The organism is Duganella sp. AC917 (genome assembly GCF_979258245.1).
The window spans coordinates 6,403,625-6,634,310 of the sequence record NZ_OZ409848.1 but is presented as its reverse complement, the minus strand read 5'-3'; the positions used below and the strand labels follow the sequence as shown (position 1 = coordinate 6,634,310).

The 230,686-nt window shown below is 63.1% G+C and carries 201 protein-coding genes, 2 tRNA genes, 1 other RNA gene and 2 pseudogenes (2 of these 206 cut by a window edge); 97 read left to right on the top strand and 109 right to left on the bottom strand.

The annotated features are described in order from the left end of the window. From pbpG to ACZ0BA_RS28975, 3 genes are all read right to left on the bottom strand, one after another. Positions 1-927, bottom strand: partial view of a D-alanyl-D-alanine endopeptidase gene (pbpG, locus tag ACZ0BA_RS28985; protein WP_463454587.1) — the 5' portion only. The gene continues 150 nt to the left of window position 1, outside the view; the window shows 927 of its 1,077 coding nt (coding positions 1-927); the start codon lies at positions 925-927; the stop codon falls past the left edge of the window. Positions 928-1,081: 154 nt separating this feature from the next. Next, on the bottom strand, positions 1,082-1,783 hold the full coding sequence (locus ACZ0BA_RS28980) for a nitroreductase (protein WP_463454586.1): 702 nt from the start codon (positions 1,781-1,783) through the stop codon (positions 1,082-1,084). A gap of 9 nt (positions 1,784-1,792) precedes the next feature. Further along, complete coding sequence (locus tag ACZ0BA_RS28975; protein WP_463454585.1) at positions 1,793-2,728, bottom strand: DMT family transporter; 936 nt, start codon at positions 2,726-2,728, stop codon at positions 1,793-1,795. 350 nt (positions 2,729-3,078) lie between these two features. Between ACZ0BA_RS28975 and ACZ0BA_RS28970 the strand changes: the two genes are divergently transcribed. Continuing rightward, complete coding sequence (locus tag ACZ0BA_RS28970) at positions 3,079-3,639, top strand: phasin family protein (RefSeq protein WP_463454584.1); 561 nt, start codon at positions 3,079-3,081, stop codon at positions 3,637-3,639. Positions 3,640-3,794: 155 nt separating this feature from the next. Here ACZ0BA_RS28970 and ACZ0BA_RS28965 read toward each other — a convergent pair whose 3' ends face one another. The 6 genes from ACZ0BA_RS28965 to ACZ0BA_RS28940 all read right to left on the bottom strand — a co-directional run bounded on the left by ACZ0BA_RS28965 (position 3,795) and on the right by ACZ0BA_RS28940 (position 9,174). Next, on the bottom strand, positions 3,795-4,517 hold the full coding sequence (locus tag ACZ0BA_RS28965; protein WP_463454851.1) for an ABC transporter ATP-binding protein: 723 nt from the start codon (positions 4,515-4,517) through the stop codon (positions 3,795-3,797). Between the two features lie 11 nt (positions 4,518-4,528). Beyond that, positions 4,529-5,299, bottom strand: coding sequence for an ABC transporter ATP-binding protein (locus ACZ0BA_RS28960; protein WP_463454582.1), 771 nt, complete (start codon positions 5,297-5,299; stop codon positions 4,529-4,531). A gap of 11 nt (positions 5,300-5,310) precedes the next feature. Beyond that, the gene (locus tag ACZ0BA_RS28955) at positions 5,311-6,528 is read right to left on the bottom strand and encodes an ABC transporter permease subunit (RefSeq protein WP_463454581.1); all 1,218 of its coding nucleotides are present in this window, start codon (positions 6,526-6,528) and stop codon (positions 5,311-5,313) included. Positions 6,529-6,540: 12 nt separating this feature from the next. Beyond that, entirely contained in the window at positions 6,541-7,470 is a 930-nt protein-coding gene (locus ACZ0BA_RS28950) for a branched-chain amino acid ABC transporter permease (RefSeq protein WP_463454580.1), read from the bottom strand. Positions 7,471-7,751: 281 nt separating this feature from the next. Next, a complete protein-coding gene (ispH, locus tag ACZ0BA_RS28945) occupies positions 7,752-8,714 on the bottom strand; it encodes a 4-hydroxy-3-methylbut-2-enyl diphosphate reductase (protein WP_463454578.1) in 963 nt (320 codons plus the stop codon). A 7-nt stretch (positions 8,715-8,721) separates the two neighbouring features. Then, positions 8,722-9,174: an FKBP-type peptidyl-prolyl cis-trans isomerase gene (locus tag ACZ0BA_RS28940; protein ID WP_463454576.1), complete on the bottom strand. Its 453-nt coding sequence runs from the start codon at positions 9,172-9,174 to the stop codon at positions 8,722-8,724. 147 nt (positions 9,175-9,321) lie between these two features. Here ACZ0BA_RS28940 and ACZ0BA_RS28935 point away from each other — a divergent pair, with 147 nt between their 5' ends. The 4 genes from ACZ0BA_RS28935 to rpmG all read left to right on the top strand — a co-directional run bounded on the left by ACZ0BA_RS28935 (position 9,322) and on the right by rpmG (position 11,250). Beyond that, positions 9,322-9,627 (top strand): type II toxin-antitoxin system prevent-host-death family antitoxin, encoded by a 306-nt coding sequence (locus ACZ0BA_RS28935; RefSeq protein ID WP_463454575.1) that lies wholly within the window; start codon positions 9,322-9,324, stop codon positions 9,625-9,627. 337 nt (positions 9,628-9,964) lie between these two features. Further along, positions 9,965-10,639, top strand: coding sequence for a RadC family protein (radC, locus tag ACZ0BA_RS28930; protein WP_463454574.1), 675 nt, complete (start codon positions 9,965-9,967; stop codon positions 10,637-10,639). 194 nt (positions 10,640-10,833) lie between these two features. Further along, entirely contained in the window at positions 10,834-11,070 is a 237-nt protein-coding gene (rpmB, locus tag ACZ0BA_RS28925) for a 50S ribosomal protein L28 (protein ID WP_026637479.1), read from the top strand. A gap of 12 nt (positions 11,071-11,082) precedes the next feature. Then, a complete protein-coding gene (gene rpmG / locus ACZ0BA_RS28920; RefSeq protein ID WP_008451489.1) occupies positions 11,083-11,250 on the top strand; it encodes a 50S ribosomal protein L33 in 168 nt (55 codons plus the stop codon). A 150-nt stretch (positions 11,251-11,400) separates the two neighbouring features. Here the strand turns inward: rpmG and ACZ0BA_RS28915 are convergent, their stop codons facing one another. The 5 genes from ACZ0BA_RS28915 to ACZ0BA_RS28895 form a co-directional block, all read right to left on the bottom strand. Then, positions 11,401-12,603: a DesA family fatty acid desaturase gene (locus ACZ0BA_RS28915; protein ID WP_463454573.1), complete on the bottom strand. Its 1,203-nt coding sequence runs from the start codon at positions 12,601-12,603 to the stop codon at positions 11,401-11,403. A gap of 112 nt (positions 12,604-12,715) precedes the next feature. Then, positions 12,716-14,095, bottom strand: coding sequence for a mechanosensitive ion channel family protein (locus ACZ0BA_RS28910; RefSeq protein ID WP_463454572.1), 1,380 nt, complete (start codon positions 14,093-14,095; stop codon positions 12,716-12,718). A 124-nt stretch (positions 14,096-14,219) separates the two neighbouring features. Next, positions 14,220-15,530 carry an RsmB/NOP family class I SAM-dependent RNA methyltransferase gene (locus ACZ0BA_RS28905; RefSeq protein ID WP_463454571.1) on the bottom strand — a complete coding sequence of 437 codons (1,311 nt, stop codon included), beginning with the start codon at positions 15,528-15,530 and terminating at the stop codon, positions 14,220-14,222. Positions 15,531-15,547: 17 nt separating this feature from the next. Then, positions 15,548-16,171, bottom strand: coding sequence for a phosphoribosylglycinamide formyltransferase (purN, locus tag ACZ0BA_RS28900; RefSeq protein WP_463454570.1), 624 nt, complete (start codon positions 16,169-16,171; stop codon positions 15,548-15,550). A gap of 113 nt (positions 16,172-16,284) precedes the next feature. Continuing rightward, entirely contained in the window at positions 16,285-16,671 is a 387-nt protein-coding gene (locus tag ACZ0BA_RS28895) for a barstar family protein (RefSeq protein ID WP_463454850.1), read from the bottom strand. 460 nt (positions 16,672-17,131) lie between these two features. Here ACZ0BA_RS28895 and ACZ0BA_RS28890 point away from each other — a divergent pair, with 460 nt between their 5' ends. From ACZ0BA_RS28890 to ACZ0BA_RS28870, 5 genes are all read left to right on the top strand, one after another. After that, entirely contained in the window at positions 17,132-17,647 is a 516-nt protein-coding gene (locus ACZ0BA_RS28890; protein WP_463454569.1) for a glycine zipper 2TM domain-containing protein, read from the top strand. Between the two features lie 129 nt (positions 17,648-17,776). Then, positions 17,777-18,565, top strand: coding sequence for a spermine/spermidine synthase domain-containing protein (locus tag ACZ0BA_RS28885; RefSeq protein ID WP_463454568.1), 789 nt, complete (start codon positions 17,777-17,779; stop codon positions 18,563-18,565). A gap of 97 nt (positions 18,566-18,662) precedes the next feature. Next, positions 18,663-20,474, top strand: a complete 1,812-nt coding sequence (gene tfpB / locus ACZ0BA_RS28880; RefSeq protein ID WP_463454567.1) for a type IV pilus assembly ATPase TfpB — start codon at positions 18,663-18,665, stop codon at positions 20,472-20,474. A 56-nt stretch (positions 20,475-20,530) separates the two neighbouring features. Beyond that, positions 20,531-20,606 (top strand) — tRNA-Lys (locus tag ACZ0BA_RS28875). Positions 20,607-20,826: 220 nt separating this feature from the next. Further along, positions 20,827-21,837: an AraC family transcriptional regulator gene (locus tag ACZ0BA_RS28870; RefSeq protein ID WP_463454566.1), complete on the top strand. Its 1,011-nt coding sequence runs from the start codon at positions 20,827-20,829 to the stop codon at positions 21,835-21,837. 18 nt (positions 21,838-21,855) lie between these two features. Here ACZ0BA_RS28870 and ACZ0BA_RS28865 read toward each other — a convergent pair whose 3' ends face one another. From ACZ0BA_RS28865 to ACZ0BA_RS28850, 4 genes are all read right to left on the bottom strand, one after another. Next, positions 21,856-22,572, bottom strand: a complete 717-nt coding sequence (locus tag ACZ0BA_RS28865) for a lipase secretion chaperone (RefSeq protein WP_463454565.1) — start codon at positions 22,570-22,572, stop codon at positions 21,856-21,858. Positions 22,573-22,629: 57 nt separating this feature from the next. After that, on the bottom strand, positions 22,630-23,463 hold the full coding sequence (locus ACZ0BA_RS28860) for a poly(ethylene terephthalate) hydrolase family protein (protein WP_463454564.1): 834 nt from the start codon (positions 23,461-23,463) through the stop codon (positions 22,630-22,632). 180 nt (positions 23,464-23,643) lie between these two features. Further along, on the bottom strand, positions 23,644-24,921 hold the full coding sequence (locus ACZ0BA_RS28855) for a hypothetical protein (protein WP_463454563.1): 1,278 nt from the start codon (positions 24,919-24,921) through the stop codon (positions 23,644-23,646). 9 nt (positions 24,922-24,930) lie between these two features. After that, positions 24,931-26,478 (bottom strand): MBOAT family O-acyltransferase, encoded by a 1,548-nt coding sequence (locus ACZ0BA_RS28850; RefSeq protein WP_463454562.1) that lies wholly within the window; start codon positions 26,476-26,478, stop codon positions 24,931-24,933. 213 nt (positions 26,479-26,691) lie between these two features. Between ACZ0BA_RS28850 and ACZ0BA_RS28845 the strand changes: the two genes are divergently transcribed. The 3 genes from ACZ0BA_RS28845 (at position 26,692) to ACZ0BA_RS28835 (ending at position 30,509) form a co-directional block, all read left to right on the top strand. Beyond that, the gene (locus tag ACZ0BA_RS28845; protein WP_463454561.1) at positions 26,692-27,375 is read left to right on the top strand and encodes an MGMT family protein; all 684 of its coding nucleotides are present in this window, start codon (positions 26,692-26,694) and stop codon (positions 27,373-27,375) included. A gap of 156 nt (positions 27,376-27,531) precedes the next feature. Then, on the top strand, positions 27,532-28,314 hold the full coding sequence (locus tag ACZ0BA_RS28840; protein WP_463454560.1) for a substrate-binding periplasmic protein: 783 nt from the start codon (positions 27,532-27,534) through the stop codon (positions 28,312-28,314). A gap of 86 nt (positions 28,315-28,400) precedes the next feature. Continuing rightward, positions 28,401-30,509, top strand: a complete 2,109-nt coding sequence (locus tag ACZ0BA_RS28835) for a dipeptidyl-peptidase 5 (protein ID WP_463454559.1) — start codon at positions 28,401-28,403, stop codon at positions 30,507-30,509. A 75-nt stretch (positions 30,510-30,584) separates the two neighbouring features. On the opposite strand, the gene ACZ0BA_RS28830 is transcribed toward ACZ0BA_RS28835, so the two are convergent. The 7 genes from ACZ0BA_RS28830 to ACZ0BA_RS28800 form a co-directional block, all read right to left on the bottom strand. Continuing rightward, the gene (locus ACZ0BA_RS28830; RefSeq protein ID WP_463454558.1) at positions 30,585-32,744 is read right to left on the bottom strand and encodes a metallophosphoesterase; all 2,160 of its coding nucleotides are present in this window, start codon (positions 32,742-32,744) and stop codon (positions 30,585-30,587) included. Between the two features lie 66 nt (positions 32,745-32,810). Then, entirely contained in the window at positions 32,811-34,115 is a 1,305-nt protein-coding gene (locus ACZ0BA_RS28825; protein ID WP_463454557.1) for an MFS transporter, read from the bottom strand. 151 nt (positions 34,116-34,266) lie between these two features. After that, positions 34,267-34,977 carry a BON domain-containing protein gene (locus ACZ0BA_RS28820; RefSeq protein ID WP_463454556.1) on the bottom strand — a complete coding sequence of 237 codons (711 nt, stop codon included), beginning with the start codon at positions 34,975-34,977 and terminating at the stop codon, positions 34,267-34,269. Between the two features lie 134 nt (positions 34,978-35,111). Further along, entirely contained in the window at positions 35,112-35,858 is a 747-nt protein-coding gene (locus ACZ0BA_RS28815) for a hypothetical protein (RefSeq protein ID WP_463454555.1), read from the bottom strand. A 164-nt stretch (positions 35,859-36,022) separates the two neighbouring features. Then, complete coding sequence (locus ACZ0BA_RS28810; RefSeq protein ID WP_463454554.1) at positions 36,023-37,723, bottom strand: dipeptidyl-peptidase 3 family protein; 1,701 nt, start codon at positions 37,721-37,723, stop codon at positions 36,023-36,025. Between the two features lie 99 nt (positions 37,724-37,822). Further along, positions 37,823-38,782 (bottom strand): SDR family NAD(P)-dependent oxidoreductase, encoded by a 960-nt coding sequence (locus tag ACZ0BA_RS28805; protein ID WP_463454553.1) that lies wholly within the window; start codon positions 38,780-38,782, stop codon positions 37,823-37,825. Between the two features lie 72 nt (positions 38,783-38,854). After that, positions 38,855-39,301, bottom strand: coding sequence for an ester cyclase (locus ACZ0BA_RS28800; RefSeq protein ID WP_463454552.1), 447 nt, complete (start codon positions 39,299-39,301; stop codon positions 38,855-38,857). 93 nt (positions 39,302-39,394) lie between these two features. Here ACZ0BA_RS28800 and ACZ0BA_RS28795 point away from each other — a divergent pair, with 93 nt between their 5' ends. Beyond that, positions 39,395-40,309, top strand: a complete 915-nt coding sequence (locus ACZ0BA_RS28795) for a LysR family transcriptional regulator (RefSeq protein ID WP_463454551.1) — start codon at positions 39,395-39,397, stop codon at positions 40,307-40,309. Positions 40,310-40,328: 19 nt separating this feature from the next. On the opposite strand, the gene ACZ0BA_RS28790 is transcribed toward ACZ0BA_RS28795, so the two are convergent. From ACZ0BA_RS28790 to ACZ0BA_RS28780, 3 genes are read right to left on the bottom strand one after another with little or no spacing between them, the layout of a single operon-like run. Continuing rightward, on the bottom strand, positions 40,329-41,537 hold the full coding sequence (locus tag ACZ0BA_RS28790) for an MBL fold metallo-hydrolase (protein WP_463454550.1): 1,209 nt from the start codon (positions 41,535-41,537) through the stop codon (positions 40,329-40,331). Continuing rightward, complete coding sequence (locus ACZ0BA_RS28785) at positions 41,534-42,136, bottom strand: DUF2306 domain-containing protein (protein WP_463454549.1); 603 nt, start codon at positions 42,134-42,136, stop codon at positions 41,534-41,536. The genes ACZ0BA_RS28790 and ACZ0BA_RS28785 overlap by 4 nt, the downstream gene beginning before the upstream one ends. Positions 42,137-42,174: 38 nt before the next feature. Beyond that, positions 42,175-43,299 carry a zinc-binding alcohol dehydrogenase family protein gene (locus tag ACZ0BA_RS28780; protein ID WP_463454548.1) on the bottom strand — a complete coding sequence of 375 codons (1,125 nt, stop codon included), beginning with the start codon at positions 43,297-43,299 and terminating at the stop codon, positions 42,175-42,177. A 94-nt stretch (positions 43,300-43,393) separates the two neighbouring features. On the opposite strand from ACZ0BA_RS28780, the gene ACZ0BA_RS28775 reads away from it, so the two are divergent. After that, a complete protein-coding gene (locus ACZ0BA_RS28775) occupies positions 43,394-44,305 on the top strand; it encodes an AraC family transcriptional regulator (RefSeq protein ID WP_463454547.1) in 912 nt (303 codons plus the stop codon). Between the two features lie 81 nt (positions 44,306-44,386). Here the strand turns inward: ACZ0BA_RS28775 and ACZ0BA_RS28770 are convergent, their stop codons facing one another. Together ACZ0BA_RS28770 and ACZ0BA_RS28765 are read right to left on the bottom strand one after the other, a co-directional pair. Continuing rightward, a complete protein-coding gene (locus tag ACZ0BA_RS28770) occupies positions 44,387-44,986 on the bottom strand; it encodes a short chain dehydrogenase (protein WP_463454546.1) in 600 nt (199 codons plus the stop codon). A 10-nt stretch (positions 44,987-44,996) separates the two neighbouring features. Next, positions 44,997-45,596 (bottom strand): short chain dehydrogenase, encoded by a 600-nt coding sequence (locus tag ACZ0BA_RS28765; RefSeq protein ID WP_463454545.1) that lies wholly within the window; start codon positions 45,594-45,596, stop codon positions 44,997-44,999. 102 nt (positions 45,597-45,698) lie between these two features. Between ACZ0BA_RS28765 and ACZ0BA_RS28760 the strand changes: the two genes are divergently transcribed. Beyond that, positions 45,699-46,676, top strand: a complete 978-nt coding sequence (locus ACZ0BA_RS28760; RefSeq protein WP_463454544.1) for a LysR family transcriptional regulator — start codon at positions 45,699-45,701, stop codon at positions 46,674-46,676. Positions 46,677-46,686: 10 nt separating this feature from the next. On the opposite strand, the gene ACZ0BA_RS28755 is transcribed toward ACZ0BA_RS28760, so the two are convergent. The 3 genes from ACZ0BA_RS28755 to ACZ0BA_RS28745 are packed head-to-tail and all read right to left on the bottom strand — an operon-like array spanning position 46,687 to position 51,002. Next, positions 46,687-48,141 (bottom strand): efflux transporter outer membrane subunit, encoded by a 1,455-nt coding sequence (locus tag ACZ0BA_RS28755; protein ID WP_463454543.1) that lies wholly within the window; start codon positions 48,139-48,141, stop codon positions 46,687-46,689. 39 nt (positions 48,142-48,180) lie between these two features. After that, positions 48,181-49,806: a DHA2 family efflux MFS transporter permease subunit gene (locus ACZ0BA_RS28750; RefSeq protein ID WP_463454542.1), complete on the bottom strand. Its 1,626-nt coding sequence runs from the start codon at positions 49,804-49,806 to the stop codon at positions 48,181-48,183. Between the two features lie 11 nt (positions 49,807-49,817). Next, entirely contained in the window at positions 49,818-51,002 is a 1,185-nt protein-coding gene (locus ACZ0BA_RS28745) for an HlyD family secretion protein (RefSeq protein ID WP_463454540.1), read from the bottom strand. 130 nt (positions 51,003-51,132) lie between these two features. Between ACZ0BA_RS28745 and ACZ0BA_RS28740 the strand changes: the two genes are divergently transcribed. Together ACZ0BA_RS28740 and ACZ0BA_RS28735 are read left to right on the top strand one after the other, a co-directional pair. Further along, positions 51,133-51,846, top strand: coding sequence for a TetR/AcrR family transcriptional regulator (locus tag ACZ0BA_RS28740; protein ID WP_463454538.1), 714 nt, complete (start codon positions 51,133-51,135; stop codon positions 51,844-51,846). A gap of 54 nt (positions 51,847-51,900) precedes the next feature. Further along, positions 51,901-52,083 carry a hypothetical protein gene (locus ACZ0BA_RS28735; RefSeq protein WP_463454537.1) on the top strand — a complete coding sequence of 61 codons (183 nt, stop codon included), beginning with the start codon at positions 51,901-51,903 and terminating at the stop codon, positions 52,081-52,083. Positions 52,084-52,144: 61 nt separating this feature from the next. Here ACZ0BA_RS28735 and ACZ0BA_RS28730 read toward each other — a convergent pair whose 3' ends face one another. Beyond that, on the bottom strand, positions 52,145-52,804 hold the full coding sequence (locus tag ACZ0BA_RS28730) for a thiol:disulfide interchange protein DsbA/DsbL (RefSeq protein ID WP_463454536.1): 660 nt from the start codon (positions 52,802-52,804) through the stop codon (positions 52,145-52,147). 131 nt (positions 52,805-52,935) lie between these two features. Here ACZ0BA_RS28730 and ACZ0BA_RS28725 point away from each other — a divergent pair, with 131 nt between their 5' ends. Next, a complete protein-coding gene (locus ACZ0BA_RS28725) occupies positions 52,936-54,243 on the top strand; it encodes a M20/M25/M40 family metallo-hydrolase (protein ID WP_463454535.1) in 1,308 nt (435 codons plus the stop codon). 26 nt (positions 54,244-54,269) lie between these two features. Here the strand turns inward: ACZ0BA_RS28725 and ACZ0BA_RS28720 are convergent, their stop codons facing one another. Further along, a complete protein-coding gene (locus tag ACZ0BA_RS28720; protein ID WP_463454534.1) occupies positions 54,270-55,181 on the bottom strand; it encodes a LysR family transcriptional regulator in 912 nt (303 codons plus the stop codon). A gap of 93 nt (positions 55,182-55,274) precedes the next feature. On the opposite strand from ACZ0BA_RS28720, the gene ACZ0BA_RS28715 reads away from it, so the two are divergent. Further along, entirely contained in the window at positions 55,275-55,703 is a 429-nt protein-coding gene (locus ACZ0BA_RS28715) for a PACE efflux transporter (protein WP_463454533.1), read from the top strand. A 113-nt stretch (positions 55,704-55,816) separates the two neighbouring features. Continuing rightward, the gene (locus tag ACZ0BA_RS28710; RefSeq protein WP_463454532.1) at positions 55,817-56,173 is read left to right on the top strand and encodes a hypothetical protein; all 357 of its coding nucleotides are present in this window, start codon (positions 55,817-55,819) and stop codon (positions 56,171-56,173) included. On the opposite strand, the gene ACZ0BA_RS28705 is transcribed toward ACZ0BA_RS28710, so the two are convergent. Genes ACZ0BA_RS28705 through aceE form a run of 4 tightly spaced genes read right to left on the bottom strand, consistent with a single transcriptional unit; the run spans position 56,124 to position 62,788 of the window. Beyond that, on the bottom strand, positions 56,124-56,510 hold the full coding sequence (locus ACZ0BA_RS28705; protein ID WP_463454531.1) for a hypothetical protein: 387 nt from the start codon (positions 56,508-56,510) through the stop codon (positions 56,124-56,126). The genes ACZ0BA_RS28710 and ACZ0BA_RS28705 overlap by 50 nt on opposite strands. A gap of 59 nt (positions 56,511-56,569) precedes the next feature. Next, the gene (lpdA, locus tag ACZ0BA_RS28700) at positions 56,570-58,369 is read right to left on the bottom strand and encodes a dihydrolipoyl dehydrogenase (RefSeq protein ID WP_463454530.1); all 1,800 of its coding nucleotides are present in this window, start codon (positions 58,367-58,369) and stop codon (positions 56,570-56,572) included. 9 nt (positions 58,370-58,378) lie between these two features. Next, positions 58,379-60,076 (bottom strand): dihydrolipoyllysine-residue acetyltransferase, encoded by a 1,698-nt coding sequence (aceF, locus tag ACZ0BA_RS28695; RefSeq protein WP_463454529.1) that lies wholly within the window; start codon positions 60,074-60,076, stop codon positions 58,379-58,381. 21 nt (positions 60,077-60,097) lie between these two features. After that, the gene (aceE, locus tag ACZ0BA_RS28690; protein WP_463454528.1) at positions 60,098-62,788 is read right to left on the bottom strand and encodes a pyruvate dehydrogenase (acetyl-transferring), homodimeric type; all 2,691 of its coding nucleotides are present in this window, start codon (positions 62,786-62,788) and stop codon (positions 60,098-60,100) included. A 268-nt stretch (positions 62,789-63,056) separates the two neighbouring features. Between aceE and folD the strand changes: the two genes are divergently transcribed. The 5 genes from folD (at position 63,057) to ACZ0BA_RS28665 (ending at position 68,440) form a co-directional block, all read left to right on the top strand. Next, positions 63,057-63,902: a bifunctional methylenetetrahydrofolate dehydrogenase/methenyltetrahydrofolate cyclohydrolase FolD gene (gene folD / locus ACZ0BA_RS28685; protein ID WP_463454527.1), complete on the top strand. Its 846-nt coding sequence runs from the start codon at positions 63,057-63,059 to the stop codon at positions 63,900-63,902. 33 nt (positions 63,903-63,935) lie between these two features. Further along, on the top strand, positions 63,936-66,014 hold the full coding sequence (locus tag ACZ0BA_RS28680) for a M3 family metallopeptidase (protein ID WP_463454526.1): 2,079 nt from the start codon (positions 63,936-63,938) through the stop codon (positions 66,012-66,014). 194 nt (positions 66,015-66,208) lie between these two features. Beyond that, positions 66,209-66,634 (top strand): DNA polymerase III subunit chi, encoded by a 426-nt coding sequence (locus ACZ0BA_RS28675; protein ID WP_463454525.1) that lies wholly within the window; start codon positions 66,209-66,211, stop codon positions 66,632-66,634. Then, entirely contained in the window at positions 66,631-67,041 is a 411-nt protein-coding gene (locus ACZ0BA_RS28670) for a hypothetical protein (protein ID WP_463454524.1), read from the top strand. The genes ACZ0BA_RS28675 and ACZ0BA_RS28670 overlap by 4 nt, the downstream gene beginning before the upstream one ends. A 256-nt stretch (positions 67,042-67,297) precedes the next feature. Next, a complete protein-coding gene (locus tag ACZ0BA_RS28665) occupies positions 67,298-68,440 on the top strand; it encodes a branched-chain amino acid ABC transporter substrate-binding protein (RefSeq protein ID WP_463454523.1) in 1,143 nt (380 codons plus the stop codon). Between the two features lie 64 nt (positions 68,441-68,504). Here ACZ0BA_RS28665 and ACZ0BA_RS28660 read toward each other — a convergent pair whose 3' ends face one another. Continuing rightward, positions 68,505-68,825, bottom strand: a complete 321-nt coding sequence (locus ACZ0BA_RS28660) for a c-type cytochrome (RefSeq protein WP_463454522.1) — start codon at positions 68,823-68,825, stop codon at positions 68,505-68,507. A 201-nt stretch (positions 68,826-69,026) separates the two neighbouring features. Here ACZ0BA_RS28660 and ACZ0BA_RS28655 point away from each other — a divergent pair, with 201 nt between their 5' ends. Further along, positions 69,027-69,251, top strand: a complete 225-nt coding sequence (locus tag ACZ0BA_RS28655; protein WP_463454521.1) for a TIGR04438 family Trp-rich protein — start codon at positions 69,027-69,029, stop codon at positions 69,249-69,251. A gap of 78 nt (positions 69,252-69,329) precedes the next feature. Here ACZ0BA_RS28655 and ilvD read toward each other — a convergent pair whose 3' ends face one another. After that, positions 69,330-71,192 (bottom strand): dihydroxy-acid dehydratase, encoded by a 1,863-nt coding sequence (gene ilvD, locus ACZ0BA_RS28650; RefSeq protein ID WP_463454520.1) that lies wholly within the window; start codon positions 71,190-71,192, stop codon positions 69,330-69,332. A gap of 145 nt (positions 71,193-71,337) precedes the next feature. Here ilvD and ACZ0BA_RS28645 point away from each other — a divergent pair, with 145 nt between their 5' ends. Together ACZ0BA_RS28645 and lgt are read left to right on the top strand one after the other, a co-directional pair. Next, positions 71,338-72,246: a LysR family transcriptional regulator gene (locus ACZ0BA_RS28645; protein ID WP_463454519.1), complete on the top strand. Its 909-nt coding sequence runs from the start codon at positions 71,338-71,340 to the stop codon at positions 72,244-72,246. After that, on the top strand, positions 72,240-73,100 hold the full coding sequence (lgt, locus tag ACZ0BA_RS28640; protein WP_463454518.1) for a prolipoprotein diacylglyceryl transferase: 861 nt from the start codon (positions 72,240-72,242) through the stop codon (positions 73,098-73,100). Before ACZ0BA_RS28645 ends, lgt begins: the two co-directional genes overlap by 7 nt. On the opposite strand, the gene ACZ0BA_RS28635 is transcribed toward lgt, so the two are convergent. The 8 genes from ACZ0BA_RS28635 to ACZ0BA_RS28600 all read right to left on the bottom strand — a co-directional run bounded on the left by ACZ0BA_RS28635 (position 73,081) and on the right by ACZ0BA_RS28600 (position 82,414). Then, on the bottom strand, positions 73,081-73,542 hold the full coding sequence (locus tag ACZ0BA_RS28635; RefSeq protein WP_463454517.1) for an EVE domain-containing protein: 462 nt from the start codon (positions 73,540-73,542) through the stop codon (positions 73,081-73,083). The genes lgt and ACZ0BA_RS28635 overlap by 20 nt on opposite strands. Before the next feature lie 167 nt (positions 73,543-73,709). Continuing rightward, a non-coding RNA gene (gene ssrS, locus ACZ0BA_RS28630) (6S RNA) lies at positions 73,710-73,890 on the bottom strand. 46 nt (positions 73,891-73,936) lie between these two features. Next, complete coding sequence (locus ACZ0BA_RS28625) at positions 73,937-74,248, bottom strand: cell division protein ZapA (RefSeq protein ID WP_463454516.1); 312 nt, start codon at positions 74,246-74,248, stop codon at positions 73,937-73,939. Next, positions 74,245-74,523 carry a hypothetical protein gene (locus tag ACZ0BA_RS28620; RefSeq protein WP_463454515.1) on the bottom strand — a complete coding sequence of 93 codons (279 nt, stop codon included), beginning with the start codon at positions 74,521-74,523 and terminating at the stop codon, positions 74,245-74,247. The genes ACZ0BA_RS28625 and ACZ0BA_RS28620 overlap by 4 nt, the downstream gene beginning before the upstream one ends. Positions 74,524-74,640: 117 nt before the next feature. Next, positions 74,641-77,529, bottom strand: a complete 2,889-nt coding sequence (gene galA / locus ACZ0BA_RS28615) for a beta-galactosidase GalA (RefSeq protein WP_463454514.1) — start codon at positions 77,527-77,529, stop codon at positions 74,641-74,643. 104 nt (positions 77,530-77,633) lie between these two features. Next, on the bottom strand, positions 77,634-80,279 hold the full coding sequence (locus ACZ0BA_RS28610) for a TonB-dependent receptor (RefSeq protein WP_463454513.1): 2,646 nt from the start codon (positions 80,277-80,279) through the stop codon (positions 77,634-77,636). 166 nt (positions 80,280-80,445) lie between these two features. After that, positions 80,446-81,408 carry a LysR substrate-binding domain-containing protein gene (locus tag ACZ0BA_RS28605; RefSeq protein ID WP_463454512.1) on the bottom strand — a complete coding sequence of 321 codons (963 nt, stop codon included), beginning with the start codon at positions 81,406-81,408 and terminating at the stop codon, positions 80,446-80,448. Positions 81,409-81,457: 49 nt separating this feature from the next. Next, positions 81,458-82,414, bottom strand: coding sequence for an SMP-30/gluconolactonase/LRE family protein (locus ACZ0BA_RS28600; RefSeq protein ID WP_463454511.1), 957 nt, complete (start codon positions 82,412-82,414; stop codon positions 81,458-81,460). Positions 82,415-82,631: 217 nt separating this feature from the next. Here ACZ0BA_RS28600 and dgoD point away from each other — a divergent pair, with 217 nt between their 5' ends. The 5 genes from dgoD to ACZ0BA_RS28575 all read left to right on the top strand — a co-directional run bounded on the left by dgoD (position 82,632) and on the right by ACZ0BA_RS28575 (position 88,215). Beyond that, complete coding sequence (dgoD, locus tag ACZ0BA_RS28595) at positions 82,632-83,780, top strand: galactonate dehydratase (protein WP_463454510.1); 1,149 nt, start codon at positions 82,632-82,634, stop codon at positions 83,778-83,780. 161 nt (positions 83,781-83,941) lie between these two features. Beyond that, positions 83,942-84,892: an arabinose ABC transporter substrate-binding protein gene (locus tag ACZ0BA_RS28590; protein WP_463454849.1), complete on the top strand. Its 951-nt coding sequence runs from the start codon at positions 83,942-83,944 to the stop codon at positions 84,890-84,892. A 3-nt stretch (positions 84,893-84,895) separates the two neighbouring features. Next, positions 84,896-86,452, top strand: a complete 1,557-nt coding sequence (araG, locus tag ACZ0BA_RS28585; protein ID WP_463454509.1) for an L-arabinose ABC transporter ATP-binding protein AraG — start codon at positions 84,896-84,898, stop codon at positions 86,450-86,452. Then, the gene (araH, locus tag ACZ0BA_RS28580) at positions 86,449-87,432 is read left to right on the top strand and encodes an L-arabinose ABC transporter permease AraH (protein ID WP_463454508.1); all 984 of its coding nucleotides are present in this window, start codon (positions 86,449-86,451) and stop codon (positions 87,430-87,432) included. The genes araG and araH overlap by 4 nt, the downstream gene beginning before the upstream one ends. 9 nt (positions 87,433-87,441) lie before the next feature. After that, entirely contained in the window at positions 87,442-88,215 is a 774-nt protein-coding gene (locus ACZ0BA_RS28575) for an SDR family oxidoreductase (RefSeq protein ID WP_463454506.1), read from the top strand. 99 nt (positions 88,216-88,314) lie between these two features. On the opposite strand, the gene ACZ0BA_RS28570 is transcribed toward ACZ0BA_RS28575, so the two are convergent. Both ACZ0BA_RS28570 and ACZ0BA_RS28565 read right to left on the bottom strand, forming a co-directional pair. Then, the gene (locus ACZ0BA_RS28570) at positions 88,315-89,670 is read right to left on the bottom strand and encodes an MFS transporter (protein WP_463454505.1); all 1,356 of its coding nucleotides are present in this window, start codon (positions 89,668-89,670) and stop codon (positions 88,315-88,317) included. Between the two features lie 11 nt (positions 89,671-89,681). Then, positions 89,682-90,806 carry an ROK family transcriptional regulator gene (locus ACZ0BA_RS28565; RefSeq protein ID WP_463454504.1) on the bottom strand — a complete coding sequence of 375 codons (1,125 nt, stop codon included), beginning with the start codon at positions 90,804-90,806 and terminating at the stop codon, positions 89,682-89,684. 136 nt (positions 90,807-90,942) lie between these two features. On the opposite strand from ACZ0BA_RS28565, the gene ACZ0BA_RS28560 reads away from it, so the two are divergent. From ACZ0BA_RS28560 to ACZ0BA_RS28540, 5 genes are all read left to right on the top strand, one after another. Then, positions 90,943-93,459 (top strand): TonB-dependent receptor, encoded by a 2,517-nt coding sequence (locus ACZ0BA_RS28560; protein WP_463454503.1) that lies wholly within the window; start codon positions 90,943-90,945, stop codon positions 93,457-93,459. Between the two features lie 5 nt (positions 93,460-93,464). Further along, positions 93,465-94,607, top strand: a complete 1,143-nt coding sequence (locus ACZ0BA_RS28555) for a YdcF family protein (RefSeq protein ID WP_463454502.1) — start codon at positions 93,465-93,467, stop codon at positions 94,605-94,607. 253 nt (positions 94,608-94,860) lie between these two features. Then, entirely contained in the window at positions 94,861-95,151 is a 291-nt protein-coding gene (gene groES / locus ACZ0BA_RS28550) for a co-chaperone GroES (RefSeq protein ID WP_008451606.1), read from the top strand. Between the two features lie 49 nt (positions 95,152-95,200). Further along, positions 95,201-96,850 (top strand): chaperonin GroEL, encoded by a 1,650-nt coding sequence (gene groL, locus ACZ0BA_RS28545; protein ID WP_363502872.1) that lies wholly within the window; start codon positions 95,201-95,203, stop codon positions 96,848-96,850. A gap of 134 nt (positions 96,851-96,984) precedes the next feature. Next, the gene (locus ACZ0BA_RS28540; RefSeq protein ID WP_463454501.1) at positions 96,985-97,476 is read left to right on the top strand and encodes a hypothetical protein; all 492 of its coding nucleotides are present in this window, start codon (positions 96,985-96,987) and stop codon (positions 97,474-97,476) included. Between the two features lie 12 nt (positions 97,477-97,488). Here the strand turns inward: ACZ0BA_RS28540 and ACZ0BA_RS28535 are convergent, their stop codons facing one another. The 3 genes from ACZ0BA_RS28535 to ACZ0BA_RS28525 form a co-directional block, all read right to left on the bottom strand. Continuing rightward, complete coding sequence (locus ACZ0BA_RS28535; protein WP_463454500.1) at positions 97,489-97,842, bottom strand: hypothetical protein; 354 nt, start codon at positions 97,840-97,842, stop codon at positions 97,489-97,491. A gap of 12 nt (positions 97,843-97,854) precedes the next feature. Next, positions 97,855-98,340, bottom strand: coding sequence for a hypothetical protein (locus ACZ0BA_RS28530; RefSeq protein WP_463454499.1), 486 nt, complete (start codon positions 98,338-98,340; stop codon positions 97,855-97,857). 113 nt (positions 98,341-98,453) lie between these two features. After that, a complete protein-coding gene (locus ACZ0BA_RS28525) occupies positions 98,454-98,879 on the bottom strand; it encodes a DUF7684 family protein (RefSeq protein ID WP_463454498.1) in 426 nt (141 codons plus the stop codon). 166 nt (positions 98,880-99,045) lie between these two features. On the opposite strand from ACZ0BA_RS28525, the gene ACZ0BA_RS28520 reads away from it, so the two are divergent. Next, positions 99,046-99,480: a VOC family protein gene (locus tag ACZ0BA_RS28520; RefSeq protein ID WP_463454497.1), complete on the top strand. Its 435-nt coding sequence runs from the start codon at positions 99,046-99,048 to the stop codon at positions 99,478-99,480. Between the two features lie 18 nt (positions 99,481-99,498). Here the strand turns inward: ACZ0BA_RS28520 and ACZ0BA_RS28515 are convergent, their stop codons facing one another. The 4 genes from ACZ0BA_RS28515 to ACZ0BA_RS28500 all read right to left on the bottom strand — a co-directional run bounded on the left by ACZ0BA_RS28515 (position 99,499) and on the right by ACZ0BA_RS28500 (position 103,069). Further along, positions 99,499-100,488 (bottom strand): glycoside hydrolase family 53 protein, encoded by a 990-nt coding sequence (locus ACZ0BA_RS28515; protein ID WP_463454496.1) that lies wholly within the window; start codon positions 100,486-100,488, stop codon positions 99,499-99,501. 138 nt (positions 100,489-100,626) lie between these two features. Beyond that, on the bottom strand, positions 100,627-101,511 hold the full coding sequence (locus ACZ0BA_RS28510) for an SMP-30/gluconolactonase/LRE family protein (protein WP_463454495.1): 885 nt from the start codon (positions 101,509-101,511) through the stop codon (positions 100,627-100,629). 26 nt (positions 101,512-101,537) lie between these two features. Then, the gene (locus ACZ0BA_RS28505; protein WP_463454494.1) at positions 101,538-102,158 is read right to left on the bottom strand and encodes a 2-dehydro-3-deoxy-6-phosphogalactonate aldolase; all 621 of its coding nucleotides are present in this window, start codon (positions 102,156-102,158) and stop codon (positions 101,538-101,540) included. Positions 102,159-102,160: 2 nt separating this feature from the next. Then, entirely contained in the window at positions 102,161-103,069 is a 909-nt protein-coding gene (locus ACZ0BA_RS28500; RefSeq protein ID WP_463454493.1) for a 2-dehydro-3-deoxygalactonokinase, read from the bottom strand. Between the two features lie 197 nt (positions 103,070-103,266). Here ACZ0BA_RS28500 and ACZ0BA_RS28495 point away from each other — a divergent pair, with 197 nt between their 5' ends. The 3 genes from ACZ0BA_RS28495 to ACZ0BA_RS28485 all read left to right on the top strand — a co-directional run bounded on the left by ACZ0BA_RS28495 (position 103,267) and on the right by ACZ0BA_RS28485 (position 104,729). Continuing rightward, complete coding sequence (locus ACZ0BA_RS28495; RefSeq protein WP_463454492.1) at positions 103,267-103,875, top strand: class I SAM-dependent methyltransferase; 609 nt, start codon at positions 103,267-103,269, stop codon at positions 103,873-103,875. A 3-nt stretch (positions 103,876-103,878) separates the two neighbouring features. Next, complete coding sequence (locus tag ACZ0BA_RS28490; protein WP_463454491.1) at positions 103,879-104,079, top strand: hypothetical protein; 201 nt, start codon at positions 103,879-103,881, stop codon at positions 104,077-104,079. A gap of 80 nt (positions 104,080-104,159) precedes the next feature. After that, on the top strand, positions 104,160-104,729 hold the full coding sequence (locus ACZ0BA_RS28485) for a hypothetical protein (RefSeq protein WP_463454490.1): 570 nt from the start codon (positions 104,160-104,162) through the stop codon (positions 104,727-104,729). 6 nt (positions 104,730-104,735) lie between these two features. Here the strand turns inward: ACZ0BA_RS28485 and ACZ0BA_RS28480 are convergent, their stop codons facing one another. The 4 genes from ACZ0BA_RS28480 to ACZ0BA_RS28465 form a co-directional block, all read right to left on the bottom strand. Continuing rightward, positions 104,736-106,007, bottom strand: a complete 1,272-nt coding sequence (locus tag ACZ0BA_RS28480; protein WP_463454489.1) for an MFS transporter — start codon at positions 106,005-106,007, stop codon at positions 104,736-104,738. After that, positions 106,004-106,534, bottom strand: coding sequence for a PadR family transcriptional regulator (locus tag ACZ0BA_RS28475; protein ID WP_463454488.1), 531 nt, complete (start codon positions 106,532-106,534; stop codon positions 106,004-106,006). Before ACZ0BA_RS28475 ends, ACZ0BA_RS28480 begins: the two co-directional genes overlap by 4 nt. 149 nt (positions 106,535-106,683) lie before the next feature. Next, complete coding sequence (locus ACZ0BA_RS28470) at positions 106,684-108,558, bottom strand: glucokinase (protein WP_463454487.1); 1,875 nt, start codon at positions 108,556-108,558, stop codon at positions 106,684-106,686. Positions 108,559-108,669: 111 nt separating this feature from the next. Continuing rightward, on the bottom strand, positions 108,670-110,307 hold the full coding sequence (locus ACZ0BA_RS28465) for an alpha-glucosidase (RefSeq protein WP_463454486.1): 1,638 nt from the start codon (positions 110,305-110,307) through the stop codon (positions 108,670-108,672). Between the two features lie 241 nt (positions 110,308-110,548). Between ACZ0BA_RS28465 and ACZ0BA_RS28460 the strand changes: the two genes are divergently transcribed. Further along, the gene (locus tag ACZ0BA_RS28460) at positions 110,549-112,099 is read left to right on the top strand and encodes a POT-type proton-dependent oligopeptide transporter (RefSeq protein WP_463454848.1); all 1,551 of its coding nucleotides are present in this window, start codon (positions 110,549-110,551) and stop codon (positions 112,097-112,099) included. Positions 112,100-112,208: 109 nt separating this feature from the next. Further along, positions 112,209-112,601, top strand: a complete 393-nt coding sequence (locus ACZ0BA_RS28455; RefSeq protein WP_463454485.1) for a hypothetical protein — start codon at positions 112,209-112,211, stop codon at positions 112,599-112,601. Here ACZ0BA_RS28455 and ACZ0BA_RS28450 read toward each other — a convergent pair. Further along, a complete protein-coding gene (locus ACZ0BA_RS28450) occupies positions 112,567-113,451 on the bottom strand; it encodes a hypothetical protein (protein WP_463454484.1) in 885 nt (294 codons plus the stop codon). The genes ACZ0BA_RS28455 and ACZ0BA_RS28450 overlap by 35 nt on opposite strands. After that, the gene (gene cysC, locus ACZ0BA_RS28445) at positions 113,441-113,998 is read right to left on the bottom strand and encodes an adenylyl-sulfate kinase (protein WP_463454483.1); all 558 of its coding nucleotides are present in this window, start codon (positions 113,996-113,998) and stop codon (positions 113,441-113,443) included. Before cysC ends, ACZ0BA_RS28450 begins: the two co-directional genes overlap by 11 nt. 307 nt (positions 113,999-114,305) lie before the next feature. Here cysC and pulA point away from each other — a divergent pair, with 307 nt between their 5' ends. The 6 genes from pulA (at position 114,306) to ACZ0BA_RS28415 (ending at position 124,002) form a co-directional block, all read left to right on the top strand. Then, positions 114,306-117,011 carry a pullulanase-type alpha-1,6-glucosidase gene (gene pulA / locus ACZ0BA_RS28440; protein ID WP_463454482.1) on the top strand — a complete coding sequence of 902 codons (2,706 nt, stop codon included), beginning with the start codon at positions 114,306-114,308 and terminating at the stop codon, positions 117,009-117,011. Positions 117,012-117,190: 179 nt separating this feature from the next. Then, complete coding sequence (locus ACZ0BA_RS28435) at positions 117,191-117,502, top strand: iron transporter (RefSeq protein WP_463454481.1); 312 nt, start codon at positions 117,191-117,193, stop codon at positions 117,500-117,502. Then, positions 117,499-119,088, top strand: a complete 1,590-nt coding sequence (locus ACZ0BA_RS28430; protein ID WP_463454480.1) for a PepSY-associated TM helix domain-containing protein — start codon at positions 117,499-117,501, stop codon at positions 119,086-119,088. The genes ACZ0BA_RS28435 and ACZ0BA_RS28430 overlap by 4 nt, the downstream gene beginning before the upstream one ends. Then, positions 119,085-119,453 carry a DUF3325 domain-containing protein gene (locus ACZ0BA_RS28425; protein ID WP_463454479.1) on the top strand — a complete coding sequence of 123 codons (369 nt, stop codon included), beginning with the start codon at positions 119,085-119,087 and terminating at the stop codon, positions 119,451-119,453. The genes ACZ0BA_RS28430 and ACZ0BA_RS28425 overlap by 4 nt, the downstream gene beginning before the upstream one ends. A gap of 88 nt (positions 119,454-119,541) precedes the next feature. Further along, positions 119,542-121,842, top strand: a complete 2,301-nt coding sequence (locus ACZ0BA_RS28420) for a GH92 family glycosyl hydrolase (RefSeq protein WP_463454478.1) — start codon at positions 119,542-119,544, stop codon at positions 121,840-121,842. Positions 121,843-122,127: 285 nt separating this feature from the next. Next, positions 122,128-124,002, top strand: a complete 1,875-nt coding sequence (locus tag ACZ0BA_RS28415) for a sensor domain-containing phosphodiesterase (RefSeq protein WP_463454477.1) — start codon at positions 122,128-122,130, stop codon at positions 124,000-124,002. A gap of 12 nt (positions 124,003-124,014) precedes the next feature. Here ACZ0BA_RS28415 and ACZ0BA_RS28410 read toward each other — a convergent pair whose 3' ends face one another. From ACZ0BA_RS28410 to ACZ0BA_RS28400, 3 genes are all read right to left on the bottom strand, one after another. Then, the gene (locus ACZ0BA_RS28410; protein WP_463454476.1) at positions 124,015-125,733 is read right to left on the bottom strand and encodes an alpha-amylase family glycosyl hydrolase; all 1,719 of its coding nucleotides are present in this window, start codon (positions 125,731-125,733) and stop codon (positions 124,015-124,017) included. Positions 125,734-125,751: 18 nt separating this feature from the next. After that, positions 125,752-127,383, bottom strand: coding sequence for an alpha-D-glucose phosphate-specific phosphoglucomutase (locus ACZ0BA_RS28405; protein ID WP_463454475.1), 1,632 nt, complete (start codon positions 127,381-127,383; stop codon positions 125,752-125,754). A 154-nt stretch (positions 127,384-127,537) separates the two neighbouring features. Then, positions 127,538-128,863, bottom strand: a complete 1,326-nt coding sequence (locus tag ACZ0BA_RS28400; protein WP_463454474.1) for an MFS transporter — start codon at positions 128,861-128,863, stop codon at positions 127,538-127,540. Positions 128,864-129,070: 207 nt separating this feature from the next. Between ACZ0BA_RS28400 and ACZ0BA_RS28395 the strand changes: the two genes are divergently transcribed. Together ACZ0BA_RS28395 and ACZ0BA_RS28390 are read left to right on the top strand one after the other, a co-directional pair. After that, positions 129,071-131,494, top strand: coding sequence for a TIM-barrel domain-containing protein (locus ACZ0BA_RS28395; protein ID WP_463454473.1), 2,424 nt, complete (start codon positions 129,071-129,073; stop codon positions 131,492-131,494). 61 nt (positions 131,495-131,555) lie between these two features. Then, the gene (locus ACZ0BA_RS28390; RefSeq protein ID WP_463454472.1) at positions 131,556-133,385 is read left to right on the top strand and encodes a M2 family metallopeptidase; all 1,830 of its coding nucleotides are present in this window, start codon (positions 131,556-131,558) and stop codon (positions 133,383-133,385) included. Between the two features lie 60 nt (positions 133,386-133,445). On the opposite strand, the gene ACZ0BA_RS28385 is transcribed toward ACZ0BA_RS28390, so the two are convergent. Beyond that, positions 133,446-136,193, bottom strand: coding sequence for a TonB-dependent receptor (locus ACZ0BA_RS28385; RefSeq protein ID WP_463454471.1), 2,748 nt, complete (start codon positions 136,191-136,193; stop codon positions 133,446-133,448). 548 nt (positions 136,194-136,741) lie between these two features. On the opposite strand from ACZ0BA_RS28385, the gene ACZ0BA_RS28380 reads away from it, so the two are divergent. Further along, entirely contained in the window at positions 136,742-138,598 is a 1,857-nt protein-coding gene (locus tag ACZ0BA_RS28380) for a glycoside hydrolase family 13 protein (protein WP_463454470.1), read from the top strand. Continuing rightward, on the top strand, positions 138,595-141,945 hold the full coding sequence (locus tag ACZ0BA_RS28375) for an alpha/beta hydrolase-fold protein (RefSeq protein ID WP_463454469.1): 3,351 nt from the start codon (positions 138,595-138,597) through the stop codon (positions 141,943-141,945). The genes ACZ0BA_RS28380 and ACZ0BA_RS28375 overlap by 4 nt, the downstream gene beginning before the upstream one ends. On the opposite strand, the gene ACZ0BA_RS28370 is transcribed toward ACZ0BA_RS28375, so the two are convergent. From ACZ0BA_RS28370 to ACZ0BA_RS28350, 5 genes are all read right to left on the bottom strand, one after another. Then, entirely contained in the window at positions 141,935-143,431 is a 1,497-nt protein-coding gene (locus ACZ0BA_RS28370) for a putative bifunctional diguanylate cyclase/phosphodiesterase (RefSeq protein WP_463454468.1), read from the bottom strand. The two genes, ACZ0BA_RS28375 and ACZ0BA_RS28370, sit on opposite strands and share 11 nt — an antisense overlap. 115 nt (positions 143,432-143,546) lie before the next feature. Further along, positions 143,547-143,849 (bottom strand): hypothetical protein, encoded by a 303-nt coding sequence (locus ACZ0BA_RS28365; RefSeq protein ID WP_463454467.1) that lies wholly within the window; start codon positions 143,847-143,849, stop codon positions 143,547-143,549. A gap of 371 nt (positions 143,850-144,220) precedes the next feature. Continuing rightward, a complete protein-coding gene (locus ACZ0BA_RS28360; protein ID WP_463454466.1) occupies positions 144,221-144,742 on the bottom strand; it encodes a GNAT family N-acetyltransferase in 522 nt (173 codons plus the stop codon). Positions 144,743-144,746: 4 nt separating this feature from the next. Beyond that, on the bottom strand, positions 144,747-145,268 hold the full coding sequence (locus tag ACZ0BA_RS28355) for a GNAT family N-acetyltransferase (protein WP_463454465.1): 522 nt from the start codon (positions 145,266-145,268) through the stop codon (positions 144,747-144,749). A 67-nt stretch (positions 145,269-145,335) separates the two neighbouring features. Continuing rightward, on the bottom strand, positions 145,336-146,610 hold the full coding sequence (locus ACZ0BA_RS28350) for an amidohydrolase family protein (protein WP_463454464.1): 1,275 nt from the start codon (positions 146,608-146,610) through the stop codon (positions 145,336-145,338). Between the two features lie 267 nt (positions 146,611-146,877). Here ACZ0BA_RS28350 and ACZ0BA_RS28345 point away from each other — a divergent pair, with 267 nt between their 5' ends. The 4 genes from ACZ0BA_RS28345 (at position 146,878) to ACZ0BA_RS28330 (ending at position 153,740) form a co-directional block, all read left to right on the top strand. Continuing rightward, a complete protein-coding gene (locus ACZ0BA_RS28345; protein WP_463454463.1) occupies positions 146,878-147,774 on the top strand; it encodes a phasin family protein in 897 nt (298 codons plus the stop codon). 148 nt (positions 147,775-147,922) lie between these two features. Continuing rightward, a complete protein-coding gene (locus ACZ0BA_RS28340) occupies positions 147,923-149,677 on the top strand; it encodes an ABC transporter transmembrane domain-containing protein (protein ID WP_463454462.1) in 1,755 nt (584 codons plus the stop codon). Further along, the gene (locus ACZ0BA_RS28335) at positions 149,667-151,466 is read left to right on the top strand and encodes an ABC transporter ATP-binding protein (RefSeq protein ID WP_463454461.1); all 1,800 of its coding nucleotides are present in this window, start codon (positions 149,667-149,669) and stop codon (positions 151,464-151,466) included. The genes ACZ0BA_RS28340 and ACZ0BA_RS28335 overlap by 11 nt, the downstream gene beginning before the upstream one ends. Positions 151,467-151,733: 267 nt before the next feature. Further along, positions 151,734-153,740, top strand: a complete 2,007-nt coding sequence (locus tag ACZ0BA_RS28330; protein WP_463454460.1) for a tetratricopeptide repeat-containing diguanylate cyclase — start codon at positions 151,734-151,736, stop codon at positions 153,738-153,740. Between the two features lie 22 nt (positions 153,741-153,762). On the opposite strand, the gene ACZ0BA_RS28325 is transcribed toward ACZ0BA_RS28330, so the two are convergent. Continuing rightward, positions 153,763-154,194, bottom strand: coding sequence for an apolipophorin (locus ACZ0BA_RS28325; RefSeq protein ID WP_463454459.1), 432 nt, complete (start codon positions 154,192-154,194; stop codon positions 153,763-153,765). Positions 154,195-154,287: 93 nt separating this feature from the next. Continuing rightward, entirely contained in the window at positions 154,288-154,734 is a 447-nt protein-coding gene (locus ACZ0BA_RS28320) for a hypothetical protein (RefSeq protein WP_463454847.1), read from the bottom strand. Positions 154,735-154,902: 168 nt separating this feature from the next. On the opposite strand from ACZ0BA_RS28320, the gene ACZ0BA_RS28315 reads away from it, so the two are divergent. Beyond that, positions 154,903-155,946: a M29 family metallopeptidase gene (locus ACZ0BA_RS28315; RefSeq protein ID WP_463454458.1), complete on the top strand. Its 1,044-nt coding sequence runs from the start codon at positions 154,903-154,905 to the stop codon at positions 155,944-155,946. Between the two features lie 2 nt (positions 155,947-155,948). Here ACZ0BA_RS28315 and ACZ0BA_RS28310 read toward each other — a convergent pair whose 3' ends face one another. After that, positions 155,949-156,884 carry a LysR family transcriptional regulator gene (locus ACZ0BA_RS28310; RefSeq protein WP_463454457.1) on the bottom strand — a complete coding sequence of 312 codons (936 nt, stop codon included), beginning with the start codon at positions 156,882-156,884 and terminating at the stop codon, positions 155,949-155,951. Between the two features lie 107 nt (positions 156,885-156,991). Between ACZ0BA_RS28310 and ACZ0BA_RS28305 the strand changes: the two genes are divergently transcribed. After that, on the top strand, positions 156,992-157,828 hold the full coding sequence (locus tag ACZ0BA_RS28305) for a phytanoyl-CoA dioxygenase family protein (RefSeq protein ID WP_463454456.1): 837 nt from the start codon (positions 156,992-156,994) through the stop codon (positions 157,826-157,828). Further along, the gene (locus tag ACZ0BA_RS28300) at positions 157,825-158,637 is read left to right on the top strand and encodes a sugar phosphate isomerase/epimerase family protein (RefSeq protein ID WP_463454455.1); all 813 of its coding nucleotides are present in this window, start codon (positions 157,825-157,827) and stop codon (positions 158,635-158,637) included. The genes ACZ0BA_RS28305 and ACZ0BA_RS28300 overlap by 4 nt, the downstream gene beginning before the upstream one ends. A 22-nt stretch (positions 158,638-158,659) precedes the next feature. On the opposite strand, the gene ACZ0BA_RS28295 is transcribed toward ACZ0BA_RS28300, so the two are convergent. After that, a complete protein-coding gene (locus ACZ0BA_RS28295; RefSeq protein ID WP_463454454.1) occupies positions 158,660-160,522 on the bottom strand; it encodes a CHASE domain-containing protein in 1,863 nt (620 codons plus the stop codon). A gap of 54 nt (positions 160,523-160,576) precedes the next feature. After that, positions 160,577-161,704: an HD-GYP domain-containing protein gene (locus ACZ0BA_RS28290; protein WP_463454453.1), complete on the bottom strand. Its 1,128-nt coding sequence runs from the start codon at positions 161,702-161,704 to the stop codon at positions 160,577-160,579. A 172-nt stretch (positions 161,705-161,876) separates the two neighbouring features. On the opposite strand from ACZ0BA_RS28290, the gene ACZ0BA_RS28285 reads away from it, so the two are divergent. The 8 genes from ACZ0BA_RS28285 (at position 161,877) to ACZ0BA_RS28250 (ending at position 171,819) form a co-directional block, all read left to right on the top strand. Beyond that, a complete protein-coding gene (locus ACZ0BA_RS28285) occupies positions 161,877-162,347 on the top strand; it encodes a MarR family winged helix-turn-helix transcriptional regulator (protein ID WP_463454452.1) in 471 nt (156 codons plus the stop codon). Positions 162,348-162,352: 5 nt separating this feature from the next. Beyond that, entirely contained in the window at positions 162,353-163,132 is a 780-nt protein-coding gene (locus tag ACZ0BA_RS28280; RefSeq protein ID WP_463454451.1) for a 2OG-Fe dioxygenase family protein, read from the top strand. A gap of 47 nt (positions 163,133-163,179) precedes the next feature. Then, positions 163,180-164,532, top strand: a complete 1,353-nt coding sequence (locus ACZ0BA_RS28275; protein WP_463454450.1) for a hybrid sensor histidine kinase/response regulator — start codon at positions 163,180-163,182, stop codon at positions 164,530-164,532. Between the two features lie 286 nt (positions 164,533-164,818). Continuing rightward, the gene (locus tag ACZ0BA_RS28270) at positions 164,819-165,529 is read left to right on the top strand and encodes a CerR family C-terminal domain-containing protein (RefSeq protein WP_463454449.1); all 711 of its coding nucleotides are present in this window, start codon (positions 164,819-164,821) and stop codon (positions 165,527-165,529) included. Next, positions 165,526-167,007: an efflux transporter outer membrane subunit gene (locus tag ACZ0BA_RS28265; protein WP_463454448.1), complete on the top strand. Its 1,482-nt coding sequence runs from the start codon at positions 165,526-165,528 to the stop codon at positions 167,005-167,007. Before ACZ0BA_RS28270 ends, ACZ0BA_RS28265 begins: the two co-directional genes overlap by 4 nt. Before the next feature lie 20 nt (positions 167,008-167,027). Further along, on the top strand, positions 167,028-168,209 hold the full coding sequence (locus ACZ0BA_RS28260; protein ID WP_463454447.1) for an efflux RND transporter periplasmic adaptor subunit: 1,182 nt from the start codon (positions 167,028-167,030) through the stop codon (positions 168,207-168,209). A gap of 9 nt (positions 168,210-168,218) precedes the next feature. After that, the gene (locus ACZ0BA_RS28255) at positions 168,219-171,347 is read left to right on the top strand and encodes an efflux RND transporter permease subunit (RefSeq protein WP_463454446.1); all 3,129 of its coding nucleotides are present in this window, start codon (positions 168,219-168,221) and stop codon (positions 171,345-171,347) included. A gap of 13 nt (positions 171,348-171,360) precedes the next feature. Then, positions 171,361-171,819, top strand: a complete 459-nt coding sequence (locus ACZ0BA_RS28250; RefSeq protein ID WP_463454445.1) for an AraC family transcriptional regulator — start codon at positions 171,361-171,363, stop codon at positions 171,817-171,819. A gap of 171 nt (positions 171,820-171,990) precedes the next feature. On the opposite strand, the gene ACZ0BA_RS28245 is transcribed toward ACZ0BA_RS28250, so the two are convergent. The 7 genes from ACZ0BA_RS28245 to ACZ0BA_RS28215 form a co-directional block, all read right to left on the bottom strand. Further along, the gene (locus ACZ0BA_RS28245) at positions 171,991-172,392 is read right to left on the bottom strand and encodes a lysozyme inhibitor LprI family protein (protein WP_463454444.1); all 402 of its coding nucleotides are present in this window, start codon (positions 172,390-172,392) and stop codon (positions 171,991-171,993) included. Positions 172,393-172,405: 13 nt separating this feature from the next. Further along, positions 172,406-172,741, bottom strand: coding sequence for a YnfA family protein (locus ACZ0BA_RS28240; RefSeq protein WP_463454443.1), 336 nt, complete (start codon positions 172,739-172,741; stop codon positions 172,406-172,408). Between the two features lie 19 nt (positions 172,742-172,760). Next, positions 172,761-174,179: an efflux transporter outer membrane subunit gene (locus ACZ0BA_RS28235; protein WP_463454442.1), complete on the bottom strand. Its 1,419-nt coding sequence runs from the start codon at positions 174,177-174,179 to the stop codon at positions 172,761-172,763. Further along, complete coding sequence (locus ACZ0BA_RS28230; RefSeq protein ID WP_463454441.1) at positions 174,176-175,348, bottom strand: HlyD family secretion protein; 1,173 nt, start codon at positions 175,346-175,348, stop codon at positions 174,176-174,178. The genes ACZ0BA_RS28235 and ACZ0BA_RS28230 overlap by 4 nt, the downstream gene beginning before the upstream one ends. Before the next feature lie 5 nt (positions 175,349-175,353). After that, entirely contained in the window at positions 175,354-177,027 is a 1,674-nt protein-coding gene (locus ACZ0BA_RS28225; protein WP_463454440.1) for an MFS transporter, read from the bottom strand. 147 nt (positions 177,028-177,174) lie between these two features. After that, the gene (locus tag ACZ0BA_RS28220; protein ID WP_463454439.1) at positions 177,175-179,595 is read right to left on the bottom strand and encodes a catalase; all 2,421 of its coding nucleotides are present in this window, start codon (positions 179,593-179,595) and stop codon (positions 177,175-177,177) included. A 75-nt stretch (positions 179,596-179,670) separates the two neighbouring features. Beyond that, positions 179,671-180,099 carry a hypothetical protein gene (locus ACZ0BA_RS28215; protein ID WP_463454438.1) on the bottom strand — a complete coding sequence of 143 codons (429 nt, stop codon included), beginning with the start codon at positions 180,097-180,099 and terminating at the stop codon, positions 179,671-179,673. A gap of 234 nt (positions 180,100-180,333) precedes the next feature. On the opposite strand from ACZ0BA_RS28215, the gene ACZ0BA_RS28210 reads away from it, so the two are divergent. Together ACZ0BA_RS28210 and ACZ0BA_RS28205 are read left to right on the top strand one after the other, a co-directional pair. Beyond that, positions 180,334-182,133 carry a hypothetical protein gene (locus ACZ0BA_RS28210; protein ID WP_463454437.1) on the top strand — a complete coding sequence of 600 codons (1,800 nt, stop codon included), beginning with the start codon at positions 180,334-180,336 and terminating at the stop codon, positions 182,131-182,133. Between the two features lie 232 nt (positions 182,134-182,365). Then, positions 182,366-183,511: a branched-chain amino acid ABC transporter substrate-binding protein gene (locus ACZ0BA_RS28205; RefSeq protein ID WP_463454436.1), complete on the top strand. Its 1,146-nt coding sequence runs from the start codon at positions 182,366-182,368 to the stop codon at positions 183,509-183,511. Here the strand turns inward: ACZ0BA_RS28205 and ACZ0BA_RS28200 are convergent. Continuing rightward, a complete protein-coding gene (locus ACZ0BA_RS28200; RefSeq protein WP_463454435.1) occupies positions 183,505-184,110 on the bottom strand; it encodes a biliverdin-producing heme oxygenase in 606 nt (201 codons plus the stop codon). The genes ACZ0BA_RS28205 and ACZ0BA_RS28200 overlap by 7 nt on opposite strands. Positions 184,111-184,239: 129 nt before the next feature. Here ACZ0BA_RS28200 and ACZ0BA_RS28195 point away from each other — a divergent pair, with 129 nt between their 5' ends. Then, the gene (locus ACZ0BA_RS28195) at positions 184,240-185,859 is read left to right on the top strand and encodes a response regulator (protein WP_463454434.1); all 1,620 of its coding nucleotides are present in this window, start codon (positions 184,240-184,242) and stop codon (positions 185,857-185,859) included. Here ACZ0BA_RS28195 and ACZ0BA_RS28190 read toward each other — a convergent pair. From ACZ0BA_RS28190 to msrA, 7 genes are all read right to left on the bottom strand, one after another. Then, on the bottom strand, positions 185,846-186,301 hold the full coding sequence (locus ACZ0BA_RS28190; protein WP_363503093.1) for a response regulator: 456 nt from the start codon (positions 186,299-186,301) through the stop codon (positions 185,846-185,848). The genes ACZ0BA_RS28195 and ACZ0BA_RS28190 overlap by 14 nt on opposite strands. 9 nt (positions 186,302-186,310) lie before the next feature. Further along, positions 186,311-188,551, bottom strand: coding sequence for an ATP-binding protein (locus ACZ0BA_RS28185; RefSeq protein ID WP_463454433.1), 2,241 nt, complete (start codon positions 188,549-188,551; stop codon positions 186,311-186,313). A 142-nt stretch (positions 188,552-188,693) separates the two neighbouring features. Next, the gene (locus tag ACZ0BA_RS28180) at positions 188,694-189,179 is read right to left on the bottom strand and encodes an arsinothricin resistance N-acetyltransferase ArsN1 family B (protein WP_463454432.1); all 486 of its coding nucleotides are present in this window, start codon (positions 189,177-189,179) and stop codon (positions 188,694-188,696) included. Positions 189,180-189,230: 51 nt separating this feature from the next. Then, positions 189,231-190,247 carry a cupin-like domain-containing protein gene (locus tag ACZ0BA_RS28175; RefSeq protein WP_463454431.1) on the bottom strand — a complete coding sequence of 339 codons (1,017 nt, stop codon included), beginning with the start codon at positions 190,245-190,247 and terminating at the stop codon, positions 189,231-189,233. 3 nt (positions 190,248-190,250) lie between these two features. Next, positions 190,251-191,933 carry a glycosyl hydrolase family 18 protein gene (locus ACZ0BA_RS28170; RefSeq protein WP_463454430.1) on the bottom strand — a complete coding sequence of 561 codons (1,683 nt, stop codon included), beginning with the start codon at positions 191,931-191,933 and terminating at the stop codon, positions 190,251-190,253. A 313-nt stretch (positions 191,934-192,246) separates the two neighbouring features. Then, entirely contained in the window at positions 192,247-192,642 is a 396-nt protein-coding gene (locus ACZ0BA_RS28165) for a DUF1842 domain-containing protein (protein ID WP_463454429.1), read from the bottom strand. A gap of 139 nt (positions 192,643-192,781) precedes the next feature. Beyond that, on the bottom strand, positions 192,782-193,285 hold the full coding sequence (gene msrA, locus ACZ0BA_RS28160) for a peptide-methionine (S)-S-oxide reductase MsrA (protein WP_463454428.1): 504 nt from the start codon (positions 193,283-193,285) through the stop codon (positions 192,782-192,784). A 250-nt stretch (positions 193,286-193,535) separates the two neighbouring features. On the opposite strand from msrA, the gene ACZ0BA_RS28155 reads away from it, so the two are divergent. Together ACZ0BA_RS28155 and ACZ0BA_RS28150 are read left to right on the top strand one after the other, a co-directional pair. Next, a complete protein-coding gene (locus tag ACZ0BA_RS28155; RefSeq protein ID WP_463454427.1) occupies positions 193,536-193,946 on the top strand; it encodes a response regulator in 411 nt (136 codons plus the stop codon). 104 nt (positions 193,947-194,050) lie between these two features. After that, positions 194,051-194,239: a hypothetical protein gene (locus ACZ0BA_RS28150; protein WP_463454426.1), complete on the top strand. Its 189-nt coding sequence runs from the start codon at positions 194,051-194,053 to the stop codon at positions 194,237-194,239. 107 nt (positions 194,240-194,346) lie between these two features. On the opposite strand, the gene ACZ0BA_RS28145 is transcribed toward ACZ0BA_RS28150, so the two are convergent. Then, entirely contained in the window at positions 194,347-195,036 is a 690-nt protein-coding gene (locus ACZ0BA_RS28145; protein WP_463454425.1) for a hypothetical protein, read from the bottom strand. 129 nt (positions 195,037-195,165) lie between these two features. Then, positions 195,166-195,558 (bottom strand): VOC family protein, encoded by a 393-nt coding sequence (locus tag ACZ0BA_RS28140; protein ID WP_463454424.1) that lies wholly within the window; start codon positions 195,556-195,558, stop codon positions 195,166-195,168. A 102-nt stretch (positions 195,559-195,660) separates the two neighbouring features. Here ACZ0BA_RS28140 and ACZ0BA_RS28135 point away from each other — a divergent pair. The 7 genes and pseudogenes from ACZ0BA_RS28135 (at position 195,661) to ACZ0BA_RS28105 (ending at position 201,691) form a co-directional block, all read left to right on the top strand. Then, positions 195,661-196,881 (top strand): annotated as a pseudogene (locus tag ACZ0BA_RS28135) (helix-turn-helix domain-containing protein). 46 nt (positions 196,882-196,927) lie between these two features. Beyond that, positions 196,928-197,596 (top strand): annotated as a pseudogene (locus tag ACZ0BA_RS28130) (NHL repeat-containing protein). A gap of 22 nt (positions 197,597-197,618) precedes the next feature. Beyond that, entirely contained in the window at positions 197,619-198,377 is a 759-nt protein-coding gene (locus ACZ0BA_RS28125; RefSeq protein WP_463454423.1) for a DUF899 domain-containing protein, read from the top strand. A 345-nt stretch (positions 198,378-198,722) separates the two neighbouring features. Continuing rightward, entirely contained in the window at positions 198,723-199,193 is a 471-nt protein-coding gene (locus ACZ0BA_RS28120) for a hypothetical protein (protein WP_463454422.1), read from the top strand. A gap of 148 nt (positions 199,194-199,341) precedes the next feature. Beyond that, complete coding sequence (locus ACZ0BA_RS28115; RefSeq protein WP_463454421.1) at positions 199,342-200,631, top strand: hypothetical protein; 1,290 nt, start codon at positions 199,342-199,344, stop codon at positions 200,629-200,631. 611 nt (positions 200,632-201,242) lie between these two features. Further along, a complete protein-coding gene (gene relB / locus ACZ0BA_RS28110; protein WP_463454420.1) occupies positions 201,243-201,443 on the top strand; it encodes a type II toxin-antitoxin system RelB family antitoxin in 201 nt (66 codons plus the stop codon). Positions 201,444-201,490: 47 nt separating this feature from the next. Further along, positions 201,491-201,691, top strand: a complete 201-nt coding sequence (locus ACZ0BA_RS28105; RefSeq protein WP_463454419.1) for a type II toxin-antitoxin system RelE/ParE family toxin — start codon at positions 201,491-201,493, stop codon at positions 201,689-201,691. 159 nt (positions 201,692-201,850) lie between these two features. Here ACZ0BA_RS28105 and ACZ0BA_RS28100 read toward each other — a convergent pair. The 3 genes from ACZ0BA_RS28100 to pepN all read right to left on the bottom strand — a co-directional run bounded on the left by ACZ0BA_RS28100 (position 201,851) and on the right by pepN (position 205,756). Continuing rightward, positions 201,851-201,926, bottom strand: a tRNA-Thr gene (locus ACZ0BA_RS28100). 118 nt (positions 201,927-202,044) lie between these two features. Next, a complete protein-coding gene (locus tag ACZ0BA_RS28095) occupies positions 202,045-203,046 on the bottom strand; it encodes a class 1 fructose-bisphosphatase (protein ID WP_463454418.1) in 1,002 nt (333 codons plus the stop codon). A 40-nt stretch (positions 203,047-203,086) separates the two neighbouring features. Then, positions 203,087-205,756, bottom strand: a complete 2,670-nt coding sequence (gene pepN, locus ACZ0BA_RS28090; RefSeq protein ID WP_463454417.1) for an aminopeptidase N — start codon at positions 205,754-205,756, stop codon at positions 203,087-203,089. Positions 205,757-205,988: 232 nt separating this feature from the next. Here pepN and ACZ0BA_RS28085 point away from each other — a divergent pair, with 232 nt between their 5' ends. Further along, positions 205,989-206,675 (top strand): DUF4136 domain-containing protein, encoded by a 687-nt coding sequence (locus ACZ0BA_RS28085; RefSeq protein WP_463454416.1) that lies wholly within the window; start codon positions 205,989-205,991, stop codon positions 206,673-206,675. Positions 206,676-206,784: 109 nt separating this feature from the next. Here the strand turns inward: ACZ0BA_RS28085 and ACZ0BA_RS28080 are convergent, their stop codons facing one another. After that, on the bottom strand, positions 206,785-206,964 hold the full coding sequence (locus tag ACZ0BA_RS28080) for a CsbD family protein (protein ID WP_463454415.1): 180 nt from the start codon (positions 206,962-206,964) through the stop codon (positions 206,785-206,787). A gap of 234 nt (positions 206,965-207,198) precedes the next feature. On the opposite strand from ACZ0BA_RS28080, the gene ACZ0BA_RS28075 reads away from it, so the two are divergent. Further along, positions 207,199-209,976: a hybrid sensor histidine kinase/response regulator gene (locus tag ACZ0BA_RS28075; RefSeq protein ID WP_463454414.1), complete on the top strand. Its 2,778-nt coding sequence runs from the start codon at positions 207,199-207,201 to the stop codon at positions 209,974-209,976. 25 nt (positions 209,977-210,001) lie between these two features. Here ACZ0BA_RS28075 and ACZ0BA_RS28070 read toward each other — a convergent pair whose 3' ends face one another. The 4 genes from ACZ0BA_RS28070 to ACZ0BA_RS28055 form a co-directional block, all read right to left on the bottom strand. Next, positions 210,002-210,499 carry a DUF6328 family protein gene (locus ACZ0BA_RS28070; RefSeq protein WP_463454413.1) on the bottom strand — a complete coding sequence of 166 codons (498 nt, stop codon included), beginning with the start codon at positions 210,497-210,499 and terminating at the stop codon, positions 210,002-210,004. Next, entirely contained in the window at positions 210,496-211,470 is a 975-nt protein-coding gene (locus ACZ0BA_RS28065; RefSeq protein WP_463454412.1) for a quinone oxidoreductase family protein, read from the bottom strand. Before ACZ0BA_RS28065 ends, ACZ0BA_RS28070 begins: the two co-directional genes overlap by 4 nt. A 91-nt stretch (positions 211,471-211,561) precedes the next feature. Next, on the bottom strand, positions 211,562-211,951 hold the full coding sequence (locus ACZ0BA_RS28060) for a methylglyoxal synthase (RefSeq protein WP_463454411.1): 390 nt from the start codon (positions 211,949-211,951) through the stop codon (positions 211,562-211,564). 30 nt (positions 211,952-211,981) lie between these two features. Continuing rightward, positions 211,982-212,908, bottom strand: a complete 927-nt coding sequence (locus ACZ0BA_RS28055; protein WP_463454410.1) for a DMT family transporter — start codon at positions 212,906-212,908, stop codon at positions 211,982-211,984. Between the two features lie 140 nt (positions 212,909-213,048). On the opposite strand from ACZ0BA_RS28055, the gene ACZ0BA_RS28050 reads away from it, so the two are divergent. The 8 genes from ACZ0BA_RS28050 to rng all read left to right on the top strand — a co-directional run bounded on the left by ACZ0BA_RS28050 (position 213,049) and on the right by rng (position 219,991). After that, entirely contained in the window at positions 213,049-213,774 is a 726-nt protein-coding gene (locus ACZ0BA_RS28050; protein WP_090323197.1) for a YebC/PmpR family DNA-binding transcriptional regulator, read from the top strand. Between the two features lie 6 nt (positions 213,775-213,780). Continuing rightward, positions 213,781-215,049, top strand: a complete 1,269-nt coding sequence (gene purD / locus ACZ0BA_RS28045) for a phosphoribosylamine--glycine ligase (RefSeq protein ID WP_463454409.1) — start codon at positions 213,781-213,783, stop codon at positions 215,047-215,049. 19 nt (positions 215,050-215,068) lie between these two features. Beyond that, positions 215,069-215,983, top strand: a complete 915-nt coding sequence (gene hemF / locus ACZ0BA_RS28040) for an oxygen-dependent coproporphyrinogen oxidase (protein ID WP_463454408.1) — start codon at positions 215,069-215,071, stop codon at positions 215,981-215,983. A gap of 8 nt (positions 215,984-215,991) precedes the next feature. Beyond that, positions 215,992-216,651: a nicotinate-nucleotide adenylyltransferase gene (locus ACZ0BA_RS28035; RefSeq protein ID WP_463454407.1), complete on the top strand. Its 660-nt coding sequence runs from the start codon at positions 215,992-215,994 to the stop codon at positions 216,649-216,651. Then, entirely contained in the window at positions 216,652-217,344 is a 693-nt protein-coding gene (rsfS, locus tag ACZ0BA_RS28030; protein ID WP_090323208.1) for a ribosome silencing factor, read from the top strand. 6 nt (positions 217,345-217,350) lie between these two features. Then, a complete protein-coding gene (gene rlmH / locus ACZ0BA_RS28025) occupies positions 217,351-217,821 on the top strand; it encodes a 23S rRNA (pseudouridine(1915)-N(3))-methyltransferase RlmH (protein ID WP_090323211.1) in 471 nt (156 codons plus the stop codon). Positions 217,822-217,841: 20 nt separating this feature from the next. Continuing rightward, positions 217,842-218,462 carry a Maf family protein gene (locus ACZ0BA_RS28020; protein WP_463454406.1) on the top strand — a complete coding sequence of 207 codons (621 nt, stop codon included), beginning with the start codon at positions 217,842-217,844 and terminating at the stop codon, positions 218,460-218,462. Between the two features lie 62 nt (positions 218,463-218,524). Continuing rightward, the gene (rng, locus tag ACZ0BA_RS28015; protein ID WP_463454405.1) at positions 218,525-219,991 is read left to right on the top strand and encodes a ribonuclease G; all 1,467 of its coding nucleotides are present in this window, start codon (positions 218,525-218,527) and stop codon (positions 219,989-219,991) included. 7 nt (positions 219,992-219,998) lie between these two features. On the opposite strand, the gene ACZ0BA_RS28010 is transcribed toward rng, so the two are convergent. Both ACZ0BA_RS28010 and ACZ0BA_RS28005 read right to left on the bottom strand, forming a co-directional pair. Continuing rightward, positions 219,999-220,721, bottom strand: a complete 723-nt coding sequence (locus ACZ0BA_RS28010) for a PEP-CTERM sorting domain-containing protein (RefSeq protein WP_463454404.1) — start codon at positions 220,719-220,721, stop codon at positions 219,999-220,001. Next, a complete protein-coding gene (locus ACZ0BA_RS28005) occupies positions 220,699-222,888 on the bottom strand; it encodes a phosphocholine-specific phospholipase C (RefSeq protein WP_463454403.1) in 2,190 nt (729 codons plus the stop codon). Before ACZ0BA_RS28005 ends, ACZ0BA_RS28010 begins: the two co-directional genes overlap by 23 nt. 293 nt (positions 222,889-223,181) lie before the next feature. Between ACZ0BA_RS28005 and ACZ0BA_RS28000 the strand changes: the two genes are divergently transcribed. Together ACZ0BA_RS28000 and torT are read left to right on the top strand one after the other, a co-directional pair. Further along, positions 223,182-224,030, top strand: a complete 849-nt coding sequence (locus ACZ0BA_RS28000) for a substrate-binding periplasmic protein (RefSeq protein ID WP_463454402.1) — start codon at positions 223,182-223,184, stop codon at positions 224,028-224,030. A 28-nt stretch (positions 224,031-224,058) separates the two neighbouring features. Beyond that, positions 224,059-225,222, top strand: coding sequence for a TMAO reductase system periplasmic protein TorT (gene torT, locus ACZ0BA_RS27995; protein ID WP_463454401.1), 1,164 nt, complete (start codon positions 224,059-224,061; stop codon positions 225,220-225,222). A 16-nt stretch (positions 225,223-225,238) separates the two neighbouring features. Here the strand turns inward: torT and ACZ0BA_RS27990 are convergent, their stop codons facing one another. Next, entirely contained in the window at positions 225,239-225,634 is a 396-nt protein-coding gene (locus ACZ0BA_RS27990; protein ID WP_463454400.1) for a RidA family protein, read from the bottom strand. A 121-nt stretch (positions 225,635-225,755) separates the two neighbouring features. On the opposite strand from ACZ0BA_RS27990, the gene ACZ0BA_RS27985 reads away from it, so the two are divergent. The 3 genes from ACZ0BA_RS27985 to ACZ0BA_RS27975 all read left to right on the top strand — a co-directional run bounded on the left by ACZ0BA_RS27985 (position 225,756) and on the right by ACZ0BA_RS27975 (position 228,168). Continuing rightward, positions 225,756-226,673: a LysR family transcriptional regulator gene (locus ACZ0BA_RS27985; protein ID WP_463454399.1), complete on the top strand. Its 918-nt coding sequence runs from the start codon at positions 225,756-225,758 to the stop codon at positions 226,671-226,673. Between the two features lie 65 nt (positions 226,674-226,738). After that, positions 226,739-227,404, top strand: a complete 666-nt coding sequence (locus tag ACZ0BA_RS27980) for a DUF3108 domain-containing protein (protein ID WP_463454398.1) — start codon at positions 226,739-226,741, stop codon at positions 227,402-227,404. A gap of 17 nt (positions 227,405-227,421) precedes the next feature. Beyond that, positions 227,422-228,168, top strand: coding sequence for an alpha/beta hydrolase (locus ACZ0BA_RS27975; protein ID WP_463454397.1), 747 nt, complete (start codon positions 227,422-227,424; stop codon positions 228,166-228,168). A gap of 4 nt (positions 228,169-228,172) precedes the next feature. On the opposite strand, the gene ACZ0BA_RS27970 is transcribed toward ACZ0BA_RS27975, so the two are convergent. The 3 genes in view from ACZ0BA_RS27970 to ACZ0BA_RS27960 are tightly spaced (at most 8 nt apart) and all read right to left on the bottom strand, a layout consistent with a single transcriptional unit that may run on beyond the window. After that, positions 228,173-229,570, bottom strand: coding sequence for a vWA domain-containing protein (locus ACZ0BA_RS27970; RefSeq protein ID WP_463454396.1), 1,398 nt, complete (start codon positions 229,568-229,570; stop codon positions 228,173-228,175). Beyond that, entirely contained in the window at positions 229,570-230,202 is a 633-nt protein-coding gene (locus ACZ0BA_RS27965; protein ID WP_463454395.1) for a TadE/TadG family type IV pilus assembly protein, read from the bottom strand. The genes ACZ0BA_RS27970 and ACZ0BA_RS27965 overlap by 1 nt, the downstream gene beginning before the upstream one ends. Before the next feature lie 8 nt (positions 230,203-230,210). After that, positions 230,211-230,686 carry the 3' portion of a TadE/TadG family type IV pilus assembly protein gene (locus ACZ0BA_RS27960; RefSeq protein ID WP_463454394.1) on the bottom strand. The gene runs 19 nt beyond the window's last position, so only the last 476 of its 495 coding nucleotides appear in the window; the start codon falls outside the window, past its right edge; its stop codon occupies positions 230,211-230,213.

Genomic DNA, 230,686 nt, shown 5'->3' with positions numbered 1-230,686 from the left:
TTCGATGACGGCCTGCATCAGCAGGCAGCGGCCGGCTTCATTGATGAAACCGGTCTTCTGCAAGCCGATCGCCCAGTCGGGGCTGGCCACCAGGTGATTGGTGGTACCGAACTGCATCGGACGGCCGTTGTCTTCGACGATGGCTTTGGAATCGGTGGAGAACTGGCGCAGCATCGGATGCTGGTACGCAGCCATCGCCAGCTTGGCGAGGTCGCGAGCGCTGGCCACATTCATTTTCGACAGGCCGCTGGAATCGACATAATGCGTGTCGGTCATGCCCAGCTCGCGCGCCTTGGCGTTCATCGCTTCGACAAACGCCGGCTTGCCACCAGGGTAGTTGCGGCCGAGTGCCGACGCGGCGCGGTTTTCCGAACTCATCAGCGCGATGTGCAGCATGTTGGCACGGGTCAACTGGGCGCCGACGCGCAGGCGCGAGCTGCTGAATTTTTCGCGGTCGACATCGGCGTCGGTCACGGTCAGCACTTCGTCCATGTTCTGGTTGGCTTCCACCACGACCAGGCCGGTCATCATCTTGGTGATCGAGGCGATCGGCAAGGCGACGTTGGAGTTCTTTTCAAACAATACTTCGGAGTTTTCCTGGTCCAGCACCAGCGCCACGTTGGACTTGAGGTCCAGTGGATCGTGCGTCGCGCTCAGGCCGGCCAGGTCGCCCATGGTCGGCATGGCAGGCGCGGCGGTGATAAGGCGCTGGTAGACCACCTTGCGGCGGCCGTTGACTTTGGTCACGCGCTTGACCAGGCGATCGCTGGCGTCGGCGGCGGCCACGCGCACCGGTTGGCGGACCTTGGCCTTTTTGACCACGGCTTTTTTCGGCGCGGCGCTGTTGGCGGTTGCAGCCTGGGCGGCAGTCATGCCAGCCGATGCAAACATCAGCGAAATGAGCGCACTTAACGCTAGTTTATACATTCGTATCCCCAAAAGAAGAAAAGCCGGATTTCACAATCGACTGTTGCAGTGTAGCAAAATGGTGAGCCAGCGCAAGCTAAATTATCCACGGCAGCATCTTTGGTTGCGGATCTGCAATACGCGGCCTCGAACCCTCACTAGCCTTTTATGCAAGCTAGTCCTTATCGACAAATTTAACAAATTCTTCGATACGCATGCGTTCAGTGATCAAAGAATTTTCAATTTTCGTTGTATCGGCGTAACCAAGCGCCATGCCGCAGACCACGGTCTCGTTTTCGGGGATGTTCAGGACTGAACCGATGACCCGATGATACTGCGTAAAGGCGGCTTGCGGACAAGTATCTAGTCCGCGTCCGCGCGCCGCCACCATCACGCTCTGCAAAAACATCCCGTAGTCGAGCCAGGAGCCCTGCTCCATGATGCGGTCTATGGTAAAGATCAACCCGACCGGCGCGCCGAAGAACTCATAATTGCGGCCATGCTGGGCCGCCATGCCGGCTTTGTTGTCACGGGTCAGCCCCAGCAGCGCATACAGATCCCAGCCGACCTTGCGGCGGCGGTCGATATACGGCGATACCCATTCCCTCGGGTAATACGCGTACTCCTCGGTATGCAGCTTGGCTTGCTCCGGATCGTTATGTATGGCCAGAATCGCCGAAGACAACTCCCGCTTGCGCTCGCCTTCCAGCACGTACACTTTCCACGGCTGGGTATTGGTGCCGGAGGGCGCCCTGCCCGCCACCTGCAGGATCTGCAGAATGTCCTCGCGCGCCACCGCTTGCGGCAGGTAGGCGCGGATCGAGCGGCGCGACGTGATCGCGGCATCCACCGCCTGCTGTTGGGGAGTAGAAATCATGTGTCCTCGCTAGGTAGGTTTGCGTTTGCTGACCACAAAAAACACCCCGGTGACCGCCAGCGCCATGCCCGCCACGCCGAGGAGATTGAAAACTTCGCCGAACATCAGCCAGGCCATCACGGCCGTGGTGGGCGGCGTCAGATACATCAGGCTGGTGACCTGGGTGGCGTCGCTGCGCCGTATCAGCGCGAACAGCAGGAAGATCGCGCCGATCGACAAGCCTAAAACCGACCACAACAATGCTCCGATAAACCGGGGCGTCCACTGCACCGCAGCAAACGCCGGCGTCCAGCCTTCGAATATGATAGCCAGCGGCAACACCACAACAATGGACGCGGCGAACTGGATCACGGTGCCAGTGCGCAAGTCGAACTGCGGACAATGGCGCTTCTGATACATGGTGCCCGCCGTAATCGACAGCAGCGCCAGCACGCACAGCGCGATCGCCTCGACCGACAGGCCGGTCAGCTTGATTTTGGCGGCCACCACCAGCGCCACGCCGCCGATGCCAAACAACAAACCCAGCCATTGGCGCGGCAATACCTTTTCGCCGATCAACGGCGCGGCGAAGGCGGTCAGGATCGGCTGCATGCCAACGATCAATGCCGATAAACCGGCCGGCATGCCCAGCTTGATGGCGCACCAGACCCCGATCAGATAACCGGCCTGAACCAATATGCCGGCCAGCCCGACCTGCCAGATCCGACCGCGCGGCCACGGCGCGCGCAGCAGCAGGACGATGGGCAGCAGGAACACCAGCACGCCGAGAAAACGCATCAACAGTAAGGTCAGCGGCGGCGCATACGGCAATCCGAACTTCGCCACGATGAAGCCGCTGCTCCATAAGAGTACAAAAAACAACGGCATGGGCGACAGAAAGGTCGCGTGTGCGGCTGGCGCGGCGGGCTGATTGGCGGCGGAAACGGCGGTCGGGGTATCGGGCATGAAAACTGACTAGCTGACTGAAAGGATACCGGATGCGGGAAATCGGCACCGGTTCACGGTCCACCGAGTCTATCACGGCGGGATTATGCGCATCCGGATGGGCCCAGGACCAAGCAACCACGCCATGTCCCGGTGTGCACCGCAATAAGTTTTAGCTGGGAAATACTTCCTCAAAACGATGTTTCATGCTTTGATGCAACGCACAAAAAATCGCTTGACTTAATTTTTCAACGCCGTAAAATCGTCTTTGTTGCGTTGCACAATTTGATCGGTTTGAAACATGGGATGTTCTGTTTCTCGCCGAGTAGAACGGCAGTATCCAATTAATGACTATTTTCCTGGAGAGTTAAATGTTTTCAATCCCTGAGCAATTTTCCAATGCGACCAAAGCCAACTTTGAAGCGCAGTTCGCTATCTTCTCGGCCCTGACCAACAAGGCGTTTGAAGGCGTGGAGAAGTTTGTCGACCTGAACCTGACCGCCGCCAAGGCATCGCTGGAAGAGTCGTCGATCGCCACCAAGCAGCTGTTGTCGGCAAAAGATCCGCAAGAATTCTTCTCGCTGGCATCCGCTCAGGCCCAGCCGACCGCTGAAAAAACCCTCGCTTACGGTCGTCACCTGGCGAACATCGCCCAGAGCACCAGCGCCGAGTTCAGCAAAGCCGCTGAAACCCAAATCGCCGAAACCAACCGCAAAGTCATCTCGCTGGTGGAAGAAGTGACCAAGAACGCACCGGCCGGCAGCGAAAACGCCGTCGCCCTGTTCAAATCGGCCATTGGCAACGCCAACGCCGGCTACGAACAGTTCAGCAAAACCGCCAAGCAAGCTGCCGAGTCGATCGAAAGCAACGTTGCCCAGGCAGTGAACCAGTTCTCCGCAGCAGCCGCCAAGGTTGCTCCGGCACGCAAGTAATCAGCAATATAGGCCGGCGCCAATGGCGCCGGCGCCCGTTCTGCGGTCTCCTCGGCATCCGTGGTTTCCTCCTGACGGATGTCCTTAAAAGCCTCGGCCTGTCGCCGGGGCTTTTTTTTGGCCTTTTTTAGCCTTTTGGGCTTTTGCTCAGGAACTTACTCGCCCAGATAGGCCGCCTTGACCCGTGGATCGTCCAGCATGTCGCTGGCGTTGCCGGTCATCGTGATGTTGCCCGAATCCATGACGTAGCCGCGGTGCGCAGCCTGCAGCGCGAGCTTGGCGTTCTGTTCGACCAGCAAAATGGTGATGCCCTCTTTCGACACGTTGCGGATCACCTCGAAGATCTTGTCGACCATGATCGGCGACAGCCCCATCGACGGCTCGTCGAGCAGCAGCAGGTTCGGATGCGACATCAACGCGCGCGCCATCGCCAGCATCTGCTGCTCGCCACCGGACAGGGTGCCGGCCATCTGCGCCGCCCGTTCCTTCAGGCGCGGAAACACGTCGAACCACTTGGCGATATCGGCCTCGATGCCGGCCTTGTCGTCGCGGGTAAACGCGCCCATCATCAGGTTTTCCTGGATCGACATGCGGGTGAACACGCCGCGTCCTTCCGGCACCATCGCCAGTTTCTTCTGCACCAGATGGAACGACTTGCTGCCTTTCAGCGATTCGCCCTGATAGGTGACCGTTCCTTCGACTTTACACGCCGGCAAGGTGCCGGTGATGGCTTTCAGCGTGGTGGTCTTGCCGGCGCCGTTGGCGCCGATCAGCGCCACCAGCTCGCCCTTGTTTACTTCCAGGTCGATACCCTTGACGGCCTTGATGCCGCCGTACGCGACTTTCAGTCCCGATACTTTCAGCACGTTTTCGCTCACATTACCGCTCATTAGTGCGATCCTCCCAGATAGGCTTCGATGACCGCCTGATTGCTCTGTATTTCCGCCGGCAGACCCTCGGCGATCGGCTTGCCGTATTCCAGCACCATCAGCCTGTCGCACAGGCCCATCATCATTTTGACGTCGTGCTCGATCAGCAACACGGTCTTGCCCTCGTTCTTGATCTTGACCAGCAGTTCGCGCAGCGCCAGCTTTTCGGTCGCGTTCATGCCGGCGGCCGGTTCGTCCAGCGCCAGCAATTGCGGATCGGTGGCCAGCGCGCGGGCGATTTCCAGACGGCGCTGATCGCCGTACGACAGGAAGCGCGAGGTGCGGTTGGCGAACTGGCCGATGCCGACGAAGTCCAGCAGCTCCTGCGCACGCTTGCGGATGCTCGCCTCTTCCTCGCGCGCCGCCTTGTGGCGGAACACGGCGCCGAACACGCCCTGGTGCGAGCGCACGTGGCGTCCGACCATGACGTTTTCCAGCGCGGTCATCTCGCCGAACAGGCGGATGTTCTGGAAGGTGCGGGCGATGCCGGCCTTGGCCACCTCATGCGGGGCGGACGGCGAATACGGCTTGCCGGCCAGCTCGAAGGTGCCGGTGTCCGGCTGGTACAAGCCGGTGATGACGTTGAAGAACGTGGTCTTGCCGGCGCCGTTGGGGCCGATCAGGCCGTAGATCTGGCCCTTCAGGATCTTGATGCCGACATCGGTCAGCGCCTGCAAGCCGCCGAAGCGCTTGTTGACGCCGGAGATGTTGAGAATAACTGGTTCGCTCATGTCTGCTTTCCTCAGGCCGCCACTGTGCCGGACGATTGATCTTTGGTATCCGAATCGCTGTCGGGACGGTCTTCATGCTTGGGCGCGGGCCACAGGCCGGCCGGACGGTTGAGCATGATCAGCACCATGGCCAGGCCGTACAGCAGCTGGCGCAGCACTTCGGCTTCGATCAGCACATGGCCGAACACCTTTTGCTGCAGCGGTTCGACGACGTGGCGCAGCACTTCCGGCAACGCCGCCAGCAGCGCGCCGCCCATGATGACGCCGGGAATGTGGCCGATACCGCCCAGCACCACCATCGCCAGCACGGCGATCGACTCGGTCAGCGAGAACGATTCCGGCGACACGAAGCCCTGGAACGACGCGAACAGCGCGCCGGCGACGCCGCCGAACGAGGCGCCCATCGTAAATGCCAGCAGCTTGACGTTGCGGGTGTTGATGCCCATCGCTTTCGCGGCGATCTCGTCCTCGCGGATCGCGACCCAGGCACGGCCCAGGCGCGAGTGCTGCAAGCGCGACGTGACGAACACGATGGCGATGCACAGGAACAGGAACAGGAAATAGTAGGCGTTGACCGACGGCATCGAGAAGCCGCCGATGACGACGGTGGCGCGCGAACCGGCCTCCCCCGCCAGGTTGACGCCGAACACGCGGATCGGATCGATCAGGTTGATACCCTGTGGACCGTTGGTGAAATTGATCGGCTCGTTCAGGTTGTTCATGAAGATACGGATGATCTCGCCGAAGCCCAGGGTTACGATGGCCAGGTAGTCGCCGCGCAGCTTCAGGGTCGGCGCGCCCAGCAGGGCGCCGAACAGGCCGGCGACGGCGGCGGCCAACGGGACGATCACCCACACCGACAGGTGGATGCCGTTTTGCTGGATCTCCGGTCCGAAGATCGAAACCAGCGATTCGCCCAGCACCGGATACTGGTTGATGACCGATTCGAGCAGCGCGGCGAATTGCGGCGAGGCCAGCAGGCCGGTCATGTAGGCGCCCACCGCATAGAACGCGATGTAGCCCAGATCGAGCAGGCCGGCGAAGCCGACCACGATGTTCAGGCCCAGCGCCAGCATGATGTACAGCAGCGCCATATCGATGATGCGCACCCACGAGTTGCCGAACTGCGCGGCAAAGAACGGGAAGATCATCAAGCCGATGAACAGCACCGCCATGCTGGCGTAGGCTTTGCGCGGATTGCGGGAAACGTCGAAATTAAGAATAGCCATGATGTCCCCCTGTTACGCGCGGTCGGCGACGCGCTCGCCCATGATGCCGGACGGACGCACCGTCAGCACCAGGATCAGCACGACGAAAGCGAAGATGTCCTGGTAGTGGCTGCCGAGGAAGCCGCCGGTCAGGTCGCCGATGTAGCCGGCGCCCAGGCTCTCGATAATGCCCAGCACGATACCGCCGATCATCGCGCCGTAGATGTTGCCGATGCCGCCCAGCACTGCCGCCGAGAAGGCCTTCAGGCCCGGCACGAAGCCCATCGCGAACTGGATCGACGCGTAGTTGGCGCCCCACATCACACCGGCCACGGCGGCCAGCGCCGCGCCGAGCGCGAAGGTGGCAACGATGACCTTGTTCGAATCGACACCCATCAGGCCGGCGACCCGTGGATTTTCCGCCGTGGCGCGCATGGCGCGGCCCATTTTGGTTTTCTCCACCAACAGCACCAGTCCGGCCATCGACACGGCCGCCAGCACCAGCAGCAGGATCTGCGTCTGCGAAATGAGCGCGCCGCCGATCACCACCGGCTCGGACGACAGCAACTGCGGGAACGGCAGCGGGTTGCGGGTCCAGATCATCATGGCGAAGGTTTGCAGCAGGATCGACACGCCGATCGCCGTGATCAGCGGCGCCAGGCGCGGCGCATTGCGCAGCCGGCGATACGCGACACGTTCGATGACGATGTTAACAATGATACAAACCGGAATGGCGCCGCCGATGGCGATGGCCAGCTTGACGTAGCCGGGCAGGTCCGGGGCGTACTCGTTGAGGTATTTCAGGATGGTCAGGCCGGTCATGGCGCCGACCATCAGCACGTCGCCGTGGGCGAAGTTAATCAGGTTAAGCACACCGTACACCATGGTGTACCCCAGCGCGACCAGGGCGTACATACTGCCCAGCACCAGTCCATTTATGATTTGTTGGATAAAAGTATCCATTAAGAGCCTTTAAATTGGTATTGCACAGACGGTCCAAGTAACAAAAACGGCACCCGGGGGTTAGGTGTCCCCGTAGTGCCGCGGTTGACTACACGATAATCATGCAAGTTTCATGCCTGAGCGACATCAAACCCTGCGAACTGGCTGGGCGTCGTCGCCCCCGTTAAGGGCCGAATCGACAAGTTTTTGCGAGCGAGGCAATGATAGCGAGATTCACTAAAAACTAACTGCGGAATAACGCCGAAAGTACTGAATTAAGTTCAGCAAGCCTGATTGGCGGCTCAGGCCGCGTCGCCGATCGCCGTCACTTTCAAACCGTCGAGGCCCTTCGGCAACGGGAACGTCACCGCCTCCTGCACGCCGTCGAGCGGGCGAACGCTGCGCACGCCGCACTCTTTCAGACGGTCGATGACGGCCTGCACCAGCACCTCGGGCGCGGACGCGCCGGCGGTCACGCCCACCCGCAGCTTGCCTTCCAGCCACGCCGGATTGATCTGCGTGGCATTGTCGACCATGTAGGCGGGCGTGCCCATCTTCTCGGCCACTTCGCGCAGGCGATTCGAGTTGGAGCTGTTTGGGCTGCCAACCACGATCACCAGCTCGACCTGCGGCGCCATGAATTTCACGGCTTCCTGGCGATTGGTGGTGGCGTAGCAGATGTCGCCTTTTTTCGGCTCGATAATGGCCGGAAACTTGCGTTTAAGCGCCTCGATGATCTCGGCGGTGTCGTCAACCGACAACGTTGTCTGGGAGACATAGGCCAGATGCTCCGGCTTGGTCACCTGCAGGCGCTCGACGTCGGCCACGGTTTCGACCAGATACATGCCCGCTTCGGTCTGGCCCATCGTACCTTCGACCTCCGGGTGGCCGTCGTGGCCGATCATGATGATCTCGCAGCCCTGCTTGCGCATCTTGGCCACTTCCACGTGTACCTTGGTCACCAACGGGCAGGTCGCGTCGAAGATGCTCAGGCCGCGCGATTCGGCCTCCGCGCGCACCGCCTTGGACACGCCGTGGGCCGAAAACACCAGGGTGTTGCCGGCCGGGACATCGTCCAGGTCCTCGATGAAGATCGCGCCCTTGTTGCGCAGGTCCTCGACCACATAGGCGTTGTGGACGATTTCATGGCGCACATAGATCGGTGCGCCGAACTGCAGCAGTGCGCGCTCGACGATCTCGATCGCGCGGTCGACGCCGGCGCAAAAGCCGCGCGGCTGGGCCAACAGGAGTTCTTTATCGCTCATCACTGCCTCACAGTACGGAAATAAGGTTGACTTCGAACTTCAGCGGCTGGCCGGCCAGCGGATGGTTGAAGTCGAACAGACAGGTGTCGTCGCCCAGCTCGCGCAGGATACCGGCAAAGCGGCCGCCGCCCGGCGCGGCGAAGTCGACCAGGTCGCCCACCTTGTAGTCGGCGCCCGGCACCGAGTTCTCGTCCAAGGTGGCGCGCGAGACTTCGCGCACCAGTTCCGGATTGCGAGGGCCGAAGCCGACGCCAGGCTCCAGGTCGAAGGTCTTGTGCGTGCCTTCGGGCAGGCCGATCAGCAACTCTTCAAGCACCGGCGCCAGCTGGCCCTGGCCCAGCATCAGGGTCGCGGGATTTCCACTGAAGGTTGAGACGATATCAGTACCGTCCAAAGAGGCCAGCCGATAATGCAGGGTGAGATAAGCCGATTTGGTGACGACAGGTTGCGCGTTAGACATGACTGGGGTTCTTGAGCTGGCAAAGGCTATATTGTAAGCCACCTTGCCGCTCGCGCCCGCCGCCTGTGACGATTTGGGGTCAATTGACTGTGCAGCGCAAGGGTGTATATTGATTTGGCCTGTAGCGCATGATTTTTAGGAATGGACATGACCACCGCAGCGAACCTCAAGATATATAACGCCAAGGACGCCGAGACCCAGTTCGGGGAGGTGCTAAATGAGGCGTCGCGCAAGCCCGTCGGCATAACCAAGCAAGGTCGCGTTGCCGCGTATATCCTGTCGCGGCGCGATTTCGACGCCATGGTGTCCCGCATTCAAGAGCTGGAAGATCAACTTTGGCTGGCAAAGGCTGACCTGGCTCGCGAAGAAGGCTTCGTCGGGTCTGACCGAGTCAAAACCATACTTGGCGCTCCAGGAGACAGCAAAAATGAGGAAGCTGGCTCTAACTCATAACGCCGAGAAGTTTTGGTCTGGACTTGACCCCAAACTCTACAAGCAGATTGGCCGTGCGGTGTGAGGCCTTTTGGGCAATCCCGAGCCTCATGATAGTTCGCTCCTCAAAGGCGGAAAGCATCTCTAGCGAAGGCTCGATACCGGTGAATACCGCATTGTGTACGCCGTCACCGACGACACGATCGAGGTGCTGATAATTGGCAAGCGCAACGATTCCGAAGTCTACAAGCAGTGGGACAGAATCAAGTGAAGGCACTTAAATAGCCATTGATCAGACTCTCATCAGTATTTCAGTTCCCGTTTTGACCACAATGGATACTTCTTTTCGGAGGAATCCATGACGATCAATGACTGGCCCGCAGAAAGGCGTCCGCGCGAACGGCTGATCCGGGAAGGTGCGAGCGCGCTGTCCGATGCGGAATTGCTGGCGGTGTTCCTCCGTATCGGCGTGCCGGGACAGGACGCGGTACAACTGGGCCAGCACATGATGCACCATTTTGGGTCACTACAGCGGCTGTTCGGCGCCAGCCTGACGGAGTTTTCCGCGATCCGCGGCTTGGGGCCTGCCAAATTCGCCCAGTTGCAAGCGGTGATGGAACTGGCGCGCCGGGCCATGCTGGAGGAATTGCGCGCCGGCGCCCTGCTGGGTTCGCCGCGCGCGGTGAAGGAATATCTGCTGCTGCTGTTCAACGGCAAGACCTTCGAATCGTTTCACGTGCTGTTCCTGGACGTCAAAAACCGCCTGATCGGCAGCAAGGAGCTGTTTCGCGGCACATTGACACACACCAGCGTCTACCCGCGCGAGGTGGTCAAGGAAGCGCTGGCCCGCAACGCCGCCAGCGTCATGCTCGCCCACAACCATCCGTCCGGCACGCCGGACCCGAGCGAATCGGATTTGCTGCTGACGCGGGGGTTGATACAGGCGCTGGCCTTGGTCGACATCCGTATCCTCGACCATTTTGTGGTTGCCGGACATCGGGTCCACTCGTTCGCCGAGCACGGTCAAATGTGATAAGGACACGAATTTGCACCATCGCCGCCCAGCCCGGATCAGCTTTCCCATAGGAGAAGTATGCCGAAGTCACAATTGTTAAATTCTTTGAGATTATCAAGACACAATTGTTTTTCACAAGTCATTGAAAAAGCTAAGTTTTTTGGATATACTCTCGTTTTTCCAATTGTGGAATGTCTTTTAAGGAGTGCGTTATGGCACGTGTTTGCCAAGTTACTGGGAAGAAGCCGATGGTCGGCAACAATGTTTCCCACGCAAACAACAAAACCAAACGTCGTTTCCTGCCTAACCTGCAGAACCGTCGTATTTTTGTTGAATCTGAAAACCGCTGGGTCTCCCTGCGTCTGTCCAACGCTGGTCTGCGCGTCATCGACAAGGTCGGCATTGATGCCGTTCTGACCGACATGCGCGCCCGTGGCGAAAAAGTCTAATTAGGAGCTACCATGGCAAAAACTGGCCGCGACAAAATCAAACTGGAATCGACCGCAGGCACGGGTTTCTTCTACACCACCACCAAGAACAAGCGCACCACGCCTGCTAAAATGGAGATCATGAAGTTCGATCCTAAAGCACGCAAGCACGTCATGTTCAAAGAAACCAAGATCAAGTAATCAACGATCTTCGCTTCCGAAAAACCGCCCGGCGCAAGCCCGGCGGTTTTTTTACGTCCATCGTGCGCCAGCCAGTGCCAACCCGGCGGCCTGAATGTAAAAAGGCCCCGGGGTTGAGCCCGGGGCCTTCTAATTTAGTGCAGAGCTTGATTATGCGTAGCTGCGCAGGCGGAACGAGAATTCTTGCAGCGATTTGATGCCGGACGCTTCGGCACGGTTGCACCAGTCTTGCAGCTTGTGCAGTAGCTGGTCGCGGGTGAAGTGCGAACGCTCCCAGATCACGCCCAGTTCCACACGCATGTTGTGCATGGTTTCCAGCGCTTTGCTGTGCTGGAACAATTCAACCAGTTGCTGCTGCTGCGGCGCTTCCAGCTTGCCCGGCTCGCGCTGCAACAACTTGCGTGAAGACTTCAGGAAACGCGATTCCAGCTCGGCCTTGGTTTTCAGGTGCTCGACTTCTTCGTACCAGGCGGCCTTGATCGATTTGGCGTACTTGGCCATCACGTCGTAGCGGTTGGCGATGACCGACTGCAAGGTGTCGAAGTCCGCTTCCACTTTGCCTTTGGCGAACTTCGGCTCCGGCGCGAGCTTCTTGACCTTGGCCAGGCCCATCATTTCCAGCCCACGGATGTAAGCCCAGCCGATGTCGAACTCGTACCATTTCGACGACAGCTTGGCCGACGTCGCAAAGGTGTGGTGATTGTTATGCAACTCCTCGCCGCCGATCAGGATGCCGAACGGGATGATGTTGGTGGCCGCGTCCGAGCAGTCGTAGTTGCGGTAGCCCCAGTAGTGGCCGATACCGTTGATGATGCCGGCGGCCGTCACGGGGATCCACATCATTTGCACGGCCCACACGGAAATACCGATGACGCCGAACAGTGCGAAGTTAATGAACAGCAGCGCGACCACGCCCGCCCAGCTGTAGCGGGTGTACAGATTGCGCTCGATCCAGTCGGTCGGCGTGCCATGGCCATACTTGTCCATGGTTTCCAGGTTCTTCGATTCGGCGCGGTACAGTTCGGCGCCTTCCCAGAACACTTTTTTAATGCCACGGGTGACCGGGCTGTGCGGATCTTCCTCGGTGTCGCACTTGGCGTGGTGCTTGCGGTGGATCGCCGCCCATTCCTTGGTGACCTGGCCGGTGGTCAGCCACAGCCAGAAGCGGAAGAAGTGGCTCGGGATCGCGTGCAGCTCGAGCGCGCGGTGGGCCTGGTGGCGGTGCAGATAGATGGTAACGCTGGCAATGGTGATGTGCGTAACGGCCAGGGTGTAGAAAAACACCTCCCAGGCACTAAACCGGGTGACCCCGTTAGACAGAAAATCCAGTACCGCATTTAAACTAAAGCTCATTAATACTCCAAAGTGGGCGTGTCACGCATCGCGGTGGCTCCGCAAATATTGCGTTTAAGACAGGCGCAGGAAGTCCATTAGTCGTGCTAACAACCTGTAATTGTACGCTGAATTAAAGGTGATTTGAGGAAGGATTTCCAGCGGTAACAAGGTTTTCCTTTGGCACGGTCGTACTTTCTTCTGCGCCCAGCACCGGTGGAACCGCGCCCAAAATGCGCATTTCCCTCTGCGGGAACGGTACCGAAATGCCGTGTCCCTTTAACGCGCGCCAGATCGCACGGTTGACGTCGGATGTGACGCCGCCGCGACCATTTTCCGGGTCATCGATCCAGAAACCGACTTGCAATTCGAGACCATCGGCGCCGAAATTGAGCAAGGTGGCCGACGGACGCCGCTCCTTGTTGACCCGCTCGACGCTCAGCGCCGCCTCCTCCAGCAGCGCCAGTACCGTGTCGACATCGGTGTCGTAAGCGACCGATACCTTGGTGGAAATATTGACCATGCTGCTCGAGAGCGACGAGTTCTGCACCGCTCCCGACACCAGCATTTCGTTCGGGATGATCGATTCCATGCCGTCGAGCGCCTGCAGCACCGTGTAGCGGGTGTTGATCTGCGTCACCTTGCCGCTGTAGCGGTCGACCGTGATCATGTCGCCGATAGTCAGGCTGCGGTCGAGCAGGATGATGAAGCCGGACACATAATTGCTGGCGATCTTCTGCAAGCCCAGACCGAGACCCACGCCCAGCGCGCCGCCGAACACCGACAGCACCGTCAAATCGATCCCCACCAGCGACAAGCTCACCAGCACGGCCGCCAGGATCAGCACGGCCCGCACCGTACGCGACAACACCACCCGCAAACTGGTGTGCATGCCCTGCAAGCGCATCAGCCATTCCTCGAGCGCGGTGCCGGCCCACAGCGCCAGCATCAGCATCACCACCACCGACACGATCGCCTGCATCACGTCGGCGATCGTGACCTTGTATTTACCCATCGGCAGGATGGTGGTGTCCATGTAATGGAATACATCGTCCCACAGCCCGGTGATGTAAATCACGAACGTCAGCCACACCAGCAACTGGAAAATCTTCTCGAAAGCCAGCATGGTGGGGTTGATTTCTCCCCGGCGCGCAAACACGCGGCGCAACAGATAGACGGTGAAGCGTATCACCGCCAGCGAGCCGAAGATCGGTATCGCCACCTTCAGCAGGTTGTTTGGATGCTTGTAATACTCGAGCAAGGCGACGCGCGACAATGTCAGCAGTCCGACCACCAGCATCGGCGGCACCACCCGGCCAAGACTCTCGACGCCGAAGCGCATGATGTCGTTGCGGTTCTCGTCGCGCCCGGTGTACTTGCGCACCAGCCGCGCCAAGGTCCAACCCAACGCCACCGACAGGATAAGCGCGGCGATCTGCCATAGCATGCTGGGATCGCGCAGGTCGCCGGAAAGGTCTTCGATCAGATTGAAAAGCGGCTGTTGTTTGGACATATCTATTGCTGAGTGTGACTGGAGGCCGTAGCGTAGCGTAAACGCGCCGCCATGCCCTATGAATGTTAAAAAGACCGGGCAAGGTCGTTCTCCCGGTCTTTCAATTGCTGCGCCGCGTCGAGGATTACTCTTCGTCCGCCGCCGCCTCTTCTTCCTTCACCGGCGCCACTTTCTTCGGCATCGGCTTGCGTTCGAACACGGCGGCAAAGAAGCCGTCGGTCTGGTGCTTGTGCGGCAGCAGCTTGAGGTAGTCGCCCATGTCCAGGTCGATCTTTTGCTCGGCCAGCACTTTGCTCATCGGCACCAGCTCGAAGTCCGGATGGCTGTCGAGGAACTGCTTGGCGATAAAGTCGTTCTCGTCTTCCAGGAAGCTGCAGGTGGCGTACACCAGGCGGCCGCCGCCCTTCAGCAGGCGCGCGGCGCCGTCCAGGATCGCGGCCTGCTTGACCTGCAGTTCGCCGATCGCGCTCGGCTGCTGGCGCCACTTGACGTCGGGATTGCGGCGCAAGGTGCCCAGGCCCGAGCACGGCGCGTCGACCAGCACGCGGTCGATCTTGCCGGCCAGACGTTTGATCTTGGCGTCGCGCTCATGCGCGATCTGCACCGGATGCACGTTCGACAGGCCACTGCGCGCCAGCCGCGGCTTGAGCTTGGCCAGGCGTTTTTCCGACACGTCGAACGCGTACAGGCGGCCGGTGTTGCGCATCGTCGCGCCCAGCGCCAAGGTCTTGCCGCCGGCGCCGGCGCAGAAGTCGACCACCATTTCGCCGCGCTTGGCGCCGACGATGGCCGACAGGATCTGGCTGCCCTCGTCCTGCACTTCGATATGGCCGCTTTTGAACAGCGGCAGGTTTTGCAGCGCCGGCTTTTGCAGCACGCGCAGGCCCAGCGGCGAATAAGGCGTCGGCGTGCTGCGGATCGGCGCTTCGGCCAGACCGGCGGCGACTTCTTCGCGCGTGCCCTTCATGGCGTTGACGCGCAGGTCCAGCGGCGCCGGCTGGTTCATGCCGTCGGCCAGCGCCAGGGTTTCCTCTTCGCCCATCTGTTCGACCAGCTTGTCGAACAGCCATTTCGGCATGTTCGAGCGGCTCGACTTGTGCATCACCTTGCGGTCGATCTGCAGGATGCGTTCGACCCACGCGACCTCGTCTTCCGTCAGCCCGCCCAGCGACTCGACGCCGACGGCGTCGGCCATGCCGAGCAGGGTCAGGCGGCGCATCGTGGCGCCACCGCCCGCTTCGGAGAAATCGGTGTAAAACGATTTATTGCGCAGCACGTTGTAGATGCACTCGGCGATAGCGCCGCGTTCGCGTCCGCCCAGGCGCGGGTGGTCTTTAAAATAGCGCGACAACGTCGTGTCGGCGGGCGCGGCAAAGCGCAAAATCTCGCGCAACACTTCTTCGGCGTTGGCGAGTATCGCTGGTGGCAATCTCATGGAATTCCTTGGTTAAATTATTTTGTAATGGTCACATGCTCGTCCACATGGACCTGGCCCTGCGATGCGGCCAACCTGTCCTCGACAAACCAGCGCACCGCGCGCGGATAAATCACGTGCTCCTGTTCCAGCACGCGCGCCGACAAGGTTTCCACCGTGTCGCCGGGCAGCACCGGCACGCTGGCCTGGGCCACCATCGGCCCGTGGTCGAGTTCGGCCGTCACGAAATGCACTGTCGCGCCATGCTCGGCCACGCCGGCGGCCAGCGCCTGCGCATGCGTCGCCAGGCCGGGAAACAACGGCAGCAGCGATGGATGGATGTTGAGCATGCGGCCGGCGTAATGCGCGACAAACGGCTCCGTCAAAATCCGCATGAAACCGGCCAGCACCACCAGATCGGGCGAAAAGCCGTCGATCACGGTCTGCAAAGCGGCGTCGAACTCGGCGCGGCTGGCGTAGTCTTTGTTGGCAACAACAGCCGTTTCGATTCCGTATTCGGCAGCAAACGCCAGCCCGGAGGCGTCGGCGCGGTTGCTGATGACGGCGGCAACACGGGCGGGCCAGCGCTCGGCTTGCGCCGCCCGGACTATCGCTTCCATGTTGCTGCCGCGACCCGAAATAAGGATGACGATGTTTTTCATAGGCCGACATTGTACCTCGTCCACACCGACAGGACCAGAAAATGCCGAGATATGCTGCGGCGCAGCAAGCATCCACCCCTGGCGCGAAGCGGGATGCGGAGGGGGATTCCGGCCTACTCGAAGGAGTAAAACACCCGGAACGGAACTTTCTTTTCGGCCCAATAATCGGCAGCGTCGCGGAACACGTCCAACAGGGTTTCCCGTGCTTCCTTGTCAAATTTCTGCGTATTGGGCAATTGCTCGAGCACGACCAGGAAACCTTCCTGCGTGCCGGCCTTGAACATGGTGTCGGTCAGCGTCTCGCGCAAGCCGTCAAAATTCTTGCCTATACCTTTAGGAAACTGAAACGACTCCGCGATGATGCCCAGCACCTGCTGCTTGGTCGCGCCGGCGTTGCAGTGCGCATACAGGAAGTGGTGGCCGAGCCGAGCCGCTTCCTCCTGCAACTCGACAACGCGGAAAGCGCGGATCGACTGCACGAGGTTGGGCGGCACGAACATCAGCAGCGTTTCGTTTTCCGCCAGTTGACCTGGTATGTACGGTGTGTCCACTTTGCTGTCGTGAGTGCCTAACTTGTTGATTAATGAGTAAATAATTTGAGCACCTGTCCACTTTACACGGTCCGCTGGTCTAAGCGTGTCGTGGTTGATTCAACATCTTTCTCGAATCCCATACGCATATTAGGGTAACGTGTTGTTCCTTCCAGATCAACACGAATGTGATTGCCCACGCAATATTTGTTAAAAACAGAACACTTTCGGGCGGTTTTGACCCCAAATCCATACAATTTCGGCGCGGAATAGCGCCACGGCCACCGGAACCAAGCGTTGGACGCTGTTACAATTTGTTGCCACAGATACCGATTAGCCACTGGTTCCGGCGCGCCAACGGGAATACCATAGTACGCATGCAATATCAGAATCCCTGATAAGACACCCCTGACAGACAACGAGGTACCAAATGAACTTGCAAGCCAAATTGATCGCATCCGTACTTTGCGTAAGCGCCCTGCCTTTCGCCCAGGCTGCCGAGCTCGAGGATTTCGGCCGAGTGGTGCGCGTCACCCCGCAAGTGGAACAAATCAACCGTCCGCGCCAGGAATGCCGCACCGAATACGTCCAGGTCCAGCAGCCGGCGCCGCAGCGCGGCGTGGGCGGCGCCATCATCGGCGGCCTGATCGGCGGTCTGGCGGGTAACCAGGTCGGCGGCGGCAGCGGCCGCTCGGTGGCCACCGCCGCCGGCGCCATTGCCGGGGCCGTGGTCGGCGACCGCGTCGACAACCAGAACCTGCCCAACAGCGGCGGCGTGCAGGAACAGCAAGTCAAGCAGTGCCGCACCGTCGACCATTGGGAATCGCGCACCTCGGGCTACGAGGTCACCTACGACTATCGCGGCCGCAACTACACCAGCGTGATGTCGTACGACCCGGGCGAGCGCGTGCGCCTGCGCGTGGTGGTCGAGCCGATGCAGCGTTGATCGGTTAAATGCTCAGCAACACCCTTCAATGCCGGTCCTTCGACCGGCATTGCCGTTTTTGGCTTGCCTTGAAGTAAAGCATCGCGGGATAATGCACACTGATACCGCCTCCCCTCCTCACCGCCTCCCATGCTGATCAAACGTAAATCCATCGAAAAAGAAGAATCCTCCCGTCCGGCGCGCAAAGCCAAATATGCGCCGGTGACCTTGTCGGAGCAGGATGGCGTGCGCTACCTGCACTTCGGCACGGAGTGGGTGCAGGGCGCGATGCGCATCCGCAAGCCCAACTGGCCGGAGCTCGAGTACGCGCAGCAGATGATGGCGTGGATGCTGTGGCAGAAGGAGCCGGCGGCCATCGCCCAGCTCGGCCTGGGCACGGCCACCTTGACCAAGTTTTGTTACGCCACCTTTCCGTCGGCCTCGGTCACGGCGGTGGAGCTGAACCCGTCGGTGATCGCCATCTGCGACTCGATGTTCAAGCTGCCGCCGAACGACGCCCGGCTGCGCGTGGTGGAAATGGACGCGCTCGACTACGTCAACGACGAAGCCAACCTGGGCGCGCTGGACGTGCTGCAGGTCGACTTGTACGACGCCACCGCGCGCGGTCCGGTGCTCGACAGCGCCGAGTTCTACCAGTCCTGCAACGCCTGTTTGAAGGACGACGGCATCATGACGGTCAACCTGTTCGGCGACCATCCCAGCTACGCGCGCAACATCAAGGCGATCAAGTTCGCGTTCGAACAAGTGGTGTGCCTGCCGGAAGTCCATGACGGCAACGTGGTCGCGATCGCGTTCAAGCGCAAGCACGCGATCGACGTGGAAGCGCTGGCAGAGCGCGCCGCACAAATCGTCGCGGAAACCAAACTCCCGGCGAAGTCATGGGTCAAAGGATTAGCGCAAAGCCTGGCCACTGCGTGAGGAACTAGCGTAATCCGCCAGGCGCCACCCGGGCACAAGAATTGAAGTCGCAGTCGCATCACCGTTTCGCCGCCAACTTTTGAAAGTGACCGCAACGATGCCTTCCGCCCAGCCCGCCACCAAGACGTCGCCGCTCGACCTGCAGCAGATCTACACCTGGCTGCTGGCCGACGGCATGATCCGCAAGACCGAGGTCAAGGAGCTGTACGCGCAAAGCCAGGCCATCCTCAAAAACACGGTCGGTCCGATGCACCCGCTGTGCGCGGTGGCCCACGCCAAGCTACTGTCGGCGCAACCGCCGCACAAGATGTTGACGCTCGACGCGCTGTGTGAATGGCTGGCCCAGCGCACCGGCCTGCTGTTCATCCGCATCGACCCGCTCAAGATCGATTTCACTAAAGTGGCCGACGTCATGTCCGCCAACTACGCGGCGCGCTTCAACATCCTGCCGGTCGAACTCACGCACGACACGCTAGTCGTGGCCACCGCCGACCCCTGCTCGATCGAATGGGAAGCGGAGATCTCCAAGGTGTCGCGCCGCGCGATCCGCCGCGTGATCGCCAACCCGCTCGACATCGCGCAATACACCACCCAATTTTTCAGCCTGGCCAAGTCGATCAAGAAGGCCAACAAATCCAACGGCAACGACCTGTCGCTGCGCAACAACTTCGAGCAGCTGGTCGAGCTGGGCAAGATCAACAAGCAGGTCGACGCCAACGACCAGCACGTCATCAACATCGTCGACTGGCTGTGGCAGTACGCGTTCGAACAGCGCGCCTCGGACATCCATTTGGAACCCAAGCGCGAGATGGCGGCGATCCGCTTCCGCATCGACGGCGTGCTGCACCAGGTGTACCAGGTGCCGGCGGTGGTGATGATCGCCATGACCGCGCGCATCAAGCTGCTCGGGCGCATGGACGTCATCGAAAAGCGCCGCCCGCAGGACGGCCGCATCAAGACCCGCACCGCCGGCGGCCAGGAGGTCGAGCTGCGGCTGTCGACCCTGCCGACGGCCTTCGGTGAAAAGCTGGTCATGCGCATCTTCGATCCGGACGTGGTGGTCAAAACCCTGCCGGAGCTGGGCTTTCCGCTTGACGACGCCGAACGCTGGGACGCGCTGACCAAGCGTCCGCACGGCATCATCCTGGTGACGGGGCCGACCGGCTCCGGCAAGACCACCACCCTGTACACGACCCTGAAAGCGCTGGCGACGTCGGAGGTCAACGTCTGCACGGTGGAAGACCCGATCGAGATGGTCGAGGCAGCCTTCAACCAGATGCAGGTGCAGCCGGGCATCGACCTGTCGTTCGCCGACGGCGTGCGCGCGCTGATGCGGCAAGACCCGGACATCATCATGGTCGGCGAAATCCGCGACCTGGCCACGGCCGAGATGGCGATCCAGGCCGCGCTGACCGGCCACCTGGTGCTGTCGACTTTGCACACCAACGACGCGCCGTCGGCCGTGATGCGGCTGCTGGAACTGGGCGTGCCCTACTATCTGCTCGAGGCGACGCTGATCGGCATCATGGCGCAGCGCCTGGTGCGCACCTTGTGCGCCGACTGCAAGGTCGCCGACGGCGAGCTGGGCGACGAAATCTGGCACAGCATCGTCGGCGACTGGGACTTGCCCAAGCCGGCGACGATCTACCGCCCGGTCGGCTGCCCGGAATGCCGCCAGACCGGTTACCGGGGCCGCACCGGCCTGTACGAGCTGCTGACGGTCACCCAGGCGTTCAGCGAGCAGGTGCGCGAGGAGACCGACATCCACGCGCTGCGGCGCCAAAGCGTGGCCGACGGCATGAAGCCGTTGCGCATCGCCGGCGCGATGAAAATCCAGGAGGGCGCCACCACCGCCGACGAGGTGCTCAAGGTCACGGCCGCGCTGGGGATGAAGGAAACAATAAAATGATTTCAGAAAACCCTTTGCACTTCGCGGAGGGCTGTATATAATACGGCCTCTTTCGGGGGTCGTTAGCTCAGCTGGTAGAGCAGCGGACTTTTAATCCGTTGGTCGCAGGTTCGAATCCCGCACGGCCTACCACCGAATTCGCAGTATCAGATGAAGCAGCCACGAGCAATCGTTGCTGCTTTTTTTGTTTGGGCGCTCGCTTCCCCCTGCCCCCTTGGTGCGCATAATCACCGTCGTGATTGCCTGAATGCACAGCAAATTTGATAACATTTATCCCAGTCAGCTTTTCCATGCGGACGGCACGCTTGCGGCCACCCCGCGCCGACAATCCCCATCGACTGGATACCGAGACATGAGCAATCGCACCACATCGGCCGCCTGGGTCAAAGGTATCGGGCAACTGCTGCAGGATGAAGGACTGGACGTGCGATCGCTGTTCAGCCATGCCGGATTGGATATGTCCCAGCTGGCCAATCCCGAGATGCGTTATCCTACCGAAAAGGTCAGCCGATTGTGGGATGTAGCGGTACAGCGCTCCCGCAACGCGCTACTCGGCATCGCACAACCGCGTTGTGCCTGCGTCGCCAACTACGACGTGGTCGGCTACGCCATGATGTCTTGCTCCAATTTGCTCGCCAGCCTGGAGTGCCTGGCGCGCTACATGCGTGTGGTAAGCGAAGCGGCCTCGCTGAGGCTGCGCGAAGAAGCGGGCCGGTATTCGATCGAGCTGACCTTGTTCGGTGGCGAGCTTGCCGTGCCGCGCCAGCGCAGCGAGTTCAGTCTGCTCACATTGCTGTCGTTCCTGCGCTGGATCTCTGGACGGCACATCGCGCCCGTGCTGGTCGAGTTCAGCTATCCGCAACCGGCGCAGCCGCAGCCTTATCAGGAAGCCTTTCAAAGTCCGGTACGTTTCAACGCCGCCGCCAACCGCCTGGTGTTGTCGGAGCCGGACCTGATCGCGCCACTACCCACCCATAACCCCGCATTGGAACAGTTTCATGCGCAGTTTGCGAGCCAATGCCTGGCACGCCTGGACGATCGCCGCATCAGCCGCAAGGTGGGCGACCTGATCGCGCAGAAGTTGCAAGGGCGGGAGCCCCGGCGCGAAGAAATCGCAAGGCTGCTCTGTGTCGGAGATCGGACCTTGCGCCGTCGCCTGGAGGAAGAAGGGACAACCTTCCAGAAGATCCTGGACGACACCCGGCGCGATTTGGCGCAACACTACTTCGCGCTGCAGCGTTATTCCGCCGGGGAAGTCGCTTACATGCTGGGGTTCACCGACCAGGGCACGCTGTTCCGTGCCAGCCGCCGCTGGTTTGGCGTGTCGCCGAAGCAGTATCAAGCACGTTGCGGCGCGCAATGACGCCCGCGCCGGCTCCGATCAACTTGCCGGCTGCGGCTTGATCATGCTGCTCATCATTTGCTGCGCGCGTTCCGCTTTTTGCTCCGACGTCAAATTGGGATCGTCCTGCGCGGCCATCAAGCCGATGAGCTTGCGCGTCATCGCCTCCTCTTCGCCGAACATGGCCTGCGCCGCCTCCGCCCCCAGATAAGACACCCGCAAGGCGTGCAGATTGTCGAGCAATTTCAATCGCTCCGGTTCCGTCTCGGGCGCGGTTTCAGGCGGGATCGTATGGGTCAGCGCCTTGGCGTATTGCTGGAATTGCCCGGACAGCACCTTCAGCTGCGCCGCTGCCTCGGGTGGCAGGGATTGCGCCGCCTTGTCCAGATTGGCCGCCAGCGCTGCGGGATTTTCTTCGAGTAATAGCTTCTCGAGATTGGCATGGGTGTCGGCGTTGAGCACCAGTTTGCCACGACTATCGGCGGCAAACGCCGCCGGCGTCATCGTGCTCAAGGGTGAGGCCGTGGCAGCCGCATTGGTGGACGCAGCAAGATCGGCCCAGGCGTTCGATGCAGCGGGCCGTGACGGGCCAGTCCCGCCACTGTGGGCCTGCGCCGCGACCGGCGCCGGGCCGCTATGGCCTGCGTCCGGCCGGTCGGCGTGGTCGCCGTGGTCGGCAACCGCCACGAATATCCCGACCGCGCAAACCGCCGAGACGAGTGCGACAACGGTCCACTTTTTCATTTTGTTGCTCATATTCGCTCCGTCGCAGGCGCAGAGAGGGGCCGCTCCGCAGCCCCGGATTTTACTTAATCAAAACGGCCCGGTGGATCGGAAGCTGGCGAAGCGCGAATCGCCATTCAGGAACTGGCTGTAGCGCGTGTCACCATCGACAAAACGCTTCATCCACGCCACCTGGGTGTAGCTCGCCGGTTGACTGGCGGTGCCCGGGAAGAAGTGGTCGGCGCCCTGTATCACGCCGATCAGTTTTGGCGTGGTGGCCGGCGTTGCGTTGTAGAACACCGTCGAATGCTGCGATGCCGGCGCGACCGTATCGGCGGTGCCCGCCAGATAGGCCACCGGCACCGCCGAGCGGCTCACGTTGTTGGTCAGCGACCATGGGGCGAAGGCCACGCCGGCCTTCAGTCCCGGCGTCATGCCCGCCGCCAGCATCGCGCCGCCGCCGCCCATCGACCATCCGGACACCGCTTGCCGGCTGGTATCCATCTTGCCCGCCACCGGCCCCGTCGTCAGCGCCGTCACCGTGCGCAACGCGGCCAGCAGCTGGTTGGCGCGGCTGGAAGGATAATCATAGATGCTGTTGGTGTTGATCGCCACCACCACGAAGCCGTGGCTCGCCAGCCGCCGGCTGATGAGGGCAATCGACGACTGCGTGGCCGTGAAGCCGGGGCACACAGCGACCACCGCATACTTGCCCGCCGTATTCGGCGAGTACACGGTGCCGCCACCGAAACCGCTGCCGCGCACTGTCTGCGTGGACACCGCGTAAGGCCCTTCGGCCTGGACGCTGCTGAAGGTCGGCGCCGGACCGTTTTCGACGGCGAAAGCGTGGCTGGATGCGGCAATGCCGGTGCACGCCAGCAGCAAGGCGGCGACGCCGGATCGCGTCATGTTGAATCGTTGCATTGAATGCTCCTGATGGTGGTTGGATGGCTGTCTCGATACTGCCCATTTTCTCTTTTCCGTAAAAACGTCGAACGCCAGGTCTGGGCCTGTTTGAAGGACGGTCGCGTCTTTCGAGCCAACGTATTTACGTAGCGAATTGTCAATGATCGGCGCAAACGTCCACTGGCGCACCGGGCCAATTTAATGGCTTTGCGCGTCCAATCGTTTTTGGCCATCCGGCGCTTTGCGCGGTTGCCGGGACTGGAAATCGGTCACCATTGCGGCGGCGTCGCGGAACATTGCCGGTTCAGCGGCCAGGCAAGCCCGGCGTTCGCGGGCGATGCGTTCGCGATTCTCATTGCCGTTGGCCGCGTCGAGCCGGAAGCCGAATTCGGCAGGCGCCGTCACGGTCACGTTGAATATCCGCTCCAGCATCCGCTCGCCGAGCGCCGGCTTGAAGTGGCCCGACTCCCAGTACCAGCGCGTGCCGTGCACGAGGTCGCCCTTGGCCGGGATGGCCTCGCATTGCAACGTGCCATAGCCGCTGAAGTCCCACAGCGCGATGCGCGGCTGCGGCTGCGCGGCGTTGACGCGCGCGATTTCGCGCAGCAGCCGCAGCTTCCACTGTTCGAAAGCGGCCCACAATCCGGCCTGCTCCAACATCGCCATCAACTGCGCGTGATACGGATAAATGACCAGATGAATTTCGGTCCCGTCGCGCGCGGCGGCGTCCAGCAACGCGCCCAGGTCGCGCCATTCCGGCGAACTGTCGCCACCCGTGCGGACAATGCCGTGCGGCGCCAGTGAAAAATTCCTGGCGTTCTCCTGCGCCCGCTGTAGAAAAATGCTGTGGTAACCGTCCTCGCGTGCGAAACGCAAATAGTCGAACAGCGGATTGAAGCCGCGCGCGGTCATCGTGCCGGCGTCGGGATCATGCTGTATCCGCAAAGTCTTGACGGCGTCGAGCACCGCATCGAGCGAAAACACCGTGTCGATCTTCCAGCGCTGCCCGGCCAGCCATCCGGGCGGCGGCCTGGCCGGCGCGTCGGCGCCGTCCGGATCGAGCAGGAAGTCAAAAAAATCCACGCCCAGCAGCAACGTCGACGGCGCCGCGCCGCCCGCCCGCAAGCGGTCGAATTGCTCGCGCGACGTGCCGACGCCGGTTCCGGGGATCGCCAGGTTGTAGGCCGAACGCGTTGCCGCGCCGAGCAACGGGCTGGCCGGATCGATGCCGACATCGACCCGCGAATTGCCCATCAGGACAAGCGCCGGCCGCAGCGCCTGCGCGCCGGCCAGCTTGATCTCCGACTGGTAATGATCCGGGCGCGGCTTGACGGCGTTGAAGCCGGCGATGTCGACCAGGCGGAACAGCCGATAAGGATCGACCACCACCGCAAACACCACGGTCAGCAGCACGCCGGCCAGCAGCGAGGCGGCCAGCCATGTGATAAATCCCGCGTAGCTACGGTCATCGGCCATGCGCGCTTCCTAAAATTGAAAATACAAGAACTCGGCCGGCCGTCCCAGCGACAGCAGACAGGCCAGCATCAGCACGCTGACCACCACCGCCCATCGCCGGTTCGGCAGCCATGCCACCGGCACGGCCGGCAAGGACCATGCGCTACCAGCTGTCGCGTGGAAGTCCAGCGCGGGCTCGTAGCGCCGCATGATTTGCTGCGTGTTCGGCAGCGTGAAGCAGATGGCCGCCGCCACCAGCACCCACAGCCACGTCTGCACGAAGCGCTTGCCACCGCCGACGTAAAAGGTGACGCCTAGCTTGTCCAGCAAAGGCTGCAGCGCACGCAGATGGGCGGCCAGCGACTCCGGCAGCGCGATGCCGTCATTGCCGCACATGGCGCCGACGATCGTCATCGCACGCGAAAAATCGGTGGCCCGGAAAAACACCCATGCAAAGCAGACGGCGGCAAAGGTCAGCGCGACGCTGGCCAGCCGCCACGGCAGCGCGCCGGTGGGCAACCTCAACCGCGCGGCCAACGCCGCCCACGCGTGGTTGATCATCAGGTAGGCGCCATGCAGCATGCCCCACACTGCGAAGTTCCAGCCCGCACCATGCCACAAGCCGCCGAGCAGCATGGTCAGCATCAGGTTCAGGTAGCGGCGTACGTTGCCCCGGCGCCCGCCGCCGAGCGGGATGTAGAGGTAGTCGCGCAGGAAACGCGACAGCGTCATGTGCCAGCGGCGCCAGAACTCGATGATGTTGACCGACTTGTACGGGGAATCGAAATTGAGCGGCAGCCGGATGCCGAAGATGCGCGAAATGCCGATGGCCATGTCCGAGTAGCCGGAAAAATCGAAGTACAACTGAAACGCGTAGGCCAGCACCCCGCCCCACGCCACAAGCAGCCCCTGCGGGTCGGACTGGTTGAAAAAGAAATTCGCGTGCGGCGACAGGTTGTCGGCGATCAGCACCTTCTTGGCCAGGCCGATGGCAAAGATGCTCAAACCTATCGCGACGTTGGCGGCCGACAGGCGATAGCTTTCCTTGCGCTCGAACTGCGGCATCATTTCGGCGTGGTGCAGCACCGGCCCGGCGATCAGGTGCGGGAAATAGGTGATGAACAGCAGGTAATGAACGAAACGGTATTCCTTGACCTTGCCCTGATAGGTGTCGACCAGGAAAGCGATTTGGGTGAACGTGTAGAACGAGATGCCGATCGGCAGCACCACATGCCACAGCGGCCAGTCGCTGCCGCCGACGACGTTGACGCCGGCGATGAAAAAGTCCGCGTATTTGAAGTAGCACAGCAGCAGCAGATTGGCGCTGACGGCCAGCGCCAGCCAGCGCAATTTGACCGGGCCTGCGCTGTGACCGATGCGCCGGCCCGCCAGGTAGTTGAAGCCGATCGAAGCCAGCAGCAGCGGAATATACTCGATGCTCCACCAGCCGTAGAAAAACAGCGAGGCCGCCGCCAGCCACGCGGCGGCCAGCACCTGGCTGCGCCGCGCCAACAAAAAATATCCCAACGCTGTGATGGGCAGGAACAGCAGAATAAAGCTGAACGAATTGAAAAGCATATCGGCCCGGCATGGCTGGAGGGAAAGACGCGCCCGGCGCGGCACGGCAGTGAGGCCATGCTAAAGTTAAATTGTTTAATTGTCTATTAAAAAATATCACTTTTCTGTCGTGGAGCGAATGCCGTCAATCGTGATCGCAACCCGCCACGCTATACTGGTCCCATGACCGCCAAGGCAGAACATCTCTTCATTAAAGTCCGCCAAGGCAAGCCCATGGCGGCCACCGACAGCTTGATCCTGGTCGCCGGACTCGGCATCCAGGACGACATCAACGCCCACGTACTGAGTCCGCGCCAGATACTCGTCACCGCCACATCGGAACTCGATGCGCTGACACTGCCGCCGGGCGCGCTGCGCGAAAACCTTGTTCTCGCGACCGACACACCCGGCGACTTCCAGCCCGGCAGCGCGCTCACCAGTGCCGGCGGTGTCGAAATCCGCCTGACCATGTACTGCGAACCCTGCAAGCAGCTGCTGCCGCTGGCTGCCGACCTGGCCGGCCTGATCGGCCGGCGCGGCATCCTTGGCGTGGTCGTCGGCGGCGGACAACTCCGGCGCGGCGAAGCCCTCGAACTGATCCCCGGCCGCTATCCCGCCCTGCCCGACTCGGTCTATCAAAAATTTCTCGATTTCGTCCCGACGATACCGCGCGGACGCGTCGTGCGTTACAGCGACGTCGCGCTGGCGATCGGCGCCGACAACAGTTTTATCCGCGCCATTCCCGGCTACATCAAGCGCAGCCTTGCCACCGGCGTGCCGTTGCACCGCATCGTCAGCGCGCGCGGCCAGCTGCTCGCCACCGTGCCGGACCAGGCGGTGAGGCTGATGGCGGAAGGCGTGCCGTCAACCGGCGCCGTCGACCTCGACATCTATCTTTGGCAAGGTGAGCGTGTCTAACCACGAGCATGCATAAGCCCCCGGTGGCGGATGCAATGGCCGGGTCGCTGTATGGCCCGCCTCGGGCGCGCTGTTATACTTTCTAGAAGTAAAAAAATTAACGCTGGAAGCGATGCTGGAATGACAATAAATGCACCTGATTGATCGAAACAAGTCATGCTTCTGAAATGGATACGCTTGCCGCTGATGGCCTGCTGGTTGCTGCTCGCGGCCCAACCGGCAATGGCGGCAGCGGCCGGTCCGGTTGTCACCTTGCGCGTGGCGGCGCAGGCCGGCACCGACCCCAAGTTCATCGACGCCGGCGACGGCCGCGTGATTGGCGTGTGCGTCGATATTTTCCGCACCATCGAACGCATCGATCCGGGTCTGGTTTTCGTCGGCGACCAGCAGTGGCTGCCGCTGGTGCGGGCCCATGCGGAAGTGGTCAACCACCAGCACGATGCGCTGTGCGCTGTCCAGCGCACGCCCGAGCGAGAGGTGCAATACAACTATATCGACGTGCCGCTGATGCCGCTGCGCTTCCAACTGCTCGCGCGCGCCGACGATCCGGTCGTCATCCACAGCTGGGACGACGTGCGCAAACTGGGAGCCAGCGGTGTAATCCTGACCAATCGCGGTTTCGGCACCACCGAAACGCTGGAACGCATCGGCGACCTGCGCTTCAGCGCCAGCGCAGCCGACCCGAAGAACAATCTGCAGAAGCTGGTGGCGCGCCGGGGCCGGTTCTTCCTGCATCGCGGACCCGGACTCAAGAGCTTCCTTCAACGCTCCGGCTACGGCGCCAACGTCAGGATCTTGCCGCAGGTGATGTACCAGACCGAGACCTACATGGCGATGGGCACACACGTCGATCCGGCGGTGACGATGCGCGTGCGTCGCGCGGTCGAACAGATGGAACGAACCGGCGAGCTGGCGCGGCTGCTGAAGAAATGGGATTGACGGCGGGGACGTACCCACCGAAACTTAATTGACAGCAACCTCAGTTTTGGCGACTATCGACGTTTTGTCTTTTTAACGACCACGCCATGACCCTGCCACGTCTTTCCCTCATCGCCCTGCTCCTTTCCGCCGCGCTTGGCGGCCATGCCCTGGCGGCCGACGCGCCCGCCAAACGCGCCATCACCCACGAGGACGTCTGGCTGATGAAACGGGTCGGCGCGCCGACCGCCAGCCCGGACGGCAAGTGGGCCGTGTTCTCCGTCACCGATCCGGCCTACGACAGCAAGGAGCAATGGTCCGATTTGTGGATCAAATCGCTGACCGACGACACGCCGGCGCGCCGCCTGACATTCAGCAAGGGCGGCGAAGGCGCGCTGAACTGGTCGCCGGACAGCCGCCAACTGGTCTTCGTGGCCAAGCGCGACGGCGACGACATCGGCCAGATCTACCGCATCGACGTGGCGGCCGGCGGCGAGGCCCAGCGCCTGACCACCTTGACCCTGGGCGCGCGCCAGCCGAAATTCAGCCCGGACGGCAAGCAGTTGCTGTTCGTCAGCGATACCTTCCCCGGCGCCACCGGCGAGGAGGACGTCAAGAAAATCGCCAAGGAGCGCAAGGACCGCAAGGTCAACGTGCGCGCGTACGAAAGTTTCCCGCCGCGCTTCTTCGACAAGTGGCTCGACGACAAGCAGGTACGCCTGTTCGTGATGGACGCGGCGATCGGCGCCAAACCGCGCGACCTGCTGGCGGGGAGCAAGCTGGCGGCGCTGCCGGGCTTTGGCGGCGGCCAGGGCGACGAAGGCCAGTCGCTCGACGCGATCTGGTCGCAGGACGGCCAGTCCGTGGTGTTCTCGGCGTCGACCAACCGCGACGAGGCGGCGCGCGCGGCCGGCTACACGCAAATTTTCTCGGTGCCGGTGGCCGGCGGCGAAGCGCAGCAACTGACGCGCGACAAGCACAGCTACCGCGCGCTCAAGTTCAGCAAGGACGGCAAGACCCTGTTCAGCCTGACCGACGCGGAGGAGCCGGGCAAGGTCTACGACGTCAGCCGCATCGCCAGCTTCGCCTGGCCGATCGCCGATCCGGCGCCGAAGATCCTGACCGCCTCGCTGGACCGTTCGATCTCGCGCTTCGTGCTGCCGGAGGGAAGCAACCGCGTCGTGTTCAGCTTTGAGCACGCCGGGCTCGAGCAGCTGCACTCGGTCAACTACACCGGCGGCGACTTGCGCGCCGAACCGTCGCTGGCGACCGGTTCGATCGGTTCACTCAGCGCGGGCGGCAAGGCCATGGTCGGCGTGTGGGAGTCCTCGATCAACCCGCCCGAGGTGTACGCCTTCGGCAACGGCGCGCCTAAGCGCCTGACCTCGTTCAACACCGAGCGCGCGGCCGCCATCGACTGGCAGGCGCCGGAGCACTTCTGGTTCAAGGCCAGCGACGGGCGCATGATCCACAACATGATCGTCAAGCCGGCCGGCTTCGACCCTGCGAAAAAATATCCGCTGTTCGCGGTGATCCACGGCGGCGCGGCCAATATGTGGCGCGACCAGTTCGTGCTGCGCTGGAACTACCACCTGCTGGCGCAGCCCGGTTACGTGGTGCTGCTGACCGACTACAAGGGCTCGACCGGTTACGGCGAGGAGTTCGCGCGGGCGATCCAGGGCGATCCGCTGAAGGGCCCCGCCGACGAACTCAACGAGGCGGTCGACGAAGCCGTGCGCAAGTACAGTTTCGTCGATGGCGCCAAGCTGGCGGCGGGCGGCGCCAGCTACGGCGGCCATCTGGCCAACTGGTTGCAGGCGACGACCACGCGCTACAAGGCGATCGTCTCGCACGCGGGGCAAATGGATCTGGTGATGCAGTGGGGCACCAGCGACAGCATCTTCGGACGCGAGACCAACAGCGGCGGACCGGTGTGGGGTAACTTGCCGGTGTGGCGCGAGCAAAGCCCGGTGATGCAGGCGGGGAATCATGAAAAGGGCACGGGGTTCAAGACGCCGATTTTGATTTCGGTGGGCGAGCTGGATTATCGCGTGCCGGCCAACAATGCGCTGATGAATTTCGCCACGCAGCAGCGTTTGAACGTGCCGAGCAAGCTGCTGGTGTTCCCGGATGAGAACCACTGGATTTTAAAGGGTGACAACAGCAGGTACTTCTATAGCGAAGTACACGGCTGGCTGGCGAAGTATTTGAAGTGATGGTCGCCGGCTGAGCCGGAATTGGCGGATCAGGCGGCACGCCGTAATCCGCCATGAGCCGCCACGATCATCTCCCTAGTTAAAGCTCAATCCCGAAGCACTGGTATTGGTCAAGGTCTTAGCCTTCAGGTCGATACGGAAACTATCGCTCGGCTTGCCCGAACCGAGCCCCTTCAGTATCCCGAACACCTGCTTGAACTGATACTGGAACAGCACATTGACCGGGTTCTGGTCCGACGGCAAATCGCCGATCTTCACGATGGCCGCCGGCGCCGCCGGGAACGCCGCCATCAGCACCTTGTACTGCGCCACCCGCTGCGCGCCCATGTCGCGCAACGCCAGCTCACCCGCGTACACCGTCCGGTGGAAGTCGCCATAGAACTCGTACGCGCTGATCTTGGCAAAATCATCCAGCTTCAGATTGGCCGCCGACGCCAGCTGCTCCGCCTTCGCTGTGGCCGTCGCCCAATCCGCCGTCAGCTGACTCGCCGCCACACCGCCCTCGGCAGTAGTCCCCTGCGCGGCGCACGCGGCCGTCAGCGGCACCACACCCGGATTGTCCTTCAACTGCGCCAAGGTCACCTTGGTCTGCAACTGCGACAGGATCAACATCTGGCGCGCATCGAGCGACGTCGCCGCCTGTTTCATTTCGCACGGCCAGTACTCGTCCATGAAACGCAGGCGCGACAACTCGCCAAAATAGGTGCGGGTAAATTCACCGTACGAGCGCGAGTCCAGAATATTGCGGTTCCAGCGCTTGGCGACGTCGCCGGTCAGCACGCTGCCTTGCAGATAGTCGTACTCCGTCTGATACAACGGGAACAACTCGTTGTAGCGCCCCACGTTGTTGAGCCCAACCGTCTGCACATCGATCAGCTCCTTGCTCTGGTAGCTGACGATCTTGTACGCCGCGCCGAACACGGCCAGCGACGGCGACTGCACATTGACCAGATAGTTGCCGGCGGCATCCTGGTAATCGTTGGTGCCGTTGAAGTGCATGTGGCCGCCCATATGCAAGGGCAAGCCCGTCGCCGCCAGCGCTTTGGTCGTCGCCAGGTCCGGCACGCGCGCAGTCTGGAACGCGCCCGGTTTGAACACCGCCTTCATCGCGTCGGTCTGGTTGGCGTAGAAATCCATGGTCGGATAATGCGAGAAGGCCATCAGCTGCTTGCCTTGCGCTTTGGCGCGCGCGGCCACCGACTTGATCCATTCCATTTGATGGATTTTGTGCGTCAGCACCTTGTTCCAACCGGCGTTGCCGGCGCCGTCGAAGCCGGCAAAGGCGGTCGGATTGGCCGGGTCGAACTTGCCATTCGGGATGTGGACGTTGGCGTCGACCGCCAGCAGCCACAGGCCCTTGACCGGTTCGACCAGATAGCTGGCGTCGATGATGTTGGTGCAGCGCGTGTAGGATTTGCCCAGCTTGGTTTCGCCGGCGGCCTTGTAGCTGCCGCCCTCGCCTTCCGCACAGATCTCGAACTGGCGCTTGCTCAGCGCGGACGAGGCCGAGGCCGCGTCGAAGCTGTATTTGCCGTCGGCATATTTGGTGAACGGCGTCTCCCAATAGACGTCGGACTTGTTCGGCATGTAGCCGAAGTCGCCGAGCTTGGTGAGCAGGCGCTCGTAGCCTTGCTCGGTCAGCTGGGCGGTGCAGACCACGGTCGGGTCCTTGGCCTTGCAGGCCGCGTTGTTGGGAGCGTAGATCTTTTGTTCCTTGCCGTCGCGGGTGAGGAAGTCATTCTTTCCGGCCTCATCGTCGTCGTACGGCTCGTTCGGATCGTGGTTACCCGGCGCGATGAAGAAGCGCATGCCCTTGGCCTGATATTCGCGCAGGATGTCGGCCAGGCCGTCGATATTGATCGGCTGGGCGTCGTCGGAGATGTCGCCGGGCAGCGCGACCAGGCGGATATTCTTGCCGTAGGCGTCGTCCAGCGCCGCGCGGAAGGCGAAGTAGTTTTCGTTGAACAGACGGGTGGACGTCAGCTGCGCGTACATCGTGCGGATGGTGGCGTTCTTGCCGTCCTTGGTCGGGATGCCGGAGAACTGGCTGCTTTTCAAATCGCCATAGATGTTCTCGAAGTGCACGTCGCTCATGAAGGCGACCGGTGTCGACGTGTAGCCATCGGCCGGGATCGGGTCGGTGGCGGGGACGTGGTCGCTGCCGCACGCGGATAGCAGCGACAGCATGGCGGCGGCCGCGATCAGTGGCCGACGGGCGTTCAAGGCATTGCGCATGCAATCTCCATCTGTCTGTTTTGGGTGGTGCGCATTGTTGCACCCCCGTGTGACAGGTTGATTACATCACGCAGCCGCCTTGCTCCCGACAGCCACCACCGCCGCCACCGGGCGACGTATCAGCAAAATCACGCCGGCCGCGATCAGGCAAGCGGCCCCCGCCGCGAACAGCGCCGGGTTATACGTCAGCATCATGGTGCGCACGCGTCCGGCGCCCCACGCCGCCACCGCCGCTCCCAACTGGTGGCCGGCAAACACCCAACCGAACACCATCCCCGCCCGCTCCTTGCCGAAGGTGGACGCCACCAGCCGCACCGTCGGCGGCACGGTCGCGATCCAGTCCAGGCCATAGAACATGGCGAACAGCGACAATCCATAAAAGGTGAACTCCGAATACGGCAACCAGAACAACGACAAGCCGCGCAAGCCGTAATAAATGAACAGCAGCTTGCGGTTGTCGTAACGATCCGACAGCCAGCCCGAGCCGATCGTGCCGACCAGATCGAATGCGCCCATCATCGCCAGCACCGACGCGGCCGGCACAGCGGCCATTCCCGCGTCACCGCACAGCGAAATAAAGTGCGTCTGAATCAGGCCATTGGTGCTCAGCCCGCAGATGAAGAAGGTGCCGAACAATATCCAGAACACGCGGTTGCCGGCGACGCTGGCAAGCACCTTGAACGGCGTGGCGAACGTGACGTGCATTGGCGGCGTCGGCGGCGCCACTTCCGTTCCCGGCGCGGCGCCGTAAGGAACCAGGCCAAGCTCGTTGGGCCGGTTGCGCATCAACAGCAACACCAGCACCGCAACCAGCGCGCAGGCGGCGAACACGGGAATGACGGCCATGCGCCAGCCGAAGCGCTCGATCAGCCAGGCGCCGACCGGCAGAAAGACCAACTGGCCGGTGGCCGAACTGGCGGTGAGCATGCCGACCACCAGACCACGGTGGCTGTCAAACCAGCGGTTGGAGACGACCGCGCTGAGCACCAGCGCCGTCATGCCCGAACCGATGCCGAGCATGATTCCCCAGAACAGCACAAGATGCCAGAACTGCGTCATTTGCGTGGCCAGCGCCATGCCGGCGGCGACCAACGTCAGCGCGGTGACGACCACGGTGCGCAGGCCGAAGCGCTCCATCAGGATGGCGGCAAACGGCCCCATCAACCCGAACAGCACGAAACGCACGGCCAGCGCGGACGAGATTTGCTCGACGTCCCAGCCGAACTCCGCAGCCAACGGCTGTAGCAGCGCGCCCGGCAGGCCGAGCGCGGCGGACGAGGTCAGCCCCGTCAGGAAGGTGACCGCGACGATCACCCATGAATAGTGCAGGCCGCGCCGCCGCAGCCAGTTGGAGATAGGGAGTGCGAACATGATGCTCCTTGCAATGACGGAAGAGTAGGCAATGGGCGGAGGCAGACAAACCCGCACTGTCCAGTCATTTTAAATTATGGTCATAATGAATGCAAGGAAAAGAAAGGGGCCTCGGCGGAGGCCCCTTTTCAGGGGGTAGATGAGCTAGCGCTTATTTGATGCGCAGCGAGCTCTTCACGTCGGAGACGCCTTTGACATTGCGGGCCACGTCGACAGCTTTGTCAGCTTCGGCTTGCGACGGCACGAAGCCGCTCAGCACCACGGCGCCGTTGTTGGTTTCAACCTTGACGTCCAGCGATTTGAGCGCTGGTTCGGCCATCAGTTCGGTTTTCACCTTGGTGGTGATGACAGTATCGGCAACCGCATCCTTGGCCAGTTCGGTTTTCGAACGGGCTTCGCACGATGCCTTGTCGGTACCGGTCAACGCGGTGCAGTCGATCCCGGTCTGGGCGACGTCGGCGGCATCCTTGCCGGCCTTGGCGGAATTGATCGCGGCGGTCTGCTGCGACTTGGCGGTGCTCAGGCAGCTATCCTTGGCATTGCCTTCCAGCGCGTCGCACTTTTCCTTGGCCAGGCCGTACTGGGCGTCGGCCAGTTCGGTACGGGCTTTTTCGATGGATTTCTTATCGTTCTTGTACTGCATCGTCGCGTTGGCCTCGGCGGTCGCGCGCGCTACTTTAGCCTGCTCTTCGCAAATATCCTTGGCGTTGCCGGACTGCGCGTCGCAGGCGTTCTTGGCGGTCTTGTAATCGTTTGCAGCTTTGTTGGTGGCTGCCTTGTAGGCGACAGTATCGTTGGCTGGGGTGGCGGCGAAACTAGCGCTGGCGGCACCGGCCAGTACCAGGAAGAGGAGCTTGTTCATGATGTGTCCCTTTGTTGTGGTGGTTGGTGGACACATTAAACGCCTACAGCTGAGAAACCTCTGTGCGCGAACGAACAGAGTTCGGGAATCGCTACTGCTGGCCTATGGACGGCTCCGGTGCGACTACGATGTCGCTAGCGCTGCAGCGAGGCCTGGCGCTGGCCCTGGCGCGCATCCTGACGTGCGTCCTGGTTCAGCAAGCCCTGTTGCCACAGGCTGCTCGCCTGCTCGAACAGGGGCAGCTCGGCGGCAAACGCAGCGCCGGTTGGCGCCAGCTGCAGCCATGCCATCGTGGTGTGCGAACCGGCTACGGCGCCGGCGGAGGACGGCGACGGTGCGCGCACCTGGCGCATCCACTCGGCAACCGCGCCGTATTGTTCCGGGTGGCGCTGCTGTACCCAGGCCAGCGCGGCCAGATCGGCAAAGCCTTCCTCGCGGCGGGTCTGCTCCAGTTCCTGCGCCGTGTTGTGGGCGGCATGTTCAGCGTGTTCGGCGTTGTCCTCGAAACCGGCCGGCAGCGCGTGCCAGTCGCCCTGCACGTAGCGCCAGCAGTGGCCCACTTCGTGCGCGAACATCGCCTCGATCATCAGCGGGCGTTGTTCGGCCGGCACACTCGCCAGCACGTCTTCGACATTGGTCCTGCCGCGCATTGTCAGCACCAGCTTGCAACGTCCATCCTGAAAACCCAAAGCCAGCGGGACGTCGGTCGGCTTGCCCGTAGGCTGGACGATGACGTCGATCGGCAGCTTGAGTTCTTTCTTGGCGTACTTCAGCATGGCCGATCCGGCGGTAAGCCAGCGGGTTTCCATGTCGGTCAGCTCCGCTGCGGAAGCGACGCTGGAGCACAACAAAAGTAGGGAGATAAGTAGGCGCGTGATCATGATTTGGTTTCCTCAAACCAACTTTATCACGATCACGGAAATTATTATTGCCGTACGGCAGTTTTTTTCTACGTAGGCAGAATGTAACTATTTGTTTGAAACGTTACTTTCTAAGCGATATGACAACGGGGACCGAGTGGTCCCCTTCTGAACGATGTAAGGACTTACTTCGCCAGCAAGCCTTGAGCCGTCTTGTATTCCGGACGGATATCGTTTGGCACGGATTTCATTTTATCCAGCGCTTTTTGCACGTCGGGACGGATGACCACGTATTTGGTCATCATTTCCTTCGCGCGCGCATAGTCGCCGGTGGCCTCGATGGTCAGGAACTCGCGGTCGAGGTCGGTGACAGCGGACTTGATCTTTTTGAAATCCACCGCGAAAGTGCCATCGCCATTCGACACGAAGCCACCCTTATCCAAAAGATAATTCACCTGGATCGCCATGCCGCGCGCGTGCGAATCGGTCAGGCCGAAATGCAAGGTGCGGAAGGCCGACGCCAGGAAAGTGATGTACAGCTTGCGCTCGGCCGCCTCGCCCTGCCCCAGCGTGCCGGCCAGTTGGCCCTTGTCCATCATATAGGCCAGCGCGTAGAGCCCGGTGATGTCGGCCTTGGCTTCCTCGATGGTCGAATAGGCCTCCTTCAGGTCCTGGCGCGGGGTCGATTCCTTGCCGTCGACCTTCGTGACGTGCGGTCCCAGCCCGTGGGTGATTTCATGTGCGAGGATGTGCGTGAAGAACGAGTCGAAATCGACATCCTTCTGGTCGGCCGGCTTGAGCACCAGCTTGGAAATCGGCGTCAACGTCGATTTGAACTTGGCTTGCTGCACGTTCTTGAGCATCACGCGCTTGGAACCGCGCTGGCTGATGATGCGCTCGTCGTTGGGCAGGTTGTAGGCGGCCGTCTGCACGCCCATGTTGCCGTCGCCTGCGCCGTACACCTGGTTGACCACCACCATCGGCGCGAGCGCGCCGACCTTGGCATTGCGGTACTGCGCGTCGAGCGGCAGGTTGTCTTCCAGCTCCTGCATGTGCTTGGCGAAGAAGTCGAGCTTTTGCGTCTCCTTCTGGTCGCGGATGTTGACGTAGGCTTCGAACGCGGCCTTGTAGCCGAACAGCTCGTCGTTATAGGTCTCGTACGGGCCGATGGTGACATCGACCGGCGCGTCCAGATCCATCCAGGCGAAGTCGGAGGCCAGGTAATCGTTGCTCAGGAAGGCGTCTGCACGCAACTCGAGGAACTTCTTCAGCGAGGCGTTGTCGGTCGCAGCGGCAGCTTGCTTGAGCAGTGCGGCGGCCTGCCGCAGTTCGGCCTTGTATTCGTCCGAGTATTTGACGGTGGTGAACTGGCCGTCGGCGTTGCGGCGTATCGTCGTGAAGAACCACTGCGCCTGTTCCTTGTCGATGGCCGGCAAGGCGTTCATCCAGGTTTCCAGCTGGGCCTTGCTGGCGTCGGCCGGATAGAAGTTGCCGCCCTCGGGCTTTTTGGCGGGGATCTTGATACCGTCGATTTCCGCTGGCAGGAACGATTCGTGGCTGTCGAGGATCGACCACGGGCCCTTGTTGAGCCAGAAGTAACCCAGGCGCGCCTGGCCCAGCGGCGTCTTGTCCTTTTTGAGCGCGGCCCACCGCGCCTCGTTGCCGGACCAGCGCTGGCGCAGTTGCAGCACATCGATAATCTTGGCCGCTTCGATCAGTTTGACGATGGCCTTCTTGTCGCCAGCGGAGAGTTTGCTGGTGTCGGCGGTCAGCGCGATCGGCGCGTACCGCTTGCTCATTTTGTTCAGGTCGGCCACGTCGGCAGGCGCGGCGTAGGCAGCGGCGCAGGCGAGCGTCAGCGCCAGTGGGAGCAGGATTTTTTTCATTCGAACCTCGGGTGGAGTGAGGGTCACATTGTAATCCACCGGTCGCGCCGATCGCTGGCGCGCGCAGCCGGAGCCAGCGATCTAACAACGACAGCGCGCTTATGCAAATCCGCCATGTTTTTCTTCCGAGGCCCCGAGCGCGGCCGCGGCAACAGCTTGCGGCGCGGCCGGCGCCAGGTCGGCCAACCCCAGCTGTGCCAGGAACGCGGTCTGCTTCGCGTGGTAAACAGCGTCGATGGCCTCGGTGCCTTTTTGCTGACCATCGATGATGACCCGCGATGGACGCGCGCCACGGGGCATGGCCAATACCTGGCACGCGGCATGGCCCACGTCGTCGACCGTCAGCGCGCCACCGTTGGCCGCGTCGATGGCGTCGAGTTTGTCCCCCAGGTTGGCCATGCGCGCGGCAAGATCGCCATACTGCGCGACAATCGCCGCATAGGCGGGCGCCTGTGCGTGCGCAAAGTGCTCGGTGCCTGTGGTAAAGGCGCCGGGGACCAATGTCACGCTTTCGATGCCGAACGGCCGCACCTCCATGCCCATGATTTCCGCCAGCGCATCGCCAGCGACCTTACTGGCAACGTAAGGCCCCAGAAATGGTTCGTGCAGGCGCGCGGTCGTGCTGCCGACGTACATCAACAGCCCGTGACCTTGCCGGCGCATCGCCGGCAGAACGGCGCGATTGACACGCAGCCAGGAAAGCGCATTGGTATCGATGATCCGTGCGACCTGATCGATCGAGAACGATTCGGTGATCCCCTGCATCAGCATGCCGGCATTGTTGACGACGACATCCAGACGCCCTTCCTTGCCGAGGATGGCGTCGACCGCCGCCCGGCAACCGGTGTCGGACAGGACATCAAGCTCCAGCGCGTCAAGCGCGATGCGTTCACGCTTGGCGAGTTGCCGCAGTTCCGCGACGCGCTGGGCATTTTTTCCTTCGGTTTCGCGCATGCTGGCGTAGACGATGTGGCCGCTGCGCGCCAGCGCCAATGCGATGGCATGGCCCAGGCCGGACGAAGCGCCCGTCACGAGGACGACCTGTGGATCTTTCTTCATAGTGCCTCCGTTATCAGTGGCTGGCAGGATCGGAACCTCGCCGCCTTGGATTCTCGTGTCTGCGACAAGGGCTCAACCTTGTGGCGGGAACTGGCCCAGTTGCTCGAAGAGGCCGAACCAGTCCTCCATGTGCCAGGTGGTGGTGACCAGGCCGTCGGCGAGCGTATGAAACTCGTGCAGGCGGAAACTTACTTTTTTGCCGGTGGGAGCGATGCCGAACAGCTCACCCAAATGCGTCCCGCTGATCTCGGCCCTCACGGCGACCTTGCCGGGCTGCTGGACCGTGTCGTGGATCGTGATTTGCACGTCTGGCAATGCGGCGGCAAGCATGCGGATGATGGGCTTGATGCCTGCCGGGCCGGGTTCTTGCCCGGGCGCCAGCGGAATATCGTCCCATTCAGGGGCGAGCACGGCGTCCACCAGATCCGGGTTCTGTTCGCTGAAAGCCCGATAAAGCGTTTGCACGGCAACGAGTTCGGCGCGTAATTGCTGGGAAAGGTCGGTAGTTGAGTTAGTCATGACAGGATGCGGTGAGAGTTGAAGGAAGCGCTAGTGTGTTCTTTGCAGTAAAATCCATCCAACAAATAAACTATATAAGTGATTATTTGAATTATGGATTTTCACGGCGTCGATTTGAATTTACTGGTCGCTTTCAACGCATTGATGAGCGAACGCAATGTCACGCGCGCCGCGACGCAGGTGGGCGTGAGCCAGCCCGCCATGAGCGCCGCCTTGTCGCGGCTACGCGTCTTGCTGGGCGATCCGCTTTTTCAGCGCAGTAGCACGGGCTTGATTCCCACGCCGCGCGCGCGGGATCTGGCGGTACCTGTCGAGGAGGCGCTGCGCCAGATTGAATTGGCGATGATCAGCCAGCCGATTTTCGAACCCGGGACGGCGTCGGTGACGTTCAAGCTGGGCCTACAGGATTACCCGACGGTGGTCCTGCTTCCACCGCTGATAGCGGCACTGGAACACTCCATGCCCGGAGTAACCTTGAATGTGATTGCGTTCAATGACCGCAACGCCGCGGTCGATTTGCTCGATGCAGGGGAAATAGATGCCGCGATTGGCGTGTCGCCGACGGACACAGATGCCCGCATCCGGACGCGGCCGCTCCTGCGCGACGAATTCGTCACCATCGTGTCGCGCGATAATCTGGCGGCACGGCGCCCGATGGACTTGAACAGCTACCTCGAATTGCAACATGTGCTCGTGTCACCCGAAGGGCAGATGCATGGGCTCGTCGATCAAACCCTCGCCCAACAGGGACGGAAGCGCAAGCTCGCATTGACCTTGCCCCAACTATTTGCGGTGCCTGCGGTGATTGCACGCACCAACTACGCCGCCACCATCCTCAAAGGTGCGGCGCTGCGGTCGCAGGCCAGCCATCGACTGGTGTTGTTTCCGCCGCCCATTGCGCTGCCTGAAATCGTTTTTCACCTGATCTGGCATCGACGTAGCGATAACAACCCGGCGCAACTTTGGTTCCGGGAATTTATTGAAAAACATTCGGTCGATGTGAATTGAACCTTCTCCCGACCTGGGTTCAGTCGGGGACGGCCGTCGGAACAGCGGGACAGGTTGTTGGCGCAAATCGTTGGGTCGGAACGCCATTGATTGTCGCGACGATCGGCGTCTCTTCCGCCGACCTCCACCTCAATGTCGGCCACCAGCGCTGCATGTCTTCAGGTCTCGGCGCGGTCGGTTCGACGGATTGCCCGGGCCGTGGCGTGATCACCGTCAAGCCGGCGCAGCGCGCCGCCGCCAGTACGCGCTCCACCGGTTCGGTCCAGGCGTGCGGCGCCAGTTTGAACAAGCCCCAATGCACAGGCAGCAGCACGCGCGCGTTGACCTGTTTCGCCGTCAACACCGCCTGCTCCGGGCCGAGGTGGGCGTCAGGCCAGGCTTCGCTGTATTGACCCGCTTCAATCAGCGCAAGATCGAAAGGTCCGTAGCGCTTTCCGATTTCCGTCATCGCGTGTTGCAATCCGGTGTCACCGGAAAAATATACCCGGTGGTGCGCGCCCAGCAATGCAAAGCCGCCCCACAAGGTGTGGTCGCTGCGCGGATCGAGGCGCCCCGACGAATGACGCGCCGGCAAGATGGCGACCGCCAGCGCGCCGACTTGGGTCGATTGCCACCAGTCCAGCTCCACGATGCGCGTCCGCGCAATGCCCCACCGTTCCAATCGCCCGCCCATGCCGAGTGGCACGATGAAGAGATTGGTCCAATGCCTCATCGCCACGATGGTAGCCTGGTCCAGGTGGTCGTAATGGTCGTGCGAGATGATGACCGCGTCGACGCGCGGAAGCTGCGCCAGCGCGATCGCCGGGGCGTACCAGCGCCGCGGGCCCAGCCATCCGATCGGCGACGCGCGCTCGCTCCAGATCGGGTCCGTCAGTACCCGAACGCCATCGATTTCCACCAACGACGACGAGTGGCCAAACCACGTGACACGCAAGCCGCTGTCAGGCGCGGTTGCCAGCATCGCCGGGTCTGTCATCACGACCAGGACGGGTGAAACTGGCACGTCGTCGGGTGCACCGGAGAGCGCCCGGAGCAACGCTTTGGGAAGATCGGTGTGGATTCCCTCGGCATTCCGAAAGCGGCCGTCGCGCCACTCGGGAGACGCCTCGATCGCTGCTTGGCGGTCGCCTGTGGTGTTCGCCTGCCATGCCTGGCAACCGCACAGCATCGATGAAATCGACAGTGCGACGGCTGTGAAGAATTGGACACCGAGATATCTTTTGCTCATTTTTGTGCGAACGCGCGGCGGCCAAGAAACCATTCCGCCAGCAAGATGTTCGGCACCCAGCACAGCCAGGAAACCGCTTGATAGGCCACCAGGAAGTCGAGCGCCAGCAGGCTGGACAACGGCAGATAGACACGCAATGTGACGGCCGCCAACGTAAGCGCAAAAGAACGTATCATCCATCGCCGGTGCGCGGTCACGTTGCCTTTGAGGATGTTGTATACCGCGACACCGGTGGCCGTCAGCCACGCGCCACCCAGGGCGCCGAATCCGGCGCCGGCAATGGCTCCCGCCGACGTGCCCGCCGCCAGTATCAGCGCCGACACGCCGCCAATCAGGCAGCCGAGCACATACAGGCGACCGCCGATCCGATGCGACACAGGCCACCGCGCACGTATCGCCGGCACAAACTGCGCCGCGCCCAGCAGCAACGCCGATGCCGCACCGGCCACATGGACCTTGATCCAAGGATTGAAGTAGCGGTTCAAAGCGGTCACTTCGGGCACTGGCCCCTTGCCGGCTAGATAGCGCAGGGAGACCAGCGCGATGATGGTGCTGATCAGCGCCATGCCGCCCCAGACGAACCAGCCCGATGCGGACATCCGCTCTCCGCTGCCGACAGCGGCGGAAGTCCGTGCCGTCACAACGTCACCACCAGCTTGCGCGCCGACACGCCGCGACGTTGCCGCACCATGGCTTCCGGGATAGATTGCAGGCCGTGCCCGACAACCTCGGGCGGCGGCATCGCCGCATATGTTTTGCGGGACAGCGCCTCCGGCAAGAATGCGCCGTAGATCATTTCCCCCACTTCGTTGTCGACGAGCGAGCCGCCCCAGATCATCTTTGTCTCGAGCCCGGTCCGCTTTGCCAGGAGTTTCAACGCGACGCCACCGGCCACCATGTTGGCGAGGGCTGGCAGCAACTTGCGCCAACGGCCCTGCCCGGCCGTCACGTCATCAAACGACGCTGGCGCACTCGCTTGCGCGACAAAGCGCCTGCCTTCACACTGTGCGAGGATACGCATGCACGCGGCGGCAGCCCCCTTGCCGACCGTGATGGCCCCGACCACCTGGCGCCCCCGCATTGCGTCGACAAGCTCCGCCTGAACGGACGGATGGCGATAGTCGAACACGTGTGCCGCGCCCAGCCGGCGGACGTAATCGAAGTTGGCTGGCGAGCAGGTCGTCGCGACCTCATAGCCCGCCGCGCGCGCCAGTTGGATCGCGTTGCTGCCGACGCTGGAGGAGCCGCCCCATACCAGCACGATCTCGCCCGTCGGTACGGGGTGCACGCGCGGCGGGGCGAGCGCCAGAAAGTCCTTTTGGAAAAGTCCGCACGCCGCGGTGGACAGACCCAACGGCAAAACCGCCGCATTGTCGAACGACAGGTCAGCCGGAATGGGCGAAGCCATGTGCGCGAGCAGCAGCACGACCTCCTGGAATCCGCCTTCCGCCGCCTTGTTGCGACTTTTTTCGATCCCGACCGCATGCCCAAGCACGCGGTCGCCAATGCGGAAACGGCTCACCCCCGGCCCCACCGCCACCACCTCGCCGGCCACATCCGTTCCCATGACGGCGGGATAGGCAAGGTAGCCCGTGATGACATCGCCAACCGCCTGTACGTAACGATCGAACGGATTCACGGCGAGCGCGCGGACTTTCACCGCGATCTCGCCCGCGCCCGGACTGACGTCGGGGACCGAGGCGATGGTCAATGGTGCCCGCTTGCCGGGCAGCAGGAGTGCTAGGTGGGTCTGTGGCGTCATAATCGTCTCATCGTGGAAAGTTGTTACTATATGCGTCAACAATCGGACCATCCATGCGCGATGGTCGCAATCTTTATCGCTATCGTCCAAATTTATGGATCCACTATCCGACTTTCTCATGCTGATGCGACCTTGCGACTACGGCTTTCGCGGTCTGGACGCCGGCGGCGACTGGGCGCTCGCGTTTGCAGCGGCCGACGGCGTGCTGTGCTTCGCGATCGAGACAGGCGGCTGCTGGCTCCGGCTCGCCGGCGCGGCGGCGCCGACCCGGCTGGAAGCGGGCGACGTCGTATTGCTGACCGGTGGTGGCGCCGTCCAGCTGTATTCCGCTGAGACGGCGGAATTGCTCGATGCCCAGGCGTTCCTGTCCCGGGTGCCGCCGGGCGAAGTGGCCACGCTCAATGGCGGTGGGGAGTGCCGAGGCATCGGCGGCTACTTCGGCCTGCAGGGAACGGACGGCCGGGGCCTGCTTGCCGCTGTCCCTCCGGTCGTGCACGTCCATTCCGCGACCAGCAAGTCAGCCCTCTACATCGGCGTGCAGCGGCTGATGGGCGAGCTGCGGGATCCGCGCCCGGGCAGTGAATTGATCGCCAGTCATCTCGCGCAGGCGCTGCTGGTCGAGGCATTGCGCGCGCACCTGGAGAATGCGACCGCCAGCCAGGGGTGGCTCGCCGCGCTTTCGGTGCCTACCTTGCGCCGCGCGCTGACGGCGATGCATGCCGACGTCGCCCGTCGCTGGACCTTGCAGGATTTGGCCGCCGTGGCCGGCATGTCGAGATCGAGCTTTGCCGCGCGCTTCGAGCAGGTCACGGGGCAGACGCCAATCGCTTATCTCACCCGTTGGCGCATGTTCCTCGCTGCCGACCGGCTGGCCATGTCCGGCCGCTCCCTGGCCGACGTGGCGGCGTCGGTCGGCTATGAGTCCGAAAGCGCGTTCGGTTCCGCATTCAAGCGCGTGATGAATTTCTCGCCACGCCAATACCGCACAAGATCGTCGACCCGATAAGGCGGCACGGTCGCGGGGTGCCGCCACCGGCGCGCCGCCTCGGGCACTTCCGCCTTCGCGGCCCGAACTACCTGATCGCCGCTACCAGGCCCGGTACACCTGCCCCGTTTGCGCGCCGTCGACGCTGCGCGCATACGCCAGCGCGGCGCGCTTGCCGGCGATCGGCTCGAAGCCGATGAACAAAGGCCCGAACACCGGCATCGACTCCTCCAGCACCGTCGGGCTGACGACGTTGATGCGCAGCCCGCGCGGCAGCTCGATCGCCGCGCCGCGCACGAAACCGACCACCGCCGCATTGGCCGTGCTGGCCGCCGTCGCGCCGCGTATCGGATGATCGGTATCGACGCCGCTGGTCAGCGTGATCGAACCGCCGTCGTTCAGATAATCCCGCGCCACCAGCGCCACGTTCACCTGCCCCATCAACTTGCTGTTCAGGCCCAGGTGGAAATGCTCCGGCGTGAGTTCGTCGAACGGCCCGACGTGCAGCGCGCCGGCGGCCACCACCACCGCGTCGACCTTGCCGGCTTGCGCGAACATCGCCCGCACCTGGGCGATGTCCGCGATATCGGCCCGATACTGGCCGCTGCGCGTGCCGACGCCGACGATCTCATGGCGCCGTCCCAGCTGCTCGACAACGGCGCAACCGATGGTGCCTGTCGCACCGATCACGATCACTTTCATGGCGTCCCTTTCACCAAGCGCGATAGACTTGGCCGGTCTGAGCGCCGTCGACGCTGCGCGCGTAAGACAGCGCTACGCGCTTGCCCGCCGCCGGCTCGAAGCCGATGAAGAACGGACCGTAGCTGTCCATCGATTCCTCCAGCACCGTGGGACTGACGGCGTTGATGCGCAGGCCGCGCGGCAGTTCGACGGCGGCGGCGCGCACAAAGCCTTCCACCGCCGCGTTGACCATCGTCGCGCTGGCGCCGTTGCGGATCGGCTGCTCGGCCACGATGCCGCTGGTGAGCGTGATAGAACCGCCGTCGTTCAGATACTCGCGCGCCACCAGCGCCACGTTTACCTGCCCCATCAACTTGCTGTTCAGGCCCACGTGGAACTGCTCCGGCGTGAAGTCGGCAAGCGGGCCGAAATGCAGCGAGCCGGCGGCCACCACCACCGCATCGACCTTGCCGATTTGTTCGAACGCAGCGCGCACCTGGGCGATGTCGGTGAAGTCTGCCCGATACTGGCCGCTCCCCGCGCCCACCGTCACGATCTCATGGCGCTTGCCCAATTCCTCCACGACCGATTTACCCACCGTGCCCGAGGCACCGATAACGACGACTTTCATGATCCCACTCCTTGTCTGGTTAAGTACAACCAGTATCGCGGCAATCCTGTTGTGAATAAATGGGCTAAGATTAAGTTCATTACAAACTTTGGGTTAGCAATCATGGACAAGCTGCGCAGCATGGAAATTTTTGTCGCCGTGGTCGACGCGGGCAATTTCACGGCCGCCGCCGACAACTTCAAGATCTCGCCTGTCATGGTTGGCAAGCACATCGCCCAGCTGGAAGGGACGCTTGGCGCGCGCCTGCTCACCCGCACCACGCGCCGCCAGAGCCTGACCGAAATCGGCGCGCAGTATGTGGAGCGATGCCGGGCGATCCTGGCGCAGATCGCCGCCGCCGAAACCGGCGCCGAGGCGATGCGCAGCGTGCCGCGTGGGCGGCTCAAGATCACGGCCCCGGTTTCCTTCGGCACCGAATGGATCGCGCCGGCGATGACGGACTACCTGCGCCAGCATCCCGAGGTGAGTCTGGATCTGAGTCTGAGCGACCGCACGGTCGATCTGGTGGAGGAAGGATTCGACGCCGCCATCCGCATCGGCCGGCTGGAGGATTCGACGATGGTGGCGCGGCCGCTGTTCGACTATGCGATGGCGATTTGCGCCAGCCCGGCGTATCTGGAAAAGCACGGAACGCCGCAAACGCCGGACGATCTGGCGCGGCACGAATGCCTGGATTTTATGGCGTGGTCGCTGAGCATGCGCTGGCGCCTGCAGGGGCAAACCGGCAACCGCAACATCGAGGCCAGCCGATTTCGCGCCAACAACGGCCAGGCGTTGCGCATGGCCGCGTTACAGGATTTTGGATTGGTCATGCAGGCGGAAGTGCTGCTGGCACAGGACATCGCGGCCGGGCGGCTGGTGCCGGTGCTTTGTGACTACATGCCGACAGCGCGCCCGATGAATCTGGTCTATCCGCGCGACCGGCAAGCCACGCCCAAGCTGACGACGTTCATCGACTTCATCGTGGAGCGATTCGGACCCGCCTGGGTGCCGGGCCTTGAAGACAAAACGCTCAGGACCAGCGGCGCACCGCCGCTGGCCTCATCGCGTAATCGTAGAACTACTGCGCGTAAAACTTAGTTGAGTAGCTTTAGTTAGCCACCGCCGCCAGTTGCGCGGACGGCTGCCAGCCGGCGCCCAACGCGCGCGCCACCGAAACGGCCGCCAGCAAACGCTGGGTATTGATCTGCACCGCCGCGCGGTCCGCAGTCAACGCGCTGCGCTGCGCATCCGTCACATCCAGATAGGTCGATACGCCACGCTCGTAACGCGCACGCGCCACCAGATAACCGCGCGCCGCCGCCACCTGCGAGGCCGATTGCGCCTCGCCCTGCAACTGCCGCTGCTGCACGTCGGACAGCGCATCTTCCACCTCGCGCAAGGCCGTCAGCAGCTTGGTCTCGTGATTGGCGATAGCCTCTTCATAGCGCGACTTGGCGATCGCCAGGTTGGCCTTGTTGCGGCCACCGTCGAAGATCGGCAGCGACAGCGCCAGCGGACCGGCGCTGAACTGGCGCGCACTCCCCTCGCCCAGCTTGCGCAGGCTCTCCGACGCCCAACCGAAGTTGCCGGTCAACGTCACCGAAGGATAAAACGCGCCTTCGGCCACGCCGATCTGCGCGTTGGCTGCACGCAGGTTCGCCACGCTACCCGCCAGGTCCGGACGCTGCGACAACAGACTGGCCGGCAGGCCGACCGGGATCGCCGGCGGCTGCGGCAGTGCCGCCGAATCCGTGTTGGCCGCCGTCAGCATCGCCGACGGCGAAGCGCCGACCAGGGTCGCCAGGCTATGTTCCAGCAGATTGCGCTGGCGCTGCACTTCCTGCAGATCGGCCTTGGCGTTGGCATACTCGATGCGCGCGCGCGATACATCCAGTTCGTTCGAGAGACCGGCGTCGAAGCGCGCCGTCACCAGCTCCTCGCTTTCGCGGCGGGTATCGAGCGCGCCTTTCAGAATCGCGATCTCGGCATCCAGCCCGCGCAGCTGCCAGTAAGTGGTCGCCAGCTGCGACGACAGCACCAGCAGCACACCGTCGCGGTCCGCCTCGGCCACCAGCGCCTGCGCGTCGGAAGCTTCCACCAGGCGGCGCACGCGGCCCAGCAGATCGAGCTCGTACGACATCGACGCGCCAACCGTGTAGTTATTGCCCTTGATCGAACGTCCACCCAGCGCCAGACCCTGCGAGGTCTCGGCCGAGGTGCGCGAGTTGGCCACCGAGGTGTTCACGCTCAGCGACGGCTGCTGGTTGGCGCGGCTCACGCCCGCCTGCTCCAGCGCCTGCACCAGACGCTCCGCGGCGGCCTTCACGCTTGGATTGTCGCGCAGCGCGGTTTGTTCCAGGCTGTTCAAGGTCTGGTCGTTAAACACCGTCCACCACTGCGCCGGGAGATGCGCCTCGCTGGCGCCGGCCTGCGGCAGATGACGGAACGACGCGTCGGCGACGTTTTTCGGCGCGCTGAAATCGCTGCCGACGGTGGCGCAGCCGCTGATGGCCAGCGTAACGGAGACAGCGAGCGTCAGGCGCTTCAAAGCTGAATTGAACATGGTGTTACCTCACAAATTAGTTAGTGTTAGCGCGCGCGGTTAGTGCGCACCGCCGCCGCCAGCGCCCGAGGGGGCTTTGACTTTATCCGAGAACCACAGCACGCCGATGCAGGCAAACAGCACCATCGCCACCAGGAAGAAGCCGTCGTTGTAGGCCATCACGAAGGACTCGCGCCGCACGATGCCGTCGACCGCCTTGAGCGCCATGTCCGACGCGGTGCTGGCGTCCATGCCCTGGCCGATGAACGATTGCGTCAGCGCCGCCAGACGGTCCTGCGTGGCCAACGCGAAGTTGGTCACCGATTCGCCGATGCGCTGCGAATGGAAATGTTCGCGCGTGGTCAGCGCCGTCGCCAGCAGGGCGATACCGATCGAGCCACCCAGGTTGCGAGTCATGTTGATCAGGCTCGATGCCGACGGCATATCCTTCGGCTGGATGCCGTTCATGGCAAAATTCGACAGCGTCAGCATCACGAAAGGCTGGCCCAGCGCGCGCACTACCTGCGACCACAGTAACTGGTCATAGCCGGTGCTGGCGTCCATATAGGCGTTCATCAGGCACGATCCGCCGAACAGCAGCAGCCCGAAACTGCACAGGATGCGGTTGTCGATCTTGGACGACAGCTTGGCCACGAACGGCATGATGAACAGCTGCGGCAGGCCTGACCACATGATCACTTCACCGATCTGCATCGGCGAGTAGCCGGCGATCTGGCCCAGGTACAGCGGCAGCAGGAACGACGAACCGTACAAACCCATGCCCATCGCCATCGACAGTGCGGTGGCGGCGGCGAAATTGCGCCGGCCGTACAGCCCGAGGTTGACGAATGGCTGCGGGCGCAGCGTGCTGTTGACCACCCAGCCAAGCAGGCCGACGATCGACATCGCCGCGAAGGTGATGATGAACGGCGAATCGAACCAGTCCTTGCTGTTGCCCTCTTCCAGGAAGATCGTCAGGCTGCCCAGGCCCACGGCCATGAAGGCGATGCCCAGCCAGTCGGCGGTGAGCAGCAGCGACGGCTGCGACTTTTGCTTTTCCAGCCCAAGTCCGATACCGCCGATCAGCAGCAGGCCTGGCACCCAGTTGATGAAGAAGATCGACGGCCAACCGTAGATCTCGCTCAGGTAACCGCCCAGGGTCGGGCCCATCGACGGCGCCAGCGTGGCGGTCAGGCCGAAGATGGCCATGCCGGTGGCGCGCTTCGACGGCGGCAGCAACGTCATCACGATGGTCATCGCCATCGGTATCAGCGCGCCGCCGGTGAAGCCCTGCAGCATGCGGAACGCGATCATGCTCTCGAGGTTCCACGCGAAGCCGCACAGCGTGGAGAACACCAGGAACAACGAGGTGGTGCCGATCATGTAATTGCGCAGCCCGAAAACGCGCGTCAGCAGGCCGGTCATCGGGATGATGATGATCTCGGCCACCAGGTAGGCGGTGGCGATCCACGAGCCCTCTTCCTGCGTGGCCGACAGCGCGCCCAGAATATCCTTGAGCGACGAGTTGGTGATCTGGATGTCGAGCACCGCCATGAAGGCGCCCATCATGCCGGCGGCGACCGCCATCCAGGTGCGGGCGGAGACCTTCTCGCTCGGCATGATCGGTGCTTGTGGAGGGGCGGCCTTACTCCCGCCGCCCGGCGTATCGATCGTGATGCTGGCCATGAAGTGGCTCCTTAGTGCGCCGCGACTTTGGACGATGCCGCGGCGTGTGCCTTGGCTTCGTTATCCTGCTTCAGCGATACTTCGGCGATCGCCGACATGCCCGGCACCAGGCGGCCGTTCATGGCCTTGACGTCTTCCGGCTTGAAGACGATCTTCACCGGCACGCGCTGGACGATCTTGGTGAAGTTACCGGTCGCGTTATCGGCCGGCAGCAGCGCGAACTGCGCGCCCGACGCCGGCGCGAAACTCTCGACGGTGCCGATCAATTCCTTGCCCGGGATCGCGTCGATGCTCACTTTGACTTCCTGGCCCTTTTGCAGCTCGGCCAACTGGGTTTCCTTGAAGTTCGCGGTCAGCCACACGTTGTCCTGCACGATGGCGGTGATCTGCTGGCCCGGTTGCAGGCGCTGGCCCACCTCGATGGTGCGCTTGCCGATACGGCCGCCGACGGGTGCCAGGATCTGGTTATACGCCAGCTGCTGCTGCGCGTCCTTGAGCTGCACGCGCAGCACGTTCACCTGCGCCTTGAGCACATCGCGCGCCGAACGGGCGGCTTCGATCTGCGCCTTGGCGGCCGAGGCGCTGTCCTTGCGCGCGGCCAGGTCGGCCACCGCGCTGGCGCGGCCGGCGACGGCGGTATCCAGTTCCGCTTTCGAGACGGCCTTCATCTGGCTGTTATACAGCTGGCCGTAACGCTCGGCGTCCTGGTTGGCGCGCACCAACTGCGCCTGCGACTGCGCCACCTGCGCGGCCGAGGCGCTGGCCTGGGCCTGGGTCTGGGCGATCTGCGCCTCGGACTGCACCACCTGCTGCTCGGCGCTGGCGATCTGCGCCTGGATCTGCTCCACTTTCACGCGCTGGTCGAACGGATCGAGTTCGGCGATCACGTCGCCTTCGCGCACGATCTGGTTATCGTCGATCAGCACTTTGGTGACGACGCCGGAAATGCGCGACGACACCGGCGTGACGTGACCGGCCACGTAGGCGTTTTCCGTCTCGACGAAATAATGACTGCGGTACCACATGCGTCCACCCGCTGCCAGCGCGGCGATGGCGATCAGCCCGGCGATGACCAGCACCTTGCGGTTCGGCTTGGCCGGGCCGGCTGGCGCCGCGGCAGTGGCACCTGGAGCGCCGGGGGCCTGTGCGGGTGGCACGGCGCTCAGCACTTTTTGTTGTTCTTGTGGATTGGACATTTGTTGCTCCGCGAAAATGAAATGGAATAGGGTCATTATTCGCCTGTTCAAATCCAAAGTCAAGAAATGAAACGATTGCATTTCATTTTTGTTTGGACTAGCATGACGGCATTCGTTATCATTGGTCGCCATGAAAATTTCCGATTTACATCTGACCGAGCCAGAGGAGCTGAACTGCCCCGAAGAGGCCGTCACCGACCCCGCCTCGCCCTGCTTTGGCAAGGCGGCCGGACGCCCGCGCGAGGCCGACAAGAAGGCGCGCCACCTGGCGCTGCTGCACACGGCCAAGCATCTATTCCTGGAAAAAGGTTATAGCAAGGTCAGTCTTGAAATGATCGCCCGCGAAGCCCATGTGGCGGTCAGGACGATCTACGTCAAGTTCGGCGGCAAAGCCGGGCTGCTCAGCGCCATCATCAGCGAAGGCCGGGCGCACTTTTTTGCCGATATGGCCAGCATGGAAACGGATACGCGTCCGCTGGAGGAGATCCTCGGCGATTTCGCGATGCGGTTCCTGGAGTTGGTGTCGCTGCCCTCGTTCGTCAGCCTGCACCGCATGGTGGTGGCCGAAGCGCTGAGCACGCCGGAGTTGGCGGATACCTTTTTTCAGGCCGGCCCACGGCAATCGCGCGAACAACTGGCGCGCCTGTTCGTGCGGCCGGAGATACGCGCGCGGCTGCGGCCGGAATTGGGATTGGAAACGCTGGCCGTGCACCTGACCAACTGCCTGCTCGGCGACCACATGACGCGCCTGTTGTACCCCAACCAGGCGCCGCCGACCACCGAAGAGCTGCGCCAGCGCGCGAAGGAAGGGCTAGATCTGTTCCTGCGCAGCGTGCTACGTTAGACGCTGTGCAACTTTGCCGTTTGTTCTATACTTGATTTTTAAATTGGAGCGCACATGAGCAAATTGAATAGACTGGACTGGAGCAAACAAGTAACGCTCATGAATGAGCGCATCAAGAATTTCCAGGCCAATCCTGGGCAAGAGCAGCTGGAAGCGGTGATCCACGAACTGAAGGCCTACGCCGAAGCCGCGCGCACGGGCGGCATCGAAATCCCCACCCGCTTCACGGTCAACTAAGCCACGGGCAGCGCGAAATGTCCGCGCACATACGCGACAATTCGGCGCTCGCCGCCACTTCCTATTTACGCGACATCGCCACCAGCGCGTCCAGCACCTGCAAGGTGGCCTGGTTCAGCTGCTGGCGCGGGATCTGACCCGGATTGCTGCTATCGACCATGGTCGGATTGGTCAGGTAGCGGCCATTGACGATCAACGTTGGCGTACTGTTGACCTCATACGTGGCGGCCACGCGGCCGGCGTTCTTCAAGCGCGTGATGATCGCGAACGAGTTATACACGGCCAAAAACTTCTGCTTGTCGATGCCGTTCTTGACGGCCCAATTGATATTGTCGTCGTCGCTCTTCAGACGCTGGCGCTCCACGTGCCAGGTGCTCAGCACTTTGGCGTGCATCGACTCTTCCAGCTTCATCGCTTCCAGGGTCAGGAACAGATGCGCCTCCGGATCGTTGGCGCCCGTCAGCGGCAGGTGGATGCGGCGGAACACGATATTGTCGCCCTGCTTCTTGACCCAATCCAGCATGGCCGGCTCCAGCGCGTAGCACGCCGGGCAGTGGTACATGAAGAACTCGATGACCTCGACTTTTTTACCTTCGGCCTGCACCGGCTGCGGCGCCTTCAGGGTCGTGTACTCGGCGCCGTTTTTCGGCGCGGTTGGCGAGGCAAAGGCGGCGCCGGCCATCAGGGCGGCGGCGGCAACAACGAATTTCAAGCGAAACATGGTTATCCTTTAAAAAAATCTGCAATGGGAATATACCAGCTTCCCGCGCCGCGCGGCGACCGTGGCCGCCCAAAACCGCCGTCGGCTACAATTGCTAACAACTGATACCGATCGCGCCACCAGGAACCCCGATGAAAATGACACCGCTCGCCTTTGCCGCATTGACCTTGTCGTTGAGCTTTTGGGGCGCCGCACACGCCGCAGCGCTCTCCCCCGCCGAACAGAAAATCGTCGCCGAAGTCAAAGCCAACGCGCCGCAAGGGCTGCAACTGCTGGAGCGCTCGGTCAACATCAACAGCGGCACAATGAACCACGAAGGCGTGCGCGAAGTGGGCAAGCTGTTTCGCGAACAGTTCGACCAATTGGGCTTTGCCACGCGCTGGATCGACATGCCGGCGTCCGTGCGGCGCGCGGGCCATCTCGTCGCCACCCGCGAGGGCAAGCGCGGCAAGCGCCTGCTGCTGATCGGCCATCTCGACACGGTGTTCGAAAAAAACAGCCCGGTGCAGCTGTGGAAGCGCGACGGTGACCGCGTGCGCGGCCAGGGCGTCAACGACATGAAGGGCGGTGACGTCGTCATCATCGAAGCGCTGCGGGCGTTGCACAAGGTCGGCGCGCTGGACGACACCACCATCACCGTCATGTTCACCGGCGACGAGGAGGACGCGGGCGAGCCGATCGACGTCTCGCGCGCGGACATGGTCGCCGCCGCCAAACGCAGCGACATCGCGCTCGCCTTCGAAGGCACGGTGCGCGACAAAAACGGCAAGGACACCGGCACCATCGGCCGCCGCGCGTCGTCGTCGTGGGACCTGGAGGTCAAGGGCAAGCAAGGCCACACCAGCGGCATCTTCAGCGAGAGCGCCGGCTACGGCGCGGTGTACGAGGCGGCGCGCATCCTCGACGGCTTCCGCCAGCAGGTGATCGAACCGGATCTGACCTTCAGCCCGGGCCTGATATTGGGTGGCACCGACATCGACGTCGATGCCGTCGGCGACAAGGGGCAGGCCGCCGGCAAGACCAACGTGATTTCCCGCGTCGCCACCGTCAAGGGCGACCTGCGCTACCTAAGCTACGAACAGCGCGACCGCGCGCGCGCCAAGATGCGCGCGATCGTGGACCAGAACCTGCCGGGCACCAGCGCCAGCATCGAGTTCCACGACGCCTACCCGCCGATGGCGCCGACCGCCGGCAACATCGCCATCCTCAAAACGTACTCGCAGGCCAGCAGCGACGCGGGCCTCGGCGAGATCCCCGCCCTGCCACCGGGCCAGCGCGGTGCCGGCGACATCCAGTTCATCGCGCCGATCATCGACAGCCTCGATGGCCTGGGCGTGACCGGCAACGGCGCCCACTCGCCGAATGAAGATCTGGAGATCGCGTCGGTGGAACGCGCGACGATCCGCACCGCGATCCTTCTGTATCGGCTAACGCGGTAACTGGTCTTCTCACTCACGTGGGCGGATTACGGATGCCCCGGCCGCGCCTCGAGCCCGGCGATGTCCTTCATCAGCGCGATCAGGCGCTTGGCGCCAAGTCCCAACGGCCGGTCGTTGAGCCACACCACGTCCACCCACAACCGCAACTGGTTGCTCATGCTCGCGAAGTCAATCCCGATTAACGCCCCATCGTCCAACAACGGCGCGACCAATCGCTTCGGCAAAAACGCCCACCCCAGGCCGGCCTGCACCATGCCCAAGGTGGCGAGATGACTATCGGTGCGCCACAGCTTGCGCGACACCAGCACCCGCATATCCTCCTCATGCGCCTCGCGACTGACGATGGCGATCTGTCGAATGTCGACCAGGTCCTCCAGCCGAAAATGCCCATTACGCTCGCGCGCCAGCGGGTGGCGCGGCGAGATCACCGACACCAGTACCTCGCTGCCCAGCTCCTGAAAGCTCTCGTGTTCATCGACCTGCGGACGCTCGTACAGCAGCGCCAATTGCGCCGAACCGGCATGCAGCATGCGGCGCGCATCGGCCTGCGGCGCCGATAACACCTCCACCTCAAGCGAGGGGAATTCGTTGGCCAGCCGCGCCAGCGGATCGCTCCACGCCGCCGACAGCAGCTCGGGCGCGATGACCAGCGTCAGTCGCTGCTCCAGGCCTTGATGCAGCGACAGCGCGTGCGCTTGGAGACGGCGCAGCTGTCCGGCCACCTGTCGTGCCTCCGCTTCCAGCGCACGCGCCGTGGCCGTGGGCAGCGCGTGACGGGAACCGCGTTCGAACAGATCGAGCCCCAGCTCCGCCTCAAGCTGCGCAACGGCCATGCTGACGGCCGACGGCACCCGGCCGAGCGCGCGCGCAGCGGCGGAAAAAGAGCCGTGATCGATCACGGCGAGGAACAGATGAACGTTATCGCTGGAAAATGTCATCTTCCCATGCTGTCAGAAAAACTGATAGCTGTCGACTTTTTCAATCAGAAACGCTCAAGTAACATGCGGGCCAACAGTTCTAGAGGAAATATCATGCAAGGTTTAAAACGAAAAGTTGTCTATGTCTCGTTGTTCGAGTTATTCGCCGTGGCGCTGACCAGCAGTTTTTTGATGCTGCTGGCGGGGCACGACGCGACCCATTCCGGCGTGGCCGCCATCGCCTCGTCCACCGTCGCGGTGATATGGAACTTCATCTATAACGGCTTGTTCGAAGCGTGGGAAGCACGTCAGGCGACGCGCGGGCGCAGCGTCGCGCGCCGGGTCGCGCATGCCGTCGGTTTCGAGGGCGGACTGGTGGTGATACTGGTGCCGTTGTTCGCGTGGTGGCTCGAGATCACGCTGTGGGAAGCCCTGGTGCTCGACGTGGGCCTGGTGGTGTTCTTCATGATCTACACCTTCCTGTTCAGCCTGGCGTTCGACCGCGTGTTCGGTCTGCCCGCGTCGGCACAGCCGGCCGGCTGAGCAAAGATTTTCCAGATTCACTATTCATTGCGAAATTGCAATCTGTTTTTCTCCGTCTGGCACATCATGAACAGACAGGCAGGACTGGCTGCCACCTCAATTAGGAGAGAAACATGCAAGACGCAAACGACCTGCTTTTGTTAAGCCTCGCCAATCTGATCATCGTGGTCATCCTCTTGTTCAGAACCGATGCACAGCTGAAGAAAATCATCAGTATCGAGGCGTTTCTTGCCAAGATTTTAGGCAAGGCCCCAAAAAACTCTAACGCGGCGGACGATATTCCGCCCCCGGTGCTGAAGCAAGTAAAAGCCGGCAAAATAAACAAAGCCGCAGTCGAGTATCGAAAGTTCTACGACGTTTCCTTCAATGAAGCGCTAGCAGCGGTTCGGCGGTTGCACTACACAATTCAGCGCCGTACCACTACGGGTGAAGCATCGTCAAAAGCGTCCCCGCCGCCACGCCCAAGCTGACCGTCAAAGCGTAAGCGATCAGCGCCACAACCGCCCCGCCCTTGCTACCCAAAGGCGTGCCGGTGGCGCTGCGCGCGCGCGAGGCTAAAAACCACGCGCCAAGCGCAACCTGGACGACCAGGCCGAAAGCCACCAGCAGCACCAGCGGCACCGCATTACCCAACAAGCGGTTCAGCAGCGTGCCAAGCCCCAGCAACATCAACAAGATCAAACTGAAAATGCAGGCGTCGCGCCAGCTCAGAAGCGCGCGTTTGTATAAAAAGGCCGCCAGCTTGACGAGGCTCGTGTAGAGCGCGACCGACAGCAGCAGCGGAACGATGGAAGGGAACGAAGACATGTGGAACCTGACAATAAAAAAACCGGGAACGAATCCCGGTTTTGTGATGATGCGATAACTTAGCGCTTGCGCGGCGGTGGCAGGTCGGTGCAGACGCCTTCGTACACTTCGGCGGCCATGCCGATCGACTCGCCCAGGGTCGGGTGAGGATGGATCGTCTTGCCGATGTCGGTGCCGTCGCAACCCATCTCGATCGCCAGGGCGATCTCGCCGATCATGTCGCCGGCGTGCGTGCCGACCATGGTGCCGCCGATGATGCGGTGCGTTTCAGCGTCGAACAGCAGCTTGGTGAAGCCTTCTGCGCGGCCGTTGGCCACGGCGCGGCCACTGGCGGCCCAAGGGAAGTGGCCCTTCTCGACCTTGATGCCCTTGGCTTTCGCTTCGTCCTCGGTGATGCCGGCCCATGCCACTTCCGGATCGGTGTAGGCCACCGATGGAATGACCTTCACATCGAAGTGCGACTTCTGGCCGGCTGCGGCTTCCGCCGCGACGTGGCCTTCGTGCACCGCCTTGTGCGCCAGCATAGGCTGGCCCACCAGGTCGCCGATGGCGAAGATGTTCGGCACGTTGGTGCGCATTTGGCTGTCGACCGGAATGAAGCCACGGTCGCTGACAACCACGCCCGCTTTGTCGGCGGCGATCTTCTTGCCGTTCGGGCTGCGGCCGACGGCGACCAGCACCAGATCGTAGATCTGCGGCGCTGGCGCGGTGGCGCCGGCTTCGGCGGCTTCGAAGGTGACTTTGATCCCTTCCGGCAGCGCTTCAACACCGACCGTTTTGGTCTTGGTCATGATGTTGTCGAAGCGCTTCTCGTTGAACTTCTGCCAGACCTTGACCGCGTCGCGGTCGGCGCCCTGCATCAAGCCGTCCATCATTTCGACGACGTCGATGCGCGCGCCGAAAGTCGAGTACACGGTGGCCATTTCCAGGCCGATGATGCCGCCGCCGATAACCAGCATGCGTTTCGGGATCTGACGCAGTTCCAGCGCGCCGGTCGAATCGACGATGCGCGGATCTTCCGGCACGAAAGGCAGCTTCACGACCGCCGAACCGGCGGCGATGATGGCCTGCTTGAACTGCACGACCTTTTTGCTGCCGTCGGCGGCGGTCACTTCGATGTGGTTGGCGCTCAGGAACTGGCCGACACCGGTGACGATTTGCGTCTTGCGGGCCTTGGCCATGCCGGCCAGACCGCCGGTCATGTTCTTGATGACGCCTTCCTTGTACGCGCGTACCTGGTCGATGTCGATAGTCGGCTTGGCGAAGGTAACGCCGGTGTTGGACATGTGTGCGGTTTCGTCGATCACGGATGCCACGTGCAGCAACGCCTTCGACGGAATGCAACCGACGTTCAGGCACACGCCGCCCAGCGTTTCGTAACGCTCGACGATAACCGTGTTCAGGCCCAAGTCGGCGGCGCGGAACGCGGCGGAGTAACCGCCAGGACCACCACCCAGAACCATCATGTCGCAGTCGATGTCCACCTGGCCGGAATAGCTGCTACCGGCTGGCGCGGAGATCGGGGCGGCGGCTGCCGGCGCCGGCGCAGCGGCGGCAGGTGCCGGGGCCGCTGCGGCAGCAGGTACGTCAGCGGCAGGCGCCGGAGCCGCAGCGGCCGCACCAGCGGCCTCCTCGACCACCAGCAGCAGCACGCCTTCCTTGACCTTGTCGCCAACCTTGACTTTGACTTCCTTCACCACACCTGCGTGCGACGAAGGGACTTCCATGCTCGCCTTGTCCGATTCGACGGTCACCAGCGACTGATCGACCTTGATCGTGTCGCCAACCTTGACCATCACCTCGATCACTTCAACTTCTGCGAAGTCGCCGATGTTCGGCACTTTCACTTCTGTGGTCATAGTCGCTCCTTACAGCAGAATTTTGCGCATGTCGCCGAGCACTTCGCTCAGGTACACGGAGAAGCGAGCACCCATCGCGCCGTCGACCACGCGGTGGTCGTAGGACAGCGAGGTACCCATCATCAGGCGGGGCTGGAAGGCCTTGCCGTCCCACACCGGCTTGATCGACGCCTTGGACAGGCCAAGGATCGCCACTTCCGGCGCGTTGACGATAGGCGTGAAGTGCGTGCCGCCGATGCCGCCCAGCGACGAGATGGTGAAGCTGGCGCCTTGCATATCGGTCGGTTTCAGCTTGCCTTCGCGCGCTTGCAGCGACAGGTCGGTCATTTCCTTGGCGATCTGCGAAACCGACTTCTGGTCTGCGTTCTTGATCACCGGGACCACCAGGCCGTTCGGCGTATCGGCAGCGAAGCCGATGTTGTAGTACTGCTTGAGGATCAGGTTTTCACCCTTCTCGTCGAGCGAAGCGTTAAACGACGGGAACTTCTTCAACGCGGCGACCGAAGCCTTGATGACGAAGGCCAGCATGGTCAGCTTGGCCGCGTCCTTGTTCTTGGCGTTGGCGTTGTTGGTCTCGACGCGGAATGCTTCCAGATCGGTGATGTCGGCATCGTCGAACTGCGTGACGTGCGGGATCTGCACCCAGTTGCGGTGCAGGTTCGGACCACTGATCTTCTTGATGCGCGACAGCGGCAGCAGTTCGGTCGGACCGAATTTGCTGAAGTCCAGCGACGGCCATGGCAGCACGCTGAAGTTACCGCCACCACCGACGCCGGAACCACCGCTGGCGGCGCCCGAAGGAGCAGCCACGGTACCGGCGATCACGCCCTTGACGTAGTTCTGGACGTCGATCTGGGTGATGCGGCCTTTAGGACCGGAGCCCGGCACCTTGATCAGGTCGACACCGAGTTCGCGGGCGAACTTGCGGATCGACGGCGACGCGTGCGCCAGCTTGCCGGTTTGGACCGAGCCTTGCGACGCGGCCGGCGCAGCGGCTGCGGCAGCCGGAGCGGCCGTAGGCGCAGCCGAAGCTGCGGCAGGTGCAGGTGCAGCCGCGGCAGGAGCCGGCGCAGCCGCTGGAGCGGCAGCGCCACCGGTGGCTTCAACCACCAGCACGATCGAACCCATGGCGACCTTGTCGCCGACCTTGATCTTCACTTCCTTCACCACACCTGCGTGCGACGAAGGGATTTCCATGCTGGCCTTGTCCGATTCGACCGTCAGCAGCGACTGATCGACCTTGATCGTATCGCCGACTTTGACCATCACTTCGATGACTTCCACTTCCTTGAAGTCGCCGATGTCCGGCACTTTGACTTCAACCGGGCCGGCCGAAGCGGCTGGCGCGGCTGGCGCGGCAACGGCAGCGGTAGCGGCAGCCGCCGCCGGATCGGCGACAGCGGCAGACGCCGGTGCGCCGGGCGCGGGAGCGGTTTGACTATCGCCAGCGCTGGCACCAGCACCAGCACCATCGGCCTCCAGCAACAGCAGCAGCGAACCCATTGCCACCTTGTCGCCGACCTTGACTTTGATTTCCTTGACCACGCCAGCGGCGGAGGAAGGAATCTCCATGCTGGCCTTATCCGATTCAACGGTGATCAGCGACTGATCGACCTTGATCGTGTCGCCGACCTTGATCATCAGTTCAATGATTTCAACTTCCTTGAAATCGCCGATATCCGGGACTTTAACTTCCACAATGCTCATAGCGTTTGCTCCGTATTCTATTTATTGGGTCACCGGATTTGGCTTGTTCGGATTCAGGCCGTACTTGACGACTGCTTCCTCAACCACTTTGACGTCGATCTTGCCTTCTTCGGCCAGCGATTTCAGCGCGGCGACCGTGATGTAGTAACGGTTTACCTCGAAGAATTCACGCAGCGCGGCGCGGGTGTCCGAACGGCCGAAACCATCGGTGCCCAGCACGCGGTAGGTGCGGTCCTTCGGAATGAAGGCGCGGATCTGTTCAGCAAAGGCGCGCATGTAGTCGGTCGTCGCAACGATAGGACCGGAGGTATCCTTCAGCAGCTGGGTCACGTAAGGAACACGGGCTTCCTTGGTCGGGTTGACCAGGTTCCAGCGCTCGGCGTCCTGGCCGTCGCGGGCCACCAGGGTCAGCGAAGGAGCGGACCACACGTCGGCGGCGATGTTCCAGTCGTTCTTCAGCAGTTCTGCCGCGAAGATCGACTCACGCAGGATGGTGCCGGAGCCGATCAGTTGTACGCGCTGCTTGGCGTCTTTGTCGCCTTCCTGCAGCAGGTACATACCTTTCAGGATGCCCTGTTCCTGGCCTGGCTTGATGCCCGGGTGCGGGTAGTTCTCGTTCATGATGGTGATGTAGTAGAACACGTCTTCCTGCTCTTCCACCATGCGGCGCATACCGTCCTGGATGATCACGGCGACTTCGTGGCCGAAGGTCGGATCGTACGGCATGCAGTTCGGGACGGCCGCCGCGAACAGGTGGCTATGGCCGTCTTCGTGCTGCAAGCCTTCGCCGTTCAGCGTCGTACGGCCGGCGGTGCCGCCCATCAGGAAGCCGCGCGAACGCATGTCGGCCGCTGCCCATACCAGATCGCCGATACGCTGCATACCGAACATCGAGTAGTAGGTGTAGAACGGGATCATCACGCGGTTGTTGGTCGAGTACGACGTCGCCGCGGCGATCCACGAGCTCATACCACCGGCTTCGTTGATACCCTCTTGCAGGATCTGGCCGGCCTTGTCTTCGCGGTAGTACATGACCTGGTCTTTGTCGACCGGCTCGTACAACTGGCCTTGCTGGTTGAAGATACCGACTTGACGGAACAGGCCTTCCATACCGAAGGTGCGCGACTCGTCGACCAGGATCGGCACGATGCGCGAACCAACGCTCGGGTCCTTCAGCAGCGTGGTCAGGATACGCACGAAGGTCTGGGTGCTCGACACTTCACGGCCTTCGGCGGTCGCATCCAGCACGTTCTGGAACGCGCTCAGTGGCGGCACGGTCAGTTTTTCGTCGGCTTGCTGGCGGCGGGCCGGCAGGTAGCCGCCCAGCGCGGCGCGGCGCTCGTGCAGGTACTTGATTTCCGGTGCGTCGTCGGCAGGCTTGTAGAACGGGATGTCGGCCAGCTTGTCGTCCGGGATAGGGATCGAGTAGCGGTCGCGCATTTCGCGCACGGCTTCGTCGGTCAGCTTCTTGGTGTTGTGCGCGGTGTTGCGCGCTTCGCCGTGCTTGCCCATGCCGAAGCCCTTGATGGTTTTCACCAGCAGGACGGTCGGCTGACCTTTGTGCTCTTGCGCGACCTTGAAGGCGGCGTAGATCTTGTGCGGATCGTGGCCGCCACGGGTCAGGCGCCAGATGTCGTCGTCAGTCATGTTGGCGACCATCTCCAGCAGCTTTGGATGCTTGCCGAAGAAGTGCTTGCGCACGTAGGCGCCGTCTTTGGCTTTGTAGTTCTGGTATTCGCCGTCCAGCGTTTCCATCATCACTTTGCGCAGGATGCCTTCTTTATCCTGCTGCAGCAGCGCGTCCCAACCCGGGCCCCAGATGACTTTGACGACGTTCCAGCCGGCGCCGCGGAAGTCCGCTTCCAGCTCTTGAATGATCTTGCCGTTGCCGCGCACCGGGCCGTCCAGACGCTGCAGGTTGCAGTTGACGACGATGACCAGGTTGTCCAGCTTCTCGCGTGCGGCCATGCCGATCGCGCCCAGCGATTCCGGCTCGTCCATCTCGCCGTCGCCGCAGAAGGCCCAGACCTTGCGGTCGGTGGTGTCGGCGATCGAGCGCGCGTGCAGGTACTTCAGGAAGCGCGCCTGGTAGATCGCCATCAACGGGCCCAGGCCCATCGACACGGTCGGGAACTGCCAGAAGTCCGGCATCAGTTTCGGGTGCGGATACGACGACAGACCCTTGCCGTCGACTTCGCGACGGTAATGGGTCAGTTGTTCTTCGGTCAGGCGGCCTTCCAGGAACGCGCGGGCGTAGACGCCTGGCGACGAGTGGCCCTGGATGTACAACAGGTCGCCGCCGTGGCTTTCGCTCGGCGCTTTCCAGAAGTGGTTGAAGCCGATGCCCAGCATGTTGGCCAGCGAGGCGAACGAGGACAGGTGGCCACCGAGGTCGCCGTCGACGCGGTTGGCCTTGACGACCATCGCCATGGCGTTCCAGCGCATCCACGAGCGCAGCTTTTCTTCGTATTCCAGATTGCCCGGGCAATGGACTTCCATGCTGGTCGGGATGGTGTTGACGTAGGCGGTGTTGGCCGAGAACGGGATGTCCGAGCCGCTTTGGCGGGCCAGGTCGATCAGGCGTTCCATCAGGTAATGAGCACGTTCAGGCCCCTCTTGTTCCAGCACCGCGGCCAGAGCATCCAACCATTCTTTGGTTTCTTGCGAATCAGGGTCGGTGTTTGCCGTTACCTGGTCAAGTTGAGCTGACATGTATTAAGTCTCCTGAGTTGAGTGCCCGTTTTATACCGTTCTGGGCCGTTGGAACGCTGTCTTTAATGAATTATTTACTATTACTTCAATGACGTGTGGGGATTCTAACAGTGATTTTTTGCTTTTTCAAACTATGATACGACATTTCGTATTGTGAAATTGCCCTATGAAAATCTTGTGCGGCGCAGCATGGCAAACCGGCTGGAAAGACGGCGCGGCGCGGCCTGGCGCTTTATAATCCTGCTTTCTCCTCCAACCTGGTTAAATCATGCCTGCTCAACTGATCGACGGAATCGCCCTCTCCCAAAAACTGCGCGCGGAAATTGCTGCACGTGCTGCCGCCCTCACCGCCAAAGGCAAGCAACCCGGCCTGGCCGTGATCCTGGTCGGCGACGACCCGGCCAGCCACGTCTACGTGCGCAACAAGGTCAAGGGTTGCGAGGACGCCGGTTTCTACTCGTTGAAGGAGCAGTACCCCGCCGACCTGAGCGAAGCCGCCCTGCTCGAGCGCATCGCCGCCCTGAACGCCGATCCGGCCATCCACGGCATCCTGGTGCAAATGCCGCTGCCTAAACACATCAACCCGCACAAGGTCATCGAGGCGATCTCGACCGCCAAGGACGTCGACGGCTACTCGGTGCTCAGCGCCGGCGAGCTGTTGACGGGCCTGGAAGGCTTCCGCCCGTGCACCCCGTACGGCTGCATGAAGCTGATCGAAAGCACCGGCGTCGACCTGCGCGGCAAGCACGCGGTCGTCATCGGCCGCAGCAACACCGTCGGCAAGCCGATGGGCCTGCTGCTCTTGCAAGCCAACGCCACCGTCACCATCTGCCATAGTGCAACCCCGGATCTGGGCCTGTACACGCGCCAGGCCGACGTGGTGGTGGCCGCCGTCGGCCGCCGCAACACGCTGACCGCCGACATGGTCAAGCCGGGCGCGATCGTCATCGACGTCGGCATGAACCGCGACGACGCCGGCAAACTATGCGGCGACGTGGATTTTGCCGGTGTTAAGGAAGTGGCGTCGCACATCACGCCGGTGCCGGGTGGCGTCGGTCCGATGACGATCACGATGCTGTTGATGAACACGGTAGAGGCGGCGGAACGCAGCTAACCATCGAACGTAAACACCTTATTGGAAGCTGACATGACCACAGACGCACAGAACCCCCTTCTCGATTTTTCCGGCCTGGCGCAATTCGACGCGATCAAGCCCGAGCATGTCACCCCGGCCATCGACGACCTGCTGGCCAAAAGCCGCGCCGTCGTCGAGCAGTTGCAAACGCCATCGGAGCAAGTGACGTGGGAAAACTTCGTCACGCCGCTGGAGAACGCCACCGAACTGCTGGGGCGCGCCTGGGGCATCGTCAGCCATCTGAACAACGTCGTCGACACGCCCGAGCTGCGCGCGGCCTTCAACGAGAACCAGCCCAAGGTCACCGAGTTCTGGACCGCGCTGGCGCAAAACGAAGCGCTGTTCGACAAATACAAGGCGCTGCGCGCGTCGCCCGAGTTCGCCACCTTGTCGCCGGCGCGCAAGCGCATCGTCGACAACGCCATCCGCGATTTCCGCATGGGCGGCGCCGAACTGCCGGCCGACAAGAAGGAACGCTTTGCCGCGATCCAGGAAGAGCACGCGTCGGTGTCGACCCGCTTCTCGGAAAACGTGCTTGACGCCACCAACGATTACAAGCTGCTGGTGACCGACGAGGCCGATCTCGCCGGCCTGCCGGACGACGTCAAGTCGGCCGCGCGCGCCGCCGCCGAAAAGGACGGCAAGCAAGGCTACCAGTTCTCGCTGCACTTCCCGTCCTACTACCCGATCCTGCAATTCGCCCACAAGCGGGAACTGCGCGAGACCGTCTACCGCGCCAACGCCACCAAGGCGTCCGAGCAGGGCGACGTGTTCAGCAAAAAGGACGAGTGGGACAATACGCAAAACATCGTCACCCTGCTCAAGCTGCGCGACGAGGAAGCCAAGCTGCTCGGCTACAACAACTTCGCCGAAGTGTCGCTGGTGCCGAAGATGGCCAAGTCGCCCGACGAGGTCGTCAACTTCCTGGAAGACCTGGCCAAGCGCGCGCGTCCGTTCGCCGAGAAGGATCTGGAAGAGCTGCGCCAGTTCGCGAAGGCCGAATTGGGCATCGACGAATTGAAGGCCTGGGATATTCCTTACGCCTCCGAGAAATTGCAGGAGCAGCGTTACGCGTTCTCCGCCCAGGAAGTGAAACAGTATTTCCCTGAGCACAAAGTGGTCGACGGCCTGTTCCGTCTGATCCAGAACCTGTTCACGGTCGAGATCAAGCCGGACAGCGCGCCGGTGTGGCACAAGGACGTGCGTTTCTTCCGCATCGAACGCGACGGCAAGCTGATCGGCCAGTTCTATCTGGACCTGTACGCGCGCGCCGGCAAGAGCGGCGGCGCCTGGATGGACGACGCCCGTGGCCGCCGCGCCGACAAGCACACCGTGCAAACGCCGATCGCCTACCTGACCTGCAACTTCACCGAACCCGCCGTAGTCGACGGCAAGGTACAGCCATCGCTGTTCACGCACGACGAAGTGATCACGCTGTTCCACGAATTCGGCCACGGCCTGCACCACATGCTGACCGCCGTCGACGAGCTGGGCGTGTCGGGCATCTCGGGCGTCGAGTGGGACGCGGTCGAATTGCCGTCGCAGTTCATGGAAAACTTCTGCTGGGAATGGGAAGTGCTGGAGCACATGACGGCCCACGCCGTCACCGGCGAACCGTTGCCGCGCGCGTTGTACGACAAGATGCTGGCAGCGAAGAATTTCCAGTCCGGTTTGCAGACCTTGCGCCAGGTCGAGTTCTCGCTGCTGGACATGCACCTGCACTACGACTATGACGCCAGCACCGGCAAGACCGTGCAGCAACTGATCGACGAAGTGCGCGCCAAGTTCGCACTGATCATCCCGCCGGCGTTCAACCGCTTCCAGAATTCCTTCGGGCACATCTTCGCCGGTGGTTACGCGGCCGGCTACTACAGCTACAAGTGGGCCGAGGTGCTGTCCGCCGACGCCTACGCCGCGTTCGAGGAAGCCAAGGCGCTGGGACCGACGGCCACGACGGAAACGGGCAAGCGCTATCTACAGGAAATCCTGTCGGTCGGCGGCTCGCGTCCGGCGCTTGAATCGTTCACCGCCTTCCGCGGCCGGGAGCCGAGCATCGATGCGCTGCTGCGTCACAGCGGTATGGCTGCCTGAACAAACGTCGCGGGTTGATATACGTCGTTGATATACCGCCGCGCGCATCGCAAGCCGATGTCGCGCGGCTTTTTACGCCGCCTGAAGGCCGTCGATAGCAACATCGATGCCAGCGGCAAAAACGGTTTTCGCATAAACTGGTATCACGCGGTCGAGGCCGCACGCCATTCCCTCTACAGAACAGAACAACAGCTATGACACGCATCGATTTCCACACCAACGTGCCGGACAAGATCGCCTACGCCTGCCGCCTGGTGCGCAAGGCTTGGTCGGCCAACCACCGCGTGGTGCTGATGGCGGAAGATGAGGCACAACTGGCGGAACTTAACGCGGCGATGTGGACATTTTCCCAGACCGACTTCCTGCCGCACGTGCTGGCCGGCGACGCGCTGGCGCCGCATACGCCGATCGTACTCACCGACAACGATGAGGCGGAATTACCACACACCGAATTATTAGTGAATTTGTCGCGCCGAGCGTCAAGCCGGGTTCCCGAGTTCGAGCGCATGATCGAAGTGATTTCCTCCGACGAGGATGATGCGGCCGCCGGCCGCAAGCGCTATGTCGCCTACAAGCAGCAAGACTATCCACTTACCCACTTTGTCACAGGAAAATCATGAGCCAAGCCCAATCGTTTGACGCCAGTATCCCTGTATTGACGGAAGTCCTCAAAGCCGAGCCGCTGGGCGGGGACTTGCTGCCGGGCGAAACGGCCAACCCGCCGCACGCCACCTCCACCCGCGCCGAAATGGCCGCCCAGCTCGAAGCCGACGCCGTCGACGGCTGGAGCGACGCCGAATGGGCGATGCTGGAACACCGCTTGTCCGAACGCATCATGGGCAAACTGCAATCGCGCGTCGACTTCGTGCTTGAGCAACGCATCAAGGACAGCATGGCCGAGGTGCTGACGCACGCGCTGCACGGGCTCACAAACGAGATCCGCATCGGCCTGCACGACACCATCGAGAAAATCGTCGCCCGCGCCGTGTCGCAGGAGCTGACGCATCTGCAAGCGCAAAAGAAATAGTCCTTCCCCCTCCTCCGGATCCGCGCCCCGACGGTGCGCGGATCGCCCCGTTTGCGCGCATCGCCGCACCAATTCTGGTAATGCATCATGGATAGCCGTTCCAATTCTGGAGCTGCATCATAAAAGCGCGAACTTTCGCACTTCTTTCGTGTTTCCTCCTTTGCGCGGGCAACAATTTGTTGTACCTTTTGGCCTTGCGGAAAAACTTCGGCGTTCACAAGACAGCCGTCGACTATTCAACCATTGGAGAATATATATGCTGTTCAAATCTAAATTCATTCCACTCGCCATCGCACTGGCTTTCGCCGGCAGCGCCGGTGCGCAAGAAGTGATCAAGATCGGGCACGTCGGCCCGGTCTCGGGTCCATCGGCTCACCTCGGCAAGGACAATGAAAACGGCGCCAAAATGGCAGTCGAGGAGTTGAACGCCAAAGGCTTCAAGATCGACGGCAAACCGGTCAAGTTCGTGCTGCAACTGGAAGATGACGCCAGCGATCCGAAACAGGGCACGGCGGTGGCGCAGAAGCTGGTCGACGCCAAGGTCAACGGCGTGATCGGCCACCTGAACTCGGGCACCAGCATCCCGGCCTCGAAGATTTACTACGACGCCGGCATTCCACAGATCTCCCCTGCCACCACGCAGACCAAGTACACGCAGCAAGGTTTCAACTCGGTGTTCCGCGTGGTCGCCAACGACGCCAAGCTGGGCGGCACCCTGGGCTCCTATGCGGTCACCAAGATGGGCGCCAAGAAGATTGCCGTCATCGACGACCGCACCGCCTATGGCCAGGGCGTCGCGGACGAATTCATCAAGGGCGCCAAGAAGGCGCTGCCGGGCGTGCAAATCGTCGGCAAGGAATTCACCAACGACAAGGCCACCGACTTCAACGCCATTCTGACCACCATCAAGGGCAAGAATCCTGACCTGGTGTTCTTCGGCGGCATGGACTCGGTCGGCGGCCCGCTACTGCGCCAGATGAAGGCGCTGGGCATCAAGTCCAAGTTCATGGGCGGCGACGGCATCTGCACCGAGCCGTTCGCCAAGCTGGCAGGCAACGCCGCCGCCAACGGCGTCGTCACGTGCGCGGAAGCGGGCGGTGTGTCGGCCGATCAGCAAAAGAACATGGACGAATTCGTCGCCCGCTACAAGAAAAAATACAACGCCGACGTGCAAATCTACGCACCGTATGTCTACGACGCCATCATGACGATGGCCAGCGCGATGGCCGAAGCCAAATCGTCGCAGCCGGCCAAGTACTTGCCGTTCCTGCACAAGATCAAGTACCAGGGCGTCACCGGTCTGATCTCGTTCGACCCGAAAGGCGACATCAAGGACGGCGCGCTGACCTTGTTCACCTACACCGACGGCAAGAAAACCAAAATCGAAGTGGTCAAATAAACCATCCGGCGCAACGAAAAACGCACCTCGTGAGGTGCGTTTTTTTATGCCGGCCAGAAGTAAATTACTTCTGCGCCAGTACCCATTTCACCAGCGTTTTGGCTTCCGCCTCGCTGACCTGCGGATTGGCTGGCATCGGGATCGCGCCCCAAACGCCCGAACCGCCCTTGATCACTTTGGTGACCAGCTTGCCTTCCGCGTCCTTTTGACCGGCGTATTTAGCGGCCACATCCTTATAGGCTGGGCCGACCAGCTTGGTCGCGACCGCGTGGCAAGCCATGCAGTTCTTCGCCTTCGCCAGATCAAGGCCGGCATCCGCCATCGCCGACGACGATGCAAAAGCCGTGGCCACTACCATTCCAACCATCAAAAAATTGCGTTTCATTGTGCTCTCCAGTATTTGTGCCATAAATGCGTGCTATCAAGGCCGTGCTATTGATTTCCTGCTATCGATCTACCAGCCATTCTACCGCGTTTTAGTATTGTGTATTTAACGCACAAAACGCCGCAAGGTTGACCCCGACATTAGAATATTGCCCCCAATAAAGCTGGAACTTTGTAAGATGAAGGCAGGAGGAAATCCAACATGCCTATCATTTTGTTGATCGTCGCGCTGTGCGGGCTGCGTTATTTCGAAGTGTGGAGGTTCGCCCAACTCTCGTGGTGGTGGATCGTCGCCCTGAGTGTGGTGGCGTTTTTATGGTTCGAATTCCTGGAACCACTGCTGGGCCTGGACAAACGGAAGGCGCACAATGAAGACGAGCGCCGCCGCAAGGCCCGCGTCAAACAAAATTTCGACGGCAAGCCTTAGTTCGAGTCCAGGCGGGCCCGCGCGCTGCCGGGAGCTTCGCGCTCCGGCCATCGCTGCGCACGGCCGGCCGCTTATCGCTTATCGCTTCAACTGCGACAGATCACGCACCGCGCCACGGTCGGCGGAGGTGGTCAACGCCGCATACGCCTGCAGCGCCTGCGACACATAGCGCTCGCGGTTGACCGGCTGCCAGGCGTCGCCGCCCTTCGCCTCCATCACCTGGCGGCGCGCGGCCAGATCGGCGTCGCTGATGCGCAAGTTGATGCTGCGGTTCGGAATGTCGATGTCGATCATGTCGCCCTCTTCCACCAGACCGATGGCGCCACCCTCGGCCGCCTCCGGCGACGCGTGGCCGATCACGAGGCCCGACGAACCGCCCGAGAAGCGGCCATCGGTGAACAGCGCGCACGCCTTGCCCAGACCTTTGGACTTGATGTACGAGGTTGGATACAGCATCTCTTGCATGCCAGGGCCGCCTTTGGGGCCTTCGTAGCGGATGACGACGACGTCGCCTTCGTGCACGGTGTCGCCCAGGATCGCCTCGACCGCCGCGTCCTGGCTCTCGAACACGCGCGCCTTGCCGCTGAATTTCAGAATGCTTTCGTCGACGCCGGCCGTCTTGACGATGCAGCCCTTCTCCGCCAGGTTACCGTACAACACAGCCAGGCCGCCGTCCTGCGAATACGCGTGCGCCTTGTCGCGGATGCAGCCGGTGCTGCGGTCCAGGTCCAGCGTCGCGAAGCGCTCGGACTGCGAGAACGCCGTCTGCGTCGGCACGCCGCCCGGCGCGGCGCGGAACAGCTGGTGCACCGCCGGATCGTCGCTGCGTTTGACGTCGTTGCGTTCGATCGCCTCGGCCATCGTCGCCGCGTGGATGGTCGGCAGCGAGGTGTCGAGCAGGCCGCCGCGCGCCAGTTCGCCCAGGATGCCGATGATGCCGCCGGCGCGGTGCACGTCTTCGATGTGGTACTTGTCGGTCATCGGCGCCACCTTGCACAGGCATGGCACCTTGCGCGAGATGCGGTCGATGTCGGCCATGTTGAAATCGACGCCCGCCTCGTGCGCGGCCGCCAGCAAGTGCAGCACGGTGTTGGTGGAGCCGCCCATCGAGACGTCGAGCGCCATGGCGTTTTCAAACGCGGCCTTGGTGGCGATGGAGCGCGGCAGCACCGAGTAGTCGTCCTGCTCGTAGTGGCGCTTGGCCAGTTCCACCACCAGGCGGCCGGCGCGCAGGAACAGCTGTTCGCGGTCCGCGTGCGTGGCCAGGATGGTGCCGTTGCCCGGCAAGGCCAGGCCCAGCGCCTCGGTCAGGCAGTTCATCGAGTTAGCGGTGAACATGCCAGAGCACGAACCGCAGGTCGGACAGGCGGAGCGCTCGATCTCGGCGACGTCGGCGTCGCTGACGGTTTGATCGCCGGCCTTGATCATGGCGTCGACCAGATCGAGCTTGATGATCTTCTGCGTGCCGTTGACGACCTTGACCACCTTGCCGGCCTCCATTGGGCCGCCGGAGATGAACACCACCGGAATATTGATACGCATCGCCGCCATCAGCATGCCCGGCGTGATCTTGTCGCAGTTGGAGATGCAGACCATGGCGTCGGCGCAGTGGGCGTTGACCATGTACTCGACCGAGTCGGCGATCAGGTCGCGCGACGGCAGCGAATACAGCATGCCGCCGTGGCCCATGGCGATGCCGTCGTCGACGGCGATGGTGTTGAATTCTTTGGCCACGCCGCCGGCCTTTTCGATTTCGCGCGCCACCAGCTGTCCCAGGTCCTTCAAGTGCACGTGGCCGGGCACGAACTGCGTGAAGGAGTTGACCACGGCGACGATCGGCTTGTCGAAATCGCCATCCTTCATGCCGGTGGCGCGCCACAGGGCGCGCGCGCCGGCCATGTTGCGGCCGTGGGTGGTGGTGCGGGAACGGTATACGGGCATGATGTTTCTCCAGTGATAAGGCGGCTCTAAGGCTTTGAGCGCAGCCTGACAGAGTGCCTTGCCCCTGCCCAAGTGTCAAATATATGATTTTCGATCCTGTGAGTCGTATAAAATATCACCAGAGTAAATTTCAATACAAATACATATGAATTTGGAACTGCGGCAACTGCGCTATTTCGTCACCGTCGCCGAGGAGCTCCACTTCGGCAAGGCCGCCTTGCGGCTGCACATGACGCAGCCGCCGCTGTCGCAAACGATCCAGGCGCTCGAGCAGCTACTGGGCGCGGCGCTGTTCGAGCGCAGCCGCCGTGGCGTCGCCCTCACGCCGGCCGGCGTCGCGCTGCTGCCGGAGGCCAGGAGGATGCTGGCGCAGGCGCAGGAGCTGCCGCAGCTGGTCCAGCGCGCAGCCGCCGGCGAGGTCGGACGCCTGACCCTGGCCTTCGTCTCCTCGGCCGACTACAGCGTGCTGCCGCCCTTCCTGCGCGCCTACCGTGCCGCCTATCCGCAGGTGCAGATCACGCTGCAGGAAGCCACCTCCGACCTGCAGCTCGACGACCTGCTGCACAACCGCATCGACGCCGGCCTGCTGATTCCACCGCTGCCCGACAAGGCCAGACTGGAACTGGATTATCTGCCGGTGCTGAACGAGCCGCTGGTGCTGGCCGTGCCGGCCGGGCTGCTGGCGAAAAAAGGCAAGGTGGCGCTGGCCGCTCTGCCACGGTTGCCGCTGATCGTGTTCCCGCGCGCGATCTCGCCGGCGCTGTACGACGCCATCCTCTCGGTGTTCCACGACGCCGGCGTCACGCCGGAGATCGGCCAGCAGGCGATCCAGATGCAGACCATCGTCAGCCTGGTCTCGGCCGGCATGGGCATGGCGCTGGTGCCGCAGTCGGTCTCCAACCTGATGCGGCCCGGGGTAGAATACCGGGCCCTGGCCGACACCGGCCCGCTGGTCGAAACCGGCCTGGCCTGGCGCCGCGACAATCGGTCGCCGGTGCTGCGCGGCTTTTTGGAACTACTGAATAAAAATCTGGGAAAGAACGCTCTATGCTGATACATCCGATGCCCGATCCGGTCGCCATTCATCTGGGACCGGTCGCGATCCACTGGTATGGCCTGATGTACGTGCTGGCCTTCGCGCTGTTCATCACGCTGGGCCGGGTGCGCATCAAGCAGCCGCATATCGCCGCGCAGGGCTGGCGCAAGGAGGACCTGGACGACATGCTGTTCTACGGGATGCTCGGTGTCGTCATCGGCGGCCGCCTGGGCGAGGTGCTGTTTTACGAGCCGGTCAAATACTTCTCCAACCCGATCGAAATCTTCAAGATCTGGCATGGCGGCATGTCGTTCCACGGCGGCTTTATCGGCGTGTTGATCGCGATGGCGGTGTGGGCGCGCCGCGCCGGCCGCAATCTGCTCGACGTCTACGACTTCATCGCGCCGCTGGTGCCGCTGGGTTACGCGGCCGGACGCCTCGGTAACTTCATCAACTCCGAGCTGCCGGGCCGCGTGGTGTCCGATCCGTCGCTGCCGTGGGCGATGATGTGGCCGGACATTTCATATCCGCTGTTTCCGAATCCGGTGTTCCTGCAAGGGCTGCGCCATCCATCGCCGATCTATCAGATGCTGGTCGACGGCCTGCTGGTATTCGTCATCCTGTGGCTGTACGCGCGCAAGGAGCGTCCGCGCCTGGCGGTAGGCGCCTTCTACACGCTGCTGTACGGGTGCGCGCGCTTCTTCACCGAGTACTTCCGCACGCCGGACTGGGAAACCACGGTGCTGGGCATGCCGATCACCTCCGGCCAGGTGCTGTCGCTGCCGATGATCGTCGGCGCCATCGTCATGCTGGTGTGGGCCTACAAGGTCAAACAAAAAGGCCGCGCGCCGGTCATTTCTTCAAAAGCTTGACAATCGCCTTCCATTGCGCCGCCGTGACGGGCGTGATGGACAGCCGGCTGCCCTTCTGCAGCACCACCATATCCTCCAGCGCCGGGATGGTCCGCATCTCGGCCAGCGACAGCAAACGGGTTTTCTCCGTGCCCTTCACGTCCACCGAAATCCAGCGCGGCTGCTCCGGCGTCGCCTTGGCGTCGTAGTACTTGCTCTTCTTGTCGAACTGCGTGGCGTCCGGATACGGCCCGCCCACCACCACCGCCAGCCCGGCGATGCCAGGCTCCGGGCAGCTGGAATGGTAGAACAGCACACCGTCGCCGTCCTGCATCTGGTCGCGCATGAAGTTGCGCGCCTGGTAGTTACGCACGCCGAACCACGGCGTCGTGTGGTCCTTGGCGGCCATCACGTCGTCGATACTGACCTCATCGGGCTCGGACTTCATCAACCAGTATTGCATCGCTTTTCTCCAGACGAAAAAAAGCGGCTGCGCATTCACATGCTAACAACCGCTTTCAGGAAAAGTCGTTCAAAATGTTCACAGCTAGGCGTGGCAACGAAGACAGTACGCTAGTACGGCGAGTTGTCACAACGACGCTGTGGACATTTTGAACGACTTTTTTAAGATTAGGCCCCGCCTGTGCCGTTCTTGCCGGCATCCCGAACCAAACGGTTCAAGGTGGTCACAGTTAGTTCAATTTCGGGTTCATCGGTCTAGCGACGCTCACGCCCATCGAACAAAATTCCGCAACCGGTGCACATAAATGGTTCAAGGAATATATGGCAATCGCGAACACCGCAGGGTACGAAGAAGTTTACTCTTTTGTCCGCCGCAAAGGAAGGAGTTTAGCGAATTAAAACAGGGTTTCTTGTGGAGTCAGTGCGCTATCGAGCACTTTGTGCATGGCGCTGATCTTGGTCTGCACTTCCAGGATCGACATGTCGGACAACGGCCCCTGCGGCGATTTCACCGACAGGAATTCCGCCGCCATGCCCAGCGCGGCCATCACGGCGATGCGGTCGTTACCCTTGATCTTGCCACCGTCGCGGATGCTGGTCATCTTCTTGTCCAGCAAAGCGGCCGCCTCGCGCAGCGCGCGCTCTTCCTCGGGCTTGCACACCAGACGGTATGGCTGCCCCATGATGGACACATCCAGCTGAATCATCGTACATCCTCTTTTTCAGGCAGATGGTCGGCTGCAGCTTGTTCGTCATCGTCCTCGCCGGGCGCTGGTTCCGGTGCGGACTCCAGCGACGGCACTTTTTCCAGCAACGCCACGATCCTGCCGGACGCTTCGCTCAGGCGGCGCTGATAGCCCATGTTCTCGACCACGAGCGCGGCATTGGCTTGGCGCAACTGAGCATTCTCGCGGCGCAAGGCGTTAGTCATCTCGGCCAACTGGTCGATCTTGTCGGATAGTTCTTCGAATTCGGAAATCATCCCGCCACTATAGGCAGCGCGCGGGGCGCCGTCAACCGAATCACGTGACTGCGGCCTCAATTTGGGGCCGCAGTCACAGTATTTAATTAATGGCTAAGAATACAAGACACATTCTTATTACTTTACCACCGGCGCCGGCTCAATCGTGACGTTGCCCTCGATGCCGCTGCCCTGTCCTGGCTCGGCTTCGACAATCACGTTGATCTCACGTTTGCCAGTGCCTGCCGGCAATGGCAGGTCCAGCGGCGCGGGCGCGTAGCTGTCCTTCTTGCCGACCAACGCGCCGTTGACCCACACCTCGGCCTTGCCACGAATGCCGCCGAAGCGGATCAGGCCATTGCCGTTGGCGAGGTTCTTGCGCGGCGTGAAGCTGGAGCGGTACAGGTGATATTTCGCACCGGCGTCGGCCCACAGCGGCGGCGAACCCCAGCCCCAGGTGTTCATATCGAAGCCGGCCAGTTTCTGGTTCGGGTCCGGTCGCTGGTCGCTGACCGGCGCCACGCGCCAGCTGCGCACGAAGGTGGTCGGCGCGTCGGCGCTGGCGACAAACGGTTCCGCCGCCACCGCCTTGACCGGAATCGAGATCTTCGCCGCGCTCAGGCCCGGCGCCGTGGCGACCACGTCGACCGCTTGCTTGCTGTCCCAGTTGGTCTGCACGATCAGCTGCGCCAGGCCGTTGAACAGACGTCGCGTGGCGCCCTTCTCGTCCTCGTGCGAGGTCGGATCGCCGTTGCCGTGACCGATGGAGCGGCCGCCGCCCGTCACCGCGAAGGTGACATTGGCGTCCGCCAGCGGCACCGCGCGGCCCTGCGCATCGAGCGCGCGCACGGTGATCGGCATGGCGTCGCGGCCGTCGCCGGCCAGTTGCGCGCGGTCCGGCACCAGCTCCAGCGCCACTGCGGCGCCGGTGGTCTCCACCGACGTGCGCGCGACTTCCTTGCCGCCGCGATAACCGACCGCCTCCAGCTTGCCCGGCGCGTAGGCGACGTTGAAGAAGTTCATGCGGAACGGATCGACCTGCTGCTCGCCCAGCGCCTTGCCGTTCAACAGCAGCTGCACCCTCTCGACGTTGGCCATCACCATCACGCGGATCTCCTTGCCCTCGCTGCCGCTCCAGTTCCAGTGCGGCGCGATGTGGATCAGCGGACGGTCCTTGATCCACTGGACCTGGTGGATGTAATAGGCGTTCTTCGGGAAGCCGTTCAAGTCCATGATGCCGAACACCGAGCTGACGGCCGGCCAATCGTTCGGCGTCGGTTCGCCGCGATAATCGAAGCCGGTCCAGACGAAGCCGCCCGCCACGTAAGGACGGGTGGCGATCGCCTCCCATGCGTCGCGGTGGGTATTGCCCCACTGGGCCGCGTCGCTCAAGTCGTCGTAGCTGGCGATGATGCCTTTTTCCTTGATGGTCTTGAACTCGCCGCGCGTCATGAAGGCCGACGTATCCTCCGAACTGGTGAACGGCTTGTCCGGGAAGGCCTTGTGATAGCGGTCGTAGTCCGGCACCTGGTAATTGGCGCCGACCACGTCGACCGCGTGCGAGACATTCAGGTCGCTGAAGAAGCCACCGTTCATCGCCGCCGTCACCGGACGCGTATCGTCCAGCGATTTGACGACGGCCGCCATGCGGCGCACCATTTCGTAGCCGACTTCGGAACCCTGCACCGGTTCCTCGTTAAACACCGACCACAGGATGATGCCCGGATGGTGGCGGTCGCGCTTGACCATCCACTCGAGCTGCTTCATATAGTCCGGCGACGGGTTGAAGTTGCGGTTCTCGTCCATGACGACAAAGCCCATGCGGTCGACCATGTCCAGCACTTCGGCCGCCGGCGCATTGTGCGAGAAGCGGATCGCGTTCACGCCCAGCTCCTTCAGCCGGCGCAGACGGTATTCCCACACCGAATCCGGAATCGCCACGCCGACGCCGGCGTGGTCCTGGTGAATGCACACGCCCTGCAGCTTCACGTGCTCACCGTTCAGGAAAAAGCCCTGCTGGGCGTCGAAGCGGATCGTGCGGAAGCCGGTGTGCAGCGAGACTTCATCCTGCGCCTTGCCGTCCTGGATCACACGCGTCGTGACGCGATACAGATTGGTTTTACCGATCGACCACAGGGCCGGATCGTTGACCGAGAACGGCAGCTTGACGACGGCGTCTTTCAACACGCCGACAGTGGCTTTGGCGCTCTGGCGGCCGACCTGTTTGCCGGCCGGGTCGAACAGCGTGACTTCGACGGTGACGTCGGAGACCTTCTTGCCGCTGTTGTTGACGGTCACTTCGACCGGCAAGGTCCAGATTTTTCCTTTGCCGGCGCGCGGCACGGCGTACACGCCATCGGTTGCCACATGCAGCGGCGCGCGCTTGACCAGCCACGCGTGGCGGTACATGCCGGCACCCTCGTACCACCAGCCCTCCATCGCCTCGGCGTCGGCGCGGATCGAGATGGTGTTGAGCGAGTCGCCGTAGTTCAGGTATGGCGTGATGTCGATATTGCTGGCGTTGTAGCCGGACCAGTTACGGTTGACCACATTGCCGTTGACCCAGACGGTGGCGTGGGTGGCGATGGCGTCGAACTGCAGCTCGAAATGGCGGCCCCGATCGGCCGGATCGACCTTCAGGTAACGGCGATACCAGCCAATGCCGCGCGGACGATAGCCCTGCGAGATATTAGCCTTCGGATCGAACGGACCTTCGACGGCCCAATCGTGCGGCAGGTCGAGACGGCGCCAGTCGGAGTCGTCGAACTCCGTGCCGGCCGCGCCGGGCGCGTTGCCAGCCTTGGCGTTGCTATACGATTCCTCGTGGCCCACGATGGGCGGGTGGACCACGTCGCCCAGATGGAACAGCCAGCCGCGATCGAGCGACAGGCGCTCGCGCCCCGCCTTGACGTCCGGCTTGGTGGAATTGGTGGTGTTGGAAGTGCTGGCCGCATGGACCGAAACGCAGGCCGCGAGCAGCAAAAAGGCGGAGCAAATGCGCCGCCAGTTGGTCGTCTTTGGATTCAAACTTGGCTCCCGATAGACAAAAAAAACGGAGCAGCGCTCTCACGCACCGCTCCGTAAAACCACGATAAAAAAGTTACAGCAAACTGCGATGACGCAGATTCACATTACAGCTTGAACGACAGGCCCAGGTTGAAGCGGCGACCGAATTCGGTCACTTCCTGTTGCACCGGGATGTTCGCGCTGGTGTAGACGGCCTTCTGGTTGGTCAGGTTGTCGATACCGAAGCGCAGCTGGATGTTAGGCGTCAGTTGCTTGGCCAGGTTCAGCGTCAGATAGGTTTCGGCTTCGTTCTCGATCAACTGACCGGCGTTCCAGGTCGGGTTGCGCACAAAGGCGCTCTTGTAATTGGCCGACAGACGCGCTTCGTAACCGGCTTTTTCGTACCACAGGGTCACGCCGCCGTTGTGCTTCATCAGGCCTTCGATCGGGAACGGATTGACCGCTGGCGTGGCTTCGCGAATGTTACTGGTCGTGTAAGCGTAGTTGCTGGCGACGCCCAAACCGTCGAACGGCGCCGGCAGGCCGGTGAACGCTTGCTGGTACACCAGCTCGATACCGCGAATATCGCCACCGTCGCCGTTGATCGAACGGGTCACGGTCGCTGGACGGCCGTTGATGATGGTGGTGTCGCTGGTCAAAGCGATGTAGCGCTGGACCTTCTTGTAGAACGCGCCGGCCGACAGCAGCGAACCTTTCGAGAAGTACCACTGGTACGCCAGATCGACCTGGTTGGCCATCATCGGCTTGAGCTCGGGGTTACCCGCGCTGCCGGTGGTCGGCTGCGTCGAATCGGCAACCACGTTCAGGTTGCGCGAAGCGCGCATTTCATCCATCGGCGCGCGCGACATGGCGCGGGCCAGGCTGAAACGGATCTGGTGTTCCTGTTTCTCGTCCAGGTTGAAGATGGTGTTCAGGCTAGGCAGGATCTCGGTGTACGAGGTGCCGCCTTCGACATCGGTGGGCGCCGCGCCGTTGACCGACTGCATGCCGTAGCCGGTCTGCTTGGTGTGCACCACGCGCACGCCGACGTTGCCGCGATAGGTCTTGCCGAAGGCTTCGCCATCGAGGTCGCCCTGGATGAAGGCCGAGGTGCTGCGCTCCTTGACCTTCCAGCCCGACAGCAGATCGTTCTGGGTCTGCGGACGGCCATCCGGATTGAAGGCGTTAGGACCGAAAGCGGCAGCGGTGCTGGCGCCGAAGTCCTTCAGCACGACATACGAAGGGAAGCCGGCAACGGTGACGGTCTCGTAATCCGAGGCCGGAATCGCCGAGGTCTGCGACAGCTGCCAGGTGGTCTGGCGATAGCTCTTCTCGCGATCGGTGGCGCGCACGCCGACCTTGATGCGGTTGATGATGCTGTTCTCGATCGAACGCGCGGCCGTAACCGACGCCGCGTTCAGCAGATCCTTGATATGGCCGTCGGTGTCGACGTACAGCGTAGGCGCTTCGAAGTTGGCGGGGTTGCCGGTGTCGATGCCGCCGAAGTTGTAGCTCTGGCGCTCGTCGCCGGTGAACGACCAGTTGATCGACACGGGAATGCTCGACAGCGAGTTCTGACGCAGGTCGCGCCACTGGCTGCTGCGCAGTGCGTGGGAGGTCGACAGATCGGTTTCGACTTTCCAGTCGCCGATGTTGACCTTGGCGTTCAAGCCGCTGGCCGACACGCTGCTGTCCTGGATCCAGTGCGCGTCGTTGTTGATCACGCGCGACCAGTTCAAGGTGCCGCCGGCGACGTAGCCGTTGCGGATATCGAGGTTGCTGAAGTTACCCGAATTGCCGCCGTCCCAGTTGCCCATGTCGCCGGTCCAGTGCTGCATCTGGGCTTCGTCGATGGCGGTCTTGGCGTAGTAGGTGTCGGCGGTGATCAGAACGTCGTTGTTCGGTTTCCATTCGACTTTACCCAGCACGCTGCTACGCTTGTTGCTGCCGCGGCGCACGTCGTCCTGGAAGCCCCAAGGGGTTTTGTCGATCTTGCCGTCGCCGTTGATGTCGGCCGAGTGGTCTTCGTTGAAGCCCCAGTGGCGCACGTTCTTTTGCACCGACGGCTGGTCCTGATAGCTGAACGCGATGGCCGCGCCCAGGGTCTTGTTCAGGAACTGGTCGACGTAGATGCCGCCCACGCGTGGCGCGACCTTGTCGGCGCCGGCGATGTCCTTGGCAAGCGCGTAGTACAGCGCGTCGGTCTTGAACGACAGCTGGCGGCCGTTGTACTTCAGCGGCGAGACGGTTTGCAGGTCGATGGTGGTGGCGATGCCGCCTTCGGCGATTTCGGCGTTCTGCGTTTTGTAGACGGTGGCGCCGGTGACGGACTCCGACGGGAACTGTTCGAAACGTACGGCGCGGTTAGGCTCCGACGACGCCAGTTCGCGGCCGTTCAGGGTGGCGCCGATAAAGCGTGGACCCATGCCGCGCGCGACGATCTGCGAGGCGTTGCCGCGATCGAGACCGGACGACAGGCCTGGAAGACGTGACAACGATTCGGCGATGGTGGTGTCAGGCAGCTTGCCGATGTCTTCCGACGATACGACTTCCACGATGCTGTTGCTGGCTTCCTTGGCCGCCAGTGCGTTGCGCACCGAGGCGCGGATACCGGTAACGTTGACTTGCTGGATGTCGCCGGCCACTGGCGCCGACGGTGCAGCTGGTGCTGGTGCTGCGGTGGCAGGCGCTTCTTGCGCGAAGGCCTGTTGTGCCATCAAAGGGGTCGTGAAAAGCGTGGCGATGAGCCAGCTCATTTTTTTGTGTTTCATGTGCATCTCCAGTGTTTGTATAAGTTCCGTCTCTGATACAGAGCGGACGGATAGACTGGATGCTAGCGAAACACTAGTTGTCAGGCAAATAGCTTATTGTGGTTTGTCCATATCAAGATCGTATATCAGACATACAACAGCTATAGAAACAGTATCAATAGGCGTGTTACAACGGGGCGTGATAATCCGGATACATGCTGGCGGCGGCGTCGCGTAAAGCCGACAACATTGCATCCGCGCCAGGCGAGAGCTGGTGCCGTTTGCGCGTGACGATGCCGAACGAGTCCATGCTCACGCCCAGATCAAACGGCAGCACCGTCATCAGGCCAGCCTGCAGATACGCCTGCACGGCATCCGCCGGAAGCGCTACCACCATGTCGCTGCTCATCAACAGACTCGCCACCACCGGCAGATCTTGCGTCTCCACGGTCTCGCCGGGCTGCTCCAGGCCGTGCGATAAAAACAAGGCCGTCAGGCGGTCGCGCAGGATGCTGCCGGCCGGCGGCAGTACCCAGCACTGGTGCATCAGCTCTTCCAGTTGCAGGTCGGTGCGGGTGGCCAGCGGATGGCCGCTGCGCGCGATCAGCAGGTGCGGTTCGTCCGTCAGCGGTTCGAAATTGAGTTCGTCGGCGGCGGCCGTGTCGAGGATGCGGCCGACCACCAGATCGAGCTCGCCGCTGCGCAAGCGCTCCACCAGCACTTTACTGGTCGACATCTTGACCGCGACGTGCACCCGCGCGTGGCGCGACTTGAGCAGGTTGATCGCCTTCGGCACCAGGCTGGTGGCCGGCGCCAGCACGGTGCCGATGCCCACGCGCCCGCGCAGGCCGGACAACAGTTCCATCACCTCCTGGTGGGCGGCGTCCATCTCGGCCAGCGCCGCGCCGGCGCGCCGGATAAGTACTTTCCCGTACCAGGTCGGCGAGACGCCGCGCGAGAGGCGTTCGAACAACTGAACGCCAAGCGCGTGTTCAAGCTCGCCCAGTAATTTGGACGCACCTGGTTGGGTCAGGTTGGCGGCTTGCGCCGCGTGTGCGATGGAGCCGTGACGGCCCAGTTCTACCAGCAAGACCAGATGGCGGGTTTTCAGGTGGGAACGAACAAAGCGGTCTGAGCGGGAATCGGTCATAGGGGTGATTATTTTGATCGCCCATCATATATGGCGGGCTGGTGCAGCGTCAATCACCGATGGCGGGTCCTGGCAGAACGGCGAAGCGGGCGGCGCCGCCATCGTCGAACGGCACGTCCGGCAAACCCCGGGGCGGATGGCGCGCCAAATCCGCCGGCAAATCGGGCGACAGGTCCGGCGGCAGCCCGTACAGGCCGCCGTTCGCGCCCAGCACCAGCAACTGGCGCAGCCCCTCGCCGCCGAAGGCCACGCCGGCTGCGGCCTCGCGCGCCATGCCGATGCGGCGCAGCGCCCCGCCGTGCGGCGCGTATTGCACCAGCGCGCCGCCCTGCACGCTCCACAAGCGGTCGCCGCTGTCGACCACGGCCGCGCCGGGCCCGGGCGCCAGCACGGGTGCAAACGTTTTCACGTCGGACACCTTGGCGCGCTCGGAATCGTAATTGCATTGCATGATGTCGCCTTGGGCGGCGTCGGCGAAGTACATGCGGCGGCCGTCCTTGCTGAAGGCGATGCCGCCGGCGCGCACCACCACCGGCAACGCCAGCCGACGCAGGCCGTGCTGGTGCGAATATTGGTAAAAACTGCCGATGGCGCGCTGGTCGCTGGCGGTGTTGGCGGTGCCGAAGACGAAATTGCCGCCGCGGTCGGTGCAGCCGTCGCTGATGCTCGTGCGCGGCTCGGCCGCGTCCACCGTCAACAACACCTGGCTTTGCAGCGGACGGCTGGCCTGGCCCGGCGATGGCAAATCGACCATGCCGAGGCGCTTGCCCTGCCCCAGCAGCACGCGGCCGGAGCTGCAGCAGGCCATCACGCAGGCGTTTTCCAGCAGGCGCAGGCCGCTGGGCATGCCGGCCGGGGCCGGCCAGGCGTACAACTGGCCGCCTTGCGGATCCGGCCAGCGCCAGCAGCGGCCGGCGGGGTCCCAACGCAGGGCGCTGCCGGCCTGGCCGACGCGCAGCAGCATGATGCCGGGTGTCGATGCGACATGCGTACTGGAATCGAACATGCTGGCCGCGCTCCGGGAAGATAAAGTGGTGCCAGTCTAAAGGGACAGGTATTAAAATTGATATGAATTTACCACTATCAGGTATGCTGATATCAGATAGCTTCCTGGCTTATTTCTGCTATTCGATAATGATATGGCTCATGTTGAATTAATCATATTTCCCGTCTAGGGAGGAAGCTTAGACTGAGCGCTGTTCCCTGAACTTATTCTCTCTCCTATGAAAATCACCAAACTGACGACGTACCGTGTTCCACCGCGCTGGATGCTGCTGAAAATCGAGACCGATGAAGGCGTGGTCGGCTGGGGCGAACCGGTCATCGAAGGCCGCGCGCGCACCGTGGAGACGGCCGTCCAGGAAATGGAACCGTATCTGATCGGCGCCGACCCGGCCCGCATCAACGACCTGTGGCAGACCATGTACCGCGCCGGTTTCTACCGCGGCGGTGCGATCCTGATGAGCGCCATCGCCGGTATCGACCAGGCGCTGTGGGACATCAAGGGCAAAGTGATGGGCAAGCCGGTGTACGAACTGCTGGGCGGCCTGGTGCGCGACCGCATGAAGATGTACAGCTGGGTCGGCGGCGACCGTCCGTCGGACATCATCGAACAGATCACCAAACTCAAGGCCGGCGGCTTCGATACTTTCAAGATGAATGGTACCGAGGAACTGGGCATGCTGGACACCTCGGCGGCCGTCGACAAGGCGGTGCAGCGCGTGGCGGAAATCCGCGAAGCGTTCGGCAACACCATTGAATTCGGCCTGGACTTCCACGGCCGCGTGGCCGCGCCGATGGCCAAGACCCTGTTGCGCGAGCTGGAACAGTTCCGTCCGTTGTTTGTCGAAGAACCGGTGCTGGCCGAGCAGGCCGAGTACTACCCGCGCCTGGCCGAGATGACCTCGATTCCGCTGGCGGCCGGCGAGCGCATGTACTCGCGCTTCGAGTTCAAAAACGTCTTCGCGGCCGGCGGCCTGGCTATCGTGCAGCCGGACCTGTCGCACGCCGGCGGCATCACCGAGTGCTTGAAGATCGCCTCGATGGCCGAAGCCTACGACATCACCCTGGCGCCGCACTGCCCGCTGGGTCCGGTCGCGCTGGCCTCGTGCCTGGCGGTCGACTTCGTGTCGTACAACGCCGTGCTGCAGGAGCAGAGCATGGGCATCCACTACAACAAGGGCGGCGAGCTGCTGGACTACGTGATCAACAAGGAAGACTTCACGATCACCGACGGTTTCTGCAAGCCGCTGCCTAAACCAGGTTTGGGCGTGGAAGTGGACGAGGAACGCGTGATCGCCGCAAGCAAAAACGCACCCGACTGGCGCAACCCTGTATGGCGCCACGCGGATGGCAGCGTCGCCGAATGGTGATGCGGTAGTGAACAAGCCGGCGCTTCGACGCCGGCTTTTTTCTGCCCGAAGCATTAACTCGAATGCGCAAACATATGCGCATCGAAAAAAGCACTGAAAACAATACCTAACGGAGACTTAGCATGAAACGTACCTTGCTCGCCGCAGCATCGTTGTGCCTGATGGCCGCGACCACATTCACCGGCATCGCCCACGCCGCCGATCCCATCAAGATCGGCTTCCTCGTCAAACAGGCGGAGGAGCCGTGGTTCCAGGACGAATGGCGCTACGCCGAGCAGGCGGCCAAGGACAAGGGCTTCACGCTGGTCAAGATCGGCATCCCCAACGGCGAAAAAATGATCGCCGCGATCGACAACCTGGCCGCGCAAAAAGCCCAGGGCTTCGTCATCTGCGCGCCGGACGTCAAACTGGGCAAGGCCATCGAGCGCTCCGCCAAGCGCAACAACCTCAAAGTGATCGCGGTCGACGACCGCCTGGTCGATGGCAGCGGCAAGCCGATTGCATCGATTCCGTACATGGGCATCTCCGGCTACGCCATCGGCAAGCAGGTCGGCGAAGGCATCGCCGCCGAAGTCAAGAACCGCAAATGGAACGTCGCCGAAGTGGGCGTGATCCGCGTCGCCTACGACCAGCTGCCGACCGCCAAGGAACGCACCACCGGCGCCATCGACGCGTTGAAGGCCGCCGGCTTCCCGGTCGCGAACATCGTCGACGCGCCGCAAGCGAAGACCGACACCGAAAGCGCCTTCAACGCCGCCAACATCGCGCTGACCAAGAACGCGCGCTTCAAGCACTGGGTGGCCGTGGGCCTGAACGACGAAGCGGTGCTGGGCGCCGTGCGCGCCGCCGAAGGCCGCGGCATCAAGGCCGACGCGATGGTCGGCGTTGGCATCGGCGGCGCCAAGTCCGCCGAGAATGAGCTGAACAAACCGGCGCCGACCGGCTTCTTCGGCTCGGTCATGATCAGCGCAAAACAGCACGGCTATGAAACCTCGGTCAACATGTACAACTGGATCACTGGAAAAGGAACCCCGCCGGCCGAAGTGCTGACCAAGGGGATGCTGATGACGCGCGCCAACCAGGCCGACGTCCGCAAGCAAATGGGCCTGTAAGCCATGGCGGCTTACCTCCAATTCGACGAGGTCTGCAAATTCTTCCCCGGCGTGAAAGCCCTGAACGGCGTGAGCTTCGACGCGCACGCCGGCCAGGTGCATGGCCTGCTGGGCGAGAATGGCGCGGGCAAGTCGACACTGCTGAAGATCCTTGGCGGCCAGTACAAACCTGACGGCGGGCGGCTGATGGTCGACGGCGCCGAGTGCCGCTTCACCAGCGCCAGGGACGCCATCGGCGCCGGCATCGCCGTGATCCACCAGGAGCTGCAGTACGTGCCCGAACTGACGGTGGCGGAGAACGTGCTGCTGGGCCGCATGCCTACCCGCTTTGGTTTGCTGGACAAGCCAAAGGCCTACCGCATGGTGTCCGAGAAGCTGGCCGCCATCGGCGTCGACCTGGCGCCGGACGCCAGGCTGGCCGACCTGTCGATCGCGCAACGCCAGATGGTCGAGATCTGCAAGGCCATCATGCAGGACGCCCAGGTCATCGCCTTCGACGAGCCGACCAGCAGCCTGTCACACCGCGAAACCGAGATCCTGTTCCGCCTCGTGCGCGAACTGCGCGCCGACGGCCGCACGCTGATCTATATCTCGCACCGGCTGGAGGAACTGTACGCGCTGTGCGACGCCTGCACTATCTTCCGCGACGGCCGCAAGATCGTCACGCACCACGTCATGGCCGACGTGCCGCGCGACCGCCTGATCAGCGACATGGTCGGCCGCGAACTGAGCGACATCTACGACTACCGTCCGCGCGCGCTGGGCGAGGAGCGCCTGAAGATACAAGGCCTCGACGGCCACCACATGAAAGGCGCGCAAAGCTTTGCGGTGCGCGGCGGCGAAGTACTGGGCTTTTTCGGCCTGGTCGGCGCCGGCCGCAGCGAGTTGATGCGGTTGCTGTACAACGCCGATCCGCGCAGCGCCGGCCAGGTGCTGCTCGATGGCGCAACCGTGCCGACCGGCGCACCGACCGACGCCATCGCCGCCGGCATCGTGCTGTGTCCCGAGGACCGCAAGGAGCAAGGCATCCTGGCCACGGCCTCGGTGGCGGAGAACATCAACATCAGCGTGCGCCGAATCGACCTGCGCGCGGGGCTGTTCCTGAGGCATAAGAAGGAAGCCGCGCTGGCCGACGAATTCATCGCCCGGCTGCGCATCAAGACGCCCAACCGCCAGCAGGAGATCCGCCTGCTCTCCGGCGGTAACCAGCAGAAGGTGATCCTGGCGCGCTGGCTGGCCGAACCCGGATTGAAGGTGCTGATCCTCGACGAACCGACGCGCGGCATCGACGTCGGCGCCAAGAACGACATCTACCGCATCATCCACGAGGTGGCCGAACGCGGTTGCTGCGTGATCGTGGTCTCGAGCGAACTGCCCGAGGTGCTGGGCATCTCGGACCGCGTGATCGTCATGCGCGAAGGCGCCATCTGCGGCGAACTGTCGCGCGCCGACGCCAGCGAAACCGAGGTGCTGCGCCTGGCGCTGCCCGATGCCACTGTGCCGTCCCCCGCCACTGCCGATCTTGAAACGCCTGCCCTTCACACCCGGAGCATCGCATGAATGTCTCATCCATCACTCCCGCCGCCAAGCCGGCGGCTCCCCTGGTCTCGCGTCAGTGGCTGATCGAATACAGCATGCCGCTGGCGTATGTCTTGCTGTTCGCGGTGCTGGCCGTCACCGTCGAAAACTTCTTCTCGGTGACCAACGTCGTCGGCCTGATGCTGTCGGTGGCGCAGATCGGCATGGTCGCCTGCACCATGATGCTGTGCCTCGCCTCGCGCGACTTCGACCTGTCGGTCGGCTCGACCATCGCCTTTGCCGGCGTGCTGGGCGCGATCGTGCTGGAACACAGCGGCAGCGTCGCGCTGGCCGTCGGCGCCGGTCTCGCGGCCGGCGCCCTGATCGGCGCGCTCAATGGCGTGTTGATCGCGTATTTGCGCGTGAATGCCTTGATCGCCACCTTGGCGACCATGCTGATGGTGCGCGGGCTGGCCTTCATCGTCTCGCAGGGGCAGGCGGTCGGCATCAACAACGACGCCTTTATCGACTTCGGCGACACCCGCATCTTCGGCATGCCGCTGCCGGTGCTGGTTTGCGCCTGCTGCTTCGTGGTGTTCGGCGTTTTGCTGAACCAGACGGTCTTCGGCCGCAACACGCTGGCCATCGGCGGCAACCCGGAGGCGGCGCGCCTGGCCGGCGTGCGCGTCGAGCGGCTGCGCGTGTGGATCTTCCTGTTGCAAGGCCTCGTGACCGCGATGGCGGGCCTGATCCTGGCTTCCCGCATCACCAGCGGCCAGCCCAATGCGGCGCAGGGTTTCGAGCTCGATGTGATCTCGGCCTGCGTGCTCGGTGGCGTCTCGCTCCAGGGCGGCAAGGCGCGCATCTTCGGCGTGCTGATCGGCGTACTGATCATGGGCACGGTCGAAAACGTCATGAACCTGATGGACGTCGACGCGTTTTACCAGTATCTGATGCGCGGCGTAATCCTGCTGCTGGCGGTGCTGCTGGACCAGTTGAAAACGCGCGGCGAGCGACGTTAAGAGTCCGACATGGCCAACCGTTTATCCAACAAAGTCGCCATCGTCACAGGATCGACACAAGGTATCGGCGCGGCCATCGCCCGCCGCTTTGTGGCGGAAGGCGCGCTGGTCACCCTCAACAGCCACCGCGACGACGATCACGCCCGCGCGATCAGAACGGAACTCGGCCCGCAACGCACCGTCTTCATCGAAGCCGACGTCGCCGACCGCGCCGCGATGGAAACGCTGGTCGCGCGCACCGTGGAGCGCTTCGGCAAAATCGACATCCTGATCAACAACGCCGGCATGAATGTCTTCCGCGACCCGCTCACCGTGAGCGAGGAGGACTGGAAACGCTGCTTTGCCGTCGACCTGGAGGGCGCCTGGAACGCCTCACGCGCCGCGCTGCCCGCCATGCTGGCGCAAGGCGGCGGCAGCATCGTCAACATCGCCTCGGTGCACGGCCACAAAATCATCCCCGGCTGCTTCCCCTACCCGGTCGCCAAGCACGCGCTGATCGGTTTGACGCGGGCGCTCGGCCTCGAATACGCAGCGCGCGGCATCCGCGTCAACTCGATCTCGCCGGGGCTGATCGTCACCGACATGATCGAACGCCACTTCGCCAGCTTCCCCGACCCGGAGGCCGAACGCACCCGCGAGGCCGCGCTGCTGCCGTGCAAACGCCTCGGCACACCGGAGGAAGTGGCCGCCACCGCGCTGTTCCTGGCCAGCGACGAGGCGCCGTTCATCAACGCCACCGATATCCTGATCGACGGCGGCCGTTCGCAGCTGTATCACGAATAAAGCGGCCGATCCTGCGGCTGGCGGCTCGACGTCACCCCGTTGGCGGCGCAAAGGATGCTGTTCGCGTGCGCCATCCGCCACGCCTTCGACTGGTATTTTTCACGCAGCCGTTGAGGCTTGCCGCCGGTTCGCCCGCAGCACCCGGGAGTGCGTCCGGTGTCCGATCGCAAGATGTTGCAGCGTGAGGATGGCCACCAGTGAGCCCAGGATCGGGACACCGTAAGCGAGCCACTTCATGCCCCGGATCACGGATTCCGGCTGGGCCACGCCGGGCACGTAGCCCAGATGCTCCAGGGTCCAGCCCACCGTGGCCAGGGAAGCGGCGCCGCCCGCTTTCAAAATGACCAGGATGGCGGCGAAGGTGGCCGTTTCGCGCCGCTCCCGATGGCGGAATTGCGCGAAATCGGTGATGTCCGCGAGTATCCCCCAAGGCAGCATGAACACGCCGGCGAAACCGACGCCAATCAACGACGCCGCCACCGTCAAGCACCACGACGGCTTCGCACCGGCCATTGCAAAACACAGGATGCCGCCAATGGCGACCGCATGGCTCATCGCCAGCAACGTGGTCTTGTCGCGGTACCGGACCAGATAAATCCACAGCGCGGCGCCGGCCAGTTGCCCCAGCGTGATGGTCAGCAGGATCGTGCCGGCAAGACCGGGCTGCTTCAACACATAGGTCGCCAGGTGCAGCATCATTTTGGTGAACACCGGAATGGCGAATCCGGTCATCAGCGCGACGACGGCGATGGCGCCGAACAACCGGTCCAGCTTGGGCAGGAAGGCGATGCTGGACGCCGGCCCATGGCGCGGTTCGCCGGCCGCGCCCTCCTCCCGCGCGGACCACGCCGAAAAACACATGACGGCGCAAAACACCACCCCGCCCGCCATGCCCAGCAGGGATAGCTGTCCGGCGGTGGCGTGCTGGCCGGCGCCGCCCATGTACGGCACCAGCACGCTCGCGATGACCACGCTGGCGGCAGAGCTGAACACGGTGCGATAGCCGGACGCCCGGCCGCGAGCGCGGCCGTCGGTCGCCACCCGCGCCAGCAGGCTGTTGTGCGGGACATCGATGATCGCGTACGCCGCGCGAAAGCAAATGATGACCAGCGCAATCTCCGGGATATTGCCCGGCGCCAGGGCAGGCAGCCTGTAGATGAGGGCGAACGCGGCGCCGCAAGGTAGCGCGCCCCAAGCGATCAAGCTCCGGTAGCCGATGCCCCGGTTGTGCGCCCAGGCCGCCAGCAGGCCGGCGCCCAGATCCAGCACCAGGTCGGCGGCGAAGACAATCAGCATCAAGGTGCCGACGCGGTGCGCGGCGATGCCCAGCCGGTCCGTGAGCAAAAACAGCAGGGTCACGTCCACGCCGCTTAGCAACAGATTCTTGCCGAAGTTACCGCTCGAATAGCCGATCAGATGCCGGTCCGCCGTCAGCACCTGGCGAAAGCGTTTCATGGGTGGCCCGCCTACCAGAACGTTACTGCGGTCGACGCATGGATCGGCAGCAGCGCGGCGCCCAGCGCGATCGAGCTGCCGCCAAGGCGCGATACCCGGATTTCGATGGGCTGCCGGTGGCCGGGCCAGAGCAACTGACCGTTGTTCAACCTGGCCGCAAGACGTGCCATGACCGATGCCGGCAGCGGACTGGAAAAAACAATCTCGCCCGGATCGAACCAGGCAATCGCGCTGTTGACCACCGATTCCAGTTGCTCCGCCGCGCGGTCCAGCCAGCGTTCGATCACCGCCTCGTGACCCACGCACGCCTCGTCGAAATGGGCGATCGACTGGACCTCGCAGCCCGCCTCGCGCAATACCGACAGCAGATCCATGGTGGTCGGACGGGGCCGGTCCATCGGATACAAGCCGCCGATCTCGGCCGCGCCGCCAAACTCGCCTTTGAGCAGGCGGCCGTCCTCGATGACGCCCGCGCCGATGCCATACCCCAGCAGGAACACCACTACCGTGGAGGAGCGGCGTATCGCATCGTTCAAATAGTATTCGGCCAGCGCCGAGGCGTTGGCGTCGTTTTCCAGCATGGTCGGCAAGCCCAGCGCGTCATCCAGGATACGGCGCAGCGGCACGCCGCGCCAACCCGGCAGGTCGTTGACGATGTTCCATTCCTCGCCATCGCGCCCACGTGGCGGGCCGGGCAAGCCGATGCCGACGCCGAGAAAGCGCCCGCCCAACAGCCGGTGCCTGACCGACAGCTCGGTGATGCGTTGCTCCAGCAGTTGCGCAAAGGCCAGCGGGTCCGGCGCGCCGACCTCCTCGCTGGTCAAGGCGATGACACCGCCGGCGTAGTCGACCAGGGCGATTTCCAACACCCCCTTGTGCACCGTCGCGCCCGCCGCGAAGCCGCCGCTGGCCGCTATCGCCAACGGAACGGTCGGGCGGCCACGACCGCTGGCGTCGGAAGAGGCCTGTTCTTCCACCAGCCCCATGCTGATCAGATTGCGCGACAACTTGGTCAAGGCGGAGTTGCTGACCTGCAGCGCCATCGAGAGCTCGGTGCGCGGCAACGGCCCCTTGGTCCGCAGCTCCCACAGCAAGCGTTTTTCTTCCGAAGACAGTTTTACCCGCGAAATTTTCATGTAATTATTTATATAAAGATAATATCTGTAACACTGTTGTCATATTCTATTTATTTCACAAGTAATAAATATTTATACCACAATAGCGTGGCTATACTCCGCTCGATCCCGCCCACTCATCCATCCGGAGAAATCTATGTTGAAGAGAAAGAAAACGCTGGTCCGCAACTGGGCAATCGGCGCCATGTGCGTTGCCGCCGGCCCTGCCCTGGCCCAAACAGCACCGGCGGAGGCAAGCGCGACGCCCGCGCCCGCAGCGTCGGCCAGCCAGGAAGCGGATATCACCAGCGTGGTGGTGACGGGATCGGCGCGGCCGCAGCGCCGCTTCGACGTCTCGTACGCGGTCAATGCCTTGTCGCAGAACGACGTGCAAAAACTGGCGCCGCAAAACATGGCCGACCTGCTGGGCAAGCTGCCGGGCATCCAGGTGGAAGCAACCGGCGGCGAGGTGCAGAACATCACCCGCGTGCGCGGCATTCCGACCGACGACGGCCTCGCGCTGTTCCAGCAGGACGGTCTGCCGCTGTTCACGGAAATGAACGGCTTCTTCTTCCGTGGCGACAGCCTGAACCGCTACGACCTGATGACCAAGTCGCTTGAGGTGGTGCGCGGCGGACCGGCGTCGATCTACGCCAGCCAGGCGGCGGCAATCGTCAACAGCGCAACGGTGACCGGCACCGAAACCACCAAGGGCAAGGCGCAGGTCACGCTGGGCACCACCGGCCTCGGACGGCTCGACCTGTACCAGGCCGGCAAGATCGACGATAAAACCTTTTACGCGGTCGGCGGCTTCGTGCGCCAGGACGACGGCCACCGCGACAACGGTTTCCCCAACGATCGCGGCGGACAAATTCGCGGCAACATCAAACGCGTGCTGGAGTCGGGCACGCTGACCGTCAGCGCCAATTACCTGAACGACCACAACACCTTCTATCTGCCGATCCCGATCGCCGATCCGCGCAATCCGGCCGTCTCGCTCGACAAGTACATCGACTACTTCGACGGCACGATGAATTCGCCGTCGCTGCGCGCCGTGCCGCAAAAGTACCTGGACGGCAGCGGCAAGCTGCAAACCGACACGCGCGACCTGGCCAGCGGCCGCCACATGGAGTACGGCAACCTCGGCGTGCGCTATGAAGGCGACATCGGCAAGTGGCAGCTGTCGGCCAAGGGCGGCATGACCAAGGGCACGCTGGACTTCGACGCCTTCTATTCCACCTCCAACCCGGCAGACGCCACCGCGTTCGCCAACGGCTTCCTGGGCGCGGCCAGGAGCGCGTTCGGCGCGGTCGATCATCTGGGATACGCCATCGCCGGCGGCAACGGCGCGCAGGTCTACAATCCGGCGGCGGCGTCCGGCCTGGTGATGCAGGCGCAATACCGCGCCGGCGGATCGGATTTCTATTCGAACCAGGCCGACATCAACCTTACCCGCAACTTCCAGACCGGCCTGGGCAACCACGACGTCAAGCTCGGCTTCTACGGCAGCGGCTACGGCCTGACCAGCAAGACCGTCTACAACGACATGCTGATCGAAGTGCAGGGCAAGCCGCGCACCCTCGATCTGATCGCCTACTCCGCCTCCGGCGCGGCGCTCGGCTCGGTGACCGACAACGGTGTGCTGCGCTACAGCACCACATTGAACCAGGGCGATGTCGACGCCAGGATGGGCGCGCTCTACCTGAACGACACCTGGGAAGTCATCGACGGGCTGCGGCTCGACGGCGGCGTGCGCAAGGAGCGCTACCACTACGACGGTTACGCCTTGCTGACCAAACAGGTGAACCTGGGCGATCCGGCCACCCTGGCCGACGACACCACGCGCGCCTTCACCGGCGCCCGCCAGGCGCACAAGTACAACACCAACACGGTCAACTGGACGCTCGGCGCCAACTACGACTTCTCGGCGCGCTTCGGCGGCTACGTCCGGATGTCGCACCTGGAGGTGCCGCCGTCCATGCAGGTGGCCTCCTCGGTCGACCCGCTGGTGCTGACGACCAAGGCCGACCAGTACGAGGTCGGCTTCAAGATGAACGCCGGCAAGTCCTATCTGTACGTGACCGGCTTCTACACGCAATTCGATCCGCTCAACGCCTCGTTCGCCGCCTTCAACCCGCTCACCGGCCGCAATGACCAGACCCTGCCGTTCTTCGGCAAGGCGGTGGTGCGCGGCGCCGAGTTCGACGGCGCGGTGCACCTGACGGAGCGCTTCTACATCAACGGCTCGCTGACCTTGCAGGACCCGCAGTACCGGCAGTTCGTCAGCGCCACCGGCGCCGATCCATCCAAAGTGGTGGGCAACCAGATCATCCGCGAGCCCAGGGTGTTCGGCAACATCCGCCCGAATTACAACTTCAACGTCGGCGCCAACCTTGTCGAGCTGTACGGCAGTTACGCCTATACCGGCAAGCGCTACGTCGACTTCTTCGAGGCCACGGCGATGCCGGCCTACCACTCGATCGGCGCCGGCGTCTCGGTCAGCCGGGGCGACTGGCGGGTCCAGGTCGTCGGCGACAACCTGACCAACGCCAAGGGCCTGACCGAAGGCAACACCCGCACCGACGCGCTGGGCGGACAGGGCAGCAAGGAAGCGATCTACGGACGGCCGGTGTTCGGCCGCAGCTTCCGTCTCGTGATGAGCAAGGCATGGTGAACCAGATGATAAAGCAAACACTTATCGCCATCTCCCTGCTGCTGGTGCAACAGGCGCAGGCCGCGCCGGTGCGCGACAAGCACTGGTCGCTGCTGGCCAATCAGCTGTTCCCCGCGCTGGTGGACCTGGGCGCGGCGCGGCCCCGCCCAGCAGCGCCGGCCGAGCGCCGCGCGCGCATCGACGCCTGCAAGCAGGACACCGCGTGCGTGCTGGGCGCCAGCCTGTGGACCGACGCCGAAATTAACGACCTGGCGGCCAAAGCGGCCAAGGCGCCGGCGGCGGCGTGGCGCAAATCGACACTGGCCGACGACGGCGCGCAAGCCCAGGTCACCCGCGAACTGCGCGGACTCAACAGCATCATCCAGGTGTACGGCCAGGGCGCGGCGCCGCGCTACCCGCTGGTCGACGGGCCGATCGATACGCCCGGCAGTACGCTGTTCAACGCGGCCGTCAGCGACGCGCTGTCCCTGGCCCGGGCCAGCGAGGACGATCCGGCGCTGCCGCTCGATCCCAGCCTGCCGCTCGCGCTCGCGCTGCTCGATGCCAACGATCGCAACGACGCGGTCGCCTTCGAGCCGCTGGACCTGGCCCACAACGGCGGCGCCATCGGGCGCGCGAATATCATCGACTGGAAGCTGTACCGTTACTCGGCGATCATCATTCCGGGCATCGGACCGGAAAATCCGGGCATGGCGTTGAGCGCGCGCGGCAAGTGGAACGTGCGGCTGGCCGCCAAGCGCTTCGCCGACGGCGAGGCGCCGTTCATCATCCTGAGCGGCGCCTCGGTGCACCCGAAAGGCACCCGCTTCGTCGAGGCGGTGGAAATGCGCAAGGCGCTGATCGAGCGCTTCGGCGTGCCGGCCGAGTCCATCATCATCGAGCCGTACGCGCGCCACACCACGACCAATCTGCGCAACGTGACCCGGCGGCTGATCGCCATGGGCGCGCCGCTGGACAAGGACAGCCTGATCGTCACTTACACCAACCAGAGCCGCTATATAGAAAGTGCCGAGTTCGCCTCGCGCAACCAAAAAGAGCTCGGCTACATGCCCGGAACGGTCGGCACGCGGTTGTCGCCCACCGAGCTGACCTTCCGGCCGTCGGCCAAATCGCTGCGCATCGATCCGCTGGACCCGCTCGATCCGTGACCAAACCATGCAAGCGTTCGCCGCTAAAGGCCGCGAACGCTTGCAAATGATAGTCAACTTTGCAACATTCTCCTTCTTTTTTGCGCCTTCTCAAGGTATGCGCCTTGAAATACCGTTGGGTCGTCCCTATAATTGGCACTCGTTCCGAGAGAGTGCTAACAGCATCCTCGACAACTTTTCGTTGTGGCAATCTAGGCATTTAAGCAAGTTCGGCACAACAACAAACTGTACATTGTTAATTAAGGAGTTTTGTATGAACCTTCGCCCTTTGAACGATCGCGTAATCGTCAAACGCCTCGACCAGGAAACCAAAACTGCGTCCGGCCTGATCATCCCTGATGCGGCCGCTGAAAAACCGGATCAAGGCGAAGTGCTCGCCGTCGGCAATGGCAAGATTCTCGAAGATGGCAAAGTCCGTCCGCTGGATGTCAAAGTAGGCGACCGCGTTCTGTTCGGCAAATACGCCGGCCAGACCGTCAAAGTTGACGGTCAAGAACTGATGGTCATGCGCGAAGAAGACATCATGGCAATCGTCGTCAAGTAAATCCACTTGGCACGCGGTTCCACTCATCACCTAATTCTGGAGAAACAACATGGCAGCTAAAGAAGTAATCTTCGGCGACGCAGCGCGCGCCAAAATGGTCGAAGGCGTCAACATCCTGGCCAACGCCGTTAAAGTCACCCTGGGCCCTAAAGGCCGCAACGTCGTGCTGGAACGTTCGTTCGGCGCCCCGACCGTCACCAAAGACGGCGTGTCGGTCGCTAAAGAAATCGAACTGAAAGACAAGCTGCAGAACATGGGCGCGCAAATGGTCAAGGAAGTTGCTTCCCGCACCAGCGACAACGCCGGCGACGGCACCACCACCGCGACCGTGCTGGCCCAGGCCATCGTGCGCGAAGGCATGAAGTTCGTTGCCGCCGGCATGAACCCAATGGACCTGAAGCGCGGCATCGACAAGGCGGTCGCCGCCACCGTCGAGCAGATCGCCGCGATCGCCCGTCCATGCACCACCACCAAGGAAATCGCCCAAGTCGGTTCGATCTCGGCCAACTCGGACGCATCGATCGGCGAGCGCATCGCTGAAGCGATGGAAAAAGTCGGCAAGGAAGGCGTCATCACCGTGGAAGACGGCAAGTCGCTGAACGACGAGCTCGACATCGTTGAAGGTATGCAGTTCGACCGCGGCTACCTGTCGCCATACTTCATCAACAACCCGGAAAAGCAAGTCGCAATCCTGGACAATCCATTCGTCCTGCTGTGCGACAAGAAAATCTCGAACATCCGCGATCTGCTGCCGGTACTGGAACAAGTCGCTAAAGCCGGCCGTCCACTGCTGATCATCGCCGAAGACATCGAAGGCGAAGCACTGGCGACCCTGGTTGTGAACAACATCCGTGGCATCCTGAAAACCTGCGCCGTCAAGGCCCCAGGCTTCGGCGACCGTCGCAAGGCCATGCTGGAAGACATCGCGATCCTGACCGGCGGTCAAGTGGTTGCTGAAGAAGTCGGCCTGACCCTGGAAAAAATCACGCTGGAAGAGCTGGGCCAAGCCAAGCGTATCGAAGTCGGCAAAGAAAACACCATCGTCATCGACGGTGCTGGCCAGGCTGAAGGTATCGAAGGCCGCGTCAAGCAAATCCGCGTGCAGATCGAAGAAGCGACTTCGGACTACGACCGTGAAAAACTGCAAGAGCGCGTGGCCAAGCTGGCCGGCGGCGTTGCCGTGATCAAAGTCGGTGCCGCCACCGAAGTTGAAATGAAAGAAAAGAAAGCCCGCGTTGAAGATGCACTGCACGCTACCCGCGCCGCAGTGGAAGAAGGCATCGTGCCAGGCGGCGGCGTAGCCCTGCTGCGCGCCCGCGCTTCGATCACCATCAAAGGCGACAACCCGGACCAGGACGCAGGTATCAAGATCGTTCTGCGCGCCATGGAAGAGCCACTCCGTATGATCGTCCAAAACGCCGGCGAAGAAGCTTCGGTCGTTGTTGCTGCGGTTCTGGCCGGCACGGGTAACTATGGTTACAACGCCGCCAACGGCACCTACGGCGACATGGTTGAAATGGGCGTGCTGGATCCAGCCAAGGTCACCCGTTCGGCACTGCAAAACGCAGCGTCGATCGCCGGCCTGATGCTGACCACCGACTGCATGGTTGCCGAAGTCACCGAAGACAAGCCAGCCGGCGGCGGCATGGGCGGTATGGGTGGCATGGGCGGCATGGGTGGTATGGACGGCATGATGTAATTGCCGGCCGGCTCGGCTAAGGCCGAGTCACCTCGCTGCACGGAAAAGCCAGCTTCTTCGGAAGCTGGCTTTTTTTTATGCTCTGATCGTGTTGCTGTGATAGAGTTGACAATTCCGCAACAAGAGGCCAACACATGCAGTCGATACGCGCCCGGATGACCTATTTGCGCAACGGCGAAGGCTTCGCCGCCATCGGCTTGCCCACTGTCTTTTGTATGGTGTGGGAGGCATCGGACGATACGGTGGCATGGGGAATGCGGTGCGCCGCCATGGCGACGGTCGTCTACATCCTGTTGCAGGGCATGCTGTATTGGCAGCTGAAGTTGCAGTCGACGGTGCTGCGTCAGCCCTTCCCTTCGTATTTCCAGCCGCTGTACCGCTTTTTTAAATATTCGAACATCGTGGCGATCGCCGGGGTGGCGACGCTCATCGCGTTGAGCGGTGGTGGCTCCGCCGACCTGTGGTGGTCGTGCGGCCTGCTGGCCTTCGCCGTGCTGGAGCACATCAACTATTACCACTACCAGCTGATGTACGACACCCGCGGCGCGTTCGATTACGTGCGCCGCAACGGCCGCCTGCGCAAGGCCGCGCTGGGGCTGGATCTGCGGCGGCACACAGCGGTGTAAGCGCTGGCCGCTCTATTGCTCGCTGTGGAATAGCTGCCGCACCAACTCGGCCCCGCGCTCGCGGTTAAAGCCTTCCATGCGCAGGATCAGTTCATCCCCGGCGGCGCCCAGCTCGCACGTATACATATCGGCCTTCTGCTGATCGAGATGATCGAGATCGGTCCCTTCGACTTCTTCGATTTTTCCTAGTATTTTCTTGGCGAGCTCAACGGCTTCAGGGGTTGGCTTGCTCATGAGCGTATTGCGAAAATGATCATGCTTTAACATCACCGGTACACTGACCTGTTCGAGCGCACGCATGCAATAATAAATTGCTTCGGTCGCCACCATGCGCGGAACCGATTCGACAAGGGGAAGCCAATTCATCATCATCTCCCGTTAGAGTTCAATGGCATCAAAAAGCTTTCTGGGCAGGCTTTCGATAATAAATTCTTCGGACAGCACGTTCGCACGGTCCCGGACAATGACCGGCTTTAGCAACCGAGAGACCGGCAAGCCAGGAATCACCAGCAACAGCGGCTTGAACTCATGTAGCTGAGCTAGCATGACGATCTCTAGTATCTCCTGATACGCTTGCGCACCGATCACACTTGCGGCAAGCTTTGCGTCGGCACCGTGCTGTATTTTCATTCTGTTCCGAGCTATTTTCAACGAATGTAAATCGCCGCCGTCCACTTCTTTTTTAAGGCTCCAGTAGATATCCCTTGGGTTAGACGTCGTTGGCACACAATTGTTCTGACTCATGCGCGAAGAAGCATCGAAATAAGGCGTGCACCAGACGTAATGATGCTTGCCGTAATAGCGCTCACAAATGAAGTAGGCGAGCGTCGTGCAGCAGGAATAGTAAATACGCTTGTGATTCATGATGCCGGACTCCGTCGCAGCGGGAACGTGGGCTTTGATGATAAGCCTGCGTTCCGCCGTCCTTTTGCCGGGTGCGCTCAGCGTTTGATCGCCATCATGAAGGCGCCGAAGACTCAGGCGTCGCGGAACTGCGCTTCGATCTCTTCGCGCCGGGGCTCGTCGGCGATGTGCAGGATCAATATCTCGGACAGTTCCAGCGCGGGATGCGAGGCACGGTGTTTGGCGAACCAGAAGACCTCGCTCAAGTCCTCGTCCTCATGCGCGGTGGCCAGCAATTGCTGGTCTTCCGGCACGTCCTCGTAGTCTGTCGCCTCAAGGCTGGCGTCGTCGATCGATTCGCGCCAGGCCTCGCATTGATCGCCCCACGCGAGCGCATACCTGCAGCCGGACTCGACGAGCCAGCGGCTGACATCCCAGCGCGTCATCTCGGGCACTTCCGCCTCGACCATGACGATGGCTTTGAAGGCGGTCAAGCCTTCCAGTACCGGCAGGTCGTTTTCCGGAGCGAGGTGTAAATATCTGATCGATGGTTTCTGCATGATGGCGCCGCTGTAATGGTCAAGCGACGCATTCTCACCCGATTTCGCCGATACCGCAAATCCATCGGCGCCTCCGCCGACATCGGCGGCGGCAGGCGTCCACTCCTGACAGAAACTGACGGTGCCGCTGGCTAGAATGACTTTCTTTTTTCAACCGGAGTTCAACATGAAACCAGCAACCGTCAGCGCCGTTATCCACTTAAACTTTCGCGGCCATGCGCGCCAAGCGCTCGACTTCTATCAATCCGTATTCGGCGGACAGGTCAATGCCATGACGTATAAGGACTTCAACCAGGTGACCAACGAAGCGGAAGCGGATCAGGTGGTGTGGGGCCAAGTGGCGGCCGATACCGGCTTCCGCGTGATGGCCTACGACGTGCCGTCGCACACGCCCTGGAACCAGGGCGAGAACGCCTTTCTGGTCGCGGTGGAGGCAAAAACGCCAGACGAGGTCCGTGCCTATTGGGACAAGTTGTCCGCCGGCGCCGCCGTCACGGCGGAGCTGCAATCGGCGCAATGGACACCGTTGTTCGGCATGCTGAAAGACCGCTTCGGCGTCAACTGGACATTGAGCGTCGCGGCCCAACAAGCCGCGACGTGATGCTCCGGACGGTATGGCTTAGAACGGATCCAGCGCGATGGTGAACTTGCCGCTGGCGTCGATCGCGCCCATGGTGTAGCCCTGCCAGCCCGGATAACCCTGCGGCTCCCAGTAGAACACGCCCAAGCCGTTCGAGCCCAGCGCCTTGGTCTTGCTCAGCAAATCGGCGATCATGGCCTTGGAGGTGGCAGCCTGGGTCCAGTCCATGCCGACCTCGGTCACCATGACCGGCTTGGCATAACGCGACACCATGTCCCACATATTGGTGGAAATACGGTTGTTGTAGTTGGCCCAGTCCGACGCCGGCGGATAGTGCGACATGCCGATCACGTCCCACTTGGCGCCGGCATTTTTCACGCCGTCAAAGAACCAGCGGAACACCGCGTTGTCGTGGCCATTGGCCAAGTGCAGTATCACCTTGGCGTTCGGATACACGGCCTTGGTGGCGTTGTAGCCGCTGTTGATCAGGCCGGCCAGGTTGCCGAAGCTGGTCGTCTTACCTTCCGGCCACAGCATGCCGCTGTTGATCTCGTTGCCGACCTGTACCCATTCGACGTTGATGCCGTTGGTCTTCAGGTAGCTCAGGATGCCCTGCGTGTGGCTGTAGACGTCGTTGTTCAGCTGCGCCAGCGTATGGTTGGCCCAGGCGGCCGGTTTGGTCTGCTGTCCCGGATCGGCCCAGCTGTCGCTGTAGTGGAAGTCGATCATGATGCGTTGCCCTTGGGCGGCGGCGCGCTTGGCTTTGTACAGAACGTCGGCGCCATTGTTCCAGCCGCCGCTCGGGTTGACCCACACGCGCAGGCGGATCGAATTGATTTGCAGGTTTTTCAGCAGCACGAAGGGGTCGGTTTTGACGCCGCTGCTGTTATAGAAGGAATAGCCGCTCGACTCCTGCTGGCTGACCCAGCCGACATCGGCGCCGTTGGCGAACGTTTGTGCGGAGCCGACGGACGCGACAACGCCCATCGCCACGCCGCAGATTGCGGCAAGCAGATTCTTGAATTTCATTGTGTCTCCAGTGTTTGTTTTTTTATGTTGCTACCATGCTGCGTGACCGGCCACCTGTGCGCACCCTCCCCCGCCGCGTCGCGCGGCATCCGAACACATCTGGATTGCGCGCCGGCGTGCTGCCGGCGCGGCTACTGATTAACCGAAGCGCGCGGCGGGAACGCCGGCCACTTCCACCCGCACCGCGAACAGCGCGCCCGTCAACGGAAACTCGGTCAGTTGCTCGGGCGTGTTGTCTTCGCTGGCGGTGGTGATGAACAAGGTCTTCAGATCGGGACCGCCGAAGGTGCACGAGGCCGGATTGCGCACCGGAACGGTAACGGTTTCCAGCAGTTCGCCTTGCGGCGAGTAGCGGCAAACTCGGGAACCGCCCCACTGCGCGATCCAGACGCAGCCTTCGCTGTCGACCGTCATGCCGTCGGGCGCGCCTTCGACGTCGTATTCAAACTGGCGCCACACGCGCGGCTCGCCCAAGGTGCCGTCGGCCGCCAGCGGGTAGGCGTAGGTGCGGCCCTCGAAACTGTCGGTGTGGTACATCGTGGCGCCGTCGTTGCTGAACGCCGGGCCATTGCAGATGTGATAGGCCTCGTCGGCCACGGTCAACGTCAAATCCTTGTCGAGGCGGAACAGCTTGCCGATCGCCTGGTCGTAATCGGTGTTGTGCATCGAGCCGGCCCAGATGCGGCCGGCGCCGTCGACCTTGGCGTCGTTCATGCGCAGGCTGCTGCCTTCGGGGAACGGACGCGCCAGGTATTCGATGCGCAGCTCAGGCTCGAGCCAGACGCGGGCGATGCCGTCGCGCAGGCCCGCCATGAAACCGTCGCCGTCCTTGCGGGCGATCAGCCAGCAAATGAAGTCCGGCATGCTCCAGCTGTGACGCTCGCCGCTGACGGTGTCCAGCGCGTGCAGTTTTTGATTCTTCAGGTCGACGAAATACAGGCGGTTTTGCTCCGCCACCCACAACGGGCCTTCGCCCAGTTGCGCGCCCACTTCCCACAGACATTGCACGTCATGCTTGCTCATTCGTATTTATCCCAGGATGGAGAGAATCAGGCGGACAGGCCGCGCCAGGTGTTGACGTACGCCGTCGCGCGCTCGCCGAGCTGCTCGAGGGTCACGCCGGGCGTGTAGAGCGCGCCGCCGATGCCGAAGCCGCTCGCGCCGACTTTGACCCAACCCGCCATCGTTTCTGGCGTGATGCCGCCGACGGGCCACATCGGGGTGCCGGCCGGCACCACGCTGAGCAGGGCCTTCAGGCCGCCATGACCGATCATCTCGGCCGGGAACAGTTTGAGCGCGTGGGCGCCGGCGTCCAGCGCGGCGAACGCCTCGGTCGGCGTGGCCACGCCCGGGGCGCAATACATGCCCAGGTCGGCGGCGCGGCGGATCGCGGCAGGGTTGCAATTCGGGGAAACCAGCAAACGGCCGCCGGCGGCATATACCGCTTCGACATGGTCGACGCTGAGCATGGTGCCGCCGCCGACCAGCGTATCCGGCAGGTTCAGCTTGACCATCGACGCGATGCACTCGAGCGCGCCAGGACGGTTCAGCGGCACTTCCAGCGCGCGGAAACCGGCGTCGAAGAGCGTCTGGGCCACTGCGACGGCTTCGGTTGGTTGCAGGCCGCGCAGAATGGCGACCAGCGGAGTGGTGGGATGGGAAATAGTCATGATCAGTCCTGCTTGATGAATTGGGAAATCGCCGTGCAGTACACGTGATGGGGATCGAGCACGTCGCACCGCAGGCCGAAGTGCGCGGCGGCGGCGGCGTAACGGGCGGCCAGCGCCGGCGAGCCGATGACGGTAATGCCGGCGCCGCTGCCGTCGGCCGGGACTTGCCGGGCGGCGGCGGCGAACTCGGCGCCGATCAGCAAGCCGCTGACGACGGCGGCGGCCTGCTGCTGCGGCCAGGTGCGCGAGACGACGCCGGCGCGCACGCGGAACAAGGTGTTCGACAGCGGCTCGTTGTGCGCCGCCTGGTTCAGGCCGGCGGCGAAGCCTTCGGCGTCGGTGGTGTCGCCGGACATCATCGACGACAGCGTGCCGCCGGCCGACAACATGGCAAACAGTTCGCCGGTCATGTAGGTGGCGATCGACTGGATCACGCCGTCGCGCAGCAGCACCCATTTGCTATGGGTGCCAGGCAACACCAGCCAGCCGTCGCGCTTGCCCAGCGCCACGGCGCCGAGCAGCTGGGTTTCTTCGCCGCGCATCACGTCGACGGCGGCGCCGTTGCGGTAGCAATAACCGGGAACGATATGGGAGCGGCCGGCCCACGCCGGATCGGTGACGGGCGCCAGATGTTGCGGCAACTCGGTCAGCGGCACGGCGGCGTCCAGGTAGTTCACTTCCTGCCAGCCGGAGGCGCTGCCGACCATGCCGGACATGATCACCGGAATGTCGTTATCGAGGTGCATCGCGTCGAGCAAGCCGTCCAGCGACGCGCTGAAACGCTCGCGTCCGCCGACCGCCAGCATGCCCTGGCCGTCCTCGTGTTCCGCCAGGCACACACCTTGTTGGTCGATCAGATAAGCGCGCCGGTTGCTGGTACCCCAGTCGACGCCCAGAATTGTCTTTTCCACTAGTTAAAGTCCTTTTCTTATACTGCGAAGATGGTACAAAAATGGCCATAGTGCCGCCAATGAAATATGTCGCGCGACTGATACCAAAATAATATAGACATCTGCGATCCGGTGACGCCCGACCCGTTTGCGCTACAACAAGCGTTGCCGGCGGCTAGCCTCCTATAGTTGAGACGCGTTCACCTTCAGGAGGTTCCATGGACAGCGCCCCGGCCACAGAGCAGCCCCCGCAACATACCAAGCAGCAAGATTTCGACACGCTGGCGCACCAGCTCGGGCTGCAGCCGCGCGACCCGTGGGTCGGCGGCAGGGTCGATTATGAATGGGATCAGCTGCGCATGGTATTGGAAGTGATGCCCTCGCGCCTGCCGGACATGCATATCCTCGAGTTCGGCTGCAACATCGGCGCCTCGGCCATCCTGTTTTCCTACCTGGGCGCCAAGGTCTGGGCCACCGACGATTCGGCCGACTGGGTCGCGCTGGCGCGCCTGAACGCCGAGCGCTACGGCATCGACAACATCGACTTCGCGCACGTGGCCGACTCGCGCCGCCTGCCCTTCGTCGACGGCCAGTTCAGCCTGATCGCCTGCAACAGCGTGCTGGAACACGTCGCGCCGGCCGAGCTGCCGGCCGTACAGCGCGAGCTCGACCGCGTGCTGGCGCCGGGCGGGTTGATCCTGCTGACCGGCTCGAGCAACCGCATCTGGCCGCGCGAGGCGCATAGCGGCCGCTGGCTGGTCAACTACCTGCCGCGCTGGTGCGACCGCCTGGTCGGCAAACCGCTGCCGCGCGGCGTCTGGCCGTAGGCGATGCGGCGCGGCTTCGGCCCCCACTACGACAATCTGGACACCGCGCAGCCGGATAATTTCCTGCTGCGCTCGCGTTTGCGCGGCGGCGCCGACGTCCGCAGCCTGCAGCCGCTGCTATGGCTGGCGCGCCAGCTCGGCATCGGTCCGGGCATGCTGACGCCTAATATCTGCTGTTTCCTGCAAAAACACGCGCTTTCATAGGCGAACTGGAGGGTTGAAGTTGCCCGATGGATGCCTTTGGTTTAGTATGGCCGTCAACAAAATAGTCCAGGCTATCCCTTATGGCATCTCGCTCTCCGTCCCCCCGTACCTTGGCCATCGCCGGCGCCGCCGCCGTCGCGCTGGCCATCGGCGTGGGTCTTTATGTTACCAACAACAAGCCGGCCGCCGTACCGCCGGCGCCGGTCAAGCCGGCCGCGCCGGTCGTCGCCAACCAGGCGCCGCCGGCCAGCAAGGCGCCGCGCGCGCCCACGCCGCGTCCGGCAGCCAGCGAGCCGTCCGCGCCGGCCGAACCCAAGGCCACTCGCACCAAGGAACAAGCCTCGGCCGCGCTGATGGCGCTGCCGGAACTGCAACAGTGGTCGTCGATGCTGGAAAAAAGCTCGGGCGGCAAGGTGCGCGGCGCGCTGATCGAATACGATCCGACCCCGCGCAAGCTCAACGGCAAAAGCTATTGGCAGTTCAGCTTTGTCGAAAACAGCGCCGAATCGGCCCAGCGCTGGGAAAGCTTCCTGGTCTCGTCAAGCGACGACGAGATCCTGGTCGAAGACGCCACCAACGACGAAGTCATCAGCCTGGCGCGCTGGCGCCGGGAAAAGCATCCGGAAAAGCGCATCAACATCGACGGCTAAGCGGACCTACGCCGCCTTGCGCTCCTGCGGCGCCGGCGTCGCGCCCGCCGCGCTGGCCACCTTCCCCACCCACAACACCGAAAACACCGTCAGGCCGGCCGCGATCCAGCCGTTCCAGCCGTAGCCGAGGATGTGGCCGGCCGCGTCGGTGTGCAGGGTCATGCCGCCCAACAAGGCGCCAACGCCGCTGCCCAGCTGCTGGATCGCCGCGTTGGCGCTGAGGAAAGCGCCGCGTTTGGATGGCTCCGGCACGGTCGTCATCAGCGCCTGCAGCGGAATGGTGCGTCCCGACACGGCCGTCATGAAGAACGGGAAGAACAGGATCACCGCGATCAGCGGCATGGCCGGCATGTGCGTCATGAACATCATCGGCAGCACCGACAACAGCGCCAGATAGCGATACACCTTGTGCGCGCCGGCGCGGTCGGACCATTTGCCCACGAGGCGCGCGCTGACCAAGGTGGCCAGGCCGCCAGCCAGATACACATAGGTGATCTCCGCCGGCTTCACGCCCAGGTTGCTCACCAACACAGGCGAGATAAACGGGATCACCAGCATACCGGTCGTCATGTTGACGAAGGACAGCGCGAACGCCCGCAAATGGTTGGGCACGCGATACAGGCCGATCAGGTTCGGCAGCACCGCCGACAGCGGCACGCGCTGCGTCAGGTGGCCCGCAATGGGCGGCAGCGCGCGAGCGGCCAGCGCCCAGATCACCAGCGAGAACAGCACCAGCAGATAAAACGGCGACGCCCAGCCGAAATGCGCGGCCAGCATCACGCCGGCCGGCACGCCGACCACCGCCGCAAGGCTGAACGACGTCATCACGATGCCGGTGGCGGCGCCGCGCCGATGGCCCGGAATCAGGTCGCCGATGATGGCCATGACGATCGCGCCGAGCACGCCGCCGGTCACGCCGGCGAACGCCCGCGACAACACCAGCACGTGGAAATTGGGGGCGATGGCGCACGCCAGGTTCGACAAGGTGAACAGCGCGAACATCCACAACAGCAATTGCTTGCGGTCGAAGCGGTCGATATACATCGCCGCCAGCAGGCCGGACAGCCCGGCGCACCAGGCATAGGCCGACACCGCGCCGGACACGGCGGCCGGCGTGATGGTAAAGGCCTGCATCAGCTGCGGCGCCAGCGGCATCATCACCATGAAATCCATGATGACGGTGAATTGGGTCAGCGCCAGCAACCACAGCACCAAGCGCTCGCGCGCCGGGGCCAGGGTCGGGGTCGGGATTGCGGAAGGAGGAACGGCCATGCTCATTCCAGCGCCAAGATCTCGGCCGTCGTGCGGCGCAGGATCGCCCGGATATGCTCCAGCTTGGCCGCACTCGGATGGTTTTCCTGTCCCTGCGCGATGACCGCGTGCTTGAGCTCATGCATGATCGTGCGCAGATCGTCGCGCGACTCGGCGGGATCGCTCATGCGCGCCACGATGGCATCGACGAACTGGCGGTTCTCGGCCAGGAAGGCCTCGCCCTCCGGGGTAATGGTATGCAGCTTTTTGTTCCCGTCGGGGCTGGCGGCGACATGGCCCATGTCGAGCAGCATCGACAGCAGCGGATAGATCGCGCCCGGGCTGGGCGAATAGCCGCCGCCGGAACGCTGCTCGAGCTCCTTGATGATCTCGTAGCCATGGCGCGGCTTCTCCGAGATCAGCTGCAACACGATGTAGCGCATGGCGCCGGCATCGAACATTTTGGGACCGCGACCGCGACCGCCGCCGCCACCGCCGTGATGCGGACCATGGGCTGCGTGGGGATGATGTGCGTGATGTGAGAATCTAAACATTTTGTATCCTTTCGATATAACAAGTTAAGATATAACTTATTAAGATATATCTTAGCGTGTTTTCCATACAATTCAAGCGACGATTTGTAACAGCCGAAAAAAAAGGCAGACCATGGTGGTCTGCCTTTGGGGTGGCCGTCGTCCGGCGATCAGCTGTCCAGGTGTGAGATCAGCAGGCGCCGGTTGTCGGTCTCGCCGCTCTTGGGCTTTTGCTGCACCACCACGCGCGAATTCTGCGTGTCGAGCGAGATGCCGACGGACAGGATGTCGATCAGCAACAGCTGCAATATGCGCGAAATCATCGACAGGAACGTGGTGCTGTCCTCCGTGTGATCGACCGCCAGGCAAACGCTGGCCTTCTTCGCCAGCGGCGAGTTGCTGGCGGTGATGGCGATAACGTCGGCGCCAGCCGTGCGCGCGGCGTCGACCGCCTCCAGCAGATCCGGCAGCTTGCCTGAGTTGGAAATGGCGATCACCACGTCGCCGGGATTGAGCAGCTCGGCCGCCAACGTCAGCAAATGCGAGTCGCCATAGGCCGACGTCGGAATGCGGAAGCGGAAGAACTTGTGCTGGCCATCCAGCGCCACCACGCGCGAATTACCCATCGCGTAAAACTCCACCCGCTTGGCCTTGGCCACCAGCGCGATCGCCTTGTCCAGCGAGCGCACGTCCAGCTGATCGCGGAATTTCAGGATCGCGGAAACAGTATTGTCGATGACCTTGGCGCTCAAGTCGTGCGTGCTGTCGCTGACGCGCACCTGACTGTGACGCACCGGAATCGCGCCCGTCAGGCTGCTGGCGAACTTCAATTTGAAATCGGCCAGACCGAGGAAACCAAGCGAACGGCAGAATCGGATCACGGTCGGCTGGCTCACTTCCGCCAGCCGCGCGATATCGGCGATCGGTTCATTGAGCACCAGGCGTGGCTGCTCCAGCACCAGTTGCGCGACGCGTTGCTCGGCCGGCGTCAGTTCGTGCTGCAGGTGCTGCACGCGTTCCATCAGCGTGTTGGCGCCGCTGCGGCCGCGCAGGTGCTCGGACAAAATCGTCGCCACGCCGTAGAAGGCAGGATTCGGCGTGGTGATCACGTACGTCGGAATCTCCGACAGGTAGCTGGTGAAGCGGCCCTTGGCCTCGAAGCGCGAACGGAACGGCGACGACGCGAACCACTCCCCCATGCGCGGCACGATGCCGCCGCCGATGAACATGCCGCCGAACGCGCCCAGCGTGACGGCCAGGTTGGCGGTGGCGCCGCCCAGCATCGCGCAGAAGCATTCCAGCACTTCGAGGCACAGCGGGTCTTTGTCGGTCAGCGCGCCGGCCATGATCTCCTGCGAGCTCAGGTCGCGCACCTGGCGCCCATTGCGCTTGGCGATGGCGCGGTAGATGATCTCCATGCCGGGGCCGGAGATCAGGCGCTCGGTCGAGACGTGCGACCAGGTTTGCCATGCGTACTGCAGGATCGAATATTCACGCTCGTCGGCCGGCGCGAAGTTGGTGTGGCCGCCTTCGGAACCGAGCGTGACGAAACCGTCGACGGTCGGGATCACGCCCGACACGCCAAGGCCGGTGCCCGGTCCCAACACGCCGATGACGGAGTTCGACGCCGGCTTGCCGCCGCCAACCTGCATCAGGTCCGCGGGCTTGAGCCCCGGCAGCGACATCGCCAGCGCGGTGAAGTCGTTCACCACTAATAAGGTGTGCAGGCCGAGCGCGCGCCGTACTTCGTCGGTGGAGAATTCCCAGTCACGATTGGTCATGCGGACATGGTCGCCGCTGACCGGGTTGGCCACCGCCAGCGCGGCGTGGTTCAAGGTGATGTCGGCGTGGTCGGACAGGTACGATCGCAGCATGGCGACGATGTCGCTAAAGTCGTCGCACTTGAGCACACGCACGGCGCGGAATTCGCCGGGGGCCGTTTGCAAAGCGAAGCGCGCGTGCGTCGCGCCGATGTCGGCCAGCAGGCGCGGGCCGTCGGCGAACGCCGTGCGGTTGAGTTTTTGGTCTACTTCAGCTTGTTTCATCGTTCGATTCAGTCAAAACAGTTGGCGGAAGCATACCTGAAATACGTGGTGTTAAGAAGGTAAGTACGTGCTCAGCGCACGATAACGGCGGCAAATCGCCGCCGTCCTCACTCACTTTGCGTAGCCGAACCAGGCGCCGAAGGCCGGCAAGTGCACCTGGCTGCCGTCCACCGTTCCAGGCAGGTCGTAACCTTCCATCTGCTCGGCGCCGGCTACTTGCGGTAACACGAAGCTGACCGGCTCGCCGCCTAAATTAAACACGGCGATGATGCCGCGCTCACCGTCGGCATCGCGGCGCAGCGCCAGCACCGGCTCCGGCGTGTCGAAGAACTGGATGTCGCCGCGCGTGAGTTGCGGCAGCTTGCGGCGCCAGGCGATGAATTTGCGCGTGAACGCCAGCGACGATTCCGCATCCGACTCCTGCACCGCCGCCGCCTTGGCGACATGGTCCGGCGACACCGGCAGCCATGGCTTGCCGGTGGTGAAGCCGCCATCGGCGCCGGCGGTCCACGCCATCGGCGTACGGCAGCCGTCGCGGCCCTTGAACTCCGGCCAGAACGTGATGCCGTACGGGTCCTGCAGCAGTTCGAACGGCACGTCCGCCTCGGCGAACGCCAGCTCGTCGCCCTGGTACAGGCACGGCGTGCCCTTGAGCGACAGCTGCATCGCCAAAATCATTTTGGCAAATGCCTTCGGTGCGCCCGGTCCTCCCCAGCGCGTGGCGACGCGCTGCACGTCGTGGTTACCGACCGACCACGAGGCCCAGCCGCCTTTCACGCGCGCTTCGAACTGCTCCACCTGTTTGCGGATGTAGTGCGACGAGCAGGTTGGTACCAGCAGATTGAAGCTGTAGGCCATGTGCAGCTTGTCGCCGCCGGCCGTGTATTCGGCCATGACGGCCAGCGAATCGTCGGCGCCCACTTCGCCGATCGACACCGCCTGGTATTCATTAAGCAGGGTGCGCAGCTTTTGCAGGAACGGCAGGTTCTCCGGACGGCTCTTGTCGTAGACGTGGGCCTGCATGCCGTACGGGTTCACGTCCGATACGGTGGCGGTGTCGCGGTTGACGGCCGGTGGATTGCTGCGCAGTTCAGGATCGTGGAAGTGGAAGTTCGACGCGTCCAGGCGGATGCCATCGACGCCGCGCTCAAGCCAGAAGCGCAGCGCGTCCAAATGCGCCTGCTGCACCTGCGGGTTGTGGAAGTTGAGCTGCGGCTGGCTGACGAGGAAATTATGTAAATAGTATTGACGACGACGCGTGTCCCACTGCCACGACGAGCCGCCGAATACCGACATCCAGTTATTCGGCGGATTACCGTCCGGCGCCGGGTCGGACCACACGTACCAGTCGGACTTGGGATTGTCGCGGCTCGAGCGGCTCTCCTTGAACCAGGGATGCTCCTCGGCGGTGTGCGCCATGACCTGGTCGATCATGATCTTCAGGCCCAGGCTATGCGCCTTGGCGATCATGACGTCGAAATCGGCCAGGGTGCCGAACATCGGATCGACGTCGCAGTAGTCGGAAATGTCGTAGCCGAAGTCCTTCATCGGCGACTTGAAAAATGGCGAAATCCAGACGATGTCCACGCCCAGCGATGCGATATAGTCCAACTTTGCCGTAATCCCGGGCATGTCGCCGATGCCGTCGCCGTTGGTATCGAGGAAGCTGCGCGGGTAGACCTGGTAGATGATCGCCTCGCGATACCAATCTTTAATGTGCGGGGAAACTTGAGTTAGTTGCTTAGTCATAAGAGAATCCGGGGTTGGCTGCGTGTCGTGGAAGGCGCGCGGATGAGTTTGTAGAGAATATACATCACGATATTGTTTTTTTCAATCGTGTACCTGATTTGGGATTATCACAATTAATCCTTTTAAATCAAATACTTATGAGTTTTTATCGGAATTCATAAAACAAAAATGAGTAGTCAAACTACACAAATTTTAGGAGAAACCAGTGACTAGCAGCGCGATCGCCAACGGCAACGGGCCGATGCCCCGACAAATTCCCTACATCATCGCCAACGAAGGTTGCGAGCGTTTCAGCTTCTACGGCATGCGCAACATCCTCACGCCGTTTCTCCTGAGCACGCTTTTGCTGTTCATTCCCATGGAAGACCGCACCGCCGAGGCCAAGCACGTCTTCCATACCTTCGTCATCGGCGTGTACTTTTTCCCGCTGCTGGGCGGCTGGCTGGCCGACCGCTTCTTCGGCAAATACAAGACGGTGTTCTGGTTTAGCCTGATCTACGTGGCGGGCCATGCCTGTCTGGCGATCTTCGAGGACAACCTCAAGGGCTTCTATTTCGGCCTGGCGCTGATCGCCTTCGGCTCCGGCGGCATCAAGCCGCTGGTAGTGGCCTTTGTCGGCGACCAATTCGACCAGACCAACAAGAACCGCGCCAAGCTGGTATTCGACGCCTTCTACTGGATCATCAACTTCGGCTCCTTCTTCGCCTCGCTCTTGATGCCGGTGATGTTGCGCGACTACGGCCCGGCTGTGGCCTTCGGCATTCCCGGAATTCTGATGGCCATCGCCACGCTGGTGTTCTGGATCGGCCGCAAAAAATATGTGCACGTGCCGCCGGCCGCGCCCAATCCCGATTCCTTCAGCAGCGTCGCGCGCACCGCGTTGTTTGCCAAGGCGCCCGGCAAATCGCGTCCCGGCCTGATCGTCGCCGGCATCGGGGCGGCCGGCGCGGTGCTGTCGCTGTGCATGTCGCCGCAGTGGGGCTTTGTCATCGCCGCCTGCACCGCGCTGGTGCTGCTGCTGGCGTTCGGCGGCTTTGGCGTGTCGATGCAGCTGGAACGCGCGCGCGGCCTGCACACCGATGAAGCGGTGGAAGGCGTGCGCGCGGTGCTGCGCATCCTCATCGTGTTCGCGATGATCACGCCATTCTGGTCGCTGTTCGACCAGAAGGCGTCGACCTGGATCGTCCAGGCCAACGCGATGGACAGCCCGCTGCTGTCGATCTTCGGCTGGGAATTCACGCTGCTGCCAGCGCAGATGCAGGCCATCAATCCGATCCTGGTGATGCTGCTGATCCCGTTGAATAACATCGCGCTGTTCCCGCTGATGCGCGCCATCGGCATCACGCCGACGCCGCTGCGCCGCATGGGCATGGGCATCGCGCTGTCCGGCGCCGCGTGGCTCGTGATCGGCGCCATCCAGTTGCAAATGGACGGCGGCGACAAGGTCTCGATCCTCTGGCAACTGCTGCCATACGCACTGCTGACGCTGGGCGAGGTGCTGGTGTCGGCCACAGGGCTGGAATTCGCCTACAGCCAGGCGCCCGCGCCGATGAAAGGCATCATCCTGAGCTTCTGGTACCTGGCCGTCACGGTCGGCAATCTGTGGGTATTGATCGTGAATTCGGGCGTGAAAAACGATGCGGTCAGCGCGCACATCGCCACTAGCGGCATGAGCTCCATCGCTTTCCAGATGTTCTTCTTCGCCGGCTTTGCGCTACTCACGGCGGGCCTGTTCGCCCTATACGCGATGCGCTACAAGATGGTCGATAATTACCGCGTTTCAGCGAAATAACAGCTGCGTGCGCGCGAAATCCGACTTCGACACGGGGTGGTATCCTACTTGGGAGGTGCCTGGGGTGTGAAACAATTGTTGAGTTACCAGAGCAATCAAGGAGACCATCATGAGCACCCCATTCACCAGGACCAAAACCGCCATAGGCATCGCCGCTTTCTGCCTCTCCGCCACCTTCAGCGTGGCGGCGCAGGCGCAGAGCAAACCGATGTCCGACAAAGATGTCGTGCAGCCCACCGGGTCCACCGGCGCGACCGCCTTCCAATCGAAAGGCGCGGCCAAGGGTGAGGCCGAGGCCAACACCGGCGCCCAGAACGGCAACGGAGGCATGCAACCGACCAGTAAGCCAGGCTTCGATAACAAGCCGCCCAAGGGCGCCAAGGCCGATTGCCACCGCCCTCAAGGCGGCGTCGATGCCAGCGGCGGAGAAAACGTCTCCACCGCGCACAAGGACAACACCACCTGCACTAACCAGCCAGCGAAGAAGGCCGGCGGCAAGTAGGCACGGCGGCGAGGCGCTGCCGGCTGCAATCCAGATACAGCTGGAGGTTCGTGCCGATTTGCCGCGCCTCGGCCAGCAGCAGCGGATCGGCCGCCAACGGCGCCACGTCGGCCTGGCGGCTGATCAGCTCATCGCGGTACACGCTGGCGAATTTTTTGTAACGCAGCTGGAATGACCAGTGCGACGACAGGAAACCGAACACCTCGGCGCACTGGCTTTGCATCGACTTGCCATTCACCACAAGATAGCGGTGCTTGGGCAGCTTGTCCAAGGTCTGCAGGATCTTCCGGTTGTACACCACCCAGGCTTTCAGGTAACGCTCACGATGCTTGCGGCGATGCCGCGCCAGCCGCATCGCCCGGTAAAAACACTTCCACGCCATGCGATACGGCCAGCTCTTTGCCTGATATCGGCTATCGAGCAGGCCGAAATCCCGCTTCAGTAGTGAATGCACCACTTCCTCATAATCGCGCAGCAGCACCAGATACTTCGCCTGTGGCAGCAAGGCCGAATACGTGTCCAACAACAAGCAGGTACGTGGCTCCTTCCAGCCCCATTGGGGGAAGCTGGCATTCCGCGCGGCGATGAGGGACCGCATCTCGGCCTGCTCCCGCGCGCTCGGCGTCATCGCCTCGGGCGGCTGCAGGCCGTCAGGATGAACACCCTTATTGATCAGGATTTGCTGATGCAGGTGGAAGAAATCCTCGTCTTCATAATGGCCCTCGATATTGCCGGTGCCGGCGCCCACCAGCCGCTCGCCGACCTGCAACCCGCAGTCGTGCAGCCAGTGCGTGATCAGCGAGGTACCGGAACGGTGCATTCCTGCGATGACCAGGACATCATTGGCCATATCGTGCCCTGCGCCGCTGAACGAAAGCGGTGTGGCCCAGCACATACTCGCAAATGCGCGCGGTGCACTCGGCGACGTTGCTGTCGCGGGTGTTGAAGTACAGGTCCGGTTCGACCGGCGGCTCGAATGGATCGTTGACGCCGGTCAGGCAGTTCAATTTGTCGGGCGCATCGTCGGGCAGGCCGGCGCGCCGGTACAAGCCCTTGGTGTCGCGCCGCCGCAGTTCATCGAGCGCGCAATCGATGAACACCACTTTCACGCCTGGATAGAGCGCGACCAGTTCCTTGCGCACTTGGTCATAGGGGCTGATGGCGCTGATAATCGTAACGATGCCGTGCGCGGCGAATTTATCGGCGAGGTAGCCAAGGCGACGCAGGTTTTCGCTGCGGTCCTGGCGCGAAAAACCCAGGTCGCTGAACAGGCGGGCCCGATACGGATCGCCATCGATGACTTCAACCGGAATGGAGCGGCGGGCAAGATGGTCTTTGACGCTGTTGGCAAGCGTCGTCTTGCCGGCGCCCGAGAGGCCGCAAAATAGCAATATCATGATAGCCCTTGTGACTGGTAACGGATGCGGTCAAGACTAGCAGCGCAAGGGCGTCATTCACCCGACAATTACCGCTTGATACAGGGTCTACGTTGTGGCAATCAAAACCCTACATCATCGGGGTTTATGTTAATTCTTGATAAGAAGTCACCGCGCGACAGTTGGCTATTCGTACTTAAACTACAAATTCTGGAGTACCATATCCGCCAATTTTGACGGCAACGCGCGGTTTTCTGTAGTCGCGTTACTTACATCGACGGTTTGGAGACGGTATATGGTTGGCATGCGGGCTGGTAAGCGTTTGATCGTGGGTTCATTCGGGAGCGCCCTGGCGCTGACATCGCTGACAGGTTTAGCGGCCTCGGCGCCGCCAGTGCTGGCGGATTGCGATGGCGCTTTTGCGACACCGCTCAAAGCGGCGCCGGCCACCGACGCCCGCGCGTACTGGCTCAATCGGCAGTTGATCAAGTGGCCTGGCGCCAATGCGGCCAACGGCGTGTTCAAACTCTATTACTCCGCCAACGCACTGCTGCGCGCGACGCCGGGCGCACGCGTCACCGGTGCGGACGGCGAGGTGACGTTGTCGCGCTTCGATGGCGCGATGCCGTCCGCTGTCGCGCAGCGCTTCAAGTTTGTCGGGGACGGCGCGGTGCTCACCGTTCCCGACGCGGCGCGGCTGCTGACGCAGCAAGTGCTGCTGGTGCAGGAAGGCGAGGACGGCGTGGTGCGCGATGTGACGTCGCTGCAGATCGCCGGCGCGCTGGATGACCTGTACGCGGGCGCCGCCAAGGTCAAGGACCTCGGCGTCACGGCCGGACCGCGCAGCGCGGCCTTCAAACTGTGGGCGCCCACCGCGCAGAACGTGGCAGTGTGCACCTACGCCAGCGGCGCCGGCAAGGCCACCGCCATCACGCCGATGCTGCGCGACGACGCCACCGGCGTCTGGTCCGCGCAGGCCAGCGGTGCGTACTTCCAATATATAGTCGACGTCATGACGCCCACCGCCGGCATCGTGCGCAACCTGGTCACCGATCCATACTCCGTCAGCCTGACCACCGACTCCAGGCGCAGCTACATCGCCAACCTGAACGCGGCCAAGCTCAAGCCGGCCGGCTGGGACAGCACCCCGTCGCCTAAAAGGGTCGCCGCGCCGACCGACATGACGGTCTACGAACTGCACGTGCGCGACTTCTCGATCAACGACAGCACCGTCAGCGCGGCCAACCGGGGCAAGTACACCGCCTTCACCGAGACCCGCTCCAACGGCATGAAACACCTGGCCGCGTTGAGCCGCGCCGGCATGACCGACATTCACCTGCTGCCGGTCTACGACATCGCCACCGTGCCGGAACAAGGCTGCGTCGCGCCGGACATCGCCGCCCTGCCCGGCCTCAAGCCGGACGGAATGGAACAGCAGGCGGAGGTTACGAAGGTTAAATTCACCGATTGCTACAACTGGGGCTACGACCCGTATCACTACAACGCGCCGGAAGGCAGCTACGCCACCGATCCGGCCGACGGCGCAAAGCGCATCGTCGAATTCCGCCAGATGGTGCAGGCACTGCACAAGGCCGGCCTGCGTGTGGGCATGGACGTCGTCTACAACCACACCTTCATCGCCGGCCAGAACGAAAAGTCGGTGCTGGACCGCGTGGTGCCCGGCTACTACCACCGCCTGAACGCGACCGGCGGCATCGAGCGCTCGACCTGCTGCGACAACACCGCCACCGAAAACCTGATGATGGCCAAACTGATGATCGACTCGGTCGAACAGTGGGCCGTGCAGTACAAGATCGACTCCTTCCGTTTCGACCTGATGGGACACCAGCCGCGCGCCGCGATGGAGGAATTGAAGGCGCGCGTCAACCGCGCCACCGGTCGCCGCATCGACTTGATCGGCGAAGGCTGGAACTTCGGCGAAGTGGCCGACGGCGCACGGTTCGTGCAGGCGTCGCAGCTGTCGTTGAACGGCAGCGGCATCGGCACCTTCAGCGACCGCGCGCGCGACGCCATGCGCGGCGGCGGAGCCAGTGATGGCAGCACCCAGATCATCTCGCAGCAAGGCTACATCAATGGCCTGGTCTACGCGCCCAACGCGCAAGCGCCGGCGCGTCCAGGGGGCGACCTGCTGCAGGCATCGGACATGGTCAAGGTCGGCCTGGCAGGTTCGCTGCGCAATTACACAATGCGCACCTGGCAGGACGAGACCAAACCGCTGCGTGACATCGTCTACGGCGGCAACCAGCCGGCCGGTTACGCGAGCGAGCCGTCGGAAACCGTCAACTACGTCGAGAACCACGACAACCAGACGCTGTTCGACATCAACGTCTACAAGCTGCCGCTGGAGACCACCGGCGCCGAGCGCGCGCAGGTGCAAATGCTGGGCGCCGCCATCAACGCCTTCAGCCAGGGCGTGGCGTACTTCCACGCCGGCTTCGACATCCTGCGGTCCAAATCGCTGGACCGCAACAGCTTCGAATCGGGCGACTGGTTCAATCGCCTGGACTGGACCTACCAGGATAACTACTACGGCACCGGCCTGCCGCGCGAAGAGGACAACGGCAAGGACTATGCGTTGATGCGCCCCCTGCTGGCCAACGCCGCGATCAAGCCCGCGCCTTCGGACATCGCCTGGTCGCGTGACGCCTTCCGCGATTTGCTGGCGATCCGTTCCAGCAGCACGCTGTTCCGCATGCGCAGCTCGGCCGACATCCAGCAGCGCCTGCGCTTCCACAACACCGGCTCGACGCAGGTGCCGACGGTGCTCGTCGCGCATCTGGACGGCGCGGGCTACGCCGGCGCCAACTTCAAATCGATCACATATCTGATCAACGTCGACAAGGTCTCGCAGCGCGTCACCGTGGACGAGGAAAAGAACCGTCGCTACCGGCTGCATCCCGTGCACCTGCGCACCGGCGCTGCGGACCAGCGCGTGGCGCGCGAGGCGCAATACGACGCCGCCTCCGGCACGTTCACGCTACCGGCCCGCAGCGCAGTGGTCTTCGTAGAGTGACAACCGCGCGCGCAAAGCCCACCGGGTTTAGGTGGCTAACGCGCGCGCTTGCAAAATCCCCTAGCTGACGCGATAATGGAATAATTCTCATTTGCGTTTGCGCCCGCAGCCCGTTCCGCATCAGCCACGTCACCGCCGTCAAAGAGAGAAAACCCCACTTCTCCCCTTGAAAGCCCCCTATGACTGTGTCGCAGACCCAGAAGGCGCCCCAATTGCGCTACCGCGCCGGTGTCGCCCTGCGCGCGCTGATCGCCATCTTCGGCGGCTACGCGGTGGCCGCCGCGATCGCGGCGACGCTGGCCATGTGGCTGCCCATCGCCCGTATCGAAGCCGCGCTGACCGCCACCATGGCCGGCCTGATTGTCTATCCATGCGCGATCATGTGGTGCTTCGCCGCGCGCACGGCCCTGCGCGCGCTGGTCGGCCTGCTGCTGGCGGCGCTGCCGTTCGCGCTGCTGCTGGCCATCGGCGCGCAGGGAGCGGCGGCATGAAGGAAGGCTTCCGCCAGTCGATGGCCTGGCTGCACACCTGGTCCGGCCTGCTGGTGGGCTGGGTGCTGATGCTGATCTTCATGGCCGGCACCTCCAGCTACTACCGCGATGAAATCACGCTGTGGATGAAACCCGAGCTGCACCGGACGGCGATCGCGCAGGTGACGCAGGCGGTGGCGGCCGATCAAGCAGCGCGCGCGCTGCAAAAACGCGCACCCAACAGCGAGCGCTGGTTCCTGTCCTTGCCGAGCGACCGCGAACCAGCGGTACAAACCATGTGGGCGCCGCCGGCCGGCGAAGGCAAAGCCAAAGGCAAGGGCAAGGGGCGGCGCCGGTTCGACCAGGCATTGCTGGACCCGGCCACCGGCGCCGAACTGGCCGATGCACGCTCCACGCGCGGCGGCGATTTCTTCTACCGACTGCACTTCGACCTGCACTACATGCCGGTGCCGGTGGCCCGCTGGATCGTCGGCATCTGCGCCATGTCGATGCTGGTGGCCATCCTGTCGGGCATCGTTACCCATAAACGCATCTTCAAGGATTTCTTCACCTTCCGGCCGCGCAAGGGACAGCGTTCGTGGCTCGATTTTCATAACGTGAGCGCGGTGCTGGCGCTGCCCTTCCACCTGATGATCACCTACACCGGCCTGGTGACGCTGATGTTCATGTACATGCCGTGGGGAGTCAAGGTCGCCTACGACAATAACGAAAAAGCCTTCTTCGCGGAGCTGTTCCCCGGTTTGCCGCAAGGCGCCAAAGCCTCCGGTGTGGCCGCGCCATTGACACCGCTCGGTCCCGTGATCGCCCATGCCAGCCAGGCCTGGGGCGGCGCGCCGGCGGGACGGATCACGGTCAACTTTCCCAACGATGCGGCGTCCACCATCGCCGTCACCCAGCAGGAGGGACGCGGCCTCAGTTCCGACCTGCCGACGCTGATCTACGATGGCGCCACCGGCAGGCCGCTGCCATCGCCGGACGCCGGGCGCGGCGCCGCCGTGGCCACGCGCGGCGTCATGTACGGGCTGCACATCGGCCGCTTTGCCGATCCGCTGCTGCGCGCGCTGTTCTTCCTCTCCGGCCTGGCCGGTTGCGCGATGGTGGCCACCGGCCTGCTGCTGTGGGCCGTCAAGGAAAAGCCCAAGCATCTGAAAGCGGGACGCATCGGCTTCGGCCTGCGTCTTGTGGAAGGCCTCAACATCGGCGCGGTGGCCGGCTTGCCGGTGGCGATGGCGGCCTACTTCTGGGCCAACCGCCTGCTGCCCGTGGCACTGGCAGAACGTCCGGCGGCGGAGGTCAGCTGGTTCTTCGCCGCGTGGGCGGTGGCGATGGTGGCGGGACTGGCCTGGCCATCGCGTCCGATGTGGCGCTGGCAGCTGCTGGCGGGTGGGATGCTGTTCGCGCTGCTGCCGGTGCTGAACGGCGCGACCGGCGGCGCACATCTGCTCATCAGCATCCCGAATGGCTTGTGGGCGCTGGCCGGCTTCGACGGCGTCACCTTGCTGATCGGCGCCCTGCTGCTTTATGCCTCGGCGCGACTGGGACGTGCGCCAGTGACAAAAACTCGACTTGCGGGGAATGCGGCATGACTTCGATTTACGCGGTAATGACGGGATGCGCGGCGGTGGCCGGGGCGTTTTCGGGATTCGCTTTTCTGGGCCTGGCGATGGATCGCCATTGGGCCGACGTGCATGGACGTGGCGCGGAACCGTCGCCGGCGCAACGCCGCAGGCTGCGGTGGTACGGTTGCGGACAGTTGTTGTTGTCCCTGCTGGCGTGTCTGGCGCTGCGCGGGGGCACGCAGGGCTGGGTGCTGTGGCTAGGGGCGCTGACGGCGGCCGGATGGATGGCGGTGCTGATGTTGACGTATGCGGTGCGGCGGCTGCCCCGCGGTGGCATGGCGGCAGGCACCCTGGCGCTGCTGGCAGCCGGCGCGGCGTTCCTGGTGCATTGAACCGCGCGCACGATAGTTTGGATACGTGGTTTCGATAAGCGCATAAAGACATGGTATCTTTTCGGATTCTCCATCGTCGGATCTGATCATGAAGCTTTATCTTTCGGCCGCGTTGTTCGCACTAACCGGATTGGCATCGGCGGCGCCGGTAGTCGATCCGGTCGATCGGGTCAATCCGCTGATGGGCACCGCCAGCAAGCCGGAACTCTCCAACGGCAATACCTACCCCACCATCGCGCTGCCGTGGGGGATGAATTTCTGGACGCCGCAAACCGGCAAGATGGGCAACGGCTGGACCTACAGCTACGACGCCGACAAGATCCGAGGGTTCAAGCAAACGCACCAGCCGTCGCCGTGGATGAACGACTACGGCCAGTTCGCCATCATGCCGGTGGTCGGCCAGGCTAACGGTAAATTCAAATTCACCCAGGACGACCGCGCCAGCTGGTTCTCGCACAAGGCGGAAGTGGCCAAGCCTTACTACTACAGCGTGTATCTGGCCGACGCCGACGTGACGACAGAAATCACGCCGACCGAGCGCGCCGCGCAGTTCCGCTTCACCTTCCCCAAAACCGACGAGGCCTACGTGGTGGTGGACGCCTACGACAAGGGTTCGTACATCAAGGTGATTCCGGCCGAACGCAAAATAGTCGGCTACAGCACCCGCCATGCGCGGGGTCCGCTGCCCAAGAACTTCAAGAATTACTTCGTCATCCACTTCGACAAAGCGTTCGCCTCGACCAGGCTGTGGAACGGCGACCAGCTGGCCGGCGACGTGCTGGAACTGGCGGCCGACCATGCCGGCGCGCTGGTCGGCTTCAAGACCGCCAAAGGTGAAAAGGTGGGCATGAAGGTGGCCTCCTCCTTCATCAGCGAGGAACAGGCGGAGCTGAACCTCAAGCGCGAACTGGCCAATGACAGCTTCGACACCACTGCACAAAAAGGCAGGGATATCTGGAACAAGACGCTGGGCCGCATCAATGTCGAAGGCGGCAGCGAGGAGCAGACGCGCACCTTCTATTCGAGCCTGTACCGCACCTTGTTCTTCCCGAATAAACTCTACGAGATCGACGCCGCCAACCAGATCGTCCATTGGAGCCCGTACAACGGCCAGGTCCTGCCGGGCTACATGTTCGCCGGCACCGGGTTCTGGGATACCTTCCGCGCGCTCTACCCTTTCCTCAATCTGATGTACCCGTCGATCAACCGCGAGATGCAGGCGGGCTTGGTCAACGATTTCAAGGAGGGCGGCTGGCTGCCCGAGTGGTCTAGCCCCGGTTACGCCAACGTCATGATCGGGAATAACTCCGCCTCCGTCGTCGCGGAGGCGTACATCAAGGGCCTGCGCGGCTACGATATCGAAACGCTGTGGCAGGCGCTCAAGCACGGCGCCAACAACGAAGGCCCGATGAGCGCCGTCGGCCGGGCCGGTGTCGGCTACTACAATGAACTGGGCTATGTGCCGTATGACGTGAAAATCAACGAGAACGCCGCCCGCACGCTGGAATACGCGTACGACGATTTCGCCATCTACCAGCTGGGCAAGGCGCTGGGCAAGCCGCGCTCCGAGATCGCCATCTACGGCCAGCGCGCGCTGAATTATAAAAAGCTGTTCGACCCCGAGACTGGTCTGATGCGCGGCAAAAACAAGGACGGCAGCTTCCAGTCGCCATTCAATCCATTCAAATGGGGCGACGCCTTCACCGAGGGGAATAGCTGGCACTACACCTGGTCGGTATTCCAGGACGTGAACGGGTTGATAGATCTGATGGGCGGGCGCGAGAAATTCGTCGCCAAGCTCGATGAAGTCTTCACGCTGCCGCCGACATATGACGAGAGCTACTATAAAGAAGTGATCCACGAGATCCGCGAAATGCAGATCGCGAACATGGGCCAGTACGCGCACGGTAACCAGCCGATCCAGCACATGATCTACCTGTACGGCTACGCCGGCGCGCCCTGGAAAACCCAGTATTGGGTGCGCGAGACGATGAACCGCATGTACAAGCCGACACCGGACGGCTATTGCGGCGACGAGGACAACGGCCAGACCTCCGCCTGGTACGTGTTCTCCGCGCTCGGCTTCTACCCGGTCACGCCGGCCGTGCCGCAGTACGTGGTGGGGGCGCCGCTGTTCAAAAAGGCCACGCTGAAGCTGGAGAACGGCAAAACCATCGTCATCAACGCGCCCGCTAACAGCGGCGCCAAACGCTACGTGCACGCGCTGAAGGTCGACGGCAAGGCGACCTCGAAGAACTGGCTCGGTCATGCGGAACTGATGCGCGGCGCCACGCTGGACTTTGATATGGCGGAGCGGCCCGAGACACGTCGCGCCTCCTCTCCGGCGGACGCGCCCTACTCCCTTTCAACCGATCCGCAGTATCAATAATGCGACAGTGCGGGCTGCGTCCCGCAGTCCATGCCCCTGGCTCGATTTGCTCATGCGCAAGTTTTAAGCGGGACGTGCACCAAGATTAAAAAATCGTGCTATTATTTATTTCGTCAGCGCAATAATGTTTTCCTTATTGCAAACAGCCTCAGAGCCGCAGAGCCCTAGACACGCTCACCTTTCGCCGTTCAAAAAGCGCCTTTGACCCTTTCGTCATAGTGCGCCCGCCAGTGCCTCACCCCGCATTGAATAGCACCTTGTCAACTATTTACGAATGACCGGATCATGACTATTTCTTGCCACCTCAACGAAGCGCGCCGGCTGGAGGCGCTCAATAAACTCAATCTGCTCGACACACCGCCGAGCGACGCGTTCGACCGCATCACGCGCATGGCCGCGCGCCTGTTCGACCTGCCGATTGCGGCCGTGTCGCTGACGGACGCCGACCGTCAATGGTTCAAGTCGCGTGTCGGCGTCGAGCACACATCGATCCCGCGCCTGCAAGCGCCATGTGGCCAAGTGGCCGACAGCAGCAGCGTGCTGGTAATCCCCGATCTGATGAACGACGTGGCTTTCCGAGATAGTCCGCTGGCCGCCAGCGGCATCCGCTACTACGCGGGCGCGCCGCTGACCACCATCGACGGCTACTGTCTGGGCGCGATGTGCGTACTTGGCACCGAGCCTCGCGAGACCACGCCGGCGGAACTCAAAATCCTGTCCGACCTCGCCGCCATGGTGATGTCGCAAATCGAAATGCAGCACGCGCTGGGCCGCATGGATCCGCTCAGCGGCCTGCCCAACCGCAACCAGTTCATCGAAGACTTCCAGGACATGCAGCGCGACCGTCCGGCCGACGAACAAAGGCTGGCGGTGCTGATCAATCTTGCGACGCCGGACCAGATGTCGCACGCCGCGCGCGCGCTGGATCCTTCCTTCCTCGACGAGCTGGTGACCGATTCGGCCGCGTGGATACGCGCCGAGACGGGCCCGAACCGCAAGGTCTACCACGTCGCCGCCATGCAGTTCGCGCTGCTGTCCGACGCAGGCATGCGCCTGGAAGACTACGTGCGGGTGCTGGAAGAAAAGCTGGAGCTGGGCGTCAGCATCAGCAAGCTGCGGTTCGTCACCACGCCGTCGATCGGCGTCGCACCTTTCGAGGTCGGCACGGCTGACGGCTTGAACGTGCTGCGCCAGGCGCAAAGCGCCGCGCACGACGCCATCGACAGCACCACCCACGTCGCCGTGTACTCGGTGGTGGAAGACCGCCTGTATCGGCGCCGCTTCAACCTGCTCAACGACTTCGCCGCCGCGCTGATCAGCCGCGATCAATTGCGGCTGGTCTACCAGCCGCGCATCGATATCGCCAGCGGCGAATGCGTGGGCGCCGAAGCGCTGCTGCGCTGGACCCATCCGACACTCGGCCCAATCGGCCCGGGCGAATTCATTCCCATCATCGAGCGCTCCGGCTTGGCGCAGGCGACGACCGCCTGGGTACTGAACCGCGCCTTGCGCCAGCAACAGGCATGGCGCAAGGCCGGCCTGGCGCTGCAGCTGTCGCTCAACGTCTCCGCCGCCAATCTGCTGGAGCCGGACCTGGCCGACCGCGTGGTCGCCGGCCTGGAACAATATGGACTGCCGCCGGAGTGCCTGGAGCTGGAGATTACGGAGAGCGCCATCATGGAGCAGCCGGTCAAGGCCAACGCCATGCTCGAAGCGCTGGCCTGCACCGGCGTGCACCTTGCGATCGACGACTTCGGCACCGGCTACAGCAGCCTGTCGTACTTGCAGCGCATGCCGGCCAATGTGGTCAAGATCGACCAATCGTTCATCCTTGGGTTGGAGGACGACTACCGTCGACAAGGCCTTGTGAGGACAATGATCACGATGTCGCAAGACCTGGGACACCGGGTGGTGGCGGAAGGCGTGGAAAGCGGCGAGGTGCTGGCGATCCTGCGTTCGGCCGGTTGCGACGAGGCGCAGGGTTATTTGTTCGCGCGTCCGCTGGAGGTCGAAGCCTTCGCGGCGTGGTGCCGCGACAGCAGCGCGTGGGACGACGCCGTCGCCGCCGACGCTCCACGGCGCCAGGCCCGCGCCTTGTGCTCGCTGGCGCGGCCGAAGGTCAGCACGGCGGCGTCGCGCCGCCGGCATCAAGTGCGTTAGTAAGGGTCGGGCTTATTGCCCGATCAGCACCAGCGCGTTGCGCGTGCCGAAACTGACTTTGCCGCCCTTGACCACCGCCGTCTTGCCAGAGTAGTAGTCCCTGACCTTTTGCCCGTTGGCGAACACGCCGTGCACATTGATCGTGCTGATCTTGTCGGTCGGCAGATCCAGCGCGACGACGACCTTGTCGCGCAGCCCGCCCTTGTCGTACGTCCGCTTGAACACATACGGTTTGGCTTGCAGCTGCTGGTGCACGCCCGCCCCCACCGCCACGTGGGCCTGGCGGAACAAGCCCAATTTGCTCCAGTGCGCGCGCACGTCGGCGATCTTGTAGCCGTTGCGTGTCGTGTTCTGCTCCAGTTCATCCCAGTTCATAAAGGTCCGCAGCTTGGCGTCGCCGACCGCGTCGGCCTGATCGAGCTTGCGCGCGGTTTCGTCGCCGTAGTAGATCTGCGCGGCGCCTGGCGCCAGCAGCAACTTGGTCGCGCTCTCGAACGGCTTTTTACGTTCGCGGTCGAACGGCTGGTCGTAGTCGTGCGAATCGAGATAGTTCAGCACCGAGTAGCCGTTCAACGCGCCACCATGCAGCGTGGCCGAATAACTGCTGAACAGCGACTCGTAATCCTTGTTCGCATCCCGCACCAGGCCGAAATTGATCAGGCTATCGAAGCCGTTTTGATAGTAGTTCGCGGTCTGCCCACCGAGATCGTAATTCTGGCCGTGCGCGATGTCGTAGTTATAGACTTCCGCCGTCATGTAGAACTTGTCGTCTCCAAGCTTCTTGTCCGGATTGGCGCGCTTCCAGTCCTCGAATGCCGCCTCGGCGACGGTGCGCAGTTCCTTCCACACCCCGGCCTCGACGTGCTTGACGGTGTCGGCGCGGAAGCCGTCGACGCCGTATTTGCGTACCCAGTCGGCGTGCCACTTCATCAGATAGTAGCGCGGCGCGCGCGGGTAGCCGGTGCGCTTGAAGAATTCGTCGAGCTCCTTGACCTCCTGCGTGTAGCGGCCTTCGCGCCGCCACTTTTCCACCAGCTGCGGCGGCAACTCGACTTCCTCGTTGCTGTCGGTGCGGACATCGGGCAGGTTCTTCACCAACGTGCATTCGATGGTGGTCTTCGCGTCCTTGTGCGTGCACGCCGGTTCGGTGCGCACCCACTGCTGCGGCCATGCCTTGTCGATCGTCGTCTCCGGACCGATATGGTTCATCACCACGTCGAGGATGACGCGGATGCCGCGCGCGTGGGCGGCTTCGACGAAATTGCGGAAATCGGTTTCGGTGCCCAGGTTGGCGTCGACCGCGGTGAAGTCCTTGGCCCAATAGCCGTGAAAGCCGTAGGACTTGCCGGTGCCTTCATCGGTGCCTTCGTGGATCTGCTCCACCGGCGGCGTGAGCCAGATCGCGTTCACGCCCAGGCTGTCGAAGTAGCCGTCGTTGATCTTGTTGGTGATGCCGGCCAGGTCGCCGCCCATGAAGCCGCGCAGCGGCGCGGCATCGGCGTTGCGGCCATAAGACAGGTCATTGCCGGTGAAGGCATTGTTAAAGCGGTCCGTCAGCAGGAAATAGACTGTGGCGTTCTCCCACAGGAATGGCTTTTTTGCGGTGATCGGCGTCGCCGCCGATTTGGCCACCGATTTTGCTACCGCTTCAGCCGCCACTGCCGGCACACCGAAGGCCAGCGCCAGAGCCATTCCAAGGGTTGTACGTTTGCTCCACTTCGTCCATCTCATGCTGTCGTCCTTAAGTAGTTATGTGGTGACGGTCGGACGCGCGCGTCCGGTCCATCCTTCAATGCCGCCGACCTGCTCGGCGATCAAGATCAATGCGGAAAGCGCCTGCTGGGTCGGCAAGTGGTGCATGGCAGGATCGTCCTCGTAGCGTTCCAGATAAACGCGCAGGGTCGCTCCCTCGGTGCCGGTGCCCGACAAACGGAACACGATGCGCGAACCGTTGGTCATGACGATGCGGATGCCCTGCTTCTTCGACACCGAACCGTCGATCGGATCGGTGTATTCGAAATCGTCGGCGAAATCGACCACGTAATGGCCCAGGTCCTGGCCCTTCAGGGTCGCCAGCTTGATGCGCAGCGAATCCATCAGCTCATTGGCGCCTTCGACCGGCACGCCCTCGTAGTCGTGACGCGAGTAGTAGTTGCGGCCGAAGCGCGCCCAATGCTCGCCCACCAGCTGCTCGACCGACTTGCCGGTGACGGCCAGCAGGTTAAGCCAGAACAGCACGGCCCACAGGCCGTCCTTTTCGCGGATGTGGTCCGAGCCGGTGCCGTAGCTCTCCTCGCCGCACAGCGTCGCCTGGCCGGCGTCGAGCAGGTTGCCGAAGAACTTCCAGCCGGTCGGCGTTTCGAAACTCGGGATGCCCAATGCGGCGGCCACGCGGTCGGACGCCTGCGACGTCGGCATCGAGCGTGCGATGCCTTTGAGGCCGCCCTTGTAGCCCGGCGCCAGCGTCGCATTCGCGGCCAGCACGGCCAGGCTATCCGACGGGGTGACGTCGAACTTGCGGCCGACGATCATGTTGCGGTCGCCGTCGCCGTCCGACGCGGCGCCGAAGTCCGGCGCGTCGTCGGCGGCCATCAGCTCGATCAGCTGGGCGGCGTTGACGGGATTCGGGTCCGGGTGGTGGCCGCCGAAGTCCTCCAGCGGCTCGCCGTTGATGACGGTGCCGGCCGGCGCGCCCAGCATGCCTTCCAGGATCGCCTTGGCGTAAGGGCCGGAGACGGCGGACATGCCGTCAAAGCACATGCGGAAGCCGCCGCCGAACAGTTTTTTGATGGCGTCGAAATCGAACAGCTCCTGCATCAGTTCCGCGTAGTCGGCGACGGAGTCGATCACTTCGACGTCCATCTGCTCGATGCGCGAGGCGCCGATTTTATTCAGGTCGATCGCGGCGGCGTCGCTGATGCGGTAGGCGGTGATCGACTCCGTGCGCTGGAAGATCGCTTCGGTCACGCTTTCCGGCGCCGGGCCGCCGTTGGCGATGTTGTACTTGATGCCGAAGTCGCCATCCGGTCCGCCCGGATTGTGGCTGGCCGACAGCACAATGCCGCCCAGCGCAGCGTGCTTGCGGATCACGCAGCTGACGGCCGGCGTCGACAGAATGCCGCCCTGGCCGACCAGCACGCGGGCAAAGCCGTGCGCCGCCGCCATGCGCAGGATGACCTGCACCGCCTCGCGGTTGTGGAAGCGGCCATCGCCGCCGACGACCAGCGTTTTACCGGCGACGTCGCCCAGCGTATCGAACACGCTTTGCACAAAATTCTCGAGATAGGCCGGCTGCTGGAAGACCGTGACTTTTTTCCGCAGGCCGGAAGTGCCGGGCCGCTGGCCAGGGAAAGGTGTGGTGGTGACTGTCTGAATGCTCATGTTCGCTCCGGGTGAATAAGAATGACAAATTGGTGAAATCGGGTGACAACGACAGGTTCCACCTGGCCGCGCGTCACCGCGCTGCGACGGTTGTACCTGTTCCGGCCAAATCGCGTCGCACAATCATACTTGTCTCACGAACAATATTACAGCATCAGGCCTTCGGGTCCGCGTTATCCTGGACGGACATGGTCATGATCGCCGCCACCAGCATGCATACGCCGCCCAGCATCAGGGTCTTGACGGCGTGGCCGTCGAACACGTACTTGGTCATCGACCCGAGCAGCGCGCCGCTGACGATCTGCGGAATCACGATGAAGAAATTGAACACGCCCATGTAGTAGCCCATGCGGTTGGCGGGCAGCGAGCCGGCCAGGATCGCGTACGGCATGGTCAGGATGCTGGCCCACGCGATGCCGACGCCGATCATCGGCACGAAGGCCATATTCGGATCGCGGATCGCGAAAAGGCTGATCAGGCTTACGCCGCCGATGGCCAGGCAGGTCATGTGAACCACCTTGCGGCTGGTATGGCGCGCGAAGATCGGCAGGATGAACGCGGCCAGCGCGGCGACGCCGCTGTAGACGGCGAACATGACGCCGACGTGGTTGCCGGCCTGCTGGAAGGCCGCCGATTGCGCGTCCGTAGTGCCGTAGACGCTTTCGCCGATGGCGTTGGTGGTGTAGATCCACATCGCGAACAGGCCGATCCAGGTGAAGAACTGCACGACGGCCAGCTGCACCATCGTTTTCGGCATCTGGCCGAAGCCGCTGAAGATCTCCTTGAGCGCGTGGCCCAGGCCCTTGGTGCGTTGCTGCTCCGCGCGGAAGGCTTCGAGGTCGCTTGGCGGTTCTTCCTTCGCCGTCAGCACGGTCCACATCACGGCGCTCATATAGATAGCGCCGCCGGCGTAGAACGAATAACGCACCGTGTCCGGAATGGCGCCGTTGACCGGTATATTACTCACGCCGAGGTAGTCGGCGAAGATGGTCGGCAGCAGCGACGCGATCACCGCGCCCCAGCCGATGAAGAAGGTTTGCATCGCGAAGCCGGCGGTCTGCTGCGACGGCCCCAGTTTGTCGCCCACGAAAGCGCGGAACGGTTCCATCGACACGTTGATCGCGGCGTCGAGCAACCACAGCACGATCACCGCCATCCACAGCGCCGAGGAATTCGGCATCAGGAACAGCGCCAGCGACGCCAGCACGGCGCCAATGAAGAAGAACGGACGGCGGCGGCCCCATTGCGGGTGCCAGGTGTTGTCGCTCAGGTAGCCGATGATCGGCTGGACCAGCAGGCCGGTGACCGGCGCCGCCAGCCAATACAGCGATAAGTCGTCGGGATTGGCGCCCAGCGTGGAGAAAATCCGGCTGGTGTTAGCATTCTGCAGCGCGAAGCCGAATTGGATACCGAAAAAGCCAAAGCTCATGTTCCATAGCTGCCAGAACGACAGTATGGGCTTGCTGCTGGAAGATTTCATGCGACGCGTCCCGATATAATTTGTAGCAAAATAACACGACACCCGATGTGTGTCAATTGAAAGGATACCAAGGTAAAATAACGCTAAACGGCGCACCTTGGACCAAATTATGTAGCCAAATGTAGCCAAACAACAGAACACTACACATACACGAGACCCTTACCCCACATGAGAAGCAATCCCTTCGTAAAACTTGCTGTTTTGCCGTTGGCAGTATTCACGCTGTTCGCCGGTCATGCCCCATCCGCGCTGGCGCAAAACGCCGGCCGCATCTTCGCCAGCGCCAAGCTGCATGGCGGTTATATGGAAGTGCGCACCAGCGACGGCGTCTATCTGATCAAGCCCTACACCCGCAGCATCATCGAAACGACCTTCATCCCCGAGGGCGAGACGGCCGATCCGACTTCGCACGCGGTGGTGCTGGCGCCGGCGGCGGTGACCACGTCGTTCTCGGACAAGGCCAACAAGATCGAATACGCGACGCCCGGCCTGGTGGTCACGGTCACCAAGTCGCCGTTCCAGATCTCGTATGCGTACAAGGGCAGGCAGCTGGTGGCGGAGAAGAAGGGCTACATGAAGGTCAACGACGACGTCGCGACCGGCAGCAACGATATCAACAAGGGCAAGCCGCGCGTGCTGGAGGCGATCGAATTCGCGCTCGACAAGGACGAGGCCTTGTATGGCGCCGGTGCGCGCGCGGTCGGCATGAACCGTCGCGGCAACCGCTTCACGCTGTATAACAAGGCGGACTACGGCTACGGCGCGACCTCGAAGCAGCTTAACTACGGCATGCCGATCGCGCTGTCGTCGAAATTGTATGCGCTCCATTTCGATAACGCCCGCACCGGCTACCTCGATTTCGACAGCAAGAAGGACAACAGCCTGCGCTGGGAAACCATCGGCGGCCGCAAGACCTATCAAATCGTCGCCGGCGACAAATGGGAGGACGTGGTCGACAACTACACCTACCTGACCGGCAAGCAGCCGATGCCGCCGCGCTGGGCCTTCGGTAACTTCGCGATGCGCTTCGGCTACCACAGCGAAACGGAGGCGCGCGCAGTGGTCGACAAGTTCATCGCCGACGACATCCCGCTCGACGCCATCGTCTTCGATCTGTACTGGTTCGGCAAGGAGGTCAAGGGCACGATGGGCAACCTGGCCTGGGACGCGGACAACTTCCCCAACCCGATCGGCATGATCTCGGACTTCAAGCAAAAAGGCGTGCAGACGGTGGTCATCAGCGAACCGTTCGTCGTCGACACGTCGAGCCGCTGGAAGGAAGCGGTCGACAAGAAGATCCTCGGCACCGACGCCAACGGCGCGCCGCTGGCCTACGATTTCTTCTTCGGCCATACGGGCCTGATCGACATCTTCGGCCAGCCCGGCAAGGACTGGCTGTGGAATATCTACCGGGAGCTACGCTTGCAAGGCGTGACCGGCGTTTGGGGCGACCTGGGCGAGCCGGAACTGCATCCCACCGACATGCGCCACGCCACCGGCAGCGCCGATGAGGTCCACAACATCTACGGGCACCAGTGGGCCAGGCTGGTGGCCGAGGGCTACGAGAAGGACTTCCCTACCGAGCGTCCGTTCATCCTGATGCGCGCCGGTTATTCGGGCACGCAGCGCTACGGCATCATCCCGTGGTCGGGCGACGTGGACCGCAGCTGGGCGGGACTGCAATCGCAGCCGGAAATCTCGCTGCAAATGGGGATGCAGGGCGCCGGCTATATGCACTCGGACCTGGGCGGCTTCGCCAACCCGGTGCTGGACAACGAACTCTATGCGCGCTGGCTGCAGTACGGCGTGTTCCAGCCGGTGTTCCGCCCGCACGCGCAGGAGGAAGTACCGTACGAGCCGATCTTCCGCGACGACAGAACCAAAGCGCTGGCGCGCGACGCCATCCGCATGCGCTATCGTTTGCTGCCATATAACTACACGCTCGCCTTCGACAACAACCAGAAAGGGCTGCCGCTGATGCGCCCCATGGTCTACGAGGAGCCGGGCAACGCCAAGGTGCGGGCGATGTCGTCGACCTACCTGTGGGGCAAGGACTTCCTGGTCACGCCGGTGACGAAGGCGGGCGCGGTCAAGACCGACGTCTACTTCCCCGCCACCGCCGCGTGGTTTGATTTTTATACCGGCGAGCGGCAGGCCGGCGGGGCCACCCGTTCGGTCAAGCTCAGCGCCGACCACGTGCCGGTGTACGTGCGCGCGGGCGCTTTCATTCCGATGACGCGCGTGGTGCAGACCACGCGCGACTACACCACCAAGAACATCGAGCTGCACTACTACCACGACGCCTCGGTGAAAACCGCCACCGGCAAACTCTATGACGACGACGGCCTCACAGCGAAGGCGTTCGAACAGGGCAAGTACGAGCTGGTGACCTTCACCAGCAAGGTATATCGCCGCGGCCTGTCGATCGCTATCGACTCGGTCATCGGCGACAACTACCGCCGGCCCGAGCGCAGCGTCGACCTGACGGTGCACAACGTTGGCGCCAAGCCGGCGTCGGTGCGGGTCGACGGCACGGTGACGACCTTCACGTGGGACGCCGGCAGCAAGCTGCTGACATTGGTGCTTCCACCCAACGCCATGCCTTCCCGGACCGTCTCCATCGCCCTGTAAGCGTGTATGATTATCTGCCTCGAATCAACCGGTTCGATGGCAGATAAGACTACCCAGGGAGATGCACTTGACACCAAAAATTATCAGCGTGCTGCTGGCGGCCTCCGCCATGACAGCCGTCAGCGTTACCGCGCTGGCCGCCCCCGCCAAGAAGCCGACCACAGCCGAAGCCGAACGCTTTTTGGCGGACACGGAAGAGCGTCTCAACAAGCTCAACAACGAACAGGCGCGCGGCGCCTGGGTCGGTTCCAACTTCATCACCGACGATACCGAAGCGATCACCTCCTACTTCGCCGAGCGCTATCTGACGGCGGCCGGCGAGGCGGCGATCGGCGCGCGCCGTTTCAACGGCCTGAAACTGCCGGCCGAATCAGCGCGCAAGCTGATGCTGTTGCAGCAAACGCTGGTCTTCGCCGACCCAAAGGAGCGCGAACAATACGCCCAGTTGCAGGCGGCCTTGAACGGCGCTTACGGCAAGGCCAAATACTGCGTCAAGAAGGACGACGGCACCGCCGACTCCTGCATGGCGCTGGGCGAGATGGAGAAGGTACTGGCGAACAGCCGCGAAGAGCCCAAGCTCAAGGAAATGTGGCTGGGCTGGCACGCGCAATCGCCGTCGTACAAGGACAAATACACCGAATACATCGCCCTGTCGAACAAGGGCGCCAGGCAGATGGGCTTTGCCGACACCGGCGCCATGTGGCGCGCGCAGTACGACATGCCGCCGGAGGCCTTCGCCGCCGAGATGGAGCGCCTGTGGCAGCAGGTCAAACCGCTGTACGAATCGCTGCACACCTACACCCGCTATAAGCTGCGCGAAACCTATGGCCCGGACGTGGTGCCGCTGACCGGCCCTATTCCGTCCCACCTGTTCGGTAACATGTGGAGCCAGAGCTGGGACAACCTGTACCCGATCCTCAAGCCGGAGACCGGCGCCAGCGGCTACGACCTGACCAAGGTGCTGGAAGCGCGCAAGACCGACGCTAAACAGATGACGCAATACGCCGAGCGTTTCTACACCTCGCTGGGCATGCAGAAGCTGCCGGCGACTTTCTGGGAGCGCTCGCTGCTGACCAAGCCGCGCGACCGCGACGTGGTCTGCCACGCCTCCGCCTGGCCGCTCAATGAGAAGGACGATGTGCGCATCAAGATGTGCATCACGCCGACGGCCGAGGATTTCACCGTCATCCATCACGAGCTGGGTCACATCTACTACTTCCTTGCTTATAACAAGCAGCCCTTCCTGTTCCGCAATGGCGCCAACGACGGCTTCCACGAAGCCATCGGCGACACTGTGGCGCTGTCGATCACGCCGGATTACCTGAAGAAGGTCGGCCTGATGGAGCAGGCACCGCCAGCGGACGCCGATATCGGCGACCTGCTGAACCGCGCGCTGGCCAAGGTCGCGTTCCTGCCGTTCGCGTACTCGGTGGACAAGTGGCGCTGGGACGTTTATGCCGGCAAAACCAAGCCGGAGGACTTCGATAAAACCTGGTGGCAGCTGCGCGAGCAGTACATGGGCGTGAAGCGCCCGGCGGCAATGGTGGCCGGCGGTTTCGACGCCGGCGCCAAATACCACGTGGCGGCCGACGTGCCGTACGCGCGCTACTTCCTGGCGCACATGCTGCAGTTCCAGTTCCACCGCGCGCTGTGCCGCGAGGCCGGTTACACGGGGCCGCTGAACCGCTGTTCGGTGTACGACAACGCCAAGGCCGGCGCCAAGCTGCAGCAGATGCTGGCGATGGGCGCCAGCAAGCCATGGCCGGAAGCGCTGAAGGCGATATCGGGCGAGGACAAGATCGACGGCGGCGCGCTGCTGGAGTATTTCGCGCCGTTGAAGGTGTGGCTCGACCAGCAAAACGCCGCCTTCGCCGCCGCGCAAAAACAGTAAGTAAAAAAAACCCCCGCCGGCTTGCGCTGGCGGGGGCTGAAGAGCGGAGATACAACCGGTTTAGAACTTGTAGTTCATGCCCGCGATAACAGTGCGGCCATACTTTGCGTACTCGAGCTGCTGGGCGCGGTCGCCGTTATAGGTTTCATACGCGGCGTTGCGCAGGTTGTTGACCTGCAGAACCAAGCCAACACCCTTCATCGCACCGCTGTTGAAGGTGTAGCCGATCTGGAAGTCGACGACATTCTCACCCACCACATAACGCAGCGCGCGGTCGTTCGAGAAGTTGCCGATCTCGCCGACGAAGTCGGAACGACGACGCTGGCTGATGCGCGTTTCAAACCCATTCTTCTCGTAGTAAGCGGTCAGATTGGTGGTGCGCTTCGACAGGCCCGGCAGCGGGATGTTCGAACCGATGCTGCCGCTTGGATCTTCAATGGCGATCTTGCTGTCGGTGTAGGTGGCGCTGGCGCTCACACCGAAGCCGTCGAGCACCGGGGTCAGCATGTTCAGCGGCATCGAGCCGGACAGCTCCACACCCTTGAGGATGCCACCGTTGCCGTTATAGGCGGCGGTGTAGTTACCGGTGCGGCGGTTCAGCGGCAGCCCATCAGCCGTCACGAAACCTGCCGGGAAGTAGTTGGAGAAATCGTATTCCTTGGTCTGCGTGAAGATGTAGGTATCCAGCTTCTTGAAGAACGCGGCGGCGGCGACATACGCCTTCTTGGCGAAATACTTCTCGTACGAAATGTCGACCGCCTTGGCGCGCCATGGGTCCAGGCGGGCATTGCCGCCGCTGGCGCTCGGCTCGCGCTTGGCGGTGTCGACGTTGATTTCCAGCGCCGAACGCAGCTGGTCCACGCGAGGGCGCGCCAGTTGCTTGGCCAGGCCGAAACGCACGGTCTGGTCGTGTTCGAAGCCGAACGCCAGGTTCAGGCTTGGCAGGAAGTCGGTGTAGCTCTTGCCGTCGTGGACCGGCTTGATCTGGCTGCCGGCCGGCGCGCTGTTGTCGACATAGCGCGAATCGGACGACTGGGTGGTGTTCTGCATCTGCACGCCCACGTTACCGCGCAGGCTCACCGTCGGGCTCAGTTCCGTATCGATGTTGGCCTTGGCGAAGCTGGTCACGACTTTCTCGTTGACCGTCCACGCTTTCGGGATCAGGTAGGTCAGGTCTTCGCTCGGCTGGAACGACATGAACTGGCTGACCATGCCCGGCACGTTCCAGGTCGGAATCGAGCCGGCGCCGGCGAAGCCGAGGTCCGCATTGCCATACTGCAGGCTGCCAGGCACGGCGATCGGCGCGCCGACCAGGTTGATGGCGCCTTCGGCCTGGCGCTTGCTCTTGCTGCGGTCGGCGTAGTTGACGCCGAAGTCGAAGCTCGAGAACACTTTTTCCAGATCGCCGCCCGCACGCACGTTGGCGGTCAGCTTGACGCCCTTCAGTTCGTCTTCCACGCTTGGCACCTTGCCATAGCCGGAGCCGTAGATGGTGTTGCCCACGAACAGGTTGGCCGGGTTGCTGTAATCGAGGCCGGTGGTCAGGCGCGAGTAGCCGCCATTGCCGTAGCCCAGGCTGACCTTGTCGAGCAGGGCCGAGGCGCCGCCGTTGCTGTATTGCAGATTGTTTTCCAGGCCCGTCTCATTGCGCTTGGCCTTCGAGTAGTTCAGGTCGGCGAAGATGGTGAAGTCGCTGTTGCGGAATTCATTGCTCCAGCCCAGCGCGCGGATATCGTCCTTGCGCTTGTTGTACATGCCGCGCACCAATGGACGCACGTTGTTGAGCGTGCCGCCGGCGATGGTACCGTTGTTGACCTGCACTGGGTTGTAGTTCGATTCGCTCTGCTCCAGCGAGATTTCCAGCTGGTTGGCGGTTTCCTCGGCCTTGAAGCGCGATGCGTACACGTCGAGGATACTGGTCCATTGCTTGTTCGGACGGTATTGCAGCACGCCCATGACGCCGTCTCGCTGGTTCTCGCCGCTGCGGGCGACAGCCTTGATACCGTTCGACGCGAAGGTGCCGGCCGGCAGGCCGTTGCGCGCGTCACGCTTCCATGGCTCGTACAGGCCGGTTTCATTGGACAGGATCGGGGTTTCCAGGTGCGCATAGCCGAGCGCGATACCGATCGTGCGGTTGGCGAACTGGTCGATGTAGCTGGCGCTGAAGCGGTTGCCGGTGTCCTTGGCGTTACCGATTTTGCCCAGCGAATTCTTCTCGCCACGGGCGTTCAACGCCACGGTGCGGCTTGAGAAGTTCAGCGGACGCACGGTTTGCATGTCGATGGTGCCCGACAGACCCTGGCCGACCAGGCCGGCGTCAGGGGTTTTGTAGACGGTCACGCCGCTCATCAGCTCGGACGGATATTGATCGAACTCGACGCTGCGGTTGTCGCCGGTGCTGACCTGCTCGCGGCCGTTCAACAAGGTGGTCGAGAAGTCTGGCGACAGGCCGCGAACGCTGATGACCTGGGCACGGCCGGCGACGCGCTGGGCGGCCAGGCCTGGCAGGCGCGAGATCGATTCGGCGATACTGACATCCGGCAGCTTGCCGATGTCTTCGGCCGAGATGGCTTCAACGATGGAGCTCGAATCTTTTTTGACCGAGATGGCGCCCTCGATACCGCGGCGGATGCCGGAGACGACGACGGAAGCGATCGGCGCCTCGGTCGCTGCCGGCGCCTGGTCGGCGGCGGTGGTCTGCGCGTATGCCGGGATGGCGAACGCGGCAACAAACAAAGCGCATCCCGCTGCGACCGGCTTTAGTGGAAATGCAGCGGTCTTGCTGCGCTTATTTGCGAAATTACTCATTCAATGTCCCCTCAACACGACATAAATTAATCTCCCGCAACATTGGCGCACCGCATTCGGGCGTCACAACTACACGGGAATCCAAGGAAAGCTGACGTTCTTAAGACGTTCCGGCGAGAATTTTGTACTAAAACTAGATTCACTGTCAATTGAACTTCTGTTTACCTACGTATTGCGGGGCTTGGCTGCAAGCGGCTTCCCTATGAAGATGCGTTTGCCGTTGTATTTCCACTACAAGACTCAACCGAATCATATGTAGTAGAACTACACATTTTCCGAAAAAACGACGTGTTTTTGAAAGCAAATGTCAGTTTACTGCTGAGTTGTGAGGGTGCCGGTACCTTTGGATGCCGCACAAATCCACGGTTTCGATCCGGGCGGGGTGAAAAATGCTGGATTTTTGTATTTCGAGTAAATTTCGCTGTCGCCGCCGGTTTGATGAAGCGGAACATTCAGAGTATTCTCCGGCTCAACCGGGAATATGCCCCAACGACAATAAAAAACTGGCGGTGTAGTACAACTACTTAAAGGCCAGCCACGGAGACCGTATGAAGAAAATGATCTTGGCCTACGCACTGCTGAGCAATCTGCTGGCAGCGTCCGCCAGTGCGGCCAACTACCGCATCGAGCACGTGGAGCCGCCGTCGTGGTGGACCGGCATGCAAAACAGCAAGCTGCAACTGATGGTCCACGGGCCTGCGATCGCGGACCTGGAACCGGCGCTAAGCTACCCCGGCGTAAAGATCGCCTCCGTGTCGCGGGTCGCCAACAGAAACTACCTGTTCGTCGACCTGGACATCGCGCACGACGCGGCACCTGGCAAGCTCGACCTGACCTTTCGCCGCGATGGCCAACTCATTCGCTACGCATATCAACTACTGGCCCGCGACAAGAATTCCGCCCGGCGCGTCGGCTTCAACAGCAGCGACGCGATCTATCAGGTGATGCCGGACCGCTTCGCCAATGGCAATCCGGCCAACGACAGCATCGCGGGCATGCCGGACAAACTGAACCGCGCCGCCCCCTCGGGCCGTCACGGCGGCGACATCAAGGGCATCGCCGATCATTTGGACTACGTGGCGGAGATGGGCTACACGGTCATTTGGCCGACGCCGCTGCTGGAATCGGACATGCCGGCCTATTCGTACCATGGCTACGCCACCACCAACCACTATCGCATCGATCCGCGCTACGGCAGCAATGAGGAATACCGCGACCTGGTGGCGCGGGCGCGCGCCAGGGGACTGGGCGTGATCCAGGATGTGGTCCTCAACCATATAGGCAGCAAGCACTGGTGGCTGCAGGACATGCCGACGCCGGACTGGCTGACCTACCAGGGCAAGTTCGTGCCGACCGCGCACCACCGCACCGCCGTGCAGGACCCGTACGCGTCCGCCGAGGACAAGCGCAATTTCACCGCCGGCTGGTTCGCGCAGGGCATGCCGGATCTGAACCAGGCCAATCCCTTCGTCGCCAAATATCTTATTCAGAACAACATCTGGTGGATCGAGTACGCCGGTCTGACCGGCCTGCGCGTCGACACCTACGGTTATTCCGATACGGCCTTCCTGAGCCGGTGGTCCGGTAGCCTGATGGCGGAGTATCCGCAACTGAACCTGGTCGGCGAGGAATGGAGCACGCTGGCGCCGGTGGTCGCGCACTGGCAGCAAGGCAAACAGAATTTCGACGGCTATGTTTCGCACATGCCGAGCATGATGGACTTCCCGCTGACCGACGCGCTGCGCCGCTCCCTGGCCGCGCCCGACGACGATGAGCGCGGCCTGACCAACCTGTACGAAGCGCTGTCGCTCGATCACCTGTATCCGAATCCCGGCAATCTGGTGCTCTTCGAAGGCAACCACGATATGTCGCGCATCTACAGCGAGCTGCATGGCGACGAGGGCCTGTTCCGCATGGCGATGGCCTTCGTGGCGACAGCGCCGCGCATCCCGCAGTTCTATACCGGGACGGAGATCCTGATGACCAGCACCACCAAGGGACGCGATGACCCGTCGTACCGCCAGGACTTTCCCGGCGGCTGGCGCGGCGACACCGTCAACGCCTTCACCGGCGCCGGCTTGAGCGCGCGGCAGGCGGACGCGCAGGCCTACACGAAAAAGCTGCTCAACTGGCGCAAGGGTGCGGCCGTCATCCATCACGGCAAAACGATGCACTTCGGGCCGGAGCAAAATACCTATGTCTACTTCCGCTACGATGATGCGAAAAAAGTCATGGTCGCCCTGAACAAGAACAAGACCGAGACGACACTGAAGACGGCGCGCTTCCACGAGATGCTGGGTGACGCACGCAACGGCGTCGATGTCCTGACCGGCCGGCGCGTGGCGCTGGACGGAGAAATAAAACTGCCGGCGCGTTCGGCGCTGATACTGGAGATTGAACAATGAGTTTTCGCCTGACCGCGCTATGCGCCGCAATGTCCCTCGCTTCGCTGGCGTCGGCCGCAACCACAGCCACCGCCAATTATCCAACCTGGGACGGCAAGCAGGAAACCGTTCGCTATTCCACGCCGGATGAAGGCCCGGCCCTGCGCAGCTACACGCAGGCGACCACCATGCGCGTGCGCGAAGGCGGCAAGCAGCAAGTGGGCTACCAGGAATCGGCCACGCTACCCACCGTCCGCAGCGGCTCCCTCGCCTTCGATGCGCTGTTTGCGCTGGCCGGTGTCGAGATGAAGCAGGATTCGGTCAGCGAAATCCGCGACGGCAGCTACAACAGCGGCAACGCCATTCCGTGCGAGTGCTTCGAAACCGGCGAGTTGTGGCACTACGTATGGACCCGCGACCTGTCCTATGCCGCGTCGCTGGGCCTGGGCATGCTGGACCCGCAGCGCGTGCGCAACTCGCTGCTGTTCAAGCTGTCCGGCTACCGCGATGGCGTCAAGCCTGGCGCGCACGTCGCCGGTAGCGCGGACGGCCTGCAAATCATCCAGGACACCGGCAGCGGCGGCAGCTGGCCGGTCAGCACCGACCGTATCAGCTGGGCTTTCGGCGCCGACGAAGCGCTCAAGGCGCTGGCGCCGCAGGAGCGCGCAGCGTTTGCCGCCACCGCGCTGAAGGCGCTCACCAATACGCTGGAAAACGACAGGATCGCCGTCTACGACCGCGCCGATGGCCTGTACAACGGCGAGGAATCCTTCCTCGACTGGCGCGATCAAAGCTACGCGGCCTGGATACCGGGCGAGCTGGCGAGCATGGCGACGTCGAAGGCGCTGTCGACCAACGCCGGTCATTACAAGGCATTGACGCTCGCTGCGCAACTGGCGGCGGAACAAGGCGACAAGGCCCTGGCCGACAAATACACGACATGGGCGGCGGATCTGAAGCGCGCCATCAATCGTCGCTTCTGGCAGGCCGACACCGGCATGTACAGCAGCCTGACCGCCGGCCACTTCGACGGCGTAGCGCTTTACAAGTACGACTGGCTGGGGCAATCGCTGGCCATCGTCACCGGCATCGCCGACGAGCGGCAGGCGCAAAGCATCCTGGCGCACTATCCGCATGGCCCGCTCGGCGCGCCGGTGATCTACCCGCAGCAGGCCGCAACGGCGGTGTATCACAACCGCGCCATGTGGCCGTTCGTGACGGCGTATGGACTCAAGGCCGCGGCCATGCACGGCAACGTAGCGGTAGCCGATGCGGCCTACGATACGCTGATGCGCAGCGCCGCCCTTAACCTGTCCAACATGGAGAACCTGGAGTGGCTGTCGGGCCAACCGATGCTGCAGGATAAGCGCAACGTGGCGGGCAAGCAGGTCGACTTGAGCGGACCGGTGGTCAACTCGCGCAGGCAGTTGTGGTCCGTAGGCGCTTATCTCGGCATGGTGGTGGGCGAGGTGTTCGGCGTGCATACGACCGACAGCGGCATCGCGCTGCGGCCCTTCGTCACCGCCAAGCTGCGTCGCGAAGCTTTTGCCGGCACCGACGTGGCGACGCTGAACAATCTGACCGTGCGCGGAAAACGCATGCGGGTACGTCTGCTGTTGCCGGCCGCCGCGCCATCAGCAACCCACGGCTATTACGCGGTCGACAAGGTGACGTTGAACGGCAAGGCCGCCAGCCCTTCGCTCGATTGGTCCGCGCTGGCCGACGACAATGTGATCGACATCCAGCTGGGAAAACTGCTGCCGGGGCATCAGGATAAGCGCAAGGTCGGCGCCAAGCCGCTGGCGGAGGATCCGTCGGTGTATGCGCCGTCCGAGCCGCGCATCGTCAAGCTGGAACGCGGCACCTACGGCTTGCCTACGCTGCACATCGCCTATCCGGGCGCGAGCAAAGGCGTGGCCTTTAACATCTACCGTAACGGCACACTGGCGACCCAGCGCGTCACGAGCAGCAAGTGGGCCGATCGCCGCGCGCCTCGCCTCGACAAGGAAGGCGGGAACCTGTGCTACGCGGTGGAGGCGATGTACACCGGTTCGGGCAACCGCAGCCACCACAGCGCGCCGGTCTGCCTCGAAACAGGCGTGGACATCGGCGTTGGCGACAGCCGCGTGGAGTCGAGCATCGCAGCCACCGGCGGACGCATCGCCGGCTGGGGCGCGCCGGCCGACAAGTTCGCGGTGCGCGACATCAAGGTGGCGCGCGATGGCAACTATGCCGTGCAGATCAGATACCGCAACAACGCACACCAGATCAACCTCGGTATCAGCGGCGGCGTAAAATGGTTGTCGTTAAAAGACGGCGACGGCAAGGTTGTCGCCGGCGGCGTGGTACAGCTGCCGCACTCGCCGGAGCAGGCCGGCCCGTCGTACTCGACGCCCATCCGCGCCGCGCTCAAAGCCGGCAGTTACCGCTTGGAACTGGAGGACCATTACAACATGACCTATCTGAAAAGTAACACGACCTATAGCGACGCCGGTGGCGTGAACGGACCGTCGAACAAGTTCGACATCCACGGCGTGCGCGTGATGCCGGCCGCACCGGAAGCCAAGACCGGGGCCGACACCGCGGCCGACGCTGGCGCGCACGCATCCGCCGCGCCGGCGGGAACCATTCGTATCGTTGAAAATTTCGCGTCGCCGCAGCTCGGCAATAGCCGCAACCTGCGCATTTACCTGCCGCCCGATTACGACAGCATGCCGCAGCGCCGCTATCCGGTACTCTACATGCACGACGGTCAAAACCTGTTCGACGCCAAAACCGCTTCGTACGGCGTCGCCTGGGACGTCGGCACCACCATGGACCGGCTGATCGCCGATGGCGCCATCGAACCGGTTATCGTGGTCGGCATCGACAACACCAAGGACCGCATGGACGAATACACGCCCTGCTGCGATCCGAAACACGGCGGCGGAAAAATAGACGCTTATATGGCCTTTGTTGTCGATACGGTCAAACCGTGGGCCGACGCCAACCTGCGCACCCTGCCCGGCCGCGACCACACCGCCATCATGGGCTCCTCGCTGGGCGGGCTGGCCTCGGTGTATATCGCGCAGCGGCATCCTGAGATCTTCTCCAAGGCGGCCGGCGTATCCGGCTCGTTCTGGTGGAATGACGACGCGTTCGTGAAGAACGTGCCGGCGCGCCAGCCGGTCAAGTTCTACCTCGACGCCGGCTCCAAAAAAGACGGCATCGATCACGTGCTGAAAATGCGCGACGCCATGCTGGCGCAAGGCTACAAGCTCGATGAGGATTTGTATTTTTACGAGTCGCCCGACGGCGTCCACAACGAGAAATCGTGGGCGGCCCGTGTGCACCTGCCGTTGACCTGGTTCTTCGGCGCTAAGAAGTAAGCGCTTCGATACCCTGGTCGCGGTTGGCCAGCAGCGCCTCCACCTCGCCGGGCGACACGGCGGGGCTGAGGCAGAAGCCAAACGCCTCGTCGCAGTCCATCGCCGTCAGGTGCGCCAACTGGTCGCCGGTTTCGACGCCGCCGGCGATCACGCGCATGTTCAGTGTGTGGGCCATGGCGATGATGGCGCGCACCATGGCGCCGTCGCCCGCGCCGTTGAGCGCATCGAGCGTCCCGGCCGGGTGGCGCCCGCCCTGCAACTCGTCGATGAAGCTCTTGTCGATCTTGACCACGTCGACCGGGAAGCGCCGCAGATAATTGAGCGAGGCGTAGCCGGTGCCGAAATCGCTGATGGAAATGCGCACGCCAAGCTCCTTCAAACGCCGCAAGGTGGTTTCGCAATTCTGGTTGCGGTCGATCAGCATGCCTTCGGTGATTTCCAGCTCGATCAGGTGGCCCGGCACGCCGGCACGCTCCAGTATCGTGGCGAAGGTTTCGGCGATATCCTTCTGGTAGAACTGGCGCGGCGACAGATGCACCGACACCGTCAGCGCCAGACCGCGCTCCATCCAGAGCCGCGCCTGCGCCGCCGCCGTCGCCAGCACCCAGGCGCCGACCGGCAGTATCAGCGCGCTCTCCTCGAGCACCGGCAGAAAATCGAGCGGCATCACCAGCCCGAGCTCCGGATGGTTCCAGCGCAGCAGCGCCTTGACGCCGGTGATGCGCTGTTGGCGCAAATCGAGCTTGGGCTGGTAGGCCAGCACGAACTCCTTGTGGTCGAGCGCATGCCTGAGCGCCGTCTCCAGGATCAGCCGCGAATACGCCTTGACCTGCATGCTCGGCACGAAGCGCACACTGGTCCCCTTGCCGCGCTGCTTGGCCGCGTACATCGCCAGGTCGGCCTTTTCCACCAGCTCTTCGATGCATTCGTCGTCATCCGGATACACCGCCACGCCGACGCTGGCGCCCACCCGCAGCGCTTCGCCGTGGATGCTGAACGGCGCGGCAATGGCGGCGATGATCTTCTCGGCCACCTGACCCGCGTCGTCGGCGTCGCGCAGCTCGGTCAACAACACGATAAACTCGTCGCCGCCCTGGCGCGCCACGGTGTCGACCTCGCGCACGCACTGGCGCAGCCGCTGCGCGAACTGAAACAGCACCTGGTCGCCGGCCTCGTGGCCGAGCGTGTCGTTGATCTGCTTGAAGTGGTCGATGTCGACGAACAGCACCGCCAGCAGGCTTCTGTGGCGCCGTGCGTAGGCGACGCCGTGTTCGAGCCGCAGCTGGAATTGCAGGCGGTTGGGCAGGCCGGTCAGGCAGTCGTGATGGGCGATGAAGTCGAGCCGCATTTCGGTGTCGCGCTGGGTTTCCAGCGCGCTTTGCAAATGCGCGCAGCGCCGGCGCAGCACGCGCATTTGCGTTCCGCCATACCAGAGCGCCAACAGACACGGTGTGATGCCGATCAATGCCGGCCACAGGAGCTCCATGGGATCCCTCTTCTTTTGGTGCAGCGGTGAAGAGCGAATCATAATGGATACTGCCAGTCAACAAGGCGCGTTCGACGCGCCGCTTGACGGGCGTCAAACACGGCTCAGATGGTGCTCAAGCCGGCAGCAGCGGACGCCGTTTCGGCGGCGGCAATCGCGCGCCCCGGCCGTGCCCATGGCCCGGCTCCTCCAGCTTGAAGATGCTGACCGCCTCCGACAGGCTTTCGGCCTGCTGCGTCAACGCTTCGGCGGCGGCGGCGGCCTCCTCCACCAATGCGGCATTCTGCTGGGTCACGCTGTCCATCTGGCTGATGGCGATGCTGACCTGCTCGATGCCTTCGCGCTGCTCGCCGCTGGCGACCGAAATTTCGCCGATGATGACGGTGACCCGCTGCACGCTGCTGACCACCTCGCCCATCGTTTCTCCGGCCTGCCCGGCCAGCCGGCTGCCGGCCTCGACGCGACTGACTCGCGCCCTGGATGGTCTCGGTGCCGGCCCGCACCTTGCCGACGATGCCGCTCAGATTGGTCTGCATGGTTTTAAGCGCACCCAGCAGCTCGCCGATCTCATCCTTGCTATCGACCCGCACCTCGCTGCGCAAGTCGCCGCCGGCCACCGTTCGCGCCACGCCGACGGCCGCGTGCAAGGGCACGGTGATGCTCTTGATCAACCAGAACACCGTCACGCAGCCGACCACCAGGGTCACCGCCAGGGTAACGCCCGCTTGCGGCGCAAGGATGCCAAGACCGGCGGGCTGCAAATCCGGGTTTTCGCGCCGTTGCAACAGATCAGTTCAACGTCGAAGGAAACTCGATGGCGTAAATATTGGTAGGACGATCATTGGGCGGCAGCGGCCTGGTCTCGACTAACGTCAGCCCCAGCTTGTGCAGCAGTGCGATCGAGTTGACGTTGCCCGGGTCCGTCAAGCCCAGCACGCGTTGCATGCCAAGCGCGCGCGCGTGGGCCAGCACGGCGACCGCCGCTTCGTGGGTGTAACCCTGGCCGAAGAACTCGGGCCGGATGGCGTAGCCGATATCGGCGTCGGGCAACGTATCACGCCGGATCAAGCCGCACAGGCCGAGCGCCCTGCCGTCGCTCTTGCGTTCCATCACATACAGCGAATGGCCGCAACGCTGCTGCATCGCGCGCGGACCGTCGATGATGGCGGTACGCGCATCGTCGAGGCTGCGGATGCCCTTGTCGCCGATGAATTCCAGCCAGGTCGGATCGTTGACCAGTTCGTAATAAAACGCGGCGTCGTCGATTTCGATGGTGCGCAGGCGCAGGCGTTCGGTGTCCAGTATATGCATGAAGTCAGGCGTCGGGCCAATTGGAGGGGTCGTCCAGCAACTGGTACATGACGTAGACGTCGACGTAGCCCAGGTACTGGTGGTAATAAGCGCGCGGCAAGGTGCCGACGATGGAGAAGCCGAGTTTTTTCCACAGCAGCACGGCCGGGACGTTGCAGCTGACGACGAAGTTGAACTGCATCGCCAGGTAGCCCTGGGCGCGGGCGCGGTCCAGGCAGTCGGCGCCGAGCAGCTTGCCGACGCCGACGCCCTGCGCCGCCGGGCTGACCATGAACGAGGCGCTGGCCACGTGGGCGCCATGATCGCGCTGGTTGGGGATCAGACGGTACATGCCGACCAGCCGTTCGCCGTTGAGCAGCGCGACGTACGATTGCACGCCCGGCCCGAACCAGTACGCATGGCAATCGTCGCGGCTGGTGTTGGCGGAGAAGAAATAGGCGCCGCCGCTGGCGACTAGTTGCTGGGCGATATCCCACATGGCGCCGAAGTCGGCTTCCGTGGCGGCGCGTATGGCGATTTCTTTCAAGTCGGCTCCAGGCGAGGTGGTAAAACCATGCCCGATTGTCATGGATTTCCGCCGGCAAGTCCAGCCGCTAACGGTTCAGGCGGAAATTGACGCCGTCCGGGCGTCCCGGCAAATTGAGCCGCGCATGCGCGCGCGGCGATTCGGCGATCACCTCGCCGCGCCGCATGACCATGCGCCGCGCCGCCCGCAGCCGGATCGCCTCGACCGGGTCGCCCGCGTCCAGCAATACCAGGTCGGCATGGTTGCCCACCGCGATGCCGTAATGCTCCAGCCCGAGGATGCGTGCCGGCGTCGTCGTCACCGCTTCGTAGCAGGCCCGCATCGCGTCCTGCCCCGTCATCTGCGCTACATGCAGGCCCATGTGCGCGACCTCCAGCATGTCGCCCGAGCCCAGGCTGTACCATGGGTCCATCACGCAATCGTGGCCGAAGGCGACGTCGATGCCGGCCGCCAGCATTTCCGGCACGCGCGTCATGCCGCGCCGCTTCGGATAGCTGTCGTGGCGCCCCTGCAAGGTGATGTTGATCAGCGGATTGGCGATGGCCGCGACGCCGCCCTCGCGGATCAGCGGCAACAGTTTGCTGACGTAATAATTGTCCATCGAATGCATCGACGTCAGATGCGAGCCGGTCACCCGGCCGTGCAGGCCGAGCCGGTTGCTTTCATAGGCTAGCGTTTCGATGTGGCGCGAATGCGGATCGTCCGATTCGTCGCAGTGCATATCGACGCGCAAGCCTTTGTCGGCGGCGAATTCGCACAGAATGCGCACCGATTCGGCGCCGTCGGCCATGGTGCGCTCGAAGTGCGGAATGCCGCCGACGACGTCGACACCCATGGCGATGGCGCGCTTGAGATTGCCCAGCGCGGTCGGACTGCGCAGCACCCCGTCCTGCGGAAACGCCACCAGCTGCAAGTCCAGGTACGGCGCCACCAGCCGCTTGACCTCCAGCAACGCCTCGACCGCCAGCAGGCGGTCGTCGCACACATCGACGTGCGAGCGGATGGCCAGCAACCCGCGCGCCACGGCCCAGTCGCAATACTGCAACGCGCGCTCGATCAACGCCTGCTGCGTCAGGTCCGGCTTCAACTCGCCCCATAGCGCTATGCCCTCGAGCAAGGTGCCGGAGGCGTTGACGCGCGGCAGGCCGTAGCTGAGCGTGGCGTCCATGTGGAAATGCGCATCGACGAAAGGCGCGCTGACCAGGTCGCCGCTGGCGTCGATCTCGCGCGCGGCCGTTACGGGCAGCGCCGGGCCGAGGGCGGCGATGCGCCCGTGTTCGATGGCGATATCGACACGTTGGCGGCCGTCGGCCAGATTGGCATTGCGGATGACTACATCCATGTGGACGCTCCCGGCATTGATTTTCAGTAAGCCGATTGTAGTCACTTTCCCGCAAAACCACCACTTATTGCGCCGCAGCAATCAAGGCCGTTCGCGAACACATTTTGCGCTGGATCAAACTTCGGCGAAATAGTGTCTAGCCCGCATTTTTCCTAACAGCATTCTTTCTTAAATGGTACAAAAAATAACTTTCCAAGTCTGATGTTCGTCGCTAGAATGTTCTTATATTGCATCGCAACAGACGTTACATCTCGTCCAGGAGAAACCATGTCCTCGCTTACCGAACAGTTTTCCGCCGTCACGAAATCGCAATTGGAAGCACAGTTTAAGTTTTTCAACACCTTTGCCAGCACGGCCGTCGACAGCGCCGAAAAAGTTTTGGCGCTGAACATCAACGCCACCAAGGCCTCGGTCGAAAAATCGTCGGCCGCCGCCAGGAAGCTGCTGGAAGCCAAGGATCCCAAGGAGCTGTTCAGCCTGAACGCGGCGCAGCCGTCCAGCTTTGACAATCTGCTGGCCTACGGCCGTCAATTAGTCAACATCGCCACCGCCGCCCAGACCGAGCTGCTGCAAAGCGCGCAAAGCGGCATCCTGCAGGCGCAGGAGCTGGCCAAGGCGTCGCCGCTGGCCCCGCTGTCGGTGCCGACCAAGCCGGCTGCGGCAGCAGCCGTTGCCACCCCTGCACCCGTCGCCAAGCCCGCACCGCTGGCCTCGATCGCTCCGGTCGGCGAGGCGCCTGCCGCTGCAGCCACCCCCGCTCCGGCCGCCAAAGCCAGCGAACCGGCCGCGCCGCCGCAAACCCTGGCCGCCGCCGTATCGGCTGCCGTCGCCACGCCAGACAACGCACCGGTGATCGCGGAGGCATCGACCGCCTCGGCCAACGAACCGCTGGCAGCGCCCGCGCAGAAAGCGGCCAAGGTGCCGGCCAAACCGAAGCCGGCCGCCGCGCCGATCGAACCGCCAGCGCCGGTCGAGGTGAAGGCCGATGTCAAAGCCGAATTGAAGCCTTCCTCGGTCAAATCGTCGTTCCCGGTGCCGTCGCAAAAGCCGATCGCGCTGGCGCCGGAGAGCAAGCCGTCCAAGTTGAAGGAAGTGGCGCCGAAAGGCAAACCAGCGCCTGCCAAGCAATTGGACATGATCAGCGGCGGCAAAGGCAAGAAGTAAGTTCGCATTGAGCAAAAGCACTATGCGTGCGCGCATCGCGTACACGCTTCACACCAGCGGGCCCCGGCCCGCTTTTCTTTGCCTTGCTGTATCCTAGCGGACTACGCGCCGGCAATGTTCCGCCGGCCTCACGCTATTCCGAGGCAACATGTCTACACTTTCAGCGCTGATTGGCGGCTTTGTCCGCCAGCACAGCCGCGCCTATGCCGTCTCCGGCCTGATGCTGGCCGGCGTGGCGACGCTCACCGTCTGGGTGCCGCGCAAGGTCGGCTCCATGATCGACGGCCTGGCCACCCATACCTTGTCCGGCAACGCCCTGCTGATGGAAATCGGCGGCCTGCTGCTGATCGGCCTGGCCATCTATTTCCTGCGCGTGGCCTGGCGCCAGATCCTGTACGGCGCCGCCTACAAGCTGGGCGTATCGCTGCGCACCCGGCTGTACGCGCGCATGTCGCTGCAGGGCGCCGGCTTCTACCAGCGCCAGCGCACCGGCGACCTGATGGCGCTGGCCACCAACGATATCGACGCCATCGAGATGGCGGCCGGCGAGGCCATGCTGGCCGGTTTCGACGGCGCGCTGACCCTGGTGCTGGTGCTGGGCGTGATGCTGCTCGGCGTCGACTGGCGCCTGGCCTGCGTCGCCCTGCTGCCGTTTCCGTTAATGGGCTGGGCGTTCTGGTACATCTCCGGCCACATCCATACCGCCTCGACCGATTCGCTCAAGCGCTTCAGCGACCTGAACGACCACGTGCAGGAAACCCTGTCCGGCGTGCGCACCTTGCGCGCGCTCGGCCTGGAACAGCGCAGCGCCCAACAGTTTGGCGAACTGGCGCGGCATGCGTCCGACGCCAGCCTGCGCGCACAGGTGTGGGAAGCGGCGTACGAACCGGCCGTCGGCCTGACCCTGACGGCCGCCAGCGCGCTGACCATCGGCGTCGGCGGCTATCTGGTGTGGCAAAACCAGCTGACCATCGGCTCGCTGACCGCCTTCACCATGTACCTGGGCCAGTTGATCTGGCCGATGTTCGCGGCCGGCTGGGTGCTGTCGCTGATCGAACGCGGACGGGCCGCCTGGGCGCGCCTGCAACCGATGCTCGACGCGCCGCTGGCCATCGACGACCGCGGCAGCCTGACCAAGGTCGAACCCGGCCCGCTAGCGCTGAGCGGCGTCGGCTACGCCTACCCGGAGCAATCGACACCGGCCCTCGGCGGCATCACGCTCGAACTCAAGCCCGGCCAGACCCTGGGCTTGGTCGGTCCCACCGGCAGCGGCAAATCGACCTTGCTGCGCGTATTGATGCGCCAGCTCACGCCGCAATCGGGCAGCGTGCGCTGGAGCGGCCAGCCGCTCGACCAGTACCGGCTGCACGCGCTGCGCGCGGCCATCAGCTGGGTGCCGCAGGAGTCGTTCCTGTTCTCGTCGTCGATCGCCGACAACATCGCGCTGGCCCGGCCCGACGCCACCCGCGCGCAGGTCGAACACGCCGCCAACCTGGCCGCCATCCACGACGACATCCTCAAGTTCCCCAACGGCTACGAAACCGAGGTCGGTGAAAAAGGCATTACCTTGTCCGGCGGCCAGCGCCAGCGCGTGGCCATCGCCCGCGCGCTGCTGGCCGACAACGACCTGCTGCTGCTCGACGACGCGCTGTCGGCGGTCGACACCGGCACCGAAACGCGCATCCTCGAACACCTCGAGGAACTACGCCGGGCGCGCCCGGGACGCAGCGCCGTCATCGCCAGCCACCGCCTGAGCGCGGTCGTCAACGCCGACCTGATCGTCGTGCTGCGCGACGGCCGCATCAGCGAAACCGGCAGCCACGAACAACTGCTGGCGCAGGATGGCTGGTATGCCAGCCAGTGGCGCTATCAACAATTGGAAGCCAGTCTCGATGCCCTCTAATACCGAAGAAAAAACCGGCGGCCAGATGCGCCAGGCGTTCGCGCTGCTGCACCGCGCCGCGCGCCCCGACCAGCACCACCTGGGCTGGGCCGTCATGTGGCTGATGCTGGCCGCGCTGCTGGAGGTGCTCGGCCCCATCATGGGCAAGGCGCTGATCGACGAACATTTGCTGCCGCGCCACCTGGACTGGCCGCGCATGGCCGCGCTGCTGGCCGGACTGCTGCTGACCGGCTGGATCGCCAGCGGCCTGCGCTACCTGCAGCTGGTTCGCCTGTCCGGCCTGGCGATGCGTTCGGTGATGCGGCTGCGGCAAATGGTCTACAGCCACGTGCTGCTGCTGCCGATGTCGTTCTTCGACCGCGCCATCACCGGCCAGCTGGTCTCGCGCGTGACCAACGACACCGAGGCCGTCAAGAACCTGTACATCCAGGTGTTGTTCGTCATGCTCGACAGCACCATCGTCCTGCTCGGCACCATCGCCGCGATGGCCTGGCTGGACTGGCGGTTGATGTCGATGGTGCTGGCGCTGCTGCCGGCGGTGCTGGTGATCGTCTGGCTATACCAGCGCTGGAGCGCGCCGGCCGTCACCCGCGCCCGCGCGCTGCGCAGCGACATCAACGGCCAGATGGCCGAGTCGATCGGCGGCATGAGCGTGCTGCAGGCGAACAACGCCGAGGCCCGCTTTGGCGCCCGCTTCGCCGCCACCAACCACGACCACTACACGGCGCGACTGGCCGAACTGCGCGCCAACGCCTGGCTGCTGCGTCCCGCGCTGGACCTGTTCAACATCATCCTGCTGGCGGCGGTGATTTTCATGTTCGGCAACCGCGAGATGACGGCCACCGAAGTGGGCGTGCTGTACGCCTTCATCAGCTACCTGGCGCGCGTGATCGAGCCGCTGATCCAGATCACCATGCAGTTCAGCCAACTGCAGCAGGCGGTGGTGGCCAGCGCCCGCGTGGCGACCTTGCTGGACGAGCCGACCGCCAACGAGCATTCGGCCGCATCGCTCAGCAACGCAGGCAACGCCGCCGCCGACAGCCGCGACGACGGCACCACGCCGGCGGTGGCGATCAGCCACCTGAATTTCGCCTACAACGAAGGCCAGACGGTGCTGCACGACCTGTCGCTGGAGATCCCGCAAGGGTCGTTCTTCGGCATCGTCGGCCACACCGGCAGCGGCAAATCGACCTTGCTGTCGCTGCTGCTGCGCTTTTACCCGGCGCGCCACGGCAGCATCGCCATCCACGGCGTGCCGCTCGACGAGATCGACAACGAACGCTTCCGCGCCGAGGTCGGGCTGGTGCCGCAGGACCCGTTCCTGCTGGCCGCCTCGGCCCGCGAGAACATCGACATGGGACGCGGCCTGACCCAGGCGCAGATCGAAACGGCTGCGCGCGCGGCGCACGCGCACGACTTCATCGCGGCGCTCGACCGGGGCTACGACACGCCGCTGGGCGAAGGCGGCTCGCGCCTGTCGGTGGGCCAGAAGCAGCTGATCGCGATTGCCCGCGCGCTGGCCGGACAGCCGCGCATCCTGCTGCTGGACGAGGCGACCTCGCACATCGACTCGCAAACCGAGCAGATCGTGCAGGTGGCGATGGATGAGTTGCGCGGCAAGGTGACGGTGATCGCTATCGCCCACCGGCTGTCGACGATCCGCGACGCCGACCGCATCATCGTGCTCAATCACGGCCGCATCACCGAGACCGGGCCGCACGAGCAGCTGATGCAGATCGACGGCGGCCTGTATCAGCGGCTGTATTTATTGCAGCAGTTGGCCGCTTAAATTCCCATTCTTGCGGATTTCTCAACAGCGCAACACCCTTTAGCACGGGTGTGCGCTTTCGAGGAAAAATACGCGCGCCACGGACTTTCGTAGTTGCAACAAGAATATAATTACCCCCAACTACTCCGCAGTGGCGGAGAGCTTTCAGGGGGCGTGGCGTTGGCGGTGAAGAGAAACAGCAGGCAGTGGACCCATGCGTTGATGCGGCTACGTGCTGGCGCCCTGACGGCGGCTGTTTTGCTATGCCCTTCGGCAGCTCTTGCACAGATGGACGAGGCCACCCTCAACAGCCGACTGTTCGACATCCGCGAGCAAAGCCGCTTCGTCCCCGACAAGGCGCTGGCCGAACTGCTGGTCCTGCAGCCCGAGGTCGCCGACAAATCGCCCTACGCGCGCGCCGAACTGCTGGCCCAGATGAGCGCCTCGCGCATGCGCATGGGCGACAACGCCGCGGCAATGGCCAACGCCGATCAGGTCATCGCCTACGGCAAAAGCCTGAAGGACAACGTGATCATCGCCAAGGGCATGCTCAGCAAAACCTACGTGCTGTCCGCCAACGCCGACATCGAAGCTGCGCACGCGCTCGCGTTCGAGGCCGAAAAACTGGCCATGAGCACCGACAACGCCGCGCTGCGCACGCAAGCCACCATCACCGCCGGCCAGAGCTACGCCGAGCAGGGCAATTTCCCGCCGGCGCTGGTCAAGCTGCAGCAGGCGCTGGACCTGTCGCGCACCGTCAAGGACGATCCGGCGATGCCGGCCGCCGCGCTCAACGCGCTGACCACGCTCTACACCCAGATGAAGGAGTTCGACAAAGCCTCCGCCAGCCTGGTGGATCTGCTGGCCGAAACCGAAAAACTCAATTCGCCGGGCCGCATGGCGATGGCCAAGACCACCGAATATGGGCTGGCGATCGACTCCGGACAACCGAAGCGCGCGCTGGCGGCGCTGTTGCGCACGCTGGAGCTGGTGCGCAAGCTGGGCGCCGAACGGATGGTCGGCTCGACCCTGGTCAACCTGTCCGACAGCTATCTGAAGGAACGCGACTACCCGCGCGCCGCGCAATACGCGCTGGAAGCGTTGCGCGTGACGCAGCGCAGCAACGACGAATCGTCGACCGCCGTGGCGCGCATCAATCTGGCCCAGGCCTACCTGGCGATGGGCCGCATCACCGAAGGCAAGGCGCAGTACGAGGCCGGCATGGCCCGCTATGCGCGCGAAAACAACAAGCCCTACCTGCAGCAGGTGCTGCGCGAATACGGTGAAGTGCTGGAACGTTCGGGCGACCTGCCCGGCGCGTTGTCGGCCTATCATCGCGAGCGCGAGCTGTCGAACGAATTGTTTGAAAAGCAGCGCCAGAAAGCCGTGCTGGAGTTGCAGGAAAAATACGAGACCGAGAAGAAGCAGCGCCAGATCGAACTGCTCAGCCGGGACAACCAGCTCAAGAGCGTAGAGATCGACAACCGCCGCCTGCAGCAGCGCATCTGGTGGCTGCTGGCGCTGGTGTTCGGGCTGGCCTCGGTGATGATCGGCATGCTGTACCGTAAGGTGCGCAACGCCAACGCGCAGCTGGAGGAGAAAAACCTCGAACTGAAGGCGCAATCGACGCTCGATCCGTTGACGTCGCTGTACAACCGGCGCCACTTCCAGGAGTATATGCGCGGGCTCAAACCGCACGAGAAGCTGCCGCCGGAACTGGAAAAGCGCGCCGAGCACCGCAACGACATCGTCGGCGCGCTGTTCCTGCTCGACGTCGACCACTTCAAGAACATCAACGACACCTACGGCCACGCGGCCGGCGACGCGGTGCTCAAGATGATCGCCGAGAACCTGCGCATCGCCTTGCGCGAGACCGATATGATCGTGCGCTGGGGCGGCGAAGAATTCCTGGCCTTCCTGCCGGCCAGTCCGCGCCACGGCCTGGACGACATCGCGCATCGGATACTCACGGGTATCTCGTCGCAGACGATCCGCTACCAGGGACATGAGATTTCAGTGAAGGTGTCGGTGGGGTTCTCACCGTTCCCGCTGACTGCGGGCGACACGCCGCTGCCGTGGGAGCGTGCGGTCAACCTGGTGGACATGGCGCTGTACATGGCCAAATCGCACGGCCGCAACCGCGCCTATGGGGTGCGCGGCTTCGCCAACTTCGAGCGCACGTCGATGGAGGCCATCGAACAGGATCTGGAACGTGCCTGGCGCGACGGTTTCGTCGACCTGAGCGTGGTCTCGGGGGACGCGGCGGTGCCGGCGCTGGCGCCCGCCGACGCCTGACTCGTTACTGCTGGCCGGCCGCTTACTTCGGCGGCGTACCGGCTGCTTCGCGTTCCTTGGCCTTTTCCTGCATTTTCTCGCCGGCCTGCTCCAGCTTGCGGCCGGCCGCATCGGTGGCCTGGTTGAACTTTTGCCCGGCCGTGGTGGCCGCGCTGTCGATCTTCTGCCCGGCGGTATTGCCGGCCCGGTCCAGCTTTTCCCCGGCCGTCTCGGCGGCGCGGTCGATTTTTTGACCGGTGTCTTTGGCCGCTTCGCTCATTTGCTGACCGGCGTTGTCGCGCACCTGGCTCAGTTCACTGCCGGCCTTGGCCGCGACTTCGTCGACCTTGCGGCCCGCGCGCTCGGCCGGACCGGCCTCGCTCGGATCGTTCTTCTGGCAACCGCCCAGCAGTGCGGCCGTTGCCAGCAACAAGGCGCCGGCGCCGCGAATGGTCGTGCTTGCATTAATAGCCATCATCATCTCCCTCGAGAATTACATATTGTCATTAACATACAGCAGACGGCGACGATGCAGCGCACGGCACATCATGTCAGGGAGACAAGCAGGTCAGTCGATTTTCTTGGGCGGCGGCGGCGGGGTGAAAACGATGTTTTCCGACGCCGGGCCGGTATCGCCGGCGTCGGACGTCTCCAGCCAGGTCAACAATTTTTCCATGCGCCGGATCAGGATGCCCTTGCTGCTGATGTAGCCGACCTGCTCGAAGTTTTCCGGCTTGCTGACCATCTTGGACACGGTCGGCAGGTTGTCGGCCAGGCGTTCGAAGGCCTTGCGCGCCTTCTGCTCCCACTTGACCAGATTCGGCTCGTTGAAGCGATTGCTCTCGTAATAGATGGTTAACGTCCGGTCATGGTTGCCGAAACCGACAATGGCCGAACCCTTGCGCACCGTCTCCAGCACGTCTTCCTTGATGCTGGCCGTCGGCACGAACAACGCGGCGCGTCCGTTCGTATCCGGGCGCTCCAGCGGCAAATCCTGTCCCATTATTACCGTCATCATGCGTCCTGTTGTTATGCCAAGGAGTTGCTGCTAGGCTATATTCTGATTCTATATCGCTCCCCGGGTCATTACAAGAAGAATGCGCTGCGGCGTGGCGGCAGCGCGAATGGCCATATGAATGCACTTATAATGCTGCATTCCCCCACGGCAGACCATGTTTCCTTAATGACTACTTCCCGCTTCGGCGCCATTCCCGAGCACGCGGTCGACACCGCCCAGCGCAACGTGCGCGACACGCTGGCGCTGGCCATCGAACACGCGCCCGGGCGCGGCGCGCTGATCGTCTACGACACCCGCACCGACCTCAATCGGGCGCTGACCGAAGCCTACCGGCGCGTGGTGCCGGACGCGCGCTTCGTCGACTTCGACACCGTCTCGCCGGAGGACGTGCTGGCGGCTTTCGCCGGCATGGCGGCGGGCGACCTGGTGGTGCTGATCCAGTCGACCAGTTTCCGGCTCGAGGCCTTCCGTATCCGTATCGAGTTGTTCAAGCGCGGGTTGAAGGTGATCGAACACGTGCACCTGTCGCGTATGCCGGGTGAGCAGGGACTGCACTACATCGCTTCGCTGGCCTACGACCCGGCCTATTATCGCGGCGTCGGCCACGCGCTCAAGGCCCGCATCGACCGCGCGCAATCCGGCGTGGTCGACAGCGGCGACGGCGCGCGGCTGGTATTCGGCTCGCCGTTCGAATCGGCCAAGCTCAATATCGGCGACTACAGCGAAATGACCAACGTCGGCGGCCAATTCCCGCTGGGCGAGGTGTTCACCGAGGCGCGCGACCTGGAGGCGGTCAACGGGCGGGTACGCATCTTCGTCTTTGGCGACACCGCCTTCCTGGTCAACAAGCCGGTAACGCCGGTGACCCTGATCGTTGAAAAAGGCCGCGTGGTGGGGGCCGAAAACGCCACGCCGGAATTCGACAACATGCTCGCCATCATTCGCGCGCACGAGGGCGAAGTGTGGTTGCGCGAGCTCGGTTTCGGCATGAACCGGGCGTTTTCGCGCGATTGCATGGTGGACGACATCGGCACCTTCGAGCGCATGTGCGGCATCCACCTGTCGCTGGGCGCCAAGCACGGCGTGTACGCCAAGCCGCAGTTCAAGCGCAAGGAGGCGCGCTATCACGTCGATGTGTTCGCGGTGACCGAGGCGGTGTATCTGGACGATGAACAGGTGTACCGCGATGGCGCGTGGCACGTGCAGTGAAGTTATAACCGCGGCGCGGCATCACGGTCCCACGGCGGCACCGGCCGGCCATCCGGCTGATACTCCGCCACCAGATAGTCGATCAACGCCCGCACCTTGGGCGACGGCTGGCGGCTGGCCGGATACAGCGCGCTCAGATAATTGAGCGGCAGCTCCCAGTCGGCCAGCACCGGCACCAGGGTGCCCTCGCGCAGCGCGCGCCAGGCCAGGAAGGTGGTGTTGTAGACGATGCCCAGCCCCTGCTGCGCGGCCTGCTGCAGCACCAATCCATTATTCGCCGTGAACGCGGCCTGCACCCGCACCGTGCGCCGCTCCTCCCCTTTGCTGAAGTGCCACGCCGTGCCGTCGGTCAGGTGGCTGAAGTGCAGGCAGCGGTGGTCATGCAAATCCTCGGGCATTTGCGGCACGCCATGCCGCGCCAGATAAGCCGGCGAGGCGCACAGCACGCCCCGGCAAGGCGCCAGCGACCGCATGGCCAGCGCGTGCACGTCGGGGATGCCGCCCACCCGTATCGTCAGGTCGAAGCCATGCTCGATCGGATCGAGCAGCGCGTCGTCCAAGTACAACATCGGCGACAGCTGCGGATGCAGCAGATTGAAACGGGCCACCGCCCCGGCCAGCCATTCGCTGCCAAAGCTGGACGGCGCCTGTATCCGCAGCGGCCCGGCCAGCTCGGCGCCGCTGTGCGCGACCACGCGCGCCGCTTCCCTCGCCTGCTCCACCGTCGCCGTGCACGGCGCCAGATAGGCCTGGCCGGCGTCGGTCAGGCTCACCTCGCGCGTCGAACGGTGCAGCAGGCGCGCTTGCAGCCGGTCCTCCAGCTGCAGGATATGCTTGCTGACCATCGCCCGCGTCAACCCCAGGCGCCGGCCCGCCTCGCTGAAGCTGCGCAGCCGTGCCACCTCGACGAATATCTCCATTGCCCGTAACTGATCCATGCGTGATTGTCTCCATTTTCACGACAATGTGTCAACCTTTTGCGCATTGTTCGGCTATCTGTGTCGCCTTACAATGACTGATCGTTATGATCCTTTCGGAGCCGCACATGCTGACAGACGCACAAAAAGAACAATATCAACGCGATGGCTACATCGTGCTGCCGAATTTCAAAAGCGCCGCCGAGATCGCCGCGCTGCGCGCCCGCGCCGCGCAGATTGTCAACGAATTCGACCCGAAAGGCGCCGGCATCTTCAGCACCGTCGAGCAGGAAAAAACCACCGACGACTACTTCCTGCGCTCCGATAACACGATACGCTGCTTTTTCGAAGAGGAAGCGTTCGGCCCGGACGGCCAGCTGAAACAGGACAAGTCGCTGTCGATCAACAAGATCGGCCACGCGATGCACGATCTCGATCCGGTGTTCCGCACCTTCTCGGCCGACGCCCGCCTGGTCGCCGTCGCCCGCGACCTGGGCCTGAACGACGCCCAGGTGTGGCAATCGATGTACATCTTCAAGCAGCCCGGCATCGGCGGCGAGGTGCGCTGGCACCAGGACGCCACCTACTTCGACACCGACCCGGTGAGCGTGACCACGTTCTGGTTCGCGCTGGAAGACGCGACGCTGGAAAACGGCTGCATGTGGGCCGAACCGGGCGGCCATCGCGGCCCGATGCGCGAACGCTTCCTGCGCACCGGCGACGACGTGCGCATGGAAAAACTGAGCGACATGCCGTGGCCGGACGACAGCACCGCCGTGCCGCTCGAATGCAAGGCCGGCAGCCTGGTATGCTTCCACGGCCTGCTGCCGCACTACAGCGCGCCGAACCGCTCGGCGTTTTCGCGCCACGCCTACACGCTGCACGTCACCGACGCCGCCACCGAGTACTCGCCGCTGAACTGGATCCAGCGCGACGCCAGCTTCCCGGTGCGGGGTTTCCTTTGATCGTACAAATCTTCGCCGCCCACTGGGGCAACAACGCACTGGAACCGCAGGTGTTTATCGACCGCGTCAAGGCGGCCGGCTTCGACGGCATCGAAATGTCGCTGCCGCTGGACGACGCCGCGCGCGGCGACTGGACCGGCCGCATCGCCGCCGCCGGGTTGGGATTGATCGCGTCGCAATGGGAGACCGCGCTGGCGCCGGCTTTCGACGCGCACCGCGCGGCGCTGGAGACCTTGCTGAACAACGCCTGCGCCGCCAGGCCGCTGCATGTGAACTCACAGACAGGGAAAGACTACTTCACGGCGGAGCAAAACGGCGAGCTGCTGGAGCTGGCGGACGGCATCTCGCGCCGCCACGGCGTGCCGATTTATCATGAGATCCACCGCAGCCGTTTCAGCGCGCATCCGATGCTGTTGCTGCCGTATCTGGAGCGGATGCCGGAGCTGCGCTTGACGGCCGATCTGTCGCACTGGTGCTGCGCCTGCGAATCGCTGCTGGACGACCAGCCGCAAACGCTGGCGGCGACGTTGCCGCACGTGCGTCATATCCACGCGCGCGTCGGCCATCCGCAAGGGCCGCAGGTGGCGGACTTCCGCGCGCCGGAATCGCGGGCGGCGCTGGAGGCGCATCTGTCGTGGTGGGACGAGGTGGTGCGCCTTCGGCGCGCGGCCGGCGCCGAACGCGTAACCATGACGCCGGAATTCGGACCGGTGCCGTACACGCAAACGCTGCCCTACACGCAGCAGGAAGTATCGAACGCGTGGGAGCTGAACGTGGCGATGCTGGCGCTGCTGCGCGAGCGGTATTAGCGATCGCGGAAATACCCGAATGTCATTGTGGCGGATCGACCGGCAAGTCCAATGTCACGCACGTGCCTTTTCCAGCCTCGGCGTCGACCCGTATCGCCCCCCGCAACACGCCGGTCACGATGTTATAGACGATATTCATCCCCAGCCCCGAGCCACCCTGTCCCAGCTTGGTGGTGAAGAACGGATCGAAGATCTTGTGCAGCGTGCCGGACGTCATGCCGACGCCATCGTCACGGAATTCCAGCGTCACCGAACCTTCCGCGCTGCGCCGCGCCCGGATCGTGATGGTGCCGCACTCCCTGCCGTCGAAACCGTGCAATAGCGCGTTGCCGATCAAATTGCTCAGTATCTGGCTCAAACTGCCGGGATACGAATCGAACTCCAGATCCTGCGGCACATCGACGCTGACTTCGCACACGCGCCGCCGCAGCTGCGTCGCGTACGTCGCCAGCGTGTCGCGCACCACGTCGTCCAGGCGGAACTTGCGGCGCTGGCCGCTGGCCTGGTCCACCGCCACCTGCTTGAACGACGTAATCAAGTCGGCGGCGCGCGTGAGCGAGGTGTTCATGATGTCGCAAGCCTTGCGCGCCTCCGCCAGATGCGCCTCCAGCGCCGAGCGTTTCAGGCCGCCGTCGGACGCCAGGCGCCGCTCGAATTCGCGCACCATGTCGCTCAGCGCACTGGCCGTCAACAGGCTGTTGCCGATCGGCGTATTCAGTTCGTGGGCGACGCCGGCCACCAGCGCGCCCAGCGCCGCCATTTTTTCCGACGTCACCAGATTGGTCTGCGCCTGCTTGAGCGTCTGCACCACCGACGCCAGGTCGCTACGCGCCTGTTCGACGTTGCTCTTTTGCCGCTCCAGCTCCGCCAGGCTGTGTTCCAGCCCGTGCTTGGTGTCCGTCAGCCGCCGCGCGGACACCAGCAACGCCGCGATCAAGGCGCTGATGATCAAGCCCGCCACGCCGATCAGCAGCACCGGCATCGACGAACTGCCGTAGCGCGAGCCGTCGTGGCCGTGGAAGCGCAGCAGCCAGCGACGATGGCCGACCGGCAGCACCTTGAGCGACATCAGATCCAGCGGCAGCAATCTGGCCGGCTCGATGGCGTCGACCTTGCCGTGGCTGTCGTACAGCAGCCTGTCGGCGGCGGCCGGCGGCGCGGCGCCGCCGCCGTAGCCGCTGTCCTCGATGCGCACATGCAGGTGCTCGAGCAAGGGGGCGTCGATCACTTCGCGCATCAAGGTGTTGACGCGGAAGACGATGGCGACGAATCCCACCAGCGCCTGGTCACGCTGCTCGGCCGTTGCGGTCGGCATGCCGTTGCGGAAGACCGGCGCGCGCGCCACGAAACCCGGTTCGCCGCTGGCGTCCTGCACCAGCGTGATACGCTCGGTGGCGACGATGTCGCCGCTGTCGCGCGCCATCTCCAGCGACTTCACATGCGGCGGCAGCGCCGCCAGATCGAGGCCGAAGGCGTTCTCGTTGCCCTTCAGCGGTTCGGTGTATTCGACGATGTAGTGGACCGGACGGCGGCTGGCGGGATGGATGCGGAACTCCGGATAGCCGCCGCGATCGACGCTGGTGTCGCGCCGCACCGCCTCGGTGAACGCGGCCAGCCGCTCCTCCGGCACCACCCGCACGAACTGGATCGCCTGGAAGCCGGGATAGCGCCGGTCCAGCTTGAGCTCCCGGATGAAACGGTTGAAACTGGCGCGGTCGACGCGGTCGTCCAGCGCATACATGCCCTTGATACTGAGCAGCATGTCGAAGTAGGTCTGCAGCCGCACCTCGGTGTCGCGCGTGACCTTGTCGGCGTCGCGCTGGAAGTTCGCGCGCACCTGCTCGCGCTGCTCGGTGGCCACCACAAAGCAAATGCCGATCGTCACGCAGATGCCGAGTGCGAAAGCCGGTAAGCCGCGCGAGCGCATCTCGAGCCTTTGTCAGGTGGCGAACAACGGCAGCAAGTCGGCGCCATCGTCGTCCTGGCTGTCGCTATAGCGCTGGGCGATGGCCATGAATTCCTCCTCGGCCGTGAGCATCGCGTCCACCACGTCGGGATCGAAATGCTCGCCGCTGGCCTGGCGTATCATTTCCATCGCCGTTTCGTGGGTAAAGGCGGGCTTGTAGACCCGCTTGGAAATGAGCGCGTCGTAGACGTCGGCCACCGCCATCAGCCGCGCCGACATCGGGATCGCCTCGCCGGCCAGGCCTTCCGGATAGCCGGAGCCGTCGTATTTCTCCTGGTGCGAATAGGTGATCTCGCGCGCGTAGCGCAGGAAGGTGTTGGTGTAGCCAAGATGGTTTTCGACGTTGGCGATGGCGTCGCGCCCGTACACCGTGTGCATTTTCATGACGGCGAATTCGGCCTCGGTCAGGCGGTCCGGCTTGAGCAGGATGGCGTCCGGGATCGACACCTTGCCGATGTCGTGCAGCGGCGCGGCCTTGTACAGCGACTTGATATTGGCGTCGCTGAGCTCTTCGGAAAAGCGCTGGTGCCCCTGCAACTGGCGCGCCAGGGCGACCACGTAGTGCTGCACGCGGCGCAGGTGGTTGGGGGTCTCGTACTCGCGCGTTTCGGCCAATGAGGCCAACGCCCAGATCATCGCGTCGAGCATCTGGCTCAGTTCCAGCGTGACTTCCTCGACCACGTGTTCGAGCAGGTTGCGCTGCTGCTTGAGCAGCTCTTGCGCGTGCCGCAGCCGCAGATGGGTGTCGACCCGCGCGCGCAGCACGTCGCCCACCACCGGCTTGACCACGACGTCGGCGCCGCCTTCCATCAGGGCGCGCTCCTGGTCGTCGTCGGCCGCCGGTTGCAAAAAAATCACCGGGATGTCGGCGGTGTCGGGATTCGACTTGAGCTGCTGGCAAACGGCGTAGCCATCGAGGTCGGGCAGCGCCGTGTCCAGCACAACCAGATCCGGACGCGGCACCTGTTGCATCACCGATAACGCCGCCCGGCCGCTGTTGGCCAGCCGGATTTCGTACTGTTTCTGCAACAGCCGATGCATCTCGATCAGATTGTCCGAAGCCTCGTCAACGATCAATACGATGGCTTTTTTGACATTCATGTGCCGCTACTCCCCCGGATTAGTCCTATACAACCGCTGTCGCCTGCTGGTCCGCGCAGCATCTCGACTCAATCATAACTGAGTGGCGCCGGATCACCAGCCAAATCTTGCCCCAGAATATTTTTACACGTCATCGCTTGCAATTGTATAGCGCACTACCCATAATGGATACATGAACACGAAAAAATCCCCCGACGACACCACGGCAGCCGCCGGACCGCAGCTGGACGGGCAGCTGTGCTTTGCGCTCTATTCGACATCGCTGGCGATGAGTAAAATCTATCGCAAGCTGTTGCGCGGCCTGGGCCTGACCTACTCGCAGTACCTCGTCATGATGGTGCTGTGGGAGAAAAACGAGCTGACCGTCTCGGAAGTGGGCGAACGCCTGTTCCTCGATTCGGCCACCCTGACGCCGCTGCTCAAGCGCATGGAGCAGGCCGAATTGCTGACCCGCACCCGCGCCGCCAGCGACGAGCGCCAGGTCATCATCACGCTCACGCCGCACGGCGACGCGCTGCGCCACGAGGCGGCCAAGCTACCGCCGTCGATCCTGCAGGCGACCAAGTGCACCCTCGACGAGGTGGTGGGCATGAAGCAGCAGCTCGACGCGCTGCGCGCCAGCCTGATGGCCTCGGCCAACTGAGCGCGATGACGACCTCCGCCCCGACGATTTCCGCCCCTGTTTTCACGCCGCCCGGCGACACCGTGGAGGCGCTGCGCGGCGCCGGCTACGCCTTGCTGGCGCCGGACGACGTGGCCGCGCTGGCCGGCGTGCCGCTGGCCGAGCTCAATGCGCTGATTCCCAGCTGGGACACGCTGGAGCTGGACAACTACCTGAAGGACGGCGGGCGCTATCGGCGCCGCCGCCATTCGTGCTTCGTGCAGGACGGCGCGGCGCTGACGCAGACGGCGCACCGCGCCCACTGGCAGCCGCTCGAGTACAACGCCCTGCACGGCGGCATGAACCGCCTGTTCGCGCCGATGCTGCCGGAGACGGTGGCGCAGCCGGCCTGGGAGGCGCTGGTGGGCGCCATCGGGCGCGTATGCGCGGCCGTGCGCGGCGAAGCCCACGCCGGCAAGCCATGGTACGTCGAGGCGCACCAGTTCCGCATCGACACCACCGACGGCATCGGCCGTCCGACGCCCGAGGGCGCACACCGCGACGGCGTCGATTTCGTCGCCGTGATCCTGATCGCGCGCGCCGATATCAAGGGCGGGGAGACTCGCATCTTCGAAGCCGATGGGCCGAACGGCAAGCGCTTCACGATGACCGCGCCGTGGACCATGCTGCTGCTCGACGACGCCACCGTGATCCACGAATCGACGCCGATCCAGCCGCTGTCCGGGCACGGCCACCGCGACACGCTGGTGCTGACCTGGCGCGCCGGTGGCTTCCAGGGACAGGAAAATCCCCTGCTTCAGAGCTAAATCCGATATAGTCACATCAGCTAAATAGAGCAACAGGAGGGCCGTCTGTGGACGCCAGCTACGAGATACATCCCGACGAAATCGAAATTCTGATCGTCGAAGACAGCCCTACCCAGGCCGAAAGACTGCGCCGCCTGATCCAGTCGATGCGCTACAAGGCGCGCGTGGCCGGCAATGGCCGGCTGGCGCTGGAGGCGATCCGCGAACGCAAACCGCACCTGGTGCTGTCCGACATCGTGATGCCGGAAATGGACGGCTACGCGCTGTGCCGCGCCATCAAGACCGATCCGGACCTGCGCGACATCCCGGTGATCCTGGTGACATCGCTGATGGACCCGAAGGACATCATCCGCGGCATCGAGTGCGGCTCGGATAACTTCATCCGCAAACCGTACGCGGAAGACTATCTGCTCAACCGCATCGGCCACATGCTGATGAACCAGAAGCTGCGCAAGAACCAGAACATGGAAGTCGGCATCGCCCTCTACCTGGGCGATCAAAAGCACTTCATCAACGCCGAACGCCAGCAAATCCTCGATCTGCTGATCTCCACCTACGAGCAGGCGGTGCAGGTCAACAGCGAATTGCAGGCCCGCGAACGCCAGGTCATCGAGCTCAATATGCGCCTGGCCCACCACGCCGGCGAGCTGGAAACCATCAACCGCGAGATCGCGCTGAAAAACCTGGAGCTGGCCGAGGCCAGCCGCATGAAGTCGGCCTTCATCGCCAATATGTCGCACGAGCTGCGCACGCCGCTCAACGCGATCATCGGCTTCACCGGCGCGCTGCTGATGAAGCTCCCCGGCCCGCTGACGGCGGAACAGGACAAGCAGCTCAACACCATCCGCACCAGCGCGCGCCATCTGCTCTCGCTGATCAACGACATCCTCGACGTGGCCAAGATCGAAGCCGGCAAGGTGACCCTGGAACTGGAGACCGTGCAGTGCCAGGAGCTGGTCACCGACGTCGTCGACACGCTGCGCCCGCTGGCGGTGCAAAAAGGACTGGCGCTGGAAATCGACCTGGCGCCGGGGGCGGTGGTGCTGGAGACCGACCGCCGCGCGCTGACGCAGATCCTGCTCAACCTTGGCAACAACGCCATCAAGTTCACCGAAACGGGCACCGTCCGCGTGACCCTGGCGCTGCGCCCGGGCGAAGGCCAGAACGTCATCGAATTCTCGGTGGCCGACAGCGGCGCCGGCATCCGCGAGGAAGACCAGAGCAAGTTGTTCCAGGCGTTCTCGCAGCTCGACTCGACCTCGACCCGGCACGCGGAAGGCGCCGGCCTGGGGCTGTACCTGTGTCAGAACCTGGCCAACCTGATCGGCGGCTCGCTGTTCTTCAAGAGCGACTTCGGCCACGGCAGCACTTTTACGCTGGCACTGCCGCGCCGGGCATAGCGCTGTTACGCCTGAGTTGTGTGATGTGGCAACAAAAACACAGTATTTCTACTGTATTGCACCGCAACATAAATCGGGATATATTGGAACTGTCTCCTCCAACCGTTCTCTGAACATTGGAATTCAGCCCGCAACCTCACGGTCGCGGGCTTTTTTTTGCCTATTTTCCGGTGTTTAGCGTCGAACGGGCGATTGTTTAGCTCTGCTGCAGTGCGGTACCCCACCACTAAATTAAACGAACGATTTAGTTATATCATTTGTTTTAATTATGTGATGTAATCCCGCAATGAATGCCAAAGCCACCTCACCCAGCACCCACACCTCCCCCGGCCAGCCAGCGGACGATGTCCGCAAACCACGCTCCGACGGCGAGCAGTCGCGCGAGCGCTTGCTTGTGGCGGCGATGCGCCTGTTCGGTCAACAGGGTTTTTCCAAAACCTCCACGCGCGAAATCGCGCAAGCGGCCGGCACCAACGTCGCCGCCATCAGCTACTACTTCGGCGACAAGGCGGGCCTGTACCAGGCCTGCTTCAGTTTCCTGTGCGCCGAGGCCGGGGGCGCCGTCGCCGCGTTCGACCAGCCGCACTTCACGCTGCGCGAATCGCTGCAGGGCTATTACGGCCAGATGATCGCCCCGCTGCTGCACCAGAGGCAGGAGGCCGATGCGATGCTGCGCCTGTTCTTCCGCGAGATGCTCGAACCCACGGGGTTATGGGCGACCGAAGTGGAAAACAACATCAAGCCCGAACACCTGGCGCTGGTGCGGGTGCTGTGCCGCCACCTGGACCTGGCCGAGGCCACCGACGACGTCCACCGGCTGGCTTATTCAATTCCTTCGCTTTGCATACAATTATTGATCTCCCAAGACGTCATCAATGCAATCACGCCGCATCTGATGTCCACGCCGGAGGCGATATCCGAGTGGGGCGAACGGCTGGTGGACTTCGCGGAAGCGCTGTTCAATGCCGAAAAACTTAAACTCCAAAGGAAAGCATGAAGATTATCGTACGCGCGACGGCGGCATTGGCCGTCGCCACGGCGCTCAGCGCCTGCGCCCTGACGCCGCCGGCGCCGCATGTCGACGCCAGGGCGCCGCAGCAGTGGCAGGCGCCTCTGCCCCCGCAGCTATCGTCGCAGTTGCCGCACAACGGTAACCAGGCCGACCTGGCCGACTGGTGGCGCCACCAGGCCGACGCGCTGCTGGCGCGCCTGATCGAATCGGCGCAGGCGGTCAGCCCGACCGTGGCGTCGGCCGCCTCGCGCATCGCACAGTCGCGCGCCGACCGCGTGGCCGCCGGCGCCGCGCTGGTGCCGACGCTCGACGGCACGGGCAGCATCAGCCGCGCCAACCAGCAATCGACGCTGCCGATGGGGACCACCTCGCAGGCGGCCGTGCAAACGGCGTGGGAGATCGACGTTTTCGGCGCCAACCGCGCCACGCGCGACGCCGCGCAGGCGCGCCTCGACAGCGCGCACGCCGGCTGGCATGACGCCCGCGTCTCGGTCGCCGCCGAAGTCGCCAATCAATATTACGGGCTGCGCGCCTGCGAGCAGTTGTTGGCCGTCGCCAAACAGGATGCCGCGTCGCGCGCCGACACCGCGCGTCTGACGGGGCTGAGCGCGACCGCCGGCTTCGAGTCGCCGGCCAATCTGGCCCTGGCGCGCGCCAGCGCCGCCGAAGGCAACAACCGCTATCTCGCCCAGCGCGCCAGTTGCGACGTCAACGTCAAGGTGCTGGTGGCGCTGACCGCGCTGCCAGAGCCGGAACTGCGCCAGGAGCTGGCAAACGGCGTGGCAAGCGGCGTCGCATCGGCGGACGCGGTGGCGCCGTCCATGGCCATCGCCGCGCTGCCGGCAAACACGCTTAACCAGCGCCCGGACGTGTTCACGGCCGAACGCGAAGTGACCGCCGCCAGCGCGGAAGTGGGCAACGCCCAGGCCCAGCGCTATCCGCGTTTGACCTTGTCCGGTTCGGTCGGCATCGCCAACTTCCGCTCCGGCGGCGAGAACACCAAAACCGACACCTGGACCATCGGCCCGTTGTCGGTGTCGGTGCCGATCTTCGACGCCGGCCGGCGCCGCGCCAACGTCGACGCGGCCGGTGCGCGCTACGACTCCGCCGTCGCCAGCTACCGCTCAACCGTGCGCCAGGCCGTCAGCGAACTGGAACAGGCGCTGGTCAACCTGGACGGCACCGCCGCCCGCGCCACGGACGCCCAGACTGCGCTGGAAGGCTACCGCGTTAATTTCACGGCTGTCGAAGACCGCTACAAGAACGGCATGGCGAGCCTGTTCGAACTGGAGGACGCGCGCCGCACCCGCCTGGCCGCCGAGCAAACCGTCATCAACCTGCAGCGCGAACGCAGCGCCGCCTGGGTATCGCTGTACCGCGCCGCCGGCGGCGGCTGGAGTGCGCCGGCCAACGGCGCCCCCGCCGTCGCGGGCATGGCCTCCAGCGGCACCAACGTCCAATAAAAACAACCTGACCGTCCACTATGAAAACTCTGAAAACCAATCTGCAACCGCTCGCCATCGCCCTGCTGGCAGTCTTTGTCGCCGGCGGCATCGGCATGGCCGTGTACTCGCCGGCCACCCAGGCCGCCGATGAAAAGAAAGCCGGCGCGCCGAAGGCCGCGCTGACCGTCACCACCACCAGGCCGTCGACCGCCAGCCTGCCGATCAAGCTGTCCGCCAACGGCAACGTCGCCGCCTGGCAGGAGGCGAGCGTCAGCAGCGAATCGAACGGTTTGCGCTTGACCGACGTGCGCGTCAACGTCGGCGACGTCGTCAAGGCCGGCGACGTGCTGGCCGTGTTCTCGGCCGAGACCATCAACGCCGACATCGCCCAGTCGAAGGCCGCGCTGCAGGAGGCCGAGGCCAACGCCGCCGACGCCGTGGCCAACGCCGCCCGCGCGCGCACGCTGCAAAACTCCGGCGCGCTGAGCGCGCAGCAAATCAGCCAGTACAACACCACCGAGCAAACCGCCAACGCCCGCATCGCGTCGGCCAAGGCGGCGCTGGCGAACCAGCAGCTGCGCCTGAAGTACACCAAGGTGGTGGCGCCGGACAGCGGCATCATCTCGGCCAGGACCGCCAACGCCACCGTCGGTTCGGTGTCCGCGCCGGGCACGGAGCTGTTCCGCATGATCCGCCAGAGCCGCCTGGAATGGCGCGCCGAGGTGGTGGCCGCCGACCTGCGCAACCTCAAGCCGGGCACCAGCGCCATCGTCAAGGCGGCCAATGGCAGCGAGGTGACGGGCAAGGTGCGCATGATCGCGCCGACCGTCGACCTGCAAACCCGTTCGGCGCTGGTGTATGTCGATCTGCCGCTGAACGCCGGCACCGGCGAGGCGCCGTTCAAGGCCGGCATGTTCGCCAGCGGCCAGTTCGAGCTGGGTAAATCGGACGCGCTGACCGTGCCGCAGCAATCGATCGTGGTGCGCGACGGCTTCAGCTTCGTGTTCCGCCTTAACACCGACAGCAAGGTCAGTCAGGTCAAGGTACAACCGGGCCGCCGCCTGGGCGACCGCATTGAGGTCAAGGGCGGCCTGACCGCCGACGCGCAAGTGGTGCTGCGCGGCGCCGGCTTCCTCAACGACGGCGACCTGGTACACGTGGTGGCCGAGCCGGCGCCCGCGCGCGCCGCCGGCCCGGCCACCGCGCCGACGGCCAAATAAGGACATCCGATGAATTTTTCCTCCTTATCGATCAAGAATCCGATCCCGGCGATCATGCTGTTCGTGCTGCTCAGCCTTGCGGGCCTGATGGCCTACAAGGCCAATCCGGTGCAGGACTTCCCGGACATCGAACTGCCGATCGTCACCGTCACCGCCACCCTCGATGGCAGCGCCCCGGCGCAGCTGGAAACCGAGGTCGCGCGCAAGATCGAGGACGCCGTCGCCACTTTGCAGGGCGTGAAGAACATCCACACCACGGTGCTGGACGGCGTCTCGACCACCACCATCGAGTTCGTGCTGGAAAAGCAGATCTCGGACGCCGTCAACGACGTGCGCGACGCGGTGGCCCGCATCAAGGCCGACATGCCGGCCGAGCTGCGCGACCCGACCGTGACGAAGGCCTCCACCGCCGGCCGCGTGGTGTTGACCTTCACCGCCGCCGCCGCGCAGGTGCCAGGCGAAAAAATGGACCAGCAGGAGTTGAGCTGGTTCGTCGACAACGTTGTCGCCAAGCGCCTGCTGGCGGTGCCCGGCATCGGCTCGGTCAAACGCGTGGGCGGCGTGTACCGCGAGATCCGCGTGGAACTCGACGACGCCCGCATGGCGGCGCTGCGCGTATCGGCCCTGGACGTGTCGCGCCAACTGCGGCTGGTGCAGAAGGAAGCGCCGGGCGGACGCGGTGACGTCAGCGGCGCCGAACAATCGGTGCGCACCATCGGCACCGTCAAGAGCGCGGCCGAACTGGCCGCCATCGACCTGCCTTTGCCGGACGGTCGCCGCGTGCGGCTCGACCAGGTGGCCACCATCACCGACACCGTCTCCGAGCCGCGCGCCATCGCGCTGCAAGACGGCAAACAGGTGATCGGCTTCGAGATCTTCCGCAACAAGGGCGCCAGCGAACTGGCCGTGTCAAGGGGAGCGCGCGAGGCGGTCAAGGAGCTGTCGGCGAACAACCCGAAAGTGGCGCTGCAAGAGGTCATCGACAACGCCCTGCCGGTCGAGGAAAACTTCGACGGCTCGATGGAGCTGCTGTACGAGGGCGCGCTGCTGGCGGTGCTGGTGGTGTGGTGGTTCCTGCGCGACTGGCGCGCCACGCTGGTGGCCGCCGCGGCGCTGCCGCTGTCGGTGCTGCCGGCCTTCCTCGGCATCTATATGTTCGGCTATACGCTCAACACCGTGACGCTGCTGTCGCTGGCGCTGGTGGTCGGCGTGCTGGTCGACGACGCCATCGTCGAAATCGAAAACATCGCGCGCCACCTGCGCATGGGTAAAACCCCGATGGAGGCGGCGATGGAAGCGGCCGACGAAATCGGCATGGCCGTCATCGCCACGACCTTCGCACTGGTGGCGGTGTTCCTGCCGACCGCCTTCATGAGCGGCATCGCCGGCCTGTTCTTCAAGCAGTTCGGCTGGACCTCGGTGATCGCCGTGCTGGCGTCGCTGGTGGTGGCGCGTTTGCTGACGCCGATGATGGCGGCCTACCTCCTCAAGCCGATCGCGCATGCGGAAGAAAAGGACAGCTGGATGATGATCCGCTACCTGCGCGTGATGCGCTGGTGCCTGACGCATCGCGGCATCACGGCGCTGGCCGCCGCCGCGTTCTTTGTCGGCTCGATCTCGCTGGTCGGCATGCTGCCGACCGGCTTCGTGCCGGCCGCCGACCGCGCGCAAACCCAGATCAACCTGGAGCTGCCGCCTGGTTCCACGCTGGCGGAGACGGGCGTCATCGCCGAAAGGGCGCGCCTGGCCGCGATGGAAGTCCCCGGCGTCAAGTCGGTGTTCAGCTCCATCGGCGGCGGCTCCAGCGGCGACGCCTTCGCGCCCGGCGCGGCGGCCGAGGCACGCAGCGCGGTGCTGACCATCACCACCGTGCATCGCACCGACCGCAAGGAATCGATGGCCGATATCGACGATCAGATCCGCGCCCGTCTGGACGCCATTCCGGGCGCCCGCTTCAAGGTCGGCCCGCCGGACAACGGCGTCAAGCTGCAGCTGGTGCTGCGCAGCGACGATCCGGTCGTGCTGCAAGCGACCGCGCAAAAGGTCGAACGCGAAATGCGCACGCTGCAAGGCGTGGGCAATGTGCGCTCGAGCGCCTCGCTGGTGCGTCCGGAGATCATTGTCACGCCGGACTTCGCCAAGGCGGCCGATCTGGGCGTGACCGCCAACGCCATCGGCCAGACGGTGCGCGTCGCCACCGCCGGCGACTACGACACCGACCTGACCAAAATGAATCTGCCAGAGCGCCAGGTGCCGATCCGCGTCAAGCTGCCGGACGCGGTGCGGGCCGACCTCGACGCCATCGGCCGCCTGACGGTGCCGGGCACCAACGGGCCCGTGCTGCTGGCCACTGTCGCCACGATCACGATGGAAAGCGGACCGGCGCAGATCAATCGCCTCAACCGCAGCCGCAACGTCACGTTCGAAGTGGAACTGGGCCGGCGCGCGCTGGGCGAAGTCGATGCGGAAGCGCGCGCGCTGCCGTCGCTGAAAAACCTGCCGCCGTCGGTCAAGATCGCGGAGCTGGGCGACACACAGGAGATGGCCGCGCTGTTCGCCAGCTTCGGCCTGGCGATGCTGATCGGCGTGTTGTGCATCTACTGCGTGCTGGTCCTGCTGTTCAAGGACTTCATGCAGCCGGTGACGATTCTGGCGGCGCTGCCGCTGTCGATCGGCGGCGCCTTCGTGGCGCTGCTGATCACCCGCAGCGCGCTGTCGATGCCGTCGATGATTGGATTGATCATGCTGATGGGGATCGTGACCAAAAACTCAATCTTGTTGGTCGATTATGCTATTCTGGCGCGCCAGGAAGGCATGAACCGGTTCGACGCGTTGGTCGACGCCTGCCACAAGCGGAGCCGCCCGATTTTGATGACCACCATCGCCATGGGCGCCGGCATGATGCCGCTGGCGCTGGGCTGGGGCGCCGATCCGAGCTTCCGCTCACCGATGGCGATCACCGTGATCGGTGGGCTGATCACGTCGACGTTATTGAGCCTGCTGGTGGTGCCGGCGGTGTTCACCTACATCGACGACCTGGAACATCTGCTTGGGCGTCTGGTGCGCAAGCTGCGCCGCCATCCGAAGCCGGTTGACGAGAAAAACCAGCCGCTGCGCAAGGTCGCGGGCGGCCACTGATCAAGGAGACGAAATGGAATACGACATCAAGGAATTGCCGGCGGTCCGCGTCGCTTATCTGCGCTACAAAGGCCCGTTCGGAGCCGGTATCGGCGAGTTCTGGAAGGAGGTCTTCACGCCGTGGCAGAAGGCCTTCGGCTTGCACAATCGCGTGACGTATGGCGTGGCGCAGGACGACCCGGGCACGACGCCGCCGAACGAATGCCGCTACGACGCCTGCGTCGAAGTGGCGGCGGATTATCCAATCGCCGAACCGGCTCGGGAGGCGACGCTGCCGGCCGGCCGCTACGCGGTGGGCAAATTCAAAGGCACGGCAGACCAGATGCCGGCGGCATGGGGAGAGTTCTTCGGCCAGATCCACGCCGAGGGCATTTTCTCCCCCGGCCTGTGCATGGAGCGCTACCCTGCCGACTATGTGATGGACCCGGAAACGGGCGTGTTCTCCGCTGAATTCTGCATCCCGGTCAAATAGAAGCCACGACGACACACACACCACGGAAAAATGCACACCACGGATCCACGTAGGGCGGATTAGCGAAGCGTAATCCGCCGATGCATGCTCAGTCGGCGGCTCATAGATGGCGGATTACGGCGTTCCGCCTAATTTGCCCTACGTGTCTCCATGGTGTGCATATCTCCGCGTTCATTTGTGCGCGGGACAGCTCATATCCCCTTCCTGGCAATCCTGCAGCGCTTTGATCTCCTTCAACCGGCTCTCGGTCTTCGCGGCCAGACAGCCGCTGCGGACCATTGGGTAAGCGCTGCCGCCTTCCGCGCCCGAGCTCTCGAACGCGCACGACAAGTCCCTGAACTTGACCCACGCAAGCTGCGCCTGCGTCAGCTTCTTCTTTTGCTCCGCGCTCAGACGGGTGCGATACTCGTTATAGGCAAGGTTCAAATTTTTATCGGCCACGGAATACGACTGCCCGGCGCACTGCGTCATTTCGGACTGGGTCGAGGGCGCACTGCAATCAGCCCAAGCGCTCGCGGAAAACATCGCCAATACCAACGCCGGCAAAGCAAACCTTCTTGTTTTCATCTTCATCTCCCTGGAATGATCAACCCGACGTGGCGGGTTGGAACGCGATGACGGCCATGCCTCCTAAGGCAAGCGCAGCTCCTGCCATATCAAAGCGGCTTAGCGCGATGCCATCGACAAATCGAAGCCACAACAACGCCACCGCGATGTACATGCCACCATACGCCGCATAGGTACGGCCTGCGGCGGTCGGATGTAACGTTAGCAGCCACGCGAACAGCGCCAACGCAAACGCCGCCGGCACCAGCAACCACATCGTCCTATCCTGTTTAATGACCAGCCATGGCAAATAGCAGCCGACGATTTCAGCCAGCGCAGTCACTGCGAACAAGCCAGCCAATTTCAAAATGTCCAAACAAGCCCCTCGCAAAGAACTACGGTTGCGCCGCCCAGCCACCGCCCATGGCGCGATACAAATCGACCGACGCCACCAGTATCCGCGTTCTTAACTGCAGACGTCCGACATCGGCGCTATACAAGGTGCGCTGCGCATCCAGCTCCTCCAGATACGAGGCATACCCATTGCGATAGCGATTATGCGCGATGCGCAGCGTCTCGGCCGCCGTGGCGCGGCGCGCGTCGTTCTGGATGGCCTGCTCCTTCAACTGATACAGCGCGCCCAGACTGTTATCGGTTTCGGAAAACGCGTTACGGACGGCGTTCTCGTAAGCGAAGGTGAGCTGGTCGCGCTGCGCCGCCACCGCATCGGTTTGCGCCTGCACGCGGTCGCCGTCGAACAGCGGCGCGGCGATGGTGCCGGTCAGTCGCCACAGCGCCGTCGGCGAATTGAGGAAATCGTGCATTTTCAGGCTTTGTATGCCGCCGACGGCGGTCAGCCTGAACGACGGCAGCAACTGGTCGCGCGTCGCCCGCAGATTGGCGTCGATGGCGACCAGGTTGTATTCCGCCCGCGCGATGTCCGGCCGCCGGCGCAAAAGTTCAGAAGGCAGTCCCTCCGGCACGGGCGGCGGCGCCAGTTCTGCCAGCTCCGCGCCGCGCGGCATCGGTCCCGGATTGCCACCGGTGAGCAGTGCCAGCGCGTTCTCCTGCTCGAAGATCGAGCGCCTCAACTGCGGTACCTGTTCGGCGGTGGTTTGGTACTCGGCCTGCGCCTGCAGCCATTCCAGCCGCGAGCTGTAGCCGACATCGAACTGGCGCTTGGCGAGGTCGCGCGACTCGGCGCGCAGCTTGAGCGTTTGCTCGGTCAGCGCCAGTTGGGCATCGAGCCCGCGCAGGTTCAGATACCCGGTGGCGACGGTGGCGGCGATCGACAAGGCCACGGCGTCGGCGTTGGCTTGCTCCGATTGATAGGTAGCGGTGGCCGCGTCAGTCGCGGCAGCCAAACGGCCCCACACGTCCAGCTCGTAGCTGGCCTGGATCTCCGCCTGATAGACGTTGGTGACATAGGGCTGGCCGTTGGACGCCAGCTGGCGCGTGCGCGTTGGCGCCGTGTCGACGACGATGTTCGGCTTCAGACCCGCCGTCGCCACGCCCACCAGCGCGCGGTACTGCGCCACGCGCGAGCGTGCGATGCGCAAATCGCCATTGTGTTCGAGCGCCCGGACCACCAGCGCGTTCAGAACCGGATCGCCGAAGGCCTGCCACCATTCGCGCTCGACCGGCGCGGCGCTTTGTCCGGGGCCGGGCGGCGTGCGCCAGACGGCAGGCGTCTCCAGGGTCGATGCCGGCGGCGGCCCAACCTTTGCCGCGCAGCCGGCCAGCGCGAGCATGGCCGCCATCGATACGGCCCGCAACGCGCCGCCCGGGCTTTGTGACAGCCGCCGGCACGTCATCGACCGGCTCCGGCGCCTGCGGTGGCGGGTCTGTGATCGGCGTCATTGAGAACGGCGGAGGTGTCGATGCTGGCAATCACCGACATCCCCGGCGCCAGCCGCGCGGCCTTGGCCTGGCCCGGATCGATGCGTATCCGTACCGGTATGCGCTGCGCGATCTTGACGAAATTACCGGTCGCGTTATCGGCCGGCAGCACGCTGAACTCCGAGCCGGTGGCCGGCGATATGCGCTCCACCTGCCCGGTCAGCACGGCGCCGTCAAGCGCATCGACCTTGAAGGTGGCGCTCTGCCCCACCTGCACATTGTTCATCTGCGTTTCCTTGAGATTGGCGATCACCCACAACTGGCGCGGCACCAATCCCATCAGGTTGGCGCCGGTGTTGACGTAGGCGCCCTTGCGCACGGTGACTTGCCCCAGCTGGCCATCCTCGGGGGCGATGATGCGGGTGTTTTCCAGGTCCACGCGGGCCGCCTTCAGCGCCGCCTCCGCGTTGGCCACCGCCGCCTCCAGCGACAGCCTGTTGACGGTCACCGACTGCACCTGCTGCCTGGCGATATCGAGATTGGCGCGTGCTTGCGCCACGGCGGCAGCCGTCTGGGCCTGGGCCGCCTTCGATGCGTCCTGCTCGCGCAACGACAGCGAGCCATCGGCCGCCAGCGCGTTCACGCGGCCCAAATCCGCCTGCGATTTCGCCGCCTGCGCCTGCGCGTTGGCCAGCGTGGCCTGGTTCAGCAACACCCCGGCCGACGCGGTCTTGCGCGCCTGCTCCCAATTGGCCAGCGCCGCCTTCTGCGCCGCCAGCTGCGCCTGCGCCTGTTCATAGCGCTGCTGGTAGATGCGGTCGTCGATCTGCACCAGCAAATCGCCCTGCTTCACGTGCTGGAAGTCCTGCACCTTGACATCGATGACATAACCGGACAACTGCGTGCCGATCAACGTGACCTGACCGCGCACCAGAGCGTTCTCGGTTGAGACGATGGCGCTGCTGAACGGCGGCAAGCGCCACGCGTACAGCACGATCAACACGCCGATCAAAGCGACCAGCGAAAACGCGATGGTGGAAATGATTTGTCCGCGACGGTTGGGCGCGGGTGGGATGGCAGCCGTCGGCAGCGCCGCGGCCGGGGCGGCGGCAGGAGGAGAAGTATCGGAAGTATTGGTAGCCATGTCGTTCAGCGCGATCCAGAATTGTTAAGGGAGACGTTGGCCATGCCGGTCTGCGCGTTTTGCGCTGGACTTGGCTGACACACCACACAGATCGACCAGAGGTAGCGCGCCAGCATCCACGCCAGCGTGAGCACCGCCAGCAGCGTAATGAGCAAAAAGACATCGTTGTAGGCGAGGATGTTGGCCTCGCGCGTGGCGGCGGCGCCGAGCGACGCCACGCCTTGCGCGTTGCGAATCGTGGGATCGGCCAAGGTCGCGCCAAGCGAGGCGCCGCCACTTTGAATCCGCGCCGCCACCTGCGGGTCGAGCAGCGTCAAATGCTCGACCAGGACGCTGGAGTGATACTTCTCGCGCACCACCTGGAATGTACCCACAAGCGCCGAGCCGAGCAAACTACCCAGCGTTTGCGTGATCGAGAACATGACGGAGAAACTGACCAGATTATTCGGCGCCGCGATCACGGCGCCAAAGCCGGATACAAACGTCGGCCCGATAAACAGCGCGCCGCCGAACCCCAGCAGGAACTGGCTGATATACAGGTCGGCCGGGCGGGTCAGATTGGTGGAATCCGAATCCATATACGCGCCGATCGCCATCACCACGAGCGACAGCATCAATTGCGCCGGTATGCGCGCCGGCGTGATGGTCAATGCGCTCACCAGCATGCCGGCCACGCTGCCGATCATCACGATGATCCACAGCGTCCGCATCTGGTCGTTGTTGAGCCCGAGCGCCTGCAAAAATCCCACCGTGCCGCTGGCCTCGGACTGCACGATGCGGATCAGCAGCACCGACAGCGCCAGCCGCGCCATGTTGGCGGTGCTGAGCCAGCGCGTATTGATCAGCGGACGCGCGCGGTTATGCTCGATCAGCAGGGCGCCGGCGATCAGCACAATGGCGCCGGCCAGGCAAAGGCCCAGCCAGCGCGACTCGAACCACCAGACGGTGCGGCCCAGCGCCAGCACCGCCGACAGCAGCGCCACGCCGGGCGCGAACAGCGCGAAGGTGACGAAGTCCATTTTCTCGAAGGCCTTGATGCGGTCCCCGGGCGGCAGCTTGAGGAACAATACCCCGGCCAGCGACACCAGCGCCAGTCCCAGTTCGAAGAAGTACAGGCCGCGCCATTCGCCGAATTCCATCAGGGTGGTGGAGAACAGCCGCGCCATCGGCAGCGCCAGTTGCGCGAAGCCGATACCCAGCACCGCCGCCTTGATGCGGTGCTGGGCGGGGAACGCTTGTAACACATAGTAAAGCCCCAGCGTGGACAGCGCCGCGCCGCTCATGCCGTGGGCCGCGCGCACGGCGATGGCCGAGCCCAGGCCGTGCACGAACAGGTGCGCCACGGTGGCGACCGCGTATAGCACGAGGAATAATTCGGTGAACAATCGCAAGCCGTACTGCTGACGGAATTTGACCAGCAACAGGTTCATCGAGACGTTGGCCATCACGTAGGCGGCGGGCAGCCACTGGATCTCGGCCGAATACACGCCCAAAGAGCCTTGCAGGTAAGGCAGGTTGACCAGCACCAGCGCGTTGCCCAGGCCGCCGGTAATGGCGACAACGAAGCCGATGATGAAGAACGCCAGACGACGCTCGGTCGTATGGATGGGACTCGACGGCGATCCGGGAAGTGTCGGTCGCTCATGCGGTAGCCAGACTTGAGGGGCGTACACGTCCATCGATGCCAGTTCTTATAGGTCTTTGTCGGATAGGTTTGCTGGGAACGAGCATATCACTATGCACGCGAATATTGAAGTTCCGGAGACCCGCCAAAAGGAAGGGGCGCCGCATACCGCCGGCGCCCCTTTCCCTAAGCCAACCGCTGGTTACAGCGCTTTTGCGTCAACCTCGCGCTGGAAGTTACGATGCGCGGCCAGCGCTGCCTTGAACTCCGCCAGCGCCGGCACCACGCCGCCGGCCGGCACGCACCACAGCGATGGATCGGCCGTACCGTCTTCCAGTTTCTCCGGTACGCCGGCCTTGCGCAACAGATCGGCGCCAGCGCCAACGGCCAGGATCGGTTTGCAATGACGGAACTGCTGGCGCACGAAATCGAGTGCGTCGGCATCGCCCATCAGCATCTTGACGCTGGCGTCGCCGTCGGCCACGATCACCGCGTCGTACAGCACCGGCGGACCGGCTTCGAACGAGATCTCGACATCGAGCGCGCTGCCATCGGCGGCGACCAGTTGTCCCAGTTGCGGACCGACCAAACGCGGCACCGCGCCGGCAGCCAACAGGTCGGCGTAGATCGCCTTGACGCCCGCCGCGTCGACACCATGCGCGGCCAGGATCGCCACCTTGCGCGCCTGGACACCCACGGCGCCCGGACGCGCCAGCAGCGACAGCGCCGGCGATGGTGCATAGTGCGGCTGCGGCGCGGTGGTCGCCAGCGGCATCGGCGGCGGCACCTGCAGGCCGAGGCCTTGCGCCACGCCTTCGACCAGGATCGGATCGACGTTGGCCAGCATCGACAACAGGCGCACGCGGATCGCCGGCGTCTGCACGCGGCTCAACTCGAAGCGGAAGGCGTTGACGATGTGCGTCTGCTCCGACGGCGTCTGGCTGATCCAGAACAGGCGCGCCTGCGAATAGTGGTCGGCAAACAGTTCTGGCTTGCCGCGCACCTTGTCCTCGGGCGCCTGCTTGACGCTGGCGAAGGCGGTCTGGAAGCCGGCCATCCCGGCCTGGAACGGATTACCGCCGGCCAGCGAGTTCGGTTCATAGGCCACGCGTCCGCGCGGGATCGCCTGGCGGTGCATGCCGTCGCGCTGGTTGTTATGGACCTGCGCCACCGGCGTGTTGATCGGGATCTCGTGGAAGTTCGGACCACCGAGACGGCTGATCTGCGTGTCCAGATACGAGTGGATACGGCCTTGCAGCAGCGGGTCGTTGGTGAAGTCGATACCCGGCACCACGTGCGCGGTGCAGAAGGCCACCTGCTCGGTCTCGGAGAAGAAGTTGTCCGGATTGCGGTTCAAGATCATCTTGCCGACGATTTTCACCGGCACCAGTTCTTCCGGCACGATCTTGGTCGAATCGAGCACGTCGAACGGGAATTGCTCCGCCTGTTCCTCGGTGAAGATCTGCAGGCCCAGTTCCCATTCGGGATAGGCGCCCGCTTCGATCGCTTCCCACAGGTCGCGGCGATGGTAGTCGGGATCGGCGCCGATGATCTTGGCCGCTTCGTCCCACACCAGCGAGTGCGTGCCCGGCACCGGATTCCAGTGGAACTTACAGAACACCGACACGCCCTGCGCGTTCACCAGGCGGAAGGTGTGCACGCCGAAGCCCTGCATGGTGCGGTAGCTGCGCGGGATGGCGCGGTCCGACATCTGCCACAGCAGCATGTGCGTCGATTCCGGCATCAGCGTGACGAAGTCCCAGAAGGTGTCGTGCGCGCTGGAGGCCTGAGGCATGGCGAAATGCGGCTCCGGCTTGACGGCGTGGACCAGGTCCGGGAATTTCATCGCGTCCTGGATGAAGAAGACCGGCATATTATTGCCGACCAAATCCCAGTTGCCTTCGTCGGTGTAGAACTTGACGGCGAAGCCGCGCACATCGCGCACGGTGTCGGCCGAGCCGCGTTCGCCGGCGACGGTGGAGAAGCGCACGAACACCGGCGTGCGTTTGCCCGCGGCGGCGAACGGCGCGGCGCGCGTGACGCCGCTCAAATCGTCGTAGCTCTCGAAGTAGCCGTGGGCGGCCGAGCCGCGCGCGTGCACCACGCGCTCCGGAATGCGCTCGTGGTCGAAATGAGTGATCTTTTCGCGCAGGATAAAGTCTTCCATCGCGGTCGGGCCGCGCAGGCCGACCTTGAGCGAATTCTGGTTGTCGGCGACCGGCACGCCCTGGTTGGTGGTCAAACGCTGGTCGGCCGAATCGACACGCACGCGGTCGAGCGGCTCAATGGTGGCGTTGACGCTGTGCGGCGGCACGCCGCTGCCGGTTTTAGGCGATGCGGTGGTTTCGCCGGTGGTGCTGGCGGTGGCGATGGGATGCGGCGGGGTGACCGTCTGGCCGGGCTGCGGCGCGCGCGATGCGTCGCCATGTTCGCCAGGTTTATTGGCGTTGAAGGGCATGCCCTCGGCGACCGTCTGGGTGCCGCTCACTTTGGCGAGCAACGCGGCTTCCTGTGGCACGCCACCCAAACTGGTCGGCGGCGTAGCCGATGATGGTCCTGCGACGGTGCTCAATACCGAGCCAGCCCCCATTACGGAGGCTGGTGTTTTTTTACTAGTTGCCATTGGGTGTCCCTTGGTGATCGGCGCCCGCGCGGGCCGCCGGTCACACCAGCAGCGATACCGGTCGGGCAGCCTGGATTACTTGCGCGAGTTGAGCAGCTTGGAAATGCCGTAGCCTGCGGCTGCGGCGATCAGCACAGAAATCGCAGGGCTGGAGCGCACGTGGCTGCGGCCCGATTCGGCCAGTTTTTTGTAGCTTTCGGTGACTTGCTTGCTGCGGACGGCCAGACGCTCGGAAACGCTTTCCACAGTGCCGGACACGCTTTGAACGCCGTCGGCGACTTTGTCGACGCCGGTGTGCGCGCGAGTGGCCAGACGGTCGGCGGTTGGTGGCACTTTATCGGCGACGCGGTCGATGGCGGCGTGCGCGTCGGCGCGCAGGTCCTTGCCGATCTGGGTCACGCCGTCGCGGGTGTTGTTGGTGGTGTTGGTGGTGTTGGTGTCTTTGGCGCTGTTAGCGTTGTTACCAGTGGTACCGTTGATTTTAGTATCGATGCTGTTTTCCATGATGGTTCCTCTCGGTTGTTGGTCGTTTGTCTAAACACTGCAGGAACGAAGATAGGCCTGTTGGTCAAACGCTACCGTGCGGAATCTAACAATAAGGCGACCTCGGGCGAACTATTTGATGAGCTACTACTGATGGGCCGCTAAGTGAGTTGCCATACGGACGGTTCCGCAAAGAAAGCGGATGCTCAGAGAAAATTCCGGTAAGCTACTGTTACTTATGTCCAGGAGGGCGATATGTTTCCTATCTCATCCACAACGCTGAGCGGATCCAATCCGACGAACTTTCCGCTGGTGTCGCCGACGGCGCAAACCGCAGCGGTAGACGCTGTCAACTCCTCGACGATCACTCCGGTGGGTTCGGCCATTGATGCTCCAGCGCAAGCCTCCGTGCAGGTGGATCTGTCCCCTGTGGCGAACTTTTTGCTGACCGTGTCGCAGTCCCGCGAGCAGATCACGCAGCTGCAGGCGGCCGTCGCCAACGGCGCCGATCCACAAGAAGCCGCCGACCGGGCAAGCAGACTCAATGACGCTACGCAAAATGTAGTGAATGCGTTCAACTTATTGCCCGGGGTTGATTTCAATCAAACCCAACCGCAAGGACCGTCCCTGATCAATAGCCTGGTGGACAGTTTGAACCGCCAGACCTTCGGCAACAGTACGACCGAGCAACTGAACCAGACAAATCAGCGTGCCCAAGCAACGGATGCGGCCCAGAGCCTGGCGCAAAGCCTGTCACGCATCGGTGTCACCCTGCAGCCGCCGCTGCTGTCGGACGCCGCCGCCGGCCTGTCGTTGGACAACGAAATCCTGCGCGCCTCCTTCAACACCGACAACCGGTCGACGACCAACACGCTGCAAAACACGCTGGACACGTTCAGCGAGCTGGCGACCCGTTTTGCCGAGCAGTTGAGCGCAGCCGGCACCGGCGCCCTGCCCGCGCTGGCCAGCGCGCAGCGGCAGGCGTTGACGCCGCAGGATCTGGTGGCCAATGCGCGTCTGGATATGGCGCGCGCCGAAATCGATCTGCTGCGACAGGTTCCGTTGCCCGACACCGCCGCCGACCGGTTGGCGGCGCAGCGCGCGGAATTGGAGCAGCCACTGGCGCCACGGGCGGCGGCGACGGATTCGCCGATCGTCAATCCGCTGCAGGCGTCCACCGCAGAAGTGATCGCCGCGCAGAACGCCGAGGCGCGCGAGGCCAACATCAACGCGCTGCCGTCGCAGCAAACCCAGACCGCGCAAGCACTGCAAGCGGCCGATCAGGCGCAGCAAAGCCAGGCAACCGATACAGCCGAAGAGAATCAGGCGGCATCCAATGTCGACACCCAACGCAGCGCGGCGCAGGCGGCGGCCGACGCCGCGCAGGCCACCGCGGCGGCACAGGCGGCACGCCAGCAGGCCGCATCCGGATTGAGCGCTGCCACCGCCGCCAGCTCGCAGGCGGCGGCGCAGGCAAACATCGCGCAGAACGCGGCGTCCACCGCAGCCGCAGCCAATTCCGCCAACGCGACCGCGGAGCAGCAGGCAGTGGCGGCGCAAACCGCAGCTACCAATCTGGCGGCTGCCAATGCCGCCGCCGCATCCGCGCTGGCGCAGGCGCAGGCTGCGCAAAGCGCGGCCGACGTGCTGGCGGCGCAGAGCGCGGAAGCCAGCGCCGCGGCCGCGCAGGCACGCGCCGCGCTGGCTGCGGCGACTACCCCGGAGGCGGCCAACGCGGCCGGCGCCGTCGCCGCCCAACAGGCTGCGGCCGCGCAAACCACCGCCAGCAATCTGGCCTCCGCCAACGCGGCGGCGGCGGAGGCGCAGCAGCAAGCGCGCGCCGCCCAGGTGGCCGCCGTGCAGGCGTCCACAGTGCAAACCAATCCGCTGCAGGGCAATCCCGCGCTGGCGGCCGCCATCGCCGCGTACAACATCACCGACCCGGCCCTGCTTGGCGCGAATGCGCGCGCGGCGCAATCGGCTGTCAGTGGCACGCCGCGCGTGGCGGCTGTCACCGGGCCGGCGAGGACTCGCGGCATCGGGCCTGGCCAGTAGCGCCAGCGGCGTGCCGAATTCGGCACAAGAATGGCGCGTCGGAGGCGCGCCATTCAACCTCGCTGCGTTGCGGCCTATATCTCCAGACCGAATTAAATTCCGACCGTCCCGTCTTTGAAGGCCGAAGACGCCAAATAATTCCCGATCCCGCGCCTAAGTCACACGATAATACGATTCGTTTTTAGCGATAATCACGGATTGCATTTCATAACCATCGACATCGGGAGTTCGCATGACTTTGAAGCACAGCGTGAAGCACAGCGTAAAGCACATCGCCGCCACCACGGCGCTACTGGCCGCCACCGGCGCCTACGCGCAGGACACCGTGGTCAAGATCGGCCATAGCGGCCCGCTGTCGGGCGCGCAGGCGTTTTCGGGCAAGGACAACGAGAACGGCGCCCGCCTGGCGGTGGAAGAACTCAACGCCAAGCCGATCACCGTGGCCGGCAAAAAGCTCAAGTTCGAACTGCTGTCCGAGGACGACCAGGGCGACCCGAAAGCCGGCGTCGCCGCCGCGCAAAAGCTGATCGACAACGGCGTCAAATTCGTGGTCGGCCCCTACAACTCCGGCGTGGCCATTCCCGCTTCGCGCGCGTACAACGATGCCGGTGTGCTGGTCGCCACCATCGCCACCAATCCGAAGATCACGCAGCAAGGCTACAAGGGCCTGTACCGCGTCAACGCCAGCGACTCCCAGCTCGGCTCCAAGATGGCGCTGTACGCGGCCAAAGAACTCAAGTTTAAGAACGTCGCCGTGATCGACGACCGCACCGCCTTCGGCCAGGGCGTGGCGGAAGAATTCAAGAAGCAGGCGAAGGCCTCCGGCATGACCGTGGCCGGCCACGAGTTCACCACCGACAAGGCGTTCGACTTCAACGCGATCCTGACCAAACTGAAAAACAAGAAGGTCGAGGCGATCTTCTTCGGCGGCTACGCGCCGCAGGCGGCGCCGATGGTGCGCCAGATGAAGCAGCTCGGCATCAACGCCAAACTGCTTGGCGGCGACACCATCTGCACCGGCGAGATGGGCAAGCTCGGTGGCGACGCGGTGGCCGACAACGTCCTGTGCTCGCAGGGCGGCGCGATTCTGGACAAGGCCTCGACCGGCCCGGCCTTCAAGGCCAAGTACAAGGCCCGCTACAAGCAGGATGCCGATGTCTACGCCGCGTCGTACTACGACGCGACCATGCTGTATGCGCAAGCGATGCAAAAAGCGAATTCGATCGATCCGCGCAAGGTGGAAGCGGTGATCGCGTCCGGCTCCTACAAAGGCATCGCCGGCACCTACGCGTTCGACGAGCGTGGGGACATGAAGCAGTCGCCGGTGACGATCTTCACCTTCAAAGGCGGTCAACCGGTACCGTTGACCAGCTATTGACCCGCAATGATGTTTCGCGCCCGGTCGGATCGGGCGCGATTCAAGGCGATCAAGCTGTCGAAGGCTTGTTGCGCGCCCGCGCAGGCATCGGCGATATCCGCTGCATCCACCACGCGTTCGCGCAGCGCGCCTAAGAATTGCTGCCAGCGCGGCCCCGGCGAACCGGCGCCGCGCAGATAGCGAAGCGGATGGGGCGCCAGGCGCTCCGCCAGCCTTTTATACAGTACCGCCCCACCAAGCTGCGATCCCTCGATCACATAGCACACGCCCCAGCGCCATGCGGCGCCGCACTGCGCCGGCCACGGCACGACATCCGCGCGGTGCGCCGCCGTCGGCATTCCGGCCAGCGCCGGATGGGCCAAATCCTCCCTGATCGCATGCAGATAGGCAGGCAACGCGGGACCGTCGTCGAATTGCGCCATCCAATGCTGAATCGGCGCCAGCCACTGCTCCAGCAGCCGCAGATGATCGTGGTAAGCGCGCAAATCCACCTCTCCCGCCGCCAATGGCGTGCTGGAATCGAGCTCGGCGTGCCGCTGGGCCGTGGCCTGCCGCAATGCTGTCAGCACATCTTCTTTTGCAGCGGAAATTTCTTCCAAGATACATCCTAACTGTTTAATGAGGAAAAGATTTTACACAGCGCAATGCTAGCGCGCGCACAGTAGGAGCCGGCAACTTCTGAAAAAATAGAGCTCAGGTAAAATTTAATTACTAACAGCATACTGCCTATGACCCAAAACCAATCTCAGAACTGCTCCGTGCTGCTGATCGACGACGAAGCGATGGCCGAAGACTTGATCGGCTACCACATGTCTCGCCAGCAAGGCATCACGCTGCGCTATGACAACCGCGCCGAACTTGCCGTTCAGCTGTGCAAGGAGATCGAGGCCACCGTTTTGCTGGTCGACCTGCGCATGCCCGGCGCCGATGGTTTCGACGTGATCCGCATGCTGCGCGCCGATCCGCATACCGAGCATCTGCCCGTCATACTGCTGTCGTCCGAGGACGATGCCGATATCAAGGCGCAGGCGTTCGCGCTGGGCGCCAACGATTATCTGGTCAAATGGCCGGAAGCGCGCGAACTGGAAGCGCGCATCCGTTACCACTGCGCCGCCTACCAGGCGCGCCAGCAGCGCGATGCCGCCTTCCTGGAATTGCGCCAGCGCGAGGAGGAACTGCGGGTCAGCCAGGCCGCCCTGCACCAGGCACAAAAAATGGAAGCGATCGGCCAGCTGACCGGCGGCGTCGCCCACGATTTCAACAACGTCCTGCAAATCATCAGCGGCAACCTGCATCTGCTGCAGATGGTCGGCGACGTCAACCCGCAAGGGATGGCGCGCATCGAGAACGCGCTCAATGGCGTGGAACGCGGCGCACGGCTGGCGGCCCACCTGCTGGCGTTCGCGCGACGCCAGCCGCTGCAAAGCGCGGTGGTCGATCTGACGCCGGTGCTGGCCGATATGGACGACATGCTGCGCCGCGTGCTCGGTCCGCGCGCGGTGGTCGTCGCCGACATCGCGCCCCGGCTTTGGAACACCGATGTCGATGTCAGCCAGCTCAATAACGTGATCCTGAACCTGGCCATCAACGCGCGCGACGCCATGGGCGGTGACGGCACGCTGACCATCCGCGCCCGCAACCTGACGTCCGGCTCGGAGCAGCTGTCCAAGATCGGCAGCGGCCAGGGCGACTACGTGTTGATCGAGATCGCAGATACAGGCTCCGGCATGTCGCAAGAGGTGATGCAGCGCGCGTTCGAGCCGTTCTTCACCACCAAGCCGACCGGCCAGGGCACGGGCCTGGGCCTGAGCATGGCCTACGGATTCGTCAAGCAATCGGGCGGCGAGATCGCCCTGCAAAGCACTTTGGGCGCCGGCACCTGCGTGCAGATCTACCTGCGCCGCAGCGAGGCCCAGGCCGAGCCGGAACACCATGCGGCATCGCCGGCGTTAACCGGCGGCGTGGAAACCATTCTGGTGGTGGAAGACGAGGAGGCGGTGCGCGCCGCGACCGTCGAGATGCTGTCCACGCTGGGCTACAAGGTGCTGAGCAGCGCCAACGCGGAACAGGCGACGCACCTGATTAATGGCGGCGTCGATATCGACCTGCTGTTCACGGACGTGATGATGCCGGGCCGCGTCAGCAGCCTGGAATTGAGCGAATTGGTACGGGAAAAACTGCCGCAGGCGCAGATCCTGTTCACGTCCGGCTATGCGGAAGGGGTGTTGTCACACGACGGCAAGCTGCCGCCGGGGGTCAATCTGCTGCAAAAGCCTTATACCGTCGATACCCTCAGCTCGCGCATCCGCCATCTGCTGCGCAAGCGCAGTCCGGTCACTGCGGCTTGACGTAGCGGTGCGATCCCGGTGGTGGCTCGTTGAGCACCGCCCAGAAAATCCCCAGGTCGGCGATCGCCCGCACGAACTCCTGGAAATCGACCGGCTTGACCACATAGGCGTTCACGCCCAGTTCATAGCTGCGGATCAGGTCCTGCTCCTCGCGCGAGGATGTCAGCATCACCACGGGGATGCTTTTCAGCGTGGCGCTGCCGCGGATCTCGGCCAGCACCTCGAGGCCGTCGACCTTGGGTAACTTCAGGTCGAGCAGCACCACGGCGGGGTTGCCCTGCTCCCGGTTGGCGAAACTGCCGCGCGCGTGCAAATAATCGAGTGCGTCGGCGCCATCGCGCACGACGATCACTTCATTGGCCAATTGGCTGCGTTCCAGCGCAATCAGCGTCAGCTCCAGATCATGAGGGTTGTCTTCAACCAGCAGGATAGGCTTTAACATAGGCGTGCCTTAAACTTTATCGGTATTTGTATTGGTGTTTGTCGGTAAGGCAAAGGAGAAGGTCGCTCCCTGGCCCGGCGCCGACCGCGCCCAAACGCGGCCCCCGTGACGCTCGACGATACGCCGTACATTCGCCAGGCCGATACCCGTGCCCTGGAAGTCCTCCATGCGGTGCAGCCGCTGGAAAACGCCAAACAGCTTGTGAGCATAGTCCATATTGAAGCCGACGCCATTGTCGGCGACATGGAATACGATTTCATTGGGCGACTGCTCGCTGGTGACGCGGATGACGGCCGGATCGCTCTGCGCGGTGAACTTGACGGCGTTTGAGAGCAGATTGTACAACGCCAGCTGCAGAAACGACGGATCGGCGACGATTTCGGGCAGTTGGGCGACCTGCCAATCGATGCGGCGGGCGGCCGTATCGGGTGTCAGCTTGTCGATGCAGCCGCGTACCAGATCGTCCATGCGCACGCGTACCGGCCGCAAGGCCGCCCTGCCCATCTGCGAGAAACTGAGCAAATCGTCCACCAGCTTGCCCGCCAGCCGCGCCGATTCCTTGATGTTGACCAGGAAGCGCTGGCGTCGTTCGGGGTTGTCGCTGCCGGCGGTCTCCATCAGCAAATCGGAAAAACCGACGATGTGGCGCAACGGCGCGCGCAGGTCGTGCGACACCGAATACGAGAACGCCTCGAGCTCCTTGTTGGCCCGTCCCAGCTCCTCGGCCAGATCGGCCATCTGCTCGGCGCGTTCGAGCGCGATCCCCAGCAGCGCGGTGCGGAATTCCAGCGCCAGCTCCAGCTCACCCTCGTGCCATGGCGCCGAGGTGCCGTGGACGGCTTCGCGCCAGCTGCTAAAGCTGGTGCGCGGCGACAGCATGCCCGGGGATTTTTCCAGCTTCTCCGGACGACCGGCCCAATCGATCGAATACACCACCTCGGGACGGAACCACAGCAGGTAATGCTGGTGGATGCGCGAGATCTGCATCGCCATCAAGCCGCTGGCGGAAGCGGTATAGGCCCCGGCGGCGGGATAGACCGCGCCCAGGCGGTCGCTATGGAAAACGTCCTCGTGCACATTGGCGCCAAGCCAACCCACCAGCTCACGTATCTGGTCGTCGTCAGGCGTGTGGCCGTAGCTGATCAACCGGTCGTCGACCACGATGGCGACGCCGCCGGCGCGCGCGAAGCGCAGCAGCTCGGGCAGCACGCTGCGCAGGTTTTCGATGAAGTCCGCGCCTTGGGTCAGCCCGCCCAGCAGGTTGACCATCACGCGCCGCACCTCCAGCCGGAATTGCATCTGGTCGGCGTCCGCGCGGTTGCGGATGCGCAGCGCCAGGATTTGGCCCAGCTGCTCGCACACGCTGCGCTGGTGGAAGCTGAGGTGGCGCGCCTCGGAGTGGTGGCACGAAATCAGGCCCCACAGCTTGTCCTTGACGATCAGCGAAACCGACATCGACGCCATCGTTCCCATGTTGCGCATGTATTGCAGGTGGATCGGCGAGACGCTGCGCAGCGAAGCGAACGACAAGTCATTGGGTTTGCCGGTCAGCGGATTCTCGGCCGGCACCAGACGCGCCGGCTGGTAGTCGGCGTCCTGGATCAGGCGGATGCGGTTGGCCAGATACAGCTCGCGCGCCTGGCGCGGAATGTCGGTGGCGGGAAAGCGCTGGCCAAGATAGCCGTCATAGCCCTCGCCAATGCATTCGGCCAGCACGTTGCCGTGGCCTTCCTCGTCGAAGCTGTAGACCAGCACCCGGCCGAAACCGGTCAGTGCGCCGATCTCGCTGGCGGCCAACTGGCACAATTCGACGATGGTGTCGGCATCGGTGACCTTGTTGAGGAAATCGCCGACCAGTGGATACAACTGCTGGATACCGGCGTCGATGGTGCCGCGCGCGCGTTCGAATTCGAGCACCAGCAAACTGTCGTAGGCATGGGCCAGCACGTCGAACGGTTCGCCCTCCAGGCCGACCGTGGCGATATAGGCAGGACGCTCGCGCAGCTGGCCGCCGCGAAGGCTGTGCTCCAGCGCCTGCGCGCTGCGGGCGCCGATAACGTCCGTGAGCGGCAGGCCGAGCGCCTTTTCGGGGGCGATACCGGTGAAATCGGCGAGGTTGTCGCTGACCTGCAGCACCTCGAGCTCGGGGGAGAGGGCCAACAGAAAGCCATGCGGCTGAATACTGCCGGGCGTGCGTATAGGCTCGCTGTCACATGTCGCTAATTCGGTGTCGATGCTGGCCTGTGGCATGATGGCTGCGGGCGAACCCGGTGTTAACAAAGCCACATCATATCAACTTTTAGGCGGCCCCGACGCACGATGCACCGCCGATGTCGGGTCAACGGCGGGGGTAAAGGCGGGGCGAAAGCCGGGGTCAAAACCAAACTTCCCGCTAACCCAGTTGCAACTCCCAGTAGCCCATGTCGATCCAGCGATCGAACTTGCGGCCCACCTGCTTGAAATGGGCGACTTTTTCAAAGCCGAGGCGCTCGTGCAAGGCCACGCTGGCCGGATTGGGCTGCGCGATGCCGCCGATGGCCATGTGGATTTCGCGCGCGCGCAGTTCCTCGAGCAGGGTTTTGTACAGCGCCGTGCCGATGCCCTGGCCACCCTGCCCCGGCGCCACGTACACGCTGGTTTCCGCCGAATAGCGGTAGGCGCTGCGCACGCGCCATTTGGTCGCATACGCATAACCGAGCACACGGCCTTCGGACTCGTACACCAGCCATGGCAAGGCCGCGGTCACGTCGCGGATGCGGCCGGCCATTTCATCCGGTGTGACGGGGCGTTCTTCAAAACTGATCACCGTGGTGGCGACGTAGTGGTTGTAGATATCGACGATGGCGGCGGCATCGTCCGGCGTTGCGGGTCTGATCATTGGCAAGTCAATACTGGTTGTGGAAAGTTGTAATCGATGCGGACGCCCGGATCAGAAGTCGTGATTGGCCGGGTAATCCGAATAGAAGTCGTTATCCCACCTGAAATGGGTGGTGGAGATGGTGATGGTGATATCGAGCGCCTCGACAAAATGCCACCAGCCGACCGGCAGGAACAGGATCTCTCCCGGCGCCAGCACGCAATCGATCACCGGCACGTTCGCCATCATGGGAAAGCGCTGGATATCGATGGCCCGGCCGTCTATCGGCGTAAAGCAGTGGCGCTGGTTGTACAGATGGGGAATATCGCAAGGCGCGATCAGGCGCACCCGCTTGCGGCCCGCGATCTGGATCATGAAGTTATTGGTCAGGTCGTGGTGGAACGGCGTGAGCGTGCCGGCCGGCCCGAACCAGAAAAAGCCGCGCCGCTCGCCGTTCAAGTAATCGTCCAACGGCGGCAGGTCGGCCATCAGCTCCCGCAACGCCTCCCGGTTGCTCTCGTCGTTATTGGCGGTCATGTAGAAATCGTTGGTGCGGCCGCTGGCGCGCACCAGCTCAACGTATGCGCCAAAGGGCATCCGGCGCTTGTGCGCCTGGCTGTTCAACTCATAATTCGGATCGGCCTCGCGGCCGAACTGCACCTCCACTTCGCGTTCGCCCAGTTGTCCGCTCAAATAATCGAGCGTCCACTTGCTGCGGGCGACGCAGTCGTCCAGCATGCCGGTGATGATCACCGGCTGGTTGCGGCGGTAGTGCTCTTCGAGGAAGGCGTCGCCGGACAGGCGATCGCGGCGCGGCACCCCGGCCGGCGTCAGACGGTTCAACCGCGACTGGATGCCCAGTACCCAGTCGCGCTTCGCCAGCCGGCTGTGCAAGCGCGACGCCCCCTTGAGATAAGGACTGCGCAGCGCTGCGTCGACCTCCGCCAGCGCATCGTGCTCGCTGATGCCGGACTGGATCAGAATACCGACCAGGCCTTCCGGCCGGCCGCCCAGCATGAGGTTCTCGGCGATCCAGGTGCGCCATGCGTCGTTGACGGCTACAGGTGTAACGGTGGCATGGCGCATCATCGTTTAACGTCCTATCCAGACGGCGTTGGTCAGGGCGCCGTTGGCGTCGCCGTCCAATTCCCAGGAGAAGGCGCCGCGCAGGTTTTGGTCGCGCACATACTGCATCTTGGTCGCGATCACGGTGGGGTCATCGTAGCTCCACCACTCACCGCTGCCGGTGTAGAGGTACAGCTGTTTGGTCACCGGATGATACCAGCGCGATCCGGTTTTGTTAATCAGCACCTTGTAGTCGTCGATGCCGGCCTCGTAGGCGCCGGCCGCCGCCCCACCGGTGCTTTGATACAGGCCGTTGCCGTTCGGGCCAGCGGCCACGCCCTTCCATCCGCGTCCGTAGAACGGCACGCCGAGCAGGATCTTATTGCGCGGCATACCGGCGGCCACCAGCGCGGTGATCGAATCGTGGCTGTTGTACTTGGCCAGATTGCCGGTCGATGGATCGGCCGGATCGTGGTACAGCGGCGCGTGGAAGTTGGTGGTCGATTCCCAGCCGCCGTGGAAGTCGTAGGTCATCAGATTGACCCAGTCCATGTACTGGCCGTACAGCGCCGGCTCGGTCTGGGCGATCTTCTCGCCGCCCGCGCCGATGGCCGCCGTCAGCGCATAACGCTTGCCGTCGATGGCGCCCTGCGCATCGAGCTGCGCGCGGAATTCCGCCATCAGCAAGGTGAAATTGTGCTTGTCGTTGACCGTATCGACCGTGTTGTACGTCTGCCCGCCACCGCCCGGGTATTCCCAGTCGATGTCGATACCGTCGAAGACACCCTTGGCCGCGCCCGCGCCGCCGCGTCCATCCTGCACCGGCAAGTCGCCGGCAATGAACATCTTCACGCAGGACCTGGCCAGCTGTTTGCGCAAGGCGTCGGTTTTGGCGGCGGCCGAGAAGTTCTTCGACCAGCTCCAGCCGCCGAGCGAGATGAAGACCTTCAGGTTCGGATGTGCGGCCTTGAGCAGCTTCAGTTGCAGGAAATTGCCACTCAGTGGCGCATCCCATGGCACGGCCTGGCCGTTGACGGTGCGCGCCGGCGAACGCTGATAATCGGCGTAGGCGTCGCCGCCGGTCCCGGCGTCCGCCGAGTTGGGATTCGATCCTCCGGTTTCGGCCTTGGTCACCATGTCGCATTCATAGCCGCCGTTCTTGGCGTAGGTATTGGCGAAGGCGTAGTTGATGAAGGTGAGCTGGTCGGCGACGCTGGTCTGCACGCCGTTGACCGGTGTTTTGGTGGTGTGGATGTCGGCCACTTCGTAGTTGCGGCCATAAACGCCCCATTGCGCGAAGTAGGAGCCGATTTCACGTCCGCCCGGGATAGGCGTTGGAGTGGGCGTGGGCGTTGGAGTCGGCGTTGGCGTAGGTGTCGGGGTAGGCGTCGGCGTGGGAGTAGGCGTCGGCGTTGGTGTGGCGGTCTGCAAAACCCATGGCCCCCACTCCTCCGTTCCCGGCACGTTATTCTGGGTCCACCACTTGGTCTTGTAGATCGCGCCGTTGTAGGTCACGCACATGTCGACCGTGTAGATCGCGGTGGAGGACCAGGCCGGACAACTATCTGCGACGGCTGCCGCGGTTTGCACCGCAGCCAGCAATCTGTTCGATGAATCGGAAGCGGGGCTGTCACTGCCCCCGCCGCAAGCCGCCAGCATGCCGGCGATCAGGCCCATCACGGCCGCATTCCCCTTCACTGCATGTTCCATCATCTCTCCTTCGGGTGGGTAATCTATGCTTTTTTTGTTTTCTCAGCATGGAACCGGAGGAATTGGTAGTCAAGTGGTTTTGAAAATTGCATCCACTCCAATACCAGTTGCAGGTAGAGAACAGTCTTTGAAGTAATAAGGGATAGCGATCAGGCCATGGAGAGTGAGCACTCGCTAACGAAAATGGCGAGTCACCTTATGCGAGCATGAAACTGCCAATATGGTATCCGCAACTAAACAATTTGTTAATCGGCGAGTACCAATTTGGCACGATAAAAAAGTGGTACGGGAGCGGGTATAAATAAAACCCGAATTAATGCGAGACTTGCAAAACCGCCCGCGCAATACCGTCGTGTATTTCGAGAACGCGTGGCGAGTTTTTACCAAAACTCATTTTGTAGCAAACCTGCCCATCCTTCCACGCGGTCGGCAACACCATCAGCAATTGGAAAGCACTTGGGTATTCATCCTGGCATGGAAAAATAGTCGGCGTACCTGCCAGCACGATGGCCTGCATCGGCTGATCGCCGTCGATTTCCACGTGATGGCCGCGCACCGAGATCGCCTTGTTCGCGCCGGAGAAATCGTCGAGCTGCACGTGGCCGACGACACTATCGTTGCGCCCGTCGACGACCAGGTTCAGTCTCAGGGTCGGACCGCCATCGACGGCGCTGTTGACTTCATAAACGGCGGTAAATAATTGACTCATGATGTTTTTCTCCAGGTGGTCGCAAGTGCATGGACGCACTGTATCGACCAACTGGCAACACCACCTTCCGTATACCTTCCGATTTTTAAGCCGCTGTTTTTAAAGCACTTTTATGGATATAAATGAAACCTGGATACGGTCAGCGTTTCGGCAGACGCCAATCCGGACGGACATAGTGGCAGGTGTAGCCGTTCGGAATGCGTTCCAGATAATCCTGATGTTCCGGTTCCGCTTCCCAGAACGCCCCCGCCGGCGACAGCTCCGTCACCACCTTGCCGGGCCACAAACCGGACGCGTTCACATCGGCGATGGTATCTTCGGCCGTCGCCTTTTGTTGCTCATCGACATAGAAAATAGCGGAGCGATAACTCATGCCAACATCGTTGCCCTGGCGGTTGGTGGTGCTTGGGTCGTGAATCTGGAAAAAGAACTCCAGGATTTGGCGATAGCTGATCACCGACGGATCGAAATTAATCTCGATCGCCTCGGCATGGGTGCCGTGATTGCGATAAGTCGCATTGGGCACATCGCCACCGCTATAACCGACGCGCGTGCTTTCAACGCCAGGCATTTTGCGTATCAAATCCTGCATGCCCCAAAAACAACCGCCGGCCAGAATAGCTTTCTCAATCGTCATGATCATTCCTTTTCGATATTAGATCTGCACCTAAGTTGGTGACACGTATGCAATTATTCAAGAAATAAACCGAGTTAACCGCACAGAAATGTTAAATACCCTACCTTTATATACTGGTTTGGCCGTATAATTTAATTCAGGAAGGCAATCCTTTTCCTGACCGCCGTGCCCAGATTCATCGCACGCGCAATCATACCCGGCCTGGCCCCAGCCGAAAGACGCAACGCTTCAGTTGCCCACTTTTTCGATCGACATCATGGACCAGTCCAATTCCCCCAAACGCATACTCATTATCGACGACAACAGCGAGGCGGCCGACGTGGCATCCGAGTTGCTCAGCCTGTATGGCTACCAAACCGCCGTCGCCTACGGCGGCCCCCAGGGATTGCAGAGCGCGAAGGACTTCGCGCCCGACGTCATCCTGCTGGATCTGGGCATGCCGGGCATGGACGGATTTCAGGTCGCGGCTGCCTTGCGCGCCCAGCCGGAATTTGCCGATCTCGCGCTGGTCGCTTTCACGGCCTGGGGCGACAAAGGCACGCGGCAGCGCACGCACGACGCCGGCTTCGACCAGCACATCACCAAACCGGCCGGCATGGAAGAAATCCTGCGCGCCATCGGCTGCGCGTGCGACATGCGCGCCAGCTTTGCGCGCAAGTCAGCGTAAAAGCGAGAGTAACCAGCTGCCACGCAGGGCGCGTCGCGCAGCGTGGCGAGTGCGCGCAAGGCCATTGCTTTTGTGATACTGTCTTCTTAACGACAGGAGGCCTCATGATGATAGAACGACGTTCCCGACCCGACCGCGCCAAGGCCATTGCCGTCCACGCCGGCATCGCCATGCTCGAGACCGATGGCCGCGAAGCCGCCGCCCTTTTCTTGGAAGACGCCGGCGTCCCGCTACCGGTCATCGCCCGCGTGCTCAACGAGCCCGACAAGCGCCGCGCCGCCGATCGCCTATAACGCGCCCGACGACCGACGTCCGACGAATGAATCTAAATCACGCAGGGCGGATTAGCGTAGCGTAATCCGCCAAGCAAGCGCCGTCGCGGCTCAAGTCCGATCAAGCGTTACTTATCCCCCACCAACTGCACCGCATCGATGACCTTATAGTCATGCTGCAAGTTGTTAGCGTAAGTCACCTTCACAGCTTTCGCCTTGTAAGACGTCTTGTTAAACGTCTTCACGAACCAGGTACGGTTGCCGCGATCGTCTTTCTTCACATCGCTCACGCCCTCCCACACGGTATTCCACTTGCCGTCGGTGTCCTGCAGCTCGACCTTGTTGATTGCTTCCACGCCCTGCCCGGCGGGCAACACGAAGCGCACTTCGGTGGCATTGACCGGGGTCGCGAAAGTGGCCTCGAGCCAGTCGAAACCCTGATCGATATGGTTGTTGGTCCACGTGTTGCCATCGCTCGGACCGACGGCATTCTTGGCCAAGTTCGAATCGGACGGCGTCTTGCCTTCCTGATCGCCAAAGACCGAACTGGCCTTGGCGTCCGTCGCCCACTGCGCGCGCGGATCGTTGATGTATTTGTCCTCCATCACGCCGTAGGCCAACAGCGCCTGCTTCTTGGCCATCTCGCGCTGTTCATCGGTCAGCTCGGCGGGGGGAACTTTGCCAGCGTTGGCGGGGTCGGGCGCGGTGACGGGAACAGGCGCGGCGACAACGGGCACCTCCTCGACCTTCTCATGTTTTTTGCAAGCGGCAAGCGCTGCGGCCACAATCATGGCGCCTATGATGGCATTACGTTTCATCCGGTATTCTCCCTAGTGATGTAAGTTATCAAAATGATCTTACATTATTTGGGCGGATGGGTGCGCACTTAACACTAGCGATCTGAGAGTATGGAAGCGTCAAATCGGCGCGGTGGCGGATAGGGCCAGCTATTTAACGCGATACAACGCGCACAGCTTGTTGCCGTCGGGATCGCGAACATACGCCAGATGCATCGCCCCCAAGCTGCCGTCTCGCAAGCCTGGCGGCTCTTCACACGACGTGCCGCCGTGCGCGACAGCGACGTCATGAAACTCCTTCACCTGCTCGGGAGAGTTGCATTTGAACCCAATCGTGCCGCCGTTCGCGCAACTCGCCTGCTCGCCATTGATCGGCTGGGTAATGACGAAGGTATTTCCTTCGTGCCGATAAAAAAGCCGCTCATGGCCGGTAGCCGCCGCATTGCGGAACGGTTCCCCCGCGCCCAGCACGCCAAGCACCGCATCGTAAAAGCGTTTGGAGCGCTCGATATCATTCGAACCAATCATCACATGACTGAACATTTTGTAGTCCTTTAGTTTGATGGCGTCGCGAGGCGATGCGCCGCAGTTAGTGTACCTTGACCGATTCGGCGAAATCAATGGCGGCGCGTGTATGCTCTGCCCATGGACTCCTTGATAGCCGCCTCCGTGCGGGCCCTTGCCGGCGGCGACGCCCTCGGCGCCCTCAAGCACGTCGCCTTGCGCGACGACCCGCCGGCGTTGGCGTTGCGCGGCATCGCCATGGCTCAGCTCGGTGAGCACCAGCGCGCGCGCGAACTGCTCAAGCGCGCCGCCCGTGGCTTCGGCGCGCACGAGTAGCTGGAGCGCGCCCGCTGCGTGGTGGCCGAGGCGGAAGTGGCGCTGGCCGTGCGCGATTTGAGCGGCACGCCGCGCGCGCTGACGGCCGCGCTGACCACACTGGAAGCCCACGCCGACCACGCCAACGCCATGCAAGCGCGGCTCATCGCCGTGCGCAAACTTTTGCTGCTGGGGCGGCTCGACGAAGCGCAAGCGCAACTGTCGCGCTTGAACGGCTGCCCGCTGCCACCGGCCCTGGCCGCCGTGGCCGAGCTGGCATCGGCGGAACTGGATCTGCGCTCCCTGAACGTCGCACCCGCGCGCGCCGCGCTGGCCCGCGCGCACGCGGCGGCCGAACGCGCCCGGCTGCCGGCACTGCTGGCCGGAGTTGAAGAAGCGCGCGGCGCATTCACGCATCCGGCGGCCCGCCGACTGTCCGCCGGCCAGACGCACGCGCTGCGGCTGCACGAAGTGGCTGACCTGCTCGACTCGGGTGCATTGGTGGTCGACGCCTGCCGCCGTGGCATCGGCACCGGCCCACACTGGCGCCCGCTGGCCCGCCGTCCCGTGTTGTTCGCGCTGGCACGGGCGCTGGCCGAGGCCTGGCCCAGAGACATCGACCGCAAGGCGCTGATCGACAGCGCCTTCAACACCCGCCAACCGGACGAGACTCACGGCGCCCGCCTGCGGGTTGAGATCGGCCGCCTGCGCGCGCTGATCACACCGCTCGCGCGGATCGCAGCGACGGCGCGCGGTTTCGTACTGCAGCCGCTGGACGGGCGCGAAGTAGCGCTGCTGGCGCCGCCCATCGAAGGAGAACAGGGCGCGCTGATCGCGCTGCTGTCCGACGGCACCGCCTGGTCGACCTCGGGCCTGGCGCTGGCCCTGAACGCCAGCCAGCGATCCGTGCAGCGCGCACTGGCCGATCTGGCCGCCGACGGCCGGGTGCGCTCCATCGGACGCGCCCGAACGCAGCGCTGGTTGGCGCCGCCGCTGGCCGGATTCACGACAATCTTGTTACTCCCCGCCACGTCGCAGATGGCATAAAGTGCTTTTGCGGCGCCGGTCCAGGGCGCTTCCACAGGAGACCACCATGACCAGCAAAACCAGCAAACCCGCCGAGCCGACAGTGCGCCCGGCCGAGATCGTGCGCGAATACGGCCCTTTCCCCGACACGGACAGCATCGCCGGCGTCACCCACGACGGCGAGCGCGTGTGGGCCGCCGCGGGCAAGCGCCTGATCGCCTTCCACCCGGCCAGCGGCGACCCGACCGACTCGCTGCCCTGCCCCTGCGACGCCGCACCGCTTTCGACGGCACCCACCTATACCAGATCGCCGAGCGGCGCATCGACAAGATCGATCCCGTTAGCGGCAAGGTGGTGGCGTCGATCCCGGCGCCCGGCGACGGCAACGACTCCGGCACGGCGTGGGCCGAGGGCAGCCTGCGGGTCGGCCAGTACCGCGACCGCAAGATCCACCAGATCGACCCGGCTACCGGCAAGATCCTGCCACCATCAAATCGAACCGCTTCGTCACCGGCGTGACCTGGGTCGACGGCCAGCTGTGGCACGGCACCTGGGAAGGCGACGAAAGCGAACTGGTGCATGTTGATCCGGCCAGCGGCGCCGTGCCCGAGCGTCTGGCCATGCCGCCCGGCGCCAATGTCAGCGGACTCGAATCCGATGGCGGCGAGCTGTTCTACGCCGGCGGCGGTCCAGCGGCAAGGTGCGCGCCGTGCGCCGTCCGCAATCCCCACGTTGACCAAGTTCCAAAGGAGCAGATCATGAACACACCACATCACTCCGTCGTCTCGGCGGACCAATGGCTGGCACAACGCAAGGCGCTGCTGGAACGCGAAAAGAAATTGACGCATTTGAAGGACGAAGTCGCCCGCGAACGCCGCGCGCTGGCGTGGATACGCATCGACAAGCACTACGTGTTCGACACGCCGTCCGGCCCGCGTACCTTGGCCGAACTGTTCGAAGGCCGCCAGCAACTCGTGGCGCAACACTTCATGTACACGCCGGGTGCCGAACAGGGCTTCAAGAGTTGTTCGTACATGGCCGACCACACGAACGGCGCGCTGGCGCATCTGGCGCAGCGCGACACGACGGTGGTGGCGGTCTCGCGCGCGCCTCTGGCCGACCTGGAGCGCATGCGCAAGCGGATGGGCTGGCAATTTTCATGGGTGTCGTCGGGCGAGAGCGAGTTCAACTACGACTTCCATGTCAGCTTCACGCCGGAGGAGATGGCCGGCGGCGCGGTCTATTACAACTATGTTCAGCAGCCCTTCCCACATCCGGACGCGCCGGGCATTAGCGTGTTCCACAAGGACGATGCAGGACACGTCTACCTCACCTACTCCACCTACCGACGCGGCTTGGAAGTGATGATGCATACCTATAACTTCCTCGATTTGACGCCGCTGGGGCGCAATGAGGACGGCCTATCGTATCCGATGGAATGGGTGCGCCACCATGACCGTTACGAGACGGCGCCGGCGGCCACACCGGCGGCTTCGTGCTGTTCGGCGGGCGCCTGAGCGGTAGCGCAGATCGTGTCGAACTGGCTTCCGTGGCTGGCGGTTGCCGGGGTTGGCGCCCTGCACGGGCTGAACCCGGCGACCGGCTGGCTGAGTCGGGGAGCAGGTCGCCCAACGGCAAGCTGCACATCTTCGCCTCCAATTTGGCTTGTTTTCGTGCGCTTTCATCGGCCTCATCCGGCTAGATAAACCCAACGCCCCACCAGAAAAACAAAAAGCACTCGGCGTCCAAGCAGAACTTATCACGACGTCAATCTTTCGACATTACATCTGAACAAGATGATATCCTGTCTGCAAAAGCTCGCTGTCGATTAAAGCGAATATACATACTTTCTCAGGTGAAAAATGATAGAAATATTCGTATCCCGTCCCAACTGGGTCCCGCCACCAATCGAGCAAAAGCTCAAGGACTTTTATCAACTTCTGGAGGACACGGGATTCCAAGCGAATACTATTGGCAAGAGTCATACGCCGTTGATGAGCCCATTCGAAGATGTCCATAGACTCATGAAGAAATGCCATTGCACTGTTGTATTAGGTCTACCACAGATATTTGCGCATACAGGTTCAATCAAACAAGATCCGATAATGACGCCTATTACGCTACCCACCGAATGGAATCAGATTGAAGCGACGATGTCACTTATGCTTAAATTGCCCACTTTAATGCTTTTGCATAGTGGCGTTGCCGCCAGAGGAATATTTGATCTAGGCGCAGCGAATATTTTTGTTCATAAATTTGACTCGTCAGACAATTCATGGCTCACATCGCTACGTCCAGCCCTTCATGCCCTTAAAGAAGCCATCGCGGCTTAACACGCAGCGGTTATAATTCGCTTCCGCCGCAGGAAAAAAGAAACGATAATTAAATTCGATTACGAAGAAAATACGTTTTTAAATATTTATCAATTTATTTCATAAAATTATTTTACCGATTACAATATCGACGACTAGGGTATAAGTAATGGAAAAAGCAATTCTTGCATTTCATCAGATTCTGGGGCAATGGAATACATATGAAGCTCACATTCCCGAGGATATCGCACAATACGGACTTCCAAGTATTAAAAAATCTGATATAAAAAATTATCTGGAGAGCCAAATTTCGTTCTTCGAAAGTCAAATTAAAAACGGACGGGTTTTTGATGGTTTTGATCGACATGCATTATATACAGAAATCAATGTAGAAGGGAATATCCCGAACTTTACAAGTTGGTTTCAAAACATCCCATCAAATCCGGCAGGGCATATCCCACCTATAGTATCCACATTAGTCAGTTGGAGAGCAACTCTCACGCAGAGGGGGCTGTATCCCAACGCTAACCCAAAAAGCTTTAGCGAAACGGAGAGGAATTCTCTACAAGAATTGTATAATAAAGCAATGTCGCTTACAGCGGAGCAAAGTAACACCCTAGCTATACAGACCGACCTAACCGCTCTACGTAATCGTGCAACTGAGCTGCACACCTCTCTTGAAGGGTCGGTCGACCTACTGAGAGTTCGACGAGGGGAGACGGAAACTTTAGCAATAAAAATTTCCGCAACATCCGGCGAACTGGATGACCTCATTATTAAGACAAAGCAATCATTAGGAACGGTATCGGAATCTATAGGGCAACTAGATAAAAAAAAGGAAAAATTAGACATTCTCCACGGGAAGTTAGGCGAAGCAGCTACACAGGCAATCGGACATGCTCAGACCATTGAAAAAACCCTCGCAGCAGCCAATCGAACAGGTCTGGCGAAAGCCTTTGAAGAGCGACGTAAAGCGCTGAAAACACCAATGATAATTTGGGGCATTACCTTCGTCGCATCTGTGATTGGATTATTCTTGATCGGTATAGCCGTAATCTTACCGACGTTAAAAAGTGTGAAAGGCACCGAAATTTACGTTCATCTTCTTTTTGAGCTGCCACTCACAGCGCCGTTAATATGGTTAGGATACTTTAGTGGCTCTCGATATTCTTATACAGAAAAGGTTCGAGAAGACTATGCTTTCAAAGAAGCTACCGCGCTATCCTTTGAAGGCTTCAAAACCGAAACAATGGGCGTTGATAAAGAGCTTCTGAGCCAGCTGCTTTCTATATCTATAGATAACTTTGGACAGAATCCTATTCGTCTTTATGAAAAAAAGATAGCCGTAAGCCCCGCTGCTCACGCCCTAGACAGTGAATTAGTGAAATCCATCAGTGAAAAAATTGCCGATAAAATTCCTACATTTGAGAAATTGGCGGAGTATTTCTCTAAAAAATAGCTAGCACTGTTTGCGCGCTAGCGTGCGGTGTCGGCTAACTAAGTTCAAGTTCGCATGCGTTAGAAGTCACCGGCGCCTTGGAGGCGAAGACCTCATCACCTGGGAGCATGCTGCAGACACCACGCCTCGCAAATAATGGCATCACTTTGGGCGTCACTAATAGCTCAATGGCTTCCCACTTATTTCGTGGCTATGCGGCGCTATGCTTAGCGGCGGTATAGCGAATTCACTCTTGTTCGTAAAGCTCTTAGTCGAAGCGGTCGAGCCGTCCCGATGCTCGGTGCGGCGGTTATTACCTCAGCCAAGGGCGCGCTCCGCCTTTCCCCTGACGTCCTTCACGCAAGAGGCTAGGCACCCTCTATACTTAGGAAGGTCACACTTTCCCGTTACCGCCGCATTTACGTCACCACTCTCGGCGGGCTAGAGGCTATGCGGCTTGTCGGCGTTCGCCGTGATTGGTGCCGACTTCTACATTGGCTATACCCATCGACTCATGGCTTACACTCTACGCTCCTTCACTGCCGCCGGTTACTTTTTCGCAATGCGCTGGCAGTGGAATAGGTGGAATATTCCGACGGCACTATGTCACGATCTGTTGTGATCTTGGGGCTATGAAAACGCCGCTCCCTCCCATCGACTCCGAATTTTCGACTGCAGAAGACGAGGTCGCTTACGATCGCTGGTTCCGCGAGCAAGTGCAGGCATCCCTCGATGACCCGAGTCCCAGCATCCCGCATGATCAGGTCATGGCTGAAATGCGCGCGCTAATCGCGTCCAAACGGAGAAAGAACAAATCGAGCGATGCATCGTGAAGCCAGAATGAATACAGGTTCGCTAAACTGTATTTTCTGGAGGATGGATGCTTCAGGTTCGGTGGCTTCTTAAGGCCAGGGTCAACCTGGCTACGATCATCAACTACATTGCGGAGCGCAATGACGTAGCCGGCTCCAAGCTGCAGGACGATATCGAACGCGCGACATCACAGTTGCAGCAGCATCCCTACCTCTACCGTGTTGGACGACTCGCTGTCACCCAAGAGATCGTTGTGCACCACAACTAAGTGATCGTGTATCGCGTTTTGCCAAACGTAATCGAAATCGTGTCGGTACTGCATTCCCGCCAGCGATATCCAGCCAAACGACCATAGACAACAAAAAACCCGCGCCTCCAGAGGAGAACGCGGGTTTTTAGACTTCTGGTACAGCAAACTACTGTGTTCTGGTGCCGCTTGCCGGAATCGAACTGGCGACCTTTTCATTACGAATGAACTGCTCTACCAACTGAGCTAAAGCGGCGAAGTCGCACATTCTAACAAATATTTCTTACTGCACGCTAGCCCTAAAACCAATAAATTTTAGCCATGCTGCAAAAATGTCATTGCTTTGTGCGCGAAACAGGCTAGAAACCGCCTAATCAGCCCTGATGGTAGCCGGTCACCACCGCCACCTCGTCGCGCGATCCCAGGAACACCGGCACGCGCTGGTGCAGCTTGTGCGGCTGGATCTCCATGATGCGCTGGGTGCCGTCGGTGGCCGAGCCGCCCGCCTGCTCCACGATGAAGGCCATCGGATTCGCCTCGTACATCAAGCGCAGTTTGCCCGGCATCGACGTGTCGCGCGTGTCGGCCGGGTACATGAAGATGCCGCCGCGGTTCAGGATGCGGTGCACGTCGGCGACCATCGAGGCCACCCAACGCATGTTGAAGTTGGTGCCGCGCGGGCCGTTTTCGCCTTCCAGCAGTTCGTCGACGTAGCGCTTGACCGGCGCGTGCCAGTGGCGCGCGTTCGACATGTTGATGGCGAATTCCTTGGTCTTGGCCGGGATCTTCATGTCGCGCTGCGTCAGCACCCACGAACCCATTTCGCGGTCCAGCGTGAAGCAGTTGACGCCATTGCCGGTGGTGAGCACCAGCATGGTCTGCGGGCCGTACACGGCGTAGCCGGCGGCGACCTGCTTGGTACCCGGCTGCATGAACGCTTCCTCGGTCGGCTCGCCCATGCCTTCGGGCGCCTTCAGCACCGAGAAGATGGTGCCGATCGAGACGTTGACGTCGATGTTCGACGAGCCGTCCAGCGGGTCGAACGTCAGCATGTATTCGCCCTTCGGATAGCGGTTCGGGATCGGGTGGATGGTTTCCATCTCTTCCGACGCCATCGCCGCCAGGTGGCCGCCCCACTCATTCGCTTCGAGCAGGATCTCGTTGGAGATGATGTCGAGCTTCTTCTGCACTTCGCCCTGGACGTTCTCGGTGTCGGCGGTGCCGAGCACTTCGCCCAGCGCGCCCTTGCCGACGGCGTGGCTGATGGTCTTGCACGCGCGTGCGACCACTTCGATCAGCAGACGCAGTTCGGCCGGGATCGTGTTGTTCTGGCGCTGTTCTTCGACCAGGTATTGAGTGAGGCTGATGCGTTTCATGGTTTCCCTTGTGATGAAATATAAATCGTTTAAATCGTTATTAGTTGGCGAGCGCCTTGGTCACCACTTCAAGCACGTCGTTGGAGAGCTTGGCGCGGGCCGCGACCTTTTCCAGCGCGCGCTTCATCTTGGCCTGCAGCGCCGGAGCGTATCGGCGCCAGCGGTCCATGCCGCGCGCCAGCCGTGCGGCGACCTGCGGGTTGATGGCGTCGAGCTTGATCACGTACTCGGCCCAGAATTCGTAGGCGCTGCCGTCGGCGGCGTGGAACTGCGACGGATTGCCGCTGGTGAAGTTGAAGATCAAACTACGCGCCCGGTTCGGATTCTTCAAGTTGAAGGCCGGATGCTGCATCAACTTGCGCACGCCTGCGACGTTGGTGGTCGGCGCGGCGGCTTGCATGGCGAACCATTTGTCGATGACCAGCGCTTCGCTTTCGAAGTCTTCGTAGAAGTTCTTCAGATACGGGCCCGCTTCGGCGCCGCTGTGGATCATCGCCACCAGCGCGGCCGAGCGGTCGGTCATGTTGCCGGCCTTTTCGAACTGCTGCTGCGCGAGCTTGAGCTCCGCCATGTCCGGCGCCACCATCAGGTACGACAGGCACAGGTTCTTCAACGCGCGCTTGCCGGCCGACAGCGCGTCCGGGCTGTAGTCGCCGGGCGTCTGGTTGGCGTGATACTGCGCCAGCAGCTCGGTCTTGAGCGCGGCGCCGATGGTGCGGCGCATGAACTGGCGCGCGGTGTGGATCGCTTGTGGATCGACGACGTCCATCTGCTCGGCTATGATGGTTTCCGACGGCAGGATCAAGGCCAGTTCGCGGAAGGCCGGATCGAGCGTGTCGTCGGTCAGCAAGGTGCGCTGGGCGGTGATGAAGGTGGCGTCCAGTTTCAGGTTGGCGTCGCTGCCGCCCGCAGCCACTTGCGCGGTCAGCTTGAGCAGGCGCGCCATCGCCAGGCGCTGGCCGGCTTCCCAGCGGTTGACCGGATCGCTGTCATGGTTGAACAGGTGCAGCAGTTCGGCGTCGGTGTAATCGTATTCCAGCACCACCGGCGCCGAGAAGTCGCGCAGGATCGACGGCGTCGGGCGTTCGTCGACATTGCGGAAGCGGAAAATCTGCTCTTGCTCGGTCAATTCCAGAACGACGGTGGTGGCACCTTTCGCATGCTTGCCGCCCTCCAGGGTCAAAGGCAGGTCCTTGCCGCTGGCCGACAGCAGGCCGACCGCCACCGGAATGTGGAACGGCAGCTTGTCCGGCTGTCCGGCAGACGCCGCGCAGCGCTGGCTGAGGATGATGTCGAAGTTGCGCTTGACGGCGTCGTAGCGGGTGCGCGCGGTGACCACCGGCGTGCCGGCCTGGCTGTACCAGCGCTCGAACTGGCGCAAATCGCGGCCGCTCGAATCGGCCATGGCGGCGCGGAAGTCGTCGCAGGTGACGGCTTGGCCGTCATGCCGCTCGAAGTACAGGTCCATGCCCTTGCGGAAGCCTTCGCGGCCCAACAGGGTCTGGTACATGCGCACCACTTCGGCGCCCTTTTCGTACACGGTCACCGTGTAGAAGTTGTTGATCTCGACGAAGGAGTCCGGACGCACCGGGTGCGCCATCGGACCTGCGTCCTCGGGGAACTGCGCCTGGCGCAAGGTGCGCACCTGGTCGATGCGCGTAACGGCGCGGCCGCTGTCGGTGCCGATCATGTCGGCGCTGAACTCCTGGTCGCGGAACACGGTCAGGCCTTCCTTCAGCGACAGCTGGAACCAGTCGCGGCACGTCACGCGGTTGCCGGTCCAGTTGTGGAAGTACTCGTGGCCCACCACCGCCTCGATGCCGGCGTAATCGACGTCGGTCGCCACGCGCGGATTGGCCAGCACGAACTTGGTGTTGAAGATGTTGAGGCCCTTGTTCTCCATCGCGCCCATGTTGAAGTCGCCCACGGCGACGATCATGAAGCGGTCCAGGTCCAGCTCCAGGCCGAAGCGCTCCTCGTCCCAGCGGATCGAATTCTTCAGCGATTGCATGGCGTAGTCGGTTTTGTCGAGGTTGCCCTCCTCCACCCACACCTGCAGCAGCACTTCGCGGCCGGAATTGAGCGTGTACTTCTCCTCCTGGCACACCAGCCGCGCGGCCACCAGCGCGAACAGGTAGGACGGCTTCTTGAACGGGTCTTCCCATTTGGCGTAGTGACGGCCGTCGCCGAGGTCGCCCTCTTCCAGCAAGTTACCGTTCGACAGCAGCACCGGATAGGTGGCCTTGTCGGCGCGCAACATGACGGTGTACTTGGCCATCACGTCCGGACGATCCGGGAAATAGGTGATGCGGCGGAAGCCCTCGGCCTCGCATTGCGTGAAGAAGTTGCCGTTCGATACGTACAACCCCGACAGCGTGGTGTTTTGCACCGGCGCGCACAGCGTTTCGATTTCCAGCACCACCTCGCCTGTTGCCGGGGCTTTCTTGATCGTCAGGCCCGAACCGTCGAGCTTGTATTCGGTGGGCGCCAGCGCTTTACCATTCATGCGCAGCTGCACCAGTTCGATCTCCTCGCCATGCAACACGATGTCCTGGCTTTGGCTCGCCGGGTTGTGGCGCATGGTGATGCGATTGGCCACCACGGTACGGTCGGGGTCGAGATCGAAACCCAGTTCAACCGTCTCGACCAGGAACGCCGGAGGGGTGTAATCTTTGCGATATATCGTCGTGGGGCTGCTATCTGTGCGCATGGGGGCTCTGGGGGGACGTAGGCAAAAGTCTATTTTACCAATACCAGCGCCGGCGGACGTGCGAATTGCCGACAGCGGACACTGCGATAGCGACGGTGGAGCGAATAAGTTGTCATTAATAAGTTGCTTGTCTCCACGCCGCCGTAACAATCTGTAATAATCGTGCGACGTCTGCGCGCCCGGCGTAAACTTTAGTACTGGATCATACCGTCCGACCTGAGAGGGCTACACCATGAAATATCTCGCCATCCTGGCGACTGCCGCCGTCATGCTGTTGAGCGGCTGCGCCACTACCATCCGCAGCGACGTCACCGCCTTCAACGACTGGCCGACCGACCTGCCGGACAAAACTTATGCATTCGAAGCGCCACAAGGGGCTGACGACACGCTCGAATACCGCAGCTACCAGGTCCTGGTTAACAACGAACTGGGCAAGCTGGGCTTCCGCCAGGCCGCCGAGGGCCAGCAGCCGAAATTGCTGGTGGGCATGAAATACGTGACCATCGACCATCCGGTGCGCGTGCTGGAAGCGGACGACCCGTTCATGGGCCCGTACTGGGGTCCGGGCTACGGCCGTTACGGCTGGGGCTATTCGCGCTGGGGCTATCGTCCGTATTTCTATGACCCGTTCCGCTTCAACTCGATGCGCATCGAAGAACGGATCAAGCACCAGTACCAGCGCCAGTTGCGCGTGACCATCAACACGACCACCGGCCGCAAGCTGTACGACGTGACGGTGCAGAACACCAGCCTGATCCAGGCCACGCCGTATGTGATGCCGGCGCTGGTGCAAAGCGCGTTCACCGGCTTCCCCGGCCAGAGCGGCGTGCCGCGCCGGGTGGACCTGAAGATTGATCCGACCACCCAGACGGTGGAAGCACCGGCGGCGGTGGCGGGACAAGCGGCGCCAGCGCGCTGACAGGAACGAAAAAACCCGGCGATCATTACCGGGTTTTAACTTTTCGCACCAACTAAAAAGCCCCTGTGTGCATTGGCACACAGGGGCTTTTTCTTACCGCAGCCAAGAATTACTTGGTGACGATGCGGGCGGCTTCTTTCACGTCGCCGACTTTCTCTTGTACTTTACCTTCGACTTGCTTGTTCAGGCCTTTGGCTTCCTGCTCTGGCGAGTCGATCAGATCGCCGACTTCTTCCTGAATCTTGCCGCCGATGTTTTTCAGTTTGCCTTCGATTTGGTCTTTGTTCATGATATTGCTCCTGATTGGTGCAAACCGGAATGGCTTGGCTTGAGACACAGAATAACCAAGCTGAGGTAACTCATCTGTACGCTCGCGTACCAAACTTGCATCCTTGACTTTTTTTACTCAACAAGACGGCGTCCCTTGTGTGCGCTGATGTACACTGCGAGCGTGCCACTGGCCCAGCCCCCGCGAGACCGCACAATTTTTTACCGCGAAACACGCCTCGGCCTTTGGAGCTTTATGGAAACACACGATCACACCGCACCGACAGCGGCGGGTACCGACGCCTTGCGTCAGCAAGCCCACCTGTCGATATTCGAGAACAGCCCCGACTGCGTCAAGATCCTTGGCGTCGATGGCAGCCTGCTGGCGATGAACGTCAACGGCCAGTGCGTGATGGAGATCGATGACTTTGGCGCCGTGTGCGGGGCGATGTGGTCCAGCCTGTGGCCGGAAGCGACCCGGGAGCAAGTCCAGCAGGCGGTGACAAGCGCCCGCGCCGGCAGCATCGGCCACTTCAAGGCCTTCTGCCCCACCGCCAAGGGCGCGCCCAAGTGGTGGGACGTGGTCGTCAGCCCCCTGCTCGGCAGCGACGGTTCGCTGCAAGGCCTGCTGTCGATCTCGCGCGACATCACCCAGCAACGCGAGGCCGAAGAGCGCGAACGCAAGCTGGCCACCAAACTGCGCTTTGCGCTGGAAGTGGCGCGCTACGGCGAGTGGGACCTGGACGTCATCTCCGGCTGCATCACCTTCAACGCGCACTTCGGACAATGTTTCGGCCTCGACGACGGCACCACCGGCTGGCGCCTCGAGCATCTGCTCTCGCGGGTGCACGCGGCCGACCGCACCAGCGTCGTCGCCGCCGTGCAATCGGCGCAGACCGACACCGTCGGCCTGGACCTGGAGTTCCGCGTCATCTGGCCCGACGCCACCATCCACTGGGTGCACATGCGTGGCAGCCGCTATTTACAACCGGGTTACGACAACCACCTGACCGGCCTCATCTCCGACGTCACCGGCCGCGCGCGCGACGCCGAGGCGCTGCGCGACGCCTACCGCAAGCAACACGAATCGGTCTCGGTGCTGGAGCACCGGATCAACCAGCAAGCGGCCGACCGCGACCGCATGTGGCGCCTTTCCACCGATTTGATGCTGGTGGCCGATTTCAACGCCGAGATCGTTTCGATCAATCCGGCCTGGACCTCCATCCTCGGCTACGAGGCGCCAGCCATCATCGGCCGCGACTTCATGACCCTGGTGCATCCGGACGACCAGGCCGCCACGTTGAACGAAGTGGGCCGGCTCGCCAGCGGCCTGACGACCTTGCGCTTTGAAAACCGCTACCGCCGGGCGGACGGATCGTGGCGCGACATTTCCTGGACGGCCGTGCCGGACATCGACCTGATCCACGCGGTCGGGCGCGACATCACCGACGAAAAACGCGCGGCCGACGCGCTGCGGGAAACCGAATCGGCCCTGTTGCAGGCGCAAAAGCTCGAATCGATCGGCAAGCTGACCGGCGGCGTCGCGCACGACTTCAACAATGTGCTGCAGATCATCTCCGGCAATTTGCAGCTGCTGCAGTTGTCGGCCGGCGACGATCCGGCAACCTTGAAGCGGCTGACCACGGCGGCGGTCGCGGTCGAACGCGGCGCGCGGTTGGCCTCGCAATTGCTGTCGTTCGCCCGCCGCCATCCGCTCAAACCGGTGGTGGCCGACCTGCGCGAGCTGCTCGGCGCGATGGACGATCTGCTGCAACGGGCGATCGGCGAATCGGTCGCGGTCGAACTGGCGGTCGACAACGACCTGTGGCACACGCTGATCGACCCGAACCAGCTGGAAAACGTCCTGCTCAACCTGGCGATCAACGCCCGCGACGCCATGGACGGCCAGGGCAAACTGACGATCGAGCTGCGCAACGCGGAGCTGGACGCCACCTATTGCGCCGGCCATCCGGAAGTGTGCGCGGGCCAGTACATCATGCTGGCCGTCTCCGACACGGGCTGCGGCATCCCGTCTGATCTTGCCGACAAGATATTCGAACCGTTCTTCACCACCAAGCGCGAAGGCGAAGGCACCGGCCTGGGGCTGAGCATGGCCTACGGCTTCATCAAGCAAAGCGGCGGCCACATCAAGGTCTACAGCGAAGTCGGCCACGGCACCACGTTCAAGCTGTACCTGCCGCGTTCGATGGCGGAGCTCGAAGCCTTGCCGGCGGCGCTCAACGGTCCGGTCGTCGGCGGCAACGAAACCGTGCTGGTGGTCGAGGACGACTTGCAGGTACAGGAAACGGTGGTCGAGATCCTCAAGGGCCTCGGCTACACGGTGCTCAAGGCCTCCGACGGTCAAAGCGCGCTGTCGATCATCGACAGCGGCCTGCCGATCGATCTCTTGTTTACCGATGTGGTCATGCCGGGCGAGTTGCGCAGCCCGGACCTGGCGCGCCGAGCCAAGGCGATACTGCCGGGTCTGGAGATTCTGTTCACCTCCGGCTACACCCAAAATGCCATCGTGCATGGCGGCCGGCTCGACGCCGGGGTGGAGTTGCTGAGCAAACCGTACCGGCGCGAGGATTTGGCGCGCAAGATCCGTTTCATGTTCGCCAACCGCCAGCACGTGGAATCGCTGCACCGCGAAAGGTCGAGCATAAAAGAGGCGCCGACATCGGCAGGTAACACGCGCCGCCGCACTATCCTGCTGGTGGAGGACAACGAGGATGCGCGCATGCTGACGGCCGAGCTGCTGGAAACGCTGGGGCACACTGTCGACGCGGTGGGATCGGCCGAGGAGGCCCTGCAGCGCATGGCGCGCGGAGACATCGATGTGCTGCTGACCGATATCAGCCTGCCCCGCATGTCGGGCATCGATTTGGCGGCGCAGGCGCGGGCCGAGCAGCCCGATCTGGATATCGTGTTTGTCAGCGGACATGACAAGGACAACGCGGGCCTGTCGGATGCCTCGGCCAAGTTCCTGCTAAAGCCGTTCAACTTCGCGCAGCTGGAAAGCGCGCTGGGTTGAAGGGAACACGCTGCGGCGCCGGGGTTTAAACGCCGGCATGCCGCTTCAGATACATCGGCATCAACCACCACACGATGGCGATCAACCCCGCCATGATGCCGGCCATCGCCATGCCCACGGTGGAACCGAACACCTCGGAAATCACCAGGTCCGTGCCGAGCACCAGCGCGATCGCCAGCGCGAATGAGCCGGCCACGATCTGCTTGGTCGCCACCCGCTTGAAGCGCCCCCTGTCCTTCAACGGGCGCATCAAACGGTGCTGGATCGCCGGTGCGCTCAGCAGCACGAGGCTGGTCAGCGCAAGGAAGAAAGTCGCCAGGAACAGCAGCTTTTCCGTATGGTCGATATGCGCGAAACCGGCGTTGAACGGCAGGATGATCAGGAAGGCCGACAACATCTGCGCGCCAGGCAGCAGGATGCGCATTTCACTCAGCATGTCGGAGAAATCGCCGTCGTCCTCCTCTTCCTCGTCGCGCAGCTGCTTGCCCTTGACCTTGTCCTCCTCGAACAGACTGCCGCTCATGGCAGGATGATGGTCGAGCCGGTCGTCTTGCGCGCTTCGAGATCGATGTGCGCCTGGGCGACGTCGGCAAGGTTATAACGCTGGCGCACGTCGATCTTCACCGCACCGCTGTTGACGACGCCGAACAATGACTTGGCCGCCGACTCCAGATCCTCGCGCGTGGCCATGTACGCAGCCAGCGACGGCCGCGTGACAAACAACGAGCCACGGTTGGCCAGCTCGCTCAGCGCGAACGGCGGCACCGGTCCGGATGCGTTGCCGAAGCTGACCATGGTGCCGAGCGGCGCCAGGCAGTCCAGCGAAGCGGTAAAGGTATCCTTGCCGATCGAGTCGTACACCGCGCAGACGCCCTTGCCGCCGGTGATCTCGCGTACCCGCTCGGTGAAGTTCTCGCGGTTGTAGTTGATCACGTGGTCGGCGCCGTTTTCGGTCGCCAGCGCCGCCTTTTCGTCCGAGCCGACGGTGCCGATCAGGGTCACGCCCAGCACCTTGGCCCACTGGCAGGCGATCAGGCCGACACCGCCGGCCGCCGCGTGGAACAGGATGGTATCGCCGGCCTTCAGGTGCACGGTGCGATGCAGCAGGTACTGCACCGTCAAGCCTTGCAGCATCATGGCGGCGGCGGTGTCGAAGCCGATTTTCTCCGGCAGCACCAGCAACTGTGACGCCGGCATGTTGCGCGCCTCGGCGTAGGCGCCGTTCGGCCGTCCGGCATAAGCCACGCGGTCGCCGACCTTCACTTCGGTCACGCCCTCGCCCACCGCCTCGACGGTGCCGGCGCCTTCCATGCCCAGGCCGCCCGGCAGCGGCTGCGGATACAGGCCGGTGCGGAAATAGACGTCGATGAAGTTCAAGCCGATGGCGCCGTGGCGCACTTGCGCCTCGCCGGGACCGGGCGGCCCCAGGTCCACGTCCACCAGTTCCATCACTTCCGGGCCGCCGACGCGGTTGATACGAATTGCCTTGGTCATCGCTGTCTCCCTCACTGCTTCCATTACTCAAGAGCCACAGTGTAGCGCCGAATACAACTTGGGCCACACGCGACTGAAACACTGTGAAATGTTAATGACCGGCGGCGGCGATCGACTGCAACTGCGACAACACCAAATGCGCAGACGACACATTCGTCGCGCACGGCGTGTTGTGCACGTCGCACGCCCGCACCAGCGCATTGATGTCCGGCTCGTGCGGCTGCGGCGTCATCGGATCGCGCAGGAAGATCACGCAATCGATCCCGCCCTCCACCAGCAGCGCCCCGATCTGCAAATCCCCGCCGAACGGGCCCGAATGCTTGCGGTCCACTTCCAGCCCCAGCTCGTTGATCAAGCGCCCGCCGGTGGTGCCGGTGGCGACCAGGTCGCAGGTCGACAGGAAAGCGCGGTACTGGCCCGCCAGCAAAATCATGTCGTCTTTTTTCTTGTCGTGGGCAATCAGGGCGATGCGGGTTTTCATAACGTTATCCATGTATATGGTTTATCCAGTTTATTTTTTACTTTTGGACAGCAGATATATCCCGGCGATCACCAGCGCGGTGCCGGCCAGTTGCCAGGACGTGACGGGCTCGCCCAACAGCAGCGCGCCCAGAAACAGGGTGGACACGGGGCCGATCATGCCCGCCTGCGAGGCGGCGCCGGCGCCGATGCGCTCGACGGCGGCCATCGTCATAAACACCGGCATCACCGTGCACAGGATGCCGTTGACCAGCGACAGCCCGTACACCTGCACCGGCTGCACCAGTCCGGAGACCGGCCGCAGGATGAAGAACTGGGCGATGCAGGCCACGCTGGAGACGCACATCGCGTACGACACCAGCCGCAGCGCGCCGAGCCGCTTGACCATCTCGCCCGACAGCAGCAGATAGACGGCGTAGGCGGCCGCCGATCCCGTCACCAGGGTTGCGCCCAGCGCCACGTTGCTGCCGCCATTATCCAGATCGTGCAGGAACACGAACACGATGCCGCAATAGGAGGTCAGCAGCGCCAGCCACTGCTTGCCGCTGATGTGCTGCTTGAGCAGGGTGGAGCTGATCAGCAGCACGAAGGTCGGCGTCAGGAACAAAATCAGCCGCTCAAGGCCGACCGTGATGTATTGCAGACCCAGAAAATCGAGGAAACTGGATAAATAGTAGCCGACCAGCCCCAGGCCGATCAGGCGCCAGCGGTCGCCGGTCGACAGCGGCGCGCCGGTGCGCATCTTCCAGACGGCGACGGCGGCGAACACCGGCAGCGAAAAGATCATGCGGAACGCCAGCACGGTGACGGCGTCGAGGTCATAACGGTACAGCAGCTTGGCGACGATGGCCTTGGTCGAGAACAGCACCGCGCCGCCGATGGCGATTCCCAGGCCGCCCAGGTAGGCCGCGCGCGGCGAGCTGCCATCGGGGTTCACATTCGTTATGCTTTTGTCCATCCCACGATTGTAAGGCCAAACCGCCACGGCCGCAGAGGGCGGCGGTTTCGGCGCCCTGCCTTATGTTAAAATACCGCCCTCACCGCATAGCAACGACTATCGCCAACCCCGAACAAAACCGCGCCGAAGGAAGACTGAACATGGCTGGACACAGCAAATGGGCCAATATCAAGCACAAAAAGGCCGCTACCGACGCCAAACGTGGCAAGATCTGGACACGTCTGATCAAGGAAATCACCGTGGCCGCGCGCATGGGCGGCGGCGATATCCAGACCAATCCGCGCCTTCGCCTGGCGGTGGACAAGGCGGCCGACGCCAATATGCCGAAGGATAACGTGCAACGCGCGATCACCCGCGGCACCGGCGGCGAGGACGGCGCGGCCTACGAGGAAGTGCGCTACGAGGGCTACGGCATCGGCGGCGCGGCGATCATTGTCGACTGCATGACCGACAACCGCGTGCGCACCGTGGCCGAAGTGAGGAACGCCTTCAACAAAAACGGCGGTAACATGGGCAACGAGGGCTCGGTGGCCTTCATGTTCAAGCATTGCGGCCAGTTCCTGTTCGCGCCCGGCACCAACGAGGACGCGCTGATGGAAGTGGCGCTGGAAGCCGGCGCCGAAGACGTGGTGGCGGACGAAGAAGGCGGCTTCGAAGTGCTGTGCGGCCCGCACGACTTCGCGACCGTCAAGGATGCGCTGGAAGCGGCCGGTTTCAAGGCCGAAGTGGCCGAGATCATCATGAAGCCGGCCACCGAAACCGTGATCACCGGCGATAACGCCGTCAAGATGCAAAAACTGCTGGACGCGTTGGAAGCGCTGGACGATGTCCAGGAAGTCTATTCCAACACGCTGATCGAAGACTGAGGATTTATGAAAATATTGGTAGTCGGCTCCGGCGGCCGTGAACACGCGCTGGCATGGAAACTGGCGCAATCGGAACGCATCCAGATGGTCTACGTCGCCCCCGGCAACGGCGGCACCGCGCGCGATTCGCGCCTGGTCAACATCAACATCACCGATCTGCACGAACTGGCGACCTTCGTCGAGCAAGAGCACATCAGCCTGACCGTGGTCGGCCCGGAAACCCCGCTGGCCGGCGGCATCGTCAACCTGTTCCGCGCCCGTGGCCTGAAGGTGTTCGGCCCAACGAAAGAAGCGGCGCAGCTGGAGTCGTCGAAGGACTTCGCCAAGGCGTTCATGCAGCGCCACGGCATCCCGACCGCCAAATACCAGACCTTCTCGGACGTGGCGCAAGCGCACGCCTACATCGACGCCAACGGCGCGCCGATCGTCATCAAGGCCGACGGCCTGGCCGCGGGCAAAGGCGTGGTGGTGGCGATGTCGCTGGAAGAAGCGCACCAGGCGGTCGACGACATGCTGGCCGATAACCGCTTCGGCGACGCCGGCGCGCGCATCGTCATCGAGGAATTCCTGGCCGGCGAGGAAGCGAGCTTCATCGTCATGTGCGACGGCAAAAACGTGCTGCCGCTGGCCACCAGCCAGGATCACAAGCGCCTCAAGGACAACGACGAAGGCCCGAACACCGGCGGCATGGGCGCCTACTCGCCCGCGCCGATCGTCACGCCGGCGATGCACGCCCGCGTGATGCGCGAGATTATTAACCCGACCATCGCCGGCATGGCGAAGGACGGCATCGTCTTCACCGGCTTCCTGTACGCCGGCCTGATGATCGACGCCGCCGGCAATCCGCGCACCCTGGAATTCAACTGCCGCATGGGCGACCCGGAAACGCAGCCGATCATGTCGCGCCTGAAGACCGACCTGGTGACGGTGATGGAACACGCCGTCAACGGCACGCTCGACACGGTCGAACTGGAATGGGACCGCCGCACCGCCGTTGGCGTGGTGCTGGCAGCGGCCGGCTACCCGGACGCGCCGCTGAAGGGCGCCGTGATCGAAGGCATCCCGGCCGAAACGCCGGAATCGGTGACCTACCACGCCGGCACCGCCGAAGTGGGCGGCCAGCTGCAGGTTACCGGCGGCCGCGTGCTGTGCGTGGTCGGCCTGGCCGACAGCGTCAAGCTGGCGCAAAAGCAGGCCTACGAGGTGGTCGACCAGATCTCCTTCGAAGGCATGCAGTGCCGCCGCGACATCGGCTGGCGCGGCTTGAAGCACTAATGCCGAAGCACTGATCCATATGCTGTCCGCTCCGAATCCAGCGGCCGTCAAGGCCTTCCTGCTCGATCTGCAGGCCCGCATCATCGAAGCGCTCGAAGCGCTCGATGGCAAGGCCTTCCTGCGCGACGAGTGGGAACGTCCCGAGGGCGGCGGCGGGATCTCGCGGCTGGTCGAGGAAGGCAACGTCATCGAACGCGGTGGCGTCAATTTCTCGCATGTGATGGGCGCCAGGCTGCCGCCGTCGGCGTCGGCGGTGCGTCCGGATTTGGGCGGCAACCCGTGGGAAGCGATGGGCGTGTCGCTGGTGATCCATCCGCGCAATCCATACGCGCCGACGGTGCACATGAACGTGCGCTTCTTCACCACCACCACGGTGAACGGCGAGCCGGCATGGTGGTTCGGCGGCGGCATGGACCTGACGCCCTATTACGGCGACAAGCAAGACGTCAAACACTTCCACCAAAGCTGCCACGACGCGCTGGCGCCGTTCGGCGACGACCTGCACGCGCGCTACAAGAAGTGGTGCGACGAGTATTTCTACCTGAAGCACCGCAAGGAGGCGCGCGGCGTCGGCGGCATCTTCTTCGACGATTTGAACGAAGAAGGCTTCGACCGGAGCTTCGCGCTGATGCAAAGCGTCGGCAACTCGTTCCTGACGGCCTACCTGCCGATCCTGGAACGCCGCAAGGACACGCCGTACGGCGAGCGCGAACGCGATTTCCAGGCGTACCGGCGCGGCCGCTACGTCGAGTTCAACCTGGTGTTCGACCGTGGTACCCTGTTCGGCCTGCAGTCGGGCGGCCGCACCGAAGCGATCCTGATGTCGATGCCGCCCATCGTCAAATGGCGCTACCGCTGGGAACCGGAAGACGGCACCCCGGAAGCGGCGCTGTACACCGACTTCCTGCCGCACCGCGACTGGCTGGCCGCGTGACACAGGCCATGGCACAGCGGGTTGCACTGCTGGGCGGCAGCTACGATCCGGTCCACCACGGTCATATCGCCCTCGGCGCCTACTTCGCGCAACTGCTGCACGTGGATCAGCTACGCGTGATACCGGCTGGTTTGCCGTGGCAAAAAGCCATGCTCAAGGCGACGCCCGAACAGCGCGCCGAGATGGTGGCCATCGCGTTCAAAGGCCAGCCGTTCGACGTCGTGATCGATATGCAGGAGATCGAGCGCGGCGCCAAGGGACTGCCGACTTACACCATCGAGACGCTCCGCCTGGTGCGCGCCGAGCTGGGACCGGAGGCCTGCATCGCTTTTGTGATGGGCGCCGACCAGCTGCAGCGGCTCGACACCTGGAATGAATGGCAGGCGCTGTTCGACTACGCACATATCTGCGTAGCGGCACGACCTGGCTTCGACATTGGCGCCGCCGGCCTTCCGCCGGCGGTCGCCGCGGCGTTCTCCAGCCGTTTGGGAACGCCTGAGCAAATCCGCAACACGCCGCACGGTCTGACTTATCTGGCACAAGACTTCGCGGTGGATATCTCCGCCACCGAAATACGTGCGGCATTACAACGGGGGGAGCAGGCAAACTCGCTTATCCCGCCGCTAGTGCTAGACTATATTGAACAACACAATCTATACAAAAGCTAAATGGACATCAAAAAACTGCAATCCCTCGTCGTTGACGCCCTCGAAGACGTCAAAGCGCAAGACATCACGCTGTTCGACACCACCCACCTGACCAGCCTGTTCGACCGCATCGCCATCGCCTCCGGTACCTCCAACCGCCAAACCAAGGCGCTGGCCGCCTCGGTGCGCGACAAGGTCAAGGCCGCCGGCGGCGACGTCTACGGCATGGAAGGCGAGGACACCGGTGAATGGGTGCTGGTCGACCTGGGCGACATGATCGTCCACATCATGCAAGCGCCAATCCGCGCCTACTACCGCCTGGAAGAGATCTGGGGCGACAAGCCGGTCAAGCTGGGCGCGGCCAAGCGCAAGTCGACCAAGGAAGGCGAGGAAGCCGACGAGCCGAAGAAAATCTCCAGCCACCTGGCCGCCGGCAAAAAAGCCGTCGACGCCTCGCCGGTGATCGAGAAGAAAACCCCGGCCCGCAAAGCCGCCGCCGCCAAACCGGCCGCCGAGAAAAAACCGGCCGCCAAGAAGGCTGCGATCCCGGTCGGCAAAACCATCAAGGTCGGCAAGACCAAGAGCGCGGTCGCCTCGGCCGAAGCGCTGAAGGCCCTGCCGCCGAAGCCGAAAGCGCCGAAGGCCGCCAAGCCGAAAGCGGACGAAGCGCCGGCCAAAACGGTCATCAAGCGTATCAAAAAAGTCGCGGAGTAATTCGCGATGCAGCTGATCATCGCTGCGGTCGGCCATAAAATGCCGTCCTGGATCGAAACGGGCTTCGCAGAATATGCGAAGCGCATGCCGCCGGAACTGAAGATCGTGCTCAAGGAAATCAAGCCGGTCGACCGTTCGGGCAGCAAAACCGCCGCCACCGCGATGGCGCTCGAACGCGAGCGCATCGAGGCGGCGCTGCCCAAATCGGTGCGCATCATCGCGCTCGACGAGCGTGGCAAGGACCTGACTTCGGTCGGCCTGTCACAACAGCTCGAGGCGTGGCAGCAGGACGGGCGCGACACCGCCTTCCTGATCGGCGGGGCCGACGGGCTCGATCCGGAGCTCAAGGCGCGCGCCGAGGGCCTGATCCGGATTTCCAGTATGACGCTGCCTCATGGTATGGTACGGGTATTGTTGGCCGAGCAACTGTATCGCGCCTGGTCGATCACCCAGAACCACCCTTACCATCGAGTTTGACGGCGTTAAAAAAATATCAAATGAAACTGGTCGAAAAGAAGATTTACCTCGCCTCCAAAAGTCCGCGCCGGCGCGAACTGCTGCGCCAGATCGGCATCGATTTTGAACTGCTGCTGCTGCGCGCCGACGGTCCGCGCGGCGCCGACGTCACCGAAAACGTCATCGACGGCGAAGCGCCGCTCGACTATGTAGCCCGAGTCGCGCAGGAAAAAGCCGCCTTCGGCTACAACCTGGTGCAGCGCCGCCACCTCAAGCCGCGCGCCGTGCTCACCGCCGACACCACCGTCACGATCGACGGCCAAATCCTCGGCAAACCGGCCGACCGCGCCGAAGCCGCCGCCATGCTCACCCAGCTGTCGGGCCGCACCCACCAGGTGCTGACCGCCATCGCCGTGCACTCGCCCGACTTCACCGGCCAGATCACGCAGGTGTCGGAAGTGCGCTTCGGCGTGCTGTCGCCGGCCGCCATCGCCGCCTACTGCGCCACGCTCGAGCCGTACGACAAGGCCGGCGGCTACGGCATCCAGGGACCGGCCGCGCAATTCATCGAACATATCGCCGGCAGCCATTCAGGCATCATGGGCCTGCCGCTGTACGAGACCGCGCAGCTGCTGCGGCAGGCGGGTTTGCCGCTGCCGTAAGTGGCGTGTATGATCAGTCTTCACATAGCCACAGAAGCCGCGCCAGCCGGCCGCCGAGACACATGAACGAAGACATCCTGATCAACATCACCCCGCAGGAAACCCGGGTCGCCCTGATTTTGCAAGGCGCCGTGCAAGAGCTGCACATCGAGCGCACGCTCACGCGCGGGCTGGCGGGCAATGTCTACTCCGGCAAGGTGGTGCGGGTGCTGCCCGGCATGCAATCGGCCTTTATCGACATCGGCCTCGAACGCGCCGCCTTCCTGCACGTGGCCGACATCTGGGAAGCGCGCCCGCACGACGGCGGTCAGAACGCCGCCCCCGCCCCGATCGAGAAAATCCTGTTCGACGGCCAGGTGCTGACGGTTCAGGTCATCAAGGACCCCATCGGCACCAAGGGCGCGCGCCTGTCGACGCAGATCTCCATCGCCGGCCGCATGCTGGTGTACCTGCCGCAGGACGCCCACATCGGCATCTCGCAAAAGATCGAAAAGGAATCGGAGCGCGAAGCGCTGCGCACGCGGCTTCAAAGCCTGCTGCCGGCCGAGGAAAAAGGCGGCTACATCGTGCGCACGCAGGCCGAGGACGCATCGGACTCCGACATCGCCGCCGACGTCGAATACCTGCGCAAGACCTGGGGCGCCATCATGTTGGGCGCGAAAACCAAACCCGCCACCACCTTGCTGCACCAGGATTTGAGCCTGGCGCAACGCGTGCTGCGCGACTTCGTCCACGACGACACGGCCACCATCCAGGTCGACTCGCGCGAGAACTATCTGAACCTGGTCGAATTCGGCAAGGCCTACACGCCCGGCGTGCTGCCACGCTTGCAGCACTACACCGGCGAGCGGCCGCTGTTCGATTTGTACGGTGTCGAGGAAGAGATCCTGCGCGCGCTGGGCCGGCGCGTCGACCTCAAATCGGGCGGCTACCTGATCGTCGACCAGACCGAGGCGATGACAACCATCGACGTCAACACCGGCGGCTTTGTCGGCGGGCGCAATTTCGCCGACACCATCTTCAAGACCAACCTGGAGGCGGCGCACGCGATCGCCCGCCAGCTGCGGCTGCGTAATCTGGGCGGCATCATCATCCTCGACTTCATCGACATGGAGAACAACGAGCATCGCAACGCCGTGTTGCAGGAGTTGAAAAAGACGCTGTCGCGCGACCGCACCAAGGTGTCGGTGTCGAATTTCTCGGCGCTGGGACTGGTGGAGATGACGCGCAAGCGCACGCGCGAATCGCTGGCCCACATCCTGTGCGAACCCTGCCCGGCCTGCGCCGGCAAGGGCCAGGTCAAGACCTCGCGCACGATCTGCTACGAGATCCTGCGCGAACTGCTGCGCGAAGCCAAACAGTTCAACCCGCGCGAATTCCGCATCCTCGCCTCGCAGGAAGTGGTCGACATGTTCCTTGAGGAGGAGTCCCAGCACCTGGCGATGCTGGGGGACTTCATCGGCAAGAAGATCTCCTTGCAGGTGGAGACGGCGTACCACCAGGAGCAGTACGACGTCATCCTGATGTAGTTTCCAGTTAGGACATGTGCGCGCGCTTCTTGTGGCGCAGCGCCCCGCCCAACATGCCCAAGCCCAGCAGGTACATCGCCGCCATGCCCGGTTCCGGTACCGGGCTGACCATCTCGCGCGCGATGAAGGACAGGTTATCCGCGTAGCCATCGTTGTCGCCCGAAACAAGACGCTCCATCGACAGCCAGAACGATAGCTTGCTGGTGCCAGCAGGCATGATTCCCGACGATTCCCGATAGAACAGGCCGGTCTGGTTGCCGCGATCCTGCGGGGTGACGGGACCGATGCCGGCGTTTCCTATCTCATGGTTGGCCGCATCGAGAAACTGCACATAGAACAGGGCGTTGTCGCCCTGGTCGGTCCAGCCACCGAGCCATCCGCTGAGGGAATAGGAAATGTTTCGGGCCGTCGGCACGCCGAAGTCCAGGGTCTGAACGCCCACCGCATACTGCCCGGCGCCGGCGAACATCTTGTTTCCGCGATCGACCGGGCCAGGCTGGGTGGGAAGCACCCAGTTGTTGCCATAGTCAACCGACTGGACCATGCTGTAATCCGGGTAGCCGGTCCAACCGCTCATGCCCGATTCGGCATCGCCGTTGACAATGAGGTTCTGACCGTAGGTGACGGCAGCCTGACCACTACACGCTACGGCGAACAAGGCCGCGGCAACTAGAAATTTGCACTTCATGAAAAGCTCCTTGTAAAAATCAAACAACGCGGTACTGGTCAAGTTGGGCTGCCCCGCCCATCGCAGGGTCACTGATAGACGGCAGGCCGTTTTCCAGATGGCCGGCGAAGCGGCGCAACCAGCCCGGCAAGCCAGCCACACGCAGACTGTAGTCGTACCAGTGCGAACTGGTCACCAGCGGGAGCCGGACGGTGCTCCGCGAGCGTGCGACGACCCGCACTTGCAACGGCTTGTTCGCGTAATACTTGTTGGCGGTCAGTTCGAAGGTACACGGCTGCGCGCCGTTGTTGACCAGGTCGATGACGAGCTCGCCGGTGCCGCGTTCGGCGCGCAGGCTGATTTCCGGCCATGCGGCGTTGCCTGCACCGCGCACGTCGCCGACGATGTGGCGATGAAAGCCGTTCGGTCCCAGCACCCAGAGATCGTAGACGGACGTGGTGTTCCAGCGGCCTGTGAGCTGCTTGCCAGCTTCGACCGTATAGCGGCGCGGCACCTGGTCCAACGCCAGACGGTCGTACACGTGGAACACCGCCCCGGCTTCGCCCAGGTTGTCGAATCTGAGCTCGACCTGGCCGCCGCCGGCTTGCCCCTGCGTCTGCACCTGCGCCTGCACCTGGAGTTCGTACGGCAGCGCGCGTGCCGGACGCACGCCGGTGGCCTGGACGGGCGCCGTCAGCGTGGCCGGCGTTGCGGGCACCTTGGTGTTGGGCAGGCTCAGCGCCATCGAACGCCGCGCAGCCGTTTCCGGCAGCAGTTGCTTGAAGCCGTTGTCGTTCGGGTTGGCGAAGTCGAAACAGGACAACAGGTTGCCGCTCACCGCACGGCGCCATGGGCTGATCAGCGGCTCGCGCACACCGAAACGCGCCTCGATGAAACGCACCACCGATGTGTGGTCGAAGACCTGCGAATTGACCCAGCCGCCCTTGGTCCACGGCGAAATCACATACATCGGCACGCGCGGCCCGAGACCGTACGGGCGATGGAGGGTACGCGCATCGGCGCCGTTGAGCACGTGGTGGTACTCGCCGGTCGTGTCGACGGTCGACGCGCCGGCCAGCTGCGACTGCGCCGGACTGCTGCCGTAACTCGTGTACGCCGGCACCGCCGGCGGTGGCATGTGGTCGAAGAAGCCGTCGTTCTCGTCGAAGTTGATGAGCAGGACCGTCTTGCTCCAGCTCTCCGGATTGGCGGTCAGCGCGTCCAGCACGCGCGCGATGTAGTCGGCGCCCGACGCAGGGCTGGACGGACCCGGGTGTTCGGAGCCTTCGGCGGTCGCGACAACCCAGCTGACCTGGGGCAGGCGGTTGGCCAGCACATCGGCCTTGAGCAGGTCGATGTCGCGCGTGGTGGTGCCGCGATCGCGCAGCGATTGCGAGTAGCCCGGCCGGCGATACCACGCGTTGCGGAAAGAGCGGAATCCGGCCAGCGAGTTATCGGTGAAGTTGTCCGCCATGTTCTGGTAGACCTGCCAGCTGATACCGGCCGCTTCGAGCCGCTCCGGATAGGTGGTCCACAAGTAGTCGGTGGACATGTCCGGATTGAAGTCGTCACGGCTGTTGTCGGTCGACGGGCCGCCCGCGGCCGCCAGCGGATCGTTATGGCCGCTGAACAGGAACAGCCGGTTGGTGTTGGTACCGGTCTGGGTTGCGCAGTGATAGTGGTCGCAGATGGTAAAGGCACGCGCGAGCGCGAACTGGAAGGGAATGTCGGCGTCGGCGTAATAGCCCATCGCGTGGTTCTGCTTGACCGTGCACCAGTCATTCATCCGTCCGTGGTCCCACGCCAGCTGGGCGTCGAGCCAGGAATGTGGCGTCCCGGCCACGCGCATGACTGGAAAGTCCTGCACCGTGTTGAGCCGGAACGGCGCGATGGCGCGGCCCTGTGGCCAGTTGGGCCGGCCAGGCACCGGCGCCCCGCCGGCAGAGCGCTGCACGAAGACCGATTTGCCACTGAACAGATTTTGCCGGTCCATCACCGGAACCGGGAACGGATCGCCGTATCCCCTTACCCCTTCCAGGGTGCCAAAGTAGTGGTCGAAACTGCGGTTCTCCTGCGTCAGCACGACGATGTGCTCAACATCCTGCAGGCTACGGGTGCGCTGGTTGGCCGGCAGGGCCAGCGCCTTTTGGATTGATGGTGGAAAGGTGGCCAGCACGGCGCTGGCGCCGGCCGACTTGCCCATTGTGCGGAGGAAGTCACGGCGGCTCATGCGCGCACCTGCGTGCGTGCGAACGCGAATATAAAGATATGCATTTGATTGATCCAGGTCGATTGTCGGGGAAACACCAAAACGGAGGTCATGCAAGGCACCAGCTTACCCACCAACGATGAAAAGTTGATGACATGCCATGCATTTATCGCACTTCAGTTATTTCGATAACAATCGTGGCCGGGCGCCTGCGGCTGGCAAGCAACGCTGCGTTGCCAGACCGGGGCAAGTGACTTTCTTTCCGGTATCGCATGCTAGACTAGTCGGCATCGACCGGTCCGGAAAACCTGTTCATGAGCGTGATGAGACACTTGTTGTTCATATGGTTGCCGATCTTCGGGGCGGCGCAGTGCGCCACGGCCGCCGAGCGCCTCGCCGTCGGCGCGCGCTTCGACCTGATTTTCGAACAGGGAGCCGACGGCCAATGGCAGGGTCTGGGCGTCGACGTCGTGCGCACGCTGGCCGGCCGCGCGGGCGACACGGTGCGGTTCGATATCTATCCTTGGGCGCGCGCGCAAGCCATGGTGCAGCGGGCCCAGGCCGACATCCTCATCGGCCCGTATAAATCTCCCCAACGCGACAAACAATTCGCTTTCGTCGACCTGCCGTTTTACCGCGACCGCATGGTTTTCTATGCCCGCAGCGGCGCCAAGTCGCCATGGGAAGGCAGGTTCGGCCAGCTCGACGGCACCCGCATCGCCGCCGTGCGCGGCTGGCACTACGGCGCGCGCTTCGACCAGGCGCGGCCCCGGCTGAACATCAGCGAAGTCAATCAGCTGGAAAACGGTGTGCAGATGCTGTTGCACGGCAGGGTCGACCTGCTGGCGACCAATGAGCGCAACAGCGCCGCGCTGATCGGCACGATGCGCGCCAGCGGACGCCTGGTTCCCCTGTGTCCCGTCGTCGCGCAACTGGACGGCTATCTCGCCTTCCCGCGCGGCGCCGCGTTCTCGGCCCTACGCGACCAGTACAGCGCCTTGTTCACCGAGATGGTGCGCTCGGGCGAATTCGCCCGCCTGGCGGCCAGGCACGGCGTGCTCGCGCCGGCAGTCGTTGCCGCCGATGGCAGTTTGCGGGAGGTCGGTGCCCGCGCCGCGACGTACAATAAGCCCTGCCCCGCCGGTCAGGCCGATTCGCCATGAAAGTTATTTCAATGAAGCTTGAAGCACCATGCTGATACCACTGCCCCGCCTGACGCTGTTACTGGGCCTGCTGGGCCTGCTGGGCTTGCCGGCATGTGCCATCGCCGGTTCGCCGGCCGCTGCCGCCCACCCGCCCAGATTCGAGCCGATCCCGGTGTTGTCGATCTTCCGTCCTGTGCAGCACAACGGCTCGGCCGACGACGCCCTCGCCAGCGGCCGGGTGGTGCCCGGCCAGTACCGCATGGCGGCGCCGGCCAGCAAGCGCTGGCGCATCGCCTTCCTGTTCCCCCACCTGAAAGACCCTTACTGGAGCGGTTGCGCCTATGGCGTCATCAGCGAGGCCAAACGCCTGGGCGTGGGTGTGGACATCCTGCCGGCCCAGGGTTACAACGACCTGGCCGGCCAGCTGCGCGAGATGGACCGGGCCATCGCCAACAAATACGACGCCATTGTCCTGTCACCGATCGGCATGACCGCCAACAACGCCTCGATCGCCAAGGCGCGCGCGGCGGGCATTCCCGTGATCGAGCTGGCCAACGACAGCCGCAGCGACGACCTGGCGCTCAAGGTCACCAGTTCGCTGCGCGGCATGGGCCTGGAGGCCACGCGCTGGGTGGTGCGCGACGCCAAGCGGCGCGGGCTGACCTCGATCAACATCGCCTTGCTGCCCGGCCCCATCGGCGCCGGCTGGGTAAAGGGGGAAGTCGACGGCACCCGCATCGCGGCGCAGGACGCGGGCATCGCCGTCAACATCCTCGACATCCGCTACGGCGACAGCGACTTCGCCGGCCAGCAGCAACTGGCCACCGAGCTGCTGGCCAAGCATGGCGGGCGGCTCGATTACATCCTCGGCTGCACCGGCTGCGCGCCGGCCGCGCTTGAGCCGCTCAGGCAGGCCGGCTTGAGCGGCAAGGTCCGGCTGGTCGCCTACGATCTGACCGGCGAGATCGCCCAACTGTTACGCAAGGGCGATATCCACGCGGCGGCCGACACCAAGGGCGTCAGCCAAACCAGGGTGGCCATCAACGCCGCCGTCAACCTGCTGGAACGGCGCGGCAAGGAGATGCCGCACACCATCCTGGTCGAACTGGGCATGGTCGACCGCCTCAACCTGGCGTCCTATCCGTTCGATACGTCGATCGCGCCGGAAGGCTACAAGACCGTGCTGTCCTACGATCCGGCACACAAATAGGCAAGCCGCCGCCGCGCTAGGTCGGCAGCTTCGCCACCACCTTGATCTCGAACTGGAAACCGGCCAGCCACGTCACCCCGACCACGGTCGCGGTCGGGAACGGCGCCTGGCCCCAGTACTCGGGCGCCACCTCGGTCCAGATCATCTCGAAGATCTGGTCGGGGTTGATCGTGAAGATGGTGACATCGACCACGTCGTCGAAGCTGGCGCCGGCCGCGGCCAGGATCGCGTTCAGGTTCTGGAACGCCAGCCGCACCTGTTTCTTCAGATCCGGCTCCGGCGAGCCGTCCTCGCGGCTGCCGACCTGTCCGGACACGAACAACAGGCCATCGGCGCGCACGGCCGGCGAGTAGCGGTGCTTCTCATACAGCGCGTGGCGGCCAGGTGGGGAAAAAACGTCGCGGGTTGCCATGGTTAACTCCTCAAAATGTTTTAGAAGAACCCAGTCTACTTGCAAATAAACCCAAGATAAACGCGTTAAATACCCCATCACTATTTGTATAATCCAAACAATTGATCAATGGGGAGGCGTTATGGACAGGTTCGATGCGATGACGGCGTTCGTGCGGGTGGTCGAGACGGGCAGTTTCACCAAGGCGGCCGAGACGCTCAACATCAGCCGCACCAGCGCCACCCAACTGGTGCAACAGCTCGAGGCGCGGCTGCGCGTCAAGCTGCTCAACCGCACCACGCGCAAGGTCAACGCGACCGCCGACGGCGCCGCCTACTACGAGCGCGCGGTGCGCCTGCTGGCCGACCTCGACGATACCGAATCGGGCCTGTCCAACGCCTCGGCCCAGCCCAAGGGCAAGCTCAAGATCGACGTGCCCAGTCCGCTTGCGCGCATGATCCTGATGCCGGCGCTGCCAGCGTTCCATGCCCGCTATCCCGACCTGCAAATCGACATGGGCGTGAGCGACCGCACGATCGACCTGATCGGCGAGAGCGTCGATTGCGTGATCCGTGGCGGCGAGCTGCGCGACCTGTCGCTGCGGGCGCGCCACGTGGGCAACCTGCAGCTGGGCCTGTACGCGGCGCCGGCCTACCTGGCGCGCCACGCCGCGCCCGCCCATCCGCGAGAACTCGAGAACAGCGCGCACCGCGTGGTGGGCTTTTTGTGGGGACGCACCGGCAAGACCTACCCGGTGGTGTTGCGCCGCGACGACGAGACGCTCACCGTCGACGGCCAATACGTGGTGGCCGTCGACGACGGCAACGCCTATCTGGCGGCCGGCCTGGCCGGCATGGGGGTGCTGTGGCTGCCGCGCTATATGGCGAAACCGCATGTGGCCAGCGGCGAACTGCTGCCGTTGCTGGAGGACTGGCGCCTGCCGCCCATGCCGCTGCACGTGGCCTATCCGCAAAGCCGCTATGTCAGCACCAGGCTGCGCGTGTTCATCGACTGGGTGGCCGAGCTGATGGCGCAACACGCGCCCATCGAAGGCCGATAAAAGCCGATGAGAGCGTCCCGGATTGTGATAACGTTGTCGAACAAATTACAATTAAAGGAGACAGTATGCGCACCAGCATCACCTTGAAAAGTTGTATCGCCGTTTGCCTGGTCCTGGCCGGACCGTTCGCACTGGCCGAGGCGCGACCGCCCGCGCCGCCGCCCGCGCCTGCCGTGGGCGACTCCTGGACCTACCAATACACCGACGTCTGGAAAGGCGTCAAAGGCAACGTCAACAAGATGGAGGTGACGGCCGTCGACGACACCGGCGTACATGTCGAGGTGCGTCGCGCGTCCAGCAACGCGCTGGTGACCAAGCAGCTCTTCAGCGCGGAAATGAACCCGGTCGACCGTGGCTCGATGCACTTCTCGCCGTCGTTCGCGCGCTTCGCGTTCCCGCTCACACCCGGCAAGGAGTGGACCAGCGAGGTCACCGGCGACAACGAGAAACAGGGCAAGCACTGGCGCTACACCATCAAGGGCAAAGTGCTGGACTGGGAAAAAATCAAGGTGCCGGCGGGCGAGTTCGACGCCATCAAGGTGGTGGTCGAGGCGCTGTATCGCGGCGACCAGACCAACAGCAACGGCGGCAGCGGCCAGTTGACGGAAACGGTCTGGTTCGTCCCCGAACTGAACAACTTCGTCAAACTCGATTACCGCGATACCGACTGGCAGGGCCGCATCTTCAACCGCGACAGCTGGGAGTTGACCTCCTACGTGCGCGCCAAGTAGCGGCATGGACCGGCGCCGTGGCCAAGCAGCCCGCTCCCGCGTCGCCGGCCGATCCGCATAGCGACGGCCGCCTGCGCGCCCGTCCGGCACTGCGCGCGCTGGCGCTGCTGGAACACCCGGCGCCGCTGCAACTGCCGCCCGGCCGCCACACGCTGTCGTTCGCCAACGGCCGCCAGGCCGTCCTGCATGTACCACTGCCAGCGCCGGCGCCGGTTGCCGGCGCGCCCGTGCGCCCGCTGCAGCTGATCGTGCTGCTGCACGGCGTGCGCCAGTTGCTCGGCGGCGCCGACGACAGCGCCGCCGCGTACGCTCAACGCCATGGCGCGCTGCTGCTGATCCCGCGCTCGCTGACCGACAGCTGGGACGTGATACGCGGCGGCTATGGTCCCGACGTGGCCTTCCTCGACCGCCTGCTGGCCTGGATCATGCGCCGCTACAGCGTCGATCCGGACGCGCTGGTGATCGGTGGCTTTTCCGACGGCGCTTCGTACGCGCTGTCGGTGGGGCTGATGAATGGCGATTTGTTCAGCGATATCGTGGCGTTCTCGCCAGGCTTCATGAAGCCGATGCTGCGCGTCGGCCGCCCGCGCGTGTTCGTCGCCCACGGCAGCGGCGACGCGGTGCTGCCGGTCGAACAGGGACGCGCCATCGCCAGCCAGCTGGCGCGCGAGCAGTACGAAGTGCGCTACCAGGAATTCGACGGCGCCCACGTGGTGCCGGCGCCGATCGCGCACGCGGCGCTGCGCCGCGTCGCCGGGCGCTGAAGGCTTATTTCGAAATGCGCAGGATGGCGCTGGCCAGCTTGGAGAAACACGGCGTCAGATCGGCCTGGGTGGCGGCGTAGCAGTACACGCCGATCTTTTGATTGGCGTTGAAACAGCGGCTCGGCGCGTCGGTCGAATTGGCCATGCATTTGAGCGTGTCCTCGCCCTTCTCACCGTCGGAGCCCGTGCCAACCTTGAGCTGGGAACCCAGGCCCAGCGTAAACACGAAGATGCCCTCGTCGCGCGACTTCGATGCCATCGCCTCGACCAGATTGCGGGCGGCACGGTTGACGTTGCGATAAGTGATGGCGCTGGTCACCACGCGTGGCGAATTGGTGATGATCGGGAACTCGTACCTGGTCGTCGGATCCTCGACCTTGTCGGCGTCGGTGTGGCCGTTGTACCACGCCGGCAAGGCCGAAGCGCGATTCTTCAGATAGGTAGCGTTGGTGGCCAAGGTCTCGGGCGTGCAATTGCCGCCGACATCGTCGGATTGCTGGTCAAGTTTGTAAAGACCGCCGGGCTCGCCACTGCCGTCATCGTCGGTGGTGATGGTGCCGGGGATGGGCTTGCCGTCGGCGGTCCTGCAATCGTTTTTATTGTTCCAGTTCAAATAGGTACCAAAGGAATTGGGCGCGCCGTCCGAGAAGAAGATGATCACGCGCAGGTTCGAGCGGTTCAGGTTGGCGACCGGCACGCTGTTGATCATGTCGCGCGCCGCGTACATGCCTTCGGGCGAGGCCGTCGATCCGGTAAACGAGTAAGTCTTGATATGGTTTGTCATGCTGGTGCGGTCGAACCCGCGCGCGATCGGTCGAATCGGATCGTCCCGCACAACGCCATAGGCGAAGTGCAGCAGCCCGACCCTGTCGCGCTCCGAGTTGAATTGCTTGAGGAAGGTAATGGCAGAGCTGCGCACGGTCGCTGCCTGTCCGCTCAGCGAGCCGGATGTGTCAAGCGCAATGACCATATCGAGGTCCTTGCGCTTGGTCTCCGTGTAGACATTGGGCGACAGCGGCCCGGTGGCCAGGGGCCCCATCATCACGCTGGGCATGGTGGCCGACGCGCTCACGTTGATGGTCACTTCGCCGCCGTTGAACGACACCTGGGTTTCATTCAGGGTCGGTGTCGACAGCAAATAATTGGCCGGGAAGTTGGCGTTGAAGAAGCGCGTGGCCGCCGCCCGGGCATTGGCCGTCTGCGTGGCCTGGTCGCCACCGTTGCTGGTGGCGCGCGCGGCGGCCAGGCTGGCGGCGTCGGTGGCCGCGTTGAGCTTGGCCTTGATCATGTAGCTCAGGCCGGCGCTGAGCGTCAGCCCCACCACCGCGATCAGCATGGTCACGCAGATCGCCAGCAGCACCGACACCTGGCCGCGTTGTTTGGGTAAAGGATAGCGCGTCATCAGAACACCGTCATCGAGTAAAGATCGGGGCCGATGGTCGAGGTCGACACGGAACCGAGGGAGAATGGCGCGAACACCATATTGAATTTGTAGAACGTTTCAACGACATAGATCACTTCGCCGTCGGCAAGCGTGCCGCTCATCAGTGCCACCGCCGGCGCATTGGCGCCGGTCGGCACCACGCAGGTGCCCGCCACCGGGCTGGCCCAGCTGCCGCAGGTCCACACTTTGCTGGCCGGGCCGTAACCGCTGACCCGGTAGCCGCGGTTGTTGACCGAGTCGTCCCAGCGATACTGTTCCAGCACGATGCTGCGCGTGGTGCCGCCGCTGGCCAGTCCCATGATGCGGGTGACGTAGATCATGCCGCGCTCGTTCATCTCCAGCGGCGAGCCCGAGGCTGCGACCTGGCCGATGATCACTTGCGCATTCTCCGACAACTGCAGCTTGCCGCGCGACGCCAGGTTGGCGCCCTCACGGCTCAGATTGACCAGGATCATATTGGCCTGCACACCGCGCGCGATGTCGACCAAGCCGGCGATCAGCAGCACCAGCAGCGGCAACCACAGCGCGAATTCGACGGCGGCCAGTCCGCCGGAGCGGCGCCGGCGCCGGGCAAAAGTGGACGGTGACATGGCGGCCCTCATGGCTGGTAGGATTCGTTACGCATCGTCGTGGCCACGGAAAAGTTGAGCTTCCCGCCCTGGAACAGGGCGCCGACGATCGGCGTGACGATCGTCCAGCTGCAGTCGAGCCGGATCACCACCACGTCGTCCGGCCCGCCGAACATGGTCGCGGAGTAGGAGTTGGCGGTGGCGTATGTGGTGTTGTTGACCGAAATGACAGGATTGACCGAGTTGTACATCCCCACCGAGTTGTCTTTGATCGCCTGAATAATGGCCAGGTAGCGCTGATGGTTGCTGGCGGCCGGGTCGCGGTCGCTCTGGCCGGTGATCGCGTAGCGCGACCCCTCGCGCACCGCGTACTGCATCGTCAGCGACGTGAAAAACACGATGCTAAATTCGAACACGGCCATGAGCATCAAAAACAACACCGGGGCGATCAGCGCCATTTCGACCGACGCCGAACCGTGCTGCGCGCCGTTGCGCCGGCTGCGCG

Coding starts and splice junctions, on each gene's coding strand:
- ACZ0BA_RS28735 (WP_463454537.1), top strand. CDS start 51,901: ATGAGCAAATTGAATAGACTGGACTGGAGCAAACAAGTAACGCTCATG.
- pepN (WP_463454417.1), bottom strand. CDS start 205,756: ATGCGCACAGATAGCAGCCCCACGACGATATATCGCAAAGATTACACC.
- msrA (WP_463454428.1), bottom strand. CDS start 193,285: ATGATCATGACGATTGAGAAAGCTATTCTGGCCGGCGGTTGTTTTTGG.
- ACZ0BA_RS28335 (WP_463454461.1), top strand. CDS start 149,667: ATGCCCTCTAATACCGAAGAAAAAACCGGCGGCCAGATGCGCCAGGCG.
- ACZ0BA_RS28840 (WP_463454560.1), top strand. CDS start 27,532: ATGCTTCTGAAATGGATACGCTTGCCGCTGATGGCCTGCTGGTTGCTG.
- ACZ0BA_RS28285 (WP_463454452.1), top strand. CDS start 161,877: ATGAACACGAAAAAATCCCCCGACGACACCACGGCAGCCGCCGGACCG.
- ACZ0BA_RS28730 (WP_463454536.1), bottom strand. CDS start 52,804: ATGTTTCGCTTGAAATTCGTTGTTGCCGCCGCCGCCCTGATGGCCGGC.
- ACZ0BA_RS28405 (WP_463454475.1), bottom strand. CDS start 127,383: ATGAGCATTCAGACAGTCACCACCACACCTTTCCCTGGCCAGCGGCCC.
- ACZ0BA_RS28170 (WP_463454430.1), bottom strand. CDS start 191,933: ATGGAACATGCAGTGAAGGGGAATGCGGCCGTGATGGGCCTGATCGCC.
- ACZ0BA_RS28600 (WP_463454511.1), bottom strand. CDS start 82,414: ATGTTCGATTCCAGTACGCATGTCGCATCGACACCCGGCATCATGCTG.
- aceF (WP_463454529.1), bottom strand. CDS start 60,076: ATGAGCATTGTGGAAGTTAAAGTCCCGGATATCGGCGATTTCAAGGAA.
- ACZ0BA_RS28645 (WP_463454519.1), top strand. CDS start 71,338: ATGAATTTGGAACTGCGGCAACTGCGCTATTTCGTCACCGTCGCCGAG.
- ACZ0BA_RS28655 (WP_463454521.1), top strand. CDS start 69,027: ATGCCTATCATTTTGTTGATCGTCGCGCTGTGCGGGCTGCGTTATTTC.
- ACZ0BA_RS28950 (WP_463454580.1), bottom strand. CDS start 7,470: ATGGATACTTTTATCCAACAAATCATAAATGGACTGGTGCTGGGCAGT.
- ACZ0BA_RS28260 (WP_463454447.1), top strand. CDS start 167,028: ATGAAAACTCTGAAAACCAATCTGCAACCGCTCGCCATCGCCCTGCTG.
- ACZ0BA_RS28750 (WP_463454542.1), bottom strand. CDS start 49,806: ATGGCCAGCATCACGATCGATACGCCGGGCGGCGGGAGTAAGGCCGCC.
- ACZ0BA_RS28000 (WP_463454402.1), top strand. CDS start 223,182: ATGAGCGTGATGAGACACTTGTTGTTCATATGGTTGCCGATCTTCGGG.
- ACZ0BA_RS28760 (WP_463454544.1), top strand. CDS start 45,699: ATGGACAAGCTGCGCAGCATGGAAATTTTTGTCGCCGTGGTCGACGCG.
- ACZ0BA_RS28055 (WP_463454410.1), bottom strand. CDS start 212,908: ATGGACAAAAGCATAACGAATGTGAACCCCGATGGCAGCTCGCCGCGC.
- ACZ0BA_RS28895 (WP_463454850.1), bottom strand. CDS start 16,671: ATGTTCGTGCCGCCCAACCTCGTGCAGTCGATCCGCGCTTTCCGCGTT.
- ACZ0BA_RS28115 (WP_463454421.1), top strand. CDS start 199,342: ATGGAAAAAGCAATTCTTGCATTTCATCAGATTCTGGGGCAATGGAAT.
- ACZ0BA_RS28780 (WP_463454548.1), bottom strand. CDS start 43,299: ATGACGCCACAGACCCACCTAGCACTCCTGCTGCCCGGCAAGCGGGCA.
- ACZ0BA_RS28975 (WP_463454585.1), bottom strand. CDS start 2,728: ATGCCCGATACCCCGACCGCCGTTTCCGCCGCCAATCAGCCCGCCGCG.
- ACZ0BA_RS28175 (WP_463454431.1), bottom strand. CDS start 190,247: ATGATGCGCCATGCCACCGTTACACCTGTAGCCGTCAACGACGCATGG.
- ACZ0BA_RS28610 (WP_463454513.1), bottom strand. CDS start 80,279: ATGAAACACAAAAAAATGAGCTGGCTCATCGCCACGCTTTTCACGACC.
- lgt (WP_463454518.1), top strand. CDS start 72,240: ATGCTGATACATCCGATGCCCGATCCGGTCGCCATTCATCTGGGACCG.
- ACZ0BA_RS28745 (WP_463454540.1), bottom strand. CDS start 51,002: ATGTCCAATCCACAAGAACAACAAAAAGTGCTGAGCGCCGTGCCACCC.
- ACZ0BA_RS28635 (WP_463454517.1), bottom strand. CDS start 73,542: ATGCAATACTGGTTGATGAAGTCCGAGCCCGATGAGGTCAGTATCGAC.
- ACZ0BA_RS28245 (WP_463454444.1), bottom strand. CDS start 172,392: ATGAAGATGAAAACAAGAAGGTTTGCTTTGCCGGCGTTGGTATTGGCG.
- ACZ0BA_RS28265 (WP_463454448.1), top strand. CDS start 165,526: ATGAAGATTATCGTACGCGCGACGGCGGCATTGGCCGTCGCCACGGCG.
- ACZ0BA_RS28385 (WP_463454471.1), bottom strand. CDS start 136,193: ATGAGTAATTTCGCAAATAAGCGCAGCAAGACCGCTGCATTTCCACTA.
- ACZ0BA_RS28860 (WP_463454564.1), bottom strand. CDS start 23,463: ATGCAACGATTCAACATGACGCGATCCGGCGTCGCCGCCTTGCTGCTG.
- ACZ0BA_RS28940 (WP_463454576.1), bottom strand. CDS start 9,174: ATGTCTAACGCGCAACCTGTCGTCACCAAATCGGCTTATCTCACCCTG.
- ACZ0BA_RS28320 (WP_463454847.1), bottom strand. CDS start 154,734: ATGACGGTAATAATGGGACAGGATTTGCCGCTGGAGCGCCCGGATACG.
- ACZ0BA_RS28660 (WP_463454522.1), bottom strand. CDS start 68,825: ATGAAACGCAATTTTTTGATGGTTGGAATGGTAGTGGCCACGGCTTTT.
- ACZ0BA_RS28105 (WP_463454419.1), top strand. CDS start 201,491: ATGCTTCAGGTTCGGTGGCTTCTTAAGGCCAGGGTCAACCTGGCTACG.
- ACZ0BA_RS28035 (WP_463454407.1), top strand. CDS start 215,992: ATGGCACAGCGGGTTGCACTGCTGGGCGGCAGCTACGATCCGGTCCAC.
- ACZ0BA_RS28425 (WP_463454479.1), top strand. CDS start 119,085: ATGACTTCGATTTACGCGGTAATGACGGGATGCGCGGCGGTGGCCGGG.
- ACZ0BA_RS28565 (WP_463454504.1), bottom strand. CDS start 90,806: ATGAAAATTTCGCGGGTAAAACTGTCTTCGGAAGAAAAACGCTTGCTG.
- ACZ0BA_RS28675 (WP_463454525.1), top strand. CDS start 66,209: ATGACACGCATCGATTTCCACACCAACGTGCCGGACAAGATCGCCTAC.
- ACZ0BA_RS28505 (WP_463454494.1), bottom strand. CDS start 102,158: ATGACTATTTCCCATCCCACCACTCCGCTGGTCGCCATTCTGCGCGGC.
- ACZ0BA_RS28850 (WP_463454562.1), bottom strand. CDS start 26,478: ATGCTTTTCAATTCGTTCAGCTTTATTCTGCTGTTCCTGCCCATCACA.
- rsfS (WP_090323208.1), top strand. CDS start 216,652: ATGGACATCAAAAAACTGCAATCCCTCGTCGTTGACGCCCTCGAAGAC.
- ACZ0BA_RS28960 (WP_463454582.1), bottom strand. CDS start 5,299: ATGAGCGAACCAGTTATTCTCAACATCTCCGGCGTCAACAAGCGCTTC.
- ACZ0BA_RS28540 (WP_463454501.1), top strand. CDS start 96,985: ATGCAGTCGATACGCGCCCGGATGACCTATTTGCGCAACGGCGAAGGC.
- ACZ0BA_RS27990 (WP_463454400.1), bottom strand. CDS start 225,634: ATGGCAACCCGCGACGTTTTTTCCCCACCTGGCCGCCACGCGCTGTAT.
- ACZ0BA_RS28575 (WP_463454506.1), top strand. CDS start 87,442: ATGGCCAACCGTTTATCCAACAAAGTCGCCATCGTCACAGGATCGACA.
- ACZ0BA_RS28535 (WP_463454500.1), bottom strand. CDS start 97,842: ATGAATTGGCTTCCCCTTGTCGAATCGGTTCCGCGCATGGTGGCGACC.
- ACZ0BA_RS28185 (WP_463454433.1), bottom strand. CDS start 188,551: ATGCCACAGGCCAGCATCGACACCGAATTAGCGACATGTGACAGCGAG.
- ACZ0BA_RS28220 (WP_463454439.1), bottom strand. CDS start 179,595: ATGGCAACTAGTAAAAAAACACCAGCCTCCGTAATGGGGGCTGGCTCG.
- ACZ0BA_RS28490 (WP_463454491.1), top strand. CDS start 103,879: ATGCGGCGCGGCTTCGGCCCCCACTACGACAATCTGGACACCGCGCAG.
- ACZ0BA_RS28775 (WP_463454547.1), top strand. CDS start 43,394: ATGGATCCACTATCCGACTTTCTCATGCTGATGCGACCTTGCGACTAC.
- ACZ0BA_RS28250 (WP_463454445.1), top strand. CDS start 171,361: ATGGAATACGACATCAAGGAATTGCCGGCGGTCCGCGTCGCTTATCTG.
- rng (WP_463454405.1), top strand. CDS start 218,525: ATGAACGAAGACATCCTGATCAACATCACCCCGCAGGAAACCCGGGTC.
- ACZ0BA_RS28715 (WP_463454533.1), top strand. CDS start 55,275: ATGCAAGGTTTAAAACGAAAAGTTGTCTATGTCTCGTTGTTCGAGTTA.
- ACZ0BA_RS28605 (WP_463454512.1), bottom strand. CDS start 81,408: ATGACCGATTCCCGCTCAGACCGCTTTGTTCGTTCCCACCTGAAAACC.
- groL (WP_363502872.1), top strand. CDS start 95,201: ATGGCAGCTAAAGAAGTAATCTTCGGCGACGCAGCGCGCGCCAAAATG.
- ACZ0BA_RS28755 (WP_463454543.1), bottom strand. CDS start 48,141: ATGTTCAATTCAGCTTTGAAGCGCCTGACGCTCGCTGTCTCCGTTACG.
- ACZ0BA_RS28830 (WP_463454558.1), bottom strand. CDS start 32,744: ATGCGCAATGCCTTGAACGCCCGTCGGCCACTGATCGCGGCCGCCGCC.
- ACZ0BA_RS28710 (WP_463454532.1), top strand. CDS start 55,817: ATGCAAGACGCAAACGACCTGCTTTTGTTAAGCCTCGCCAATCTGATC.
- ACZ0BA_RS28340 (WP_463454462.1), top strand. CDS start 147,923: ATGTCTACACTTTCAGCGCTGATTGGCGGCTTTGTCCGCCAGCACAGC.
- hemF (WP_463454408.1), top strand. CDS start 215,069: ATGCTGTCCGCTCCGAATCCAGCGGCCGTCAAGGCCTTCCTGCTCGAT.
- ACZ0BA_RS28180 (WP_463454432.1), bottom strand. CDS start 189,179: ATGATCAGACCCGCAACGCCGGACGATGCCGCCGCCATCGTCGATATC.
- ACZ0BA_RS28865 (WP_463454565.1), bottom strand. CDS start 22,572: ATGAGCAACAAAATGAAAAAGTGGACCGTTGTCGCACTCGTCTCGGCG.
- ACZ0BA_RS28225 (WP_463454440.1), bottom strand. CDS start 177,027: ATGGACGTGTACGCCCCTCAAGTCTGGCTACCGCATGAGCGACCGACA.
- ACZ0BA_RS28230 (WP_463454441.1), bottom strand. CDS start 175,348: ATGGCTACCAATACTTCCGATACTTCTCCTCCTGCCGCCGCCCCGGCC.
- ACZ0BA_RS28345 (WP_463454463.1), top strand. CDS start 146,878: ATGTCCTCGCTTACCGAACAGTTTTCCGCCGTCACGAAATCGCAATTG.
- ACZ0BA_RS28765 (WP_463454545.1), bottom strand. CDS start 45,596: ATGAAAGTCGTCGTTATCGGTGCCTCGGGCACGGTGGGTAAATCGGTC.
- ACZ0BA_RS28785 (WP_463454549.1), bottom strand. CDS start 42,136: ATGTCCGCATCGGGCTGGTTCGTCTGGGGCGGCATGGCGCTGATCAGC.
- radC (WP_463454574.1), top strand. CDS start 9,965: ATGACGATCAATGACTGGCCCGCAGAAAGGCGTCCGCGCGAACGGCTG.
- ACZ0BA_RS28795 (WP_463454551.1), top strand. CDS start 39,395: ATGGATTTTCACGGCGTCGATTTGAATTTACTGGTCGCTTTCAACGCA.
- araH (WP_463454508.1), top strand. CDS start 86,449: ATGAATGTCTCATCCATCACTCCCGCCGCCAAGCCGGCGGCTCCCCTG.
- ACZ0BA_RS28905 (WP_463454571.1), bottom strand. CDS start 15,530: ATGAGATTGCCACCAGCGATACTCGCCAACGCCGAAGAAGTGTTGCGC.
- ACZ0BA_RS28450 (WP_463454484.1), bottom strand. CDS start 113,451: ATGGCCAATGATGTCCTGGTCATCGCAGGAATGCACCGTTCCGGTACC.
- araG (WP_463454509.1), top strand. CDS start 84,896: ATGGCGGCTTACCTCCAATTCGACGAGGTCTGCAAATTCTTCCCCGGC.
- ACZ0BA_RS28705 (WP_463454531.1), bottom strand. CDS start 56,510: ATGTCTTCGTTCCCTTCCATCGTTCCGCTGCTGCTGTCGGTCGCGCTC.
- ACZ0BA_RS28810 (WP_463454554.1), bottom strand. CDS start 37,723: ATGAAAAAAATCCTGCTCCCACTGGCGCTGACGCTCGCCTGCGCCGCT.
- ACZ0BA_RS28195 (WP_463454434.1), top strand. CDS start 184,240: ATGACCCAAAACCAATCTCAGAACTGCTCCGTGCTGCTGATCGACGAC.
- ACZ0BA_RS28560 (WP_463454503.1), top strand. CDS start 90,943: ATGTTGAAGAGAAAGAAAACGCTGGTCCGCAACTGGGCAATCGGCGCC.
- ACZ0BA_RS28935 (WP_463454575.1), top strand. CDS start 9,322: ATGACCACCGCAGCGAACCTCAAGATATATAACGCCAAGGACGCCGAG.
- torT (WP_463454401.1), top strand. CDS start 224,059: ATGCTGATACCACTGCCCCGCCTGACGCTGTTACTGGGCCTGCTGGGC.
- rpmB (WP_026637479.1), top strand. CDS start 10,834: ATGGCACGTGTTTGCCAAGTTACTGGGAAGAAGCCGATGGTCGGCAAC.
- ACZ0BA_RS28310 (WP_463454457.1), bottom strand. CDS start 156,884: ATGGATCAGTTACGGGCAATGGAGATATTCGTCGAGGTGGCACGGCTG.
- ACZ0BA_RS28855 (WP_463454563.1), bottom strand. CDS start 24,921: ATGGCCGATGACCGTAGCTACGCGGGATTTATCACATGGCTGGCCGCC.
- ACZ0BA_RS28480 (WP_463454489.1), bottom strand. CDS start 106,007: ATGAGCATGGCCGTTCCTCCTTCCGCAATCCCGACCCCGACCCTGGCC.
- ACZ0BA_RS28070 (WP_463454413.1), bottom strand. CDS start 210,499: ATGAGCGGCAGTCTGTTCGAGGAGGACAAGGTCAAGGGCAAGCAGCTG.
- rpmG (WP_008451489.1), top strand. CDS start 11,083: ATGGCAAAAACTGGCCGCGACAAAATCAAACTGGAATCGACCGCAGGC.
- ACZ0BA_RS28050 (WP_090323197.1), top strand. CDS start 213,049: ATGGCTGGACACAGCAAATGGGCCAATATCAAGCACAAAAAGGCCGCT.
- ACZ0BA_RS28435 (WP_463454481.1), top strand. CDS start 117,191: ATGACTGTGTCGCAGACCCAGAAGGCGCCCCAATTGCGCTACCGCGCC.
- ACZ0BA_RS28215 (WP_463454438.1), bottom strand. CDS start 180,099: ATGGAAAACAGCATCGATACTAAAATCAACGGTACCACTGGTAACAAC.
- ACZ0BA_RS28870 (WP_463454566.1), top strand. CDS start 20,827: ATGAGCAATCGCACCACATCGGCCGCCTGGGTCAAAGGTATCGGGCAA.
- ACZ0BA_RS27980 (WP_463454398.1), top strand. CDS start 226,739: ATGCGCACCAGCATCACCTTGAAAAGTTGTATCGCCGTTTGCCTGGTC.
- ACZ0BA_RS28005 (WP_463454403.1), bottom strand. CDS start 222,888: ATGAGCCGCCGTGACTTCCTCCGCACAATGGGCAAGTCGGCCGGCGCC.
- ACZ0BA_RS28825 (WP_463454557.1), bottom strand. CDS start 34,115: ATGTTCGCACTCCCTATCTCCAACTGGCTGCGGCGGCGCGGCCTGCAC.
- ACZ0BA_RS28120 (WP_463454422.1), top strand. CDS start 198,723: ATGATAGAAATATTCGTATCCCGTCCCAACTGGGTCCCGCCACCAATC.
- ACZ0BA_RS28375 (WP_463454469.1), top strand. CDS start 138,595: ATGAGTTTTCGCCTGACCGCGCTATGCGCCGCAATGTCCCTCGCTTCG.
- ACZ0BA_RS28590 (WP_463454849.1), top strand. CDS start 83,942: ATGGCCGCGACCACATTCACCGGCATCGCCCACGCCGCCGATCCCATC.
- ACZ0BA_RS28235 (WP_463454442.1), bottom strand. CDS start 174,179: ATGACGTGCCGGCGGCTGTCACAAAGCCCGGGCGGCGCGTTGCGGGCC.
- ACZ0BA_RS28155 (WP_463454427.1), top strand. CDS start 193,536: ATGGACCAGTCCAATTCCCCCAAACGCATACTCATTATCGACGACAAC.
- ACZ0BA_RS28680 (WP_463454526.1), top strand. CDS start 63,936: ATGACCACAGACGCACAGAACCCCCTTCTCGATTTTTCCGGCCTGGCG.
- ACZ0BA_RS28890 (WP_463454569.1), top strand. CDS start 17,132: ATGAACTTGCAAGCCAAATTGATCGCATCCGTACTTTGCGTAAGCGCC.
- ACZ0BA_RS28470 (WP_463454487.1), bottom strand. CDS start 108,558: ATGAAACAAGCTGAAGTAGACCAAAAACTCAACCGCACGGCGTTCGCC.
- ACZ0BA_RS28270 (WP_463454449.1), top strand. CDS start 164,819: ATGAATGCCAAAGCCACCTCACCCAGCACCCACACCTCCCCCGGCCAG.
- ACZ0BA_RS28390 (WP_463454472.1), top strand. CDS start 131,556: ATGCACTTGACACCAAAAATTATCAGCGTGCTGCTGGCGGCCTCCGCC.
- ACZ0BA_RS28305 (WP_463454456.1), top strand. CDS start 156,992: ATGCTGACAGACGCACAAAAAGAACAATATCAACGCGATGGCTACATC.
- purN (WP_463454570.1), bottom strand. CDS start 16,171: ATGAAAAACATCGTCATCCTTATTTCGGGTCGCGGCAGCAACATGGAA.
- ACZ0BA_RS28725 (WP_463454535.1), top strand. CDS start 52,936: ATGAAAATGACACCGCTCGCCTTTGCCGCATTGACCTTGTCGTTGAGC.
- ACZ0BA_RS28740 (WP_463454538.1), top strand. CDS start 51,133: ATGAAAATTTCCGATTTACATCTGACCGAGCCAGAGGAGCTGAACTGC.
- ACZ0BA_RS28800 (WP_463454552.1), bottom strand. CDS start 39,301: ATGACTAACTCAACTACCGACCTTTCCCAGCAATTACGCGCCGAACTC.
- lpdA (WP_463454530.1), bottom strand. CDS start 58,369: ATGACCACAGAAGTGAAAGTGCCGAACATCGGCGACTTCGCAGAAGTT.
- tfpB (WP_463454567.1), top strand. CDS start 18,663: ATGCCTTCCGCCCAGCCCGCCACCAAGACGTCGCCGCTCGACCTGCAG.
- ACZ0BA_RS28885 (WP_463454568.1), top strand. CDS start 17,777: ATGCTGATCAAACGTAAATCCATCGAAAAAGAAGAATCCTCCCGTCCG.
- ACZ0BA_RS28380 (WP_463454470.1), top strand. CDS start 136,742: ATGAAGAAAATGATCTTGGCCTACGCACTGCTGAGCAATCTGCTGGCA.
- ACZ0BA_RS28410 (WP_463454476.1), bottom strand. CDS start 125,733: ATGAGATGGACGAAGTGGAGCAAACGTACAACCCTTGGAATGGCTCTG.
- ACZ0BA_RS28150 (WP_463454426.1), top strand. CDS start 194,051: ATGATGATAGAACGACGTTCCCGACCCGACCGCGCCAAGGCCATTGCC.
- folD (WP_463454527.1), top strand. CDS start 63,057: ATGCCTGCTCAACTGATCGACGGAATCGCCCTCTCCCAAAAACTGCGC.
- ACZ0BA_RS28790 (WP_463454550.1), bottom strand. CDS start 41,537: ATGAGCAAAAGATATCTCGGTGTCCAATTCTTCACAGCCGTCGCACTG.
- ACZ0BA_RS28290 (WP_463454453.1), bottom strand. CDS start 161,704: ATGAATGTCAAAAAAGCCATCGTATTGATCGTTGACGAGGCTTCGGAC.
- relB (WP_463454420.1), top strand. CDS start 201,243: ATGAAAACGCCGCTCCCTCCCATCGACTCCGAATTTTCGACTGCAGAA.
- ACZ0BA_RS28485 (WP_463454490.1), top strand. CDS start 104,160: ATGGCATCTCGCTCTCCGTCCCCCCGTACCTTGGCCATCGCCGGCGCC.
- ACZ0BA_RS28520 (WP_463454497.1), top strand. CDS start 99,046: ATGAAACCAGCAACCGTCAGCGCCGTTATCCACTTAAACTTTCGCGGC.
- ACZ0BA_RS28140 (WP_463454424.1), bottom strand. CDS start 195,558: ATGTTCAGTCATGTGATGATTGGTTCGAATGATATCGAGCGCTCCAAA.
- ACZ0BA_RS28515 (WP_463454496.1), bottom strand. CDS start 100,488: ATGAAATTCAAGAATCTGCTTGCCGCAATCTGCGGCGTGGCGATGGGC.
- ACZ0BA_RS28770 (WP_463454546.1), bottom strand. CDS start 44,986: ATGAAAGTGATCGTGATCGGTGCGACAGGCACCATCGGTTGCGCCGTT.
- ACZ0BA_RS28460 (WP_463454848.1), top strand. CDS start 110,549: ATGCCCCGACAAATTCCCTACATCATCGCCAACGAAGGTTGCGAGCGT.
- cysC (WP_463454483.1), bottom strand. CDS start 113,998: ATGATATTGCTATTTTGCGGCCTCTCGGGCGCCGGCAAGACGACGCTT.
- ACZ0BA_RS28205 (WP_463454436.1), top strand. CDS start 182,366: ATGACTTTGAAGCACAGCGTGAAGCACAGCGTAAAGCACATCGCCGCC.
- ACZ0BA_RS28255 (WP_463454446.1), top strand. CDS start 168,219: ATGAATTTTTCCTCCTTATCGATCAAGAATCCGATCCCGGCGATCATG.
- ACZ0BA_RS28415 (WP_463454477.1), top strand. CDS start 122,128: ATGACTATTTCTTGCCACCTCAACGAAGCGCGCCGGCTGGAGGCGCTC.
- ACZ0BA_RS28315 (WP_463454458.1), top strand. CDS start 154,903: ATGACTACTTCCCGCTTCGGCGCCATTCCCGAGCACGCGGTCGACACC.
- ACZ0BA_RS28420 (WP_463454478.1), top strand. CDS start 119,542: ATGAAGCTTTATCTTTCGGCCGCGTTGTTCGCACTAACCGGATTGGCA.
- ACZ0BA_RS28835 (WP_463454559.1), top strand. CDS start 28,401: ATGACCCTGCCACGTCTTTCCCTCATCGCCCTGCTCCTTTCCGCCGCG.
- ACZ0BA_RS28085 (WP_463454416.1), top strand. CDS start 205,989: ATGAAATATCTCGCCATCCTGGCGACTGCCGCCGTCATGCTGTTGAGC.
- dgoD (WP_463454510.1), top strand. CDS start 82,632: ATGAAAATCACCAAACTGACGACGTACCGTGTTCCACCGCGCTGGATG.
- ACZ0BA_RS28020 (WP_463454406.1), top strand. CDS start 217,842: ATGAAACTGGTCGAAAAGAAGATTTACCTCGCCTCCAAAAGTCCGCGC.
- ACZ0BA_RS28465 (WP_463454486.1), bottom strand. CDS start 110,307: ATGACTAAGCAACTAACTCAAGTTTCCCCGCACATTAAAGATTGGTAT.
- ACZ0BA_RS28430 (WP_463454480.1), top strand. CDS start 117,499: ATGAAGGAAGGCTTCCGCCAGTCGATGGCCTGGCTGCACACCTGGTCC.
- ACZ0BA_RS28980 (WP_463454586.1), bottom strand. CDS start 1,783: ATGATTTCTACTCCCCAACAGCAGGCGGTGGATGCCGCGATCACGTCG.
- ACZ0BA_RS28400 (WP_463454474.1), bottom strand. CDS start 128,863: ATGAAATCTTCCAGCAGCAAGCCCATACTGTCGTTCTGGCAGCTATGG.
- ACZ0BA_RS28145 (WP_463454425.1), bottom strand. CDS start 195,036: ATGAAACGTAATGCCATCATAGGCGCCATGATTGTGGCCGCAGCGCTT.
- ACZ0BA_RS28525 (WP_463454498.1), bottom strand. CDS start 98,879: ATGCAGAAACCATCGATCAGATATTTACACCTCGCTCCGGAAAACGAC.
- ACZ0BA_RS27965 (WP_463454395.1), bottom strand. CDS start 230,202: ATGTCACCGTCCACTTTTGCCCGGCGCCGGCGCCGCTCCGGCGGACTG.
- ACZ0BA_RS28970 (WP_463454584.1), top strand. CDS start 3,079: ATGTTTTCAATCCCTGAGCAATTTTCCAATGCGACCAAAGCCAACTTT.
- ACZ0BA_RS28210 (WP_463454437.1), top strand. CDS start 180,334: ATGTTTCCTATCTCATCCACAACGCTGAGCGGATCCAATCCGACGAAC.
- ilvD (WP_463454520.1), bottom strand. CDS start 71,192: ATGCCCGTATACCGTTCCCGCACCACCACCCACGGCCGCAACATGGCC.
- ACZ0BA_RS28720 (WP_463454534.1), bottom strand. CDS start 55,181: ATGACATTTTCCAGCGATAACGTTCATCTGTTCCTCGCCGTGATCGAT.
- ACZ0BA_RS28190 (WP_363503093.1), bottom strand. CDS start 186,301: ATGTTAAAGCCTATCCTGCTGGTTGAAGACAACCCTCATGATCTGGAG.
- ACZ0BA_RS28350 (WP_463454464.1), bottom strand. CDS start 146,610: ATGGATGTAGTCATCCGCAATGCCAATCTGGCCGACGGCCGCCAACGT.
- ACZ0BA_RS28065 (WP_463454412.1), bottom strand. CDS start 211,470: ATGACCAAGGCAATTCGTATCAACCGCGTCGGCGGCCCGGAAGTGATG.
- ACZ0BA_RS28475 (WP_463454488.1), bottom strand. CDS start 106,534: ATGTTTAGATTCTCACATCACGCACATCATCCCCACGCAGCCCATGGT.
- ACZ0BA_RS28555 (WP_463454502.1), top strand. CDS start 93,465: ATGATAAAGCAAACACTTATCGCCATCTCCCTGCTGCTGGTGCAACAG.
- ACZ0BA_RS28125 (WP_463454423.1), top strand. CDS start 197,619: ATGAACACACCACATCACTCCGTCGTCTCGGCGGACCAATGGCTGGCA.
- ACZ0BA_RS28280 (WP_463454451.1), top strand. CDS start 162,353: ATGACGACCTCCGCCCCGACGATTTCCGCCCCTGTTTTCACGCCGCCC.
- ACZ0BA_RS28530 (WP_463454499.1), bottom strand. CDS start 98,340: ATGAATCACAAGCGTATTTACTATTCCTGCTGCACGACGCTCGCCTAC.
- aceE (WP_463454528.1), bottom strand. CDS start 62,788: ATGTCAGCTCAACTTGACCAGGTAACGGCAAACACCGACCCTGATTCG.
- ACZ0BA_RS28665 (WP_463454523.1), top strand. CDS start 67,298: ATGCTGTTCAAATCTAAATTCATTCCACTCGCCATCGCACTGGCTTTC.
- ACZ0BA_RS28510 (WP_463454495.1), bottom strand. CDS start 101,511: ATGAGCAAGCATGACGTGCAATGTCTGTGGGAAGTGGGCGCGCAACTG.
- ACZ0BA_RS28815 (WP_463454555.1), bottom strand. CDS start 35,858: ATGATCACGCGCCTACTTATCTCCCTACTTTTGTTGTGCTCCAGCGTC.
- rlmH (WP_090323211.1), top strand. CDS start 217,351: ATGCAGCTGATCATCGCTGCGGTCGGCCATAAAATGCCGTCCTGGATC.
- ACZ0BA_RS28330 (WP_463454460.1), top strand. CDS start 151,734: ATGGACGAGGCCACCCTCAACAGCCGACTGTTCGACATCCGCGAGCAA.
- ACZ0BA_RS28620 (WP_463454515.1), bottom strand. CDS start 74,523: ATGATTTCCGAATTCGAAGAACTATCCGACAAGATCGACCAGTTGGCC.
- ACZ0BA_RS28075 (WP_463454414.1), top strand. CDS start 207,199: ATGGAAACACACGATCACACCGCACCGACAGCGGCGGGTACCGACGCC.
- ACZ0BA_RS28845 (WP_463454561.1), top strand. CDS start 26,692: ATGGCGGCCACCGACAGCTTGATCCTGGTCGCCGGACTCGGCATCCAG.
- ACZ0BA_RS28670 (WP_463454524.1), top strand. CDS start 66,631: ATGAGCCAAGCCCAATCGTTTGACGCCAGTATCCCTGTATTGACGGAA.
- ACZ0BA_RS28495 (WP_463454492.1), top strand. CDS start 103,267: ATGGACAGCGCCCCGGCCACAGAGCAGCCCCCGCAACATACCAAGCAG.
- ACZ0BA_RS28805 (WP_463454553.1), bottom strand. CDS start 38,782: ATGAAGAAAGATCCACAGGTCGTCCTCGTGACGGGCGCTTCGTCCGGC.
- ACZ0BA_RS28955 (WP_463454581.1), bottom strand. CDS start 6,528: ATGGCTATTCTTAATTTCGACGTTTCCCGCAATCCGCGCAAAGCCTAC.
- ACZ0BA_RS28080 (WP_463454415.1), bottom strand. CDS start 206,964: ATGAACAAAGACCAAATCGAAGGCAAACTGAAAAACATCGGCGGCAAG.
- purD (WP_463454409.1), top strand. CDS start 213,781: ATGAAAATATTGGTAGTCGGCTCCGGCGGCCGTGAACACGCGCTGGCA.
- ACZ0BA_RS28910 (WP_463454572.1), bottom strand. CDS start 14,095: ATGTCCAAACAACAGCCGCTTTTCAATCTGATCGAAGACCTTTCCGGC.
- ispH (WP_463454578.1), bottom strand. CDS start 8,714: ATGAGCGATAAAGAACTCCTGTTGGCCCAGCCGCGCGGCTTTTGCGCC.
- groES (WP_008451606.1), top strand. CDS start 94,861: ATGAACCTTCGCCCTTTGAACGATCGCGTAATCGTCAAACGCCTCGAC.
- ACZ0BA_RS28455 (WP_463454485.1), top strand. CDS start 112,209: ATGAGCACCCCATTCACCAGGACCAAAACCGCCATAGGCATCGCCGCT.
- ACZ0BA_RS28360 (WP_463454466.1), bottom strand. CDS start 144,742: ATGCATATACTGGACACCGAACGCCTGCGCCTGCGCACCATCGAAATC.
- ACZ0BA_RS28570 (WP_463454505.1), bottom strand. CDS start 89,670: ATGAAACGCTTTCGCCAGGTGCTGACGGCGGACCGGCATCTGATCGGC.
- ACZ0BA_RS28625 (WP_463454516.1), bottom strand. CDS start 74,248: ATGATTCAGCTGGATGTGTCCATCATGGGGCAGCCATACCGTCTGGTG.
- ACZ0BA_RS28165 (WP_463454429.1), bottom strand. CDS start 192,642: ATGAGTCAATTATTTACCGCCGTTTATGAAGTCAACAGCGCCGTCGAT.
- ACZ0BA_RS28370 (WP_463454468.1), bottom strand. CDS start 143,431: ATGGAGCTCCTGTGGCCGGCATTGATCGGCATCACACCGTGTCTGTTG.
- ACZ0BA_RS28820 (WP_463454556.1), bottom strand. CDS start 34,977: ATGAACAAGCTCCTCTTCCTGGTACTGGCCGGTGCCGCCAGCGCTAGT.
- ACZ0BA_RS27970 (WP_463454396.1), bottom strand. CDS start 229,570: ATGACGCGCTATCCTTTACCCAAACAACGCGGCCAGGTGTCGGTGCTG.
- ACZ0BA_RS28060 (WP_463454411.1), bottom strand. CDS start 211,951: ATGAAAACCCGCATCGCCCTGATTGCCCACGACAAGAAAAAAGACGAC.
- ACZ0BA_RS28365 (WP_463454467.1), bottom strand. CDS start 143,849: ATGGGCGAGGTGGTCAGCAGCGTGCAGCGGGTCACCGTCATCATCGGC.
- ACZ0BA_RS28325 (WP_463454459.1), bottom strand. CDS start 154,194: ATGGCTATTAATGCAAGCACGACCATTCGCGGCGCCGGCGCCTTGTTG.
- ACZ0BA_RS28915 (WP_463454573.1), bottom strand. CDS start 12,603: ATGAGCTTTAGTTTAAATGCGGTACTGGATTTTCTGTCTAACGGGGTC.
- ACZ0BA_RS27985 (WP_463454399.1), top strand. CDS start 225,756: ATGGACAGGTTCGATGCGATGACGGCGTTCGTGCGGGTGGTCGAGACG.
- ACZ0BA_RS28095 (WP_463454418.1), bottom strand. CDS start 203,046: ATGAAACGCATCAGCCTCACTCAATACCTGGTCGAAGAACAGCGCCAG.